At 39.0% G+C, this 230,686-nt stretch carries 163 protein-coding genes, 6 pseudogenes and 1 riboswitch (2 of these 170 cut by a window edge); of the genes and pseudogenes, 103 read left to right on the top strand and 66 right to left on the bottom strand.

All coding sequences use genetic code 11. The annotated features are described in order from the left end of the window. Positions 1-243, top strand: the end of a protein-coding gene (locus AC0L7T_RS18890) for a sulfatase family protein (protein ID WP_473337527.1). 1,347 nt of this gene lie to the left of the window's left edge; 243 of the gene's 1,590 nt are visible here — the last part of the coding sequence; its start codon lies off the left edge, out of view; the stop codon is at positions 241-243. A 161-nt stretch (positions 244-404) separates the two neighbouring features. Here AC0L7T_RS18890 and AC0L7T_RS18885 read toward each other — a convergent pair whose 3' ends face one another. The 6 genes from AC0L7T_RS18885 to AC0L7T_RS18860 all read right to left on the bottom strand — a co-directional run bounded on the left by AC0L7T_RS18885 (position 405) and on the right by AC0L7T_RS18860 (position 9,534). Next, complete coding sequence (locus AC0L7T_RS18885; protein ID WP_473337525.1) at positions 405-1,568, bottom strand: FG-GAP repeat domain-containing protein; 1,164 nt, start codon at positions 1,566-1,568, stop codon at positions 405-407. Position 1,569: 1 nt separating this feature from the next. Then, positions 1,570-4,659, bottom strand: a complete 3,090-nt coding sequence (locus AC0L7T_RS18880; RefSeq protein ID WP_473337524.1) for a PVC-type heme-binding CxxCH protein — start codon at positions 4,657-4,659, stop codon at positions 1,570-1,572. A 568-nt stretch (positions 4,660-5,227) separates the two neighbouring features. Beyond that, positions 5,228-5,419 carry a hypothetical protein gene (locus AC0L7T_RS18875; RefSeq protein WP_473337522.1) on the bottom strand — a complete coding sequence of 64 codons (192 nt, stop codon included), beginning with the start codon at positions 5,417-5,419 and terminating at the stop codon, positions 5,228-5,230. Between the two features lie 144 nt (positions 5,420-5,563). After that, on the bottom strand, positions 5,564-6,328 hold the full coding sequence (locus AC0L7T_RS18870) for a 3-keto-disaccharide hydrolase (protein WP_473337520.1): 765 nt from the start codon (positions 6,326-6,328) through the stop codon (positions 5,564-5,566). A 73-nt stretch (positions 6,329-6,401) separates the two neighbouring features. Then, positions 6,402-7,919 (bottom strand): DUF4301 family protein, encoded by a 1,518-nt coding sequence (locus tag AC0L7T_RS18865; RefSeq protein WP_473337519.1) that lies wholly within the window; start codon positions 7,917-7,919, stop codon positions 6,402-6,404. 280 nt (positions 7,920-8,199) lie between these two features. Beyond that, positions 8,200-9,534, bottom strand: coding sequence for a DUF5723 family protein (locus AC0L7T_RS18860; protein ID WP_473337517.1), 1,335 nt, complete (start codon positions 9,532-9,534; stop codon positions 8,200-8,202). A gap of 143 nt (positions 9,535-9,677) precedes the next feature. Between AC0L7T_RS18860 and AC0L7T_RS18855 the strand changes: the two genes are divergently transcribed. Both AC0L7T_RS18855 and AC0L7T_RS18850 read left to right on the top strand, forming a co-directional pair. Further along, positions 9,678-10,466, top strand: a complete 789-nt coding sequence (locus tag AC0L7T_RS18855; protein ID WP_473337515.1) for a hypothetical protein — start codon at positions 9,678-9,680, stop codon at positions 10,464-10,466. Beyond that, positions 10,460-11,467 carry a S41 family peptidase gene (locus AC0L7T_RS18850; protein WP_473337514.1) on the top strand — a complete coding sequence of 336 codons (1,008 nt, stop codon included), beginning with the start codon at positions 10,460-10,462 and terminating at the stop codon, positions 11,465-11,467. The genes AC0L7T_RS18855 and AC0L7T_RS18850 overlap by 7 nt, the downstream gene beginning before the upstream one ends. A gap of 12 nt (positions 11,468-11,479) precedes the next feature. On the opposite strand, the gene AC0L7T_RS18845 is transcribed toward AC0L7T_RS18850, so the two are convergent. Next, a complete protein-coding gene (locus tag AC0L7T_RS18845; protein ID WP_473337513.1) occupies positions 11,480-14,521 on the bottom strand; it encodes a PVC-type heme-binding CxxCH protein in 3,042 nt (1,013 codons plus the stop codon). Between the two features lie 10 nt (positions 14,522-14,531). Continuing rightward, positions 14,532-16,112 carry a hypothetical protein gene (locus AC0L7T_RS18840; protein ID WP_473337511.1) on the bottom strand — a complete coding sequence of 527 codons (1,581 nt, stop codon included), beginning with the start codon at positions 16,110-16,112 and terminating at the stop codon, positions 14,532-14,534. Positions 16,113-16,525: 413 nt separating this feature from the next. Here AC0L7T_RS18840 and AC0L7T_RS18835 point away from each other — a divergent pair, with 413 nt between their 5' ends. Further along, positions 16,526-17,404 (top strand): arylamine N-acetyltransferase family protein, encoded by an 879-nt coding sequence (locus tag AC0L7T_RS18835; protein WP_473337509.1) that lies wholly within the window; start codon positions 16,526-16,528, stop codon positions 17,402-17,404. Positions 17,405-17,516: 112 nt separating this feature from the next. On the opposite strand, the gene AC0L7T_RS18830 is transcribed toward AC0L7T_RS18835, so the two are convergent. Beyond that, positions 17,517-17,765: a hypothetical protein gene (locus tag AC0L7T_RS18830; RefSeq protein ID WP_473337507.1), complete on the bottom strand. Its 249-nt coding sequence runs from the start codon at positions 17,763-17,765 to the stop codon at positions 17,517-17,519. A gap of 789 nt (positions 17,766-18,554) precedes the next feature. Between AC0L7T_RS18830 and AC0L7T_RS18825 the strand changes: the two genes are divergently transcribed. Then, entirely contained in the window at positions 18,555-19,886 is a 1,332-nt protein-coding gene (locus AC0L7T_RS18825) for a Gfo/Idh/MocA family protein (protein ID WP_473337505.1), read from the top strand. 303 nt (positions 19,887-20,189) lie between these two features. Here AC0L7T_RS18825 and AC0L7T_RS18820 read toward each other — a convergent pair whose 3' ends face one another. Next, entirely contained in the window at positions 20,190-21,344 is a 1,155-nt protein-coding gene (locus AC0L7T_RS18820; RefSeq protein WP_473337502.1) for an SGNH/GDSL hydrolase family protein, read from the bottom strand. A gap of 169 nt (positions 21,345-21,513) precedes the next feature. After that, positions 21,514-22,950, bottom strand: coding sequence for a sulfatase-like hydrolase/transferase (locus AC0L7T_RS18815; RefSeq protein ID WP_473337500.1), 1,437 nt, complete (start codon positions 22,948-22,950; stop codon positions 21,514-21,516). 175 nt (positions 22,951-23,125) lie between these two features. Between AC0L7T_RS18815 and AC0L7T_RS18810 the strand changes: the two genes are divergently transcribed. The 7 genes from AC0L7T_RS18810 to AC0L7T_RS18780 all read left to right on the top strand — a co-directional run bounded on the left by AC0L7T_RS18810 (position 23,126) and on the right by AC0L7T_RS18780 (position 37,662). Beyond that, positions 23,126-24,682 carry a sulfatase family protein gene (locus AC0L7T_RS18810; protein ID WP_473337498.1) on the top strand — a complete coding sequence of 519 codons (1,557 nt, stop codon included), beginning with the start codon at positions 23,126-23,128 and terminating at the stop codon, positions 24,680-24,682. 52 nt (positions 24,683-24,734) lie between these two features. Further along, positions 24,735-26,087, top strand: coding sequence for a DUF1593 domain-containing protein (locus AC0L7T_RS18805; protein WP_473337496.1), 1,353 nt, complete (start codon positions 24,735-24,737; stop codon positions 26,085-26,087). Positions 26,088-26,228: 141 nt separating this feature from the next. Further along, positions 26,229-28,202 carry a heparinase II/III domain-containing protein gene (locus AC0L7T_RS18800; protein ID WP_473337494.1) on the top strand — a complete coding sequence of 658 codons (1,974 nt, stop codon included), beginning with the start codon at positions 26,229-26,231 and terminating at the stop codon, positions 28,200-28,202. A 207-nt stretch (positions 28,203-28,409) separates the two neighbouring features. Beyond that, entirely contained in the window at positions 28,410-30,290 is a 1,881-nt protein-coding gene (locus tag AC0L7T_RS18795) for a sulfatase-like hydrolase/transferase (protein WP_473337493.1), read from the top strand. 73 nt (positions 30,291-30,363) lie between these two features. Beyond that, complete coding sequence (locus AC0L7T_RS18790) at positions 30,364-32,139, top strand: sodium:solute symporter family protein (protein ID WP_473337491.1); 1,776 nt, start codon at positions 30,364-30,366, stop codon at positions 32,137-32,139. 2,238 nt (positions 32,140-34,377) lie between these two features. Then, positions 34,378-36,729, top strand: coding sequence for a TonB-dependent receptor (locus AC0L7T_RS18785; RefSeq protein ID WP_473337489.1), 2,352 nt, complete (start codon positions 34,378-34,380; stop codon positions 36,727-36,729). A gap of 6 nt (positions 36,730-36,735) precedes the next feature. Continuing rightward, positions 36,736-37,662 carry a DUF4249 domain-containing protein gene (locus AC0L7T_RS18780; RefSeq protein ID WP_473337488.1) on the top strand — a complete coding sequence of 309 codons (927 nt, stop codon included), beginning with the start codon at positions 36,736-36,738 and terminating at the stop codon, positions 37,660-37,662. Positions 37,663-37,837: 175 nt separating this feature from the next. Here the strand turns inward: AC0L7T_RS18780 and AC0L7T_RS18775 are convergent, their stop codons facing one another. Continuing rightward, positions 37,838-38,389 (bottom strand): DUF4230 domain-containing protein, encoded by a 552-nt coding sequence (locus AC0L7T_RS18775; RefSeq protein WP_473337487.1) that lies wholly within the window; start codon positions 38,387-38,389, stop codon positions 37,838-37,840. Between the two features lie 267 nt (positions 38,390-38,656). Here AC0L7T_RS18775 and AC0L7T_RS18770 point away from each other — a divergent pair, with 267 nt between their 5' ends. Next, positions 38,657-40,339 carry an AMP-binding protein gene (locus AC0L7T_RS18770; RefSeq protein ID WP_473337485.1) on the top strand — a complete coding sequence of 561 codons (1,683 nt, stop codon included), beginning with the start codon at positions 38,657-38,659 and terminating at the stop codon, positions 40,337-40,339. Here AC0L7T_RS18770 and AC0L7T_RS18765 read toward each other — a convergent pair. Further along, entirely contained in the window at positions 40,336-40,911 is a 576-nt protein-coding gene (locus tag AC0L7T_RS18765) for a sugar O-acetyltransferase (protein ID WP_473337483.1), read from the bottom strand. The genes AC0L7T_RS18770 and AC0L7T_RS18765 overlap by 4 nt on opposite strands. A 3-nt stretch (positions 40,912-40,914) precedes the next feature. Continuing rightward, complete coding sequence (locus AC0L7T_RS18760; RefSeq protein ID WP_473337481.1) at positions 40,915-41,454, bottom strand: DinB family protein; 540 nt, start codon at positions 41,452-41,454, stop codon at positions 40,915-40,917. 171 nt (positions 41,455-41,625) lie between these two features. On the opposite strand from AC0L7T_RS18760, the gene AC0L7T_RS18755 reads away from it, so the two are divergent. The 3 genes from AC0L7T_RS18755 to AC0L7T_RS18745 all read left to right on the top strand — a co-directional run bounded on the left by AC0L7T_RS18755 (position 41,626) and on the right by AC0L7T_RS18745 (position 45,023). Continuing rightward, complete coding sequence (locus tag AC0L7T_RS18755; protein ID WP_473337479.1) at positions 41,626-42,993, top strand: exonuclease domain-containing protein; 1,368 nt, start codon at positions 41,626-41,628, stop codon at positions 42,991-42,993. A gap of 40 nt (positions 42,994-43,033) precedes the next feature. Further along, the gene (mgrA, locus tag AC0L7T_RS18750) at positions 43,034-44,053 is read left to right on the top strand and encodes an L-glyceraldehyde 3-phosphate reductase (protein WP_473337477.1); all 1,020 of its coding nucleotides are present in this window, start codon (positions 43,034-43,036) and stop codon (positions 44,051-44,053) included. Positions 44,054-44,225: 172 nt separating this feature from the next. Then, positions 44,226-45,023: a hypothetical protein gene (locus AC0L7T_RS18745; RefSeq protein WP_473337476.1), complete on the top strand. Its 798-nt coding sequence runs from the start codon at positions 44,226-44,228 to the stop codon at positions 45,021-45,023. A 200-nt stretch (positions 45,024-45,223) separates the two neighbouring features. Here AC0L7T_RS18745 and AC0L7T_RS18740 read toward each other — a convergent pair whose 3' ends face one another. From AC0L7T_RS18740 to AC0L7T_RS18715, 6 genes are all read right to left on the bottom strand, one after another. After that, positions 45,224-45,847, bottom strand: coding sequence for a hypothetical protein (locus AC0L7T_RS18740; RefSeq protein ID WP_473337475.1), 624 nt, complete (start codon positions 45,845-45,847; stop codon positions 45,224-45,226). Between the two features lie 47 nt (positions 45,848-45,894). Further along, positions 45,895-46,593, bottom strand: a complete 699-nt coding sequence (locus tag AC0L7T_RS18735) for an SIR2 family NAD-dependent protein deacylase (protein WP_473337473.1) — start codon at positions 46,591-46,593, stop codon at positions 45,895-45,897. Between the two features lie 34 nt (positions 46,594-46,627). Further along, a complete protein-coding gene (locus tag AC0L7T_RS18730; protein ID WP_473337472.1) occupies positions 46,628-48,607 on the bottom strand; it encodes an OmpA family protein in 1,980 nt (659 codons plus the stop codon). A gap of 5 nt (positions 48,608-48,612) precedes the next feature. After that, the gene (locus AC0L7T_RS18725) at positions 48,613-49,773 is read right to left on the bottom strand and encodes a hypothetical protein (RefSeq protein WP_473337471.1); all 1,161 of its coding nucleotides are present in this window, start codon (positions 49,771-49,773) and stop codon (positions 48,613-48,615) included. 577 nt (positions 49,774-50,350) lie between these two features. After that, positions 50,351-53,758 (bottom strand): 3-keto-alpha-glucoside-1,2-lyase-like domain-containing protein, encoded by a 3,408-nt coding sequence (locus AC0L7T_RS18720; RefSeq protein WP_473337470.1) that lies wholly within the window; start codon positions 53,756-53,758, stop codon positions 50,351-50,353. Between the two features lie 28 nt (positions 53,759-53,786). After that, positions 53,787-55,052, bottom strand: a complete 1,266-nt coding sequence (locus tag AC0L7T_RS18715) for a Gfo/Idh/MocA family oxidoreductase (RefSeq protein WP_473337469.1) — start codon at positions 55,050-55,052, stop codon at positions 53,787-53,789. Between the two features lie 169 nt (positions 55,053-55,221). Between AC0L7T_RS18715 and AC0L7T_RS18710 the strand changes: the two genes are divergently transcribed. Both AC0L7T_RS18710 and AC0L7T_RS18705 read left to right on the top strand, forming a co-directional pair. Beyond that, a complete protein-coding gene (locus AC0L7T_RS18710) occupies positions 55,222-55,440 on the top strand; it encodes a hypothetical protein (RefSeq protein ID WP_473337468.1) in 219 nt (72 codons plus the stop codon). Between the two features lie 12 nt (positions 55,441-55,452). Then, positions 55,453-55,707 (top strand): DUF7218 family protein, encoded by a 255-nt coding sequence (locus AC0L7T_RS18705; protein ID WP_473337467.1) that lies wholly within the window; start codon positions 55,453-55,455, stop codon positions 55,705-55,707. 298 nt (positions 55,708-56,005) lie between these two features. On the opposite strand, the gene AC0L7T_RS18700 is transcribed toward AC0L7T_RS18705, so the two are convergent. Together AC0L7T_RS18700 and topA are read right to left on the bottom strand one after the other, a co-directional pair. Then, positions 56,006-56,269, bottom strand: a complete 264-nt coding sequence (locus AC0L7T_RS18700) for a hypothetical protein (RefSeq protein WP_473337466.1) — start codon at positions 56,267-56,269, stop codon at positions 56,006-56,008. Between the two features lie 422 nt (positions 56,270-56,691). Beyond that, positions 56,692-59,040: a type I DNA topoisomerase gene (topA, locus tag AC0L7T_RS18695; protein WP_473337465.1), complete on the bottom strand. Its 2,349-nt coding sequence runs from the start codon at positions 59,038-59,040 to the stop codon at positions 56,692-56,694. A gap of 169 nt (positions 59,041-59,209) precedes the next feature. Between topA and AC0L7T_RS18690 the strand changes: the two genes are divergently transcribed. From AC0L7T_RS18690 to AC0L7T_RS18665, 6 genes are all read left to right on the top strand, one after another. After that, the gene (locus tag AC0L7T_RS18690) at positions 59,210-59,686 is read left to right on the top strand and encodes a SixA phosphatase family protein (protein ID WP_473337464.1); all 477 of its coding nucleotides are present in this window, start codon (positions 59,210-59,212) and stop codon (positions 59,684-59,686) included. 45 nt (positions 59,687-59,731) lie between these two features. Next, positions 59,732-60,805 (top strand): agmatinase family protein, encoded by a 1,074-nt coding sequence (locus tag AC0L7T_RS18685; RefSeq protein WP_473337463.1) that lies wholly within the window; start codon positions 59,732-59,734, stop codon positions 60,803-60,805. A gap of 167 nt (positions 60,806-60,972) precedes the next feature. Continuing rightward, positions 60,973-62,367, top strand: a complete 1,395-nt coding sequence (locus tag AC0L7T_RS18680; protein WP_473337461.1) for an MATE family efflux transporter — start codon at positions 60,973-60,975, stop codon at positions 62,365-62,367. A 954-nt stretch (positions 62,368-63,321) separates the two neighbouring features. After that, a complete protein-coding gene (locus AC0L7T_RS18675; RefSeq protein ID WP_473337459.1) occupies positions 63,322-63,864 on the top strand; it encodes a phage tail protein in 543 nt (180 codons plus the stop codon). A 56-nt stretch (positions 63,865-63,920) separates the two neighbouring features. Further along, positions 63,921-70,364 carry an Ig-like domain-containing protein gene (locus AC0L7T_RS18670; RefSeq protein WP_473337458.1) on the top strand — a complete coding sequence of 2,148 codons (6,444 nt, stop codon included), beginning with the start codon at positions 63,921-63,923 and terminating at the stop codon, positions 70,362-70,364. A gap of 83 nt (positions 70,365-70,447) precedes the next feature. Next, positions 70,448-71,407: a PorP/SprF family type IX secretion system membrane protein gene (locus AC0L7T_RS18665; protein ID WP_473337457.1), complete on the top strand. Its 960-nt coding sequence runs from the start codon at positions 70,448-70,450 to the stop codon at positions 71,405-71,407. A 2,055-nt stretch (positions 71,408-73,462) separates the two neighbouring features. On the opposite strand, the gene AC0L7T_RS18660 is transcribed toward AC0L7T_RS18665, so the two are convergent. The 5 genes from AC0L7T_RS18660 to AC0L7T_RS18640 form a co-directional block, all read right to left on the bottom strand. Then, complete coding sequence (locus AC0L7T_RS18660) at positions 73,463-75,418, bottom strand: CASTOR/POLLUX-related putative ion channel (RefSeq protein WP_473337456.1); 1,956 nt, start codon at positions 75,416-75,418, stop codon at positions 73,463-73,465. A 278-nt stretch (positions 75,419-75,696) separates the two neighbouring features. Then, the gene (locus AC0L7T_RS18655; protein WP_473337454.1) at positions 75,697-75,987 is read right to left on the bottom strand and encodes a Trm112 family protein; all 291 of its coding nucleotides are present in this window, start codon (positions 75,985-75,987) and stop codon (positions 75,697-75,699) included. A gap of 2 nt (positions 75,988-75,989) precedes the next feature. Further along, entirely contained in the window at positions 75,990-76,631 is a 642-nt protein-coding gene (locus tag AC0L7T_RS18650; protein ID WP_473337453.1) for a thiamine phosphate synthase, read from the bottom strand. Next, entirely contained in the window at positions 76,628-77,680 is a 1,053-nt protein-coding gene (locus AC0L7T_RS18645) for an AIR synthase-related protein (protein ID WP_473337452.1), read from the bottom strand. Before AC0L7T_RS18645 ends, AC0L7T_RS18650 begins: the two co-directional genes overlap by 4 nt. Beyond that, a complete protein-coding gene (locus tag AC0L7T_RS18640; protein WP_473337449.1) occupies positions 77,681-78,403 on the bottom strand; it encodes a class I SAM-dependent methyltransferase in 723 nt (240 codons plus the stop codon). Positions 78,404-78,472: 69 nt separating this feature from the next. Beyond that, positions 78,473-78,568, bottom strand: a riboswitch (TPP riboswitch). Positions 78,569-78,736: 168 nt separating this feature from the next. On the opposite strand from AC0L7T_RS18640, the gene AC0L7T_RS18635 reads away from it, so the two are divergent. Then, positions 78,737-80,653, top strand: coding sequence for a D-arabinono-1,4-lactone oxidase (locus tag AC0L7T_RS18635; RefSeq protein ID WP_473337447.1), 1,917 nt, complete (start codon positions 78,737-78,739; stop codon positions 80,651-80,653). Positions 80,654-86,382: 5,729 nt separating this feature from the next. On the opposite strand, the gene AC0L7T_RS18630 is transcribed toward AC0L7T_RS18635, so the two are convergent. From AC0L7T_RS18630 to AC0L7T_RS18605, 6 genes are all read right to left on the bottom strand, one after another. Then, positions 86,383-87,738: a hypothetical protein gene (locus AC0L7T_RS18630; RefSeq protein ID WP_473337445.1), complete on the bottom strand. Its 1,356-nt coding sequence runs from the start codon at positions 87,736-87,738 to the stop codon at positions 86,383-86,385. A gap of 160 nt (positions 87,739-87,898) precedes the next feature. Continuing rightward, complete coding sequence (locus AC0L7T_RS18625; RefSeq protein WP_473337443.1) at positions 87,899-88,861, bottom strand: catalase family protein; 963 nt, start codon at positions 88,859-88,861, stop codon at positions 87,899-87,901. Beyond that, the gene (locus AC0L7T_RS18620; protein ID WP_473337441.1) at positions 88,854-90,263 is read right to left on the bottom strand and encodes a Dyp-type peroxidase; all 1,410 of its coding nucleotides are present in this window, start codon (positions 90,261-90,263) and stop codon (positions 88,854-88,856) included. The genes AC0L7T_RS18625 and AC0L7T_RS18620 overlap by 8 nt, the downstream gene beginning before the upstream one ends. Before the next feature lie 4 nt (positions 90,264-90,267). After that, positions 90,268-91,593 (bottom strand): peroxidase, encoded by a 1,326-nt coding sequence (locus AC0L7T_RS18615; protein WP_473337439.1) that lies wholly within the window; start codon positions 91,591-91,593, stop codon positions 90,268-90,270. A gap of 217 nt (positions 91,594-91,810) precedes the next feature. Then, the gene (locus tag AC0L7T_RS18610; RefSeq protein ID WP_473337437.1) at positions 91,811-93,022 is read right to left on the bottom strand and encodes a dioxygenase family protein; all 1,212 of its coding nucleotides are present in this window, start codon (positions 93,020-93,022) and stop codon (positions 91,811-91,813) included. An 89-nt stretch (positions 93,023-93,111) separates the two neighbouring features. After that, a complete protein-coding gene (locus tag AC0L7T_RS18605) occupies positions 93,112-93,933 on the bottom strand; it encodes a LytR/AlgR family response regulator transcription factor (protein ID WP_473337436.1) in 822 nt (273 codons plus the stop codon). A gap of 401 nt (positions 93,934-94,334) precedes the next feature. On the opposite strand from AC0L7T_RS18605, the gene AC0L7T_RS18600 reads away from it, so the two are divergent. From AC0L7T_RS18600 to AC0L7T_RS18545, 12 genes and pseudogenes are all read left to right on the top strand, one after another. Next, positions 94,335-96,209, top strand: a complete 1,875-nt coding sequence (locus AC0L7T_RS18600) for a sulfatase-like hydrolase/transferase (protein ID WP_473337435.1) — start codon at positions 94,335-94,337, stop codon at positions 96,207-96,209. 3 nt (positions 96,210-96,212) lie between these two features. Beyond that, positions 96,213-98,423 carry a metallophosphoesterase family protein gene (locus AC0L7T_RS18595; protein ID WP_473337433.1) on the top strand — a complete coding sequence of 737 codons (2,211 nt, stop codon included), beginning with the start codon at positions 96,213-96,215 and terminating at the stop codon, positions 98,421-98,423. Further along, the gene (locus tag AC0L7T_RS18590; RefSeq protein WP_473337432.1) at positions 98,420-101,140 is read left to right on the top strand and encodes a family 78 glycoside hydrolase catalytic domain; all 2,721 of its coding nucleotides are present in this window, start codon (positions 98,420-98,422) and stop codon (positions 101,138-101,140) included. Before AC0L7T_RS18595 ends, AC0L7T_RS18590 begins: the two co-directional genes overlap by 4 nt. A 453-nt stretch (positions 101,141-101,593) precedes the next feature. Continuing rightward, positions 101,594-102,223 carry a HEAT repeat domain-containing protein gene (locus tag AC0L7T_RS18585; RefSeq protein ID WP_473337429.1) on the top strand — a complete coding sequence of 210 codons (630 nt, stop codon included), beginning with the start codon at positions 101,594-101,596 and terminating at the stop codon, positions 102,221-102,223. A gap of 438 nt (positions 102,224-102,661) precedes the next feature. Next, positions 102,662-103,468 carry an IS110 family transposase gene (locus AC0L7T_RS18580; RefSeq protein ID WP_473337428.1) on the top strand — a complete coding sequence of 269 codons (807 nt, stop codon included), beginning with the start codon at positions 102,662-102,664 and terminating at the stop codon, positions 103,466-103,468. Positions 103,469-103,519: 51 nt separating this feature from the next. Further along, positions 103,520-104,026: a transposase gene (locus tag AC0L7T_RS18575; protein ID WP_473337426.1), complete on the top strand. Its 507-nt coding sequence runs from the start codon at positions 103,520-103,522 to the stop codon at positions 104,024-104,026. A 40-nt stretch (positions 104,027-104,066) separates the two neighbouring features. Then, positions 104,067-104,351: a DUF6966 domain-containing protein gene (locus tag AC0L7T_RS18570; RefSeq protein ID WP_473337424.1), complete on the top strand. Its 285-nt coding sequence runs from the start codon at positions 104,067-104,069 to the stop codon at positions 104,349-104,351. Between the two features lie 93 nt (positions 104,352-104,444). Then, on the top strand, positions 104,445-104,963 hold the full coding sequence (locus AC0L7T_RS18565; RefSeq protein WP_473337422.1) for a hypothetical protein: 519 nt from the start codon (positions 104,445-104,447) through the stop codon (positions 104,961-104,963). A gap of 392 nt (positions 104,964-105,355) precedes the next feature. After that, positions 105,356-105,679, top strand: a complete 324-nt coding sequence (locus AC0L7T_RS18560) for a nucleotidyltransferase family protein (RefSeq protein ID WP_473337420.1) — start codon at positions 105,356-105,358, stop codon at positions 105,677-105,679. After that, positions 105,648-105,959, top strand: a pseudogene (locus AC0L7T_RS18555) (HepT-like ribonuclease domain-containing protein). Before AC0L7T_RS18560 ends, AC0L7T_RS18555 begins: the two are co-directional and overlap by 32 nt. Positions 105,960-106,157: 198 nt before the next feature. After that, positions 106,158-107,198 (top strand): dioxygenase family protein, encoded by a 1,041-nt coding sequence (locus AC0L7T_RS18550; RefSeq protein WP_473337417.1) that lies wholly within the window; start codon positions 106,158-106,160, stop codon positions 107,196-107,198. Positions 107,199-107,992: 794 nt separating this feature from the next. After that, complete coding sequence (locus AC0L7T_RS18545) at positions 107,993-109,069, top strand: YARHG domain-containing protein (protein WP_473337415.1); 1,077 nt, start codon at positions 107,993-107,995, stop codon at positions 109,067-109,069. Between the two features lie 442 nt (positions 109,070-109,511). Here AC0L7T_RS18545 and AC0L7T_RS18540 read toward each other — a convergent pair whose 3' ends face one another. After that, entirely contained in the window at positions 109,512-110,291 is a 780-nt protein-coding gene (locus tag AC0L7T_RS18540) for a phytanoyl-CoA dioxygenase family protein (protein WP_473337413.1), read from the bottom strand. A 485-nt stretch (positions 110,292-110,776) separates the two neighbouring features. On the opposite strand from AC0L7T_RS18540, the gene AC0L7T_RS18535 reads away from it, so the two are divergent. From AC0L7T_RS18535 to AC0L7T_RS18440, 20 genes and pseudogenes are all read left to right on the top strand, one after another. After that, complete coding sequence (locus tag AC0L7T_RS18535) at positions 110,777-110,908, top strand: hypothetical protein (protein WP_473337412.1); 132 nt, start codon at positions 110,777-110,779, stop codon at positions 110,906-110,908. Positions 110,909-111,144: 236 nt separating this feature from the next. Continuing rightward, positions 111,145-111,720 (top strand): Crp/Fnr family transcriptional regulator, encoded by a 576-nt coding sequence (locus AC0L7T_RS18530; protein ID WP_473337411.1) that lies wholly within the window; start codon positions 111,145-111,147, stop codon positions 111,718-111,720. 73 nt (positions 111,721-111,793) lie between these two features. After that, positions 111,794-113,239, top strand: a complete 1,446-nt coding sequence (locus AC0L7T_RS18525) for an apolipoprotein N-acyltransferase (RefSeq protein ID WP_473337408.1) — start codon at positions 111,794-111,796, stop codon at positions 113,237-113,239. Between the two features lie 411 nt (positions 113,240-113,650). Next, complete coding sequence (locus tag AC0L7T_RS18520) at positions 113,651-114,607, top strand: Fic family protein (RefSeq protein ID WP_473343382.1); 957 nt, start codon at positions 113,651-113,653, stop codon at positions 114,605-114,607. A 126-nt stretch (positions 114,608-114,733) separates the two neighbouring features. After that, positions 114,734-114,859 (top strand): annotated as a pseudogene (locus AC0L7T_RS18515) (Fic family protein); the annotation flags it as partial. 91 nt (positions 114,860-114,950) lie between these two features. Then, on the top strand, positions 114,951-115,205 hold the full coding sequence (locus AC0L7T_RS18510; RefSeq protein ID WP_048643049.1) for a hypothetical protein: 255 nt from the start codon (positions 114,951-114,953) through the stop codon (positions 115,203-115,205). Positions 115,206-115,565: 360 nt separating this feature from the next. Beyond that, positions 115,566-115,898, top strand: coding sequence for a hypothetical protein (locus AC0L7T_RS18505; protein ID WP_473337404.1), 333 nt, complete (start codon positions 115,566-115,568; stop codon positions 115,896-115,898). A gap of 689 nt (positions 115,899-116,587) precedes the next feature. Beyond that, positions 116,588-117,454 carry a 6TM ABC transporter family protein gene (locus tag AC0L7T_RS18500; protein ID WP_473337403.1) on the top strand — a complete coding sequence of 289 codons (867 nt, stop codon included), beginning with the start codon at positions 116,588-116,590 and terminating at the stop codon, positions 117,452-117,454. 240 nt (positions 117,455-117,694) lie between these two features. Then, positions 117,695-118,063, top strand: coding sequence for a type II toxin-antitoxin system RelE/ParE family toxin (locus AC0L7T_RS18495; RefSeq protein WP_020891684.1), 369 nt, complete (start codon positions 117,695-117,697; stop codon positions 118,061-118,063). After that, positions 118,060-118,350, top strand: a complete 291-nt coding sequence (locus AC0L7T_RS18490) for a helix-turn-helix domain-containing protein (protein ID WP_473337401.1) — start codon at positions 118,060-118,062, stop codon at positions 118,348-118,350. The genes AC0L7T_RS18495 and AC0L7T_RS18490 overlap by 4 nt, the downstream gene beginning before the upstream one ends. Positions 118,351-118,511: 161 nt before the next feature. Then, positions 118,512-118,961, top strand: coding sequence for a hypothetical protein (locus AC0L7T_RS18485; protein ID WP_473337399.1), 450 nt, complete (start codon positions 118,512-118,514; stop codon positions 118,959-118,961). Between the two features lie 541 nt (positions 118,962-119,502). After that, positions 119,503-119,676, top strand: coding sequence for a hypothetical protein (locus AC0L7T_RS18480; protein WP_473337396.1), 174 nt, complete (start codon positions 119,503-119,505; stop codon positions 119,674-119,676). A gap of 163 nt (positions 119,677-119,839) precedes the next feature. Beyond that, a complete protein-coding gene (locus tag AC0L7T_RS18475) occupies positions 119,840-120,301 on the top strand; it encodes a hypothetical protein (RefSeq protein ID WP_473337394.1) in 462 nt (153 codons plus the stop codon). 876 nt (positions 120,302-121,177) lie between these two features. Beyond that, a complete protein-coding gene (locus AC0L7T_RS18470; RefSeq protein ID WP_473337392.1) occupies positions 121,178-121,411 on the top strand; it encodes a hypothetical protein in 234 nt (77 codons plus the stop codon). Continuing rightward, positions 121,396-121,632, top strand: coding sequence for a type II toxin-antitoxin system RelE/ParE family toxin (locus AC0L7T_RS18465; protein WP_473337389.1), 237 nt, complete (start codon positions 121,396-121,398; stop codon positions 121,630-121,632). The genes AC0L7T_RS18470 and AC0L7T_RS18465 overlap by 16 nt, the downstream gene beginning before the upstream one ends. Before the next feature lie 628 nt (positions 121,633-122,260). Further along, positions 122,261-123,400, top strand: a complete 1,140-nt coding sequence (locus AC0L7T_RS18460) for a PKD domain-containing protein (RefSeq protein WP_473337387.1) — start codon at positions 122,261-122,263, stop codon at positions 123,398-123,400. Positions 123,401-124,076: 676 nt separating this feature from the next. Continuing rightward, complete coding sequence (locus AC0L7T_RS18455) at positions 124,077-125,099, top strand: serine hydrolase domain-containing protein (protein ID WP_473337386.1); 1,023 nt, start codon at positions 124,077-124,079, stop codon at positions 125,097-125,099. 418 nt (positions 125,100-125,517) lie between these two features. Next, a complete protein-coding gene (locus AC0L7T_RS18450) occupies positions 125,518-126,069 on the top strand; it encodes a hypothetical protein (protein WP_473337384.1) in 552 nt (183 codons plus the stop codon). 760 nt (positions 126,070-126,829) lie between these two features. Continuing rightward, positions 126,830-127,300: a hypothetical protein gene (locus AC0L7T_RS18445; protein ID WP_473337382.1), complete on the top strand. Its 471-nt coding sequence runs from the start codon at positions 126,830-126,832 to the stop codon at positions 127,298-127,300. A gap of 142 nt (positions 127,301-127,442) precedes the next feature. Further along, positions 127,443-128,498: a ligand-binding sensor domain-containing protein gene (locus AC0L7T_RS18440; RefSeq protein ID WP_473337380.1), complete on the top strand. Its 1,056-nt coding sequence runs from the start codon at positions 127,443-127,445 to the stop codon at positions 128,496-128,498. A gap of 527 nt (positions 128,499-129,025) precedes the next feature. On the opposite strand, the gene AC0L7T_RS18435 is transcribed toward AC0L7T_RS18440, so the two are convergent. The 4 genes from AC0L7T_RS18435 to AC0L7T_RS18420 all read right to left on the bottom strand — a co-directional run bounded on the left by AC0L7T_RS18435 (position 129,026) and on the right by AC0L7T_RS18420 (position 135,512). Continuing rightward, entirely contained in the window at positions 129,026-129,469 is a 444-nt protein-coding gene (locus AC0L7T_RS18435) for a hypothetical protein (RefSeq protein WP_473337378.1), read from the bottom strand. Between the two features lie 37 nt (positions 129,470-129,506). Beyond that, positions 129,507-131,114, bottom strand: a complete 1,608-nt coding sequence (locus AC0L7T_RS18430) for a RagB/SusD family nutrient uptake outer membrane protein (RefSeq protein WP_473337376.1) — start codon at positions 131,112-131,114, stop codon at positions 129,507-129,509. A gap of 19 nt (positions 131,115-131,133) precedes the next feature. Continuing rightward, the gene (locus AC0L7T_RS18425) at positions 131,134-134,661 is read right to left on the bottom strand and encodes a SusC/RagA family TonB-linked outer membrane protein (protein WP_473337374.1); all 3,528 of its coding nucleotides are present in this window, start codon (positions 134,659-134,661) and stop codon (positions 131,134-131,136) included. Between the two features lie 194 nt (positions 134,662-134,855). Next, the gene (locus tag AC0L7T_RS18420; protein ID WP_473337372.1) at positions 134,856-135,512 is read right to left on the bottom strand and encodes a FecR domain-containing protein; all 657 of its coding nucleotides are present in this window, start codon (positions 135,510-135,512) and stop codon (positions 134,856-134,858) included. A gap of 561 nt (positions 135,513-136,073) precedes the next feature. On the opposite strand from AC0L7T_RS18420, the gene AC0L7T_RS18415 reads away from it, so the two are divergent. Beyond that, positions 136,074-136,853, top strand: a complete 780-nt coding sequence (locus tag AC0L7T_RS18415; protein ID WP_473337370.1) for a hypothetical protein — start codon at positions 136,074-136,076, stop codon at positions 136,851-136,853. A 33-nt stretch (positions 136,854-136,886) separates the two neighbouring features. Here the strand turns inward: AC0L7T_RS18415 and AC0L7T_RS18410 are convergent, their stop codons facing one another. The 5 genes from AC0L7T_RS18410 to AC0L7T_RS18390 form a co-directional block, all read right to left on the bottom strand. After that, positions 136,887-140,102, bottom strand: a complete 3,216-nt coding sequence (locus AC0L7T_RS18410; RefSeq protein ID WP_473337368.1) for a CHAT domain-containing protein — start codon at positions 140,100-140,102, stop codon at positions 136,887-136,889. Next, the gene (locus AC0L7T_RS18405; RefSeq protein WP_473337364.1) at positions 140,099-140,821 is read right to left on the bottom strand and encodes a tetratricopeptide repeat protein; all 723 of its coding nucleotides are present in this window, start codon (positions 140,819-140,821) and stop codon (positions 140,099-140,101) included. The genes AC0L7T_RS18410 and AC0L7T_RS18405 overlap by 4 nt, the downstream gene beginning before the upstream one ends. Beyond that, a complete protein-coding gene (locus tag AC0L7T_RS18400) occupies positions 140,814-141,383 on the bottom strand; it encodes an RNA polymerase sigma factor (protein ID WP_473337362.1) in 570 nt (189 codons plus the stop codon). Before AC0L7T_RS18400 ends, AC0L7T_RS18405 begins: the two co-directional genes overlap by 8 nt. Before the next feature lie 90 nt (positions 141,384-141,473). Continuing rightward, positions 141,474-143,666 (bottom strand): hypothetical protein, encoded by a 2,193-nt coding sequence (locus AC0L7T_RS18395; RefSeq protein WP_473337359.1) that lies wholly within the window; start codon positions 143,664-143,666, stop codon positions 141,474-141,476. Positions 143,667-143,886: 220 nt separating this feature from the next. After that, positions 143,887-145,098 carry a hypothetical protein gene (locus AC0L7T_RS18390; protein ID WP_473337356.1) on the bottom strand — a complete coding sequence of 404 codons (1,212 nt, stop codon included), beginning with the start codon at positions 145,096-145,098 and terminating at the stop codon, positions 143,887-143,889. Positions 145,099-145,904: 806 nt separating this feature from the next. On the opposite strand from AC0L7T_RS18390, the gene AC0L7T_RS18385 reads away from it, so the two are divergent. The 9 genes from AC0L7T_RS18385 (at position 145,905) to AC0L7T_RS18345 (ending at position 153,978) form a co-directional block, all read left to right on the top strand. Continuing rightward, positions 145,905-146,189 (top strand): hypothetical protein, encoded by a 285-nt coding sequence (locus AC0L7T_RS18385; protein WP_473337353.1) that lies wholly within the window; start codon positions 145,905-145,907, stop codon positions 146,187-146,189. Positions 146,190-146,788: 599 nt separating this feature from the next. Beyond that, a complete protein-coding gene (locus AC0L7T_RS18380; protein WP_473337351.1) occupies positions 146,789-147,247 on the top strand; it encodes a hypothetical protein in 459 nt (152 codons plus the stop codon). 333 nt (positions 147,248-147,580) lie between these two features. After that, positions 147,581-148,177, top strand: coding sequence for a hypothetical protein (locus AC0L7T_RS18375; protein WP_473337348.1), 597 nt, complete (start codon positions 147,581-147,583; stop codon positions 148,175-148,177). A gap of 324 nt (positions 148,178-148,501) precedes the next feature. Then, complete coding sequence (locus AC0L7T_RS18370; RefSeq protein WP_125223942.1) at positions 148,502-149,032, top strand: GNAT family N-acetyltransferase; 531 nt, start codon at positions 148,502-148,504, stop codon at positions 149,030-149,032. Positions 149,033-149,724: 692 nt separating this feature from the next. Beyond that, the gene (locus AC0L7T_RS18365; RefSeq protein WP_473337341.1) at positions 149,725-150,111 is read left to right on the top strand and encodes a hypothetical protein; all 387 of its coding nucleotides are present in this window, start codon (positions 149,725-149,727) and stop codon (positions 150,109-150,111) included. 1 nt (position 150,112) lies between these two features. Next, positions 150,113-150,493, top strand: a complete 381-nt coding sequence (locus AC0L7T_RS18360) for a hypothetical protein (RefSeq protein ID WP_473337338.1) — start codon at positions 150,113-150,115, stop codon at positions 150,491-150,493. 336 nt (positions 150,494-150,829) lie between these two features. Next, positions 150,830-151,570 (top strand): IS110 family transposase, encoded by a 741-nt coding sequence (locus tag AC0L7T_RS18355; protein ID WP_473337335.1) that lies wholly within the window; start codon positions 150,830-150,832, stop codon positions 151,568-151,570. After that, on the top strand, positions 151,549-152,193 hold the full coding sequence (locus tag AC0L7T_RS18350) for a transposase (RefSeq protein WP_473337333.1): 645 nt from the start codon (positions 151,549-151,551) through the stop codon (positions 152,191-152,193). Before AC0L7T_RS18355 ends, AC0L7T_RS18350 begins: the two co-directional genes overlap by 22 nt. Positions 152,194-152,307: 114 nt before the next feature. Further along, positions 152,308-153,978, top strand: coding sequence for a MutS-related protein (locus AC0L7T_RS18345; RefSeq protein WP_473337330.1), 1,671 nt, complete (start codon positions 152,308-152,310; stop codon positions 153,976-153,978). Positions 153,979-154,249: 271 nt separating this feature from the next. On the opposite strand, the pseudogene AC0L7T_RS18340 reads toward AC0L7T_RS18345, so the two are convergent. Continuing rightward, positions 154,250-154,839, bottom strand: a pseudogene (locus AC0L7T_RS18340) (IS91 family transposase); the annotation flags it as partial. A gap of 482 nt (positions 154,840-155,321) precedes the next feature. Between AC0L7T_RS18340 and tnpA the strand changes: the two are divergent. The 5 genes from tnpA to AC0L7T_RS18315 all read left to right on the top strand — a co-directional run bounded on the left by tnpA (position 155,322) and on the right by AC0L7T_RS18315 (position 159,493). Continuing rightward, a complete protein-coding gene (gene tnpA / locus AC0L7T_RS18335; RefSeq protein WP_473337328.1) occupies positions 155,322-155,618 on the top strand; it encodes an IS66 family insertion sequence element accessory protein TnpA in 297 nt (98 codons plus the stop codon). Between the two features lie 7 nt (positions 155,619-155,625). Next, a complete protein-coding gene (tnpB, locus tag AC0L7T_RS18330; RefSeq protein WP_473337326.1) occupies positions 155,626-155,973 on the top strand; it encodes an IS66 family insertion sequence element accessory protein TnpB in 348 nt (115 codons plus the stop codon). A 75-nt stretch (positions 155,974-156,048) separates the two neighbouring features. Beyond that, positions 156,049-157,620: an IS66 family transposase gene (gene tnpC, locus AC0L7T_RS18325; protein ID WP_473337324.1), complete on the top strand. Its 1,572-nt coding sequence runs from the start codon at positions 156,049-156,051 to the stop codon at positions 157,618-157,620. Between the two features lie 170 nt (positions 157,621-157,790). Further along, entirely contained in the window at positions 157,791-158,297 is a 507-nt protein-coding gene (locus AC0L7T_RS18320) for a hypothetical protein (protein WP_473337321.1), read from the top strand. 599 nt (positions 158,298-158,896) lie between these two features. Then, positions 158,897-159,493 carry a DUF6624 domain-containing protein gene (locus AC0L7T_RS18315; protein WP_473337318.1) on the top strand — a complete coding sequence of 199 codons (597 nt, stop codon included), beginning with the start codon at positions 158,897-158,899 and terminating at the stop codon, positions 159,491-159,493. Positions 159,494-159,814: 321 nt separating this feature from the next. Here AC0L7T_RS18315 and AC0L7T_RS18310 read toward each other — a convergent pair. Then, a pseudogene (locus AC0L7T_RS18310) lies at positions 159,815-159,970 on the bottom strand (IS91 family transposase); the annotation flags it as partial. A gap of 439 nt (positions 159,971-160,409) precedes the next feature. Between AC0L7T_RS18310 and AC0L7T_RS18305 the strand changes: the two are divergent. The 11 genes from AC0L7T_RS18305 (at position 160,410) to AC0L7T_RS18255 (ending at position 168,426) form a co-directional block, all read left to right on the top strand. Next, the gene (locus tag AC0L7T_RS18305) at positions 160,410-160,541 is read left to right on the top strand and encodes a hypothetical protein (RefSeq protein ID WP_473337316.1); all 132 of its coding nucleotides are present in this window, start codon (positions 160,410-160,412) and stop codon (positions 160,539-160,541) included. A gap of 590 nt (positions 160,542-161,131) precedes the next feature. Further along, a complete protein-coding gene (locus AC0L7T_RS18300; protein ID WP_473337313.1) occupies positions 161,132-162,232 on the top strand; it encodes a hypothetical protein in 1,101 nt (366 codons plus the stop codon). Positions 162,233-162,902: 670 nt separating this feature from the next. Then, positions 162,903-163,973 (top strand): group II intron reverse transcriptase/maturase, encoded by a 1,071-nt coding sequence (gene ltrA, locus AC0L7T_RS18295; protein WP_473337309.1) that lies wholly within the window; start codon positions 162,903-162,905, stop codon positions 163,971-163,973. Between the two features lie 141 nt (positions 163,974-164,114). Then, a complete protein-coding gene (locus AC0L7T_RS18290; protein ID WP_473337308.1) occupies positions 164,115-164,336 on the top strand; it encodes a group II intron maturase-specific domain-containing protein in 222 nt (73 codons plus the stop codon). 123 nt (positions 164,337-164,459) lie between these two features. Beyond that, complete coding sequence (locus AC0L7T_RS18285; protein ID WP_473337305.1) at positions 164,460-165,212, top strand: class I SAM-dependent methyltransferase; 753 nt, start codon at positions 164,460-164,462, stop codon at positions 165,210-165,212. Between the two features lie 95 nt (positions 165,213-165,307). Beyond that, positions 165,308-165,472: a glycine zipper domain-containing protein gene (locus AC0L7T_RS18280; protein ID WP_473337304.1), complete on the top strand. Its 165-nt coding sequence runs from the start codon at positions 165,308-165,310 to the stop codon at positions 165,470-165,472. Positions 165,473-165,491: 19 nt separating this feature from the next. Then, positions 165,492-165,641, top strand: coding sequence for a hypothetical protein (locus AC0L7T_RS18275; RefSeq protein ID WP_473337298.1), 150 nt, complete (start codon positions 165,492-165,494; stop codon positions 165,639-165,641). 403 nt (positions 165,642-166,044) lie between these two features. After that, complete coding sequence (locus AC0L7T_RS18270; RefSeq protein ID WP_473337296.1) at positions 166,045-166,887, top strand: helix-turn-helix domain-containing protein; 843 nt, start codon at positions 166,045-166,047, stop codon at positions 166,885-166,887. A 109-nt stretch (positions 166,888-166,996) separates the two neighbouring features. Beyond that, on the top strand, positions 166,997-167,395 hold the full coding sequence (locus tag AC0L7T_RS18265; RefSeq protein WP_473337295.1) for a DoxX family protein: 399 nt from the start codon (positions 166,997-166,999) through the stop codon (positions 167,393-167,395). A gap of 3 nt (positions 167,396-167,398) precedes the next feature. Beyond that, complete coding sequence (locus AC0L7T_RS18260) at positions 167,399-167,884, top strand: hypothetical protein (protein ID WP_473337292.1); 486 nt, start codon at positions 167,399-167,401, stop codon at positions 167,882-167,884. Beyond that, positions 167,881-168,426, top strand: coding sequence for a redoxin domain-containing protein (locus AC0L7T_RS18255; protein ID WP_473337290.1), 546 nt, complete (start codon positions 167,881-167,883; stop codon positions 168,424-168,426). Before AC0L7T_RS18260 ends, AC0L7T_RS18255 begins: the two co-directional genes overlap by 4 nt. Positions 168,427-169,054: 628 nt before the next feature. Here the strand turns inward: AC0L7T_RS18255 and AC0L7T_RS18250 are convergent. Next, positions 169,055-169,603, bottom strand: coding sequence for a transposase (locus AC0L7T_RS18250; protein WP_473337288.1), 549 nt, complete (start codon positions 169,601-169,603; stop codon positions 169,055-169,057). A gap of 201 nt (positions 169,604-169,804) precedes the next feature. Between AC0L7T_RS18250 and AC0L7T_RS18245 the strand changes: the two genes are divergently transcribed. Further along, positions 169,805-171,751, top strand: coding sequence for a pyrroloquinoline quinone-dependent dehydrogenase (locus AC0L7T_RS18245; protein ID WP_473337286.1), 1,947 nt, complete (start codon positions 169,805-169,807; stop codon positions 171,749-171,751). Between the two features lie 659 nt (positions 171,752-172,410). Then, positions 172,411-173,583: a hypothetical protein gene (locus AC0L7T_RS18240; RefSeq protein ID WP_473337283.1), complete on the top strand. Its 1,173-nt coding sequence runs from the start codon at positions 172,411-172,413 to the stop codon at positions 173,581-173,583. 348 nt (positions 173,584-173,931) lie between these two features. Here AC0L7T_RS18240 and AC0L7T_RS18235 read toward each other — a convergent pair. After that, a pseudogene (locus AC0L7T_RS18235) lies at positions 173,932-174,087 on the bottom strand (IS91 family transposase); the annotation flags it as partial. 366 nt (positions 174,088-174,453) lie between these two features. Here AC0L7T_RS18235 and AC0L7T_RS18230 point away from each other — a divergent pair. Together AC0L7T_RS18230 and AC0L7T_RS18225 are read left to right on the top strand one after the other, a co-directional pair. Then, complete coding sequence (locus tag AC0L7T_RS18230; RefSeq protein WP_473337281.1) at positions 174,454-174,585, top strand: hypothetical protein; 132 nt, start codon at positions 174,454-174,456, stop codon at positions 174,583-174,585. 801 nt (positions 174,586-175,386) lie between these two features. After that, the gene (locus AC0L7T_RS18225) at positions 175,387-176,691 is read left to right on the top strand and encodes a hypothetical protein (RefSeq protein WP_473337279.1); all 1,305 of its coding nucleotides are present in this window, start codon (positions 175,387-175,389) and stop codon (positions 176,689-176,691) included. Between the two features lie 374 nt (positions 176,692-177,065). Here AC0L7T_RS18225 and AC0L7T_RS18220 read toward each other — a convergent pair. Further along, positions 177,066-177,451, bottom strand: a pseudogene (locus AC0L7T_RS18220) (transposase); the annotation flags it as partial. A 265-nt stretch (positions 177,452-177,716) separates the two neighbouring features. Here AC0L7T_RS18220 and AC0L7T_RS18215 point away from each other — a divergent pair. From AC0L7T_RS18215 to AC0L7T_RS18160, 12 genes are all read left to right on the top strand, one after another. Next, positions 177,717-178,376, top strand: a complete 660-nt coding sequence (locus AC0L7T_RS18215) for a hypothetical protein (protein ID WP_473337278.1) — start codon at positions 177,717-177,719, stop codon at positions 178,374-178,376. Positions 178,377-178,720: 344 nt separating this feature from the next. Next, positions 178,721-179,263: a GNAT family N-acetyltransferase gene (locus AC0L7T_RS18210; RefSeq protein WP_473337276.1), complete on the top strand. Its 543-nt coding sequence runs from the start codon at positions 178,721-178,723 to the stop codon at positions 179,261-179,263. Positions 179,264-179,762: 499 nt separating this feature from the next. After that, entirely contained in the window at positions 179,763-180,371 is a 609-nt protein-coding gene (locus AC0L7T_RS18205; RefSeq protein WP_473337275.1) for an RNA polymerase sigma factor, read from the top strand. 125 nt (positions 180,372-180,496) lie between these two features. Next, on the top strand, positions 180,497-181,498 hold the full coding sequence (locus AC0L7T_RS18200) for a FecR family protein (protein ID WP_473337272.1): 1,002 nt from the start codon (positions 180,497-180,499) through the stop codon (positions 181,496-181,498). 146 nt (positions 181,499-181,644) lie between these two features. Next, positions 181,645-185,121 (top strand): SusC/RagA family TonB-linked outer membrane protein, encoded by a 3,477-nt coding sequence (locus tag AC0L7T_RS18195; protein ID WP_473337269.1) that lies wholly within the window; start codon positions 181,645-181,647, stop codon positions 185,119-185,121. Between the two features lie 14 nt (positions 185,122-185,135). Beyond that, positions 185,136-187,031 (top strand): RagB/SusD family nutrient uptake outer membrane protein, encoded by a 1,896-nt coding sequence (locus AC0L7T_RS18190; RefSeq protein WP_473337268.1) that lies wholly within the window; start codon positions 185,136-185,138, stop codon positions 187,029-187,031. A gap of 44 nt (positions 187,032-187,075) precedes the next feature. Next, complete coding sequence (locus AC0L7T_RS18185; protein ID WP_473337266.1) at positions 187,076-190,189, top strand: SusC/RagA family TonB-linked outer membrane protein; 3,114 nt, start codon at positions 187,076-187,078, stop codon at positions 190,187-190,189. Between the two features lie 11 nt (positions 190,190-190,200). After that, the gene (locus tag AC0L7T_RS18180) at positions 190,201-191,967 is read left to right on the top strand and encodes a RagB/SusD family nutrient uptake outer membrane protein (protein WP_339716817.1); all 1,767 of its coding nucleotides are present in this window, start codon (positions 190,201-190,203) and stop codon (positions 191,965-191,967) included. Further along, positions 191,967-193,709, top strand: coding sequence for a hypothetical protein (locus AC0L7T_RS18175; protein WP_473337263.1), 1,743 nt, complete (start codon positions 191,967-191,969; stop codon positions 193,707-193,709). Before AC0L7T_RS18180 ends, AC0L7T_RS18175 begins: the two co-directional genes overlap by 1 nt. 1 nt (position 193,710) lies before the next feature. Then, the gene (locus tag AC0L7T_RS18170; protein ID WP_473337259.1) at positions 193,711-195,813 is read left to right on the top strand and encodes a DUF5722 domain-containing protein; all 2,103 of its coding nucleotides are present in this window, start codon (positions 193,711-193,713) and stop codon (positions 195,811-195,813) included. Then, positions 195,810-197,627, top strand: a complete 1,818-nt coding sequence (locus AC0L7T_RS18165) for a hypothetical protein (RefSeq protein WP_473337257.1) — start codon at positions 195,810-195,812, stop codon at positions 197,625-197,627. The genes AC0L7T_RS18170 and AC0L7T_RS18165 overlap by 4 nt, the downstream gene beginning before the upstream one ends. A gap of 3,031 nt (positions 197,628-200,658) precedes the next feature. Continuing rightward, the gene (locus AC0L7T_RS18160) at positions 200,659-202,563 is read left to right on the top strand and encodes a DUF8034 domain-containing protein (protein ID WP_473337255.1); all 1,905 of its coding nucleotides are present in this window, start codon (positions 200,659-200,661) and stop codon (positions 202,561-202,563) included. Positions 202,564-204,853: 2,290 nt separating this feature from the next. Here AC0L7T_RS18160 and AC0L7T_RS18155 read toward each other — a convergent pair. The 18 genes from AC0L7T_RS18155 to AC0L7T_RS18070 all read right to left on the bottom strand — a co-directional run bounded on the left by AC0L7T_RS18155 (position 204,854) and on the right by AC0L7T_RS18070 (position 224,636). Then, positions 204,854-205,882, bottom strand: coding sequence for a hypothetical protein (locus AC0L7T_RS18155; RefSeq protein WP_473337254.1), 1,029 nt, complete (start codon positions 205,880-205,882; stop codon positions 204,854-204,856). A 131-nt stretch (positions 205,883-206,013) separates the two neighbouring features. Beyond that, a complete protein-coding gene (locus tag AC0L7T_RS18150; RefSeq protein ID WP_339712974.1) occupies positions 206,014-207,099 on the bottom strand; it encodes a DUF4221 family protein in 1,086 nt (361 codons plus the stop codon). 449 nt (positions 207,100-207,548) lie between these two features. Next, complete coding sequence (locus tag AC0L7T_RS18145; protein WP_048643099.1) at positions 207,549-208,637, bottom strand: BF3164 family lipoprotein; 1,089 nt, start codon at positions 208,635-208,637, stop codon at positions 207,549-207,551. Positions 208,638-208,700: 63 nt separating this feature from the next. Further along, on the bottom strand, positions 208,701-208,922 hold the full coding sequence (locus AC0L7T_RS18140) for a hypothetical protein (RefSeq protein ID WP_048643100.1): 222 nt from the start codon (positions 208,920-208,922) through the stop codon (positions 208,701-208,703). 199 nt (positions 208,923-209,121) lie between these two features. Then, positions 209,122-210,021, bottom strand: coding sequence for a sulfotransferase domain-containing protein (locus tag AC0L7T_RS18135; protein WP_048643101.1), 900 nt, complete (start codon positions 210,019-210,021; stop codon positions 209,122-209,124). A gap of 87 nt (positions 210,022-210,108) precedes the next feature. Beyond that, positions 210,109-210,357, bottom strand: a complete 249-nt coding sequence (locus AC0L7T_RS18130; RefSeq protein WP_473337251.1) for a LytTR family transcriptional regulator DNA-binding domain-containing protein — start codon at positions 210,355-210,357, stop codon at positions 210,109-210,111. A gap of 218 nt (positions 210,358-210,575) precedes the next feature. After that, the gene (locus tag AC0L7T_RS18125; RefSeq protein WP_473337250.1) at positions 210,576-211,817 is read right to left on the bottom strand and encodes a glycosyltransferase; all 1,242 of its coding nucleotides are present in this window, start codon (positions 211,815-211,817) and stop codon (positions 210,576-210,578) included. Positions 211,818-211,820: 3 nt separating this feature from the next. After that, the gene (locus AC0L7T_RS18120; RefSeq protein WP_157466791.1) at positions 211,821-212,546 is read right to left on the bottom strand and encodes an FkbM family methyltransferase; all 726 of its coding nucleotides are present in this window, start codon (positions 212,544-212,546) and stop codon (positions 211,821-211,823) included. 38 nt (positions 212,547-212,584) lie between these two features. Then, positions 212,585-213,367 carry a glycosyltransferase family protein gene (locus tag AC0L7T_RS18115; protein WP_014021630.1) on the bottom strand — a complete coding sequence of 261 codons (783 nt, stop codon included), beginning with the start codon at positions 213,365-213,367 and terminating at the stop codon, positions 212,585-212,587. Then, the gene (locus AC0L7T_RS18110) at positions 213,360-214,118 is read right to left on the bottom strand and encodes a hypothetical protein (RefSeq protein ID WP_473337249.1); all 759 of its coding nucleotides are present in this window, start codon (positions 214,116-214,118) and stop codon (positions 213,360-213,362) included. The genes AC0L7T_RS18115 and AC0L7T_RS18110 overlap by 8 nt, the downstream gene beginning before the upstream one ends. Beyond that, positions 214,118-214,423 (bottom strand): hypothetical protein, encoded by a 306-nt coding sequence (locus tag AC0L7T_RS18105; protein WP_473337246.1) that lies wholly within the window; start codon positions 214,421-214,423, stop codon positions 214,118-214,120. The genes AC0L7T_RS18110 and AC0L7T_RS18105 overlap by 1 nt, the downstream gene beginning before the upstream one ends. Further along, positions 214,416-215,213 (bottom strand): hypothetical protein, encoded by a 798-nt coding sequence (locus tag AC0L7T_RS18100; RefSeq protein ID WP_473337245.1) that lies wholly within the window; start codon positions 215,211-215,213, stop codon positions 214,416-214,418. Before AC0L7T_RS18100 ends, AC0L7T_RS18105 begins: the two co-directional genes overlap by 8 nt. A gap of 7 nt (positions 215,214-215,220) precedes the next feature. Beyond that, positions 215,221-216,333, bottom strand: coding sequence for a BF3164 family lipoprotein (locus AC0L7T_RS18095; protein WP_473337243.1), 1,113 nt, complete (start codon positions 216,331-216,333; stop codon positions 215,221-215,223). Positions 216,334-216,918: 585 nt separating this feature from the next. Beyond that, the gene (locus AC0L7T_RS18090; RefSeq protein ID WP_473337241.1) at positions 216,919-218,025 is read right to left on the bottom strand and encodes a DUF4221 family protein; all 1,107 of its coding nucleotides are present in this window, start codon (positions 218,023-218,025) and stop codon (positions 216,919-216,921) included. Positions 218,026-218,573: 548 nt separating this feature from the next. Next, positions 218,574-219,749 carry a hypothetical protein gene (locus AC0L7T_RS18085; RefSeq protein WP_473337240.1) on the bottom strand — a complete coding sequence of 392 codons (1,176 nt, stop codon included), beginning with the start codon at positions 219,747-219,749 and terminating at the stop codon, positions 218,574-218,576. A gap of 485 nt (positions 219,750-220,234) precedes the next feature. Beyond that, positions 220,235-221,239: a Kelch repeat-containing protein gene (locus tag AC0L7T_RS18080; protein WP_473337238.1), complete on the bottom strand. Its 1,005-nt coding sequence runs from the start codon at positions 221,237-221,239 to the stop codon at positions 220,235-220,237. 21 nt (positions 221,240-221,260) lie between these two features. Continuing rightward, the gene (locus AC0L7T_RS18075; RefSeq protein ID WP_473337237.1) at positions 221,261-222,070 is read right to left on the bottom strand and encodes a ThuA domain-containing protein; all 810 of its coding nucleotides are present in this window, start codon (positions 222,068-222,070) and stop codon (positions 221,261-221,263) included. Positions 222,071-223,223: 1,153 nt separating this feature from the next. Next, a complete protein-coding gene (locus AC0L7T_RS18070) occupies positions 223,224-224,636 on the bottom strand; it encodes a hypothetical protein (RefSeq protein WP_473337234.1) in 1,413 nt (470 codons plus the stop codon). A gap of 427 nt (positions 224,637-225,063) precedes the next feature. On the opposite strand from AC0L7T_RS18070, the gene AC0L7T_RS18065 reads away from it, so the two are divergent. The 4 genes from AC0L7T_RS18065 to AC0L7T_RS18050 all read left to right on the top strand — a co-directional run. After that, on the top strand, positions 225,064-225,654 hold the full coding sequence (locus AC0L7T_RS18065; RefSeq protein WP_473337232.1) for an RNA polymerase sigma-70 factor: 591 nt from the start codon (positions 225,064-225,066) through the stop codon (positions 225,652-225,654). Positions 225,655-225,871: 217 nt separating this feature from the next. Then, positions 225,872-226,861 (top strand): FecR family protein, encoded by a 990-nt coding sequence (locus AC0L7T_RS18060; protein WP_473337230.1) that lies wholly within the window; start codon positions 225,872-225,874, stop codon positions 226,859-226,861. Positions 226,862-226,967: 106 nt separating this feature from the next. Continuing rightward, positions 226,968-230,348, top strand: coding sequence for a TonB-dependent receptor (locus AC0L7T_RS18055; RefSeq protein ID WP_473337228.1), 3,381 nt, complete (start codon positions 226,968-226,970; stop codon positions 230,346-230,348). A 34-nt stretch (positions 230,349-230,382) separates the two neighbouring features. Then, a protein-coding gene (locus AC0L7T_RS18050; protein WP_473337226.1) for a RagB/SusD family nutrient uptake outer membrane protein crosses the window boundary here: on the top strand, positions 230,383-230,686 show its beginning. Its footprint extends 1,334 nt past the window's final position; only the first 304 of its 1,638 coding nucleotides appear in the window; its start codon is at positions 230,383-230,385; the stop codon falls past the right edge of the window.

The following is a 230,686-nucleotide window of genomic DNA, read 5'->3' as shown; positions in this document are numbered from 1 at the left end:
GTGCATCAGTCCTCAGGAGGAATGTATGCCATTACATCAGGTGCCTGGAAATACATTGATGGGTTGGGATCCGGAGGTTTTACCTTTCCTGCTATGTTGACTCCCGAAGACAATGGGCCAAAAGGTCAATTGTACCAGTTAAGTGAGGATCCGTTGGAAAGTGAAAACTTATTTGCTGGATTTCCTGATAAGATCGATTCCATGAAGCAACAACTGGAAAAAATAAAGAGTACTGAGAAGTAGGGACTTATAACAGTAGAAGTCCAAATTGTGAAATACCGATTTTTGCCCTTTTTCAGGAGCAGTATAACCCTGATTTACCAATTGGGTTTATAGTAGGCTAATCTGATGCTTTTCAGGAAGTGAATTAACAGCGAATAGAATTTACAATACCTGTTTCAGGTTTAATTGGCTTTTTGCTCAAATACAAAGACTCCCTTTTTATTGGCTACAATGATATCCATCAACCCATTTCCATAAAAGTCTTCGACAATTACCTGAACCCCTACCCCTGAATCGGTATCAATTATATGCTTGGTCCAACTTGGTGATTCCCCAGGTTCATATTCAAACCAGGCAAGTTGAGGAGGCTCTTTTCCCCCAAGATCTTTACCCATGTGGGCAAAATAACGTTTGCCTGTTACCAGGTCTTTATTTCCATCTCTATTGATGTCTACCAATTCCATGCCGTGGGTTTGGGAAAAACTAGTGTCAATAAGATGGGTTTCCCAAGCTCCAGTAGGCTGTTGCTCATGCCACCAAATACCCAGTTTGTGTGCAGATGAAGAAATCACTTCCGGTCTATCATCCCCATTCAATTCCTGAACATACATTTGGGCCGCTTCTTCACCTAAAGCAGCAGGATGAAATTTCCATGGACCTTCCATAGGGTTGGCCGGCGATTCCCACCAACCTTCTTTAATGATGAGATCTGCCTTTCCATCCCTATTGAGGTCACCCATACCTAAGCCATGAGAATAACGGGCAGTACCAGGACTTTCTTTTTCACTAATGGTAAATTTCTCCCAGGCTAAATTATTGGGGTTTGAAGGTGCCTTGTACCAGACCATTTCACCTGTTTCAGGGATGCTTCCTACCAAATCTATCCTGTCATCTTTGTCGATATCAAAAAAGCCAGCAGACTCATTCCCTAAGGCTGGACAAATGGTATGGACTTCCCAGAGACCAGATTCATTTTTTGGATTTTCAAACCACAGCACCGCTTCCCCCGGAAACCCGATCCTTACAAAATCTACCCAACCGTCCATGTTTACATCCATTCCGTGGCTTATAAATGCATTGCTGTAGCCTTTGTCGTATTCAAACATCTTTGGCTCCTCCAATTCGCGGGGTTTCCAAGCCGGTGCTTCAAACCAATAGGCCCCTGCCATTACATCCATTAAACCATCCTGATTTACATCTCCTATAGCCGCTCCTTCGGCAAGAAATTGAGTCGTGAGCACATGTTTTTTGAAGGTTATCTTAGAGGACTGTGCATAGCTAAAGGTGATACAAGTGCAAAAAACCATTAGCAAGAAGGGGCGAAGTAAATAGGTCGTTTTTGACATTTTAGCGAAGACTTAGTAAATAGGTCATTAAACCGTTGAACTGAGATTGATTGAGAACCCTGCCAAAATGGTCAGGCATTAAGGTCATATTTGAAGGAGTTTGCGCATCGATGTCTTTTTTAGCGATGGTGAATTCCTTACCTGATTGGTCTGCCATAACCAAAACCTGCCCATCTTCTCTTCTGAACAAACCAGATTTTGTTTGGCCATTGTTTAGTTTGATTGTGTAGGTTCGGAAGTTCTCTGAGATATTTCTATTGGGATCCAATACCTTTGTTGCAAGGGCATTGAGCCCCCAATTGCCAACGCCATCCAGTTGTGGCCCAATCATTCCTCCATCTTCTCCAATCCTGTGGCACATTCCGCAGTTTTGTTCAAATAGTGTTTTCCCAGCACCTAGTTGCGAAGAGTCGTTTTGATAACCTTCTGTTCTTTGCACAATCAGTGCTTGTTTTTCATCACTTATTGGCGGTAAATTTTCCGTTAGTTCGGTGAAAGTTGATCTTTGCTTTTCACTGGCTCCTGAAAGGAATCTTTCTTCCACTCTATTCGCTTTTAATATTCTGGCAGGCGCATGTCCATCCTTAATCAAGGTGATAAGCCTGTTTTTACCTTGGGTGCTGGTAGCCAGTTGGGCAGAAATGGTTTCCTGCAATTCCCTCGGAGTATCTTTTATGTTGTTTGCAAGGGTGTTCATGGATTGATCCGAGCCTGTTTTGGCCATGGCTTCCACTATTTTCTGTCGGAAAGTTATGGTACTCTCTGGATCTTTCAACCATTTCTCCAGATAACTAATTTCTGTTTTAGGAGCAATTTCAATCAAGGCATTGGCCGCATCTATTCTCAGTTCCTCTTGTTCCTGATTATCCTTTACCAATTCTCTTAGTTGAGGGATGTTTTTATTTATTTTCAACAAGCCCGAAAGCTGGATTGCATATTTAATTCCCTCTAAATGCTGATCCGTTTTGTCGGTGCCTTTATTAGGAAGGCCCTGTAGAATTTCACTACTTAAAGCCAGGTTCCAGGATTTAAGCGTAGGAGGTAAATCTACTCCTTGCTGTGTTACACCGCTATTCAAGGCCATGGCTTTTTTAAAATCAGGAATTTCTGGTTTAGTGTCCTTTGCAAGCGAAACTATTGCTGGCATTCTCGAAGCGGGAAGGTCTCGTGCAATTGAAGTTAAATAGGCCAGAAATTTCTCTTCCGGCACTTCGTTTTTTTGTAAGTATTGAACCAAAAATTCACCTGCTGTTAAAGACCGAGTGTCAGAAAACACCAAAGCTATTACTTCTTTGTCTCCTGCTGCCCAGTCCTTAGAGGCTATTTCTGTTGCTATTTCAGGATTTTGTGCATGTTGAAACAATGCGAATTTTAAAGCATACATTAAATGGCTGTCTTCTTCATCTGTTTCCTGTATTGCTTTCAAGATTGGGGAAACCATCGTTGGACTTTGATTTCTTATTAATGTTTCAGCGGCTACTCTCCTTACGTGGGCACGCTCATCCGTTAATCCATTTTTTACCCATTTCAGTTTTTGGATGTCAAAATTCCGGTATTCTCCCAGGATTCTCTGGGCGTGCACGCGCACAAGAACATCGGCATCTGAAAGTGCCTTTTCAAGGAAGTTGTCTTTCAATGCCTCAAGCCTAAACAAAGCCCATAGGGCCTGAATCTTCTGGATATTGGATGTTTTTTCATCTGCAGCTAGTTTTTCTAATGAAGAAATTGCTGAATCTTCAAAGCGATCCACCAATTCATCTGTTGCCATCAATCTGGTATGTAGAACTGGGTCGTTTAATTTTTCAATAAGGGCTTCAAGATTAACGGTTGACCAATTTGTTGGCGTTTTTTCTTGCCCCTTATAAGTGATTTTCCAAATTCTTCCACTGTTTCTGTCGCGCTCAGGATGATCAAGAGGAACTTCGTAATGGCCTATAATACTGTTGTAAAAATCCGCAATGTACATGGCACCATCAGGGCCTATCTTTATGTCTACAGGTCTGAACCAAGGGTCTTTGCTAACCAAAAAATCAGCTTTTCTGCTAGCTTTGGGCGTTGACCCATTGAATGAAATGGTACTTCTACTGATCCTACAAGTCACCACATCTCCAGAATAAAAGCTGTTTTGATATTCCTCAGGAAACTGATTGTCTGTATAGTAAACAAGTCCCGCCAAGGCGGTGGAATTCAGCCCATAGTCCATCATGGTAGGGGCGTGCCCCATGTTTGGCTCCATTTTTCCCCATTGGGTGTAATTGCCATTTCGTATGATTTGGTAAATAGGCAAAGTATGGCAATCTGCAGAATAGTGGTAGCCCCATTTGTCAAGATCCGATCCGAAGGGATTAATCCTTCCGTCACTTGTCTTCTCAGCATGTTGTCCATCTAAAGAAAAGCGGAAGGTATTACCTGAGGTCATTTTTATCGAATCGCCATCCGATCCGGCTACAGTGGAAACATTGCTAAACCCATGGGATGCATGTATCCAGCCATCCATTCCTCTGAAGAGGTTGTTGACCATGCCATGGGTGTCTTTGGTTTCAAAAGGTCCTAGTATCACCTCTCTTTTGTCTGCTATATCATCCCCATTGGTGTCATAAAACCGATAAAGATTGGGGATGCTGAAACCTATGGCGCCCCCTTTGACTGGTTGGATGCCAATGGGGATATTTAAATCGTTGGCAAAATCTATGATTTTATCTGCTTTTCCATCCTTGTTTGTGTCTTCCAAAATACTTATTCGATCGCTGCCATTACCCGGCCCGGCTTTTATAGGGTATTCAGAAGATTGCGTAACCCATAACCTACCTTTTTCATCAAAAGCAATATTGATTGGTTTGGTGATGTCGGGTTCCGAGGCAAAGAGCGTGATTTCAAAGCCAGGAGGAAGGACGAAATCATTTTTCTCTTCTTCAGGGCTTTGATAAGAAGTAGTTCTAACGTGTTCGGCGTAAATAGGATCTGGTTCCTCTTCTATATAGGCATCCCATGGGTCTTTTTGGGTATCAGTAAGGTCACTTTGTTGCTTTCCGCTTTCGCAAGCAAATACAAAAGGTACAATCAGGCCAATGATTAGTTGTCGGGTTTTCATTAATCGGTCGAAAATATTGAATAAACAATCTTGTTAACTTAAGATTTATTCCCTAAAAAATCAATGAAAAATTGCTTTCATTATATGAAAGGTAAAATTTTTATCTAAAATTTTACTGTATAGAAAAAATATAAGTTAGTATTGTGCCTTTTTACCGTAGAAAGAATTTTGTCTGCCCTTGGTATAAGTTTAACCCGAAATATGCAATAGATAATCCATTACCTACTGAAATCGCTTCAAGATCAGCCACTGTTGCTATTTTCAATTTTAACTGACGGTAGACAGGTTCACCATAGTGGTGCAATGCTTAAAATCTCCAAAAAACCTGATTTTCTTGCGATTTCAACACTTTCCTTAAACAGGGGAAATTCTATTTCATAATCAGGGTGAAAATCATTTGCGGAAAAATTCATGCCTAAGAGACAGGTGCAAATTTCACAATTCTTTCTGGTTGCTCAACGTTTTTTTGATTAATGCAATGAGCTTAAATTTTTATTCCAATCAGTAAACCACTCCTAGAGATAACAAGGGCTTGCTCCCAAAGCAAAGATGTACCAGTTATTGTTTACTATTCGTTTTTGTCTTTCATGGTTTTTAATAAACCTAAGCCAGAACTGAAAAAAATAAAACCTAAAACAAGGCATACAGCGGTGATTTTCCAGTCTCCATTTTCAGGCACTAAAAATAAATAAGCCCCATAAATAAGTCCTCCTAATCCTAAAATAGAAAGAAATGGTCCAAAAATCTTTTTAAAGTTCATAGCGGTTTTTATTTGGCTTCGACTCAAAAACATTGCCAAATTCAAATGCAGCTGTTAACTGAAGCATTTCAATAGATTGGATACTTTTATATACATCAAAAAAAAGCACCTTTCGTAAAGTCGAAAGATGCTTTTTTATTTTGATTAAAAATCTGTATCCGGTTTTTCCAGTTTTAACCTTTCTATCCAAATGTTGCGGAATAGTACTTCATGCCCTTCGGCTTGAAGCTTGATTCCTCCGGGGCGATTGGTAATGCCTTCACCACCTTCTCTTCCTCCATCGAGTCCGGAATTTGGTCCTCCCCAAACTTTTTGAATGGGTACATTTTCATGAATTTTTTCACCATTGAAATAAATGGTTGTCATTGCTTTTTCACTCAATTTACCATTTTCATCAAACCTTGCCGCCCTGAATTTAATGTCATAGGCATTCCATTTGCCTACACCATTGTATACTTCATAGGGAGCTGCTTTTTCATTGATGATAGCTGCCATTCCATGCGTGGTGCTGTCACCATCAAGGATTTGAATTTCGTATCGGTTTTGCAAGTATACCCCACTGTTACCTCCTTCATTTTTAATAAGGAATTCAACATGAAGTCTAAAATCTGTGTATTTTTTCTTCGTGACAATATCTGCAGCGCCATACTTACCACCTGCTCCTGCAGGATCGTTGGCACTGACAGCTTCTCCTTTGTCTACAGGATCAGGAACAATCTCCCATTTAATTGGAAGTTGCGCCGCTATTCTTGGCCCTTCCCAGTACGTCCAATTTTTATGTAGGGCACGTTTTTTACCATTAAACAATTGGTCCGCATCTTTGGGCGCTTCTGTTCCTACACCAACTTGCGCCAGTAATGGGAGCTGAAACAAAACGCTCAAAAGTAATGGGGCAAGAAATTTTTTCATACTGGCTAAGTTCATAATCTCATGTTGAAAATTTGGTGAGAAAAGGTAGATGAAAGAACAATTCCTTCAGTGATTATTGGTGGACGTCTCTCAACAAGTCATTGATGGTTTTGACAGGATTGAAAGTAATCAAAGGAACCACTACGAAGATTGAGTTCCAGTTGGCCATTGAACCGTTCCAAAGCCCTGGAAGTTCCTGCGCTTTTAAATCCCTGCCACTTTTCGATTTTTGTGTGATGAATCCAGTTTTAGGATCACGGTATTCCATAAGGTTAAAAGCCTTTCCTTTATAATCCCTTATACCACAAACCAAATCCGTAGGATTAAAATGTGTGGAGGATTTGAAATGTGCCTCTTGTGCTTTGTCTTCAAGGTTTAGTTGAGCAGTTTCTCCAATCTGAAGGGATAAACTTCCGTCCGAATCTTTAACCCAGAAAGGACCTCCTCCTGGCTCGCCAGTGTTTTCTACCATACCACAAACTCTAATGGGCCGGTTTAGCTTTTGTCTTAGCCAGGATGCCTTTTCATCAAGGCTTTTAGAAGCATAGGAGGGAGCTAATTTTCCTCCGATCACTTTAGTATATACTTCCTCTGCTTGACTAACTGAATCTTCTGTGATTTTATTGTCCAATTGTTTGAGTGCTGCAAAGGTTTTGTCTTGAGCATCTATAAGTAATCCTCCAATGGCCTGCTTATATGTAGTAGTTGTATCCTTTAAACGATCTGGAACCACATTGTCAATATTTTTGATAAATACCAGGTCAGCTTCGATCTCATTTAGGTTCTCCAGCAATGCTCCGTGTCCAGCAGGTCGAAACAAAAGTTCCCCGTTGTCTTCAACAAAAGGTTTGTTATCAAGATCTACAGCTATGGTGTCTGTAGATTTTTTTTGTTGTGAAAAGCTTATTTCGAATTTCACTCCAAACTCTTTCTCCATTTTGGGCTGAACTTCAGCCACCTTTTCTTCAAACTTTTTTTGGTGCTCAGGCGAAACTGTAAAATGAAGCCTTACTGTATTGTTTTTACCAAGGCCATATTGGGCCCCCTCTACAAAATGTTCTTCAACTGGAGTCCTGCTTTCTTTTGCATATTGATGGAACTTTAACAATCCCTTTGGGAGGCTTCCATAAGAAAGGTGCTCGTCTTCTAAAAGGTGTTGTACAATAAGGTCATATTTTTTGTCTTCTATGGCTTTTGAAATACTTGTACCAGCTTTTTTTAAGCTATTGTCCAGGTCCTCATAGAAGGCAAAAGATTTAATTTCAGAGATAAAAGTTTTGGCAAAATCATCGTTTTCTAAATCATTGTCTCCTTTTTCTAAAAAGCTAAAAAGGTTTTTAAACATTCTACTTGCAGCACCGCTTGCAGGTACAAACTTCACGATAATTTTATCTTTCGCCTTGGCAGTATAATCTTGTATTGCTTTTTGAAGTTCAGCATCATTTAATTCAAGGATACCATCTCCGATTTTGGCAGCATAATCGATAGCTAAAAAAGGAAAACCTTCCTCGAAGTTTTTAATTTGTTCTTCGACTACAGCCAATGGCATGCCTTGGGCTTCAATTTTATTTTTGAGTTCGTTAGATAACATGGTTTGTAAATGTGGTTACTGATCTTTTTAGATGCTCCAATATAATAATTCATTTTATGAAAGCACTATTTATCATCGGGAAAATCCCATGATATTCTGCAGGATGAAAATCAATTTGCCAACTGTAGTAGACCCTTCATAATGGCTTGTGTATTGCTTGGGTAATTAAAAAGACCATAGCAGAAAAGCGCCATGGCTTTTAACATTCAAATTTTACCTGTGTTGTTTTAGATCCTATATAAGAAAGCAGAAGATTTCACTGCTATTAACAAGGTGCTTTTTAAGAACCAAATCCCCAGGCCAGTCCCATATGAATGTCTCCACTTTTACTATTGCCCTCCATTAATCCGGTTATCACTGAATGGCTACCAATAAAAAAGCCTCCATATTGGATGCCCAATCCTCCTGTAAAGTTTGAAATTTGGTGTTGCATCCATGGAGAATACACTTCAAATTTGCCCAATACTAGTCTAGGAGTGATAACAATTAAATCGGGAGCACTTAGGTGGTTGTTATCACTTTCATTATGGATTCTCTTTTGGGCATACAAGGAAACTTGAAAAGTTTTAACTGGACTAAACTCCAAATAAGTAGCAATCGTTTTTGGCAAGCTAATGCGTAGATCTGAATTTGTATTATTGATTGTAAAATAGCCAGAATCTACAAGTTGCTGTTCTATTTCATTGACATCACCTTCTAAATTGTCCACTCTAAAGTACTCGTTTTCCGGTACATTGACAGTATAGTTTTTATAGACCTGGTGGGATCCCATGCCCATATTCCCCAGGTTTTTCACAGATAGGCCTGCATTTAAAAAGGGTTTATTGTCCCTTTTAATCATATAATTAACGCCTAGATCTACACCAAGCCCTCCAGGAATAAAATCTCTCCACAAATCATCAAAGTCATTATCATTGGCACTGTCCCAGCGTTCGTCGTAGGATAAGTTCAGGCTACCTTGAGCATTTGTAATAGAAGTTTCCTCCTGAGAAGTAATGATGGTTGCTTTGATCTGATCCATACCAAGATTTGCATAGGTTCCCGGAAAGAGCAATTTAATATTTGCACCTACAGATAAGGTATGGAAATCATTGTCTAATATTTTTGTTCCGGCCATGAACCCAAGTTCCATCCAACCAACAGCATTGACTCGCTGATTGTATGGGATATTTATTATCGATTGGTTGTCATCGGAAGAACTTTTTACAATTGAATTGCCTAGATCCGGATCAAAGTTTATAATGTCTACCTTTCCTTTAACCTGGGTAGTGAAACCAAATGACCAGTCTTTAAATCTTAGACCTACTGCAGGCCCCATTACAGATACATCTGTTCTAAGGTTTACCGGTTTGTCCACATCCTCAAAAATATTTTCCCAAAGGTCCGGGTCATCCAAAATATTCTGTACAGTGAGTGCATTATTGTCTACGGCAAGATTTAGTGAAAACAACGAAACTTCTACCTTTTTGGTTAGATTGTTGATTTCGGCAGGATTCATCATGGCATTGATCATGCCTTTCCTCTGGCTATTCTGAATGCCGTAAAAATTTTGTTGGGCGATAGATAACCCACTGCTAACTAGAATTAAAAATGAAATCAATAGTGCCTTTTTCATGATTTTTGGTTTAAAAGATTTATAAAAAAAAATACCCCTAAAAATAAATAAATTATATTTATTTCCCTCTTTTTGATTACAGACTGTCTCAGAAATTCAAATTTAATTGTAATTTGGGTTCATAAATTGTAAAAATAAAATTAATGCTAAAAACATACCATAGCTTTATCCTCTTTCTTTTCTGTTGGTTATTTTTAGCAAATAATAGTATTGCTCAGAGCTTTGGAGATGTATGGTTGTCAACAGGTATCCAGTCTATGGCCAGTAAAGATGAAGGTTTCTCTTCATTGAATTACAAAGGTAATAAATCTACAAGCTCAGTAGGTTTTGTTCTGAGTAAAAAACATAAAACACAATGGTTTCAGGGAGATTTTTCCTATGGTGTATTGGCCAATCAATCTGGTGGAACCATGAATGAAATGGGTGTGATTTTTACGAATTACACGTTTTACCATAAAGTAAAACCTGCTTCTCAAGGGTTTCAATGGGGTTGGTCCAACAAGAATACCATGCATATCCGAAGGCACAACCAATTTAGTAATTATAGTTTCCGCTATGATTATTTCAGCGCTATAGGGCCGGTGGCCAGGTACCTTTTGCCTTTCGAGTGGAAGAAAAAGTCTTTGCTTTGGCAGAATATGATAAATTGGCAGTTATTAGGGATTCAGGTCAAATCAGGCTATATAGGAGCTGAGCCAGAAAATTTCCAAGAAGATAATTCTTTGGTAAATAATTTTTTTAGTACTGTAAAACCATTCATTCCAATAAGTGATCTGGATTTTGGTTTTTCTTCTACCCTTTATTGGAAGCTACCAACAAACAACCGATTAGGGCTTAGGTATCAGGTTAATTACACCAAACTTTCAGGTATTAAGAAAGTTTATCGATTGGATCATTCTGTCGATCTGATATTAAATGTTAGGCTATGGTAAATAAAATTAATCTTTGCTTGATCGCATTGCTTGTTTTTACTTCTTGTGAAAATTGGGTAATCCCTGAGGATCCTGAATCAGAGTCGCTAGCTATATTTGATAGTCTGTGGGAGGATGTTAATGAACGCTATTCATTTTTTGAACACAAAGAAATTGACTGGGAGGAGATAAGGACCACCTATAGAGCAAAAGTAAACAAAAATATTAGCTCAGTAGGTTTATTTGATGTTTTAGCAAGCATGCTGTTTGAATTAAGAGATGGACATGTCAACCTTGCCACAGGTTTTGACAACAGTCGAAATTGGGAATGGTACCAAGACTATCCTGACAATTACGATCAAAACATTATCGATAAAAATTATCTCCAACGCGATTTCTGGATCAGTGGACCTTTGAAACATCAGTTTATCAACGATGTGCTTTATGTAAATTATAGGTCCTTTTCACAAGGTATCACGCAAGGAAACTTACAAGTGATTATAGAAAGGGCCAAACTAGGGCGTGGTATAATAATAGATGTTAGAAACAATGGTGGTGGCAGCCTTGGAAACGCTTATACCTTAGCTTCAGCATTTACCGATAGTGAGGTATTGATAGCCCGAAAGCGCATTAAAAACGGAATTGGAAAGGATGATTTCTCCTCTTGGGAGGATTTAAAGGTACCCGCTGGCGAAAATGTTTATAGCGGTCCAGTGGTTGTCCTCACCAATCGAAGAGCTTATAGTGCTACTACTTTTTTTGCCCAAATGATGAAAGAATTGCCACAAGTGACTTTAGTAGGTGATCAGACAGGTGGTGGCGGTGGCATACCTGTTTATGGTGAATTGGTAAATGGGTGGACCTATCGTTTTTCAGGTACCCAAACCATTGATTTGGAGGGGAGACAGATAGAGGATGGGGTACTTGTTGACGTGCGGGTAGATTTAAACCCCATAAGTATAGCAAAGGGAGAGGATAATATTATCACCACCGCATTGAGGATACTTATGGGGAACAATTAAATTAAACAATTTCTATTGGGAGCCTTTCAGGTAGGCCAATAAATCTGCCATTTCCTGGTCACTCATATTTTGTTCCAGACCATTTGGCATCAGTGATAGTCCAGGGTTTTCTATGTTTTTTATTTGGGTACGTAAGATGTTTTCCTCTGTACCATAAGCAGTCCTTAAACTTAACGAATTGGCAGATTCGGCAGCAATTCTACCCGTTACTTGTTTGCCTTCGTGCGTTGTGACAGTGATGGCTTGATAACCTGGGAAAACCTCATAATTAGGCACAATGGTATGTAGAAGCAAGGCCAATGCTGGCTGGTTACTTATACCTGATAAATCTGGGCCTACATCCCCACCTTCACCCGCATAAGTATGACAGGTGGCACAATTAGTTTTAAAAATACCTTCACCGTTTGTAGCGGTCCCTTTTAAATCCAAAATCCTCTTATGCTCCTCATAAACTTTCATTCTACCTCCTGATTCCAATTCCTTGAAAAGATTTTCTGCACGAGACCTCACTTTTGGGTCACTGGTTTTCATTAAAGATAGTCTCGTTGAAGAAGAAATCTCAGCAGGGTTGATTTTGCCTTCCTCAATGGCCATCAACAATTGGTTGCGAAGAATTGGCCTTGATACAAGGGTTGCAATTACAGCTCCTTTTGTTTTAGGCGTATAGGCTTTCCATGCGGAGGTTTCTATCAGAATTTCCCCTGCTTCAACACTGTTTAAATTGCCCAGGGATTGTATAGCGGCCAACTGAATTTCAGGAGGGTTACTGGGAGAAATCAATTCCTTTAAGGAGAGCTCTGTCTCACCCGGTGAAAAATAACTTAAAAGGGCTGTAGCCTGAATCCGAGAGGTCAAACTGTCTTCAGAGGCAGATGCTCTTTTGGAGGTCTCTTGAATCAATGCATTTAATTGTTCTTCGGATTTGGTGTAGGCATCAAGGTAAGTTTTTTCACAGCCTTTTGTATTTCCCCTTTCACTGCCTTTTAAAAGGCCAAGCAGCAAAGAGAAAGTAGGGTTGTCCCATTCATTATTTATAGAAGAATCTATAAGCCCCGTTAATTCTTTAGCAGATACTGAACTACCTATTAGTTCTCCTAGTTCAGACCACAAAGGTAATTGAGAGAAATTAACCTGTTCCTTCTCAGCTTCTAAAATTTTCAGAAAGGCGATTTCCTGACCATTTAGAGCCGTCATCACAGCAGCCCTTGTCCATGGGTCAGAAGCATCTTCTTGAGCAATTTTGGCCAAATAAGGCAACCATTCCTTCTTTTTATTGGCACCAAAGGTAAGCGCAGTCATATAACGTACCCTTGGGTCGGCATCTGTGGCGCCTTTTATTAAAGTACCTGCCAATTGATCGGTAACGCTCGGCTTTAAGCCGAACGTGGCAATGATCTGTTCTCTAATGAGTGGGCCATTGTCATCATAGATGGTGGTCATCAAATTTTCATCCAAGGCATCTAAATGGAACAATAACCAAAATGCCTTCACTTTACCTTCACTTAATGCATCAGATAAAACCAATTCTTTAAGTGATGAGATTGCTTCTTGCGGCATTTTTTCAATTATTAACCTAAATGCGGTATTTCGTTCCCACTCATCATCGGAAGAAAGTGCCCTGATAAGCATTTCCGTGTTGACCGAGGAGGAGGAAGGGAATACTGTTTCAACCTTATTGTATTCAAAGTTATCCCTTGTAATTCTATAGATCCTACCTTTACCTTTGCCGCTTTCAAAGTCCAGTGCTCCTCTTGCCTCTTCTGGTACGTACGAAGGGTGGTCAATGACTTTTCGGTACATGTCCGCCAAATACATGGCTCCTTTAGGGCCGTGCGATAAGAAAACAGGGTTGAACCAGGAATCTGATGAAGATAAAAATTCCCAATCTTCATGTACCCTTTCGGAAATGAAAGTGGCGCCATTGCTTTTAACCGATTGCCTTTGAACCAGGTTCTGGGCAGGCTCACAGATAAAAGCATTGCCTTTATGCGCTTCATGTAACCCTTTACTTTCAAAAATTAAAGTGCCGCAAGCAGAGGTAAAAGTACCTTGATGTGACAAGCCCATTAATTTAGGTATGTAATCTGCAGTAGTAACGCTTTTACTAATAGGATATACAAATCCCTCTGCTTCAGCTGGGGATACATCCTCTATAGTTTTATTGAATAGCAAGTTCGGGTTATTGCTTAATTGATCGGGTTCCATTACGATGTGTTGTAACGGATGTCTGTTACTTGAACCAAATCTTCTACCGTAAGCATCAAAAGCAAGTCCAAATTGACTTTTCCCGCCTCTCAACTGAAATTCTAATGTTTCAGGATTAAATCTTCCATCTGCGCCATTAAATGAGATAGGCTTCCTTTCCGGATGGGCTGGGGAATAGACCTCCCCGCCATTTAGACCACTGGTGACATATATCCAGCCATCTAGCCCTAGGGTAGGATGTGAGGTTCGGATTTGTGCAGTTCTGTTGGCATTAAAACCAGTTAATACGATTTCTTGAATGTCTGCTTTACCATCGCCAGTCGTGTCTTTGAAGTAATAAATATGTGGCGCACAAGTCACAAAAACCCCGCCTTTCCAAGCCATGATTCCATTGGGATAGGTCAAACCATCTACAAAGACACTTCGTTGGTCGTATTTTCCATCCCCATCACTGTCCACTAATCTGGAGATTTTCCCTAAAGTATCAGGTTTTTTTCCATCCATTGGATCAGGATAGCCTGTGTTTTCAGCCACATATAGTATTCCTTTTTCATCAAAAGCGAAAGCAGAGGGATCTGCTACCAAAGGATCTGCTGCTACTAAATCTATCTGTAGCCCAGGTTCTAGCTGAAAGGCTGCCATTGAAGTTTTTAAGGCTGAAGAATCCGCATAGGTATATTGAGGAGAATTGACAGGGTTCTCTTGAATTTTAAATTTTGGAGGAGTATCCACCGTTGCTTTTTCCTGTTGGCAGGCCACTAATAAAGCGAAACAAGTCACTATAGACCAATTTCTTGTGGATAAAAGGAAGTTTAACAAGTTTTTACGATTTTTTAATTTGCAATACATGAGTGTTGGTTTATCGAATTTCAGGTGGAACATTTCCGTAATTCCAAGGTTCCCCTGTAAAGGTGGGCGCTTTTTGGAATTCGGGTAAAGGGCCAGGTTTAAGGGGTTCAATGAGTTTTAAGCTTTGGTCAACAATTTGGTTGCCCGCTGTAATTTCTAAATTGCTATAAGAGGTAAGCCTGGTTTCATAGCCTCCGCCAGTTGAAGAGAAGGCCTCTAGTGTAGGGACATAACCTACACAGTCATTGGCCATGCTTACAGGAAAAGTGAGTGGAAATTGGCTTTCTGCTTTAATTTTAAGACCCAGCTCACAGAAGAATTCTGCGGGGTTACTTACTAGCACCACAGGACCGAGTTGAATGGCTTGAATTTCTACCTGATGTGTAGGGTGGCGTTTTGCATAGCTATCGAGCATAACCGTTTCCTTCGCAAATACCCAATTGGTTTTCCCGACTTCTTCAGGGCTTTTCTTAACCATTGCCAAACTTTCCCTGACTTTTTCCTCGGTAGGAATCCTTCTTTTTATATTGATAAATTCTCTTGAAGTGGAAATAGGGAAAGTGGTCCCTCGAGGAATTGATAACAGTGTTTTAACCGCCTCGGCCCCAACACTTGCACCAACATATCTGGCCCAGGCTTCACCTGATCTATTTTTATTGGGGTTTCGGTTGTTGACTTGAGTCACATCACCACTTGCTCCCTGGAGAAAAACCACTACACAGTCTTTACCTAAAGCACCTTTTATTGTTTGTTCCATATAATATACCCAATTGGCTGAAACACCTCCTGGGTTAGTAGTAGAGTGGCATGCGAAATTTACTACGCAGCCAATACAATTGCCTTCTGTATCCCATGCACCAATAACACCTACTTCAGGATCAATAGGTCCAGCTACTTTTGAGATTTCGGGATTTAACTGTCCGGGGTGCGTATAGGTTTTCCCATTTTTCATGAAAAATCGCCGGTTAAAAGATACCTTTTCCTCTTTGCCACTGCCTACACCAATTTCTACATCTTCCAAGCTTTCCAGTGCCTTTAAGGCCGTTTCTATTGTTGTTTTTTTAGTGGTAGCCAAATATTTTGGGTCGGCACAAGAGGATTGCTTGTAGGCAAGATCCTGAACAAAAGGGGATGCTTGGTCATATTGCCCTGGCATAACCATGGCAGTTGGGCCAGAAGAATGGGAATGCGATGCTGATATCATTATTTCTTCTTTTGAAATATCATGTTTAGCAGCAATACCCACTTTGATTTCGTCAACCCACGGTTGGTACACCGCCAATGCATCAAACCCGATGACCAGTGCTTTTTTTGTACCGCTTTGAAAGGCTGAAACCCTTACCTTACAAGGGTCATGAAAGGTTTTGTGGTAATTCTTGCCATAGTTCCCAGGGCTTTCCATACCTATTTCCGGAGAAATGTCCCCATCTGAAAAAGCTGCCTTTACAGGGGCTTCAAAGGGATTTGGGTTATTGATAGAGGTGCTGGCTTCTACTGTGCTTATAGAAAGGCCTAATCCTGCAGATAATATTGTGGTTTGTTTTAGAAATTTTCTTCGTGAGGATAAATCAACTCGTGTATTTTTTAACATATTAAATTAAATATGAGGTTGTATTGTGGATAAGTGTACGTTACCAAAGATAAAGTAAAAACACGGTTAATATACTGGAAATCATTGATAGTTCCATTGATTTCATATAAAATAGGTAAGGAAATCCTTATTAATAGTCTCTTTTGGAGAATTTATTATAATAAGTTTCTCTGGGTTTAATTACGGTGAAGATTGAATTTATAAGTGGCACTTATTAGCGATACCATTGATTTGCTTGAAATTACACCCTTTTTACGAATCCAATTGTATAATGGGGGTTGATTTAGTTTGGAAGAATGGGTTTTCTCTAGTTCTCCAAAATTATTGAATTGAGGTCTAGAGGATTATTTTCACCATCTTTAACCTCCTGTTTCCAAAAAATGGTAATTTTAACCGAATTATTTAAACCGATTATGATCACCAAACAAGAAAATATTTCACTTTTTAAGGGTTTGTCTTTGGATAATACTTCCTTAAAGGCGTATTTCAAACGAATAGGTTTTGAAGGTAAACCAGAAAAAAACCTTGAAACCATAAAGGAACTTCATTGCCTCCATCCACAAGCGATTCCTTTTGAAAATATAGACCCATTCTTAGAAGTGCCTGTGGAGCTTACTTTACCTGATATTTTCCAAAAAATGGTTAATTTGGAAAGGGGAGGGTTTTGTTTTGAGCAAAACTTACTTTTTGGAGCGGTTTTAAATACGCTCGGATTTGATGTGGTAGGGTTATCCGCCAGGGTGTTTTGGGAAATTGGTGAAGGAGAAATCAGGCCAAGGGACCATATGTTATTATTGTTGGACTTGGAAGGAATAAAATATCTTCTTGATGTTGGATTCGGCTCTGCTTCCTTTTCTTCTCCCTTGGTGTTGGATCAGGAAGGCATTCAGGATACTGGGGATTATCAATACCGAATTAGCTTGGTGTCGGGGTTTTATTATTTGGAAATTAAGATTAAAAGCTCGTGGCGATTAATGCATCGATTTGGTTTGGAGCATCAAATGCTACCTGATTATGAAGTGGTCAGCTGGTTCTTGTGTACTTTTCCTAAATCTGTTTTTATAAAGGATTTAATGGTGGCCAGGAGTTTTCTCGATGGTAGGTATGCCCTACATAATAATCAATTTACTGTTCACAAAAAAAATGAGGCAAGTGTCAAAAGGCTTCTTCACACTGTGGAAGAGCTAACGGATGTTTTGCAAGAAATATTTCTAATCAAGCTTCCTGAAAATGATAAATTAAAAGTGAAGTTGCAGGGTTTGATAAATGGGGACAGTTTTAGTGAAAAATAAAAAAGGCCACTTTTTACAGAGGCCTTTAAAAAATTAGCTGTTATTTTAATTCCACAGGATTAAAAAATTTACTGAATAGGAATTTTGCTGTCAAATGAAAAAAAATAATGGTTTAGTTTAAATAAATTTGATGGTATCCAATTTCAGGTTGTAATAGCTGATATTCAATAGTATTTTCTTGTTTTTTGAAATTGTTAGGCATCTTTCCTACTTTCCAGTTTGCAGGTTTGTGAAATCTACCTTCCTTTTTAAATTGATCAAAAGTTTCAGGATCATCTTCAGCATTTCTAATGGCTTTGATTGTAAATAAAAGTCCTAAAGCTGCTCCGAGTACTGCGTATATTAAAATGTAACTGTTCATGCGCTTGATTTTATTTTTTTACCTTTCAATTTGCTGAAGGATTACAGTACTTAATTCGGTGTTATCCTTATTCAGAATGATTAATTAATAATTCAAATTTAAGGAAATTTTATTATATAATTCAATTAAAAACCATTGTTTTTTTGGTTAAAATTTTGTAAATATAAAATAGTATTTTGTTACATTGTTTTTGTATTTCAAATTGATGTTTTGGAAGATTTGTACTAAAACTTTATTATTCAAAGTGTAGTTTTATCAATTCTCAGTTTTTTTATAGTCATTTGGCCTTGCCAATAGAGAGTCATATTGTATAAAAATACCAACTGTCAAGGGTATAATTCGAAATAAAATTTTGCATGAAGCAAGTCCTCTGAAAGGTTTTTAAATTTGCCTATGGATTGGCAAAGTCACTGGGGAAGAGATAGGTTTACATCCACCTCAACTTTTTAATATTGCTTGAATTTACCCAATCGCTCTAACTGTTGGTCCAAAACACCTTTGGATTAAATATGAAAATACTTTTGCTTTAGGTCCTTTTGTTAATATCTGCTTGCGAAGGTGAATTCAACATTATCCAAGTGGCTATTTTAGATTATTTTTTGTTAATTGAAATTGTATAATTTAATGGGTGGTTTTCTGGAATTTGAAACAATTGAATTTTAAGTCTTCCGAATTTGAAAACCTGATCAAAGCCGATAATAAAATTCTTGGACGGATTTGTGGTTTTAAACGGGTAAAGTATGCATTATCATTATTACGAATTCAAAACAATCAATTAACCAATATAACATGACTAAAAAGAAAAAATCCTCTTTGTCCAGGCGTAAGTTTATGGGCACAGGTTTGCTTAGCGCAGCAGGGATAGGGGTTTTGCCACAAATGAGTCTTGGCAAAGAAACTGATAATAAAAATGAGGCAAATGAAACTTTGCGTTTGGGTTTCATTGGAATGGGAAGGCAAAGCAATGGGCTACTTGGGAGCTTTATTACTTTACCCAACATAGAAGTGGTAGCAGGCTGTGATGTATATGAAGACAAGCGGCAAAGATTTCTAAATCGAACAAACGATTATTACAAAGGTAAAGGTAAAACAGTAGAAGTAGCTGTATATGAAAACTACCACGACCTTTTGGCTAGGAAAGATATAGATGCTGTAGTCATAGCCAGTCCGGACCACTGGCATGCGCTAATGGCCATTGATGCATGTAAAGCAGGTAAAGACATCTATTTGGAAAAACCCCTAACCTTTACCATCAAGGAAGGGCAGGAGTTGGTTAAAGCCGTACGTTCCAATAGTATCGTTTTGGCAACAGGAAGCATGCAAAGGTCCTATGATAACTTTCAGCATGCAGTAAAAATGGTGCAAAAAGGAAGAATAGGAGCGATTAAAAAAGTTTATGCTTGTGTTGGTGGACCTCCAAAGCCTTATGATTTACCGAAGGAGGATATACCTGCTGGTCTTAATTGGGACATGTGGTTAGGCCCTTTGGCTGCAGACATACATTTCAACAATGACCTTAATCCACCTATTTCTATCAACCCTCCTGAGAACGAAAAAGTGTGGGGTGCCTGGCGTTGGTATAAGGAGACTGGCGGTGGATTGACCACAGATTGGGGTGCACATATGTTTGATATCGCCCAGTGGGCAATAGGAATGGATCGCAGTGGACCTATAGAAATTATACCTGCTGGATATAAAAACACCAAACATTTGACATTTATCTATTCAAATGGTGTGACGGTTACCGAAGAACCTTTTGATAAGAAAGAAACTAGGGGGTGTAGATTCGTAGGCAAGGACGGATGGATAGAGGTTTCAAGATCACATTATGAAGCATCAGACGATACCTTGTACCCATTGATAGCAGAAGGTGAAAATTTGAGAGGCGGTGCTGGTACTGCCCATCATATAGACTTCATAGAATCTGTGCGAAGGAGAAAAGATCCAATAGCATCAGTAGAAATTGGGCATAGCACCTGTACTACTTGTAACCTTGGAAATATTGCATACGATCTGGGTAGACCATTGAAGTGGGATCCGGTGAATGAAAAATTCGCCAATTCAGACCCTGAAGCAGAGGAACAGCTTCATAGAACTTATAGGCCTGGTTACAGGTTGTAAAAAAGCAAAAAAAGCGAAACTTTTAAAGTTTCGCTTTTTTTATGCCCTAAGGTGTATTTACTTTATAAATCAACAAACGGGTTAAATAAGGATTGTTCTGTTAAAAAAGGTAAAGCATTAAAAGAACTAAAATACTGTAAAAATCAGGTTGTTATCCTTTAATAGGTGTGGTTTTTTTGTGCATTTAAATAAAAACAAAAAAATGCATGGTGAAACCTTTCGGAGGTCACAAAATGACTGATTTTTAATTGACCACATCAGGTTATAGCGGGCTTATAACCTGATGTGGAATTCTTAGGTATTCTAAGGTGCCAAAAGTTTTCTTATTTCTGGCAGAAGGAATTCATACATTCTGTAATTGCCCAAATCATTGAAATGTGTTCCATCGACAGTGGCTTCGTTGTCAAGTCCAATCAGGTCCTTGCTAAAGATGTAATGGAGGTTTTTGTTGTTCTTTTTTGCATCCAGGTATACTTTTCTCAGGGCATTGTTTTGATTCTGAATATAGGACAGTGTGCCAAATACGGAAGGATCATTTTCTTTAAAATAGGCATAATCTCTGATAATACTTTCCACCAATACAATAGGAACGGAATCATCAATGTTTCTGATAAAAGCGATGGTCTCTGGTAAATTTTTCAATATGGTATCAGGGGCTGAGTTAGGTGTGCAATCCAATACGATAACGGAAGGCTTGGAAGGCATGATAAATTGGACTACTTCTTTTTCAAATCGACCATTTCCGCTAAATCCAAGATTGATTACTTCTTTGTTGATTTCTCTTTCCAATAAGGCAGCATAAGTAAGTCCCGGTCTGGAAGCAGAGGCCCCCTGTGTGATACTCGTCCCGTAAAATATTATGGGATTTTCTCGGTCAATAATGGCATCCTCTGGCTTGGTGATCGTGGCTTCCTCATCTACGCCTATTTCAAGTTTTTCTACTCCTTCGTACAGTGGAAGATTTAGCAAGTATTCCCGGTTTCCTTTTGCCATACCTGTTATCACAGTGGCCTCATTCGTTAATTCCTTACCTGGAATGGCAACCCCTACAAATTGCCACCTGCCCTTAGTATAAGCATATAAATCCAAACCATTACTGGCAATTGGGGTCATATTGCCTTTGACCCTATTGTTCTTCAAGGTCCATCGGATTTTTATGGTAGATGAGTTGGAGGTAAATCGGATAGCTATTCCCGAACTGTGCTTTGACAAATTCCATACAGCCGGTCTTACTTCACTTTCCGCCTCAGAAGGCAACCTTGAATAAAGTGTATTGCCTGGAAGCAAGCCTAATATTTCAAAATTAGATGCTTCCTTATAGTAAAAGGTTGGGTTTACTTTTTCTTTTGAACTTACGGGAGTTTGGGCCAATGTCTTTTGGCTTAATGTATTTATAATCGTGCAAATAAGAATTGTTAAAAAAATGTTGCGAGGCACCTTGACTAAAGTGTTTATCATAAGACTATTAATTTTAGGATTATTTCTACCTGATGTGTTCAAGGGCTTCTAAAACGACTGCCATGATCTATATCGGTTACAATATAACAGAAAGACATGAGCTACAGAATGAAATTTATTCTAATGAGGGAAAACCTTAGAATTCGGGTTAAGGATTAGTATTCAATTATTATTGTACTGAAGAAGATGTCAGCTTACTCACAGCCACCTCTTTCTCCCACCTTCCCATGGCCTGCGAAAGGCTTTGGTAAACCTCAGAATTCTCTAATTTTAGGTTTTTGCTTTCCGACAAGTCTGACGTAAGATTATACAGCGCTCCCTCTGGGTTGATTTCATCCTGAATAAATTTCCAGTCACCCATTCTTGCCGCTTTGGCTTCAGGAGTCTTCCAGAATACAGTTCTTTCAGGCATTGCTTTTCTTTGTGTGATAACGTTTAGAAAGCTTGATCCATCCAAGGCATGGTTTCCATTTTGATTTGGCATTGGGCTGCCAATTATTTCTAGAAGAGTAGGCAAGATGTCCATACTCATCAGGGTTTCATCAGAAATTACGTTTTCTGGTATTTTTCCCGGCCAATAGGCAATCGCCGGAACCCTGTGTCCACCTTCATAGAGGTCTCCTTTTTCCCCTCTAAGTGCCCCATTTGACCCAACTTTCGGCCAGGTTTTACCATCATAATCAAGGTATTGCCCATTGTCTGAGGTGAAAAATATAAGCGTGTTCTTATCCAGGCCTTCTGCTTCTAAATAATCAACTAGCCTTCCTACATTTTTGTCTAAGGATTGAATCATTTCCTTTAAAATTTCAGGTACATCCTTGGGCTGGTGGGGACCTAATTTACTATGAGACCCCGGTTTATTTCTGGTAAAATCTTCTCCTTTTATCCGTGTTTGTAGGTTGCTGTCGGCAGGTGATTGCCAAGGGAAATGAACCCCTAGATGGGCGAGGTATAGAAAGAAAGGTTGCTCTTTATTTTTCTTGATAAAGTTTATTCCATTTGCGGTAATCACATCTGTGGTATACCCTTTCTGAAAAGTCAATTGGTTATTGTGCCACCAGTCCTGATACCCATGCCTGTCTATTTTACTGAAATAATCACCACAACCTGAGGTCAATCCTCTAAATTCATCGAAACCAAAGTTGGTAGGATTGGCATTTGGATGATTTCCCAGGTGCCATTTACCAAAAAATGCGGTTGCATAGCCAGCGCTTTTCAAATGGTCTGCGATGGTTTTTGGTTTAGCATGGCTATTACTGCTTATGCCAATTACACTACCAACTCCTGGTTCCTGCCAATGTCCGGGAAGTGGATCTTCTATACCTACCCTTTGCTGGTAGCGTCCTGTAAGCAAGGCAGCTCTTGTAGGGGAGCACATGGCGCCATTGCTGTGGAAATCCGTGAATAGCATGCCCTTTTTAGCTAGCCGATTAAGGTTTGGGGTGTCGGCCTCACCTCCGTAATAGCCTCCAAGATCTCCATAACCAATATCATCGGCAAGGATAATGATTATATTGGGTTTGGTACTGGTTTGGGCACTAACTGCTGTGGAGTATAATGGCTGAAATAAGCAAAAAGCCAAGATATGAAATCTTATGTGAATCATTTTTTTACTATGATTAATGCTGAAAATATTTGTCAGTAGTTAATATACTACAAATAGATCATTTGTTCAGGCCATTTTTCTTCGGTTCACTTAAAATTATTTAGGCCTATGGTTTCCTAATATTTTTCTATATTGTTCTTTCAAATTTCAAATTCAAAATATCATTTACTATTCTATGAGGCCAATTCTAACCTTCAATTCATTATGCTTTTTATGCATAAGTCTATTCTTTTTTGCTTGCAAACAAGAGGTTTCAACCACATCTGAAACACCTCAAAAGCCCAATATTGTCATTATCTATATGGATGATTTGGGGTATGGGGACATGAGTGCTTACGAAGCAGGTTTGCTTGAAACCCCAAACATGGACTTTCTTGCCAACGGTGGTGTGAAATTTACTGCTGGATATGCTTCTTCTGCTACCTGCTCACCAAGTAGGTACGCCTTGTTAACAGGTACTTATCCATGGAGAAATAAGGATGCGAAAATATTACCAGGAACGGCACCATTACTCATTGGAACATCAGAGATGACCATTCCTAAAATGCTGAAAAGTGAAGGCTATGCCACTGCTGTGGTCGGAAAATGGCACCTGGGATTGGGTGCAGGTTCAGTCAACTGGAATGAAAAAGTAAGCCCTGGGCCTAATGAGGTAGGTTTTGATTATTCTTATATAATGGCGGCTACTCAGGATAGGGTACCCACGGTATATTTGGAGAATGGGCTCGTAGAAGGGTTGGATCCCAATGACCCAATTGAAGTGAGCTATGAAAAAAACTTTGTAGGAGAACCAACAGGGAAAGAAAACCCTGAGATGTTGAAAATGAAATGGCACCATGGCCATAACAACAGTATTGTCAACGGAATTCCTCGCATAGGTTTTATGAAGGGGGGAGAAAAAGCAAAATGGGTGGATGAAGACATGGCTGATCATTTCCTTGAAAAAGCACAGGCCTATGTAAAAGAGAAAAAAGACCAACCTTTCTTCTTGTATTATGCCTTGCAACAACCACATGTGCCAAGAACTCCTCATCCAAGGTTTGAAGGAAAATCGGGAATGGGTCCGCGTGGCGATGTTATTTTGGAAGCAGATTGGTGTGTTGGTCAATTTATGGAGACTTTAGAGAAGGAAGGACTTCTTGAAAATACGCTAGTGATTTTTTCTAGTGACAATGGACCGGTATTGAATGATGGTTATTATGACGATGCAGAGGAAAAAGTTGGAGACCATACCCCTTCAGGACCACTGAGAGGTGGGAAATACAGTTTGTTCGAAGCGGGTACCAGGGTGCCTTTTGTAAGTTATTGGAAAGGAACTGTGCAATCCGGAACCACCGATGCCATGGTAAGTCAGATTGATATTTTTAACTCTTTGGCGGCGATTGTAGGTAGTGATGAAAGGACTGCTGATGGTGAAGATTTTTCCGATGTATTCTTGGGTAAAGTTGACAAAGGAAGAGAATCCCTTATTTTGGAAGCCACTTCTCGTACCGCTTATCGAAAAGGAAATTGGGTATTGATACCTCCTTATAAAGGTCCTGCAGCCAATAAAATGGTGAACATAGAGCTTGGAAATGATGCTGATTTTCAGTTGTACGACTTGAGTAATGACATAGGCCAACAAAATAACCTGGCAAAAGAAAATCCCGAAAAGCTTAAAGAATTGCTGGAAGAATTTATTGCAATCAGAGGAGAGGACTTTGTCAATACAGAGGCTTTAGAGTTGAAGTAAGTTCATAAGCTGATCGAATTATAAATCAATTTAATAACCCTACAATTCCCAAATGTTCAGCTCAAGTTTAAAGGCCATTGGTTTATTTTTGTTGACTTCGTTAATCTCAAGCATATCCTATGGGCAAGAAAAGCCTGAGGTCATTGTACTCACAGATATTGGTGGAGATACGGATGATGAACAAAGTTTGGTTAGGTTCCTTTATTATGCAGATCAATTCGATATCAAGGCCATTTGTGCTACCAGCAGACTTGGCCATGGGCAGGATACCAAGCCAGAGTTGATTAAAGGGCATTTAGAAGCTTATAAAACAATTTACCCAAACTTATTGCTTCATAGCAAAGAATATCCACAGCCTGATCATTTGATGGGCCTTGTGAAAAATGGTCAGGGGAACTCAAAGGCCATTGGTGAGGGCTTTGATTCGGAAGCTTCTGATGCCATTATCAGTATTGTAGATGCGAGCAAGAATACCACTCATATTCCGGTATGGGGTGGCCTTAGGGAGTTGGCGCAAGCACTTTGGAAAGTAAAAAACACCCGCAGTGAAGCCGAACTTGAGCAGTTTTGCAGCCAAATTCAGGTTCATGCCATAGGGGATCAAGATGGACACAGGGAATACATTCACAAGAATTTTAAATCCCTTAAATTTATTGCCAATGGCTATGCATGGTATGGGTTTACAGGTGTAGTACAACTTTCTTCCTTTAGAGGAATGTACATGACTGGAAACCAAGAAATGCAGGATGCGGACTGGGTGAAAACAAATATCCATGGAAATGGGCCATTAAGTGACAGGTATCAATTAAATGGTCATGGCACCAATGGGATGAAAGAAGGGGATTCACCTTCTTTTATGGGATTGATAGGGAATGGATTAAATGTACCAGCACACCCGGAATGGGGTGGCTGGGGAGGTAGATACCGACAGCTATCCAAAAAAACCTACATCGATGCCCCGGATTTTATGGAAGGAACCTTGAATGAAAGACATGGAATAGCCCGGTGGAGGACAGCTTTTCAATCTGATTTTATGGCAAGGGTTAAATGGGCAGTACTTCCTTTTGATCAAGCCAATCATAATCCAGAAGTGATGGTTAATAACCATAAGTCAAGCGAGCCTTTGTATATAAATGCTCAGCCTGGAAAAGAATTAGAGTTAGATGCGAGGGCAAGTACTGATCCGGATGGTGATTCAATCACCTTTCGTTGGTGGGTTTACAATGAGATTTTTCAGCCGCTTAGTCCAATAGACTTTAGAGGTTCCGAAACAAATTCAAAAGTGAAAATTAAGGTTCCACCAATGGCTCAAGGGAAGCAACTGCACCTTATTCTTGAAGTTACAGACGATGGCTTACCTGCCCTGACCAGCTACAAACGTGTCATAATTAAGGCAACAATATGATTTTATTCCATCAACCTTTATTGGCTATTGAGGGATAGTCGATACACCTGATTTTGTAAAAAGATACCAAGATTGCATGGTCATGGTATTATTTTCTATTGATATAAAATTTACAATAAACCCAAATCTATGCCCATTTCTATGCCATCAATAGCTCATAAAATTTCACTGCTATTTATTTGCTTCAGTATAGTTTTTTCCACCTATTCTCAGGAAAACCGAAACCTGTTGACCAATTCCCTAAGCAGAAAACAAATTGGGGACAATTTAAGCAGTGTAAAACAATGGGTCAATTATCCTGCCTATGAGGACAGAGATGCCTGGAATAACCTCCCTGCAGATGTAAGAAAAGCCATAATAAATGAAGGGGAGGCTTACTTAGATTACGATTGGCCAATTGTCAAGGCCAGCATGTACCTTGAGTTTACACGTACAGGAGATAGAACTAAAGATGCTGCCGTTAACAGTGCCAGGAAGAAGGCCCTTCAAGCGCTGATGATGGCCGAGCTGGTGGAGGGAAAAGGCAGGTTTTTGGATGACTTGGTCAATGGCGTTTTTGCTTTCTGCGAACAAACTTATTGGGGAGCCTCAGCACATTTTTACCTGTATGGATTTGAAGGAAGCATTGCCAATCCTACCACCGTTATGCCTGATATTGAATACCCAATTATAGATTTAATGGTTGGAGATATTGCAAGTGATTTGGCCTGGACCCTGTATTACTTCAAAGATGCTTTTGATGCCATCAGCCCTGTAATAAGTAAAAGGCTTTCCTCAGAATTAAAGAAGAAGGTGTTACAGCCTTTTTATGAGCGCAATGATTTTTGGTGGATTACAGGCTGGGGAGAAGGACGGGTAAATAACTGGACCCCATGGTGCAATTTCAATGTGCTTACCGTCTTGCTATTGGTAGAAGAGGACCCGATTAAAAAACAGGATGCGGTGTACAAGTCCATGCAATCGGTGGATTTATTTATTAATTCCTATCCAGATGATGGTAGTTGTAGTGAAGGGCCAGCTTATTGGGCACATGCAGGTGGTAAAATGTTTGACTACCTGGAACTATTGGACAAAGCTTTAGAAGGAGGAATAGCTCCTATTTTTGCGCATCCACTTATAGGGAATATGGGGAAATACATCTATCGATCTCATATTAACGATGGCAGTTATTATATCAATTTTGCTGATGCTCCTTTAAAAATCAAGCATGATCTGGGTAGAATATTCAGGTATGGAAAAAAAATAAATGACCCTATCATGGAGAAGTTTGCTGCTTATTTGGCAAACATTAGAAATGAAAGCGATCTGGCAACCTCAGGAACGATAGGGGATAGGTTAGGAAATGTATTTATGCTAGCCTCCTTGAAAGATTTGCCAGCAAAAGCTCCCCAGGTTAAAGATTTCTATTTTCCTGATTGGGATGTGGTGATAGCCAGAGAAGAAGCGAATGCCAAAGGCTTTTATTTTACAGCAAAAGGAGGTGATAATGACGAACACCATAATCACAATGATGTGGGTTCTTTTATGCTATATTATGATGGGAAACCTGTTTTTATTGATGTGGGAGTGGGTACTTATACCAGGCAAACCTTCAGTCCTGAGCGGTATTCTATTTGGACCATGCAATCCAATTACCACAACTTGCCCCTCATTAATGGAGTAGCACAAAAAGCAGGTGGGAATTTTAAAGCTACAGGATCCAAATATCGCTTGAAAAATGATCAGGTTTATTTTCAAACAGATATTGCAGCTGCTTATCCGAAAGAAGCAGCTGTAAAAACCTGGGAAAGGTCCTTTGAATTTAGGAGAGAAAATGGTTTGATTATTAAGGATCATTTTGAATTGGATAAAAATCAAAACGCAACAAGCTTCCATTTTATGAGTGCATTGCCTGTTGCGATAAAATCTCCCGGATTGTTAGAAATTAAAGGAGAAGGGATTGCGATTAATATGCGCTTTGACCACAGAAAACTTGATGCCACTATAGAGACAATTGCCATCGAAGACCCTAAGTTAATCTCCAATCATGGAGAGCAATTGTATAGAATTGTTTTTAAATGGATGGAAGACAAGCTAAAGGGAGACATTAAGTTTTCAATCAGCGCTAAAAAGTAAGTGGAAATTTGAATTGCTTAAAGTTTTGGTTTTATGATAAATCTTGCAAAGGTTTAGTTGATTCATCATATGATGCAATACCATCTTATTTAGGCTGTGCATTGTTTATCCGGTCATCCTCAAAATAAGTGCAATAACATAATTTTAGCCCCTATTTCATTAATTAAGTGATTTTTTCAATTAGATTGTATCTTTATAAATAGATCAATGAAAAATATCACCTATCTCTTCCTTCTTTTGAGTTGTATGGCTTGTAAGAATAGTCATAAAGAGGTTGGGAAACCAAATATTCTATGGATTTCCCATGAAGATTTGGGGCCTATATATGGGTGTTATGGTGACGAATACGCTACAACACCTACCATTGACGAGTTGGCAGCCAACAGTATTAAATTTACGCAGGTCTATTCAAATGCGCCAATATGCGCACCAGCTCGCTCTACTTTGATCACTGGTATGTATGCTGTTTCCCTAGGCACACAACACCTTAGGTCTGCAATCCCAGTTCCGGCGTCAATGAAAATATTGCCTGAAGTGATGCGGGAGGCAGGCTATTATACGAGTAACAATGTAAAGACAGATTATAACTTCAGCCATGAAGACAGGTGGGATGAAAGCAGTAAGGAGGCCCATTGGAGAAATCGGCCAGAGGGCAAGCCTTTTTTTAGTGTGTTTAACTTTATGATTACCCATGAAGGTCCTACCAATGCTTTGAGACCAGAGGATACATCCAGTCTACAAACCCATCATGATCCTGCAAAAGCAGTGCTTCCCCCTCACTTGCCAGACAGTCCCAAAATGCGCGAGATATGGGCCCATATGTACGATTTGCTGGAAGTATTTGATGGGCAAGTGAAAGATTTGTTAAGTCAGTTGGAAGCAGATGGGCTACTTGAAGAGACCATTGTCTTTGTCTTTGCAGACCATGGGCATGGTTTGCCCGGGCACAAGCGTTGGCTTGACAATGCTGGATTACAAGTCCCTTTTATTTTACATGTTCCGGATAAATACAAACATTTGGTCGCCAATATTTCCGGTCAGGAATCAGATAGGCTGGTCAGCTTTGTGGATTTTGCCCCGACTACACTTTCTTTGGCGGGAGCAAATATTCCTGAAATGATGGAGGGGATTGATTTCTTAGCCAAGGAAGAAAGTGACTATGTATTTGGCTATAGGGACAGAGCAGATGACTGCTATGAAGTAGCAAGGTCCGTTTATGATGGCCGGTATTTGTATATCCGTCATTTTATGCCCCAGCTTCCTTATTATCAAAATGCCCTTATTTTTAATAAAGGGGGGAGTTATACGGAAATGAACAGACTCAGAGATGCTGGTGAATTAACTGATGCAGCAGAAAAGATGTATGCTACCAAACCCGTGGAGATCTTATATGATCTACAGGAAGATCCCCTGGAACAGAATAACCTGGCTACCAGGCCAGAAATGAAAAAGAAGCTAGAGGAACTGGCTGGTGAACTGGATGAATGGATGATTCGACATAGGGACACAGGCTTGCTTACTGAGGGCATAATGATGGAGCAGGCAAGCCAATCTAAGGAAAGTGTGTACGCGATCAGTAGGGCTTATTCAGAGGAGTCTTTCAAGGAAGTATTAGAAGTAGCAAAAATGGTTGGAAAGATCACTGACCTTTCTGCTGTCATCCCTTCCTTGGAGAGTGATCTGGAATCAGCTAGGTTTTGGGGGCTTATCGGAATTGATGCCTATGAGGGAGAAATTGGGCAGGTGGTTCCGAATTTAATCACATTGTTGTCAGATGATGTTCCCGCCGTGGCCATCAAGGCTGCAGAAATTTTGATTAAAAGGGAGGACAATAATGCGGCCTATGAAGTTTTAAAAAACATGCTTTTGCTTGAAGACGAGGTTCAGGTTTTGCAGGCAGCAATTAGTGTTCGCCGATTAGGTGTTAAAGCCAAACCATTAATATCCATTATAACAGAAGAGATTTTCCCCAAATATTCAGGGGAAATTTGGGGGAGGTATAAAAACTGGAGTTATCCCATGTTTATTGGAATGGCCTTAGACCAGGCTCAGATTAATTGCGGAATTGATGTGCCCACAAGGAAATAGAGAAGATTTAAACCCAAAATCATACAAGAATTCACTTTATTGAAAAAATCATACCCACTTACAAATATACATTATGCTTTTACAAGGAATTGATTGGTTGATATTGGTCGCTTTTTTTGCTGTCTCGTTGGGGATAGGATTGTACAGTTCCCGACAATCATCTAAAAACATTAATGAATTCTTTAAAGCTGGAGGTAATCTGCCTTGGTGGATTTTAGGAACATCCATGGTGGCTACCACCTTTTCCACTGACACCCCAAATCTAATTACAGATATCGTCAGGAAAAACGGAATTTCAGGCAATTGGGTGTGGTGGAGTTTCCTGTTAACGGGAATGTTGACTGTATTTTTCTTTGCCAAACTTTGGAAAAGATCTGGGGTATTGACAGATATAGAATTTTATGAATTGCGCTATAGTGGCAAAGCGGCCTCTTTTTTAAGAGGGTTTAGGGCAATATTTCTAGGATTGTTTTTCAATGTTGTGATCATTTCTGGCGTGTCTCTGGCAGCAATTAAGATCGGAGGGGTTTTGCTTGGAATAAGCCCGGTAGCTACTTTGTTAATTTCTGGAATTGTTACCGTTATCTACAGTTCATTGGGAGGTTTGCGAGGGGTTGTATTCACAGATTTCATCCAATTTATCTTGTCTTTAGCAGGAGCAATCGCAGCTGCTTGGGTAGCCGTCAATCATCCCGCTATCGGTGGACTTGATAATCTTGTCACTCATGAATTAATTGTAGATAAGCTTAATTTTATTCCTGATATCGCCAATAAAGAAATTTTCCTTACCATATTCCTAATTCCATTGTTTATACAATGGTGGTCTGTATGGTATCCTGGTTCTGAGCCTGGTGGTGGAGGCTTTATTGTCCAAAGGATGCTCGCTGCCAAAGATGAAAAGAATGCCTTGTCAGCTGTTATGTTTTTCACCATTGTTCATTATGCCATCAGACCTTGGCCTTGGATATTGGTAGCCTTGTGTAGTATTATCGTTTTTCCTGACCTGGCATCACTTCAGGCTGCATTCCCTAATGCAGATGCATCGATTGTTCAGGACGATATGGCCTATCCTGCTATGCTCTCCTTTATGCCGGTTGGAATTATGGGATTAGTAGTAACTTCCTTGGTAGCTGCTTATATGTCCACACTTTCCACGATGCTTAATCTTGGTGCTTCGTACATGGTAAATGATTTTTACTTAAGGTTTATCAAGCCAGACAGTACACAGAAGCACCTTGTGGCAGTCGGTAGAATAGCGACCGTTACCATCATGGTTTTGGGTGGCTATGTGGCTTTACATTTAGAAAATGCATTGCAGACATTTAGTATACTTCTGCAAATTGGCGCAGGAACAGGTTTGATTTATATCTTACGCTGGTATTGGTGGAGGATCAATGCCATGAGTGAGATTGTAGCGATGGCAGCTTCGTTCCTTACAGCCTTGTATTTTGCCTTTATTCATCAAAATTATTTTGATGCCTTCGCGACCCATGAAGAGTTGATTGTTGGTATCATGGTGACATCAGTTTGTTGGGTTTCGACAGCTTATCTTTCCACACCTACAGAGAAATCCGTTCTTATTTCTTTCGTAAAAAAGACAAAAGCTCCAGGACCGGGTTGGAAGAGGATACACAATTTATTAGGAAGTACTGGAGAAAAAGTAGACACCACAGGTTACTTTGATTTTCAGGCAGCAATTCTGGCATTTGGCGCCGGAGTTATTGGAGTGTTTAGTTTTCTTTTCGGAACAGGAAATGTTTTATTAGGGGATATGGCCAATGGGATCTTATTAATAATTTTATCCACCATTTCTTTTTGGGCATTATATGCGTTGAGGAAGCGATTCTAGGGAGAAACCTACAGGGCTCGGATAACTAAAACCAGGGATGGTGCAACTCTTGGAGGGAAAAGCATTCGCCAAATCCCTAACCAATGAGTAGTTGAAGGTGAGTTTCAGTGCTGGCTGTTCAACACCTTCAGTGTTGAGGGTCGGCGTGTTTTCCTTTGCCGTGGGGTTGCCACCCACGGTTATTGTAGTTCAGACCCTTCAGGTCTGTATTTTTTAGAAAAGTGGCTAGTATTATTGCTATAGTCACTCCGATAGGTTCGTCATTGCGAACCCTTTTTGGGAGGGCTAAGGAGGGAAAGGGTGTGTCAATTTCGTCTGATTTTGACTGCTGGGCTTGTCAAAGGTGATTCAAAGTATTTTACAGGCCATGTATTAATATTAAACAATAGGGTAGAAGAACTAAATGGTTTGAGGAATTAATTATTCAAAATGATGTTTGGGACCTAAGGCAAAGTTGAAAAGTCCTTGCCTATCAGAACGAATCCAAAGAAGCCTACAGGGCTTCAACAACAATAACCACGGGTGAAAACCCGTGGACCGTAATCAGCCATCGAATCCCCAAGCCCGAACGGGGTTGAACAAGAGACTCCATATCGATAGGTTCAACGCCTTCAGTGTTGAGGGCAAATGTGTATTCCTTTGCCGTGGGTTGCCACGCACGGTTATTGTAGTTCAGACCCTTCAGGTCTGTATTTTTTAGAAAAGTGGCTAGTATTATTGCTATAGTCACTCCAATCGGTTCGTCATTGCGAACCCTTTTTGGGAGGGCTAAGGAGAGAAAGGGTGTGTCAATTTCGTCTGATTTTGACTGCTGGGCTTGTCAAAGGTGATTCAAAGTATTTTACAGGCCATGTATTAATATTAAACAATAGGGTAGAAGAACTAAATGGTTTGAGGAATTAATTATTCAAAATGATGTTTGGGACCTAAGGCAAAGTTGAAAAGTCCTTGCCTATCAGAACGAATCCAAAGAAGCCTACAGGGCTTCAACAACAATAACCACGGGTGAAAACCCGTGGACCGTAATCAGCCATCGAATCCCCAACCCCGAATGGGGTTGAACAAGAGACTCCATATCGATAGGTTCAACACCTTCAGTGTTGAGGGTAAATGAGTTTTCCTTGCCCGTGGGGTTGCCATGCACGGTTATTATAGTTCAGACCCTTCAGGTCTGTATTTTTTAGAAAAGTGGCTAGTATTATTGCTATAGTCACTCCGATAGGTTCGTCATTGCGAACCCTTTTTGGGAGGGCTAAGGAGGGAAAGGGTGTGTCAATTTCGTCTGATTTTGACTGCTGGGCTTGTCAAAGGTGATTCAAAGTATTTTACAGGCCATGTATTAATATTAAACAATAGGGTAGAAGAACTAAATGGTATGATGAATTAATTATTCAAAATGATGTTTGGGACCTAAGGCAAAGTTGAAAAGGCCTTGCTTATCAGAACGAATCCAAAGAAGCCTACAGGGCTTCAACAACAATAACCACGGGTGAAAACCCGTGGACCGTAATCAGCCATCGAATCCCCAAGCCCGAACGGGGTTGAACAAGAGACTCCATATCGATAGGTTCAACGCCTTCAGTGTTGAGGGCAAATGTGTTTTCCTTTGCCGTGGGTTGCCACGCACGGTTATTGTAGTTCAGACCCTTCAGGTCTGTATTTTTTAGAAAAGTGGCTAGTATTATTGCTATAGTCACTCCAATCGGTTCGTCATTGCGAACCCTTTTTGGGAGGGCTAAGGAGGGAGGCTGTGTCAATTTCGTTTCAAGTTAGGATTTTTGGTCTAGAGATTTGAGTTATTAATTATTTCATTCCATGCAACCTTATGCCCCAGAAGAACTTGTAAGATTTCAGCATGGATTAGTTGGTCTACCGGTGGCTGAGCGGAGTCGATGCCATAGGCTGAGGTATCCGGAATACCTACTCCTTCCGCTCAGGATCCGGTTATATGAATCTTAATCCAATAAATTTCTAAAATTAAAGAGTGTAGCGAAATGCATTTTTATTGCGTCTTGTGATTGGGCTGGTCATAATTATTGGAATTATCCCTGTTATTGAAATAACTCCATAAAATTTAATGTGGCAAATAATTGATAGCTCCCTTTGGGAGTATTGACTATTCTATTTGGACTGCTACAATTATGTTTGGTTTAAGGTTAAATAAATTAGTTGCCAAGTCAGTGCTTTAATTTATATTTGCCAAATAATTTTTGGTATTGTACTTATTTATATAAAAAAATGAGATTCCTTACATTTTGTGTATTATCGATACTTTTTGCTTTCCCAGGGTTTTCTCAGAAAATCACCATAAGTGGAACAGTAAAAGAAGAAGGCACAGGAGAAAACCTGATAGGTGCGAATATCTACGATAAAATTTCTCAAAAAGGGTCTGTTACCAATCAGTTTGGGTTTTATAGTTATACAACTTCTGGCGATAGTTTAGACCTATATTTTAGTTTTGTAGGATTTCAGGCCAAGCACATTCAATTCAAAGCAAATAAGGATACTGTAATTAATGTGACCTTAGTGCCTGACGGTAATCTTGAGGAGGTGGTAGTTTCTGCCTCTGATATGGACCAAATTCAGGAAGTTACGAGGATGAGCTCCATCAATGTCCCGATAGATCAAATCAAGGAATTGCCCGCATTAATGGGAGAAGTAGATGTTTTTAAAGTGCTACAACTTTTGCCCGGTGTGCAGTCTGGTACAGAAGGAGGGAGCGGCCTATACGTAAGGGGAGGAGGTCCTGATCAAAACCTGATTTTATTGGACGGGGTACCTGTATACAATGCATCACACCTATTTGGTTTCTTTTCTGTTTTCAATGCAGATGCCATCAATAATGTCGAGCTTATCAAAGGTGGCTTTCCTTCCAGGTATGGTGGTAGACTCTCTTCGGTGATTGATATAAGCATGAAGGAAGGCAATATGCAGGAATTTAAAGGAGAAGGTTCCATAGGATTAATTGCCTCTAAAGTGACTGTGGAGGGGCCTATAAAAAAGGATAAAACTTCATTTATTTTGTCCGCCAGACGAACTTACCTGGATATTTTGGCCCGGCCAATTATCAAAGCTGCTACTGAGGGAGAAGAAAATATAGGCTATTATTTTTATGACCTTAATGGCAAAGTCAATCATATAATTAATGACAAAAACAGGTTGTACCTGAGTGTTTATTCGGGAGATGATAAGGCCTATTCCAAGTTTAAAAACTTTTATGTCAATGACAATGAAAGGACAGATTATGATGAGGAATTTGGCTTGAAGTGGGGCAATTTTATCTCAGCCATTCGATGGAATAATGTTATAAATAGTCGCCTATTTAGCAATTATACTTTTACTTATAGTCGTTACAATTTTGACCTCTTTAGTAATTATGAAGAAAAAATCACTGGCAATGGTACTTCTGAGACCAATACTTATTCTGACAGGTATTTTTCTGGAATCAGAGATTGGGCAGGCAGGGCAGATTTTGAATTCATACCTAATCCAGATCATTATTTTCGATTTGGTACCAATGTTATTTTCCATAAGTTCTCCCCAGGAGTTTATGCCAGTAAGAGCAGTCAAGGGGACAATGATCTCCAATTGGGTGCAGACGAACTTAATTCAACGGAATATGCGGTGTATGCCGAGGATGATATCAATATAACCAGCCGACTGAAAGCGAATTTGGGTCTTCATTACTCAGGATTTAATACGGACAATCAGCATTACAATTCACTTCAACCCAGGATAGCGGCAAGATACCTGGTCAATTCCAGTACCTCAGTAAAAGCCTCCTATGTTACCATGGCACAATTCATTCATTTACTTACCAATGCAGGACTAGGTCTGCCTACTGATCTGTGGGTACCAGCGACTGCCAATATTGGACCTCAAAAAGCCATGCAGGTGGCTATTGGAGGGGTTAAAAACTTCAATAAATTTGAACTGAGTGCTGAGGCCTATTACAAGACCATGGATGGCTTAATCGAATACAAAGATGGGGCAACCTATCTCAATCTGGATGAAGATTGGCAAGAGAAAGTGGCTGTAGGTGAGGGACTGAGCTATGGACTCGAATTATTACTTCAAAAGAAGGTAGGCAAAATATCCGGATGGATAGGGTATACCCTGTCTAAAACTGAAAGGAGGTTTGATGAGATTAATTTTGGGGAATGGTTTCCCTATAAATACGACAGGAGACACGATGTGAGCATAGCCCTAACCCATGAATGGAAGGAAAATAAAGACTTTTCGGTAGTCTGGGTATATGGAACAGGAAATGCTGTTTCACTTCCGACACAACGTTACGAAGGAGCCGAAGTAAATAATTATGGTGGTAGCACATGGAGGTCTGAGGTAGAGTACTATGAAAGTAGGAATAATTTCAGGAATAGGGACTACCATAGACTGGACCTAAGTTTCAGTTGGTGGAAAACAAAAAAATGGGGAGAACGAAAATGGACCCTGGGCATCTACAATGTCTACAACCGGATGAATCCTTTTTTTATGGACATTGGTTATGACCAGCAGAGCAATAAAAAGTTGATTCAATACAGCCTTTTCCCCATTATTCCATCTTTTTCTTACGGGTTTAAATTTTAATAGCACATGGAAATATTAATTAGATCTCGAAAGTATAGTTTGTTGATTATTATCATTGGTGCCATTTTTATTAGCGCTTGCGAAACTTCAGTAGACATTGAAATTCCTTTTGAAAAGCCGCTAGTAACCCTAAATTCCACCTTTATTCACGATACCAATCCTAAAGTACGGCTAACTTTTACCAAGCATATTCTTGATAATAATTGGGAATTTGAACCTATTAGCGAGGCAGATGTGAAACTAATGCAAGGAAATGAAACCTGGTACCTTGATTATAATGAAGAAAGTGGTGACTACGCCAATTCTGAATACCTTATTGAAGAAGGCAAAGAATACACCCTAGAAGTACTGTTGGAAGGCTATGATAAGATCACAGCATCGGAGAAAGTTCCTATTAAAGTTCCTATTAAAGAATTCATTTACAACGGTCAGGTACAAAGAGATTCCTGGTCAACCAGCGATGATATTACCCTTATATTTGATGATCCTGTTGGGGAAAATTACTATGAAATTTCAGCCTATTATTATCGGTTAAATTCTTACACCGATCAATACGGAAATGAATTCTACTATGAGGATAATTATCCAATTTATTTGGAACCTAAAAATCCTACTTATGAAAACGACTATAACGTTAATGGAGAAATTCTCATAGATGACAATTTATTTGATGGTGCAGAAGCGAAAATAGACTTTTTTATCAATGGGAATAATTTTGAAGGGGACAACGGAGGGGATATTTATTTTGTGTTGAAAGCAATATCACCGAGTTATTATGATTACGGGTCTACCTTTGGTTTACAAGAATGGAATGATGGCGATCCTTTTGCGCAACCGGTACAGGTTTTTTCAAATATTGAGAATGGTATTGGGATTCTAATGGCGGGTAGTGTATTTACTAAAAGAATGGATGCTGATTTCGGTCAAAATTAAATCAGCAATAGAATTGCTATTGCCTATTACCAAAGAAAATCGCTTCGAAATCAGATAATTATTGCCGTCTTTGATTTTACCATTTCTATACCAGATTCAGGTATGGATTTATTGATTGTTCCGTGGCTACAAACGCTTAGGCAAAACTTTCCTTCAATTTCACAATTAGTTTCACCTAAAACTTTAAATTATCCAAATCAGATGGAGAAGCGATTGTAGTCTCTTGGTATTGCAAACTCCAGCCCAAAGAATTGGTTAGAATATAGATCTTGGAAAGCTCATTGATCAGCCTTTCTTTGGCATCTTCTTTAAGGTCAGACTGGTCGATTTTTTTCTGGATCATTTTATCTACACTGCCTTTGATTTTGTTATAATCAGCGGCATCAAACTTATTGAAATAATCCTGACTGACATCATAGTATTGAAGGTCAGGATAAATGCTGATTTCGGGTTCGGGAAGGAATAAAATGCGCACTTGTTTGGCTTCCTGGTCTACTTCCGTTTTGATTTGCCTAAGGTCATATGCGATCGTTACTTTCGCATTTACGATGACCAGTGCTTTTTTGTTGGCAGAAAAGATGTCGAAGTAATTTTTTTTGGTGTTTTTATAACTCAACACCTGAGAAAACTGTCCTTCAGTGACAATGAGCTTGCCTACCTGCTTGATTTGTTGTTCTAAAAGGGCCGAATTGAGTTGTATTTCTGCTTCCTGGTTATTTTTTCCCATGAAATATTGAAACGACCAAATTACAGCGATTGCTGTAATGATTCCTGCCAAAAACCTAAACATAAATTTGGATTATAACCTTGATGACCATAGTAATCTAACAAAAGAAAGGAGAAATAGATTGCCTTCCTATAAATTATTAATTGAAAGCAGAAGGGGCTTAGTTTATTTGAGAAAAAAATTTTAATGAGAAAAACCTTTTAATAAAAGAAATACATTGAATATATTAGTACAAAAGCCCAAAACAATACACTCAAATTAACAATTATGATGGATTTTCCATGGTTTCAATTTTATCCGGAAGCTGTTCCTAAGCAAATAGACCCGGATCAATACAGTAGTGCAGTAGATCTTTTTGAAGAAAGCATAGCAAAATTTGGAGATGCGATCGCCTATGAATGTATGGATAAAACCATCACCTTTAATGAATTAGACAAGTTAGCTGCTACCTTTGCCTCTTTTTTACAACACGAGCTTAATTTAAAAAAAGGGGATAGAATAGGCATACAAATGCCCAATTTACTACAATACCCTATTGTCATGTTTGGCGCACTAAGGGCAGGGTTGATAGTGGTAAATACAAATCCCTTGTATACCTCTTCGGAAATGGAGCATCAATTTTCAGACGCAGGTGTCAAAGCAGTGGTTATCGTTGCTAATTTTGCCCATAATCTTGAAAAAATTAAAAATAAAATTGGCCTTAAGCATATTGTGGTTACTCAAATTGGAGATTCACTGGGCGGATTAAAAGGAGGCATTGTCAATTTGGTAGTCAAATACATCAAAAAGATGGTTCCCGCTTACAATATTCCCGAGGCATGGAGCTTTAAAAAGGCAATGGCAGCCGGTGAGAATAAACCTTTTGAAAGACAGCATTTAACCCATGAGGACTTGGCTTTCCTACAATATACAGGAGGAACTACCGGTGTGTCCAAAGGTGCTATGCTAAGTCATGGGAATATAGTCGCCAATATGCAGCAGATTTCCGCTTGGATGAAGCCTAAGCTTATTGAGAAGGAGGAAACAGTCATTACTGCCCTTCCCCTGTATCATATTTTTGCTTTAACGGTCAATTGCCTGGCAATGATGAAAATTGGTGCACACAATGTATTGATAACCAACCCCCGGGATATGCCAACTTTCTGTAAAACGCTTAAAAAGCATCCTTTTAGTGTTTTCACAGGAGTCAACACGCTTTTTAATGGCTTATTGAATCAGGAAGCTTTTAGGGCGATTGACTTCAGCTCCCTGAAAATTGCAGTTGCTGGTGGAATGGCACTTCAATCTTTCGTCGCCAAACGATGGAAGGAAGTGACTGAAGTCCCTATTTCTGAAGGTTATGGACTTACGGAAACTTCTCCTGTGGTTACCTGTAACCCAATAGATGGTACTGAAAGGCTTGGTACGATTGGTATTCCCCTGCCAAATACCGATGTTAAAATAATTGATGATGAAGGGAATGATTTGCCCTTAGGTGAAAGAGGTGAGTTATGCGTTAAAGGGCCTCAGGTGATGCCAGGCTATTGGCAAAGACCAGAAGAAACCGCCGATAGTTTTATTGGTGAATGGTTTAAAACTGGAGACATTGCGGTTAGGGATGAAGATGGGTTCTTTAAAATTGTAGACCGGAAAAAAGAAATGATCCTGGTTTCGGGGTTTAATGTCTACCCAAATGAGGTAGAAGATGCATTGACAGCACATGATAAGGTTGATGAAGCAGGGGTAATTGGTATTCCAGACGAGAAGTCTACTGAAAGGGTAATTGCCTACGTAATTGCCACTGACAAGTCGCTCACAGCTGAAGAATTGATCGCCTTTTCCAGAGAAACCTTAACGAGTTATAAAGTGCCTAAAGAAATTTATTTTGTGGATGAACTTCCAAAATCTAACGTAGGAAAAATCCTCAGGAGAGTAATCAAAGAAAATCACTTAAAGAAGATGGCGAATTAAGCCATCTTCTTTCCCTGGTCTATGTTCTTTATGATTTTGGCAGGGTTTCCACCGACGATCACATCTGATGGTACATCACGAGTAACTACTGCGCCGGCAGCAATGATGCTCCTGTCTCCAATAGTGACTCCAGGGCATATAATCGCTCCTCCTCCCACCCATACATCATCACCTATAGTGACGGGCTTACCGAATTCAAGCAAGCTTCCTCTAGTCTTGGCGTCGATTGGATGGGTGGCTGCATAAATGTTTACCCCTGGCCCAAACATGCTTCGGTTACCTATTGTAATTGAATTTATGTCTAAGAGTACACAATTGAAATTAAAAAAAACCTGATCTCCCACACTGATATTGTAACCATAATCACAAAAAAATGGAGGCTCTAACCCAAAATCTTTGCCTACATGCTTAAAAAGCTTTTTAGCAATTTTAACCTTATGAGAGCTGTCACCAGGGAAGTTTTGGTTTAAGTCATTGAGTAATTGTCTGGTTTGAAACCTGTCCTTGCTTAGGGTTTCGTCTGATGCCAGGTACAATTCACCATCAAGCATTTTTTCTTTTTCAGATTTCATGGTTTAATCCAGGTTTAGTTGATTCTTGATTTGATTCAGATGCCTTTTTTCATGACTCAAAATGATTGCTATAGCTGTGTCCAATGGATATACAATCCATTTATTGGCTGGAGAATAAATCATAAGGTTTTGACCCAGATAAGACTCCAGCTTTAAAATATAATTTGACAATTGGTCTTGCTTATTGCGAAATTCAGACCTAAGGTCATTGTTATGGGTTTTTTCAAGTGGCTCCCAGGAACTAAAAGTTTTTATTTTTGTATCTTTATTCATGGCAGAGAGGATCTGTTCTCCCATCATTTTACCATAAAAAGGAAGTTTTCCTAAAATTGGAGACTTAAATTTTTGATCAATAATTTGGTCAAAAATGGGAAAATAGGATGCGTTTACTGTAATTATATGGTGAACAATTTCCATTGGACTCCATTTTCCTGGTCCTGGTTTTAGGTTCAAAGTGGTAAGGTCATATTCCTCCAAAAGCTTTTCAAATTCCCAGGTTATTTTGGTTAACTCCATTTGCCAGGCATCTGCTTTTTCTTTCATTATTGCGGTGTTTTAAGAAGTGGTTGAATTAAAAGATGACCTGAAGGAAATTGTTTGGTGGATTCTTCAGTTTAATATTTAATATTACACATTTGACAACTTTTATTCAAGCAGAAATTAAATGAATCAATTTTCTTTCTGCTTAGTATTGTTTTTATTTATGACCTATTTATGTATGCAATTGTAGATATTGAAACTACTGGAGGCTTTACTGCTAACAATAGCATTATAGAAATCGCAGTAGTTTTCCATGATGGAGAAAAAATTACTGGTCAATATGAAAAGCTATTGGATCCTGGAATTCCGGTTCCTGGTTTTATAACTGGCTTGACAGGAATAGATTCTCAGATGCTTGAGGGGGCACCTAGCTTTGGGCAAATATCGGAGGAGCTTTTTGGTTTATTGGAGGGAAAAATATTTGTTGCCCATAATGTAGGCTTTGATTATAGTTTTGTCAAACAGGCGTTTGAAAGGGTAGGGAAAGAATACAAGCCAAAACGGTTGTGTACCGTTAGGTTAAGTAGAAAGCTTTTCCCAGGACTTAGGAGTTATAGTTTAGGTAGGCTATGTGAATCCCGAGGAATTACCGTAAATGATCGTCACCGTGCCATGGGGGATGCCTGGGCCACCGCTATATTGTTTGGCCAACTTCTGGAGGCGGACCAGGAGGGGCATATTGAGCAAGCGATTAAAGGTAAGCACAAGGCATTGACGCTTCCTCCAAATATTAGCAAAGAACAGTTTAATGAAATCCCTCAATCTACAGGGGTGTATTATTTTCATGATTCAAATGGAAAGGTGATCTATGTGGGTAAGGCGCTCAATATTCAAAGCCGGTTCAATGGCCACTTTACTGGAAAAGCCAAAATGAACCTTAAAACAGAGATTTGTGATGTAAGTTATGAGGTAACAGGAAGCGAATTGTTGGCATTGTTATTAGAGGCTTTGGAGATCAAAAGGTTGTGGCCAAAATACAACCGTTCTCTTAAAGTGAAGGCGATGTCCTGGGGCATTTTTTCTTATTCAGATAGGGAGGACTATACCCGATTTCAAATCAACAAAATTGTTCCTGGAATCCAACCATTGGCGACTTTTACCAGCCATGCTACTGCCTGGAAGTTTCTTGTAGATAAGAACAAAGAATTTCACCTTTGTCCGAAACTTAATGGAATTCAAAAAAAGAATGGGGCCTGTTATGATTTTCAGTTAGGTGAGTGCAAAGGTGCCTGCTGTGGAAAGGAAACTTCCGAAGATTACAATGAAAGGGCGGGTGAAGTTTTTACTGCTGTAAAGATGGAAGGGGAAAGGTTCCTTGTGAAAGACAAGGGAAGAAACCCTGAAGAAGAAGTCGCCTTGTTCTTTGAAGACGGTTTTCTATCCGCCTATGGTTTTTTAGATTTGAGCAGTTCCTACCAATCATCCGAGGAAGTAATATCTGCGCTAAAGCCTGTCAAAAGAGTGGTAGAAACCCGTTACCTATTAAAAGCCTTTTGGGACAAAATACCAGAAAATAACATCATTTATTTAGCAAATAGTTGAAATTCTTAGACACTTTAAATTTCTATAAAACAAAAATAATATGACTATTAACGATAAAGAACCTTTACAGACCTATGTGCCGGATTCTTCAAGGTATGAAAACATGAAATACCGAAGGTGTGGCAAAAGCGGTCTGGATTTGCCTGCTATTTCTTTAGGCCTTTGGCACAATTTCGGTCATAGTGATGATTTTAAAATTGGTAGGGAAATATTAAGAACGGCCTTTGATTTAGGCATTACGCATTTCGATCTGGCAAATAACTATGGTCCTCCGTATGGAGCTGCGGAAGAGAATTTCGGCAGAATTCTTAAAAAAGACTTTTTAGCCTATAGGGACGAACTATTGATTTCCTCCAAAGCAGGATGGGACATGTGGCCAGGTCCTTATGGGAACTTTGGCTCTAAGAAATACCTGGTGGCAAGTCTGGATCAAAGTTTAAAAAAAATGGGGCTGGATTATGTAGATATTTTTTATCACCATCGACCTGATCCGGATACACCACTGGAGGAGACCATGGGAGCATTGGATCTGATCGTTCGCCAAGGTAAGGCCCTCTATGTAGGAATCTCTCAATACAGTGCTGAGGACGCTGCCAAAGCTTCTAAAATACTAAAAGAACTGGGTACTCCCTGTTTGATTCATCAGCCAAGGTATAATATGATGGATAGATGGGCGGAAAAAGATTTGCTGGATGAATTGGAAAAATCAGGTATAGGAGCAATTGCATTTTCTCCATTGGAGCAAGGTGTCTTAACCAATAAATACCTTAACGGATTCCCTGAAGATTCAAGGGCAGTAAAAGATGGCAGGTATCTGAAATCAAGTAATATAACCCCAGAGGTCTTGTCTAAGGTTAAAAAGTTAAATATGCTTGCAGAAGAGAGGGGACAAAGTCTTGCGCAAATGGCCATTGCCTGGCTATTAAAAAGTCCGGTAATCACTTCAGTTTTGGTTGGCGTTAGTAAAGCTTCTCAACTTCAGGACAATGTGAACAGTTTGAATCAATTAAGCTTTTCAAAGGAGGAATTATTGAAGATAGAAGCTATTTTAAACGACTAGAAAAGTTTTGCCGTACCGTAAATTGGTAAAATTTGCCCTAAGTGTTTGGTTTTGCACTTAGGGCTTTTTTGTTTTCCAATATTTATTTTTCTAAAGGTGAAAATTACTTATAATCGGTATTATTTTCATTTTAAAATTTGTATATTGGCTTAGAACCCAAAAACAAAAAGGTATGAAAAAGCAGCTAATTATTTGGTTACTATCCGTAATGGCAGTAGTCAATGTTTATGGACAGAGTGAACAATTTTTGGTCCTTGAATTTATTAAAGTAGAACCTAATAAAGTTTTGGATTATTTAGAATACAAAGAATTCTTAGCCAAGGTTTACCAGCAAGAGAAGGATGATGGACACATTAAAGGCTGGGATTTTTGGTCTCTTCAATCAGGTTCTGAATTGGAAGGGGAAAATTTCCAATATGTGACGGTCACCTACTATGATGATCCTATATCAATGATGGATGGGAACAACATGAATCATCTGATCAATAGCGCGGTGCAGGCTTTTCCAGAAATGAGTGCAGAAGAAGCAAAAAATAAAATTGCCTCCTCATTAGAAATGCGTGATTTAGCAGTTAGAAGTTATATGTTAGAAGTGGCAAAAACAGAGGATGATTTTGAATACAAGCCAGGGATATTGGCGACTTTTGACCTTATGAAAGCGGTAGAAGGTAAATTTCAAGAATATGAAAATGCAGAGGAGGAAATTTTCCTTCCCATCCATCAGAAGAAAATTAACAATGACTTAATGGAGGATTGGCGTTTTTTGAGAACTGCACTTCCTACAGGAAGTGAAGCAAAATCTACTCATTTAACCATGAATATATACAGGGATTACATACAATTTTTTAATTCTATGGAATATGAGGACATGGAAATGACCGATAAGGAGCAGGAAGCCATGGTTGAAGGTTTGAAATCCAGAGATCAAAAATGGGTCTATTTGGCTACCCTACAGTCAGTTGTTCGATAATTTTAAGACAGATTAGGGGTTTTAGTAACCATCTCACCAGCCTTAAAAGGGCGTAATAACTAAGCCACGGGTGATGCCCGTGGCTTAGTTATTACGCATTAGATTATTTCGCAGTATTGGTGCTTTTTTCTGCAATAATGAGACAAAATCTCTCAAGTTAGTCATTATGTTACCTATTATCCATGTCTTAGGATTCGGGATTAAGGGTTAAAAACGGCATTTTTCCAACCGAAATGTTTGCAAATCATTACCATCAAAAAATTAACACCGGTGTGAAACACCACAAGTAAAATAATGGCCAATAATGGCACACCAAAAAATTGTAAAGGCCAATGATAAGTCCAAACACCTAAATTAATGGTAATTATCTCTCCATAGGTAGGGAAAATCATTGCCACAACAATTGACAATAAAATTTTGGACGATGTTTTACTGATATTAAAGGAGGAAAACAAATCTTTTTCAAGCTGGTAGATATAAGTAAAAGCCAATGCCCAAGCAAATGGTAGCCAATATGGGAAAGACCTATCAAAGGACAGGTCATGGTATTCCCAATAGCCAAAATAGATTCCCCATAATTCACAACAGACTCCCAAAACACCACCCAATAGGGTGCCGGTAAGGAATACCATATTGTCCTCAGCTTTTAGCTTCCATCTTTTTACAAGTGAATAAATAAGGTAAATTGCAAGCAAAAGGCCTACCCAGAAATCATAGGAATGAAATAAGCCAATTAAGAAACCTGCTAAGGTTAATTTGACAATGCTTTTGACAATTAATCTGCTAGTTTCTACCCTTGTGGTACTACTGTATTCCGTGTCCAATTGATCGGTTTTAAAAGTGAAAGGCAAAACTATAAAATATATATTTATTAGTTCTCTAAATCCCAACTTTTCAAAAGTTTTTCCAACTTTTTCACTCCCGTACTGGCTTTTTCTTCAATAGTGAAAATAGATTCTTGATTGTTCAAAGACGGAATTTTTGGATCAATGATGATTTTCGGAATTTCCTTTGCTGCAAAGTCTATCAGCCCGGCAGCTGGATAGACAAGCATGGAAGTACCTATGATTATTAAAACATCTGCATTTTCCACTGTTGATATAGCCTGGACCATTTTTGGGACAGGTTCACCAAACCAAACAATATAAGGACGAAGTTGACTGCCTTTTTCACATTTGTCGCCTAGTTTTAATTCCCAACCATCCATTGGATAAATCAGGTTTTGATCAATAGTGCTTTGGGCTTTAAACAATTCTCCATGTAGGTGTAGCACTGAGGAAGAACCTGCCGCTTCATGCAAGTTATCGACGTTCTGCGTGATGATGGATACTTTGTAAGTATCTTCTAATCCTGCAAGTTTAAGGTGGGCCTCGTTAGGTTTGGCATTGAGGCAAGCTTTCCTTCGTAAATTGTAAAAATTTAGTACTTTCTCTCTGTCTTTTTCCCAGCCTTTTAGGGAAGCAACCTCCATCACATCATGCCCTTCCCAAAGTCCATTGTCATCTCGGAAGGTTTTTAAACCACTCTCTGCTGAAATACCAGCACCGGTTAGAATTACGAGATGCTTCATTTTAAATATTCTGTTGATTAAAATTAAATAATTTTCAATAAAATACCTGAACCTCCACCTTCCGGTCTTCAGGCCTTGAACCTTTTTTTATTCCTCGAATCAATAAGGCACCTGGTTGACGTTCTATCTTGTCCTTATCTACACCATACTGGTTCAATAAGCTATTCTCTACTACAGATGCTCGTTTTTCTATCAATGTTAAATTATAGGAGGTACTGCCAGTATTGTCAGCAAAACCTTTCACCAAAATTTTTGCTTTGGGGGTTTGGTTTATCATCTTAACCAAAGGAGCTAACTTTTTTGCTTCATTTTCTGACAAGGTACTCTGATTTGATTCAAAGTAAATTTCGGCATAAAGTCCATTTTCTATTAATGTAGCCTTGCTTTCAGTGGCATTTGACAATGGTGGAATTGCTATTCGAGTTGTATTTGCTGGTTGTTCAAACTTGTACTTTTGGCCGCCCACACCTTGTCCTGGAACCGCCTTAAAGCCGGCGTTAGCATTCATTTCTACACTGTCCAATGGCACCAATGCGGTAGTGTCAGCTATCATCATGGAGTCAATGCCAATTGGTACGATAGCATTAGTAGGGCGATTAACTGTAGAAGATTGGCTATAATAGGGTAGTGGATAAGGAATGTTAGAATTGGAACTTTGGCCTTCAGTTGAACCTACTACGTACTGGCCATTTATTTGAGGATCATTTTGTTCCCTCAGATTGCTTTCGTAGTACCGGCTGTAAACGGTCTCTTTTTCTTGAGGGTATATTATTTCCTGTTCAGTTCTTCTAAAAGGATATTGCCAAACCATCACAGAATCTTTCCCTACTTCCGTATCCTTATTTCGTAAATTAAGTGCCGAAAAAGTAAGCGTACTGTCAGAATTAGTTTTTGAATCTAATTGTGCGGGGATTTCCTGAGCATTGCTTTTAATAGGCATTGCCTCTCCCTCAGGTGTAAAGGCCTTTTCCTTATTGAAGCCATTGTTGTTTTTAATTACCGCTGATGTAGCTGTATTTTTTGAAGAATCCGTTTCTATATATTCAATCTTTATTTCATTGATTGTCCTTATAATTGCCGAAGACGGGCTTATTGTGTTGGCTCTGAAGGCAGTTTTTGAAGGGAGAAAACTTACTTTTAGCCCAAAATGATGATTGAAGAACCAATCCTTGTTGTTTTGCGCATCACCTCTGAACGTCCTCTCACCTGGGCTTAAGGAAACGCCTGGATAGGCAGCATATTCTTGAAATTCATTTATGTAGCTGGTTCTTGTAGATCCAGCTACATCATCAAGATAGTCTGTATTCGTTCTTTTTACATCAGATTGAAAATACAACTCAATTTGTTTTGATAGCCTCAGCCTCAGGCCAATACCTGCTGCCAAATAAAAAGCATTTTCATCATAGCCATTGTTACTGGAAGCTTGCAATTTACCCAGGTCAGTTTCAAATTTCCCATCGGTTACCAATTGACTTTGTGAATAATCATATTGGTTTCCCTCCATATCCAAAAGGTCTCCTTTCGGTTTGTATTGTAACCATCCACCATTTACAGTAAAGTAAGGAGCTAACAATGAATTTTCCAAGAGTATTTTCCCATTGTCGGTTCTGAAAACAAAACCTAAACCCAAATCCCTAACCTGGGTTTTGAAATTTAATGCTCTGTTAAAATTTGGTGCATCAATTTGTAAGACATCATCTTTGTCCAGAAACCTGTCACTCATCGATAAGGTGTATTGTCCACCGCTAAGAAGAAGCCCCCAACTGGCATTGATCCTCTGTTCGATAGATAAGGACAGAGAAGGATTCTGGTTATAATTGACATTATAGGAATAGGCTTTACTTAATGAATTCCAGTCCAGAAATTTTTCATGGCGGTAATTACTTAGGTCACCGTAATAATTAGAGAAACCTACCCCAGCTCCGATGCGGAGCTTATATGGGTTCAATTGCGCTGATAGGTCGCTTGTCTGACCTATCAATAACCCCAGGAGTAAAATGATGGTTCTAAACATAGCTTTTATGGTTTAAGACCCAACCAAATATTGAATTCAGCACTAAAGCCAACAAATGGATACAGGGTTACATCCTCAAAATTAGAATTGACAGTAGAAGAGGTTAATACCGCTCCGGCATTAAAACGTAATATTCTGAAAATACTGTAACCTAAGCCTATATAGGATGGTCTTCCGATAAGCGGACCACTAATCTCGGTTTGGTTTCCATCGGTCATGTTTGAGAAGAACACGCCAGTTGAAATTGAAGCATTCCCTAATATTTTCGTGAAATTTTTATTCCCTAATGGCAAAGAAATCCCTGCGAATACTGAGGATCCATAATCTAAATCATTGAATCCTCCTCCAAAGTACGTTCCGGCATAACCTATATTAATGGGTAAATAATGAGGCTTTTTCTCTGTAGGATAATTGTCAATCTCACGTATATCCACAAGCATTAGCAAATTTGAACGCAAGTATTGATTCGTCTCTGCTTTTGTAAGTGCCACAAGTTGATCGATCAATTGATTGGCATAGTAGGCATTGTCGGTACCTTCAGTGGTAGTGCTTTTCTTTAATAAATTAAATTTGGCATTTTTTAGTTTTACACCATGAATTTGTTCGATTTTTTGTTTTACTACATCACTAAAACCTATAAAATCTTGATCCAACTGGTGGGAGTAATTGCTAAGGCCTTGGTTTACAATTTCATTTAATTGCATGATCATGGCCTTTTGGGAGACCAAAGCTTTCACCTCTTTTTTGGTAACTTCAAAGTTTGAGTTGAGATAAGTTTCCAGGTTGGTGTGAATGGCATCCTTTACAGCAGCCATCTCCGAGGTGTCTGTAGTATTGTAATAGAAGAATTTTAATGTGTAGCTTTCACTACTCCTTAGTGGATAGGCAACATAGATCTCAAATTCGGAAGGATTTGTTAGGTAAGCGGCCTTCCATGTATACGTTTCAGCTCTATTTATTTTCTTATCGGTTTTAAAAATTTTCACCTCTACTCGTCTTATACCTGTAGGAAGAATGCCATCTATTAGGAACCTTTCTTCTGAAGGCAGGGGAAGGCCTGAATTGATCTGGTTTTTTTCAGGGGAGAAACTTACTGACTTTATTTGACCAATAACCTCCATGGGTAAAGTCAAAACTAAACATAGGAATATTAAATTTTTCATCATATTCTTAGATTGGAATGGATCAATGTAGATAAATATTTTAAAATTTTTATTTTAATACAATAATGTTTTTAAATTTTGGATATAATAAATTAATCTATAATCATGCCAGATTTTGACTTAGATTTTAATTGGTTGGTAATTGTGTAAAAGCATTGTTTAAATTAAGGATTACAATACACCATTATTTTTGCGTTTGCTCTTTTAAAGCATCTGCGCACCTTATTATTATCCCAATACTGGAATTCCTCACCTCACTGGAGATGGAAAAAATGGATAATTATTTTTATTAAAAGGGGAGAGAGGTAGGGAAATAGGCCATATGGAATGTCCCAAAGAAGAAGCTTCAAATCACTAGATAGAGTAGGAATAAGTAATGAAGTGGGTTATTTTGAAGCGGAATCAGCCTGTGTGAAATTGCTTGTTTCAGAGACGCAAAAAAAAGGGAGAGACAAATATATTGCCTCTCCCTATATTAATTGTATTGGTATTACTCAAAGGTGCTTTTGAAGGACATTTTAATAAAACCACTAATATTTAGTTGACTTTATTAGCCTAAATCCCCTTTACAAATGCAATTTTAGAGGGTTTTTACTCGTATGTTTTTGAAGAATAAAATGTCTCCATGACCAAGGAATCCTATATGACCTTTTTCATTGGAAAGTCCAGGATGCTCTCTTTTGTCTAAAGTGCCATTTTCACGGGCATCTGAAATATTCACATCAAGGGTTTTGGTACCGTTTAAAATAACCTGGATTCGATCACCTTTTACTATAACCTCTTCATAGTTCCACTCGCCTACAGGATTTAGGTGCCCCTTTTTGGCAGCACTTGTACCATACAAAGATCCATGATATTGATAAGGCGCTAGTTTGCTGTATATTTCGGCAGTATCATCCAATATTTGAAGCTCCATACCCGCGTAAGCAGCATCCCCTTCTAAAGGAGCTCTGATACCCAGGCCATTGTTGGCTCCAGGAGTTAATTTAAACTCAAACCTAAATATAAAATCTCCAAACTCTTCTTTTGTCATCAAGTTTCCACTACCCCCTTTTCCTGGATAAATGGCCAAAACACCATTCTCAACAACATAGTCTGTTTTATTTCCAGTCCATTCGTCAAGGTCTGTTCCATCAAATAAAACTTTAAAGCCATCTTTTTTCTCCTGATCGCTAAGCTCAAATTTAGGTGCTCCTACCAGCTCACGAATATAAATATCTCTATATGCAACATAGGTGCCATGTGCCTGAAGCTCGATTTGTCCAGTTGGGAATATGGGTAATTCTCTGTCCCAGTAATTTTCTAGCGCTACATCGTCTACTACCAATTCACCATTTAAATAAACAGTAACCTTCTCACCCTGCATAATAATATGAAAAGTATTCCATTCTCCTACTGGGTTATCTGCAACTTTTAAGGGCTTGCTAGGATTTTCTTTGTTATTGTACAATCCTCCTGATCCTACTTCTGCTCCTACATTAGTTCTTGCAATATCCCAGATTTGAACTTGTGGTGTTCCTCTCAAATAGATACCTGCATCTCCATCAGCAGTGATCTTCCAATCCACAAACATTTCAAAATCCCCGAAGTCTTTTTCTGCAGCAATGTTCTGACCTTTACCAGTGAAAACAAGTAAACCATCCTCTGCTATCCAGCCAGTCTTCATGGTTTCATTGGCTTTTTCTTGTTCACGTTTGAAAGTCCTTTCGGTCATTTCAGCTCTCTTTATTGGATTGCTGAATACACCTTTCCAACCTTCTAGATTTTCTTCGTTAAACAGGCTGTAAAAACCTGCAGTTTTAGGCATCTCATCAAGAAATTTCTCAAGGGATGTTTTGTAATACTGGCTGTCCTGCCCACTGATTACTTCAATTGTGCGTTCAACGATAGTCTTGACTTTATTACCAAAAAGGGCATCATTGTTTTGTACTATGTTCATCACTGCTCTTGCTGCAGCTTGCTGATAAGTTGGTATTTCCTGGTATTTTCCAGCAACAAGTAATGCCTGGAAGGTAGGGTAGTTTCCAAGCCCGTTCAGTATCGCCTGAATATTCTCCTGACTTTTGGCCAAATCCAACGCATCTCTCAGCATCAATACTTTCTGAGCGTTAGCTCCTTCGGTTGCAGGTACCAATCGAATATATCCAGCCAATGCTTCGTCCATCAACTTATCCGTACTTGCATTCCTGGCGATATGCAATAAAGGGCCAGTAGCTGCAGGATCTTCTGATTGGTTCAAAGCACTAACTACAGCTTGTTTTTGTTTTACATTTCCGGTTTCATAAATGTCCTGCAGCTTGTTCAAAGCTGATTCTCCACCAATTTTGGCCATCACTTTGTATAAGTACATTTGTTTGTCCAATGCTAGCTTAGGCAACAGGTCCATCGCCCATTTGGTTTCTGAAGCAATATTTCCCTTTTGGGCATTTGCAACAATAATGGCTTCCTGAATTTTACCCAGGTCATCAATATTGCTTTCGCTATTCAATAGGTTTACCAATTTCGACAAATCATTGGGCGTAGCCATTGACGAAAGAGAGGTTAGCGCTGCTGTTTTAACCTCAGGGCTATTGCTGGAAGCAGCAGAAAAAACCACATCAATTTGGTCCTCTGCAGCTCTTGAAGCCAATAGGCCTAACAATGCTATTTTGTTATCATCTGATGCATTTGCTATTCGTTTTGCTATTTCAGAAGTGACATTGTCTCCTTTCATGGTTTGCAAGGCAGTTACCAATTGTTTTTTATCTTCATCGTCTACTACTGCCAAAAGATCAAGGATTTGTGTCAAGGCTAAATTATCTCCTGATGTTACAATAGCAGAAACGGCTGTTTGACGAATTTTTTCATTGGTACTACCCAGGTAAGGCAAAATGGTTTGGGCTACCGCATCATTTTTTACTTTACCCATTCGTTGAAGAATGGCTACCACAGTTTCTTCAGAACCTTTGCTCAATGTTTTTTTCCAATCATCCAATCCTTGAATAAGTTGATCGTCTGTAAGGTCACTTAAAGCCGCACCTCTGTATCTGTATTCAGTAGATTGAGCAGCTTTATTTAATCGTTTATTGGCTTTTTCAGGATCGAATTTCACCAATAATTCCAATGCACCGGCTTTGGTGTGGTAATGTTGTGTTACATTGGTGCTTTTATCAAGTTTTTTCGCCAGTTTCAAGGCTAACTTATAATTTCCTCTGGCACCTGTATTGTCAATATATCTCAGGTACTGAGCAGAGGCATTGCTGGGTTCGAAAGTAAATGCAGCATTCTCAGCTGAGGCAAACAATATCCCCGCACTTGATGGATCAGCTATGCTTGCAAGCGCATAAATGGCTACCTTTTTCAGCGAAGGATTGCTTGAATTAACATAAGGCGCAATCATTTCGGAAGGTCCTGTTGAACCGATATCACCTAAAGCTTCAATAAAATTGGCCTTTTGCTCATCGTTATTAGCCGTCTCTAAAGCGGCCATCAATGCTGCTTGAGCGCTGGAAGAGCCAATATTTGCCATTACCCTGGAAGCTGTTCCAGAAAGTCTTTCGTTGGTCAAATAGGGTCTGAGACTTTCCACATTTGCGTCATTGGCAATCCATTTTATTTGTTTCAATAGAAAATTTTGTGCTTCTGGGTCACTTAATTTTCCTATGGCATCGCAGTAAGCTTCTACCGCCATATCGGCTAGTTCCTCTCTGCCATCCTTACTTGCATAAAATGCAAATCCGGCCAAAGCATACTCGATGTTCTCATTGTTGACACCCGGCTGCTGCATAAGGGCCATTTCTGTAATGCCATTTGCCCCAAGGTCTTCCATCTCCTTCATCGCAGTCTCTAACTTGCTTGCATTTTCGGCTGGAAACCGGTTGAGCAAATCAGCAATTTTAGTGGCAGTAGTTCTTCCCGCATCGAGTTGATTTTGTGCCTGGCTTAAAAACACCTGCCCCATAAAAAGGCAAAGTAGGATAGCCACTCTTTTTATAAAATATTTTTCCATAATACTGGTATTCCTTTTATGTTTTAGATCAAATGGTATAAGGTGCTCTCATGGGCTGATTTACGAGTCTGTTGGCTCCTTCATCATTTATGAATTCTAATTTTACAGGATCAAAATTTAAATCCCTATTAAGCCTCAAGGCAACCAATCCCATGTTTACCAAGGTGCATGAACGAAAACCATTTTGCTCATTAAGGGCAAATTTTTCTCTATTTTTGACAGCATCTACAAAGTCAGTGACTTGAGGTGCAGGATCCGGGAATTGTGCCAATTTCCTTTCCATATTAGGAATATCAGATTTAAAACCTCTGTAAAGTTTACCATTTGGCCCCTCTATATAAGGCGCTTCAGTCGTACCTTCACCATCCAGTACTATTTGACAGCCATCCTCATAGGTATAGGTGATCTTTCTCCAGGTACCTACAGCTTCAGGGTGTTGCTGTGGAGCATCTACTTCTACTTTGACTGGACTGGTATTGTCTTTTCCAAGGAAATATTGAACTGGATCCAGGTAGTGTTGTCCCATATCACCTAATCCCCCACCATCATAATCCCAATAACCTCTGAAGGTACCATGTGTTCTGTGTTCATTATAAGGTTTATAGGGTGCTGGACCCAACCAACGATCATAATCAAGTTCTTTAGGAATAGGCATTTCATCCAAACCAGTTTTCCCAACCCAGTAAAATTTCCAATTAAACCCAGTCAACTTACCTACCGTTACTTTGAGAGGCCAACCAAGCATACCAGAATCCACCAATTTTTTGATGTTTTTGACCTCGGTATTCATACCGTAAAAACTACTGTCAAAGCGGAACCAAGTATTTAATCTAAAAATATTGCCATGTTGCTTTACCGCTTCCATGACTTTTTTTCCTTCACCAATAGTTCTTGTCATTGGTTTCTCGCACCAAATGTCCTTGCCTTCTCTTGCAGCATCAGCAGCCATAATACCATGCCAGTGAGGGGGCGTAGCAATGTGCACAATGTCTACCTCAGGAAGCTGGATAAGATCTCTATAATCAGCAAAAGTTTTAACGTTTTTACCTAAAGTTTCTTGAGCGATACCAATATGACGGGTGTCTACATCACAAATGGCTACAGTTTTAGTGCCTGCATAATTGAAATGGCCTCTTCCCATACCACCTACGCCAATTATACCTTTTGTTAAGTGGTCGCTGGGTGCCAGATGTCCTTTACCCAAAACGTGTCGGGGTACAATGCTTATACCTCCTAGCGCCAAAAGACTACCTTTAAGGAAGGTTCTTCTGGAATTTTTTAAGTTACTGCTCATATTTAATTAAAATTTTTCTGAACTATTGATCCGTGAATATATTTCCTTGTGAAAGGATAAACAAATAAAAAGGGACTTAGGGTGATATTTTACTGTGAAAATTGGTATCAAAGTCAAATTGGAATGGTTTTGGTTATAATTAACCTATAATTAAACAAAATTAATTAACATGGAAAAGAATAATCAAAACAATAAACATGATAATTTCCAGAACAATAGCTTCAAAAAAGCTCAGAAAGAGGCTGAAGATGGAAAAGCTGGCAAAAGGATTTTAGAAAAAGGGCAAGAAAAAACTGAAGCAAAGGCCAAAGATGAATTAATGCGTGCGAAAAATGCTGATAAAGAAGTGACTATCGAAAGTGAAAAATACAGAAGGGATAACGCTTAAAACGATACAATCATGCCAAAAGGTAAACTCAAAAATATAAAAAATGAGGCCCAGTATGAGGCCCTTAGGGACAAAGGATACAGTAAAGAGAAATCTGCTAGAATCGCTAATGCCCCAGATAGAGAAACTGGTAAAAAGGGAGGAAAAGCTTCTCCTTATGAAGAATGGACTCGGGAAGAGCTGTACAATAAGGCTAAGGAAATCGGCTTAGAGGGGGTAAGTAAGCTGAAGAAAGAGGGGTTAATAGACAAGCTAAGAAACCATTAAAATGATTTCCTTATTTTTCTAAATACCCTAAGAAACCAAAGTAAATATTTTTGTATTGGTTTAGATTTAAAGTTGGGAGCTAGTTCCCCTTTTCAGATCGATAGACCCATATTTAGAGTTAACAAAAAAATGTGATAGCTATTCAGTGTCCTTATTATCAGAGATAACTGAATAACTATCACTTTTCTATTTTTAAGATAATCTCTAAGAATTATCTTTATGGATTGCAATTTTTTTCCTTGTGGAACAAATCTATTCTACCTCAAAAGATTATAAGCAGTTTTAAATTGCCCTGTTATTAATTCTCCTTATTTTTTCTTTTTTTCATTGATTTTCTCCAGAATAGGTATAGAATAAGTACCAAAATTGGTAGGATAATGAAAATCACCAAATCACTGGTGTCAGAGAGGTCTATCTGATCAGTAGGTTTGGGGAGACCTTCCTGAATTTGAGCCATTAGGCTATTTGGGAATATTAAAAATAAACCTAGCGTTAGCATGAGAGGAACCATCCTCATTTTTGAGCTACTGTACTTTTTAAATAATGAGATTTTATTTTCCATTGTACATTTTATTTTAAATTTTAACAAGCAACAGGCTTTCTGTTGCGGAGGGGAATTACTTTCAAAACAGTCAATTTGTTGCGGTTTGGAGACTTATCAATTGTGATAATTTACATTTGTCTCAAGAAAAACTTAATTCTATGATTATTCCACAAAAGGATAAAGTTGGATTCAACTACGCAGAAAATAATTTCGTATTTTGAGTTAATTTAGATAGCTATCTTTAAAGGAACATCAAACAAACCTAATACCGCATTTAGCAGGCTATGTTTTGTAATAAGCATCAAATAATAGGCCAATTGTAATTAATACCTGGATAGGGAAAAGGCGAAGAAAAATTAATAGAAAAAAATAAACTGGAGCAGTTCCAATACAACGGTAAAAAAAGGGAGACAGATCTAAATCTGTCTCCCTTAAGCTTATTATTTTGTTTTCTTTTTTGCTGGAGCTTTCTTTGCCGGAGCCTTTTTTGGTTTGGCTTTTTTAGTGTCTCCCTGGGTTTCAATGATCTTCATGACTTCTTCGTAAGTCAAGGATTCCGCTTCTTTTTCTTTAGGGATTTTAAAATTGCTTTTCCCCATCTTAATAAATGGACCCCATCTTCCATTAAGTACTTGAATTTCAGGGTTTTCATCAAATGATTTGATGTGCTTTTTGGCATCTGCTTCCCGCTTGTCCTTTATCAACTGTATGGCTACATCTTCAGTGACAGTCAAAGGGTCGTATTCTTTTCCTAAAGAAACAAACTTGCTATCGTGCCTGATATAAGGACCAAACCGACCTATAGCGGCAACTATTTTCTTGTCTTCAAACATGCCTACATCTCTTGGAAGCTTAAACAATTCCAGCGCATCCTCCAATGTAATACTCTCAATAAACTGCCCTTTAAGTAAGCTGGCAAATTGTTTTTCTTCATCTTCAGCATCTCCTATTTGGACCAGAGGTCCAAATTTACCCAGTCTGGCAATTATTACTTTGCCTGTTTTGGGATCCTTACCCAATTCCTTGCTGGTATTAACATCCGTTCTTTTGATGTTTTCGGTTAGTTCTACCTTAGTATGAAAATTGCCATAGAAATTCTGAATCATTTCTTCCCAAGGTTGTAAGCCTTGAGCGATTTGGTCAAATTCCTTTTCCACTTTGGCGGTAAAGGAAAAATCAATCACATTCGGGAAATGCTCAACAAGAAAATCATTCACCACCATTGCAATATTGGTTGGGAAGAGCTTGTTTTTTTCTGTCCCTGTGGTTTCCGTTTTTTCTGTTTCAGTAAAAACCCCATTTTGGATGATCATTTCAATGAATTTCCTTTGCGTCCCATCCCTGGACTCCTTAATTACATAGTTTCTTTTTTGTATCGTTGAAATAGTAGGAGCGTAAGTAGATGGTCTTCCTATACCCATCTCCTCAAGTTTTTTTACTAAGGATGCTTCGGTATATCTTGCAGATGGTCGGGTATAAGATTGGCGACCTTTCATCTCTATCAGCTGCAAAAGCTGCCCTACTGTCAATGGAGGCAATAGTCCTTTTGCTGTTGTCTCTTCTTCTTCGTCCTCATCTGTACTTTCGAGGTAAACTTTTAAGAATCCCTGAAATTTGATGACTTCACCACTTGCACTTAATGTTTGATCGGCATTTGAAATGGCAATGGAAACATTTGTTTTTTCCAATTGAGCATCTGCCATTTGGGAAGCAATTGCTCTTTTCCAAATCAATTCATATAAGCGTTGCTCATTTCTATCCTTTCCAGCACTTGACTCTGAAAAGGAGGTTGGTCTGATTGCTTCGTGAGCTTCTTGGGCACCTTCTGATTTAGATTTGAATTTTCTTTTATTATGATACTCATTCCCATAGGCTGATTTTATTTCATTTTCAGCATCCTTTAAAGCATCCTCAGACAAATTAAGACTGTCTGTCCTCATGTAGGTAATCTTACCCGATTCATATAGCTTCTGGGCAATATTCATTGTTTGTGCCACAGAGAAATACAGTTTCCTACTTGCTTCTTGTTGCAATGTGGAAGTAGTAAAAGGGGGGGCAGGACTTTTCTTTGCTGGTTTGGTTTCCAGGGATTTGATGGAAAATTCTGCCTCAAGACATTTCTTTAAAAATTCCTCTGCCTCCTCTTTGGTTTCAAACTTTTTAGGCAATTCAGCCTGAAGTGTTTTTCCTTCAACATCAAAAAGGGCCGTTATCTTAAAGGATACGGTAGGATTAAACTTATCAATCTCCCTTTCTCTATCCACAATAAAACGAACAGCTACTGACTGAACCCTTCCTGCGGAAAGACCCGCTTTTATTTTTTTCCATAAAACAGGAGAGAGCTCAAATCCTACCAACCTGTCCAGGATTCTTCTCGCTTGCTGTGCATTTACCAGATCATAATCTATAGTTCTGGGAGATTCTAATGCTCTCGTTATTGCAGATTTAGTAATTTCCCTAAAAACGATTCTTTTGGTATTTTCATCCTTTAAATTAAGAACCTCTTTTAAGTGCCATGAAATTGCCTCTCCTTCACGGTCATCATCACTCGCTAGGTATACAGTTTCTGCACCCTTTACCAATTTTTTTAATTCTTTGATTACTTCCTTTTTATCAGGAGTAACTTCATAAGTGGGTTTGAACTTATTCTTTACATCAATGGCATTTTCACCCTTGGGGAGATCTCGAACATGCCCGTAGCTGGAAGTGACCTTAAAGTCTTTCCCCAGGTATCCCTCTATTGTCTTGGCCTTTGCAGGAGACTCGACTATAACTAAATTCTTTGGCATGGTAGGTTTCTTTATAGATAAAAATAAATGGGATCTGGTAAAATTCCACAATTCAAGTCCTAAAAATAGATGTCATATTATTCTCTTCCAAATAATCATTCAAAGCAATTTTTATTGCCGATAAAAATTACACATATTTATTTTTCATTTTGAAGTTAAAAAGAAGCAAATGGCTAAGGAATTATTATTGGTTCGGCATGGCCTTACAGAGGCACCAAGTTTTGAGAAAAAAGATCTTGAGAGGAACCTTACAGCGCCCGGAATAGAGCAATTAAATAGATTGTCTAACTTGTTGAAAATCAATGGGCAGATTTGTAATCACCAAGTCTATAGTCCCGCCAATCGATGTAGGCAAACTGCCGATATTTTGGCTTCACAAATAGCTATAGAGAAATCCTCCCTAGTCAATGAGATCTATCAGGCTGACTGGGATGGATTATTCCATGTATTCAGTAGGTTTGCACAAAATGATAATCATGTAATGATGGTGGGACATAATCCTGGTGTGAGTCATTTAGCTGCTTATCTTACTGGCGAAAATCTTTTACTGTTTTCACCGGGAATGATGGTGAGAATTGTTTTTTATATAGAAGAATGGCAACATATTTCAAAAAACAGTGGGGTACTCAAAGAAATTCTTCAATAATATAATCCTTTATTTTTATTTTTGAATCCACAAATATAAAATGGCATGTCAAACCAAGATAAATCTACAGTTATTTTGAATTTTGACCCAAATGGGATAGGGGTAAAAGGTCAGCTTTTTGGCCTGCCATTTTCTGGTGAACAGGCAGAGATGGTAATTATACCGGTACCTTGGGAAGTAACGGTTTCCTATAGTGCCGGTACGTCAAATGGGCCAGATGCCATTCTTCAGGCATCTGTTCAGGTTGATCTTTTTCAGGAAGACATTCCAGACGCCTGGAAGATGGGGATAACCATGCTGGCTCAAGATGAAAAATTGAAATCAGAAAATGAGTACCAAAGAACGCTTGCAGCCTCCTATATAAAGTGGCTAGAGGCTGGTGAGCCTGAAGAAGAGAGAACGAAATATGAAAAATATCCAGCTGGCATCAATACTGCCTGTGAGGGAATGATAGACTGGGTTTATAAGCAGTCAAAAATACATTTGGAGAAAGGTAAAATTGTTGGCTTGCTTGGAGGAGACCACAGCACACCATTAGGATTGATCAGGGCAATGGCAGATCAGCACAGTGCTTTTGGTATCCTTCATATAGATGCGCATGCAGATTTGCGTTCCGCCTATGAGGGGTTTGAGTACTCCCATGCCTCAATTGCCTATAATTTCATGAAAATTCCACAGGTTAAAAAATTGGTTCAAGTGGGGATTAGAGATTTTTGTGAGCAGGAATGGGAGTACATTCAATCTGATAGCAGGGTTTCATTGTTTTCTGACAACCAGATCAAGAAAGAAATGTTTCAAGGGGTTAACTGGAGTGAACTGTGTAATAGAATTATCGCAGATCTGCCAGAAAAAGTATACCTCACCATAGATATTGATGGTTTGCTGCCGGAATTATGTCCTAATACTGGAACCCCAGTTCCAGGAGGACTGGAATACCAGCAATTAATGTATTTAATCAAAGCCTTGGTAATGTCAGGCAGACATATTATAGGTTTTGATTTGGTAGAAGTTGCGCCGGGAGAAGGGGCAGATGAATGGGATGCCAACGTTGGGGCCAGGATTTTATATAGGATTGCAAACCTTGTTGGGCTATCTCAAGGAAAACTTCAATGGGCTTAAATAGGTTTACAATATAGTATTTGCAGCTTATTCAGGAACGAACTGCCTTAATTTCAGGAGGATAGTTTTTTTATTGAGAAATCGAAATTGGGATCAATTGATTGGTTTTGCCAATTTGGAATACAATATTCGATAAAAATTCGGTTATTAGGCAATTGTTTTTCCTCATGAAAAAGCTGAATTCTATTTATCAATTGTTTTTACTTGCCATTCGTGGTAGTGAGCAGGACTTTACCAAAATCCCCATAAAGACAGGTATATTTCTTTTGGCGATTCCCATGATCCTGGAAATGATCATGGAGTCACTTTTTGCGGTAGTGGATATTTTTTTCGTGGGCAGGCTTGGTGAACATGCTGTGGCAACTGTAGGCCTTACAGAAGCAGTACTAACAATAATCTATTCCCTTGGAGTAGGCATTAGTATGGCTGGCACTGCTTTGGTGGCCAGAAGGTTTGGAGAGAAAAAATACAAACAAGCAGGCACCTTGGCTTTTCAATTGCTGTTGGTAGGCGTATTGGTGTCTGTGGCACTGGGTATTTCAGGGTTTATTTATGCAGAAGATATTCTGCGATTGATGGGGGCAGAATCAACTGTATTGGAAACAGGAACGGCTTACACCAGGATTATTTTTGCTGGAAATACCGCAGTGATGCTTTTGTTTTTGATCAATGGGATTTTTAGAGGTGCAGGATCCGCCCATTTGGCAATGCGGGCATTGTGGATTTCAAACGGCCTGAATATTATTCTGGATCCCTTGCTGATATTTGGACTTGGATCCATCGAAGGACTTGGCTTGGTTGGTGCTGCCTGGGCAACCACAATAGGTAGAAGTATAGGTGTTATGTATCAGATGTATCACCTGCTCAATGGAAAACATCGCTTGGTTATCAAATCCTACAATCTTCTGGTTCGCTGGGAAACGCTCAAGAAAATCATCAATATCTCAATAGGGGGAATGGGTCAGTTTTTAGTAGACTCTGCTGCCTGGATAGTGCTTACCCGAATCGCTTCTGAATTTGGAAGTGCAGCTGTAGCTGGATACACCATTGCTTTTAGAATCTTGCTTTTTAGTTTAATGCCAGCCTGGGGCTTATCGGCAGCTGCGGCGACACTTGTAGGACAAAATTTGGGTGCTGGAAAGGCATTCCGTGCCGAAATTGCTACCTACCTTACTGCCAGGTATAACTTTATATTTTTGGCAGGAGTAACGCTTATTTATTTGTTTTTCGCCGACTTCCTCGCAGGGGTTTTTTCTCAGGAAGAGGAAGTGAGGGCTATAGCTGCCACAGGGCTTAAGGTGACTGTTCTAGGCTATGTGTTTTATGCAGTAGGCATGGTGATGGTACAAGCCTTCAATGGTGCGGGTGACACCAAAACTCCTGCTTATATTAATATAAGTATTTTCTGGTTATTGGAAATTCCTTTGGCCTATTACCTGGCAATAGTTTACGGACTTGATACAACAGGCATTTTTATAACCATTGCCTTGTGTCATTCTCTTCATGCCCTTGTAGCCTTGTATTTTTTCAGGAAAGGGAAATGGAAATTTGTAAAGACCTGATGGCTTGGAGAAGACAACCCTTTTTGAAATTAAAAATCTACAGGCAGGTAGGTGAAATAGATTTTTATAAGAATAAATAGTATGCATAAATTTATTCAAAGCTATCCATTCAGGCATTGCAATAAGGTCTCCAAATGTATTTATTAAGTATAAAAAATGTTACCCAATAGGATATATTCTCCTGATCCGAATCCATGATAGGTAGCAAACGCCGAAAGCATACTTCCAATTTTCGACTATCGCCTTTCTATCTTTAAGCTTCTTCAATTATTTTTTTCAGTCCTTAAAACGTTTGATTATTGGCTAGATGATAGGCGAAAAAACTAAGTTACCTCCAAAAACCCAGGTTATACTTTCAGGTTTGTAATGAGAATCTCAGGTCCTAAATATATAAATTTATTATATAGATGTAGGGGTATTTTTTTGGTTAATCAAGATGTTAAAACGATCTATTTAAACGGGCACTATTTAAATTAGTAATTAAACATAAGAGTGCTATTTCAACTAATAGTAAAGGGTATTCTATTTTTAGGGGTATTCAATAAAAATTTTTATTTAAAGGTATTTATTGATTTTTTATTCAATTCAAAATAGTATGAATAGGTAATTTTTAAAGAGTCATTTTAAAAGAAAATGAATTTTAAACATGAAAAAACCTTTTCAGCCTAACATTTATTTTACCAAACGAAAGATTTTTTAATTTTTAATAGATAAATTGTATTAGATTGATGAGGATTAACTGAAAAATTTAATTAATTATAAACTTAGGTAATTTTTAAAAGGAAAAATCAATTTTATAATTTGATTTTTCACCTATAAGTCTGTTTTAGGTAGGACATCTTCAATAGTAGATCAAGTTATCTAAGGATGGTTGATTGGTTATCCGGGAAATTAAATAGATTCAATAAATAACCGAATAAATTTAATATAGTTTAAACTTAAATTATCAGTACAATGGAACCCTTTATAGGACAGATTATGATGGTGGGATTTAATTTTGCACCAAGAGGCTGGGCATTTTGCAATGGCCAATTATTATCTATTAATTCGAATCAAGCTTTATTCTCTTTATTAGGCGTTGAATACGGTGGAGATGGCAGAACTACTTTTGGTTTACCTGATTTGAGAGGTCGCTGTGCAGTGGGAATGGGGCGAGGAAACGGCCTATCAGATAGGAGAATTGGCACAATGTTAGGAACAGAAACAGTAACCTTAAATCAAAATGAAATACCATCCCACACACATCAACTGATGGGGAACAATGCAGACGGTAATACTAACGATCCAACGAATAGTACGCTTGCAAAAGACAATGTAATCATAGAAAGAGGTTCACCTGCTATTCCTGTCAATGGGTACAATACAGGAGCTGCCAATGTTTCTATGGGAACCAGTATTTCAAATACTGGAGGAAGTCAGGCGCATAACAATATGCAACCTTCTCTTGGGATGAATTATATTATAGCACTGCAGGGAATTTTTCCTTCCAGAAGCTAGAGTGTACTTAAAACCGACCCATCCTGGGTCGGTACTTTTATTTAAATTTTATCCAAATGACACGCCCATTTAACCAAATCATTTTTTTTCTACTGCTTTTTCTTAGCAACACCCTTTTCTCCTTCGCGCAAACAACAGTGGATTTCAATGAAATAACTACATCAACTGCGCTATCCTTGAATGGAACTCAGACCTATGAAAATTCAGGGGTAAGGTTTCAGATTTTTTCAGGTACCAATTCAGGTGCCAATGTAAGTTCTGCTACAGGAGGCTTTGCAGGGAGCAGAGCGTTGGACGATACCAATACAACTATTGGAGGGGTAACTGGATGGAAAATCACCAAAGTAGATGGGACTGCTTTTCAGCTTACGAGTATTTGGCTTCAAAATGGCTGTCCCGAATGTTCAGCAAGTGGAACAATTAAAGCTTTTAGTGGTGGTGTACAGGTTGGAACAACTGTAAATGTCAATTTTGATAGCCAAACAACAGGAGTAAAAAATTTCTCAGCAAACACTGATTTCTATACTATTGACGAGATTAGAATTGAAGGAGCTGACCTTTATGTCTATATAGATAATTTTTCATTTGGTGCCGCCATCAATCCGGTAGATGCTGATCCTCCGGTAGTGACCAGTATTTCACTTGTGGGTACCCCTTTGACAACTGCTACTTCTGTAAACTACGCGGTTACTTTTTCAAAAGAGGCAAAAAATGTTAGCTTGGATGATTTTCAGTTAACAACAGTTGGAACTACTGGTACTCTTGGTGCCGTCACTGGATCAGGATCTTCTTATACTGTCACCTTAAATGGCATTGACGGCGAGGGAACCATTCGCCTGGATTTAAAAGGAGGTTCAAACATCGCCAATGTGGATGATATTAGCGGAACACCTGCATTTACGGCTGGACAGCTCCATTATGTTGGCGCTTGTTTTGGAGAGACTTTTGAAACAGAAGCAGATGCAAGTACCACATTTAGCGGGAATGGGGTAAATTTTTCTCTTGGCACAGGTTTGGAAATTGAAAAGAAGACAGGATTTGGCGCAGGAGGTTCCAATGGCTATGTAATCAATAATAACACGGCCGGATCATTTTCCCTGAGCAGTGCTTCCGAATTTACCATGAGCACCATTGATCTGTACCTCTCCAATATCGCTAATAGCTCTGCGCCTACTGCAATTGGAACAGTCACCATTACAGGCAAGAATGCTGGTGTAGATCAATTTACTATCACTAAAAATTCAGGGTTTCCCACGACTACCGCTATTAATGGTGGTTTTTTAACGATTAATTTCTCATCAGATGGAACGGCAAATTATCGCAATACCAATGTGGATGAACTGGTCTTTACTATCAGTGGAGGATTTATAGAACTGGCCATTGACAATATGAATTTCTGTGAGGCCGCACTGGATGTAGATAATCAAGCTCCCGTAGTTCAAAATATTTCTAAAGTGGGCAATCCACTATCCACTTCTGGTACTGTAAACTATCAGGTTACCTTTGATGAGGTGGCCAGTAATGTAACCTTGGATGATTTCACCTTACTTATAACAGGGACGGCAACAGGTGACTTGACGAGTATCTCGGGTTCTGGCTCTATTTATACCTTAGGCGTTACCGGTATTTCCGGAGAAGGTTCCATTCAGATAAAATTGAATGCAGGGACTGACATTCAAGATGGTTTAACGAATACCCCACCATTCGAATATCTCAATGGAGAAATTCATCTTGTAGGTGCCTGTTTCATTGAAACATTTGAAACTTTTGCCAATGGGGCAACATCATTTTCTTCCAATGGAAAGGGGATCACCTTAGGAGGGAATTGGGCTGTAAAAGATAAAAGTGGGTTTGGAATTAATTCCTCAAGTGGTTACCTCGAAAATACAGGAACAGGACCTTACACTTTGTCTGCAGACATACCTGTTAAGTTCAGCAGATTGGGATTATTCCTAACTTCCAACGCAGGTACAAACCCTCCGCCAACAAATAATGGAACAGTAACTATTCGGGGTGTAAATGGCGCTAATACTGAATATACCATAACAAAATCAACAGGATTCCCAACTGACTTCAGCTCAAATAAAGGGTTTTTCTACATTGATTTTGCGTTAGAAGGTGGAATAGATAATTCCAACACCTTTGTGGATGGGTTGGAAATAGAAACAGGAGGCAGCTTTATTTATTTGGCCCTGGACAACCTCGAGTTTTGTGCTGATTTTGAAGCGCCTGCTGGATATTCTGTAAGTATCAATCAGGATCCGATTAATGTTTTAAATACTTCAAGCGTTGGTTTTACTTTTGCAGATGCCGAGATTGGCACTACCTACAATTTTACGATGTCTAGTGATGGGGGCGGAACGAATGTAACAGGAAGCGGTACAATAGCGACAGCAACTGATCAAATTACAGGGATTGACCTAAGTGGTTTGGGAGTAGGAACTGTGACTTTGTCAGCTACCTTAACTGATCTCTCAGGGAATATTGGATCTTCAGCTATTGATACCAGGCAAAAAACAGCTAATAATGCTCCGGTAGCTACTTCACCTACCGCACCTTTGGTAACAGAAGATGACACTGCCGTATCATTAGCGGATGATATTCAAATTACTGATGAGAATGGAGATGATCAGACGCTTACTTTTTCCATTACGGGAGGGACCATCGCTATAGGCACTACGGATATCACATTTGGTGGATCAGGAAATGGCGCTACCAGTTTCACAGCATCCGGTACCCTAGAGGCCATTAATAATGCGTTGGATGATGCCACCTTTACACCTGTACCGGATTTATATGGGGCAAATGTGGCAACTATAGCCTTTATTTCAAACGATGGTTTTGTCGATTCAAATAATGCTTCGGTCTCATTTGATATTGAAGCAGTAAATGATGACCCTAAAATAACTGGAATTCCATCTAGTATTGATGTAGTAGAGGATGAAGCAAGCCAATTGGACCTGGCAAGTGTTACTTTGGAAGACCCGGATTCCGAGGCAGGATTATTGGATTTAGTGCTTGCTTCCTCAAGCGGAACCATGACCATGGCTGTTGTCGCGGATCTTTCCTTTTCTGGAAATGCTACCAATAGAATTACAATTTCCGGAAGTTTGGCAAATTTGAATGCCTACCTGGATATTCCTTCAAATATTCTGTATTTAGGCCAGCAAAATTTGAATGGTTCTGATGCAGCAACGATTGCACTTTCTATCGATGATAATGGCAACACCGGAACGGGTGGAGGAGGAGAGGTATCACTTGGTTCTATTAATGTAAATATTTCTCCCATTAATGATGACCCAACCTTAACTGGTCAACCTACGGATGTCTCAGTATTAGAAAATACAGCAAGTGATGTGGATCTATCTGCAGCTTCTTTTGAAGATGTAGATGCAAGTGCAAATGATATTGTACTTGAATTAGGGGTTAATTTGGGGACTTTGTCAGCAACGGATGGAGGAGGAATATCAGTGGGACGATCAGGGACAGGGACTTTGACGCTCACTGGAACTTCTTCTGAAATAGATACTTATTTAAATGTTGCATCCAATATCCAATATATTGGTCCTGTAGCACTTTCTGGAGATGATGCCGCGGTATTAACACTTACCGCCAATGATGGTGGAAATACAGGTACAGGTGGCGGCACTGATGTTGTTTTGGGATCAGTTAATATTGATATTTCACCTATTCCTGCAGTTATTTCTGTTGATGTTCCAACAGCAGGGACCTATGGAAATAACAGTAGCTTGTTTTTTGATATTGTTTTCTCTGAAGAGGTTTTTATTGATGCAAGCGGTGGAACTCCTCAATTGTCACTGAGAATAGGAGGAGATGTAAAACAGACTTCATCAGAAATTTTAACAGGTACTTTACCTAATTCCTATAAATTCCAATATACAGTATTGACAGGCGATTTGGACCTTGATGGGATCGAAATCCTTTCTTTGTCTGCCAATGGAGGTACAATTAAGAATACTGATGGAACTGATGCTGATTTAACATTGAACAATGTTGGTGCTACCACAAACGTATTGGTGGATGCCGAAGCTCCAAATCCTCCTGGCAAACCAGACCTACTAGCAGTTAGTGATACTGGTGAGAGTGATGTAGATAACATAACTTCTGTAAATCAACCGATTTTTGAAGGTACAGCTGAACCAAATACTGAGATAAGGTTTACTATAAACCCTGCAATTCCTTTTGGTTCAACTTCCACTGATGGCACAGGAAAATGGACTTTTTCTTCTCCTACCTTATCGGACGGTGTTTACAGACTTTCAGCAATGGCATTAGACGCTTTAGGAAATGAAAGTTCAGCATCAGCTGTTTTGACTTTCACTATTGATAGTCAAGCTCCAGCCATGCCAGGTACTCCTGACTTGGCGGGTAGCAGTGATTCTGGTAAAAGTGATACAGATAATATCACCAATGAGGTTACTCCCATTATTGAAGGTACAGCTGAGGCGGGAATTGTAGTTACGATAAACAGTACTATTGATGGGGCCTTAGGCAATGCCACAGTAAATGGGAGTGGGCAATGGTCATTTACACCTGCTGCTGATTTGTCATCAGGGATACATTCCATCAAGGCAACTACTTCTGACATTGCAGGAAATACCAGTGAATCAGATCCATTGAATTTGACTATTGACACTAAGGCTCCAGTTCCGATTGTTTTTTCAAGCCTGAATATAGCTGTAGATGAAAATGGCAATTCAAGTGTATTAATTCCCTCCCAGTTATTGTCAACGCCAATTTCAGATGATTTCTCCGACGCAGCCAATATTCAATTGGAATTGAGTAAAGTTTCCTTTGACTGCTCAAATTTAGGGGCTAATCCTCTTAGGGTAACCGCAACAGATGAAGCTGGGAATGCAGGTTATGCAGAATCTATCGTAAAGATACAAGACAATATCGCCCCGGTAGCCAAAGTAAAAAATAGCCTACTGAATGTCGATGTATTTGGGACAGTGACCTTATTGCCAGAGATGATAGATGACGGTTCAAGTGATAACTGTAGTATAGAAAATAGGACTTTAAGTAAAACAGTTTTTGACAGTGAGGATGTAGGACCTAATAACGTGGAATTAACTGTTTTTGATGGTGCTGGGAATTTAGTAGGAGCGGTTGCTATAGTAACCGTTGTTATTGTGCCTAAAACACTTACCATAATAGCTGCCCCAGGTCAATCTAAACTATTTGGAGAAACGGATCCTATTTTGACCTATACAGCTTCCGGCTTTGGAACTGATGATGATGAAAGTGTGCTTAGTGGAGCATTGAGCAGAGTAGCAGGTGAGGCAGTTGGAACTTACTCCATTGGACTGGGAAGCCTGGATGCAGGGGATAATTATACGATAGCCTTTACGGGAGCAGACTTCGAGATCATTACCAATGATACTGACAATGATGGCGTTCCTGATGATGTGGAAAAATTTGATGGGACCGACCCTACAGATCTGATGGATTATAAGGATAGTGACTGGGACGAAGTTCCTGATTATATAGAAGAAGAGCAAGGTACCAATCCAACAGATCCTGCAGATTATTTGGATACGGACGGAGACGATGTACCGGACCATGTAGAAGAGCAACAGGGCACCAACCCTAACAATATATCAGAGGTGAAAGACAGCGATGATGATGGCGTTCCGGATTATATACAAGAGCGATCGCTTGTGGAATACCTTGCCCAATCTGTCTCAGTAACCTGGGGAACTTCTGAAACCGAACTTGATCTATCCACTGAAGTGGTGGGAGTGACCGGAAGGGGAGAATTTATCAACCTACCGGTGACCTGGAACCTAACAGGATATAACCCATTGATTCGAGGAACCACCAACTTCTTTGGTACAGCGGTTCTTTCAGCGGGTATTTTAAACACTTATACCATCGATCCAGTAGTGACCATCACCGTAGAAGCCAAGCCAGTTCCACAAGATGTTACCTTAAGTGTGAACAGTTTTATCGCTATTCCTGATCAGTTCTTCCAGGAAATAGGAAACTTCACGGTAGTAGATCCAAGTGATGATATCCATTCGCTGAGCCTAGCGGAAAGCGTGCAAGACAATGGCTTCTTCGAGGTGCTTGATGGTGTCCTTTTCTGGAGTAGTGCCGAGCAGCTACCTGGCAAAACGATGTTTACGATTTTGCTACGCGTAACAGATAGAGCAGGAAGTGTACTGGAGAAAAACTTCCAGATCACCAGAACCCGCATCCCGCTGGATCAGTTGGACGTTCCGAATACCTTTACACCAAACAATGATGGGGTAAATGATACCTGGGGGGTACCTGCCCTTCGCTATTATGAAGGTGTGAAAATCGAAGTTTACGAGATTGGTAGTGGTAAAAGAGTCTTCTACACCGAAAATCCGGATACCAGATGGGATGGAGGGATCAATGGAAAAGACCCTGTAGTAGCCGCCTATGTTTGGGTAATCAGCGTGGCGGAAACCGACGAGGTTCGCAGAGGTATGCTAAACCTGTTGAAGCAATAAAACAAAGGAATTGGAATCTGGTAAATTCCATTACCCGGTCCTGTTTTTTGAATGAATACCAGACCGGAAAAAATTTTCGACTTATGAAACGACTTAGTTACATTCTTACAGGGCTTATGATAATGGGATTAGCATTCCATTCTATGGCGCAATCCAGGAAATATATTTCCAACTTCAGCCACTTCCAGAGTTATTTCAATCCAGGCCTGACGGGCTATGAGGGGAGTGCGATTAGAGGCTTTGTACGAAATCAATGGTCAGGAATTGAGGGGGCACCAAGGACGAATTTTTTTAGTGCAGAGATTGATTTTGGAGAGATTGCAGGAGAGATAGACCCGGCACTAATGGGTAAGAATGCGGTATCGATTAACCTGCTTCAGGACAGCTATGGTGCTTTTCGTGAAACTGAGTTGATAGTGGCCTATGCCTCAAGAATCAGACTCACCGCAAAACATAACCTGAGATTAGGAGCTGGAGTGAGCTATCAGAATATTCGTTTGAATGGAGATGCGCTGACCGCTGAGGACCTCAGTGATCCCTTACTTGGTCAATATTTGGGAGGTTTTTCAAATATGCAGGTGGTGGACTTCAACATGGGTTTAGCCCTTACACATTCCAATTACTATTTCTCCTACGGAATGCATCGGGTGGCTGGTGGAGCGATAGTTTCCGGAGCTGAGTTTATGAACGGATATCCTTCCTCTAGCGTGGTCCAGGCTGGATACCGAGAAGCATTGAGTTCAAAACTGGCGCTGATTTTTAATACCTTTTACCGTACACAGAAGCACATCAATGACAATATTGAAATGAATATGAAAGCACTGCTGATGGACCGAATTTGGCTTGGTGTGGGCCATCGTGTCAACGCGGCAACTAATTTACAGGTTGGAATTTTAACCAAAAGGGTTCGTGTGGGTTACCTGTTTGAGTTCCCTATGGGGAGAGGCTACAATTTGCCTGGAAATACGCACGAGTTTTCAGCAGTATTCAACCTTTTCAGAGACAATACCAGACAATCAGATAATGAAGTGTTGATTTGGTAGTTTTAACCCGAAATATGCAATCTATTACGTGCTGAAATCGCTTCAAAACGGCCTGATTTTCTTGCGATTGCAACACTTCCCGTAAACACGGGGAATCCTATTACATAATCTGGGTTTAACGAGAATCCTTTTTCATTGGGAGATAGTAACGTTGCTTGCTAATACACGTGGACAATAGGACCACGACTTTTTTAGCGGCTTTAGAAAAATTAGTAAAATGGATCGCATAATTGTATTAAACCCGGATTCCAAGCCCTCTGCAAAAGTAATGTAGGGTAGCCAATTTGGGTCGAGATTTTGTCAGTATTGTTGCAAAAAAAGAGCAACAATACCGCCAAAATCGAGCTGTATATGTTATTTCTGCCAGGGGTTTGCACCCCTAGCTACAAAAATATCACTCCTCCGGAGTTTTAGGTAACGGTAAAATTGACATGCACGGAATGTAAATCAATGGAGAATTAGATGGAATTCGAAGACTTCAACAATAGTAACGTGGGGTAGCCAATTTGGGTCGAGATTTTGTCAGTATTGTTGCAAAAAAAGAGCAACAATACCGCCAAAATCGAGCTGTATATGTTATTTCTGCCAGGGGTTTGCACCCCTAGCTACAAAAATATCACTCCTCCGGAGTTTTAGGTAACGGTAAAATTGATATGCACGGAATGTAAATCAATGGAGAGTTAGATGGAATTCGAAGACTTCAACAATAGTAATGTAGGGTAGCCAATTTGGGTCGAGATTTTGTCAGTATTGTTGCAAAAAAAGAGCAACAATACCGCCAAAATCGAGCTGTATATGTTATTTCTGCCAAGGGTTTGCACCCCTAACTACAAAAATATCACTCCTCCGGAGTTTTAGGTAACGGTAAAATTGACATGCACGGAATGTAAATCAATGGAGAGTTAGATGGAATTCGAAGACTTCAACAATAGTAGTGTAGGGTAGCCAATTTGGGTCGAGATTTTGTCAGCATTGTTGCAGAAAAAAAAGCAACAATACCGCCAAAATCGAGCTGAATATGTTATTTCTGCCAGAGGTTTGCACCCCTAGCTACAAAAATATCACTCCTCCGGAGTTTTAGGTAACGGTAAAATTAACATGCACGGAATGTAAATCAATGGAGAGTTAGATGGAATTCGAAGACTTCAGCAATAGTAATGTAGGGTAGCCAATTTGGGTCGAGATTTTGTCAGTATTGTTGCAAAAAAAGAGCAACAATACCGCCAAAATCGAGCTGTATATGTTATTTCTGCCAGGGGTTTGCACCCCTAGCTACAAAAATATCACTCCTCCGGAGTTTTAGGTAACGGTAAAATTGACATGCACGGAATGTAAATCAATGGAGAGTTAGATGGAATTCGAAGACTTCAACAATAGTAGTGTAGGGTAGCCAATTTGGGTCGAGATTTTGTCAGTATTGTTGCAAAAAAAGAGCAACAATACCGCCAAAATCGAGCTGTATATGTTATTTCTGCCAGGGGTTTGCACCCCTAGCTACAAAAATATCACTCCTCCGGAGTTTTAGGTAACGGTAAAATTGACATGCACGGAATGTAAATCAATGGAGAGTTAGATGGAATTCGAAGACTTCAACAATAGTAGTGTAGGGTAGCCAATTTGGGTCGAGATTTTGTCAGCATTGTTGCAGAAAAAAAGAGCAACAATGCCGCCAAAATCGAGCTGTATATGTTATTTCTGCCAGGGGTTTGCACCCCTAGCTACAAAAATATCACTCCTCCGGAGTTTTAGGTAACGGTAAAATTGACATGCACGGAATGTAAATCAATGGAGAATTAGATGGGATTCGAAGACTTCAACAAAAGTAATGTAGGGTAGCCAATTTGGGTCGAGATTTTGTCAGTATTGTTGCAGAAAAAAAAGCAACAATACCGCCAAAATCATTTAATGTGCATTCACTGAACCACTGGCTACACCCGTGGCTGTTGTATTGCGCTCCTTCAGAGCTGATAAATTAGGACAATGTGACTCGTCCTCATTTTCTTTAGGAGATGTGAATCAATTACCCAATTGAAGACCTACTGCCTGCTTTTATGTTTAATAAACAGTCGTAAGGATTACAAGGCTATCAATAGTAGACAAGTTTATCATTTCATCTTTTGGAGGATTTAACACAAGACGTTTCCCTTTTTTGCCTTGGATAAATAGCCCGAGTGCAGTTTCACCATAGGACGAGGCCTGTTCTTCCAATTCTGAAAAGGAAGCCGTAGCAACATTTATTTCGTATTCTTCAATGCTTCTAAAGATTATTTCAGGACCTCCAACAGTAAAAAGCTCATTGTATATGCTATATAACTCCCGCTGCATGGCAATGCTTGCCAAAAGATGACTCAAAATCATTGGGCTGATGATTACTTCGCTTTGGAAAGGTTTTAACAAAGATTCGTTACTCGGATCCGCCAGTTCCAATAAAATGGATGGTTTTTTTACAGATTTCTCCAGTACCTCTTCGAGTAAAACAAACCCAACCATAGTCCTTGCATCTGCTTCCTCTTCTTCCTCCATCCTGTCACTGCTTACCATTAAAATATGATCAAAGGTCTCCGCTTCAATTCTCTTAATAACGGATTCTCTTAAATAATCCGCCACGACATGGTCGATATCTATCCTTTCGTGTCCTTCGTTTACCATGCCAAAATCCTTCTTCCTGTCTTGGAGGGCTTTTAAAGATACGATCCTAATGTAGTAGGATTCATCCTCATAAGTGGTCAATTCTTCAATTAAAGAGGGCACATGTTCATTCCATCCCAATACCAGAATTCTAATTATTCCCGTCTGTTCTTCTACAGTTAGAGCCTTTTTCTTAGGAAGGTGATTCCTGTCTTTTTCAATTAAGTCCTTTTCCAATTCCAGGTCTGAAAAATTTCTGGCTATCAGGATCAACTGATCTTTTTCTTTTATGATTTCATTTTCATCCGTATTTAGATAAGGAATATAATTGCCATTTTCTTCCCTAACTATTCCCAAAACAATGGCTTTGGTAAAGGCTTTTTTAACAGACCCTATTGGCTGATTAATGGTTTCTGGAAATTCCTGAGTAAAAATATTGTTCTTAGTCAATTGAGACAATAGCTCGTTATACACTTGTGAAAGTCCCGGGTGACGGATGTTTTGCGCCATCAGGCGACTAATTATTGCATTGCTACCAATGATCTCCAGAGGCCCACTATAAGACCTGATTGCAGCGTTTATTTTATGATCATCCTGGATTTCGGCAATTACATAGGGGAGGGTGGTGAAGTTAAACTGCCTGGCTTCAGCATTTAATGAAAGCAGGCATTTAATGGTTTCCACATCTGGATTAATCAGTTCTTTTCGGTCATAGGCCAAACTTGGAATAATAATGACGGCGGCATTTAGCGCATCCACCCTTCGTAAATGCTCCCTGTCTATAGCCACTCCTGTGCGCAAAATAATTTCGTGTGCACGGCGACCAATCATCGGGTTGTCCTTCAATTCCTGCATTTGAAAGGGACCTACCTCCTCGGAAAGGACAATCAGTTTTAGTTTTTTAATGTTGAATTTTTCAAACATTCTTTTCAATCTCCCAGAGGATTGAAAAATTTCCGCGGCAATATGAATCGTTCTATTGGACCAACCCAGAATGACGATATGGTTGTTGGCCGTTACAGGGGTAAGCCCTTGCTCCAAATGACGAATCTTCCTGTTCATCCAGGTAGTGATAATGGCTACCAAAGAACCCAAAAATATCACATATCCTGCTATTGTAAGTAGGGTAGAGATAAAACGGCGCCAATTGCCTTGATCATCTCCAAGGTAACCAGGGTCGGTAAGTCTGAGGAATGCCCACCAGACCGCCTCACCTAAGGATTGATTGGGTGTATCAGTGGGTATCACTAATAAGCCCCCAAAAATGGAAATCATGCCTATCAAAGCTGCAACTACCAAAAGCTGGTATTGAGCACCTTTTACCAACTGTCTTTCCAGTGTAAATAAAATCTTCCGCCGAATTCTAGGTCTTTTTAATCGCATATAATTTTTAAACAGGAGTTTTTCTGCCCTTCAATATAAAAATTAAGTTACAATATCCGCCCTTCTGCGACTTGCAAGGTTGTAAGCTTTCTTCTTTTTCGTGCGCGTTTTATGCTTTCTCCCATCTGTTCCAAAATTTTCAGGTGTTTGGGAAAAAGGGTTTGTTTTCTTTTGGTCATATCCAAAATGTTTGTTATTTCAATCAAACATGGTTTTTTGATTAAAATAACAAACAACAGATCATGCAATGCATTGGGCATTACACAATCTGGGTAAAATTATTTAGGGTTAATATCTTTTCCGGCTTCGATTAAACGAAAATTGCTGACCGTTTTCCCTTCAAGGTGTTTGCTCCATTTTTCAAGCAATGGTTTTTCTAAATCAACTTCTCTGTATTCATCCGGATTCATAATGGGTAAACCCTTTACTATCGGGTAGATTCTTTTGCATTCTTTGCAGTGTAGCCAGCCTTCCAGAATTCTTTTCTCTGTATCTTCTGTTATACTGGTCAACTCCAGATCGGCTTTATCAAATGGGCAACATAATTTATCAATTGTGGATAATCTCATCGTTATTTTGATTGTAATGAATTAAAATATTTTTGTAAGGCGCTGACGGGGTTCTGATTTTGCATCACTCCTGAAATTAAAGCTATCCCTGAGTGGGGCAGCGATTGAAGCTCAGGAAGGTTTTCCATCTTGATTCCTCCAGCCAAAAATAAGGGCATGTCCGTGATTTTTCCTGCTTCTCTGATTACATCGAAGCTTACCAAATCACAATGTTGTGTGGTCTTGGTAGGATAAACTGAGCAAAAGGATACATAATCCATCCCAAGTTTGTCTGCCTGTCGGATCAAGTCCAGGTCATTGTTTACAGTCAGTCCTACCAAGTGATTTTTTGCCGAAAATTCACTGATGGAAGATAAATCCGAAGGGATGCTGTCCAAATGGATGCCGTCTACATCTTTTACTTGAAGTAAATCCCATCTATTGTTTACCAAAATCGGGAAGTCATAAGCAGCTGCCAATTCCACGACTTTACTTGTAAATGCGACTGCATCCTGTCCTTCTCCAAAATGATCCCAAATTTGCACAGCAGCAAGAGGGAAAGTAAACAACTGTTCCAAAATAGGAAAAAGCACAGCCTCAGGCTTGTCAGAAGGATCAATGACCAGGTAAATACTTTTATCTGCTTGTAAGTTTAGTTTTTTCATTGCCATCCGTTTTTATATGCACTAAAAAAAGCCTCCCAGTAAGGGTCTACAGATTGATAAATCATTGGCGTTTTTTCTCCTTGTTTGAAGATTGAAATGCCTTCCTCGGCAGCAGTTAACTGGCCAACTTCAGTACAGGCAATATTTTCATTCGCCAAGCGACTTTTTATTTTCTCTACCTGGTCTTTTTTGCAAGTAATCAGCATGGAACCTGCTCCAATGCATTGCAAAGGATCCAGCGAGAAAAGGCGACAAACGGCTTCCTGTATTGCTCCAACGGGTATCAAGTCCTCTTCAATGACAGCCCCACAGTTGGCTGCACTAGCCAACTCATAGATTGCGCCCAATACGCCACCTTCGGTGACATCATGCATGGCAGTGACACTGTTTTCAGCTGCATTTCCTCTAGCTGTTATTGCATCTTTGATAGAACTTGTTTGGTAAAATGAATCCGAAGCTCCTTGATATACCTCTTTTCCGAGTTTGTTGCTTACTGTTTTCGGAAAACTCATGGCCAAAATAGCAGCAGACGAGATGGCTGCTCCTTTTGTTACCAAAATACAGTCACCAGCTTGGGCTTTGGGGGTGGCTAGCATTTGGTCTTTTGGGGCGATGCATATAAATGTGCCTCCTCCTGCGATAGTAGAATTTTGTCCTTCGACAAAACCGGTATGGCCTCCAGTGATGGCAACGCCCAAAGCAGCACAATACTCGTGCACATATTGCCAATAAATTTTGAAATCAGCCTGGCTTAAAGTAGCAGGAAGGTTCAGTACAAATTGGCCAAATTGGGGGGCAAAACCTGTGGTGGCCATGTCGTTGGCCATTAAATGAACGGATAACCACGCGGATTCCTGTAATCCAAGCGTTTGAATTAAGGAAAGCGGATCACTGGTGAGGGCCATGGCCTGTCCTCCTGCCAATTCTACAATGGATACGTCAATGCCGAATCCAGGCCCAACGAGTACCTTTTCATTGGGTGTCCCACAATTGGAGGTTATAAAATCACCCAATAATCTTTCATCAATCTTTCCGGCTTTTTCGCTCATTTATTGAACATCGTTAAATTGCACATAAAGGCCAAAGAAATCACCATAAGGCATGTTCCATTGCTGTACAGGAAACCATTTAGGTAAACCGGTACAAGACCAGGTAATGGTATAATCTCTTCCTTCCAAGGCCTCCTCTATAATCTTGATAAGGTGTTTGGGCGTGTAAAATGTTGCGGTGACATAAAAAGGGTTCTTTCCAAAAGCTTGTTGCACCCGACGACGAAGGACTTTGGGAGAGTTCTTGTTCATCATTCCCATCGCAATACCATATTTGCCAACCCTGGCCGCTTCACGGATCACCTTGACCGGGTCTTTGTAGTATTCAAAAGTGGTGATAAAGGCAAGGGAATCAAAAGTATTGTCTTTGAAGGGCATGTGGTGAGAATCGGCCATTACCAGATCCCCATCAAACAAATGGATGGCCTGAGATAGCATTAAAGGAGAGATGTCTCCTCCAGTAGATTCTATGCCTATTTCTTTCCACCACCTGGTAAACCTTGTCGTGCCACAGCCAAATTCCAATAGGGTTTTCACCCTTTTGTCCTTGGTTACCAACTGTTCCATTATTTTTTTCTGCCACACCTCAGCTCTTTTGTAGCGGCCTTCATACCAAAGTTCATAGGTATCTGTATGGTCTCTGTTGAAAAACCATTCAGGTCTGTTTTGCCAGTTTCGCTGTTGCTGAGGGATCAGCCCCATTTTTTGCTTTTCTATTTCCATTTTGTAATTCGTTTATAAAAAAAACATTCGACCGAACAAAACCAGTGGAATGTAGCTTCAAATTACAAAAGGAAATCTGGCTTGCATCCCTACGTTGGCATTATCCAAATCAGGTTCCGGGTATTTTCTCAGCCTGACTTTTGTCAAGCACCCCGTGCATATTTTACAGCCACAAAGATATCGAATAACCCATGTAAAGCAAGCAGTATTTCCAATGGCAATACTAAGACTGTTTTTAAATTGAAATTAATAAAGCATAAATCATGTGGGTTTTTAATATTTTCGATAAATTAGGTAGTTGTTTAATGGTTTTTAAAATAGAAGATTAGATACATGTCCGCATTAACGAAATTTATTACCTGGAAGAAAGGTAATACAGTAGTCTCTTGGGTGCTTTTTGGATTATTGGTTCAGGTAGTTTTTAATAGAAAGAATGTTCCGTCTCATATTGAAGTGTTGGACGATACCCTAACCCATCATTGTTCCAGAACGAAAAGAAATCGCTGGGTTAATGTTATCAATTTTGTGGTTACACCAAGGTTTATAAGAAGGTTAATTGAGGGCCAATTGAATAAAAAAATGGCAGAACATGAGCGTGTGATTTTATCTCTTGACAAGGAGCTGACCAAGGATGATTTTTTCGAGAAGGAGAAGCCACTCAGACGGAAGTGGAGCAATTGGTATGGCAATCATTTTTCTGAACCGCTAAAGTTTTTTGTGCCTGGAAATGGGGACTATGAGAATTTCACTTCCGATGATGAATCCTGCAAATGGTATGATTTTAAGGGCTTGTTGGATGTGAGTGAAATGGTGAAGAATGCTGAGAAAGAAAATAGAAAAGTGAGGGCAGTAGGTTCTGGACATGCGCTTACGGCAGTAGCCCAATGTGAAGATTTTTTGGTTTGCACCCAAAACATGAACATGACCCAGCGGCCTGCCAAGGAGTGGATAAAAAAGGAATACAAGGATGGTTTTGATGTAGAAGTGAATTTTTGCAATAAAAAATCTGTGGAAAAGCATTTCCTTTTTGAAACGGGGGGTGGAACAAAAATCAGGCATTTGATACAAGCTTTGACAAAGCATGGTTTGGCACTGATCAATCAGGGTGGCTCAAGTATTCAGTCTATAAGCGGAGCGATTGCCACCTCTACGCATGGGTCAGGAATTGGAATTGGTCCCGTATCTGTTTTTGCCAAATCAATGACCATTGTGGGCAAAGGGGGAATGATTTTTAGAGTAGAACCTAAGGATGGGATAACTGACCCTGTTGAATTTAATAAAGATGATCAAGTTAAAAAGTACGGAATTGAATTGATTCAGGACGATGAGAAATTCAATGCGGTAATGGTGGGTATTGGTTCCGTGGGGATTGTATTTTCTATGATCTTAGAAGCCCAACCCAATTACAGGCTTTTTGAAGAGCGGATTAGCTACAATTGGGAAGAGCTTAAAGCAGAGATGCAAAAAGAGGATGTGCATACATTCATCAATGCCCACCGTCATTTTGAAGTTTTGATCAATCCCTATCGGGACATGACTGCCGAAACAGAAGATGGGAAACAAAGAAAATGTTTGGTGACCACAAGGGATTACAGTGAAAAGTCAAATAGGGAACAAGCGGGAAGGGAAAGGAATTATATTTCCTCCTTTATCTCAGGAATAGCGATTTCTGGTAGACTCTCTCCTTGGGTGTTCAATAAAAACCATCAGGCCATTCCAGCAATGACCAACAATTCCATTCACAGACTCGTAGACCACCGTGGGGATGAAGGAGGAGGCTTTGAAGATGAGTCTCGTTTTGTGCTGGACCAGGGGTTGGGAGAACTGAAATTCTATGGCTATGCAGTAGAATTTGGATTTCCGTTGGAAAAGGTATTTGATGCAGTAGATCTAATTATTAAAGTCTGTGAAGAAGCCCAACCTTACCACCACCTTTTGGCAGCGCCTTTTTCTTTGCGGTTTGTCAAACAATGCGATGCCCATTTATCCATGATGAACCAGCACGATACCTGTATGATTGAACTGGTAAGTGTAAAAGGTGTGACCGGAAGCTTGCCTTTGTTCAGGCGTTTGGAGAGAGAATTGCTGGACTTTGGTGCCATTCCTCATTGGGGGCTTTCTGTGGAGCCCTGGTATAGGGAACGGGTGGAGAAAGCATTTCCACGCTTTAAGGATTGGGAAGTGCAGCAAGCCTTTTTTGGAGGAAAAACCTTTAAAAATGCCTTTTTAGAACGAATTCAAGATTCTTAATCCTTTGTTAAATTTCACTGTTTGTGAATTTGAAAGTAGCTTCAGGACCTAACAACCCAAATCTATAATTGGATAAGGCTTGTGATGTAGAGTCTTGTTCAACCCGCTATCGGGGTTGAGGAATAGATGTGGAATTGGCCGTCGACGGGTTTTCACCCGTGGCTATTATTGGTGAAGCCCTACAGGCTTCTTTCGATTAACATCAGTTCGATTTTAATACTTGCTGGTAAAATTAGGTTTATTTAGTGAAGCAGTTCCCTCCTTGAAATAGACACAGAAAAAGCAGATAAGGAGAGTCCCCCTTTCTTTTAAAGGGGGCAAGGGAGATTTTTTCGCAACCCTCACCAATATCAGACTTGTCTTGATGTGGATTTTCACAGCTTTCTTCACTTAAAGCCCTCTCTAAATCTCGGAATGACAGATTTTAAAATTCAGGGTTAAGGAGCCACTGGCATTAGCGAAAAGCCTGTTTCACTATTGAGCTTACAGGAGGCTAATGCCCAATAAATGCCAACTCATTTACACCCCGGGTCGCACCTCCTGCGTCGGCTAACCCAGGGCTACAAAGATTGCACTCCGCTGGAGTGCTGCATTGGATATTGTCATCTGGATTTCTGCGTTTTTAAAATGTTAATTCTCGGAATGAGGAATTGGCGGGTAATGAACCACCAGAACGTCATTGCGAACCCTTTTTTGGGGAGGGGTTGTATAGGAAAAGGGTGTGGCAATCTCATAACGTTGGAGATTCCTTCGACTTTCTCTACGCAAAGCCCCTGCAAAACCTACTGATAACAGATTTTAAAATTCAGGGTTAAAGGGCCACTGGCATTAGCGAAAAGCCTGTTTCACTATTGAGCTTACAGGAGGGTAATGCCCAATAAATGCCAACTCATTTACACCCCGGGTCGCACCTCCTGCGTCGGCTAACCCAGGGCTACAAAGATTGCACTCCTCTGGAGTGCTGCATTGGATATTTTCATCTGGATTTCTGCGTTTTTAAAATGTTAATTCTCGGAATGAGGAATTGGCGGGTAATGAACCACCAGAACGTCATTGCGAACCCTTTTTTGGGGAGGGGTTGTATAGGAAAAGGGTGTGGCAATCTCATAACGTTGGAGATTCCTTCGACTTTCTCTACGCAAAGCCCCTGCAAAACCTACCGATAACAGATTTTAAAATTCAGGGTTAAGGGGCCACTGGCATTAGCGAAAAGCCTGTTTCACTATTGAGCTTACAGGAGGCTAATGCCTTACAAATGCCAACTCATTTACACCCTGGGTTGCACCTCCTGCGTCGGCTAACCCAGGGCTACAAAGATTGCACTCCGCTGGAGTGCTGCATTGGATATTTTCATCTGGATTTCTGCGTTTTTAAAATGTTAATTCTCGGAATGAGGAATTGGCGGGTAATGAACCACCAGAACGTCATTGCGAACCCTTTTTTGGGGAGGGGTTGTGTAGGAAAAGGGTGTGGCAATCTCATAACGTTGGAGATTCCTTCGACCTTCTCTACGCAAAGCCCCTGCAAAACCTACCGATAACAGATTTTAAAATTCAGGGTTAAGGGGCCACTGGCATTAGCGAAAAGCCTGTTTCACTATTGAGCTTACTGGAGGCTTATGCCTTACAAATGCCAACTCATTTACACCCTGGGTCGCACCTCCTGCGTCGGCTAACCTAGGGCTACAAAGATTGCACTCCTCTGGAGTGCTGCATTGGATATTTTCATCTGGATTTCTGCGTTTCGAAAATGATAGGTCTCGGAATGAGGATTCTTTTATCATCCTGGCTTGAACTCAGATTATTACATTTTAAATAAAATTGTTCCTGGTATTTATTTGCAAATTTCGTGGCAACTTTAAAGTAGCTTCAGGACCTAACAGCCCAAATCTATGATTGGATAAGGCTTGTGATGTGAAGTCTTGTTCAACCCGCTATCGGGGTTGAGGAATAGATGTGGAATTGGCCGTCCACGGGTTTTCACCCGTGGCTATTATTGGTGAAGCCCTACAGGCTTCTTTCGATTAACATCAGTTCGATTTTAATACTTGCTGTTAAAATTAGGTTTATTTAGTGAAGCAGTTCCCTCCTTGAAATAGACACAGAAAAAGCAGATAAGGAGAGTCCCCCTTTCTTTTATAGGGGGCAAGGGAGATTTTTTCGCAACCCTCACCAATATCAGACTTGTCTTGATGTGGATTTTCACAACTTTCTTCACTCAAAGCCATCTCTAAATCTCAGAATGACAGATTTTAAAATTCTTGTTGAGGAGCCACTGGCATTAGCGAAAAGCCTGTTTCACTATTGAGCTTACAGGAGGCTAATGCCCAATAAATGCCAACTCATTTACACCCCGGGTCGCACCTCCTGCGTCGGCTAACCCAGGGCTACAAAGATCGCACTCCGCTGGAGTGCTGCATTGGATATTGTCATCTGGATTGCTTCATTTCGAAAATGATAGGTCTCGGAAGGACGGATTGGCTGATATAGACCTACCAGAACGTCATTGCGAACCCTTTTTTGGGGAGGGGTTGTGTAGGAAAAGGGTGTGGCAATCTCATAACGTTGGAGATTCCTTCGACTTTCTCTACGCAAAGCCCCTGCAAAACCTACTGATAACAGATTTTAAAATTCAGGTTTAAGGGGCCACTGGCATTAGCGAAAAGCCTGTTTCACTATTGAGCTTACAGGAGGCTAATGCCTTACAAATGCCAACTCATTTACACCCCGGGTCGCACCTCCTGCGTCGGCTAACCCAGGGCTACAAAGATTGCACTCCTCTGGAGTGCTGCATTGGATATTGTCATCTGGATTGCTTCATTTCGAAAATGTTAGGTTTCGGAAGGACGGATTGGCTGATATAGACCTACCAGAACGTCATTGCGAACCCTTTTTTGGGGAGGGGTTGCGTAGGAAAAGGGTGTGGCAATCTCTTTAAGTTAAAGATTCCATCGACTTTCTCTACGCAAAGCCCCTGCAAAACCTACCGATAACAGATTTTAAAATTCAGGGTTAAAGGGCCACTGGCATTAGCGAAAAGCCTGTTTCACTATTGAGCTTACAGGAGGCTAATGCCCAATAAATGCCAACTCATTTACACCCCAGGTCGCACCTCCTGCGTCGGCTAACCCAGGGCTACAAAGATTGCACTCCGCTGGAGTGCTGCATTGGATATTGTCATCTGGATTGCTTCATTTCGAAAATGTTAGGTTTCGGAAGGACGGATTGGCTGATATAGACCTACCAGAACGTCATTGCGAACCCTTTTTTGGGGAGGGGTTGTGTAGGAAAAGGGTGTGGCAATCTCATAACGTTGGAGATTCCTTCGACTTTCTCTACGCAAAGCCCCTGCAAAACCTACCGATAACAGATTTTAAAATTCAGGGTTAAGGGGCCACTGGCATTAGCGAAAAGCCTGTTTCACTATTGAGCTACTGGAGGCTTATGCCTTACAAATGCCAACTCATTTACACCCCAGGTCGCACCTCCTGCGTCGGCTAACCCAGGGCTACAAAGATTGCACTCCGCTGGAGTGCTGCATTGGATATTGTCATCTGGATTGCTTCATTTCGAAAATGTTAGGTTTCGGAAGGACGGATTGGCTGATATAGACCTACCAGAACGTCATTGCGAACCCTTTTTTGGGGAGGGGTTGTGTAGGAAAAGGGTGTGGCAATCTCATAACGTTGGAGATTCCTTCGACTTTCTCTACGCAAAGCCCCTGCAAAACCTACCGATAACAGATTTTAAAATTCAGGGTTAAGGGGCCACTGGCATTAGCGAAAAGCCTGTTTCACTATTGAGCTACTGGAGGCTTATGCCTTACAAATGCCAACTCATTTACACCCCGGGTCGCACCTCCTGCGTCGGCTAACCCAAGGCTACAAAGATTGCACTCCGCTGGAGTGCTGCATTGGATATTGTCATCTGGATTGCTTCATTTCGAAAATGTTAGGTTTCGGAAGGACGGATTGGCTGATATAAACCTACCAGAACGTCATTGCGAACCCTTTTTTGGGGAGCTGTTGCGTAGAGAATGGGTGTGGCAATCTCTTTAGGTTAAAGATTCCATCGACTTTCTCTACGCAAAGCCCCTGCAAAACCTACTGATAACAGATTTTAAAATTCAGGGTTAAAGGGCCACTGGCATTAGCGAAAAGCCTGTTTCACTATTGAGCTTACAGGAGGCTAATGCCTTACAAATGCCAACTCATTTACACCCCGGTTCGCACCTCCTGCGTCGGCTAACCTAGGGCACTACAAAGATTGCACTCCGCTGGAGTGCTGCATTGGATATTGTCATCTGGATTGCTTCATTTCGAAAATGTTAGGTTTCGGAAGGACGGATTGGCTGATATAAACCTACCAGAACGTCATTGCGAACCCTTTTTTGGGGAGCTGTTGCGTAGAGAATGGGTGTGGCAATCTCTTTAGGTTAAAGATTCCATCGACTTTCTCTACGCAAAGCCCCTGCAAAACCTACTGATAACAGATTTTAAAATTCAGGGTTAAAGGGCCACTGGCATTAGCGAAAAGCCTGTTTCACTATTGAGCTTACAGGAGGCTAATGCCTTACAAATGCCAACTCATTTACACCCCGGTTCGCACCTCCTGCGTCGGCTAACCTAGGGCACTACAAAGATTGCACTCCGCTGGAGTGCTGCATTGGATATTGTCATCTGGATTGCTTCATTTCGAAAATGTTAGGTTTCGGAAGGACGGATTGGCTGATATAGACCTACCAGAACGTCATTGCGAACCCTTTTTTGGGGAGGGGTTGTGTAGGAAAAGGGTGTGGCAATCTCATAACGTTGGAGATTCCTTCGACTTTCTCTACGCAAAGCCCCTGCAAAGCCTACTGATAACAGATTTTAAAATTCAGGGTTAAAGGGCCACTGGCATTAGCGAAAAGCCTGTTTCACTATTGAGCTTACAGGAGGCTAATGCCCAATAAATGCCAACTCATTTACACCCTGGGTTGCACCTCCTGCGTCGGCTAACCCAGGGCTACAAAGATTGCACTCCGCTGGAGTGCTGCATTGGATATTTTCATCTGGATTTCTGCGTTTTTAAAATGTTAATTCTCGGAATGAGGAATTGGCGGGTAATGAACCACCAGAACGTCATTGCGAACCCTTTTTTGGGGAGGGGTTGTGTAGGAAAAGGGTGTGGCAATCTCATAACGTTGGAGATTCCTTCGACTTTCTCTACGCAAAGCCCCTGCAAAACCTACCGATAACAGATTTAAAAAAATTAGGGTTAAGGGGCCACTGGCATTAGCGAAAAGCCTGTTTCACTATTGAGCTTACTGGAGGCTAATGCCCAATAAATGCCAACTCATTTACACCCCGGGTCGCACCTCCTGCGTCGGCTTACCCAGGGCTACAAAGATTGCACTCCGCTGGAGTGCTGCATTGGATATTTTCATCTTGAAGGTTGAGGAATAGATGGGGAATTGGCCGTCCACGGGTTTTCACCCGTGGCTATTATTGGTGAAGCCCTCTAGGCTTCTTTTGTGGTCAAAAATCACTTCTATTTCAATTAAGAACAGAGAAACGGGGTTTTCCAAATGGTTAAGCAGAATATCGCCATTCCACTTTCCAGCTTATAAACTGAATAGGCTTGACAAAGTGCTATTACTTCCCTTTCAACTTTTCAAGAACCGTTAATAAGTATTTAATCAAGTAGTTAAAATCAAGCGATACAAGTCTGAAGGACTTGAACTATTGGTCAATCCAATATTTTGGAAGTAGCGTCTGGGCGGGGAATTGAGGGAATCAGGTTTCTGGGAATTTCCTGCGTAATCTTTTTTAGTTGATTTAACTCAAAGCCAATTCTAAATTGAAACCTGGAAGTAGAAAGGCCGCGACTTTCTTTAAATAGGGGATCCCAGGTGAGCAAAACTACCGATTGAAGCTTTTTTCCCATTGGAATGGTTCTTCCAGCTCCTAAACCTGATAACCAGATGGCTCCATCAAAATTTCTGTGTTCATAACCCGGGGCATATGCCAAACTTATGCTACTTCTTGCCAACTCTCCCTGAAGCAACCAATTCCCTAGGGTAAAGCGCAATCCTCCTTTTATTCCTTCGCCTGTACTCGTTGGCCCCAGTTGATTTTTAAATTGGCGTTTGATTATTAATCCAGCAAAGGAATGCCACTGACTGCTCAAACTGTATTTTATGCCCAGGTCTATAAATATTCCCTCGCCAAATGAGGTCAATGGATCATACCAAAGGTATAAACCTGTCCTGTTTAAAAATGGCGCCTTTATTAAGCTGTTCGGTTCCTTAAGGTTAAATTTTTCAACGTTTTTCTTTGGAGCAACCACTTTAATGTTCCCGAGGGAATCCAGGTTTATTTTGCTGTAGTTATTGCCAATGTTTTGTAAGTATTCGTTGGAAATAGCTTTTGTTTTTTCTGTAGTCATTGACTTGGCTTTAGCCATGGATAGATAGCCTTCAACGTTCTCTCGGCTAAGTTCTTTCATTGCACCCTTACCATAATAATCCATCAGATTTGTACTTTGTGGATCAATTTTGCTGCCCAGGTTTCCGCTTAATTTTTGTTCAAGTTCAGGCATAAGCCGTTCATTACTGAATGCTTTAAGGTTTTCCTCGTTTTGCAGGATAATCTCTTCTACAGCAGATATGTCACTGGCTTGTTGCAATGTTTCTTTGGATATTTCCACCTGCTTTAAAAGGTAATTCGAAGAGTTTTTTAATTTTTCACTTGAAGGATTTGCGTCAGCCACCAAGTTTTGTAGCATCTCCTTTTCCTGGTCGAGTACTTTTTGCCCACGGATTTTGAGAGCATTAACCAGGCTGTCCTTTCTGGCGCTGTCTATTTTTGTGGTCTTTAATTCTTTGATCTCTTGATTTAAGGAATCATAAGCTTGTTTAAGCGAGTGGATTTGTTGTAGATTTTTTTTAAAGGGGATTTGATCCATTGTAGCTAAGGAGCCGGAAGAAGAACTTTTGAGCAGACTGGCAGGAGGACCTAAAGTTGGGGCCGTAATTGGCACTTGCGCCGCGGTGGAAAAAGCAAGCAGAAAAGCAAAAATCAAGGAAATGCAAGTCTCTTTCATAGCCAGGCTTTTTCTCAATAGGTTTCAATTCCCAAATTCAGGTTCACTGTTTTTAACTTGGAAGAATTCGAACAATAAATCCCCCGAATTAGGCCTATATACTAAAATACCGAAAGTAATTTGTAATTACAAGTGCTTGGAAATGAGAAAGATTGGGGTATTAATCAATTCCCTTATTTTTCCGGTAAGCTGCCAATTCTTTATACACCCTTCTTCTTGCCCTGTTGATTCCTCCAACTGGAGCATGTTCCTCCAAGCCCATCCATGGAGAAAATTCCAACTCTTCACCCATTTTTATTCGTTCAGGAATGTCAAAGGATTGTTGAGGTATGTTTAGCGTTGCTACAGGTATTAACGCTCCTTCCCATGCAATGGAAGTGTTTTCCAATGGTTGGAGCGCATCACTTTTATGAATTTGAACATTTAAGGTAAAGGCATGGTCTTTCGTTTCACAGTCTTTGATCAATTGTGATTTTAGAAAGTTGTCGTCTTTTGCTTGATCTAGTGTAAAGCCCAGGTTGGGATCATTTGGAGTCAGTACAAACTTCACAAATAACGATGGACCATACTTAAAGGCTCCTCCTGAGAAATAGGTTTGTGAAAGCAGGTTGTCATGTTTCTTGCTGTACTTAAATGTCAGGAAAATACTTCTCCAATGGGAAGGGTTTACCGCAAATTTGATTTGTTCCCAAAGCCCGAATAATACCGCTTTAATGGCTTTTGCGTACAGAGAAATATTCCAGGCGGACAGAATAGGGCTTGTGGTTAATAAAAAGTTTTGGGTAGGCACTCCTATCGGATCTGGCTCAATTACTTTCCCGGGTATATCCAGCACCTTGATGGCCAATCCTCTTCCGGAGGCAGGTTTGTCTGATTTTACTTTTGGAGGTGCATTGGAGAGCCTTATCCATGTTTGATAAACACCTGGGTTTTTAAAGAGCCCTTGCTTTAGTTCCTCTGGTAAACCAGGGAGTATGCTTAGACTACCTTTTAATAGGCCATGCATTTTGGGATGAAAATTCCTGAGTTTTTTACCAGCCAGGTATTCCTTGTCCAGGTAATCCTTCATGGTTTGGATCAAGTCCTGAATTTCCTTTTCCTCTGTGTTTTGTTCTTCAGTCATGGCTTGATATATATTGTAAAGCTTTTATACCGGGGAAAAAGAAATAGGCTCCTCCTTTAATCAAGGTGAAATTGGGTAGGTTTGTATATTTTTTTCTGATGGGGTAATTGGGCTCGCTAAACTCATTGGTGCGGTAATGTTCGGTCTGGTAATGGTTGCCGATGATTGGATCAGCATCATTTTCCAGGCCTCCAAATTTATGGAAGCTAACCCAGTTGTTTTGAACAAATTCAAACTGTCTTCTAATGTCCGTAACCATGCAAATAAAATGGAGCCCTCGTTCTTGTTCATCCTCAATTGAATCCATTATGTCATTCGGGTCAAGTTCTGGCGTCACGGGCGGACCATAAGGTCTGCCTTTTCTCAGCATTTGGTGCTTGGCGGCCATTTCTGAGGAGTCTATTTTGCTTTTTTCTGTGACCAGATGATCTCTGGGATTGGTTCTTCGGATATGGGCACCCATAGGGCATTTGAGTCCAGCCTGATCATCGTCCCAAAAACCAAAATTATTGGATTCGGAAAGGCTGGGATCGGGCTGCATGGGGCACAGGGCCAAAGGAGAACCATCCGGCCACCTTCCAACCATTTTGCTAGCCAGTTTGATGGCAGCGGCTTTTTCCTCCGTTTGTTCCTTCATGTACTTCCAAAATGCATGAACATTTTGGTGCATTTGCCTAAATATCAGATAAGTACCATTTTTACCTAAGTCCTTTCTTTCAGGATAATCAGGGTGAAAAGGTAATAATTCTTTTTTGTCCAATTCATGAGGTACATAGGGAGCAGGCGCATATTCATCGTAAAGGTTTTTATAGCCCATGATAAATTCTCCCGCAGGAAAAGTAGTAGCAGTTTCAGGGGGTTCTTCTTTTAATAGTTCCCGAATGACGGGTCTTGAAATATCATCTCTAAATCCAAAATGTTCCTTTTGATGCTGTAAAAGCCCCGTAGGAAGGGTGTGAATAAGTTGAATGCCACAACGGTCCGTTTGTTCTTTTATCCTCAGCATGGTTTTATCCAGTTGCGCCGAGTCCTTTGCATAAACCATCAATAAAAAATGGATGCTGTCATGGCCCCATATCCAGTTTTCAGGATCATTTTCGCCTATATCTCCCAAAACACTTCTCCTTTGTTTTGCAGACATTCCCTCTTTAAATTCCCTACAAAAACTGTTTAAAACAGGTTCTGGAAGGTTGAGAAAGGCAAGTCCATCATAGGTAAAGGCAATATGGATGGCTTCTTCCTCAGGTTTTTCTTCTGCATGTGTAATTAAAGGGGTGATTTCTTTCAAAAAATCGCAGGTGGATTCAGGTTTCGTACAATTGTACAATAAGAACCTGGCGCTTGTCAGGTTACCATGACCACGAACCATTAGCCCTTGAATGTCTTCTTTTTCCAATTCCATAGCTTCAAATCGTTAATAGCCATTTTTTTATTGCTTCATCGTCCATTTCTTTAAACAGACCCTCTCGGAAAGCCCTGTTCCTCTTTAGGTTTTCCACGCTTTCATATTGATTGTGGGAGTACCAGAATTGGGTGATTTTCTGGTGGGCCCTGACCCCCTTCATGTATTCGCTTCGGTGATTGTATTGCTTGTGGATCAACCAGCGAGTGGCAGGAAATCCAAAGGCATGGCTAAAGATTACAGCCATGTTTTTGGTCCTTTTCTCACTGTCTACAAAGTCATGTGCGTAGGCCTCAGATAAATTGTCAAAGTTGGCAATGAAAACCAGTCTTTTTCCCTTGTCCAACTGTAACCACCTTGCGGTATGAACGGTAGGTATATAGGTGAAATAAGTCAATAGGCCCACTAATTTTAAGCTGACGTATAGAAAAGCCCTTCTTACCCATCCTTTTTTTAAGGGGGCAATGACGGTCATTTCATTGAGTACAGGATGGGTTTCCAGGGCTACTATTTTCCTGATTTCATCATCAGACAATTCCTCATTGGGAATATGGGGATTTTTTTCATTTTGCCGAAGTAGCAATAATAAGCCTCCCATTATTAATACAAATAAGGGGAAAACCCAGGCCATAATTTTCACGAAAAGAGTGTCCATAAAAAAGCATAGGACAATACAGATTATGGAAGTTGCCATAATTAGCCCAAAAACCACCAGAGGTAGTAACATTTGAACCTTGTTTTTTCTGGCAAAAGGAATTTCTTCAACGGCCCAATGTAGGGCTGGGTTATTGGCTACAAAGTCTTCAATTTGCTGCTTTATATAAGAAGGGCTGAGCTGGGAAGCGTCCTTGCTCGCATTCAATTGCTGCGCATATTCCCATACCGCCGATTTGAGTGCTTTTTCCTTTGCCACATCAGAAGTGGTCAAGAACTTAAACCCACTGTAAAAAGTGTTGGCTACACTTTTACTACTTAGAAATTGAAGCATATCCGATTTTCCAGCATAATTTTCAGGGAATTCATGACTTTCTCCAAAAACCTGCTTGAGTTGGGGTGCTAGAAAATCCACCAATTCATTTAAATGCTCTTGCTTGTCCCCGACATAACTTGTCATTAAAATAATTCTTGCAGGGAGTTGCTCCGTCTCATTGTAGATTTGAGCAGGTAGGGTCAGCCAACTGATAAAGAAGGTGCTGGGCAATGATTTGTCGAATTGATCCCTGTTGGTTTTGAGATCGTTTCGGAATTGAAATAAAAGGGCATTGATATTACTCAGCTTGTCCTCATCTATAGTGACAGTAACAGTAAGGCCTCTATGTATTGTAGACATAAACTATAAAAATATTTGATACAATATAGAGAATTTTATTTCTTTTTAGTAAAGAAATGCCATAAAAAAACTAGGTTTTCTCCTGTTTGATAAGCTTGTTAGGAGATGGTAGGCTTAACCGATGGTAATATCCTGTGCTTAGCGCCTTTTCCTTGCCAAACCTGTTTGATAAGCACAATGCTTTAGCTATTCTCTTCCGCTAAAATAGCCTGCCGATTTATTCCATTTTGGGTCTGGATAATTTAAAATATTGATTTGCTGATTGATCCAGAGCACGTTTTATTTTATTGAAATTTTCTTCAGTAGGAGCAAAATTGATGTATTTGTCGATGATGCTGCTTCTTTTATAAATCAAAAAGGTATTGTCAACTTTTGGGTTGATGTTGTTTAAATGAATATTTGAAACAGTATCGGCAAAAGAAGGCAGGAAAGTCAGGGCTACGCTTTTCAACTGAAGTTGCGACCCTAATTTCTCCAACTGCGAATTTCTTTCCGAGGGTACATAATTGGATTGATTGCCATATACAAAATACACCTTTAGGTACTTTTGCCTTAGCAAGCTTTCATTGTCCAAAAAAAGTAACCATTTCTCTATTGTCTGCCAATCGGGCTTGTCCCCAACAAAATACAAAATGCCATGGTACAAGCCGTATTTGCAAACCGGACAGGTCTTTGTGCCCTTGTCCGGACCATAGGCATGGTAAGGGGTGAAAGAGAAAATAGGTTCTCCAATCTCATTGGCTGATGCATTGATGGCTTCTTTATCTTTAGGCAGATCTGAAATATTTAAGCCTAAAATAAGGTTGCGTTCTCCGATCCACAAGCCTTCCTTTTCTACAAAACGGATCACACCACTTCCAGCTCGATTTTCCATTTTTACCCGCTTGGCAGTTGTCAATCCTTTATCGGCATCGAAAACAAAATCATCTATATAATAGGGGGATTCCCTGTTTTCTTCTTTAACGTACATATGAATATGGGCTGGTTCGCTTCCGTTGGGATAGCTACCGGGCATCACGGTGTAGATGGTGTATTTACCATCCTTTCCAGTTTTTACCCATCCCCTGATGTAACCGTGGGTTTGTCCGAGTTGGTTTTTGGGCATGTTCAAAGGTTCCGATGCTTTGGTGGCATATTGGCCATTTACATCTGTGTGGTAATAATAAAGGAGGGTATTGGCAGCGGGTGTTTTGCCGTCGATTTCATAAACCGTTCCTGTCAATACTATCTTTTGCCCTTTCTGTGTCCATCCCGGGCTGGTGTCACTTGATGAAAGCCGTTCTGGGATTTTGTAAAATAGGGGAGGGGATTGATCAAAATCATTGCTTAATACTGCTTTGGGCTCTTTATTTCTTGGCTGCTGTCCGTTACAGCTTAAGGAAATAAAACAACAAGACAGTAAAATGAATACATTTGTTAATCGAGTCATGGGCCTGCTTTTCGTACAATATAATTGTACAGAAACATTCCATGTCAAAGGACATTGTTAAAACCTGCCCAACGGAGTAATGCTTAGGCTCAATGGAGGAGCTGCTGCCAGGTGCTTCGGAAATGCCTGCTCAATCGTACTGTTTTACCATTTTTTAATGCTGCATCATAATCTCCATTTTGCCTTGATTTTAAGGTTTTGACACAATCAGCGTTTACAATGCTTGAGCGGTGGACGCGCAGAAAAAGCTCAGGCTTGAGTAAGGCTTCAAACGCTTTAAGGCTGAGGTCAGACAGATACATTTGATCGGCAGTGTAAATGGCCAAGTAAGGTTTGTCGGTGGTGATAAATTGGATAGTGGCCGTTGGTACTGCTGTAATTTTTGTTCCAAGGCGAATATTTATTTTCTCAGGATAATAGGCAGCAATTGGCTTGAAAGATTGGGCTTTTGTCTTTAAAAATGCCCGGTAAATAAAGGGTATAGTGGCATAAATCAGGAATAGAAAGGCCAATTGATTGGAAATTGCTGTATAAAATATATGGGAAAAATGATGGGTAGGTGAGTATAGGAAATGGCTTATCGTTACAAAATAGCTGGCAAAAACCAAAAGGTGGGTCAGGCTAAATAGCGCTCCAAAACCTACAGCTATCAGGGAGAAGGTGCTTCTGTTTTTTGTATAAAGTTGTTTTAAGAAATGGCCTTCCACTAATGCAAAAGGCAGTATAAATGCCCATAAACTATTGTAGAGCAGGGACTCGCTAATGTAAAAACCCGTGTTGTTTAACCTACTGAATAAGTAATCCTGGAATATGGCCATTCCAATAAACAAAGACAAACAGCCGAGAAATATCGCTGAGTTTTTGCCTTTAAACAGGGATTGACTTGAGAAAGGAATTGTTGATCGTTCCATGGGCCATTGGATTCATTGTAAACTAAAAATAATGAATATCCCTCAAAGTTGCCCTAAGCCATTTGGTTTTTATTTTACTTTGGTAATGGCTTGATTTCGGGTTAAACCCGAAATATGCAATAGATAATCTATTACGTGCTGAAATCGCTTTAAAATCAGCCACTTCGTTGCTGTTTTCAATTTCACCATAGCGGTGCTATGCTAAAATCTCTAAACAGCCTGATTTTCTTGCGATTGCAACACTCATCACGAATCCTATTACATAATCCGGGTTAAATTGGACTTTGATTAATTCTTGTAAATCAAAAGCAATGAATCAAGTGTTTTTTTGCATTCCCTGCATAAAACCAAAAAAAATGTTTTTATTTATAGTTTCGCATCAATAATTATCAAAACCCAAAATGAAACCGACCTTATATTCCCTTTTACTTGTATTGTTTTTTGGATGTGCCAAGCCTGCAGAAGAATTACCTCTCCCCAATATTTTATGGATCACCAGTGAGGACAACAGTCCAATAGCTGGCTGTTATGGAGATGAATTCGCCACCACCCCAAATATGGATGCCTTGGCAGCAGAGGGCTTTCTTTATACCCATGCCTATGCAAACGTACCGGTCTGTGCCCCGGCCAGAAATACTATTTTGACAGGTATTTACGCGATCTCGGGTGGAAACCAGCACATGAGGAGTTATTATGACAAATCGGATGAAGTGAAGTTCTATCCACAAATATTACGAGAGGCCGGTTATTATGCCACTAATAATTCCAAGGAAGACTACAATATCAACCCAGCGCAAAATGTAAATATTTGGGACGATTCAAGTAAAGAAGCGCACTATAAAAACAGACCTGAAGGGAAGCCTTTTTTTGCTGTTTTTAATAGTACCATCTCTCATGAAAGTTCAATCCACAAATCCATTCCCAATGAGGACCTGAGGCACAGTCCTGAGGAGGTTACATTACCTCCTTATCATCCGGATACTCCGGAAATGCGCCATGATTGGGCCCAATATTATGACAAGGTGGAGGACATGGATCAAAAAATCGGGGAGATTTTACAAGAACTTGAAGATAGCGGAGAAGCGGAGAACACCATTGTTTTTTATTATGGCGATCATGGTGGGGTATTGGCCAGAAGCAAGCGCTATGTGTACGAAACAGGTACTAGAGTACCATTTATCGTAAGAATACCAGAAAAATACAAGCATTTGTTTCCAGCAGAAAAACCTGGAGATAAGGTAGATAGAATGATCAGTTTCGTGGATTTATTTCCTACACTGCTAAGCATTATCGGAACAGATATTCCTGACTACCTGCAGGGAAAAGCCTTTTTAGGAGAGAAAAAAACAGAAGATCCCGAGTATGTGTACATGTTTCGTGGGAGAATGGATGAGCGCTATGACATGAGTAGGGCAGTTCGAGACCAGAAATTCAGGTACATTCGGAATTACATCCCTTACAGGGTTTATGGTCAGTATTTAGAGTATTTATTTAGGGCACCTTCTATCAGGTCCTGGCAGGCTGCTTTTAAAGCCGGAGAGTTGAACCCCATCCAATCTGCCTTTTGGAATACCAAACCTGCCGAGGAGCTGTATGACACAGAAAATGATCCCTGGGAAGTAAATAACCTGGCCGACGACCCTAAATACAAGGATGACCTTATCCGAATGCGTGCAGCAGCAAAGGAATGGATGTTAAAAATTCATGATACTGGATTTATTCCTGAAGCGGAGTTGATTGACAGAACATCAGGGACCACTGCCTATGATTATATGCGCAACTCCGACATTGATTTGGAGCAATTGATAGAAGCAGCCAATTTGGCCTCAACTGCTAAAGAAGAAGACCTTTCCCAATTGATGGACTTACTAAACTCGGAGGAAGCCGCTAAACGGTACTGGGGAGCTACCGGATTATTGATTTTGGGTGAAAAGGCTAGGCCGGCTTTGGGTGCACTGGAGAAAGCCCTAAATGATTCCTCTCCAAATGTCAAGTCAGTTGCAGCTGAAGCATTGTATGGCTTGGGTGCCAAGGAAAAAGCATTGCAAGCGCTGGCCGAGGTATTGATGACGCCCAATTCTTTCGCCAGAACCCATGCGTTAAATGTAATTGACAGCATAGAAGATGAGTCAAAAACCAGCTTGGATGCGGTCATTGCCATGGTTGAAAATGCCGGAGAATTGGACCGAAGCCAATATGATTTAAGAGCCGCCAGAGGTTTGCTCGAAAAATGGGAAATTAACCCGGCAGATTATGGTTTTGATATGGATTGGTAAAAAGTGAAAAGAAGGGCTTTCATATCCAAACTTAGCACAAGTTCTTCCTTGGTTTTTATGGGGAAAGGCTTGTCTGGGGAACATATAAATCCTATTCCACCATTTGCTTATCCCGAAGCCAAACTATTTTCAGAAGTATTAAATAAGGCTGGTGAATTTATGCTTAGGCTTGAATTCCTGGCTTTTGGAACAAAGTTACCTCAAAAGGTAACATTAAATTTTTATAAAAATAAAGCCTTACTGTATAAAATAAAAGACTATCCCTTTGCCAACCATAGAGCGAAAGTAGGGGATGAGGGTAGACAGTTTCAATTTCAGGTAGGGGCTGCTTTTCCTTATATTTTTGCTATATGGATTAAAAACCCACAGCCCGACACAGTGATGAACTTCACCCTCAATGGGAAAGATTTTCATTTGAGCTTGGGTGAATTGGTTGACAAAAAGGAGCTTTCTTTTAAAGTTGGTAAGCTGCAGGTTTCAAGTAATTACTTACTTGACTTGGAAATGGGACAATTGGATCCAGCGATTTTGGGGATTTCCCCAGAGGGTAAAAACTTTGATATCGCCATCCTTGCAGATCCCCAGGGTGGAGATCCTAAAGTACCCAAAGCTCACCCCACCCGAGTAAAAATTCACAATGCTTTTGCCGAAGATACCATAAAGAGGGTAAATGAATTGCCCAATAAACCAGTGCTTACCTTGGTTTTAGGAGACTTGGTTGACAACCAGGGAGAAATGGCTCATTTTGCAGCAATGCGGGCATATTTGAAAGCATTAGAATCACCTATTTTGTTAGCCATAGGAAACCATGAAACCAGGTATCAATCAACATTTACTCCTGGATATAAAATGGATGAATTTAACCATTACTTTAGTGCCCAAAAAGCAATGAATGGAATGGAGTGGTTGCTTTATAGCTTTGACTTGGGCGACTGGCATTTTATAGTTTGGCCAGATCCTTTAAGGGAAAATTTTTTTGAGACCCATCCTCATTATTTCGAATGGTTGGCTACAGACCTTGAGAAAAATAAAGACAAACCAACAGTATTCTTCCAGCACGTTCCTTCGCATCCCATAGGTATTGATCCTTTGATTAATTATGCGGAATCCATTGCCGTTAAAAGGATGTTGCTAAACTTATTGACCAAACGTGGCAATGTTCGGTTTGTTTTTAGTGGGCATGTACATATACCTATCATAGCCTCCCAAAAAACAGCGGTAACCTATAAAGGAATTAAAATGATTAATATTCCTGCGGCAGGTTACCGACCAAGGGCCTTTGGGGAAGAAGAAATTCACGGTGGGCCTTCTCAGGGCCTTTTGGTTTTCAGCGCCAGAGGTAAAGTAGGTAAAGCTTTTTTTAAAACAGTTACGGAAGAAATTTATACTTATCCTGAAGAGATACCTGAATTTTCAAAAAGCAAATTTCCACTTTGGCTCAATTACAAGTGGGAATTGCCAAGCGAGAAAGATTTCCAAAATGGCGATTTTTCTGCAGGCTTGGATAAATGGCACCGACGCTATGTTTACAAAGAAAATCAGACTCCTTCTAACCTTATGGAAGTTAGGGAATTTGGTACCTACAAAGCCCTTTATTTGTTTTCCGCAAAAAGGGCGTACTCAGTTCCCGGCCAAGACCGGTTGCCACAAACCATAAACCATTTGTGTCAGGCGATTATTCTGGATAAGGAGCCAAAGGCGATTGGCTTGGAATATTGTTTGGATAAGGAATCTGTTAAACAAAATGAGGCTTGGGCAGGTGGCTATGTTTGGCTTGAGGGTTTTATAGGAAGCACAAAACTCTTAAACATGGCATACTGGCTGGGTAAAGGGACGCCTCTTTTAAAAGACCGCTTTTCAGATCACAAGGCTATTCCTTTTCTACATTTTGAATTGGATAGCAAAGAGGAGACCTGGAAAAAGGCCCAACTTAACTGGCAAAAAGATTATGAAAATCAAGGTGTTGATGTTTCCAAGCTGGACAGGCTGGTAATTAATTTAGGGACCTGGCATATCAATGATGGAAATAGTGCCGGTTTTGGCCTGTATTTCACCAATATTGGCTTGATGGATGCTTCTGGAGTTTCAAAAGTTGGAGAAAAACCGATTAAAGAAATGCCTATTGATAAACTGTGGTGGCTTAACAAGAACATGCCTTTCAGCCATATCGCAGGTGAACACAGGTACATCATGTCCACAAAAACTAAAATATGATACGATCTGTACATCCAATATGGATTTTTTTAATCGGGCTGACTTTTGCTTGTTCTGAGAAAATAGAATTTAAAGTCAATGCCCTAAAAGTCAACCACCTTACCACTCCCTTAGGCTTGGAGGACAAACCGGTTTTTAGTTGGCAGATGGAGGAGGGGTTGGCCGATTTCTTCCAACAAAATTACCGCATTTTGGTGGCAACCAAACCTGAGTTTTTGACAAAAGGAAAAGCAGACCTAAGGGATTCAGGAGAGGTTGGTTCTGATCATTCTTTGGGGATTTCCTATGAGGGTAAGACCTTGGAATCCGGAACTAAGGTTTACTGGAAGGTTTTGGTTCAGGATAAAAAGGGAGCGGTTTATGAAAGCCAAGCCACCTGGTTTGAGATGGGGCTTAAAGACCTTAATGACTGGAAAGGTTTATGGATAGCATCCACCAATGCTCAGGACAGCATTCCTGGATTAACGCCAGTCCCCTATTTCCGTAAGGAGTTTTCCATAGATAAGCCTATACAGTCAGCAAGGCTGTATATTGCCGGTTTGGGATACCATGAAGCCTATATTAATGGGGAGAAGGTGGGAGACCATGTCTTAGATCCTGCCATGACACGCTATGATAAAACGGTGAAATATGTGGTGCACGATGTGACCGCATTGCTCAATAATGGCGAAAATGCGATAGGCGTGGTTTTAGGAAACGGATGGTACAACCAGCATACCAGAGAAGCCTGGGATTTTGATCAGGCCCCCTGGCGTGGCGTACCTGTTTTGAGGGCGCAATTGAGAATTGTGGATGCGGAAGGCAAAGCCCTTTGGATCCATACAGATGAAAGTTGGAAGTATACTTTGAATGGGCCTATAATATTTGATAGTGTACACAATGGGGAAAGCTATGATGCCGGCAAGGAAATGGATTGGACTTCGTCGGATTTTGATGATTCAAATTGGGAAGCTGCACACCAGGTTAGTGGGCCGAAGGGGGAAATGGTTGCCCAGTTAATGCCTCCAATAAGGGTGATAGATACCCTTACACCAAAAAACCAATGGGAAATCAATGACAGTACTTTCATGTATGATTTAGGTCAAAACATTACCGGATGGGCCAATATAAAGGTTAAAGGACCTGCCAATGCGAGGGTGAAAATCCGGTATGGGGAAAGGATTTATCCTGACAGTACCCTGGATATTAAAGAGCTTAGTAGATTTATCTGGTCTGGAGATACCCAAACAGATCGGTATTACCTGAAAGGTGATGGGGCCGAATCTTGGCATCCGATTTTTACTTACCAGGGATTTCAATACATGGAGGTCACTTTAAGTGAACCGGAGATAGAACTTCTAGAAATCAATGCAGCTGTGCTGCACACCGATCTTCCTGAAAAAGGATATTTTAGAAGTTCAAATGCCATGTTCAATCGATTGCAGGAAAATATGCGCTGGTCATTTTTGGGCAATTACCATGGGTATCCCACAGACTGTCCACACCGCGAAAAAATGGGATGGACAGGTGATGCCCTTTTGGTGGCAGAAATGGGAAATTATAATTTTGATATGGTGCCTGCTTACAGGAAATGGTTGGACGATTTTGTAGATGAACAGCAAGACAGTGGCGACCTGCCGGGGATCATTCCTACCAGTGGATGGGGATACACTTTCAACCAAGGCCTGGATAAGGAAAGAGGTTATGGACCGCATTGGGAAGGGGCTTTTTTGGAAGTTGCATGGCAAATGTACCGGTTTTCAGGAGACAGCTTACTGCTGGCAAGGTATTATCCAAACATGAAAAAGTACGTGGATTACCTGGAAGCTAACGCTGAGGCTTACCTCTTAAAGTTTGGCATTGATGATCACAAACAACTGGAAAACCTCACCCAAGGACCATTTCTATCCACAGCCTTTTTCCACTACTTCAGTAATCTGCTAGCTAAAATGGCCGGTGTTCTTGGCGAATTAGAAGATCAGGAAGCTTACCTGAAACTTTCGAAAAATATAGCCAAGGCTTTTAACCAAGCCTATTTTAATCCTCAAACGGGGCGGTATGACCATGGGGGACAGGCTTCCCAGGCCGTTCCACTTTTTACTGGTTTGGTGCCTGAAGAGAAGGAGAACTTGGTTTTGGCCGGATTGCTAAATGCAATTGACACTAAAGAGGGGCATATCGATGCAGGGGTGGTCGGTACCAAGGCAATTATTCAGGTATTGATGGATTATCAGCAAGTGGATGTCTTGTTTGAAATGGCCAACAAGCGAACGTTCCCAAGCTGGGGTTATTGGGTAGATGAACTGAATGCCAATACCATGTTTCAGAATTGGGATGGGAGCCAATCTCGCAACCATATAATGTTTGGTACCATTGGAGATTACTTTTTCAAGGGACTAGCTGGCATCAGGCCCATTGATGAATCTCCAGGATTTAAACGTTTTATTATTGAGCCTTCACTTGCTTCTGAAATTGAATGGGTGGAGGCAGGTCATAACTCTCCCTATGGGATGATAAAAAGTCATTGGCGAAGGACTTCAGGGCAGGTTGAATTGAGCCTTACCGTTCCTTCCAATACAGTTGCTGAGTTAAGGTTACCGGCTAATAATAAATTATTACCTGTGGTGGAGCAGGGGGCTTCAGTTCTTTTTGAACGGGTATCCGATGAAAAAGGCGGAGAATGGTTTATGGCCGATTTGCCCGGTGGCAATTATCAAATCAAGCAAAAGGTGGAGTAAGGCCAAACCAGAATTAAGCAATAGGAGTTTCCTATTTTTTTTTAAGGGTTCCGGTCAATTGCCACGAAAATATTAGCGCATTGACTACTGGACTTCGTTAGGTTGACCGGAAACTGGCCGGGGGATAGGTTTTTAAAAATTTATTTTTTAACGATTTACAGAGGGGCAATACTCAAAATTTGTATCTTGTTACGACATTCTTAGGTCAATATTATATATAAATAAGGAACTGATATAAGCTGTCTTCAGGGGCTTCTTGAGTATTATAGCAATTGAGCCACAGCAATTTATATACAGGTAAGTGACCGGGAAATTAAAGCGGTTCGAAGTCCAATTGAGGACATGGATATAAAAATATAAAGTGAAACAAAACTACACCAAGTCAACCAAATAAGGATATATTGAGCAATAAAACTGCGCATATAACGAGTTGGCGGTAATGCAAAAATGACGATGGACAAGTACCAAATTGACCTAATCGAGAGAATGAATGACACAAGTGACCAGAAAATAGAATCTGGATATAAAAGTAGCGAGACAGTTTCTTGGAAAGCATTGCGAGAAGCTGAAAAACTCGAAAATAATGATTTCGTCCCTCAACTAATTGACTTTATCGATAAAGAAAAAAATAAGAAGAATCGCGACCGAGCGTATTTTATACTAGGACATCTTGCCAAGAACGCAATTGACGGTTCAGCAACTCAATATTTAATTCATAGAATTGAAAAGGAGACTGATAAATATATTATCGGTTCTTTACTTGACCGAATAGCTAATTTGGAAAAACCGAAAGGAACTGACTTGACACTAATCATCAAAGCAACGAAAAATAACAAGTGGCTGATAAGACATAGCGCCATTAAAGCATTGAAAAATTCTAATGACCAAGTTGCTGAAAAAACCTTAATCGACATTTTAGAACAATCGGAAGACCCAAGCGACTTGACCTACGCTAATTCGACATTGAATAGAATTGGAACTAATAAAGCGATTCCCCATATAGAGAAACATTTAAGTAGTCGAAAAAGAGATGTAAAGACATCAGCGAAATTGGCCATAGAAGAGATTAGGAAAAGAAATTAAAATAAATAAAAAAGCACATACCGCCAACATCAGCTATAGCAAATGCGGGTTTACTGGCTAAAAATGAAGATAATACAATTAATAAACTTTACGATAGGCAGACAATAAAGCGGCTTCAAAATCCCGCACTTGCAATAGCCAGGCCCGTTATCGGCAATCCTCCATATATGAAACACATTTACTTTCAGAGCTAACGGGTTGTTGCATCATCCCGACATTTTCTTAAATTAGTAAGGCTCTTTGTAAGGCCGATTTTTAAACTGTTGCTTCTGATTATTCGGAAAGCACGGGCGCAATCCTGGTTGGGATGCTTGCGATTACTTTAGTGGCGGTTCCGGTTTTTACCGGAAACCCTCCCGATTGGCTGCGCTCGGGACAGGCTGTTCAGAATATTTTCTTGCCAAAAGCACATCCCCTTAGAGCCTAAGTTGTCTCATTATGGAACAGGAATTTGTATCAATGCAAGTCGTTAATCCGCAGGCTGCGGGTATCGATGTAGGCAGTCGCTCCCATCGGGTGGCTGTGGGGCAATCCGAAAAGGATGTGCGTGAATATGGAGTCTTTAATCAGGATCTGTTCGCTTTGGCAGATTGGTTGAAAGAAAAAGATGTCAAAACAGTGGCCATGGAGAGTACCGGTACTTACTGGCAAAACTTGTATGCGGTTTTGATTTCCAAAGGGCTTCATGTGGTGTTTTGTAATGGAAAGTTTACCAAAAACATCAAAGGTAAGAAAACAGATATAAAGGACTGTCAGTGGATTCAGAAACTGCATACGCTAGGGCTTTTGACCAGTAGTTTTCTGCCTGATGGTAAGACAGAAGAACTCCGGACCTACTGCAGGCAAAGGGCTAATCTACTTCAATTAGCCGCCTCTACATCCAAGAAGATGCAAAAGAACCTTAGGTTGCTCAACCTGAGATTGGACGTAGTAGTCAAGGATATCTGTGGGCTGACCGGCCTGTTGATTATTAGGGCCATTTGCGATGGTGAAACCAATCCAGGAAAACTAGCCTCCCTCAGGCACGGAAACTGCCGGAAAAGTGAAGAAGAGATAGCCAAAGCCTTGCAGACCAATGGCAGGAAAGATTACCTTTTCGCACTCCAGCAGGAACTTGACACCTACGACCACCTCCAAAATAAAATCGATGAGTGCGATAAGGAAATTGATAAGATGCTAAATGAAATCATCAATTCCGATGACAATAAGCGGCAGCATTTTATTGATGCGAAGCCCCACAAATGAGTCAACAAAAATACCCCAAAGGACATTGATCTTAATTTGAAGTCCTATCAAATGTTTGAAGGTACTGACCTGCTTGCAATTGAAGGGATGAGTTATTCTACTGTTCTGGCACTAATGAGTGAGGTTGGCCTTGAAGGAATCAGGAAATTCAAAACAGCCAAGCATTTTACATCATGGCTGAGGCTTGCACCTAACAATAAAGTAAGTGGGGGAAAAGTACTTTCCAGTAAAGTTCCAAAAGGAAGCAACAGACTGAAAATCGCATTACGGAATGCTGCCAATGCCATTGGAAACCTGAAGGATTCTACACCACTACGAGACTTCTTCCATAGAATAAGCTTTAGAAAAGGAAGGGTTTCGGCTATCAGTGCCACCGCCCGTAAGCTGGCGGTTATCATCTGGAATATGGTGGTGAAGGGAGTTCCCTATATTAATCCGGAAGGCTATCTCTTCCTAGATCAGAAAAGAAAATTGGGTTTAGTTAAACGGATAAAGAAACAAATCGATAAATTCGGTCTGACTAATGAGGACCTTGGGCTCGAAATTGAGCCAATTTGAAAGTTTTTTTGTAACGTTAGTAAGAATTAACTTAGAGAAAGTGACTGAAATAAACAAGATAGAAAGAGTTTTAGATAAACTAATAACCTTGTTAAATGAAGACAATCAGAAAAACTGGGCAGAATGGTTTCTTAAAGCAAAAAATTTATTAAGGGTAGACATAGAAAGCTCCATTTCGAAAATTCTTGGAGCATATGGTAGTATGGGTTCATTTAATGATACATACTTAACGAAAATTACTCGCAAAAATGAAAATTTTTCCTCACTTAGAACTCAATTATGGGAATTGGCAATGGAAGTCAAAACAGAATTTAGAAAAAAATAAAAAAAGCATCTAATACTATGTGAAAATCCGTTTTACACTGACGTTGGTTCCAATGAAATGAAAGTCTTAATATCAAATATTCTTAACTTATTTATGTTAGCAATTGCAGGCTGTTCAACTGGCAATAATCCACATAATAAAGATTTTGTAGTAGTGAAAATTAACTTGGACTCACTCGAGCAAACAAGAAAAGATAATCCCCTTCCGCCTATTGCAATTTATTCAGAATATAATTTCCTGTTGTTAGACTCTTTAAAATATCCTTTATTTTTTAAAACTAATGGCTGGTTTGATGACCCGAATGCTATCATAATGGATAAAAACTATTTAAGTCAGCTTGATTTAGAAATTAGAACGATAAAGGATGTTAGGGACTGTATTGACTCTTTGATTAGTGTTCACAAAATTCATGAATCCAAGCCGCATTCTGAACTGCAGATTAGCATCATATCAGAATCAGATACTATAAAAAGGGAAGAATTCTTTGTAATATATGAGATCTTGAAATCAAATAATGTAAAAGTAATTGTAAGAGAACTACATGATTTTGAAAAACAAAATTTGGATCATAGAATAAAAAATAAAAAAAAATCACAAAATCAGAAAACTTAGGCTTTCGATTTGTCGAGTTGTAAAATCAGGTAATGAATCTATTTTTTGCAGGACAATAAGTAAAACTGGGAAATTATTAACGAATTTGACCTGATAAATAATTCGTCATACGATTTTAGAAAATCTAGATGGGATGATAACAAGTTGTTAATTTTCAATAAATTTGACGATGAAAAACACTCAATAGATGTATCAAATTATCAGAAATAAAGCACTTAACACGGGCTTGGTAAAAGTGGCGGTTCTGTGCTCCGCAGACACATTTGGGGTTAATCAAACATTAGTTCTCCGCATCAACATTTGTGGTGAAAATCGCCACCTTCGCCAAGCCCGAGAACCGTTATAGCCAATGCTGAAAATAGACTAATGGGAAAATTTGTATCTTTATAAAGATGGAAGAGCTGAAAAGACATATTGACCAGATAAAGGCACTCTGTGACACCAACAATGTGATAAGTCTTTTTGCTTTCGGTTCGGTAACAACTGATGGTTTCAGTCCTGAAAGTGATATTGATTTGATAGTCGATATTGAAGAAAATGATCCTTTAACCTATTCCGATAATTATTTTAATCTAAAGTTTGCGCTAGAGCAATTACTAAAAAGAGAGATTGACCTCTTGGAACAAAAAGCTATAAAAAACCCTTACCTAAAGCAGCAGATTGAAAAAACAAAAGTCCAAGTGTATGGAAAATCAAATCAGGACTTGGCTGTCTGATATAAAACAGGCAATTGATGAAATCAATCTTTTCATGCCTGAAAAAAGAGATTTTTTTGAATTCCGGAATGATTTAAAAACCAGAAGAGCCATTGAACGGAATGTGGAAATAATCGGAGAGGCCGTAAGCAGAATTCTGAAGGTGGATCCCAATATTCAGATCAAAAACTCTAGGTAGATTGTTGACACTAGGAGCAGGATTATTCACGGATACGACAGCGTATCCGAAGAAATTATCTGGTCAATAGTGATCCGTGACTTACCGAAACTGGAAATTTAAGTCAACGATTTACTTGAAGATACCGAATAGAAAGCACTGGCTATAACATCACCTTGGATACAGCGGGCGGTTTCGATTAAATATAAAAATCAGTATCTTTAAGAAGTTCGGAGTATTCTGGAAGAGTACGACTCCGGAAGCCCTCCGTCACCAAGCTGAATCACGTTGGTGGTCATTAAAAAAATAAAACACGAACAAATGAAAAACCAAAAGAAAATCAATCGTCGAAATTGGCTTCAGCTTGGGATTGGAGCTATAATCGGAACAATTTCATTGAAAATATTAGGCTGTAAAGAAAGTTCATCGAAGAAAGAAACAATCGTCGAGAATTGCGTTCCGACTCAATATGATACAATGGGACCATTTCACCCCAACAAAGACCAATCAGATAAGGACTTTGATTTGACAAGCTTCAATGGGGCAGCTGAAAAGCCGAAGGGCGAACTAATTTATGTAAGAGGAAAGGTTACAGACGTAAATTGTAATCCTATTTCAGGGGCATTAGTAATGATTTGGCATGCAAATACTCATGGAAAATATACCCACGAATATGATACAAATAAGGTAGAAGATGACCCAAATTTTCAAGGATGGGGTCAAATGAAGACAAATGAAGAAGGAGAATATGGATTTAAGACCATAAAACCAGGGAAATATGCTATTTCCGAAGGTGGTGATGACTGGAGGACTCCCCATATACATTGTAAAGTGGCAAAGCGTGGTTTTCACGAATTGATAACTCAGATGTACTTCGAGGAGGAGAAAGAATTAAATGAAAAGGATGCATTTGCCTCAGGCTTGTCTGATATTGAAAAGTCTCAAGTCGTAAGAAAAAGGCAAAAAGGCATTAACGGAATTGAAACTGAAGCAAGTTTAATCAATTTCGATATTACCCTAAAGAATGTGCTGAAAGAGGAAAAGGATAAAAAGATTTTTGCGGATTATATTGGGGATTACGAACTTAATTTAAGCCATTCTGAGTTAAAGGAGGAATTAAATATTTTTTATGGCGGAAAAAGAAACGAAATAACATTAACCATTTCACAAGAAAATGGAGTGCTGTATGCTGAAATGCCAATCCAACCAAAATGTGAAATATTCCCAAAATCTAAAGACAGATACATTTACAGAGCTTTCGAAGCAGATATTGAATTCAAGCGCAATGAAGAGAAACAAGTAACTGGATTAATTTTTCATAGACATTATGATTTCCCAGAAATAACGGCAAATAAAATCTAAAAAGAAGAAACCTGTTGCTAACCAGTCTTGAGCAATCGTAGTGCTCGATGGTGTTCATTAAATAATAAACTACATGGAAAAGTAATATAGAAATATTGGTTTTATCTTTTTGTTATTTATTCCTCTAACCTTCTTAGGATTTTACAAAACCTATTTTGTGTTATCTCCCGAATTTGTTGGGACAGTTGATGTTTACACACATATCCATGCATTTACAGCTTCCTTATGGATTACCCTTCTTATTGTTCAACCCGGATTATGTAATAGGATTTCCTGGCCCTGACGATAGTCAGGGGTGATGCCTGTCCCGTGTTTACGGGAAGTGTTGCAATCGCAAGAAAATCAGGCTGTTTGGAGATTTTAGCATAGCACCGCTATGGTGAACCTGTCTACCGTCAGTTAAAATTGAAAACAGCAACGATTGGGTATTTTAAAGCGATTTCAGCACGTAATAGAATGTCTATTGCATATTTAGGGTTCAACCTTTATTGATAAGGTCTAAGAACTTCAGTCTCCATCGAACATTTGGCAAAGTTTCATATTTAGTTTTCTTCGCTTTAATTCCTTCTTTTATACCCTGAAAGTAAGCCTGAAGAAAAAGAAATGATGATTAATGTGATCGTAAATCTTATTAACAGAACATAGAAAGAAAAACCCATAACATCACCTTGGATACAGCAGGCGTATTCGATTAAATTTGAAAATCAGTATCTTTAGGAAGTTAGGTGTAGGCTGGAAGTGAACAGATTGAAAGCCCACCGTCTCCAAGCATCGTTAACTTGCTACAAATTAAAATGAAAACGACACTATCGACAATATTGATTCTGTTTTTGACTTTTTCCGCCTTTGGAAACGATGGTGTTTATCTGACTCGTGGAAGTGTAATTTATCCGACTCAGGAGACAAGAATATCATTGGACAAAGAAATCCTGTCGTTCACAGTTCGAGACAGAGTAGGTTATGTTGACATTCAATTCCAATTCAACAATCCTGAAAGTACGGATAGAAAATTATTAATCGGATTTCAAGCTCCAACAGCAGCAGGGGACGTTTCGGACTCTCTGAGCAACTCAAATCAAATAAGCAATTTCACCATTATCCAAGACGGACAGATTCTTCCTTACAAATTAAAGGCTGCCGAATGTGAAGACTGTGAATTGAAAGACCCAAAAGACTTTCAATTCACACAATTTGACCCAGGAATTTTTGTCTTCCTCTTTGAAATCACATTTAAACCAGGGCTGAATCAAATAAACCATAGTTACAATTTCCCAGCAAGCGGAAATGTTTCAATGGACGAATTCTACAACTACATTTTGACTACAGGTTCAAAATGGGCAGACGGAAAAATTAAAGACTTGACGGTTAATATTGACATGGGACAAAATCAATATTTCTATGTAAACGACATTTTCGGTCAAACAGCAAATTGGTCGATTATCGGAACAGGAAAAGTAACCGATGAGAAGTTCGACTATATCGACAATGATTCATGTAGAATGGTAAGGACTCTAAGCGGCCAGGTTCAAATAAAGGTGACAGACTTCAAGCCAACTAAGAATATTGAATTTGGTGTGGTAAGTAGATACTCTTTTACTAGTTACCCAGTTGACTATGAAAAGATTAGAAAGGGTGAAATAGTATCAATTGGCAACTTGTTTTTAGAAGCTGACTACTCAAAAGAAGAACTCAGACTACTAAGAAATACTATTTACGCGCAATACGGCTACGACTTTAATAGTCCTGACCTTAAAGAATACTTTTCTCAATTCGCTTGGTACATGCCTAATCCGAACTTGACAATGGAAGACATTATACTGACTGAAAAAGAGAAAGAATTTGTTGATAAAATATTAATGAAAGAAAAATAAAAAACGTGTGGCAATAACTAAGCATTCTGACGACTGGAACAGCCTATTCTGAATGCAAGGTTGAACCCTGAGAAAGTTCAGGGTAAACTTCAATGACCCTTCGACCCCTTCGACAAGCTCAGGGGCCGTGCTCAGGGACCAGTACAGGGTGTTGGGAACATGGTTTACTATGGGGAATGGTTTTCCCTGTTTTATTTTTCAATGGTTGGAGGATGAGAAAGTTAATGTAATCGGTAATTAAAGGCCTTCCTTTACGTTATTTTGTTTTTTTTTGGAGGCTGAAGCCACTTTTATGATGTTTCAAGTGTGATTATTAGGTGGTTTTTCCCTTTTGGACATACCTGTCCCATTAAGCTAACTGGCGCTTTTTCTTTTGCTTTCTTATTTTATTAAACCAATTGGCTGGTGGCCCTGTTGGTCAAAATAGGCCAGTGTATGCTTTCTAATCTATTCCTAAGTGAATAGCCCTTTCAACGGGAGAATAGCCGATATCAGAATCTGAAATAGACAATTCGCCCTTTAACAACAAAGGTGGTTGTGCCATAAATTTAGGAGTACTTCCTCTATGTGGTTGAGCTGAATGGACTAAAAACGGATGACATAAGTAAACTGTACCTGCTTTACCAGTTGCATACACTTCTTTTCTTTTTGGCAACTCGTCCAACTTGTCTGCAAGTTCCATAAAAGAAAGACCTAAATCTCCTTCTTTAGACAGTACCTTTGCAACATCAATATGTGAACCTTCATAAATAACTGTTGGAGCATCATTTTCCCTGACATCAGAATAAAGAATCAACATCAATAACGCTCTTCCTTTCGATTTGACATTGACACGCCATTCAAGAAAATTATTTGGGTCATTTCCCGGAAAACTTGCATCTACGTGTTTTCCCGTATCGCTAGGTTGCTGATTAGATGGAAATCTGACAGGAAATGTTCCTACATTCCGACAAGGAATCCATTTGTCTTTACCAATTAACTGATTAAATGCATTATGCAACTTTGGAGTGTTTATGGAACTGACAAAAGGTTCATTTGTGTACATTCCCAAACGAATTACAGGCTCAACCCAGGTTGAAGGATTTGACCTGTCACAAGGAAGGTCCTTCCAAAGAATTTCTAAAGCAGCATCTGCTATTTCCTTGGAAAATGAATTATCAAGACGAACAAAACCGTTATAAATAAAATGCTCTATTTCGTTTTTACTCAGTATATCTGACATATATTTTTGTTTAAATAACCACCCACAAGCAACAATAAATACTGTCGTCAATAAACTTGGTTATAGGGTTATTAATAAAATGAGTGAATAATAAAAAAAGTACGCTTTGTATAAATAAAGCGCATTGCTTAAAGAACTAAGCTCGAAAGGAATATTATAGCATTACTGTCATTCTCATAGCGACAAAATTAAAAAAATATTTCTAAATCAACAAAACAAAAAAGGGTATCCACATAACATTGTATAAGCGTAATGCGGGCTGATTGGCTAAAATTGAGTATTTTGGTTTCCAGTAAAGTTTAGTACAAGCAGAAAGTGAATCGCTATTAAAACTGCATTACGCTTATACTAGACCGTTGGTGTGCCACGAAGCTGTGGTAATCCAGTAGGTGTAAATCCTACCTAAATAATTTGCTGTTCATTTAGAAGAGCTCCACCCGTTAGGGTTTCGCTGAAGCTCGGGATGCTCAAATGTGCAAGCCGTAATGCGTAAGCGTGAACCCATAGTAGCTTTGAGAAGTGTATCTGTAGATGGGGAGCGTTTTAACGGTTTCAAACCCTGGAAAGTTGCATGGATTAACAGCAATGTGAAGTGTAATGGTCTACCGGAGTCATAGGGATGGCGTGGTTATAGATGGATTATACCTATGCTTGGTAGATTCATTTTAAAAGCATATAAATAAGGCTATCAGTGAGCCGTATGAGGGGAAATCTCATAGTTTGCCTGCCTTTTACAGGATGCGTTTTGATGGAGGGGTGCTGATGGTCTGCTTCTTATTATTATCTTTATAAGAATAAATAAAGTAGGCTATCAGGCGCTACTCTACCCTGCAGGCACAACAAAATAAATATCGTGAATAAGAAAGTAAAAAATATTATAGATGGGATATTTCCAATATCTGAAAAATCATTTCAGGAAATAGAGAGTTTGCTGGAATATGAAACTTTCGAAAAAGGAGAAACATTTATACAAAGAAACAAACGAAATGAAAAGGAATATTTTATTCTAAGTGGGGTTTGTAAAAGCTATTTGGTAAATCCAGATGGAGATGAAATAACTATATCGTTATTCACGGAGAACAGCATCTTATCCCCTCATCAAACAAGAACCCCTAACAATATTTCAAATCTATATTTCAAGGCATTAACCAATTTAGAAATAGCTTCAATCAATGCCAAAGAATTTGAAAATTTAATGATTGAGATTATCGAAATAAGAAATTTTGCAAATACAGTGCTACAAAATGAACTTATGCAAAAAGTTGAAAAAGAAATAGGATTAGCATCTCTTACGGCAAAGGAAAGATTGATAGCGTTCCGAAAAAAACACCGACTTTTAGAAAATCTTATCCCTCACACAACTATTGCTTCATATTTAGGCATTACAAATATTTCATTAAGTAGATTACGAAAAGATTTGATGAGTTAATTGCTTTTTATCAAATGTTAATGGAGAACATTTTTAATCGCTCGAATTTTGTAAAGAATTTAAACGGTTAAAAATGAAAGAAATGAATCTATCTATTAAAAATTTGAAACCATTTTGGTTTTTACTGATTGGAATAGCAACTGTTTCAATGACACATATGTCATTCGGTGTTGACTTTTTTGCGTGGTTTTCTGTCGTTCCATTTTTGTTATATCTAAGTAATACAAAGGGGTGGAAATCAAGGTTGCTTTTTATTATTGCTTTAATTATTTCGTGGTCAATTGTCGTTCTGAAAATTATTACACCACCAATACCATTTTTAATGATTTTCCTTTTTTCTATTCCTATAAGTCTGTTCCATTTACCAGCTTATTTGATTTGGGATAAATTTAAAAATCATAAATGGTCAATACTGCTATTTCCGACAATCCTGATAATAATGGAATGGGTACAATATACCTTTACACCTTTTGCAAGTTGGGGAGTTATGGCCTATTCACAATCGAATAATATAAATATTATACAACTTGTTTCTGTATTTGGAATGGCAGGATTAAGTTTCCTAATTTATTGGGTAAATGTTTCAATTGCTCAATTAATGACAAGGAAAAAAGCAAATTTGTTATCCGTGTATGTACCTCTTTCAATTCTAGTTATTGTAATTATTTTTGGCTCACTTCGTATTGATAGGGAAAAATCAGAAGGAGTTAAAACAATACCTGTTGCAACAGTAGGAACAAATTCAACAGTTGGTGGTTTGCCTCTACCAACAAAAGAAAGCAACGATAAAGTAATATCTGATTTACTCATAAAAACGAAAAAAGCTGGTGATTTCGGAGCTAAAATAGTAGTTTGGAATGAGGCTTCATTTTTCACACTACCAAGTAATGAAAAAGATATCCAAAACTCAATAAAGGCAGTTGCAAAAGAGAAAAACATTTCAATTGTTGCATCTTATGTAGTACCTGTGTCTGAAAATCCTTTAAGATATGAGAACAAGTTTGTATTTATCAACGAAAAAGGAGAAATCGTATATTCGTATCTAAAACATCAACCTGTTCCTGGAGAACCTGCCATTCAAGGAACAAAACCTTTTCAGACAGTCCAGGTATCAGAAAGTAAAATTGGCGGAGCAATTTGCTACGATTATGATTTTCCATATATCGCACAAGAATTTGGAAAATTAAAAGCTGATATTGTTGCAGTTCCATCATCAGATTGGCGTGGAATAGACCCATTACATACAAGAATGTCAGCTTTTAGAGCAATAGAGCAAGGTCACTCAATAATTCGCTCAACCAGATTTGGACTTTCTGCAATCATTTCACCATATGGCGAAATGATAAGTCAATCGAGTAGTTTTGATGCCAATAATAAAGTAATGATAGCCAATATACAAGCAGAAGGAATTATCACAGTATATTCAATGGTTGGGGATTTATTTATTTATCTTTGTTTTGGTTTTTTGATAGCGTTTATAATAGTAATAATGATAAGAAAGTCAGCAGGTAACAATTAAGTTACAATGAACCGAAGCAAGGCTTCGGTTCATTGTAGTACCGGTCGACCGGGGTTGGACTCAAGCTCCGGTAGCTTTTTGCTATGGGGATTGGATTGGTTTTGTTGGGTAATTCAGGGAATTACGTAGCAGTAAAATTATTAAAAAGTAGACGAATTGATTGTCTAATAGTGCTTTTAAGTACTTGCCCATTGATTTTTGAGTTCCACCTGTGTTTAACAGAATACAATTTGATAAAGGGGGCGCTGAAGGTTTACTGCTTATTATTATTGGTACTAATAATTTAGGTTGTTAGGCTTTACTCAACGGCTTTTGTCTTTCACAAAACACCACAATTTGAAAATTGTAGAAATATTAAAGCCTATTGCCTATCTTTGATACTATCAAATGATACTATCATGATTGTATGGAATGAAACCACCTTATACTATAACAGGTAAAATTTTAAAGCTTGTTGCTTTAATTTCAGAGAAGATAGGTGAGGTAAACGCTGCTCATTTGAGTAAACCTCCAACCGAACTAAGGAAGAAAAACAGAATTAAAACAATTCACTCTTCTCTTGAAATAGAGGGAAACACGCTGACCATTGAACAAATTACTGCGATTGTTGAAAACAGAAGGGTGATTGGACCCAAGAAGGACATTCTGGAAGTAAAAAATGCCATAGTAGTATATGACTATTTGGACAACTTAAACCCCAATAGTTTCGCGTCTTTTTGTGAGGCCCATGGATTATTAATGAATGGCCTAATTGAATCTGCTGGACAACTCCGAAGTAAATCTGTTGGAATAATAAAGGGTTCAGAAATTGCACATATTGCTCCACAAAGTGGAATGCTTAAACCCTTAATGAATGATTTATTTGATTATCTTAAGAATGATGATGATTTAATTTTAATCAAAAGTTGTGTGTTTCATTATGAAATGGAATTTATACACCCCTTCATTGACGGTAATGGAAGGATGGGACGACTATGGCAAACCCTAATTTTAAAAAAATTCCACCCCGTTTTTGAGTTTTTGCCCATAGAAACCTTAATAATGGAACGTCAGGAAAATTATTATGAGGCTTTAAGGAAATCTGATAATTCTGGAAAATCAACCCTATTCATTGAATTTATGCTTGAAATTATACATGAATCATTTGAAGAATTACTAAATATACAGAATGTAAGCCTCAAAAATATTGACAGAGTCAACCTGTTCAAATCAATAATAAAGGAAGGTTACTTTTCCCGAAAGGATTACCTAAAGAATTTTAGAGAAATATCATCAGCAACTGCAAGTCGTGATTTAAAGTTTGCATTTGAAAATGGAATGGTTGAGAAAATCGGAGACAAAAACTCCACAAGATATAAATTCAAATAAAAAAAAGCCTAAGAACGTACAATAATTATAGACGAAACAGCAGTAAGTTCAAGGGTTGTAGTTTTATGGCTTGAAAAGTTTGTAGGTTAAATCCTTAACAGAAACAATTGGATTGAAAATGAAGTAGAAATTGACCCTGTTCTTAAAGCCGCAATAGCACATTTATGGTTTGTTACCATCCACCCATTTGAAGATGGAAATGGTAGAAAAACGAGAGCAATTACTGAAATGATATTGGCTCGCTCCGAAAGGCAATACGCTGCCAAAAAGTTTTAGAGAAACCTACTTATTATGAAAAATAAGTATAAAGAAGAAATTTCGTATATTTATTAAAAATCAGGCTATGACACACGCGGAACGCCATATTGTGGAAACCTATTCAGCGCTTTTTGAAAGTTTAAGTGCTGTAAGTAAATTAGAATTGCTCGAACGACTTACTAAATCTATTAAGAAAGGCAGAAGGCTTAATGAAAAGGATTTTTTCAGTTCTTTTGGGGGATTTGCATCAGATAGGCCGGCCGAAGAAATTAACAAGGATATCAGGGAAAGTAGAAAGTTCAGAACAAAGGACTTGAAAATTGTTTTATTTCCGAAATAACAGTTTTTGAACTCAAATACGGAGCGGAAAACAGCGATAATCCTAAAAGGTCACACAAAGCCGTTGACAAATTTGTAAGAGGACTGACAATAATTCCAATCTTTGGGATTGTAGATCAGTATGCACTTAACAAGGTCTATCTACGAAAAAAAGGAACACCTCTACACGATTTGATTTGATAATTGGGATAACTGAACTTGCAAATGATATGACTTTAGTAACCGACAACGTAAAAGATTTCCGGCATATTAAAAACTTAAAGTTAGAAAACTGGGTAGAAAGAAAATAACCTCCCTGTTCACAAAAAACACCTCCCAAAGAAATTGAAAAAGCGAGTAGGTTGATAGACTCAATTATAAAATGGCAAAGCAGAATCCTTGGATAATCGGAATATTAGGGCTTGGCGTTTTTCTATACCTGGCGTGGAATAATTTTGAAATACCCTTTGCTCCTTGGACAAAAACAGCAGAAATAAAAGCAATAATTACAAAAAATGCACTTGGGTATGGACCCAAAGGAATGGGATTTGTTCAAATTATCACAATAACCTATCAAGTTGGAGATTCAGTCTATGTCCAGAAGGAAAAACTTTATCAGAGAGTCAATAAAAAAGAAGTAGGATCGAAGGTTTTAATTGAATATGCTATAAATAATCCTGGTAATTTCGAAATCATAGGTTTTTTGAAGCATTGAATTAATATTTTCATCAAATAACATTATATATCTATATGGAAAAAGGTGGTTTCATTCCTGTTCGTATAGTTGTTTGAGTAGAAGGGTTATTATTTGGATGAAAGAGGAATTAGAAACAATAATGAAAGCACATTGGTAGCATTTTCAGTAGCGCAAAGTTTACCTGAGCAAAGGGATTTGATGATTAAACTGATAGTAAACCTGATAAAGAACTGAGTCTAACATCACCATGGATACAGCGGGCGGTTCCGATTAAATGGCAAAATCAATAGCTTTAGGAGGGTAGGGATCGTTTGGAAGGGAACGGTTCCAAATTCCCTCCGGCTCAAAGTTGAACCCCATTATGGCACATTATAGAAAGACCGAGCTAAATGACAAACATTCGATTTAGAAAGGGGAAAATATCCATTCGAAATATCGGTCCACAGAGATTTTGGATTGGAATAGTGGCAGGACTGATTTCAGCGATTTCAATTTCATTGTTTTTAAATCATGCAAGAGAAGTTCTTCGGCTATACACAAGTATGCAAGCGGACTTGCTGATTTTAGAAGAAAATGAACTTCTATTTTTCAATTATTTCTTCTCATTCCTTTCTTCTGTATTGGGACTTTCAATCACAATATGGATTTGGATGCTGAACAAAAAACAAAATCGAAGAAAGGACAGAATTTACAAACAGCTTTCCGGAATGAATGCTTTATTAATATTCTGGGTCATTCTGATGATAATATCTCGTTTTGGTTCAATCCTACCTATAGTTTTATTTGGAACCCCAGGTTACGACAACCATTTAAATCTTTATGAAGAATATTGGATACTTTTTGTTTTGATACCAATTGTCGTATTTATGCAAAGTTGGTTTACGGTTAGGCTTGTTTACCAAGCAGGAAGATGGATTTTTTCAACGTTCCTTCTCTGTATGCTGACTGCATTCGTACTACAATTAACGACTACAGTAAGTCAAGAAAAACTCAATCTAGCATACCATCAAAGGTTTGAAAGGGATTACAATTATATCGACCAAGAAATAAGGATTGCCAAGGAAAAATATGGAATTGACTATAGTGATCAGACTGTTGAAATTTTGAAAAAACAGGTTACAGAAAGTTCTGTCAAGCAGGTTGAAAGAGTTAAAAAGGCATTTTATGTCGACAACCCTGTTACATTGGACACGATAATTCTTCAAAAAATAATAATCAGAAACTACAAAGAAGGAGGTAGGTATTATTACAAAAGAAACGCAATTGAAAATTGGCGGTATGCATTACCTATTGACATTTTAAAACAACTAAGCTATTTTGACCAGAAGGCTAAGGAAACAAAGGAGCTTCTTGAAGTTCTAAAAGAAATGATTGATTTGGTGAATACACCAGAAATACATTGGCAAGAATACCAAAATTTCACTAAAACAGAAAGAAGTAGAAGTTTAGGAGCAAGATATAATATACCTGACCCATTAATAGAACAGTTAAAAAAAGTTCAGACCCGGCTTTTGGAAGACGACCGATATTCTGACTTTTTCAAAAATTTACAAGCAATAAAAGATAGAGAATGAAAGGAATAAGGTACCACAATAACCAAGCATTCTGACGGTTGGCCCTTCGACCCTTCGGCCCCTTCGACTCCGCTCAGGGGTCATGCTCAAGGACCACAGGCTCAGGGACCATGTTCAGGGTTAAGATTATTGTATCGAGACGAAACACTTTATTTAACAAATAATAATAGGCCGATAGGGGTTACTCCTCAACAAGTTTTAAATTTTGAAAATAGTAACTTTTAAGTTACATTTACGTCTATGGATAAAGTAAGGGAAGTCATAGCCTACCAAGACCATTTTGAGAAATTTCTGAGAAAACAGACGGAAAAAGTTCAAAATAAAATCTATAAGGTGATTGAGGCTATTGAAACCCTGGAAAGAGTACCTAAAACTTACTTAAAACCTATCAAGACCAAGAAAGGGTTATTTGAAGCCCGTATTCAGTTGGGTTCAAATATTTGGAGGGTGTTTTGTTTTTTTGACGAAGGAAAGCTTGTTGTTTTATTAAATGGCTTTCAAAAGAAATCACAAAAAACACCTCCCAAGGAAATTGAAAAAGCGAGTAGGTTGATGGACCAATACTTTTCCGAAAAAGAATCAGAAAATAAGAAAAGGACGAAACCATGAATACGAAAAGCTGGAAAGACATAAAAGAGGATGTGTATGGAATGAAAGGCACATCCAGAAGAGATGAACTTGATAGAGATTTTGAATCCTTTAAAATCGGTGTATTATTGAAGAAAGCCAGAGAGGACAAGAATTTGACCCAGGAACAACTGGCAGAATTAGTAGATAAAAAAAGAACCTATATTTCAAGAGTTGAAAATAACGGAAGCAACCTCACGCTAAAAACGCTCTTTGACATAGTAGAAAAAGGATTGGGAGGAAAAGTCAAAATTACTATTGAAGTTTGACAACAAAAAAATACGAGCTATAACATCACCACGGATACAGCGGGCGGTTCCGATTAAATAGCAAAATCAATAGCTTTAGGAGGGTAGGGATCGTTTGGAAGGGAACGCTTCCAAATGCCCATCGGCTTAAAGCTGGACCCCGTTGTGGTGCATTATCTGCAATGATGAATAAAATTACAATACTTGCTCTTGCCTTAACGCTACATTCCTGCGCAACTAGCACATCGGAACAAAAATCTAACGTCTTAGAACTTGAGATTGATGCGCCATTATTAATCGAATTCGAGACTCAAGAAACTGAGCTCAGTGATGCACTCGATTTAATTATTGGACATTTAAGGGCAAAGAATGCTCCTCTTGACAGCCTTTATCTAATGGGGTATCAAACTGACTCGATACCATGGAAATTTGATATAGGACACTATCAGAATTTTGTCTCAAGAGCCCTTGTTATGCAAGATAATGCTAGGGTTGATTCGATTCTGAAATACGATACAGTTGAATTTATGGAGCCGATCTATATCCCTCCAACAGGAAACTTAAGTGGTTATGAGAGATTCATTCTCTATAACCCTGAAACTGGTGAACTCAATGACTTCTTATATCAATGAAAAGTGGACGCATGTCAATTACTTAGCATTCTGACGGTTGGCCTTCGACCCTTCGACTCAGCTCAGGGGCCATACTCAAGGACCACAGGCTCAGGGGCCATGCTCAGGGACCAGTTCATCGTATCGAGAAATAGGTTTACTTTTGGGAATTGTTTTCCCTCTTTTGTTTTTTAGCGCTTGGAGAATAAAAAAAGTAGGTGGTTATAGGTTGTTCCTTTGCGTTGTTTTCAGGAGACTAAGACCACTTTTCTGATGGCTTAATTGCATGTTTTAGGCTGTTTTTATCATTTGGACCTACCTTTCCCAATAAGCTTTTTGATCCTTACTGTTTTGCTTCTAAACCTTTATACAAACCAAACAGAACTAACTGGGAGGTCGTATTTTTGCCATTACCAATAAAAAGGTGCTCTCTCCCTTAGATTCCTTGACCGAAACACTTAATTTGTTAAAAAATAATAAGGCGAAGGGGTTGGGTGCATGGTTGATTTATATGCAACTCCGAGGCAAAATAGGTATAGATTCAATTGTTGTGGCAATTAAAATGAGACTGATAATAAACATAAAACCACCAGACTCAGAAGTGAAAAGTTTAATGATTTACGACGCTGAAGTTGGAGTAAATCTGTTTGGATCCTATAAAGAAGCTGATTCACATGCAATTTGGAACAATTGGTTTGAGAAGGTTGAATATGCAATTGAAGCTTCACAAGAATAGGGTGTTAATCAAAATGATTGGCAAGAAATACCACACCTTTTAGAAAGTTGCCAACACGAATGGATAGCGCCAGTAAGAGTGATAGGGCGAGAAATTGGAAATCCTGAATCGGGCAAATTTGAAAGATTGGCAAACGGAGTATGGATAGAAATCAAAACTTGATATGAATAAGCTAAATTTTGAAATAAGAAAAGACGTGGTTAATGATAATTACACAATATTTTCTACACAAATAATTATTGACGGTAGAAACCTGATTGATTCATTAAAAGATTATGAACTGAGATTTGTGGAAAAAGGTAGTGAAAATATTGCAGGAGCTTATGACGGACTTGACCCAAAAGTTCTTTTTGCAAACTTGACAAATTCCGAGGGCGAAGAAAATTCAAAGGAAGATAAAAAAGATATACTTGATTGTGACTGTGGTTCACGAGGCTGTTGGACTTTTATGATTAAAGTAATTGAAAAACAAGATACCGTGATTTGGACAGGATTTGAACAAATTCATCTAGGCAAAAATTCGCAGAATTTTTGGGATTATTCTGATTTTAAGGATTTTGAATTCAATAAAAATGAATATTTTAAGAAACTAAATGAACTATTAACTACCCACAATAAAGTTTAAAAATAATAGCTGAGACAGTAGTAAATTCAGGGGGTGTAGCCGATTCAAATTTTCTATATTTTGACAGAAAAGTACTACGCAGTCGGCTATATTCTTATATGTGCCGATAGCCTTCCACGAAGCTGTGGTAATTCAGAAGGGGTAAATCCACCTAAATAATTTGCTGTTTATTTAGAAGCGCTCCACCCGTTAGGGTTTCGCTGAAGCTTGGTAGGCTTAAATGTGCAAGTTAAAATATATAATACTGGACCTATAGTAGCTTCGAGAAGTATATCAGTAGATAGGGAGCGTTTTGATCTCGGTTTTTGGGAAAACCATGGGACATTTAAAGGATTAACAGCAATGTGAAGAGCAATGGTCTACCGGAGGTATTGGGGTGGGGTGGTTATAGATGGATTATACCTATGCTTGGTAGATTCATGTGAAAAGCAAATAAAGAAGGCTATCGATAAGCCGTAGGAGGGAAAACTTGATAGCCTGTCCTTTGTTTAACAGGATACGGTTTGATGAAGGGGGCTGATCCATTACTTCTTATTATCTTTAAACCCGGATTATGTAATAGGATTTCCTGGCCCTGACGATAGTCAGGGGTGATGCCTGTCCCGTGTTTACGGGAAGTGTTGCAATCGCAAGAAAATCAGGCTGTTTGGAGAATTTAGCATAGCACCGCTATGGTGAACCTGTCTACCGTCAGGTAGAATTGAAAACAGCAACGATTGGGTATTTTGAAGCGATTTCAGCACGTAATAGACTGTCTATTGCATATTTCGGGTTAAAGGTAGTAATAATGTAGGCTATCAGGGGCTACTCTACTGAGCAAGCTCTACACTAGTGAATATTCTCCAACTTATTACAAAAAAACAAGTATCTTAGAATATGGTAACTGACGAACATAAAAATAGGCTTATCGAAAAAATTAAATCAATCCATGACAAGGATATCATTGATGAAATTTATAGGCTTCTTAAGGTTGACTTTGACGATCCGGTTTATATGACAAATGAAAAACAAAAAGCTGAAATAGCTGAAGCCAGAAAACAAATCGAAAAAGGAGAAGGAATTGATTCTGAAGAAGTTTTCAAAAATGTGCGTAAATGGCTAAAAAAATAAAATGGTCCCCTCTAGCCGAAAGGGAATTCAAAGAAATTATAGCGTATTGGACTAACCGAAACAAATCAGAATCTTTTAGTGAAAAATTAATTGATTTGTTTGAGGACGCCACAGAGCTGATTGCCACTTTTCCAGAAATGGGTCGGTCAACGGACATTGAAAATGTTCGTCAGAAATTAGTCCGAGATTATTTAATCTTCTACGAGGTAGACGGAGAATAATAAATATACTAACAGTTTGGGATCCAAGACAAAACCCTGACAAATTGGAGCTACGTTAAATTGTGTAGAGACAGCTCAAAACATCACCTTGGATAAACAAGAACTCATAGTAGCTTCGAGAAATGTTGCTGTAGAGCGTTTTGATATTGATTTACGGGAAAATCCTGGGACAACCTAGTCCCCTTCGGCCCTTCGTCACCCTTCGACCTTTCGACTCCGCTCAGGGACCGTGCTTAGGGGTCAGATCATCTTATCGGGAATTGTTTTCCCTCTTTTGTTTTATTCAGATGATTTAGGCCACTTTTCTGATGGCTTAATTGCGAGTTTTAGGCTGTTTTTACCATTTGCAAATACCTAACTCATTAAGCTGTTTGATTCTTACAGCTTGATTTCCATACCTTTATACAAGCCAATCAGATCTAACTGAAAAGTCCTATTATTGGCAATTCCAATAAAAAATTTGGTCTTTCCCTTAGAATTTTTGACCGAAACACTTAATTTGATAAATAATAGACCTAAGTGGTTGATAGCATAGGTCATGTATACGCAACTCATAAGCTAAGCATATAAATAATTGGCGAAAAAGATAAATAAATATTCTTATGCGTTATAAATGTTTCTTCGATAAATGAGCAAGCTGAAAATTTGTCTGTTTACTATATTGGCTGTTTTTTGTACTTCATCGGTGAAGTCGCAAAATGAATCCCCGAATGAGACCTCCGAAAATGAAATACTTTTCAAAATTTTTCAATTTCCTAAAGATCAAATGCCACGTATAGATGGGAAATCGGATGACTGGGAAATAGTACCAGGTTCATATGTATATGGCAATGAAATGTTGAAAGATACAGAGGATGGATTGGGATACGCTATTGATAATTCCAATGATTTGGAGGTAAGCGTAAAGGTAGGTTGGGTAGAGGGTTTGAACAGGCTATACTTTTTGTATGAAGCTACTGATGATTTTTGGGATTTTGGGAGGTTTAGCAACAAGGGCTACCTCAATGATATTTTCGAAATAGTGGTTGATGGCGACCTTTCTGGTGGTCCTTTTATTTATAACCCGGCTTATACTAAAGAAGACCTGAGGTGGGATAGCAATACGGAGGCCTATTTAGAAAATCATTTTACTTTCAGTGGTGTCCACGCTCAAAATTACCATATCTATACCCCGCCTGTTAATAACGCATGGGTTTTGATTTGGGGAAATCAACATTGGATAGGTGATTTTCCTCAATCCAATTATGCTTATGATTACAACTTTGAACCTGGGGAGGAAGGAAAGCTCGTTTTGGAGTTTTGGGTTACGCCTTATGATTATGCCCCTTTTGAAGGCCCTCAAAAGGCCATTGAATCGGAACTCATTCAGGGGGAAAGCATTGGGCTCTCCTGGTCCATTTTGGATTTTGACGGAGGGGAAAGAGAGGGGCATTTTAATTTATCCCATGATACGCGCATGGTAAAAGATGCAAGCTACCTGCGCAAGTTTAAATTGATGCCAATAGAAAGTGAATTAAAGGATTTGATCAAGGCAGAATGGTCCTTTGAAGTGATAGATATGGAAAACAAGCGTGTATCCTTCAGAGATGAATCACAAGGTGAGATTTTGAAATGGGAATGGGATTTTGGGGATGGAAATTACTCGAATCAACAAAATCCCATCCATCAATTCAAAGAAAAAGGAATTCACAAAGTGGTGACCTTAACGGTAGAAGGGCCTGCTGGTAAATCCAAGCACACCAAGTACTGGGAAGTAATGATTAGGTAAATACTATTTGCAGGAAGGATATGGCTCTTATAGCGCAGTCTATAGTGATTCAGAAAAGATATTGTCAACTTCCTGAAATGGTGAAAGGCAAGATGGATGAATTTTTTTTAGGATTATCCCGGATTATGTAATAGGATTTCCTGGCCCTGACGATAGTCAGGGGTGATGCCTGTCCCGTGTTTACGGGAAGTGTTGCAATCGCAAGAAAATCAGGCTGTTTGGAGATTTTAGCATAGCACCGCTATGGTGAACCTGTCTACCGTCAGGTAGAATTGAAAACAGCAACGATTGGGTATTTTGAAGCGATTTCAGCACGTAATAGATTGTCTATTGCATATTTCGGGATTATGGTTTTGGCCTCTCCTCTGATGGTTTTAGTGTAAGCTCTAGGCGGTTTTATTATTTTAACCTACTTTTTCCATTAAGCTATTTGATCCTTGCTGTTTTGCTTCAAAACCTTTCAACAAGTCAAGCAGATCTACCTGGAAAGTCGGATTATTGCCATTTTCAATAAAAATGTGGTCTATCCCTTAGATTTTTTTTCCGAAATACTTATTTTGATAAATTATTAGCCTAAGTGCTTGGTAGCATTGTCGATACATACGAAATTCCGAGGCTAAATATACCTATCTAGAATTGGTGTGATTTATTGGAAAAACTGTCGTTCATGTAATTTATGACTAAAAAGAAGACCTTAATAATCAGAATCATTTTGTTCGGGGGAACGGCAATTTCCATGTTTTTTGTGCCATGGATTTTAGTTAAAGGCTGGATTTTACCTCTTCCTGATACTATTCAAGAACAAGTTGATGAAGCAATTGGGCACGGTTTTGACGGCATGATTGTTTATGTGGACCAAGCAGGGAAATCACCGGAACATTATACAGGTGGTTGGAAAGATAGAGAAAATAAAATACCTGCTGACCCAAATTCATTGTTTAAAATTGCAAGTATTAGCAAGTTATATACTGCTGTAGCAGCTACTAAATTGGTCAAAGAAAAGCGTTTGTCTTTTGATAAAACACTCGCTGATTATCTTCCAGAACTTATTGATAGAATTGAAAATGCTGAAGAAATTACCTTGAGGATGATGATTCAACACCGTTCTGGTATTCCAAATTTCACCGATAATCCAGCGTATTGGGAAAACGAACAAGAAAATGGCAATAATGCTTTAGATTTTGCTCTAGACCTACCTGCTAGTTTTAAACCCAATGAAGGATATGAATATTCCAACACGAATTATTTATTGCTTCGTAGGATTATGGATGATGTTTTAGGGTACAGCCACAATCAGTATATCAAAGAGAAAATATTGATTCCACTTGAGCTGAAAAACACTTTTTTTTCGATTACTGAAGTCGATTTAGATGATGTAATGAGTGGATATTATGTTGGGTATGAGGAAGATTTTAAAGCCCGTGACTATGGGATGTTGGCTACAGCAAAAGATGTGGGTACATTTTTACGCGCCTTAAACGATGGTTCGGTATTTGACGAAGGAGAAAAGGAAATTTATCCTTATGAATACAATCATGGAGGTTTGGTAGTTGGCTATCAAAGCCTTGCAGAATACCACAAAGATATAGATGCGATAGTGGTTCAATTTATCAATACCACAGATTTTAATGGTTATGAATGGAACTTATCGGAAATTACAATTAACCGAATTGTAAAAATCATTAGAAAGAATAACTAGGTACAATAACCAAGCCTACTGACCCTTCGACCCTTCGACCCTTCGACAGGCTCAGGGACCCCAGGCTCAGGGACCCCAGGCTCAGGGGCCAGACCATCTTATTGGGAATTGTTTTTCCTTTCAGTGATTAAGGCCACTTTTATGATGGTTTAAGCGGGGTTTTTGGGCGGTCTTAACCATCTGTCCCATCAAGCCATTTTATCCATACATCCTGGTTTCTAATTCTTTATACAAACCAAACAGATCTAACTGGGAAGTTTTATTATTGCCATTCCCAATTAAAAGATGTTCTTTCCCTTAGATTCTTTGACCGAAATACTTAATTTGATAAATAATACGCCTAGTGGTTGGTAGCATAGTTCATTATTCAACTCCGAGGCCAAATAGGTATAGATGCAATTGTTGGCGATAATCAAAAATGACAATCAAGAGACAAATAACATTGACTGCATTTACGACTTTGTATTTACTGACAATTTTATCGACTGATATATCCTTGGTTGGATATTGGACAGACATAGTTTTCTCGATACTCATTGTCTCAATAACATTGAAAGTGGTATTTAAGAGGAAGACAGAAAAAACTTGGTTAACATGGTCGCTTAGGGCATTGGCAATTCTAACCTCAATAGTCGTTTATGGTTTGCTTGGCCTGAATTTGATAAATCCATTTGCTTGGAATACATTCAAAATGAGAAGTTTCTATTACCAAAGTGTGGGCGGCCGACTATTTAACGCTTATTTCAAACCAGTAGGTGCTTATGCGGGTGGAGAAGGAAGTTTTTGGATAACTGAGAGTCCGAGATTTTTACCATTCATTGAAATAGAAAAGTATTATGACGGCACTATACTATGGGACTTTAGAGATACAGAATGGGAAGGCGAACCAATTGAACAACATCAAGTCGTAAAGAATTATGTACAGGAAGAAGCGATTGAAAAAGAAAATATAGAAAATTACTCTCAATAACTAAGCATTCTGAAGGCTGGCCCTTCCATTCCGCACAGGGACCACAGGCTCAGGGGCCAGACCATCTTATCGGGAATTGTTTTTCCTTTCAGTGATTAAGGCCACTTTTCTGATGGTTTAAGCAGGGTTTTTGGGCGGTCTTAACCATCTGTCCCATCAAGCCATTTAATCCACACAACTTGGTTTCTAATTCTTTATACAAACCAAACAGATCTAACTGGAAAGTCTTATTATTGCCAATTCCAATAAAAATGTGGTCACTCCCTTAGATTCTTTGACCGAAATACTTAATTTGATAAATAATAAGCCTAGTGGTTGGTAGCATAGTGGATATATACGCAATTCCTTAGTTAATCATGTATGTGTATAATTGTTAGCTTACATTAATGAACATCACTGAAACATTGAAATTATATCGGACATAAATTTCCAGATTAATACAAGAGATTTCTTAAGTATAAACACTTCTATGAATTAATGATTTCAGAATGCGAATTTTGCATGCATTCTGTAAATACGTGGAGCGCATCTTTGAATAAAATAATATTTGAAGGTTATCCTAGAGAGTTTCTGATTGATAAAGGGAAATTACCATTCTCAAGTTGGAGTGATTGGGGTTTCTATGTTTTGATACTTCTGTATCAAAGCCAGACCAAGAATATACTATGGTTCTTTGGGATCACGAAAAATGTGAGGAGTTTGGGCCAAAGTATGAAAGCTTTGAACAAATGATTTATCAACTTAATAAAGATAATACTCAATGATTTTCAAAAAGAAACAATATGACAAGCAACTTGCCCCAGTTGTTAAGGAAATTAAGCTCAAAAAAGATTATAAGTTCATGTATGAGAACTTTGTTTTTTCAACTCAAAATGATTTATATCTACTACTTGAAGAAAAGGATGGGCAAATTGAAACTTTAAAGTTTCCATTTGCCATTTTTAAATATGGATATCCAAATGACGAAATTGGTCATCCCTTAATGAAATATGGGTTAGGTTTTTATGGATTGTTTGAAACTCAAAATTCACCATGGATTCAAGAAATCCTTGATTTAAAAAGGCAGCATCCAAGCCATAAAGATGAGTATTATACAAACCGCACGCACTTTATTGCCAGATTTAAGGATGTTACTCTTGAAGTGATTGCAACCAGTTTTGAAGAATGTATGTTTTCCAAGACTGATTTGATGGATTTATTTTCAAGCGAGATAGATAATTTGAAAGAATAACGCAAGTAAACAATGCATAAAAATAATAGCCGAAATAGCAGTAAATTAAATGGCTTTAGCTTTTGTAACTTGACAGGAATGAAGCCCCGAATCGGCTACATATTCTTATGCCAATTGAGGACTTCATAAACTAAAAACCTACATGAGTAAATTAATCTATTTAGTACTGATATTAACGCTAACCTTTTCCTGCGTAGAAAAGAAATCGTCTCAAAAAGGTATTAGCCAACCGAAATTTGTAAGCACTCCAAAATCCGATACACTAAAATTTAAATCCGGAATTCGGGCAATTTTTCAAGATAGCAAAGGAAATTATTGGATTGGTAGTCACAAGGAAGGAGTAGGGGTTTTTGATGGAAAATCATTTAAATACTTTACAACTAATGAAGGGTTACCTGACAATCAAGTCCGTTCAATACAAGAAGATAAAAATGGTATCATCTGGTTTGGCACAGCCAATGGAGTTAGTAGTTACGATGGTAACAAAATCACCAATCATACTCCAATAACAGGTGGTAACTTGCAAAAAGAAATAAAAAAAACTGACAATACCCTTTGGTTTAATGCTGGAAACAACCCTGGCATATATAGAACTGATGGTCAAATATTGAATTATCTGGCATTCCCTATACCAGAAAATGAAAACAATAATAATTCCTACGGCGTAACAGGTATTTCGAAAGGCCAAGAAGGACAACTATGGATAGCAACTTATGCAACATTATTCCATTTCGATGGCAAAGCAATAAACGTTTATGATAAAAGTAAATTGGCACTTAAAGAGGGGGAAGTTTTGCACATAAGAAGTGTATTCGAAGATTCACAAGGACGAATTTGGATAGGAAATAATGGAATTGGAGTGCTACTAGTTGAGGGGAATTCAGTTATTAATTTTTCTGATGCAAACGGCCTCATTCACCCCAATAGTAGTAAGGATGGAAATACTTCTCCAGCTGGAACATTAGAACACGTATTTGCCATTATTGAAGATTCAGAAGGAAACATTTGGTTTGGAGATAGAGATACTGGAGCTTGGAAATTTGACGGCAAGACAGTGACAAACTATATTATAGATCCCAAACTTTCGACCCAGATGATTTGGGAGATATTTGAAGACAATGATAAAAACTTGCTTTTTGCAATGGAAAATGGAGGCATTTACAAGTTTAATGGAGAATCATTTGATACAATGTTTTAAAAAGAAATACATAGGCGCATTAGGTGTATAAAGAATAGTCTTACCCTGAATTTATTGAGTGGGGTAGGGTCCGGCCTTCTTTTTATCAGGGAAAGGAAAGGAGCTTGCCTTTTCACAATGTGTTTCTATTGCTTACCAATTTTTTGAAAAAATCCCTTCAGGAAGAACTGAACAGGCTGTTCAGCGTTCTTTTAAATAGAGAAACTTCTGTAAATGTATGGTCTCTAAAACGGTATTTTGCCTTGCTCGAAAGAAGCTAGGTTGGGAGGGCTATGTTTAGCTTGAAAAAAAACCAGATTGGGTTTTATAACTGCTGAAATGGTTTTAGGCTAATGACCGCCACCAAGGTCTTAACTGAATGAACTAGAACCAACACGGAAAAAAAAGAGACCCTGCCATTTTTTGGCAGGATCTCATAGGTAAGTTAACTGGTAGGACCAGCTTCGCCATCAAAGTGGCTCTGACCATTGGCCCCGATTTTTCAAAGGGCGCACTCAATTCCTTAAAACATAAATCGTTTTATGGAACTATGGTTGAAGAGTGATCGAAATGATTCCTGAATCTGTAGCTCCTGAAAATACAATGGTTACTGCATCGCCTACATTATTCAATCCAGCTTCCGCCTTTGTGTAGGTTACGGTAGCAGTCAAATCGCCGCCAACCGTCACCTCTTTTAAAGACCCTTCTAGAGGCAATAACTGCAATGCTCCATCAGGATCCCATGAAGGCACCTGGTTTTTTAATACCTCTGCTTTCATCACATCACCTGATTTTGCATTTGGAAAATAGGCATTGATGGTGAAATCAGGATCTGCTGCTGTCACACCTGTTGAGGTGACTTCAGAAATACCAGTAAAGATCACGTTACCATTTGCATCAACAGGAATATCAAAATAGGGTTGCTCGGTACAACCCATCATTAATACAAACGACAATATGAATGATATCGATAATATATTTTTAGTTTTCATATTTATTCAACTTTTTGATTAAATGAATTCATCGAGACTAATTTGTTTGTGTTGGCAAATACCCAAAATTCTGCTGAATTTCCCCATTGTTGTTCATTTCATCTCCCGGTATTGGAGATAACAAATGCTGAGGAGTAAAAGCAAAGTTGAATATTTGAGGTTGGTGTCCAACGAAGTTTGCAATGCCTGAGATTTCTTCATTACCATAAACAATACATCGTCTTGTACGACGCTGATCCCAAAGCATTTTGTTTTCAAATACCAACTCCCAGGCACGTTCACTAAGTATATCTTTCAGTGTAATCGTTGCGCCATTTAAAGGAGCTAAACCGGCTCTTAGCCTTACTTCATTTATTCCTTTTTCTATTTCTGTGGGACTTGCACCCAATGCCCAATTTACTTCTGTGAGCATTAATAATATATCAGCATATCGGTAATGTGACCAATTCAGTCCAGATCCATTCACTGACTTTACTGCTGCTGCATCGTAGTATTTGAACAAGTGAGGCGGAAACCGAATTGTGTCGCTTTCATCATCAATGTTCGTGTCCCAAGTAAAAAACATCGCTCTTTCCATAGCACGTTTGTCATTGGTACCATAGGAATCATAATAATGCTGAGCTGGAACAAATGAACCGTTCTCATCAGATTTCGATATTTTAGTCAATAATGGTAAAGAAGGTTGCAATATGCCATTGTTATAACCTGGTTGGGTGGAATATTGTACTTGAAATATAGCCTCTCCATTATTATTCATAGTCGGGTCATGCAAATCATCATAAGTTCCCAGAACATAATTACCATAAAGTGCGTCAAGTTGGGTTTTCGCTTTTTGCAAAAATGCGTTAGCACTACCACCGCTCACAGGATACTCCTGCATAGACCAAGATCCCTCTCTACACCAATCTTTACCAGGATCAGTTTCTACTTCCTGGTATGGATATCCGGAAACGGTAAGGTATACATCAGCTAAAATAGCTCTGACAACATCCTGTGTTACACGTCCGTTGCTTGATTTACCAGCTGGGACCGCATTTAGTGCAAATTCAAGATCAGGGATAATTACGTCATCGTATATCTGCTTGAGACTGGTTCGAGGTAATGCTGCTTCATTTACATTGTCAAGGGGTGCGGTGATCATCACTGCATCGCCCCAGTAACGAACGATATTGAAATAATAGAATGCGCGTAAGGCACGAACTTCTCCCTGATATTGAGCCAATAGGGCTTGCGGTAGGTCTACAGAAGGAAGCAAATCCAACGCAAGGTTAGCATCCTGAACTCCAGCATACCAATTTGACCACTGATTATTGAAATTATCCAATAGGTTACCTGTAACCTGGTTTGTAGAATATTTATCGAACTGGGCATGTGGCTCGCTTGTAAATGCGCCACCTGTAGGGAATTCCAATGTGTTGGGCAAAATATTCCCCCAATCTCTGGCACCACCTGTCCAGGAAGATAGCATTCTGTATGCACCAATAGCCAAAGGTTCTCCGAATTCTCTAGCCGTCAGATCCCCCTGAGCGGTAAGCTGATTAGTTGGTACTTCCTCCAAAAACTCCTCGCAACTACTTAGGGTAAAAAAGCATACCAATAAGAAAATTACGGGTTTTATCACGATATAATTATTATTGTATTTCATGTTATTAGCTCTTTTTAGATCAGAAATTAACATTAACTCCTAAAATGAAATTTGTAGGATTAGGATATTGATATTTATCAATATTCTGAATATTAGATCGCCCTTTATCCAGCGAACTACCTTCAGGATCATAACCTTCCAACTCAATTGCAGTTAACAGGAAGAAGTTCTCCATTGAGTAATAAACCCTCAAATTATCAATACCTACCAATTTAGGAAATGTGTAGCCTATTGAAGCTGCTTGCCCTCTGATAAATGCTGCATTGTAAATTTCATGAGTATCAGTAAATGAATCGTAACGTGCACCGGCATTACCCGCTCTAACCTGAGCTACTATTGTTCCCTCCTGATGGTCCGGACGCCAGGCATCCAATACCCTATTTACCATACCTGACACAAATTGACGGTCTTCAGCAGACTCATGCACAATGGCTTTGTCCACCCCACCAACAAATTGTATGGTAATGTTTGCATCAAAATTCCCATAAGTTATTGAATTGATAAATCCCCCGTAAACTTTAGGATAAGAATTACCAATAATATTACCATCGGAAATTAACTCGATTTTTCCGTCCTGGTTAACATCTTCAAACTTCAAGTCACCAGGGACCCTACCATAGCGCGCAGCCAAAGCAGCTTCCTGTGTGCTATATACACCCATACGGTTTAGCCCGAAGAAAGAACCTATTGGTTCGCCAACTCTATATACTGAAGTAGCGTTACCTGCACCGGTATCAACGAAAACGTCGGCGTTTGTGGGACCAAGTTTCAAAATCTTATTTCGATTGGCAGACACTGTCAGACGCGAATCCCATGAGAAATTAGACCTTTGAATAATGGTGGTTGCCAATCCGATTTCTACTCCCTTGTTTTCAACTTCTCCTAAATTTACAAAAGCACTACCGGGTGCACTTGAATTTGGTAATGGAAGATTAAACAACATATCGCTCGTTGTTTTATGGTAATAATCAGCTACGATATTGAACCTGTCATTGAATAGGCTAAGGTCTATTCCTATGTCCCACTGAAAAGTTGTTTCCCATTTTAAGTCGGGATTACCTGTAGATCCCGGATAGAACCCGGATCTTAAGCCGTCACCAAACATCACATTCGTCGTGTTGATATACCTTTGGGTTACAAAACTTCCGATTTCCTGGTTACCTGTCTCACCGGCACTGGCACGAACTTTAAGGTTAGAAACTACCCTGTTATCTTTCATAAACTCTTCATTGGAAATTGTCCAACCTAATCCAATAGAGGGAAAGAATGTATATTTATTGTTGGGACCGAACTTTGAAGATCCATCCATACGTCCGGTTGCTGTCAACATGTATTTGCCATCATATGCATAATTGGCACGCGCAAAGTACGAATTGAGTGCACTTCTTTGATTTGAAGAATGGGCTGCCGGTGTATTGGCACCTGCATTTAAGTTATTATAACTATAAAAATTTGATGGGAAATTAGAGGCTTGCGCTTCTAACCAATCAATTTGAGTTTCCTGCCAGGAAAGCCCGAGTACACCAGAAATTGAATGCTTGTCAATTATTTTATCGTAATTAAAATAGTTTTCATTCTGCCAGTAAAACCATCTTTGATTACTTCCTCTGGCATCCGAACTCCTTGTTCCCTGGAAATCCCCGTTAAACCATCTACTGTCTTCACTTCTGTTGTCTATGGCGAAATTGGCCTTAAAACTTAAATTATCTGTTATTTGAGCATTAAGTACTACACCACCTGTCAACTGTTGGTTTAGATAGTATCCATCTCTCTGATCCATTGTATACACAATGTTTCTCCAATTTTCTCCAACAGGAAAATCTCTACCAGTACTCCAGGTACCTGCATATATACCAAATTCAGGATCATCTGGATACTTGGTAGGCAAAATTGGCCATGTCTCTGAAACAGTTCTTAGTTGATCATCACCTCTTGTATTTTTTGCCCTTGAATACAAAATATTTGTGCTTACACCCAACCATTTATTCAATTCGATATCAGTTGTAAATCGGGCATTTGTACGCTTGTAGTAAGATTGCATCAAAAGGCCATCCTGATCAGTATGACCTAGGGCAAAGGAGTATTTTGCATTTGCAGACCCACCACTCACATCAATATAATGGTCTTGTGAAAAGGAATTATCAAAAGCGATATCCTCCCAGTTTGAATAATATCTAGGTTTGTAATAATTGCCGTCATTCCCAACTAGATCCATAAAGTAACCTCCCTGGGGAACCTGTTCAAACAAATGAGGCATTTCAGACCATGAAGCGCCTGTACCTTTACCCCCTCTGAAATCCTTTGACTTATCCAGGGTGCCATACTTAGGCGTGTTGGTAAATGCCTGCTCATAGAGGTAGAAAAATTGGTCTGCAGTAACCGTATAATTATTTCTCTGCATGGTTCCCAAGGTTGCCGAACCATTATAATTAACTTTCACTTCACCAACCTCTCCTCGCTTGGTGGTGATGATGATCACGCCATTTGCTCCTCGGGTACCATAGATAGCGGTGGCTGAAGCATCTTTCAGAATATCCATGGATAAAATATCCTGTGGGTTAATGTTTCTCAAGGCATTACTAACCCCAATAATCCCATCGACTACAAAGAGTGGATCACTGTTCGAATTAATTGAGTTTGTACCTCTGATACGAATGATAGGATTGGAACCTGGATAGCCAGCCCCTTGCTTAACTACCTGAACACCTGAGACCTTGTTTTGCAAGGCTTGTCCAATATTAACAACTGGTCTATCTACGAGTTCCTTTGTTGATACACTGGAAACAGAGCCTGTGAGATCACTTCTCCTTTGCGTACCGTACCCTATCACTACCACTTCATCGAGGCCACTAATATCTTCAGTCAGGGTAATGTTGATTACTGTTCTAGTGCCTACTGTCTCACGTACGGATTCGAATCCTATAAATGAAAAGTCCAATATAGCATTCCCATCGGCTACATCTATCTCATATCGACCCTCTAAATCAGTGACAGTTCCGTTTTGAGTGCCGACAACGCGTACATTCACTCCGGGGATACCCTCAGGATCAGTTTCAGTAGTGACTTTTCCGCTAACTGTAATAAGCCTAAGAGCAGAAGCAGCGCTGGATTGCTGTACGTTTTGCGGTTGATTTTCCCTTGGGGTAATTACAATACTGTTTTCATTTCTTACATATTGTAATTCTGTATTTGCCAGAAGTAGATCTAGCGTAGTTTTGAGCGTTCTCTCTGACTTACTTAAAGTTAGATTTTGATGCGCTTTGATTTGATCCAACTCATAAGAGAACTTGTAGGGAGTGCTTTCCTTTATCTTATTGAGGGCACTCAACAACGACTCATCTTTTAGTTCTATACTGACAAAAACATCCTCAAGATCCGGTAATTGATTGTTGGCTTTAGTAGTAGCAGTAGTAGTAATCATAAAAAGAAATACTAAAAAGCCGACTCCAAGCGTTTTAAAAGGAATTGCCAATGCTTGACAATTCAATGGATGAAATCCATGATTTTCTAATAGGACACGAAACGTCCTAGATAAGTAAAATTTCATAGTTTTGAATTGGGTTAAGTTAATTGATATTGACTGAATCTATGCCTTTTATTAGGCAGTGCTGCTTCGGGTGCAACCGGAGCAGCTTTTTTTGTTTTCTGGATTTTACATAGGCTTTGGTTTTTTATTTCAGATATTTAGTTCAAATAAAATATGACATTGCTATTTTCCTCCCTTGAGGAAATAGCATTGAGTTATGTTGAAGCTTCAAGGACCTGATCTAAGTCTTCCCCCAAATCAAAATTTGCAGTAAACCTACACCTCTTATGGGTATCAATGTCGAAAAGGAACTCAACTCCAAAGGGCTTTTGAAGTGTAACAGCAGCCTCGCCAAATTGGATGTTTTCAAATTCTAAATTGCTTTCCTTCCAAGAAGTTAGTGACGCCGCCGCTACTTCATTAAAAAAAAAGTCCACAGGAAATCTTATCGTCGAACCGGAGTTCAACCAGATTTCATTGCTATCCGGAAGAACCATGTATTTTCTTTCACCAATACCAGCTGAAAAGGATGTAAAGTCTTTTTGGTTGATCGGTTCAGTTTCTTTTGAAAGAAAAAATAAGGATGTCAAGCAGGCAAAAAAAATAAAGGCTGCCACAGCACAGTACCACTTCGTAATTGTCTTAGTTGATTTTGAAACATTTAATTGGACAGACTTTCTTTCGTTGGTTTTTCGGTGTAAATCACTAATGGATAGTAATTTATAACCTAGCTCAGCACTAGGGAGCTTCCACGATTCTTGCATTTTTTGGTTCAAAGTATCCTTATAAAAAGGATGACTAAGCATTCCATATAGCGCATCTTTCTCTAATGGCAAACAGGTGTTGGCTAGATACTTATTGAATAGATGCATAAATTGGGCATTAGTATTCAATACCTTGATAGTTTATTTTAAAATGGTCATTAATTAACAAATTAAAAGTAATATAACCAAATTTAAACAAAACTGTGTCCTAATTAAAGGTCAGGTTAAACAGATCGGTTTTTGACTCGTTTAAGTTGAATTTGAAAAAAAATGCTTGTAATACATTTTTAGGAGGGTTTTAGTGGTCTTCAAAGGGTTTCTCGAGCCATTTTTTAATTCGATTTTAAAGCACCTATTTAGTCGATTAATACCATTAGACATGACTGAAGCACCCCAATTTTGTAGTCGCTATTTTCCAAATACTAACCGTTTGCCTATCTCGAAGGGCCGCTAATCCAGCAGTTGAAAATCCTGCCTAAATAAGCTGTTGTTCATTTAGAAGAGCTTTTGTCAGTTACACCCGAAAGGGTAGGTTTCTGCTGATGCTCCAAATGCTCAACATACATAAGCCTAAACCCTTAGGAAAAATTACATGACTATCTGTAAAACTTTGATAAAATATTTTGATGACATTTTCCTTTTATTCCGATAGAAGGGAAAATAACCAATATGAAAAAGATAAAACACCTCAGCATTATGCTGATTTTGACAGGAGTACTAAGTTGTATTAATGACGATAGTGAGATTGACAATTTACAAAATGTTCAAGCCCAGTTTTGTGATAATTATGCAGGAGCGGGTGCTGCCTATTGGAATATGTCTAATGGTATATTTGTACCATTAAATAAAGTCCCTATAATTGAAAATCCAGGTGGTCGTGTTTCATTTAATGAACAGCCTCTTCTTAGTCTTGAATATTCAGTAGGGTATACAGGAACGGGTATAAGAGATACGCAAAACTTTCCAATAGGGATTGACATAAAACGGCTTGACAAGAAGGTGTTTTATCGTTGGATTCCTAATGTAAGTTTTGTTGGAGTTTCAGATTTTAATCAAATTATCGCCCAGGAAATCAATACCATGTTTGCAGAGGTGGGGTATAACCCTAGCAATGGATTTGATCCGATTTGTTCTAGAAACGAGAGTCAAAATTTTGAAGGCATGTTGGTCAATTTTAATGGTAGAGTAATACAATTTGGAGAATTTACAGGGATTGTATGGGTGCGTTCTATGGTTGTCCCAGGCTTGGGAACAGTAAGTTCTGCCATTCAAATTTCTGCGGCCCCTTCGGTAGAGTTTGATGCGCGTACTTTAGACACTTTCTTACCATTTAACTTTCAACTTTACGTTCGGCCTGATGGTGAGGGATTTATTGATAATGACCGGGACGGTAGCCCTGCACATCTGGATCCGGATGATAATGATCCAAATGTAAGACATCAAAACTAATTTGAGTTGGTCAGTTTTAGCAGAGCCTTCGGTTTAGGATAAACCGGAGGTTTTTCTTTTCCTAATTATCAAGAAAACAGCCAACACTAATAATAAGCCTATACCTAAGTACCAGTAGTAATTGACAGAAGGGGATAGCTTTATAGGCAGGGTGTCTCCCATTAAAATTAAACCAGCCCAGTATTGCGGATGAATCGTCCTTCCCTCTGCTTGATTTAAATAATCCAATTTTGCATTTCTTAAAGCCTCATCCTTGGGAAGGCCATTTTCAAGGTATCCATAAAAGCTGTCTAGGATTTCAGCACTTGATTGCTCATCAATTTGCCAAAGACTGGTCAAGATACTTTTACTTCCTGCATAGTTAAAAGCATGTGCCAGTGAAATCATGCCCTCACCGGGCTGATAGCTCGGTAGACCCGTTTCACAAGCCGTTAAAATAGCCAAATTTGAATTTAGATTTTGGTTGTATATCTCATAGGTATACAGGTAATTATCATTGATTAGGGTTGAGTCGGAAATGTTCTTTGCAAAGACCAATCTCGACAGTTCGGGGTTTACATTGTTCGATTCCGCATGGGTGCTGATATGTATAATCTTGTGCTCATTCGCAGTTTTAGTAAAAATGCTTTTGGATGCTTGTTGATTTAAAAACGACCTGCCTCCAAATCGTTCAGAAAACCTTTTAGCAATAGCGGCACTGAACGGTTGGGGCAATAAAGTCAGGTAGCTTTTATCAATATCGATGGAATCGTTAATGGCCATTTCGTATGCTCTCTTCATACCTTCATCAAAGGTAGGGGCGTAGGCTACAAAGTCATCTTTGAAATCCAATGTCTTTCGATTATCATCCAATAGTAGCAGACTATAATTGTATGAGATATTATGTTTGCCCAAAAGGCTTTTGGTTGCAAGTTCTTTATAGGAATTGATTTTCTCCGAAGTAAGAAGTTCAAAATTTAAATTGAACAATTCTTGATCGGGAAATATGATAATATTTTCGGTTTCAATTTTATTTTGAATAGGTTCCCAAAGAGATTTATACAAAAGTGAGAAGCACTCAAAAGTTTCAGAACTGTTTATTCGGTAATCTGATAGGGTTGTAATACAATCCAAGCATAGATCGGATGGTAGTGGCACCATCTCCATACGGTCTTTGGTTAGGATGAAAGCAAGGAGCCTATTTTCGATGAACAGATACCGTACTGCAGTGGACGACTCATCAATATTTTGCTGTAGATCGCCCAAAGGGGTCAATACAGTGCTATATTTTAATTCATAATATTGTGGATATTCTGTTTTTATTTTAGCAAGGTAATCCTCCCACTCCAATAAGCTAGCCTTCCAATCTTCCACATCAAATTGAGTTTCTTCAGTAGAATCAAAAAAGGAATTGATTTTCTTGCGCAATAATTCCTCTTCCTCCCTGATACTTTCCGGAGTAAGTTTATTTTCTGTTAGATTGAGTCGTGTTCGGATTCGATGGTATATGGAAGATTCGTGAAGGTCAATGATTTTCTCCAAATACTTCTTATCACCTGTTATGTCAAACATTTTACGATAGACCTTTTTACCAAAATCGAATAACTCTCGACTGTTTTCTAATAGTACATTGATATCGGCTTCGTTGGTGATCAGCGATTTTTTTCTTTCAATTCTTTGAATGGCATTCTGTATAATGTCAGTAATTTCACCCAAACTTTCCACCGTTTTAACGGTGTCCATTTCATATTGGGCTTTGGTAAGGTAAAGCAATAGCCTTAGTTGGTTTGGGCTAAAAAATTCCTCAGAAATTATACTGTTAAACGACTGTTTCTTGTAGGAGTCCAAAATTTGATTGCTCAGCCCAATGGCACCTTCATAATCTTTTTGATCAAAAAATATCTTGACTTTGGCTATTTGTACCTCATTTGCCAAATAACTATCTTCACCATAGACCGAAATAACCTCAGCAAGGGTAGTATTGATAGTACGAATACCTTCTGAAAATTTATTGAGATTTGAATAGGATTTGGCCAGGTTGATATTGACATAAACCTCATTTTGTGAAAATCCTTGCCCATTACTGTTTCTATATGCCTGAAGGGTGCTAAGGTAGTAGTCCATCGCTTCTTGGTAATTACCTTTTTGAAAAGCTAAGTCACCCAATACTCCGTAAAGGTTGGCTTTATAAGAATAATTTTCCCCATTGATTGAGTTTAAAGAGATTTTTGCTTCTTCCAGATAAGTTTCTGCTTTATCTAAGTCATTGTTGTATAGTAACGATTCGCCTACCATCAGGGTGGCACCGAAATACTGTATGGTGTTTTTTAAGAAGTGTTTTTTTGCATGATTATACCCTAGCATGGCAATTCTTTTTGCCTTTTCCTTCTCACCCAAATCGGAATACAGGCTTCCTAAATTTCTATAGGAGATAATAAGGTTTCCATGCACTTTTTCCGTTAAGGGATGGTTATTGGTTTTGTTCAAAAAAGCATTGTAATGGTTTATTGATTTTAGTGTGAAACGCATGGCATCATCAAAATTGCCAGAGGATTGTTTAACCAAGAACCAATTGCCGTAGATGGTGCCCGGTAGATAATCGGTTTGTTCTGGGTCGTTAACGGTTTCGTCCAAAGCATTGATTGCCTTCGTAAAATAATAATTGGCACTGTCAGGTTTGGTATTAAAATGCATTAGCGCCCCCTTGTAATTGTATATTCGTGGTGCCAAAGGGAAATTTTCGGAATCATTTTTCTGTATTAAATCAAGAGCGTTGTCCGTGTGTACGATCAATAATCCAAAATCGCCCATTTTAAGACCTAACTCGCTCAAATGAAATTCAGATTCTACCATTCTATGGATATCGCCCAATTCTTTGGCTAAACTGTTTGCTTCTCTCAAATATTTTTGCGCTTTTGATGGAGTTCCTTGATCTATGTACAGAATTCCCATTCTTAAATTGGCCTCGTAAGCTATTGGGTCTTTTAATTTTCTGGAGGCTATCCGGGCATATAAGTCCAAGGCTTTTTCAAAATCAGTTTCCGGATTTTGTAAGAATTCTATCTTTCCCAAAGGATAGATCAGATGTCCCAACAATGAATTTTTGGGATTGTCCATTTCCGCTTTAAGGAGCTCTTGTGCATTTACGAACTCATTTACAGCGATAAGACTATCTATTTTTATTAAGACAGCCTCTTGTTGTGCGTTTGCATTCCAAAATAGGGCTACACAAAGTACGGCAAGCAATGCATGGAGCTTCATATGCTTCATTCTTGAATTTTTTTCAGAAGCTCAACACTCTTTTCGTCTTCAACCATTTTTAGGTGTTTAATGGCTTCTTCGGTATTGTTGTTCTTTAATAGCCCAAGAGCCAAATAATAATGAGCTTCTTTGCTAAAAACGGAAGCACTTGAGTTCAAGGTAGTCTTAAAAAAATCAATGGCCTTATCTGTATTCCCTTTGGCCAAGTAGGCACTTCCCAAGAAATAGTTCAATGTGTCACTATCTTGATTTGTAAGCAATTGCTTTTCCCATTTAGTGATGGCCATATTGTAATTACCTTGCTTATAATTAACCATTGCCTCATAAAAGGCATAATTGTCATTACTGCCCATAACAGTGGGAAGACCTGGATCAACTGTGAAATAACTTTGGAAAAGTTTCTCGTTAGGGCTTTGTTTGTTAAAGAACCAAATACCCAATGATAACAATAGGGCAATGCTGGCAGCTATTGGGTACCAATAAAATTTATGCTTTGCGCCGGATTTCTCTTTATGGCTATCATGGAATATGTCCATCAAATTTTTGAGACCTTCTTCCTCAATGGCAAGGAACAGTTCTTTAAACGAATCAAACTGTTCTTTCAGGACTGGATTACGGTTCAGTTTGTTATTGAATTCTTCTTTTTCTTTAGAATCCATTTGTTCTAAAAGTATTCTTTCGAATTCTTCTTGCTGTTCTTGAGATATGTAATTTGAGTACTTATCCATTGTTTTTGGTTTCCATGGCCAATGCCCTTAGTTTTTCCATACATCGGTATTTTTTGTTCCGAACCGAAGCCGATGTAAGTTGTAGGTCCTTTGCGATTTCCTCCATCGCCTTTCGCTCAAAATAAAACTGGGTCAAAAGCTTTTTGCAAGAGGCACCAATTTGTTTCAGGGCCTCATGCAGTGCATTCAATTTACTTTCCTCTTCTTTTTCATCCAACTGCTCTTCGTTGTTGGACCGCATGGCAATGAGCCCTTCATCAGAGACCGTTTTTTTAAAGTGGGCAGAACGTAAATAATCGGTCCATTTATTTTTGGCTATGGTAAAAAGATAGGCTTCTAGATCACTATTTTCTTTGAGTTTATCTTTTTTAACGTTCCGCCAGCAAGAAATAAAAGAGTCTTGAAATACATCCTTGGCTTGAGCTTCATTACCATGGTTTTTAAAAACATAGGTTCTGAATTTTGGAAACATATTTTGATAAACCTCCTGCATCACCTTCTGCTCATTATTTTTAAAAGCGGTAACTAGCTGATTGTTGTTCTGATGTAAAGTGTTCCCCATGCTTTTTTTGAAAGTATGGGGAATTTACAATATTTTTTTTTCTTTAAGAAATTATAGAAATAAAGCCTATTCTATGTCAAGGATGCTCACCTATTGATTAAATATTGGTGTAATTTCTATTTTTACAGGTTCTACCTTTATATTTTGAACCAGTTCCTTAGAACGAGCTTCAGCTGTAGCCTTATTGCAACTTTCAAAAATAATAATGCTTCCTACCCCTGAATTAAATCGCAACATTCCATCCCCTAAATCTTCCAATTGTCTTGCATCTAGCACCCTTTCTTGGTTCACCACGCCATTACTGGAGGTAATGATTCCTTTATATCCGGAAGCGCCTTCTACCGCAGCAAAATCAGCAGAATAAGGAATGGGACTAAAAGCCTGATAACTTATGTTATTGGGACAGCCTATATCTGAGATCTCCCTTAAGTTTGATTGCCTTGTGAATGACACAGTAAATGATTCACAATTTTTCCTGTTGATCATGGTCATGCTATCCCGTCCGGCTTCTGAAAGTTCACCTGTATTTTTATTGCGTATGTACAGGATAACCGTTATGGTTTCTTTATTTTCACCACTCTCTAATTCAGATTCCAGTGCAGTGCTGATGTACGACACATAATTCTTTTTTGTAATAATTGATTGGCCAAAATTGCTGGAATTATCACCAATATCCTGAACCCTTCCTCTGTACTCATTTGAAGTACTCCAATGAAATTCAAATTCTTCAACTTCGAGCTCAATGTCGGTAATTGCAGTTACTCGAAGCTCAGTGGATTGTCCTAAACAGAGTTCAACATTATCCTGCTGCAATTTAACTACCGCATCTATTGATTTAACGTTCCAGCTTTCAAAATTAAAGGCCTTAGTGCGTAGTCCCCCGAAATTGGAATAATAATTTGTTGCTTTTATATTCCTATTAACCACCTCAATTATTATTTTAGTTCGTTGATAACCAGTCTCAATTAACTCATGATCTTGAATAAAAGTATTGGGAAATGCACCGTTACCTGACACTATAGTGTAAACGTCTTTTAAAATGGTACGCAAATCATTGCTTAATCTTATATCTTCATACAATGCAGGAAGAAAAATGCTTGTTGCTTCCTTAAACCTATTGTCCACAACTTCTTTAATTACTTCAGGATATTGCTCTAGTACAGGGATAACAGCATTGTAGAGTTCATTTTCTTTATCACTGCCAAATGGTGGCAGTAATGCTTTATTACCACTAATGTCAAGCAGCGTAGGTAAAAAATAGTCGATAACGTAGGTTTTTTTATTGAGTTCGGCATACAGGTTACCTTCTTCCACGGTCATGTTTCTCTCATCAGCATTGGCCTGACCAGCACCAATAACAACCACTTCGTATTCAGCCACAAATTCGGAGGCAGGGTTTACTGGCAATAAAATCGGGTCCGTTTTTATTGTGTTTTCAATGGATGCTTGTTGTGCATTTATTTGCTGCACTGAATTGCCCAATTCTAACATTTCTATTTTGTTGGTCTTGCCAGCTTCCAATTTAAAATTCTCAAAAGCAGTGGAGGTATAATTTGGAATATCGATAAGGTTGCCGTTTCTATCCGTATAACTCTTTTTGTAAATAATAACATTAGACCTTCTGGGCAAAGAATTTTCTAACATAATACGAGTGGAATCAACACTGGACAGTGTGACACCACTTTTGGTGCTTTCATCGTTAAAAAAAATCCTTTTGTTTATTTGGGTTGAACTGTTTGGAAGTAATTGCGCTATAAAGGTTTGTAAAATTTGTTCATAACTGCCTTGACTATAGAAGAGTGGGTTACTCCTGAACAAGGTTTGCATTTCTTCTACAAAATTGGAAAAATCTGTACTTTGCCCAATACTATTTAAAAAGGCACTTTTTGCACTATCTGGCAATAAATAATAACCTAGGGCATAATAAAGTATGACTTCGGCGGTGGTTTCAATCGACAGTTCTTTTCTTTCGTCAGAAATGAACCCGGCGAGCAAAACATTATTGTCCGCATCCAGTAGGTACCCAATCTCTATAGTTTGGCTGTTAAAAGGTACTTTTCCAATTCCATTCGCGTTTATATCAGCATTAGCGCCTAGTGAAACCAAGGTGCTCTTTGATAGGTCCACATTAGATCCATCGGGAAACAATATTTGTACGTTTGTCCTGTTAAACGCTCCATTATCATCTTGCATAAATTCATCTGCATCATCCGTTGAAGTACAGGCTATCAGGGTGCCAAAAAAAATAAAAGCCAATAGGATGCTTTTGCTTAAAATTTTCATGTGTATTTAGGTCAAATGTGGTTACTATTTCTCAATTAAACTTTTGATTTTATGCCTTTACCCAAAACCTGATCTATGGAATCTTTTCAAATACCAGTCGCTGCTTCTTCCTAATGGCTCCTTCGAGTAGCCTGTCCTTTTGGATCAATTCAACGATATTCTAAGCATTTCTATTAATCTTAGATCTGTAATTAAAGGGAAAGCGTTCTAAAGCGTTTTGTTAAAAGGCCTTTTCAACTTTAACCCATTCCCTATTTCCAAGGTTAATGCCACCGTTGGGATTGTAGAATAGCTCATCGTTTTTAATGTAGTTGCCCTCACTATCCATCCAATATTGAGTTGAACCTGCATTTACCTGGTAATTTTTTCCATCAAGTGGATTGTATACAGTTTCTTCTTCATTTATCATATTGATAAAGTTTTGTTGAGATATATCACTGCCAGAACCAAATGTACGGTTCATGAACGATGCGTGGTTGGCATCCTGTGCCGCCCAAATCCCTCTCATTTTTTGTTGATGGGCATCAAATGCCGCTTGTCTGTTTTGCATATTTATCTGATGTTGTTGAGCGGCTTTTTGCGCGCGTACCTGATTTAACTGCGCAACATACTGTTTCCATTGCGGGTTTTCTTTAGCGTTGATTAACACATCCTCAAAAGCTGAAATGGTTTCCATGAAATGCTCCTCATCAACAAACACATAGTCGGTGGTATACATCCATAGGGTCATGTTATCTATAAAACTCAATGACTGCTGCATGTAAATTTTACCTACTGTGACCAAAGCTTTTTGGCCTTTATTATTTTCCCAAACTGTTGATAACATGTCCAATTGAACTTGCCCTCCACTTTCAGCTCGTATTTTTTCTTGAAGGTAGTTTTCTAGTTTTGGCAGTCTGGTATTTTCTATAAATTGAAATCCACTGTACTGCATTCGTGGTAATATTTCTTCATTAATAATATTGTGATTACTTATCATTGGCCGGTGCAAGTTTGCGGTACCAGAATTTTGCATGAATTGATACGTTTGCAGATTTTGATAGGAAATATGCACCTTTAGAGGCGTATTAAAGTATTTTAGATTATTGGGGCCTTGAATCTGAGTCAAAAAAACAGGGATTTTTTGATCTAAAGTGTAAGTAGGTTTAGATATTACCTCCCAATCGGATGGGTAGTTTGAGCTACTTACCACAATACCAGTTCGGGCATCCCGAAATTGATGGGTCTTTAGTTTATTATTTTTAAACTTTTGGGTATGTCCCAATTTTTCAGCTTCAGAAAGTTCATTTTTAAAACTGGATTCCGTAGCAAACCCTTCTTCATACTCATCATCATAGTAATCATCGTCTGAATTGGTTTGGGCTGAATTTTTACTCCAGCATGCAGTTAGCAATATTAAAATAGCAATAAGGTGGATGGCGTAGGCTTTCATTTGATAATTTTTTAAGGTTATTTTACCTGATATCGTTTTAAACCTAAAATGTCATCACTTTTGGTAATACTATTATGTAAATGATAGCGCAGGGATCAACTCATCGTATTGGGAATTCGGCTTGGTATGGGAATGGTTTTACCTCTTTTGTGTTTTAGTACTTGGGTATTTTGAAGTGAATTCAGCAGGTAATAGATTGTCTATTGCTAAAGAAAGTTGAAAACTTTCAGCATTGTAGGTCCAAGTTACGCTTCGCTAAACTTGGACCAGTGGTACCAGTCGTACCGGAGGCTGAGCCTGGCGAAGCTTTAGGAATCCCCTCCCGGAGGCTGAGCTTGTCGAAGCCGTAGGAATCGAAGAACATTAGAAACCACCCGACTATTTCTATCCGGATTGAATTCAGGATTTATTTAAGAAAGTTGAAAACTTTCAGCATTGTAGGTCCAAGTTACGCTTCGCTAAACTTGGAACAGTGGTACCAGTCGTACCGGAGGCTGAGCCTGTCGAAGCCGGAGGGATCGAAGAACGTTAGAAACCACCCGACTATTTCTATCCGGATTGAATTCAGGATTTATTTAAGAAAGTTGGAAACTTTCAGCATTGTGGGTCCAAGTTACGCTTCGCTAAACTTGGAACAGTGGTACCAGTGGTACCGGAGGCTGAGCCTGTCGAAGCCAGGGGGGATCGAAGAACGTCTGAAGCCTATTGACTATTTCTATCCGGATTGAATTCAGGATTTATTTAAGAACGTTGGAAACTTTCAGTATTATGGGTCCAAGTTACACTACGTTAAACTTGGACCAGTTATGCCGGAGGCTGAGCCTGTCGAAGCCGTAGGAATCGAAGAGGGGTACTTCGGAAGTGGGGTAGGGTACTTCAAAACCTACCCATTGGAGTTTAAAACCTCAATTACCCACCTTAAAACAGGGGTGGGGTACCTAAAACTGACAAGCTTGAATATTTTTTATGGAATTTTCCGGTTCAGAACTGATATTTTTCACCTCAAACCTGATAAATTCAACCAAAAACTGACAAGAAATAGGGTAAAAATCGGAAAATCGGACAAAATTTCAGGAAAAGTCTTTGGATAGGGTCAAATTTTCCAGGTTCAGAAGTGGGGAGGGGTACTTCGGAACCTACCCATTGCAGTTATTTACTTCAAAATTCCAGTTCAGAAGTGGGTAATTGAACCTTTTAACCAAAAATTTCCGCCTTTTTGGCAGTATTTTTTAAGTTTTAACCAAAGCATTTGCCCAAAAACTGACAAGAGAGAAGGTTAAGAGTAAAGCATTTTGGTAAAATGATGGGTTATATAGGGTTTTTGAATTATGCTCGGATCAAGAAAAAGGATTTCCTGTGCTCTCTTATGCAGGGTTGAAATCACTATAAAATCAGCAGATTGGAGATTACAAGAGGCAATTGACTATTTGGGGGTAAATCTTGGATATAGGAGAACATATAGGTTTCCGGCATTTTCCGTTTGTTAAATGTTTGTAAACGGTTACCAAACGGTTAGAGCAAAATGTATATTAAACCTATCATTTTTCTAAAAACCCCTATTTAAAGGCCATAAAGGGTTTTTTATTCAGAAGTATTTAGTTAGTTTAGGGGGTTATAATAGATATATACGCAACTCCCCAGCAAAACATAGCGTTATACAATTGTTGTAAGTAATTTAAAAACACACTAAATGAATAGAAAAATTAAACTTTTGACTTTTTTAATCGTGATTGTTTTGTCGATAAATGTCGTGAAAGCACAAGTAACGACTGAAGAAATAACAACTGAATTTTTTAAGACATATGAAAAGTCGCCTCAAAAAGCAGTTGATTATGTATTCGGAACAAACAAATGGGTGATAGACCGGAATAAAGACGGAATTGAAAATGTAAAATCACAATTGACTAATTTTCTTGGACTAGTTGGAGATTATTACGGATACGAAAAAATCACGGAAAAAAGTGTTGGAAAGAGTTTTAAACTTGTTAGTTATATGATAAAATATGACAGACAACCAATGCGCTTTACATTTGTTTTCTATAAACCAAAAGATAAATGGCAAGTTCAAAATTTTCAATTTGACGATAATTTAGATGATGAATTAGAGGAATCTGGAAAAGTGTATCGACTTAAAGAAAACTGGGAATAAAAACTACTTACAACAACGTATAACGATTATTGCTCTTGCGGGAATTATTTGATATTCTCTGCAAATATTTAACTATATTGGTTATTGAAAAATGACGTAATGCTTGCCCTTCTGAGTCACACACAGCTCTGATGAATTTGGACTAAGAAGATAAATTTGAACTTGTCGCTGCTGCCCTCAGCGCGCTGCGCCAAACGCAACAATCGTTATACTAACCCGTTATGCCCAATGTTGTAAAATGCAAGTAGTCTATATGATTTTAATTTCGTTCTTATGTTTGGCATGGTCATTGAAAATTCGGCAATAAGAATCAATTAACTTAAATCCATTATTATGAAAAAATATGAATTTTTAATTCTTAGTATTCTATTAGCTTTTTTTTCATGCAATGAAGATGACTTTACTCCTCTTGCTCCTTCCATTTCCTCCGAATATTATTTCTCCGGTACCGTAAATAATGACTTGGTAGTTATAAATGCTGATGAAGATAATTATCAAATTCATACAGGCAGCAGTTCCAATTCGGATGAACCTCCTATTGGAAAACATGACCTTGGATTCACTACATATCCATTTGAGATTGGAGATAAATATATTTTAATTATTACACCAGAAACAGAAGTAACTAATAAAGAAAAAGTTCTTAATTTATTCCCTATTGGTAAATTATCTGACACTGACAAAGAAGGGTTTAAGTTAGAGTATGGAAAAATTGTAGATAAGGAAGAAATAGAAACCGACATTTTTCATCCAATTCGAGAAAAACTGATTGGGGAATTTTCTGAACTCGAGGTTGTTTCAGTGGTTGAAAAATCTGAGGATACTTACAAGATTAAAATAAAATTTAGCTGTTATCTATACAATGACAAAGAAATTCTTCAAGGAGAAATTAATTCTGCGGAGATTATTTTGAGACTGGTAATTAATTAGTAAAGTTTATCTAGATGCCTTAAAATTTCGTAGTTCAACAAATTCAGAGATTCTAATAAATGAAAATATAAATATCAAAAATAAAACCCTGATAGATAACAGGTAAATAGGTAAAGTTTGTCCAACTCCGTTTTTCTTTAGATTGACCCGCAGGAGCGGGAGAAGAAGGGTTTGTTTTTACAAGGCAAAGAAAAAGGCATTACAACAGTAGGTATCTATCAATTTGAATAAGTGTAACTAGTCCTTATATTGTTTTCTTCAAACAGTAGATACCCTATTGTTGTGGTGCATATAACAGGAACGCATAAGAAACTGAAAAAGTAAATGAAATTAACGATAAGAAAAGAAAATACAGAAGACTTTAAAACAGTCTTTAACCTTATAGAAAAGGCATTTGAAAATGAACAAATGAGCGACCAAAAGGAACAGTTTTTAGTGGAACGATTGAGAAAGTCAAATGCTTTTGTTCCCGAACTTTCAATAGTAGCCGAAACCGAAAACAAAATTGTTGGACATATTCTGTTGACAAAACTTAAGATTAAAAACAAATCGAACGAATTTGACTCATTGGCTTTAGCACCTGTCTCTGTCTTACCTGAATTTCAAGGAAAAGGAATTGGCGGGAAATTGATAGTCGAAGCCCATAAAAAAGCTAAAGAATTAGGACATAAATCAATCGTTTTACTTGGACACGAAAATTACTATCCAAGATTCGGTTATGAACAAGCTGATAAGTATGGAATAGAATTGCCGTTTGAAGTTCCGAAAGAGAATTGTATGGTAATTGAGTTGGTTGAAGACGGACTAAAAGGAGTAAATGGAATGGTTGAATACCCTAAAGAGTTTAATGAATAAAAAAATACGACACCACAACAACAGCTATAAGCAATTGGGGTTTAAGTGCTTAGTCGAAAATCAAAACATTAAATAAAGGTCTGTGCTAAACTGAAAAGTAAGAGCGAAAAATCCCCAACTGCTCATAGCCAGACCGTTGTATTGAATTTGACAAACTTTTAGGTTAATCTACAGGGTTTTCAGCAAGGGAGGGATTGTAATTGTTTTGAAGGCGGTAAGCCGGCTTTCAAGTCTTTGCGGTGAGACCGTGCAAGTGGTGATCACTTGTAGACGTGTCGAGAACGTCTCAAAGACTTGATTGAAGTTAGTCCTTATCCTTCAGAAAGTCAAGGAATAAGGGGTAAAAATCAAAAACAATTACAATGGAGTAGTTGGCTTGTTTGCTAACTTTCCAGCAACGGTTCTTATCCAAGCATAAAAATCCATAACTGGAAATAAAACCCTGATAGATAACAGGTAAATAGGTAAAGTTTGTCCAACTCCGTTTTTCTTTAGAGATGCCCGCAGGAGCGGGAGGAGAAGGGTTTGTTTTACAAGGCAAAGAAAAACTCAACACAACAGTAGGTATCTATCAATTTGAATAAGCGTAACTAGTCCTTATATTGTCTTCTTCAAACATTAGATACCCTATTGTTGTGCCTCATGCAGAAAAACATGAAGAAGAAAAAAGGAATACACCAAAAAGAAAGACAATGAGTAGGCCGAGTAGACTGGCATCAGGGAAAAAATGGTTAGAAAGCTATACCGGAAAGTATGTCGTAAAAGCATATAGCAAAAGATATGCAGTTGACAAGCTTTGCGCTGTCAAAGAACTGCGAATGCTAGGAATCCCAATTACGGAGGAATATGAGAATCAGATAAAGAGATCGATGGAAAATCTGGCGAAAGCCCTGAAACGCAGAAAAGAACTGAAAGAAAAAGAATTATCTTCTGAAAAAGAACCTTCCATTGATGAGACATTTGCCTTTATTGCTGGCTATACTTCCTGTGGATTTCCATATGGAATAACGCATGAGGAAATGGAATCCTTGTACTCAGACTTTAAGGAGCTAGACCTTAACGAATCAGCAATGGAATGATATGCCAAGTGGACAATCACATACAACCTGGTTTCCAGAATTAATTACAAGGTTAAAACAGTCATGGAAGAATGACTTGAATATTCCCGAACAATTTGGACTGGTGAAAGACCTAAATGAAAAGCTGTCCCAAATAAGAATGGAACACAATGTCAAACCACCTATGATTTGGTGTCCGAATTGCGAGGCAAGGCATGAAGGAAGATTGACCGGGGTGACCATTACAGCAATGTACCATTCACTGAAAAGATTTGACATTTGCTCGGACCAGGAATTTAAGGACTTAATGAAAACATGGAAGGTGTATTCCCAGGAAAATGGCGTTGACATCAACGGCAATCAAAAAGAAAATAAAAGCACGAAAGCACAACACTGTATATGAAAACATTTTCGCCCTTCGGGACTCAAACGTTTCATATACTTAACGTTGCCAGTAATCCTCCATATATGAAACACATTTACTTTCAAAGCTAACGGGGTGTTGCATCATCCCGACATTTTCTTAAATTAGTAAGGCTCTTTGTAAGGCCGATTTTTAAACTGTTGCTTCTGATTATTCGGAAAGCACGGGCGCAATCCTGGTTGGGATGCTTGCGATTACTTTAGTGGCGGTTCCGGTTTTTACCGGAAACCCTCCCGATTGGCTGCGCTCGGGACAGGCTGTTCAGAATATTTTCTTGCCAAAAGCACATCCCCTTAGAGCCTAAGTTGTCTCATTATGGAACAGGAATTTGTATCAATGCAAGTCATTAATCCGCAGGCTGCGGGTATCGATGTAGGCAGTCGCTCCCATTGGGTGGCTGTGGGGCAATCCGAAAAGGATGTGCGTGAATATGGAGTCTTTAATCAGGATCTGTTCGCTTTGGCAGATTGGTTAAAAGAAAAAGATGTCAAAACAGTGGCCATGGAGAGTACCGGTACTTACTGGCAAAACTTGTATGCGGTTTTGATTTCCAAAGGGCTTCATGTGGTGCTTTGTAATGGAAAGTTTACCAAAAACATCAAAGGTAAGAAAACAGATATAAAGGACTGTCAGTGGATTCAGAAACTGCATACGCTAGGGCTTTTGACCAGTAGTTTTCTGCCTGATGGTAAGACAGAAGAACTCCGGACCTACTGCAGGCAAAGGGCTAATCTACTTCAATTAGCCGCCTCTACATCCAAGAAGATGCAAAAGAACCTTAGGTTGCTCAACCTGAGATTGGACGTAGTAGTCAAGGATATCTGTGGGCTGACCGGCCTGTTGATTATTAGGGCCATTTGCGATGGTGAAACCAATCCAGGAAAACTAGCCTCCCTCAGGCACGGAAACTGCCGGAAAAGTGAAGAAGAGATAGCCAAAGCCTTGCAGACCAATGGCAGGAAGATTACCTTTTCGCACTCCAGCAGGAACTGGATACCTACGACCACCTCCAAAATAAAATCAATGAGTGCGATATGGAAATTGATAAGATGCTAAATGAAATCATCAATTCCGATGACAATAAGCGACAGCATTTTATCGATGCGAAGCCCCACAAAAGAGTCAACAAAAATACCCCAAAGGACATTGATCTTAATTTGAAGTCCTATCAAATGTTTGAAGGTACTGACCTGCTTGCAATTGAAGGGATGAGTTATTCTACTGTTCTGGCACTAATGAGTGAGGTTGGCCTTGAAGGAATTAGGAAATTCAAAACAGCCAAGCATTTTACATCATGGCTGAGGCTTGCACCTAACAATAAAGTAAGTGGGGGAAAAGTACTTTCCAGTAAAGTTCCAAAAGGAAGCAACAGACTGAAAATCGCATTACGGAATGCTGCCAATGCCATTGGGAACCTGAAGGATTCTACACCACTACGAGACTTCTTCCATAGAATAAGCTTTAGAAAAGGAAGGGTTTCGGCTATAAGTGCCACTGCCCGTAAGCTGGCGGTTATCATCTGGAATATGGTGGTGAAGGGAGTTCCCTATATTAATCCGGAAGGCTATCTCTTCCTAGATCAGAAAAGAAAATTGGGTTTAGTTAAACGGATAAAGAAACAAATCGATAAATTCGGTCTGACTAATGAGGACCTTGGGCTCGAAATTGAGCCAATTTGAAGGTTTTTTTGTAACGTTAGTCAGAATGTAAAAACACCTCGTTAAAATTCACCAAATGATTAATAAACTGAATATTTTTGTAACATTAAATAGAAATCCTACACTAATTGTTTAATGATTAAAGACATAATATTTCAAATTAAATACACTTTTTCTCAAATAAAATTCAATAGAAAAAAAGAGTTAAATCAAAGGTTAAAAGAATCATTTGGAAAACTGAAAGATGATTCCTTTGACTTTGACAGTATTGAAAAATACTTTAGGAACAAAGATAATTCAAAAGCATACCAAGTATTATCAGACAAAACTTGTAACGACTTGGATTTTGATGACTTGTTTATGTTTCTTGACCGAACTAACTCAAAAGTTGGTCAACAATACTTTTATAATAATCTTCGGACAATAAAAGTAAATGAAAAGCAAACCAAGCTAAACGAAGAAATAATAACCGAGTTATCGGAAAATCCTGAATTAAGAATTTCGATTCAAAAAAAGATTGAAAAATTAAAACATAAAGATGCCTACTACATAAGTACGTTATTTCAAGAAGAGCATATAAAACCACCAAAATGGTTTTTTGTTATAAAATTATTATCGTTTACGAGTTTAATATTATTGATTTTAGGGTTTTTCAATCCTATATTTTTCATAGTTCTATTAGGGGTTTTCTGCGTGAATTTTGTGCTTCATTATTGGAACAAAAATAATTTAATTCAATATGTAAGTTCAATTCCGCAACTTTTAAGACTTAATAATGTCGCTTCTCATTTATTTACCAATCCATTATTTAAAAAAATAAATCCTGACTTGCCAAAGTCAATTAAATTAATAAATGAAGTTAAAAGTAGGATGTCATTTTTTCAACTCGAAGCCAAACTTCAAGGAGAATTTGAAATCATAGCTTGGCTTATATTTGAGATTTTTAAAACAATGTTTTTGCTTGAGCCTTTATTATTATTTGGAGTTTTAAGAAGGTTAAATGATAAAAGAGAAGAAATAGAAAATGTTTTTAAGTTTGTTGGACATATTGATATGTTAATTTCGATAGCGTCTTTAAGAAACGGTCTTGAAACATTCTGTTTGCCAATTATTAATGATGGAGATGAAATCATTGTTGAAGACATCAGTCATCCTTTAATTTTTAATTGTACAACTAACAGTATAAAAATTTCTGAAAAATCAATACTTCTTACAGGTTCAAATATGTCTGGAAAAACTTCTTTTATTCGTGCTATTGGACTGAATGTAATAACTGGATTAACAATTAATACTTGTTTTGCTAAATCAATGAATTTTCCTTTGTTAAAAGTGTTTTCGGCAATCCGAATTAGTGATGATTTAATGAACGATAAAAGTTATTATTTTGAAGAAGTATTAACCATTAAGGAAATGCTTAAAGAGAGCGCAAGTGAACATAAAAATCTGTTTCTTTTAGATGAAATGTTTAAAGGCACGAATACAGTAGAGCGTATTTCTGCTGGAAAATCTGTTTTATCTGCTTTAACAAAGAATATTAATAAAATATTGGTTTCAACTCATGACATAGAATTGACAGATATGCTTTCGGATGAATATGAACTGTATCATTTTAGTGAAACAGTAAATGACAAAAGTGTAGGATTTGATTACAAACTAAAGACAGGAAAATTAAAAAACAGAAACGCAATTAGAATACTTGAAATTAACGAATACCCAAAAGAGGTTGTGAAAGAAGCAATCGAAATAGCAAAAGAATTAGATAAAACACATTCTGCAAAAAACACTCCAACAATTAAGCTACAATGATGCGAAGTAAGGCTTCGGTTCATTGTAGTCCCGATCGATCGGGATTGGACTCAGCCTCCGGTAGCTTTCTTCTATGGGGATTGGATTGGTTTTGTTGGGTAATTCAGGGAATTACGTGGCAGTAAAATTATTAAAAAGTAGACGAATTGATTGCCTAGTAGCGTTTTTAAATCCTTGATTCATTGATTTTTGAGGTCTAAAAAAACCTAAGACATAGGTGTTCCAGGGCTTCCAGTAAAGCCTTTTTGATAGCGTGTGATTATTGGCAAGGTTATGCATTTTTAAGTTGGCGTAAGGGAGGTCCTCGCTCTGGGGCGATTAGCTTGGTTGTAATAAGCGTTTCATTTCCACAGCAGTGGCACCTTTCAGGATTGTAATTGAGTTTTTCCTTCGCAATCTGTACCCAAGAGTATTTAACTTTTTGCCATTTGGGTTGGTTGAGGTCTTTTTTTGCCAGATTTAGCTCTTTGTTCTTGTTTCTGGATGCCAAGAAACCATAATGGCGTATTCTAACAAAGCCAGAAGGAAGAATCCCGATTCTCGGGACAAGTTATGCGAAGAAAACCTTCTCAGGAATTCACTTCCCCCTAATTTAATCTGCTTGTTTTTCCCTTCTTGTCGGTAATCTTTATAAATGAATGTGACATTTTCCTGATCAACCTTTTTAAGTCTGTGATTAGATATGGCTATTTTGTGGGTATACCTTCCGAGATATTCCACCACTGTTTTTGGAGAAGCAAAAGGTCGCTTGGCGTATACTACCCATTTGGTTTGGAAAACTTTTTTAGCAATATGCTGTGCAACAGACATTTTCTTTCTGAGCTCCGCCATAAAAGTTGCCCGGAAAACAGTGTTTTCAGCATAAGCTTTGATGGTAATTTGCTCTTCACACTTTTGGATATGGAGGGCAAATCCAAGCACTTCACGTTTGGCCTTATCTATTAAACCCGGATTATGTAATAGGATTTCCTGGCCCTGACGATAGTCAGGGGTGATGCCTGTCCCGTGTTTACGGGAAGTGTTGCAATCGCAAGAAAATCAGGCTGTTTGGAGATTTTAGCATAGCACCGCTATGGTGAAATTGAAAACAGCAACGAAGTGGCTGATTTTGAAGCGATTTCAGCACGTAATAGATTGTCTATTGCATATTTCGGGTTAAAGTTTTAGCTGAGTTGGGCCGGCTATTGAGCCATCCGTAATTTTTATGTATTTTGCTCATCATTATAAGCGTTTGTTGATGAGCAATATACCAATGGTAAACCTTTAGCTACCGGAGGTTGAGTTGTAAGCGAACGCCCACCCCCATCTGTTTTTTTTGGTAGCAGTTCCAGACCTTTGCCCTCATGAAACAAGAAACAACTATTTCCCCCAGGGATTATTATCATTCCCTATATGAAGACTGGAAGGCCAGCGGTATATCCGTCGGTCTGTTCTGCAAGCAAGCCTCAGTCAAGTACGCCACGTTCCGATACTGGTCCAAAAAGTTTGGGCAGGAAGGAAATGCGGATACGGGTTTTACTGAGTTGCGCGTCAACGGCCCCGGACCGGATCCTGTTGTGGTCTTGAACTTCCCCAACGGTGCCAGCCTTTCCTTTCACCGCCTGCCGGACGCCGCATGGCTCAGGACACTGATGTCGTAAACAGGGTATGCTGTTCCTTTCCTCGTCGGCGCGCTATTTTCTATACCAGCAGCCCGTTGACATGCGCTGCGGAATTTACTCCCTTGCCGGCCTTGTACAAAACAACCTGGGCCTTGATCCCCTTTCGGGTGACGTGTTCATCTTCATCGGCAAGCGCGGCAACCAGCTGCGTCTGCTCCAGTGGGACAGGGACGGGTACGCCATGTTCATCAAGCGCCTGGAGGCGGGTACTTTCGAGCGTCCCAAAAACGGGAAACTGTTAATATCCTCCCGGGAGCTGAGCCTGGTTCTTCAGGGCGTGAAGCTGGCTTCCGTACAGCTCAGAAGACGGTATGAAAGGAGTGTTTCCGCTTGAAAAAAAAGCGAAAAAGATTGTAAAAAAATGCCCTTAATATGCCAAAAAGTCATTTTTTGTATTTATTTTTATACTATGAACACAGCCGTAACGGACTACAAAACGCTCTACCTTGAAAGCCAAAAACAGCTGGCCGAAAGCACGCGCATGCTCCTGGAAACGGAACTCAAACTCAAGCTCGCACTCATGGAAGCGGCCGAACTCCGGTACAGGAAGTTCGCCTCGGGTCAATCAGACAACCGGGTAACCGGGCAGCTGGGCATCTTCCCGCTGGGCGCCGGGGATGCCGACCTGCGGGCCTCCGAGGAGCTTACCGCCACCGAGGCAGAGCAGAACAACCGCGAGCAGGACATACAGGGCCGCAAGCGCGTGAAGGCAGCCGCACGCCGTCCCCGCATGGTGTTTCCCGAAAGTCTGGAGCGGGAGATCGAGATCATAGACCCCAACCAAGACCTTGAAGGCTACAAAGTTATCGGGGAGGAGACCAAGGAGGTGTTGGTGATGGTGCCCGCCAGTTTTAAGGTCCGCAGGATCATCCGCAGGAAATGGGCTCTCACCGACCCCTCCCAAACCGACAAAAAGGGCGTGCTGATCGCCCCCATCCCTTCCAGGACCGTCAACAGGGGACTCTTTGACGAATCCGTGCTGGCCCATCTGCTCACCTCCAAGTTCGTCGACCACCTTCCCCTCTACAGGCAGCGGCAGATGTTCCTGCGGATAGGGCTCGAAATCCCCGCCTCCACGCTCATCGACAACACCAACGCGGCCTGCAGGGCACTCACCCCCCTCTACAAGGCACTCAAACGGGAAACGCTCGCTAACCTTTACCTGCAGGCGGACGAAACCCGGATGCAGGTGCTTGAAAACGGATCGAAAAAGGGTTCCACCCACCGGGGGTACATCTGGGCATACCATGCACCCGCGGATGGGCTGGTAATCTTTGACTACCGGACCAGCAGGAACAAATCCGGCCCGGCGGAAATGCTGGCCAACTATACCGGAGTGGTCCAAACAGACGGCTATGAGGTGTACCAGAGCCTGTTTGGCAACAACAAGGCCATAAAACATTACTATTGTATGGCCCATATCCGCCGCAAATTCGACGAAGCCGCCGGTTACGACAGGGAAAGGGCCACCTGGGCGGTGACGCATATCGCCAAACTGTACGCGGTGGAAAAACAGATCAGGGAAGCCGAACCGCCCCTGTCAGAAAACCTCGTCGTCGAGAAGCGGGTGGCCGAATCCCAGCCCGTACTGCGGGAGCTCCACGACTGGATGCTCGCCGAGTACCCCAAGGTGCTCCCTTCCTCCCCAATAGGAAAGGCAATCGCATACGCACTCCCACTCATGGACAGCATGAAACTGTACACCGCCCACGGACAGCTGCAGATCGATAACAACCTGATAGAAAACGCCATCAGGCCGATCGCCCTGGGCCGGAAAAACTACCTGTTCGCTGGCACCCACGCCACCGCCCAGAACGCCGCCATGATCTACTCCCTGTTCGCCACCTGCAAAAAGCATGGAGTCAATCCACGTGACTGGCTGCTCGACGTGCTGAGGAAACTAAACGACATGAACTATGAAGGCAGATTCTCCGACCTGTTGCCCCACAGGTGGAAAATTAACCAAACGACCCCAACCTAACTATTGATAGGGGGATGGGCGTTTGCTTACGTTGAGTTCAACAATGGCTAAAAAATCATAGCTGCCCTGCGGGACAGCAATGCTTTTTAGCCGGAACGTTACCAACCATTATGATGACACGAACTGCTAAACATATACGATTTGGATAGCTGATAGCGATATTGAGTTTTATGATCGGTATGATTATGGTCATGACTTTCTATTTTACACTCTCGATTGAATTTGCTGTTGTTAGCTATTTCATAATTGTTGGTTTAGGAATTCTTAGTATAATTGGACTAATACTGATTTTATTCTTTTCTCCTGACAGAAATTTTGTGAAAGCGAAACGAATTTCGATTGCACTAATTTTGGCAAGTATTCCAATTGCGATTTTCTACTTTTTCATTATTGTGGTTCTTACAGATACACTAAGAATAACTTTTGTTAATGAAACTGGTCAGACAATTGAAAATATTGAAATAATTGAAGCTAAACCTAAAACAATTGACAAACTTGACCAACATGAAAAGAAAATTGTTTGGATTGGAATAAACGGAGATAGCACACTTGAAATAGAATATTATATTGGCAATACCAAAAAGAGAGAAGTTGTGTACGGATATATAACTTCATCTATGGGTCAGAAAGAGACTTATAAAATTGGTTCGAATAAACCTATTGATGAATCATTTTAAAATGAGAATGACTAATAGATATTGAAATGAAAACTATTCTGCTAATAATTGTTTTGATAGGAATTCCTGTTTTAATAATCATTGATTCTGTTTTAATCAAATGGATTAGAATAAAAGTCAATGGAGACCAGATTAGTGTGCACAGATTATTTCGATTTCGAAAATTTTATAGTTTATCCTCGGATTTGAATTCTTGGAAACGGATTCAAGGTTATTCAAGATTTGGAGGAAATGGATATGTCTTGATTTTAAGATTTAATAATCATGACACCTATCAAATTGATTCTTCGTACGGTATAAGACAATATGAAGAAATTTATAGAGAATTGAATTTAAGATATAAAGAACTGAATGACAATAAATAACGGTTGGTAACACGCGGTAAAAAACATTGCGCAGAAAGTGCTAAATTGCAACAACATATCATTTAACAAACGGCTTAGCGGCTTGATACTGAAACGCTTTTAAATGCGCAACGATTTCTTACCGCCAAACGGTATCTATCAATTTGAATAAGCGTAACTAGTCCTTATATTGTCTTCTTCAAACAGTAGATACCCTATTGTTATGGCCAAGTTGAACACAACACAATTAGCAGAATGAATTACAACGAAATTGCAGAAAAAATAATTGAACTGAAAAATGCTGATTTGGAATTTCGTGAAAAGCTAATTGAAAGTGGAAAACTTGGTGAAGGCTACAATAAAGAAATGGCTGAAATTCACAACAAAAATGCCAAAACTCTAAATGAAATAATAAACAAAATAGGTTATCCAACGCTTGACAAAGTTGGCAAAGAAGCAAATGAAGCAACTTGGTTAATAATACAACATTCTATCGGACAACCTAATTTTATGAAAAAATGTGTGAAATTATTAGAAATTGCTGTTCATCAAAATATAGCCAATTCAAAATATTTAGCGTACTTGACTGACCGAATAGCAGTTTTTGAGAATAAACCACAACTTTATGGAACTCAATTTGATTGGGATGAAAGCGGAGAATTGAGCCCTAATACTTTTGATGACTTGAAAAAAGTGAATCAAAGGAGAAAATCTATTGGACTTAATTCAATTGAAGAACAAACTAAAATTATAAGAAAACAAGCTAAAAATAATAAACAATCGCCACCGAAAGACTTTGAAAAAAGAAAACAGGAAATTGAGGAATGGAAAAAAACTGTTGGTTGGACATAATAAAACCAGCCCATAATAACTAAGCATTCTGATGGCTGGAACAGCCTAGTCTGAATGCAGTGTTGAACCCTTAGAAATCTTCAGGATCCCTTCGGCAGGCTCAGGGGCCGTGCTCAGGGACCAGTACAGGTTGTTGGGAATTAGGGTTACTATGGGGAATGGTTTTCTCCTTTTGTTTTTTTAGTATTGGGTGATTGAAAATTTACTGATTTTATTTGTTCTATGGCCTAGGGTTCTTTGGTTTAGTAGCTATTATTCATTAGGTAATGGGTTTTGGAGTGAATTTTAGGCAGTTTTCACGTTTCGGACATACCTGTCCCATTAAGCTAGCTGGGGCTCATTATTTTGCTTCCTGATTTTATTAAACCAGTTGGCTGGTGGCCCCCGTTGGTCAAAACATGCCACTGTATGCACTTCTTCGGTTTTGCAAGAAGGGCACCTTTTAAGTAGGGAAGCTGGTTTTCCCCCTACTTCTAATGGTTATCGATCTTCGGAGCCTTTTGAGTTGTAAATCAAATCCCGGAACATTTTCACAGGCTTTTTCAATGATAGATTGCTTTTTTTTTCATAGCTTAAAGTGTTGAATATTAACGATAAGTCTAATGTGGGAAGAAACGGCAATAAAGCCGGCTTCCTGCCTTAGCAGGATTCGTTCAACAACACACATATAGCTTATGGCGGGTGAACGGCTATCAGCAAGGTCTTCGCTCCGTAGCAAAGATCATCACGGGCGGACAGGAAAGCTCTTCGAAACCGCCACAAGCCATATGCAAACCGTTGGTGTGCCACGAAGCTGTGGTAATCCAGTAGGTGTAAATCCTACCTAAATAATTTGCTGTTCATTTAGAAGAGCTCCCGACAGTTAAATTCGTGAGGGTTTCGCTGAAGCTCGGTATGCTCAAATGTGCAAGCTAAAATGCGTAAGCGTGAACCCATAGTAGCTTCGATAAGTGTACTTGTAGATGGGGAGCGTTTTGACGGTCTCAAACCCTGGAACATTGCATGGATTAACAGTAATGTGAAGTGCAATGGTCTACCGGAGTCATAGGGGTGGCGTGGTTATAGATGGATTACTACGGAACCCCGATTGAAAAGTCGGGGCAGGCTGTGGGAGGCCTCTTGTTTCAAAGGTTGGCAACCTTAAACGGGCTGATATAAGCATAGCGAAGTTCAGCAAGGGTACAAGAGAAGTCGGAGAAGCCCATAGTACCTATGATTGTAGTGTGAACAAAAACCATAATAGGAAAGGGGCTCTACTTTAGAGAAGCGAATATAGAATCGATACTTTCAGTACTGGCTTAGTCCTATTCGGCTGAATTTATAGGTAGTTGATTCTAAATGTCGCTATTTGTTTGTTCAAATATGAAGAGAAAGCAGAGGTGATTCATTTAGCTCATGGATTATACATATGCTGGGTAGAATCCTGTGAAAAGCAAATAAAGAAGGCTATCGGTAAGCCGTATGAGGGAAAAGTTCACTGTTTACCCCGTTTTTATTCGGAGCCTGCCCCGTGTTTTCGGGGTACGGTTTGATGAAGGGTTCCTGATTCTTTACTGCTTATTATTATCTTTATAGGTAATTAAATAGGGTAGGCTATCAGGCTCTACTCTACTGTGGCATTAGAATGAATCAGAAAATATGAAGGCAATCTTTTTTTCTTTACTTGTAATACTCAGTCAAGACCTTCTTTCTCAAAATGCTAATGAAGGTAACGAGATAAGACCTCTGAATCAATTTGTTGGTTATTACAATGTAGGTGTCAAACCCAATAAACCATTTTTTAAGAGTAGATGGTATTTAAAGGAAGGTCAATTATACACCATCTATGATTCAGATATTGACAGGAAATTTGAACCCTATGCAGACGGAGAATTGAGCTACAATATTGTTTACAATGAAAGTGATCTTCCAAACATTAATGAAGACGATACGACCTATTATGTAGTACTGACATTTAAGAACAATCAATTAGACCAGTTCAAAGTTATACGCCCCAGAAAAGAATGGCCTACTGATTTGTACGGATATAGAATTCCGGAATTAGATGAATTGGCTGTTGACGCTGACGAGCAAATGACCCAAAAACTCCACACAGATAATTTCAGATTTGTTTACAGTAAACAAGATGAACTCTATGTCAAAAATTTCTCCTCAAAAATTGAATCTCTTCATCATAAATTATTAGAAGAATTTAATAGTGAATCCATACCAATCACAACGTACAAATTATACCCTGATCTTGCTTCGTACCATAACGGTGTGTTAACTCCTGGAGCACCCGAGTGGCAAAAAGGAAGAGTTTGGACAGAAAATGAGATAAAATTAGTATCACCAACTTATCTTGAAACTGAATTGGATGAACCAATTTCTGACGAATTGCTTATTCATGAGTATGTGCATATCATTCACTGGAACAAAGTAGGTGATCCCAATAAAATTCCAAAATGGCTCTGGGAAGGTGTGGCACTCTATAAGGGTTGTTGTGCATGGGAAGATATAGATCAACTCGATTACTTAAAAAAAGAAAAATTTCCATCTCTTAAAAAGATTAATTGGAATGGGGAATTTCAATATCAATTAGGTTACTACCTCATTGAATTTATAGATACAAAATGGGGATGGGTAAAGGTCGTTGAACTAATGGCCAATAATGGAAACATTCAAGAAAGCCTTGGACTATCAATAAAGACATTTGAAAAAGAGTTTTATGATTATCTAAAAAAAGAATATTTGGACTAATGAAAATGCCACACAACAGTATGTATGAAATCATAGCCGCCCAAATCTATCGCTCAATCCAAAGCTACGATTCATAGTGTGCCAAGAATCAACCACGGCAATAAAAGGTTGAATGCTTTAAATAAGATGATGGTAGGTCCATCAGGGTCGTTTTATAGGAGATGGCTCTAAACCACCTAAATGTGCTGCAATTAACAGTTGTGGTACTGAGCGTTTAGGAGAATCTAATCCTTGAGGTTAGCAGGTACGAATAAAGGAGTTGAACCCTGAGAAATTTTCAGGGTAAACTTAAGTAAACCATTGAAGAGGTGTCGAGAAGTAGGAACCTCCAGCCAAAAGCTACGAAGTATGATACGGAGTTAAAAGTGATGTTAGTGATAACATTAATTACAGAGTTAACCTATTTATCTTCTGTAAGGCTGGCGTCATTCAGATGGCAAAGCCTGCCCCGTATTTTCGGGGAACTTTATTCAGGCTTATTTAAGGAACTTGGGAAACTGCATACAAATGCCAAGGGAAATACACAATAAGATCAACCTAGAGGTAGAATACCGATAGTGTGTGCAGAGACAGATTAACCCGTAGTAGTGATGAGATTTCTGTAATAGAAATGGAGCAAAGGGGTTAAGTTGTACCGTTACATTTTATTAAACAACTTACAAAAGTGAGGATGAATTTATGGAATGAAACAAAATCAATACCGATAAGTCGCCAAATGGTTTGGGAGGCTTATCAAAAAGTGCGTTCCAATAGAGGGAGTGCGGGGGTTGATGCGATAAGTATTCAAGAATTTGATATTGACCGCAGAAAACATTTGTACAAACTTTGGAATCGAATGGCATCAGGGAGTTATTACCCGCCACCGGTCAAAGAAGTGGAAATACCAAAGAAAGACGGTTCAGTCCGAAAATTAGGTGTACCTACAATTAGCGACAGGGTTGGTCAAATGGTGGTCAAAATGTTCATTGAACCAAGATTAGAGGCAGTATTCAGTACGAACTCTTATGGATATCGGCCAAATAGAAATGCCCATCAGGCATTGACAGAAGTACGAAAGAACTGTTGGAAGAAAGACTGGGCAATTGACTTGGACATCAAAGGTTTCTTTGATAATATATGCCACAACAAACTGATGCTTGCCGTAGAGAAACACGTACCCGAAAAGTGGGTAAAATTCTACATTAAACGATGGTTGGAAGCACCCGTTGTTACAGTATCAGGAGAACTAATCCAAAAACAAGGAAAAGGACCACCACAAGGCGGAGTAATCAGTCCATTGTTGGCAAATCTCTTTCTACATTATGCTTTTGATAAATGGTTAGAACAGAAAGATAAAAGTGTAGCTTTTTCACGTTATGCCGATGATGTGATACTACACTGTAACACAAAATCCCATGCAGAACGAATACTACGATTGGTACATCAAAGAATGGAATCGGTAGGGTTGGAACTACACCCACAGAAGACAAAGATTGTCTATTGTCGAGATTTTAGAAGAAGAGAAAAATACCCAACTGTTAAGTTTGATTTCTTGGGATATTCTTTTCAGCCTAGAACCGCCTACTCTAAGAAAAAGAGGAAGCTGTTTATAGGATATGACTGTGCCATAAGTATAAGTTCAAGAAAACAAATTGCAGAAAAACTTGAAGAGTTAAACCCGAAATATGCAATAGAAAATCTATTACGTGCTGAAATCGCTTCAAAATCAGCCACTTCGTTGCTATTTTCGACTTCACCATAGCAATGCTATGACTCAGTCTCCAAATAGCCTGATTTTCTTGCGATTACAACACTCATTACGAATCCTATTACATAATCCGGGTTAAACGTAAATAAGCTTACGTTTAAAAGCATAGTTGGAGTAGCTCAATATCTAAATCCAATGATTAGAGGATGGGTTCATTACTATGGTAAATTTAAAATGTATGAACTTACGAAAGTCTTCAGATTGTTGAGTAAGCGATTGGTTTGGTGGGCAAGGAAAAGGTATAAGCGATATAAAACCAGTATTAAGAAAGGTTACAAATGGTTAGCAAGAGTACGGAGTCAATACCCCACCTTGTTTTACCATTGGAACTTCTCCCAAATAAACATTATAGCTTAGATTTGTACAACAAGAGCCGTGTGAAGGGAGACTTTCAAGCACGGTTCTGTGAGAGGCTTAGGGCTAAATTCCCTTTGCCTACTCGATTACTAAACGTTGTGTGCAACCTAAGACAATCACAATATGACAGAAATAGAATTAATAATAGACCTTCATAAGAATTCTGAAAGACAAGGGCCTGGAAGCGAAAAAGAAACGTTGAAGGCTCTTGAATTTATGAATTTTCCGAAACAGGAAAAATTAAAAATTGCTGATATTGGCTGCGGTTCAGGTGGTCAGACATTTACACTCGCAAAAAATATAAACGGGCAAATTACAGCAGTTGACTTATTCCCGGAATTTTTAGCTGAATTAAATGAAAAATCAGAAAAATTAGGCCTGAAAGAAAAAATCAGAACGCTTGAGAAATCAATGGACGACCTTCCATTTAGCAGAGAAGAATTCGATATTATTTGGTCAGAAGGTGCCATTTACAATATCGGATTTGAAAATGGATTGAAAAAATGGAAAGAATTTTTGAAAATAGGTGGCTATTTGGCCGTTAGTGAAATAACTTGGATAACCAATTCTCGACCAAATGAAATAGCAGACTTTTGGAAACAGGAATGTCCTGAAATTAATACAGCTTCAAATAAAATAAAAGTTTTAGAAGGTAATGGATATAGTCTTGTTGGTTACTTTTATTTGCATCAAGATAGTTGGACAGAAAAATATTACAAACCAATGGAAGAAAGGTTTGAACTTTTTCTTAAACGAAATAATAATTCTAAGCTAGCGAGAAAAGTCGTTGAAGAAAACAAAGCTGAAATAGAGATATATCAAAAATACAAGGATTATTACAGCTATGGATTCTATATAGCTAAGAAGAATGAATAGGAAGGCAGCACACAACAATGCATACCTGATGGGCCTCCCAAAAGGTCGGCACATCAGGTATGCTCACGTTGGCGGCAACTAAAAGATAAAACAATATGAAAGACAAAAACAATCTAGGTTTAGGAATGGCAATAGGGATTGGAATAGGTACTGCGATAGGAGTAGCATTGGACAATATAGCTATATGGGTTGCGATAGGAGTAGCATTGGGGGCGGGAATTGGAAGGATATTATCTCAAAAGAAGAGGAAAGAGGATTAGACTTAATTAAATTGTAAAGATGAAAATAAATCAAAATCCTCAAGTAAGGGTGAAGTTTAAAACTTATCCAAAAGAGATAGAAATCAAGTTGAATTATTTAAGAGAATTAATTCTTGAAACTGCATCTGAAATTGATTCAATATCAGAAATAGAAGAAACCTTAAAATGAGGAGAGCCAAGCTACTTGGTAAAAAATGGAAGCACGATTATAGATTGGAAACCAAAAAATCCAAGCCAATATGCTATTTATTTTAAATGTACGGGTAAATTAGTTCCAACAATTAAAAATATATTTGGAGATAAATTTAAATATGAAAATACCCGAGCAATAATATTTAAAATAGAAGAGGAAGTGCCTTAAAAGAATTGAAAGAATGTATTGAATTGGCATTAAAATATCACTTGGTCAAAAATGAACCATTCATGGGTAGGACGATATTATAAGAAATAAAAGAGCAGCCGCCAACAATGTGGATAATGTTCGGTGCCTCCACAAGGTCGGCACCGCCATATCCACCCACGTTGGAGCCAATTAAAAAGACCTTGAAAACATTATAATGAGCAGTAATTAAATGATAAAAAACAGGCAACATATTGACCTAAATGGCAAAACGCTTTTAGAAAAACTAACTGTTCTTCCTCCTCTACGACAAAACCCAGTTTTTCAAGATGAGGCTTGTTTTCTTTACTTTAATGAAGGAGGTTCTCATATTTCGGCTCCAACAGAAAAAATCACTATAAAAGAGCATGAAAGTGTTTTGTTGAAATGCGGCACCTATTTCGCTAATCTTTTTCAAAACAGAACTTCTGGTATTTGCGAAGTCTATGTGATTCATTTGTTCCCAGAGGTATTAGAAAAAATATTTAAAGAAGAAATTCCATTCTTTGTTAAAGAACAAAAAACTAGTAAATACACTTACAGCCTCTCACATAAAAATGTCATCGATCATTTTATTGCAAGTCTCAATTTTTATTTTGACAATCCTGAATTGGCAAAAGAAGAAATACTTTACCTTAAAATAAAAGAGTTGGTTTTGCTCTTGCTTCACACCGAAGCTGCCGAAACCATATTAGAGTTGTACAGCTATTTATTTACGCCTGAAAAAGCAAATATTGCAGAGGTCGTAGAATCACACCTTTACTCCAATCTAAGTTTGGAACAGATGGCGTTTCTTTCGGGTCAAAGCCTTTCTTCTTTTAAGAGAGCGTTTAAAAAGCATTTTGATGATACACCCGCCCATTATATTCGGAATAAACGCTTGAAAAAAGCTGCCGATTTATTACTTTATTCTGCTCTCACGATCAGCGAAATAAGTTTTCAAGTTGGCTATGAAGACTCCTCCTACTTCTCACGACTATTCTTACAAAAATTTAAGATTCTACCTTCTGATTATAGAAAAACAAATCAGAAATAAACGTTCAAATGCACTGAGCCATTAGTCCTGTTTTTTGAACCTTATACCAAGGCATCATCCTTTCTTTTTGTCATTCCTTTGCTTTAGTTAAAACTAAAATATTAGCAAAATGAATAATACAAGAAAAAAAATAATTTACTGGATTACTACAGTGCTTATTGCCATTGCTTTCCTGATCCCTGGATTTGGGAATCTATTAAATGTCGAACATTTTTCACAAGACATGTTACATTTAGGGTACCCAATCTATTTTCCAACAATTCTAGGTATCTGGAAAATTGCAGGTGCTATAACAATTCTTCTTCCAAAATTAAAAGTGCTGAAAGAATGGGCTTATGCTGGAATTGTATTTGACCTCACTGGAGCTTCCTTTTCTAGACTAAGCGTTCAGGATGACATTAACATGATTATAATCCCATTAATCATTGCCAGTGTGGCCATGATATCTTGGTATTTAAGACCTGACAATAGAAAGTTATCGCCTACATCCCAAAAATATAATCAATAGCGCATGGATTCTTTAGTAGTATTAGGCATGCAATCCACCTTCAGTATGGTGGTGTTTTTTCTGATTCTCAAGTGGTATGTAATTCCGAAAATCAACATAGATACAAAATTTGATGTTCTGGCAATTCTTCTGCTTGTCAATGTATTTCGCTACTTACCGCTCTCTTTATTTATGCCCGGACAGGTTGCAGCTGATTTTCCTCTTTATCTCAAAGAGATTATAGCACATGGCGATTTTCTCTCAGGAATATTGGCATTCATAGCATTGGTTTTATTGAAATCAAAGAAGAAGTTCGCCATCATCTTTGCGTGGTTCTTTTCTGTTGTAAGCATTATTGATATCGCAGTGGTAATGAGTTTGGCTATGTATGAAAAAGTATATGAGCTACCACTCGGTGCAAACTATTTCACAGTCTCTGTTTATGTGCCTATGCTTATCGTGATTCAGATGTTGATTTTGAAAATTCTAGCTCACAAGAAGTACAAATGAGAAAAGTAATCCAAGTTGGTGACTCAGCACCTATAATTCAGAGAATAGATGTTTGGGGCAATTCGATTAGCGTTCCTGCCATGAATAAATGGTTTTATTTATCCTTTCATCGTTTTGCAGCTTGCCCATTTTGCAATTTGAGAACAAATGAATTAATACGTAACTATGAACTCTTTCAAAAACACAAGGTGGAAATTGTTTCTATTTGGCCTTCGGATAAAGATCATTTACTGCGATTTGTAGGAAGTGAAAAAACTCCCTTCTTTATGATTTCAGATAAAAACAAACGTTTTTATGAAGCCTATGGTGTTACAGAGTCTTCATTTGCTGGCGCAATCAAGTTGTTTTCACATCCTAAATTGATGTTGAATGCCATACAAAATAAAAATGCCAATATTGAAATTGATGCTGATCCTAAACTGATGCCCGCTAGTTTTCTGGTTGATCCAAATGGTATTGTACAGATGGCATACTACGGAAAACATTTTGGTGACCATCCTAAAATTGATTTTATTCTAAACCATATAAAATCAAAAACATGAAATTGTTCTAGCATATTTATTAATACTCATATCCATTCAAATTTATGGTCAGAATAATGTAGTAACAGTGAATGTTACTGGACTGGTAAACAAAAAGGGACAATGAAAATGAATAAAAGCTGAAATCAATTAATTTGTTTGTTTTGTAAAGTTAAAACTGGCTACAACAATTCGATTAAGACTTCGGTTCATTGTAGTCCCAAGCAGTCAGGATTGGACTCAGCCTCCGGTAGCTTTCTTCTATGGGGATTGGATAGTTTTTTTTTGTTGGTTAAGGGAGTTAGGAGGCATTAAAATTGTTAAAAAGTTGACGAATTGATTGTTTAGTAGCATTTTTAAATCCTTGATTCATTGATTTTTGAGGTCTTAAAAAACCTAAGACATAGGTGTTCCAGGGCTTCCAGTAAAGCCTTTTTGATAGCGTGTGATTATTGGCGAGGTTATGCATTTTTATGTTGGCGTAAGGGAGGTCCTGGCTCTGGGGCGATTAGCTTGGTTGTAATAAGCGTTTCATTTCCACAGCAGTGGCACCTTTCAGGATTGTAATTGAGTTTTTCCTTCGCAATCTGTACCCAAGAGTATTTAACTTTTTGCCATTTGGGTTGGTTGAGGTCTTTTTTTGCCAGATTTAGCTCTTTGTTCTTGTTTCTGGATGCCAAGAAACCATAATGGCGTATTCTAACAAAGCCAGAAGGAAGTATCCCGATTCTCGGGACAAGTTATGCGAAGAAAACCTTCTCAGGAATTCACTTCCACCTAATTTAATCTGCTTGTTTTTCCCTTCTTGTCGGTAATCTTTATAAGTGAATGTGACATTTTCCTGATCAACCTTTTTAAGTCTGTGATTAGAGATGGCTATTTTGTGGGTATACCTTCCCAGATATTCCACCACTGTTTTTGGAGAAGCAAAATGTCGCTTGGCGTATACTACCCATTTGGTTTGGAAAACTTTTTTAGAAATATGCTGTGCAACAGATATTTTTTTTCTGAGCACCGCCATAAAAGTTGCTCGGAAGACAGTGTTTTCAGCATAAGCTTTGATGGTAATTTGGTCTTCAAACTTTCGGAAATGCAGGGCAAATCCAAGCACTTCACGTTTGGCCTTATCTATTAAAATTTTAGCTGAGTTGGGCCGGCTATTGAGCCATCCGTAATTTTTATGTATTTTGTTTATCATTATAAGCGTTTGTTGATGAGCAATATACCAATGGTAAACCTTTAGCTACCGGAGGTTGAGTTCAACAAAAACTATAAGTAAGCAGGGCGACAGTGAAAAACGAAACAATAAATCTAAGAACTAACTTTCTGCTCGGTAGACAGGAAAGTGCTTCTAAAGCCCGCCTGCGCATAGTCAAACCGTCAGCAATAACTACATATCATGAAAAAACTAAAACCGTTTTCAGTATTTTTACTTGTACTTCTTTTTTCCTCATGTCAGCAAGAAGAACGAATTCGTAATTCAGAATTTCCTTGGTATGGTGCAAGTCTCGCAAATGATAAGTTCGTAAGTCTTGACCAGATTAATGGAGAGAATTTTAATAAGTTAGAAGTTGCGTGGAGATGGACTTCTGTAGATGAATCCATTATTGAACAGGATAGCACACTCTGGACTTGGACAAATGAGTCTACACCTATAATGATTGATGGAATTCTTTATACGAGTACTTCATTAAGTCAGGTTGCTGCCATTGATGCCAAAACTGGTCAAACGATTTGGTCATATAACCCAGAATCATATGTGGAAGGCTCTCCACCAAATCATGGATTTGTTCACAGAGGTGTCGCATTTTATGAAGATGGAGCTAATAGCAAAGTATTTATTGGTACTGGAGATGCTTATCTCATTGCACTTAATGCCAAATCCGGCGAGCTTGTAAGCGAATTTGGAAATAATGGAAAAATTGATCTTACCAAGGGATTGAGAAGACCGATTGACAGACTAGCCTATGGTGTTTCGAGCCCTCCGATTATTTGTCGCAATACTTTAATTATAGGATCATCAATTGTTGATTATCCAATTCATGAATCGATGCCGCCAGGTGATATTCGGGGATTTGATATAAATACCGGTGAACAAAAGTGGATATTTGAGTCCATTCCACAAGGTAATGATCCGGGTGTTGAGACATGGGAAAATGAATCCTGGAAGAATATCGGCAATACAAATGTTTGGACAATAATGAGTGCTGACGAAGAATTAGGATATGTATTTTTGCCTTTTGGAACTCCGAGTAATGATTACTATGGAGGCAATAGACATGGAGATAATTTGTATGCCGAAAGTTTAGTTGCACTAGATGGGGCAACAGGAAAAAAGATTTGGCATTTTCAAACAATCCATCATGGCATATGGGATTATGACCTACCAGCGGCCCCTATTCTTATGGATTTGCTGATTGATGGTAAAAACACGAAGGCTGTGGCACAGCTTACAAAACAAGGATTTTGTTTTGTTTTTAATAGGGAGACAGGAGTCCCTATTTGGCCAATCGAAGAAAGAGCTGTCCCTGCCTCGACCGTGCCAGGTGAAAAAACATCACCAACTCAACCATTCCCAACAAAGCCCAAACCTTTTGATCAACAAGGACTCTCAGAAGAAGATTTGATTGATTTTACTCCAGAATTAAGAAAAGCTGCCCTTGACTACGTCAACCAATATGTCTACGGACCGTTATTTACTCCACCTTCACTTAAAGGCACTTTACTATTTCCTGGAGTTGCAGGCGGTGCAAACTGGGCTGGTGGTGTTTTCAACCCAAATAATAACCATTTATATGTTCCTTCAGTTACGCTGCCATTTTTAGTAAAGCTGCAGAAAGCGGAGGGTGCTATGGAATTTAACAAGTACTACAAGCTACCTCCAACGGTTCCCTCTCTTGACGGCCTGCCGCTGACAAAACCACCATACGGACGAATAACTGCCATCGATATGAATAGCGGAGAGCATTCTTGGATGTCCCCCGTAGGCTCAGGGCCGATTAATGATTATAGGCTAAAAGAATTAAACCTGCCTCAATTAGGTTGGCCATTCAGAATGCAGGTTCTTGGAACCCAAAATCTACTATTGATAGCCCAAGACGGTGGAGTGGCATCTCGGGCTTATGCATCGCGGGGCTATAACATCGCTATAAGTAGTACTGATATCGAACCATCACTTCGTGCTTTTAACTATGATAATGGCGAGCAAATAGCTGAAATTCCAATCCCCTCAAATGCAAGGGGGGCTATGATCTCATATTTGCTCGATGGAAAACAATACATTGTTATTCCGATTGGTGGGGCCTCAAAACCGGCAGAGTTAATTGCTTTAGCACTACCAGACTGAATATAAAAAAAAGCTGAGAATAACTAAGCATTCTGATGGCTGGAACAGCCTAGTCTGAATGAAGTGTGTGTGCCCAGCATGGGCATCTGGTATCGTAGATACCAAATTATTCCAGAGGGTGAAAACCTGTGCCGAATTTTATCGGTATCCCTTATGTGCGGGGATTAATGTCCCGAAGCATTAGCAAGTCGCAATGCCTGCCCTTTTTTTTACAGGGCTCGTTTGCTGTAAAGCATGGAGTAAAGCCCTGAAGTCTCAGGATATGCTAAAAGCGAGACTGAAAACCCTGGTTCCAACGAACAGAGCCTGTCCCGTCCAAACGGGAAATTGGATATGGAGGCCGGTAAGGTCGGATGAGAGGACTGAGTGTTAAGAAAATATCTGGGGGATATTTTTAGCGAAGGGCCAGCAGGAGGGGAGGCATCATACTGACGTCCAAAGGTTGGGAAACTAACAGGCATCTTGCCGGTAAATCCAGTGGGTATTGGTGTGAAAACTTCACTGTTTACCCCGTTTTTATTCGGAGCCTGCCCCGTATTTTCGGGGTACGGTTTGATGAAGGGTTGCTGATAGTTTACTGCTTATTATTATCTTTATAGGTAATTTTATAAAGTAGACTATCAGGCTCTACTCTACGCGGTCATTAAAATAAATTGACATTGAAGGAATATAAAATAGCGAAAGGATGGGCGATATTTATTTATCTGTTTGCCCCATTATTGGTTGGACTATTTGGGTGGGTTCTAATTCTTCCATTCCAAAATGGCGACTTCTCACCAAGTTTTACTTGGATTTTAGTTCCAATTTCTATTGCAATGATAGCCGTAATGGTTTTTGGCCTAATGGAAGCTTATAAAGGCAAATTCATAATAAATTCTGATTCCATTAAATCCATTAGTTCATTTTCAAATAGGGCTTTGAGATTTGATGAAATAAAGGGATTTACTGTCAACGAACAATATATTTTCATTGAACCGAAAAACAAACTCGAAAAAGGGATAAAAGTCAGCTCGTTTACAGGTGGATACAATGAAATATTAAAGTGGCTATATGAGAACTATCCAGATCTTGACCAACAAAATGCAATAAAAGAAGAACAAGAAATTTTGAGTGATGACTCCGTTGGTTGGACTAAGGAAATAAGGGGAGAAAAGCTTAACAAGGCAAGGATGAATGCCAAAATCATTAATTGGGCTGCAGGATTAGTAGCAGCTTGGACTTTTTTTTATCCTACCCCATATCAGTACTCGATTTTTATAGCAGCAGTAATTCCAATTATTGCATTAATAGTTACTAAGACCTCAAATGGTTTAATAAGAATAGATGAAAAGAAAGGAAGTGCTTATCCTTCCGTTATTTATGCTTTTATCTATCCTTCCCTTAGTATTATGCTACGAGCACTTTTAGACTATGAAATTTTCGATTACGGAAATCTATGGTTTACTGTAATAGCAATAACAATACTTTTCCTATTAACACTTATGATTAAGCAAAGAGAAATAACATTTAAAAAGAAGATGGACTTTTTTACTGTTGGTAGTTTGAGCTTATTTCTTTTTGCCTATAGTTATGGAATAGTCATTCATTACAACTGTTTTTATGATAATTCAGAGCCAACGTTTTATACGGCTAAAGTTTTGAATAAAAGAATTAGTTCAGGAAAGTCAACTACACGATATTTAGAACTTACTACTTGGGGACCACAGACCGAAATCGATGAAGTAAGTGTGGGAAAAGAATTTTATAATCGAACTGAAATTGGAAACCAAGTGAATATTTATTTCCGAAAAGGAAACTTAGAAATACCTTGGTTTATAGTGACAGATAATTGAATAAAAATAACGACCCGCTATAACTAAGCATTCTGACGACTGGAACCGCCTAGTCTGAAGACAGTGTGTGTGCCCTGAGAAAGTTTCAGGGTAAACTGCAATGTCCCTTCGGCACCCTTCGGCAGTCTCAGGGACCGTGCTCAGGGAACAGTTCAGGGTGTTGGGAACTTGGCTTACTATGGGGAATGATTTTCTCCTTTTGTTTTTTTAGCGTTGGGAGATTGAAAAATTACTGATTTTATTTGTTCTATGGCCTAGGGTTCTTTGTTTTAGTAGCTATTATTCAATTGGTAAAGGGTTTTGGAGCGAATTTGAGGCTGTTTTTGCCATTAGGACATACCTGTCCCATTAAGCTAACTGGCGCTTTTTCTTTTGCTTTCTGATTTTGTTAAACCAGTTGCCTGGAGGCCCTCTTTGGTCGAAGCATGCCACTGTATGCAGTTCTCCGGTTTTGCAAGAAGGGCACCTTTTAAGTAGGGAAGCTGGTTTTTCCCCTACTTCTAATGGTTATCGATCTTCGGAGTCTTTTGAGCTGTAAATCATAGCCTTGTATATTTTCACATGCCTTCTCAATGATAGATTGCTTTTTTTTTATAGCTTAAAGTGTTGAATATTAACGATAAGTCTAATGTAGGAAGAAGCGGCAAAAAAGCCGGCTTCCTGCCTTAGCAGGATTCGTTCAATAAAACCTATACGCAATACCCTTCGGGTTACTGCGCATAGCCAAACCGTTGGTGTGCCACGAAGCTGTGGTAATCCAGTAGGTGTAAATCCTACCTAAATAATTTGCTGTTCATTTAGAAGAGCTCCCGACAGTTAAATTCGTGAGGGTTTCGCTGAAGCTCGGTATGCTCAAATGTGCAAGCTAAAATGCGTAAGCGTGAACCCATAGTAGCTTCGATAAGTGTACTTGTAGATGGGGAGCGTTTTGACGGTCTCAAACCCTGGAACGTTGCATGGATTAACAGCAATGTGAAGTGTAATGGTCTACCGGAGTCATAGGGGTGGCGTGGTTATAGATGGATTACTACGGAACCCCGATTGAAAAGTCGGGGCAGGCTGTGGGAGGTCTCTTGTTTCAAAGGTTGGCAACCTTAAACGGGCTGATATAAGCATAGCGAAGTTCAGCAAGGGTACAAGAGAAGTCGGAGGAGCCCATAGTACCTATGATTGTAGTGTGAACAAAAACCATAATAGGAAAGGGGCTCTACTTTAGAGAAGCGAATATGGAATGGATACTTTTAGTACTGGCTTAGTCCTATTCGGCTGAATTTATAGGTAGTTGATTCTAAATGTCGCTATTTGTTTGTTCAAATATGATGAGAAAGCAGATGTGATTCATTTAGCTCATGGATTATACATATGCTGGGTAGATTCATGTGAAAAGCAAATAAAGAAGGCTATCGGTAAGCCGTATGAGGGAAAACTTCACTGTTTACCCCGTTTTTATTCGGAGCCGGCCCCGTATTTTCGGGGTACGGTTTGATGAAGGGTTGCTGATTCTCTGCTTCTTATTATTATCTTTATAGGTATTAATAAAGTAGCCTATCAGGCTCTACTCTACGCAACAATTGAAAAAATCTCTAGAGAGCAATATTGCTTGTAACAGCAGTTTCATCTTTAGCCTATAAAACTAGATTATAATAAATCGCTAAATCTGGTCGCAACATTCGTAAGCTCAGCCTTAGCTCATATTCTATTCATGGAAATCACTTAAAAATGTCATCACTGTCATTTTAATGATGACATTTTTTTATTAATCCGATATTTATATAATCAATAAAAATCAGATCAATGAAATTAATGAAAATACTATTTGCACTAGCCCTATTAACATCATTTTCCTGCGCACCAGATGATACTACCAATAACCTTTCGGTAACGATCGAAGCCTCTGGATTAAGTGATGACAAACTCGCACTTAACAATATGGCAAGATTCGTAGCCAACGTCTCAGGTTATGATGGTGATGCATCAGATCTAAACTACCAATGGACATTGTCTACTGAGCGAGGAGAACTTTCAGATGGATCAAATTCATTACCTAATGCTACAATTGCTGGCAGTGCTATAAATTGTGTTGGCAAGACGGCTGGTGAGGAGCAAATCTTTGTAGACGTATTAGATGCTTCAAATAAGACCATCGCTTCAAGCTCTTACAACTTCACCATTGTAGCACCAGATGATGGAGACATCACACGTGGATGCTATGACCAACCCAAGATTATCTATCTAAAAGGCCTATCGTTATACGTCTGTAACTTTGATGGATCTGATCAGCAGTATACTGGCATCGGTGCAGCCTACGGTGCAAATATCTCGCCTGATGGAGAATGGATTGGTGTACTTAAATATGAGGGTGATATTACATCAACTTACAATGGGTATTATATGCAGCTTAGAAGATGTGATAATTCAGAAGTAATTGAGATACCTTACCAACCTTTTAATAAGGCTCCATTTGTGTTTGAAGATGCATATCCGGAATTTTCACCAGATAGCAAGAAACTTTACTTTATGAGGCCAAATCCATCTTCAGACGCCGCCTCAAAAAATTTTGGTCGTCCCCTTGAACTTGTGGCTTATGACATCGAAACTGAGGAAGTGACATTTTTGACTTCCTTGTACCAACAGAATGGTAAAGTAGTTCAATTCACCGTATCACAGACAACAGGTGAAATTGGATTTATTCGCAAAACCTATAATACAAGTAATACTGAAGTTATTACTACACTTTCAATATTACAACCAGAAACTGGTTTTACGCAAGATTTGGCTATATTGCCTTCGGCTCAATTTCAAGGGATGGATTGGTCTAGCGATGGACAAGACATTATCTTTTCTACAAGCACAAGTGGTGAGAAGGGTATATTTCGTATTAACACTACAAGTGGTTCACAACCTATTCTATTATTTGCTGACCCATCAATAAATTCGTTACCACCAGGTTCTCCAAATTATTATGCAAACGATAGCAGAATTGTATGGAGCGGCCAGGAAAACGGCACAACCAGTATTAACCTTTGGACTATAGATGCCAATGGTGGCGATATGCAACAGCTTATAGATGTGCCTCAAACCATTTTTATGGAAGGTGTGTTACACTGATACTAATAGGTAATTAAATATAAAAACTGTTGCCAATAACTAAGTATTCTGACGGCTGGAACAGCCTAGTCTGAATGCAGTTTTGAACTCTGAGAAAGTTTCAGGGTAAACTTCAATGTCCCTTCGACACCCTTCGGCACCCTTCGACAGGCTCAGGGACCATGCTCAGGATCCACTTCAGTGCCTTGGGAATTAGGGCACTATGGGGAATGATTTTCTTCTTTTGCTTTTTTTGCGATGTGAGAATGAAAAAGTTTCTGATTTTAAATTGTTCTATGGCCTAGGGTTCCTTTTTTTAGTATTTATTATTGAATAGGTAAACGGTTTTAGAGTGAATTTTAGGCTGTTATTACCATTTGGACATACCTGTCCCGTTAAGCTAATTGATGCTCATTATTTTGTTTCTTGATTTTGTTAAACAAGTTGCCTGGAGGCCCTCTTTGGGCGAAGCATGCCACTGTATGCAATTCTCCGGTTTTGCAAGAAGGGCACTTTCTGAGCAGGGAGTCTGGTTTTTCTCCTACTTCTATTACGACCTGACCGATCTGCCTGTCGATATAGACTTTGTGTGTGGCCTTAAATGCACTGGCCAGGATGCCATAATGCCTGATCCGGGTAAACCCCTTAGGTAGGATCCCGATTTTCGGGACAAGTTATGTGGTGTGAAACTTCTTAGGAATTTGGAAGCCTTTAATGTGCAAATTTCTTTTTTGCCCTGGTTCCGGTAGTTCTTTACCGTAAATTGAACCTTACCGTTTTGAAGTGTACTGGAGGAGCCAAGAAGGGTAAAGTAAAAATGCGGCCGGTTCCGAGTAAATAGAAAAATCAGTATCTTTAAGAAGCTAGGAGTAGGATGGAAGAGTACGTTTCCAAATGCCCACCTTCCCTAAAATAAATCCCGTTGGGGGTAACTGTCGTACAGACCATAAAGAGAACGTTAAATTGAAAGGTTTGGATTTGTAAAAGCAAATAGAAAGACATGACAAGCACTTGACAGGAATAGGTGTCAAAAGACAAAAAGATCAATGAAAAGAGTATTTCAATTACTGTTATTCGTAACCATAGGGTTTATATTATTAGTCTCATGTGAAAAGGATGAACCTCTACCAAAAATGAGATTATGCGATGATAAAGAAAATTTCTATTACTCGGGAGAGGAGAAAATTTATCTTGGAAAACAATCATTGTCTGAAATTTATATTGTGTTTGAGCAAGAAAATGTATCAAAAGAGTTTGCAGAATCTATATTGAGTAAATATTCCTTCATGACTAATAGCGCTATAACAGGGTACATCAATTACGATCAAGTTTGGCTTAGAATCAATGAAACCTTGACCGACTGTACGCAAGTCAATAATTATTTGAAAGAATTAAATAAAGACGATGAAATTTATTCAGCTACACCTATATTTTATACCAATGAGAATGACCCAAATTCTTATGTTGTTTTATTAAGTGAAGTTCTAACAAAGATTGATGAGGATATTATTTCTGAATCTGACTTTATAGATTATGCAGAATCAAAGAATTTAGAATTAATTAGTTCGAGGTATTCTATTCAATATTTTAAAAATAAAAAAGTTGAAACAGGTTTTGAGTCTTTAGAAATCTCTCAACAGATTTATGAAAGTGGAAAAGCAGCGTATTCTCACCCGAATTTTATAGTAAAGATTGAACTGCATTAAGTGGCTTCGTTAACAAATCTCAACACGAGGGTAATTTCGTCTTCGCAGATAGAAAAGAAATATTTCGAGAAATATTTCGTAAAAAGTTTATTCACGGTGGACAATTTTTGGTTAGGTATCATTCAATGCGAGCAGCTACCAATATTGTGTTTATGCGATTTGCGGATGAGGCGTTAATTTGAAGGCTAGTTTCTATATTTCGTTTCGGCAGGTAGGACAAGTCGCAGCTTTGAAATCCGCAGCTATCTTAAACATGGCAGTTAGCGGTCATGTTAAGGATGACATTCGGGCCCAAAGTGATCGATAAAAGGGAAATAAAGATCAATAAGTGAATAAAAATAGATATGGAATTGGAATCAAAAAGATTAAAATTGATGGAGGTCGGTTGGAATGATTTAGAAGATGTCCATAAGCTCTATTCAATTCCTGAAGTTGACAAATATAATACTCTTGGAATTCCCATAAATATTGAAGAAACCAAAGAAAACATCCGTCCAATGATTGAGGTCCAAAATTCAGAAATCAGAAAGTCATATTTTTGGAAAATCGTAAAAAAAGATTCTGATGAATTCATTGGAGTTTCGGGCATGACTTTATCTGCAAATAAGTATAAACTTGGGGAAATCTATTATAAACTGCTTCCTTCCCAATGGGGAAAGGGGTTTGCTACAGAAGTATCTAAGACCTTGATAAAATCTGGGTTCGAAGATTTTCATTTGCATAAGGTAGAAGCTGGAGTAGCAACAGAAAACATTGGGTCAATTAGGGTTTTAGAGAAATCGGGCATGACAAGGGAAGGTTTGAGAAGAAAAATACTTCCGATTAGAGGGGAATGGAAAGATAATTTTCATTATGCTATTGTTGAAGATGACCCGCGAGATTATTAAGAAGAAAAGCACTAACAGCTAACAGCAAAATACTCCAAGTCGGGCAACTAACTTCGTTGTCAGGAAGTTAATAATTTTAAGTGCAAATCTAGGATATTCAGTGGTTAAAATCCCCTGCCTGTAAATAGCTGAGAACCGGGTGTGGAAATGTAAGACAACAATCACAGTTCTACCCAATACGATTGCTGAGTTTAGGTTATCGGGAGAGGGGGGTAAGCATCCTTATTTTTCAAAGTAAAGGAAAAGGCTTATGAAAAAATAGTTGACCAGAAAGGTACTTTTCTATATTTTTCAGATTTGTCTGATAAAGCTTTTAAAGCAATGATAGTGGATAACTAATTCCATTGCGCGGGGTTCCCAGATTCCCCATAACACTAAGATTTACGGTATAATACGCAAAAATGTAATTGTGCTATTTTTTAGGCATTAATTTTAATTTAAAATAGTGAGTGTTCAAAATATCCTTATATTTAGAAATTAAGCAACAATAAACCCAAAAATGCCTCAATATAAACTTGATCCTTTTTCAAGTGAAAAGCCCGATATTAGTAATTTGGAGTCCCCCAAGTTATTAAAGGATAGTGTATTATGGGATGATTTCAGGAATGGTGCTGACGCAGCATTTATTCAAATTTATGAGCAGTTTTTTGATAGCCTGTATGCTTTTGGCATGCGCTTATCCCAGGATGAATCTCAAACCAAGGATGGGATTCAAGAAGTGTTTTTTGACCTCAGGCGCCTTCGCCATAAAATAGGTCCTACTGATAACATTAAATTTTATTTACTCAAATGTCTTAAACGGAAACTCCAGCGACAGTTTTCGAAGTGGGATCAGAAAAGGGAAAGCCTGGACAATAGTAAGGATTTCGATTTCACTATATCCCATGAGCAACAATTGATTGACCAACAATTAAGCTTGGAGAGAATTGAAAAATTGAATAAGGCAATCAGTATGTTAAGCCCAAGAAAGAAAGAAATCATTTACTATTTTTTCTATGAAGGTTTCAGCTACTCCCAAATCCAGGAAATAATGGGATTGGACAATGTCAAAACCACTCGAAATTTAATGTACAAAGCATTGGGTTTTTTACGGCAGACCCTAAAATAGGAAATGTCAAACGCTAGGTTTGATAAATTCTTCCTTCGGGTTTAAAATATTTTGTAAAAAAATAATTTTTTTAGGTGTTCTTTTGGTGATGCTTTGTATTTACCTATAAAGCCAGTATAAAATTGATGAAGACCAAAGAGGATTTTTTAATCGACCCAGAGTTTATTGCCTGGGTAATGCATCCAAATGATCATTTGAATCATTATTGGTCTAAATGGTTGAAGGCCAATCCAAAATCTGTGAGCGAATTAAAGCTGGCGCGAGAGATTTTATTGCGCACCAATTACCAGGAATACAAGGCTCCAGAGGGGATGAAAGAGGAAATTAGACAAAAGCTCTTAACCATAAAACCTGCGGACCATCTAAGAGAAAAGAAAAACTACCGATGGATTTTAAATCTAGCAGCGGTATTCTTGGTAGGATTTGCCTTGGTTTGGATCTCTGGGGTTATTGGTGTCGACTTGCAAAATAGTCAGGTCGAAAATGTAGTGATGCATCATAAAAAGACAATTTCAGGAGAAAAATTACAGCTAACCCTTCCGGATGGTACCAGGGTTTGGATGAACAGCAATAGTGAATTTTCCTTTCCAGATAAATTTGGAGCTTCTGAGCGGAAAGTGTTTTTAAAAGGGGAGGCATTTATAGAAGTGGAGAAGGATAGCCTGAGACCTTTTAGGGTTGTAGCTCAGGGCATGGTGACCACCGCTTTGGGTACTTCCTTCAATATAAAGGAAAATGGTGAGGTAGGAATTAAAATATCATTGGTAACTGGTAAAGTTAAAATTGAGAATGTTACTACCAGTGAAGATTTTTTTCTAAGTCCTGGGGAGGAATTGTACAAAGATCCCCTTACAGGTGAAAAAAGCATACGCAAGTTTGATATTCATACCATTTCATCATGGAAAGAAGGGACCATTTTATTCGAAAAATCGAATCTTGTCGAGGCGGTTGCGCTTTTGGAAAATTGGTTTGGGGTAAAAATTGAAGTGAAAAATGCTAAAAATCCCTCTTGGGAATTCTCGGGTGAATACCATAATCAAAGTTTGGAGAATGTATTGAAAAGTATGGCCTATGTGCAGAATTTTGAATTTGAACTAAAAGGAAAAAATGTCACAATCAAATTTTAAGAATAGAATACACAAGATACCACCATAATAAAACCGGTTGGATAAATCCAACCGGCTGTGGGAGGTCTAAAGATGGAGAACATTGGGGAATGGATCCAACCATAGACCATGCATATTGAAATTAATTCCAATAAACCCTTAAAAATATGAAAAAAATATTACTTCAGACAATTATGATGTTGTCCAGAGGCTTCTTGTACGGTTTAATTTTTCAAATGCTGGTAGTAAATTTTACCAGTATCCTACAAGCAAAGGGCCAGTATAAAAGTATTGATGAGGTAGAGGTAAGCCTCTCCCGAAAAAAATTGGACCTTTACTCATTTTTTGATGAGGTAAAGCGACAAACTTCTTTCCGGTTTTCCTACGATAAAAAGATCCTCAAAAAGTCATCTGTTATGTCCTTTAACAAGCCGACAGGAACAGTTGAGGAATTCTTGATTGAAGTTAGCCTTCAATCTAACCTGCATTTCAGGCAATTCAACAATACGATTGATGTCAAAGTTGCAACCCTAAAGACAAAGACTGGAAAGCAATTAATGGATCCTGTGACCATTTCAGGAACTGTAAGGGATCAAGCAGGTGAACCGCTTCCAGGGGCTACTATTTCTGTCTTGGGTAGCAACAAAGGAACCGTGACAAGTATCGATGGAACGTATTCTATTCAAGTTGAAACCGGAGAAACCCTTGTTTTTTCCTATATAGGCTTTCAAAATCAATCTTTTGATATAGGCAATCAAACGACCTTAGACGTGATTCTATCCGAAGATGAATCGTCCTTAGAAGAGGTGGTTGTAGTGGGATATGCTGAACAAAGAAAGCTTTCAGTGACAGGGGCAGTAAGTTCTGTTTCTTCCGATGAGTTGGTGAAAAGTTCCTCCCCAAGCCTGGCCAATGCGCTGGCAGGAAGGCTTCCTGGCCTGACTTCTATTCAATCTGGCGGAGGCCAGCCAGGAAAGGATGATGCAACTTTATACCTCAGAGGCGCAGCCACCACCAACGGTAGAAGCCCATTGATATTAATAGATGGAGTGCCGAGGGACAATATCAGAACCTTGGATGCCAACGAAGTTGAATCCGTTACGGTACTAAAAGATGCTTCTGCTACGGCTGTGTTCGGTGTGAGGGGGGCCAATGGGGTTATATTAATTACCACCAAGCGAGGAAAACCTGGTGAAATGGAATTAAACATTAGCCTTGATCAAAGCTATAGTTCCTTTACCTATGAGCCGGAAAGATTGACATCTTTGGAGTACATGAACCTCAGAAATGAGGCAGGCCGGAATGATGGCATGACCACACCATTTTTTAGTGAGGATGTCATGGCAAAATATGCGAACCCCTTATTGGGTCTGGACCCCAATGATCCGGATTATGCGCAAAAAGCAATGGTTCGTCAATACATGTACCCTAACCATGATTATTACCGCGAATTTATTTCCAGGTATTCCCCGCAGACCAGAGTCAATGTGAGTGCAAGAGGCGGTACCGACAAAATCTCTTATTTTGTCAATGGTGCTTACCTAAATCAAGGTGGGAATTTAAATACTGAGCCTAAATCTCAATTGGGCTATGATCCTTCCTCATGGATGAAAAGGTATAATTTCAGGGCAAATATTGATTACAAAATTACTGAGTCGTTCAAGGCATTTTTGAACATCGGTAGCTATATCGAACAGGTCAATATGCCAGCAGCATGGCTATATGGAGGGGGTGATACCAACTGGATGATGAGAGATCTCTTTTATCAGGCGCAGACCATTTTACCCATCACACCCGGCCCAACCACCATTGACGGATTCGGAGTTGCCCCTGGGCAGATTGTTGATCCGGGATATATGGATCGCTCCGCATTTGAAGTAATGAATCGCTTTGGATACAGAAACGAGGTGAGATCAAACCTGAACTCATCTTTGGGTATGGAGCTGGATTTAAGCAATATGATTACTGAAGGCTTAAGTGTAAGGGGTATGGTTTCCTATGATGCCCGGGCAACCACTGCCATGCAGGGAAGTAAGTCAGAGAGGTTGTTTTTAGCTGAAGTCAACTCAAATACTGATGAATTGAGCTATGCAGTAAAAAGACCTGATGAATCCTTGCTCTCCTTATCCAAAGGAGCTGATTCCAGGTACAATATTAACATGCAGGCAGCCATACAGTATTCCAGAATTTTTAATGACAAACACAGAGTGAGTGGTCTGATTCTGGGCCAACGGGACAATTGGGAATCCACCTTAGGTGAAATTCCTTATAATGTTCTAGGCATCGCAGCTAGGGCTACTTACGAGTACGATTACAAATATTTGGCTGAAGTGAACATGGGCTATAATGGCTCTGAGCAATTTGCCCCTGGAAAACGCTTCGGTTTTTTTCCAGCGGTGTCCATAGGATGGATTTTAAGCAATGAAAATTTCCTTTTGGACAATCCGGTACTTACGAATGTAAAATTCAGGGTGTCAAATGGACGTGTAGGAAATGACCAAATGGGATCTTCCAGATTTTTGTACCAAAGTGACATTACCATGGGGGGTGGACCATTGTCTAGTTTGGGTAGGGGGCAGGGTGTTAACCAGGGTTTACTGGGAAATCCTAACATTACCTGGGAAATAGCGGACAAGCAAAACTATGGTATCGACCTGGGAATAATAAATCAATTGGACCTTTCATTTGATTACTTTATAGAAAACCGTACAAACATTCTTATCTCCAGAGGTACAGTGCCCTCATTTCAGGGCGTACCCCTAAACAATATTCCCAAGGTAAATATGGGTGAAGTTGATAACAGTGGTTTTGAGCTGGAATTGTCTTACAGAAAGCAGCTAGCTGATGATTTCAATATCAATATCCGAGGTAATTATGGCTATAATCACAATGTTGTCAAATTTATTGATGAACAAATTAGGGATGATTCCTACGTGCACAGATACCGTAGTACAGGCTACTCAATCGGTCAGACCTGGGGCTATCAAATAGATTATGACAATGGGAACGGCATATTTAACACACAGGAGGAATTGGATGCTTACAGGGAGAATACCCAATATGGATTTGGCGTGCCCAGAGTAGGTGATTTTAAATACAAAGACCTCAATGAAGATGGCACTGTTGATGATAAGGACCTGACTCCCATTGGATATTCTTCAATTCCAAGGGTAACCTATGGTGCAGGTGTTAACCTCCAGTATAAAGCATTTGATTTTTCAATTTTCTTCCAGGGAGTGGGAAAATATTCTCGCAATTATAGTGCTCAGGGAGTTTATGAAAACATAATCCAGGGAACTTATTTTGATTATCATAAGAATGCATGGACACCTGAAAGATATGCTGCAGGGGAAGAAATTACCTATCCTGCACTGAGTACCAGGAGTACGACCAACCACACGGCAAATAGCTTTTTTATTATGGACAGGTCATTTGTGAGGTTGAAAAATATTGACATTGGATATACCCTCCCAAACCATATGACGCAGGTAATTGGAATGAGCGCACTTAGGGTGTATTTAGGAGGTCAAAACCTCCTCACCTGGGATAATTTGAGAATGGGACACCTGGACCCTGAAAACAATGATTCCATAGGGTACCCGGTTACCCGGATGATGAACTTTGGTTTCAACGCCACCTTTTAAACCCAAAACTAACGATGAAATTAATAAAAATATACCTGGCAATAATGCTATCGGTCTTTTTGACATTTTCTTGTACGGACGTCCTGGACATGGCTCCTGATGGTAAAATTTCACTTGAGGAAGTGTTTTCGGACAATGACAAGGTTGGGGCCTTTCTGAATAGTTGTTACACTAATTTACCTGTAAAAGGTACCCGATATTTCTTTTGGAGTAGAGGACCTGTGAACTGGAGTGATGAATCCTGGGATACGGATGCTGAAGCAGAATCCTGGTTAACATCAGGAAGAATGTACAATGGTGATGCTTCTGCAGCCAATCATCCATCAGTACAATGGGCCAATGAAAATAATGGTGACTATTGGGACAAGTACTGGAGTGCTATCCGCAACCTGGCCATGTTTCTGGAAAAGATTGATGAAGCTACAGTAGACAATCCTGATGATCGGAAAAGGTGGAAAGCAGAAGCGCATGTGCTAAGGGCATACTATTACATGGAATTACTAAAATGGTATGGAACGGGTCTCCCTATTGTCAGAACACCTTATGACTTTTCGGATGATTTTTCGAAAGTTGAAAAGGCTTCTTATTTCGAGGTAGTACAGTTTATTCTGGAAGATTGCAATGCAGCCATAGCCATTGGTGAGCTTCCCTGGAGGATTACATCAGGTGGTGAGTCAGGGAGGGTAAACAAAGCTTTGGCCGAAGCCATCAGGTCCACAGCCATTTTATTTGCTGCAAGCCCACTCTACAACGATGGCCAAGACCATTGGGAAGAAGCTTATCAAATAAACCTTAAGGCAGTTCAAAACCTTAAAAGCAATGGGTATGAATTGTATAATCAGGTGAATCTACCCCAGACGTACCTCTCGGATGTGGCCCATATTGGAGAAGATAACAATCCATATGCAGCCTTGTACAATGAATATTTCACTCAAACCATGGCTTACGCTGCCAACCCTGTGGATAAGGAGACGATCTACCAAAGTCGGGCTGGGCAGGGAAATATTTGGAACATTGATGGGATAGGCGCTCAGGATGGGTACAAGTCAGGAACATGTCCTACTCAGGAGTTGGTCGATTCTTACGAAACCATTGACGGTGAACCCATTTTGAATTTACAAAATCCCTACCTGGACGAGCAACACCTGAACCCTAATTACAATTCAAACAATAGCTTGTACGATCCTCAAAACCCTTATGAAAACAGGGATCCAAGATTTTATGCTTCAATCTATTACAATGGTTCCAAAAGAAAAGCATTGTGGAATTTTGCTGAATCGCCTGAGTCTTTTGAGAATTATCCTGCAGGGATTGGAAACAGAACAAGGATCATTGCCACTTATGTAGGAGAGCCTCAAACAGGTATTCACCCTACGGTTAGAAGGGCTACCAGAACAGGCTATTTTCAGCGGAAATTTTTGCATCCAAATTCTGGGGGAGATAACCCTGTAGGAGGCGCCAATTGGAAATACTACAGGTTGGGGGAAATAATTCTTAATCTGGCTGAAGCTGCAGCCGAAGCAGGTCATTTAATGGAGGCAACTGCTGCAGTAAACGAAATAAGAACAAGAGTAAACATGCCGGAATTGCCACAATCTCTCACCCAGGAAGAATTGATCCTTAGAATAAGAAATGAAAGAAGGGTTGAATTGGCAATGGAAGAGAACAGGTATTTTGATGTTAGAAGGTGGACTTCTCCTGAAGGGGATCTTTCAGAAACGGATCGTTGGATCACAGGAGCGGAGATAATCAGAAATGAAGATGGAACTTATACCTATGGTAGAAGAAATGTTAGAGAAGTAGAACGTAAGAATTACACCAATAAATTTTTACATGTTCCCATTCCACTTAATGAGGCCAACCGACTTCAATCGATTACAGGAACTAATTGGCAAACGCCAGGTTGGTAAAATCATGCTTATAAGTTTTTCTGAAAGACTATAAAGAACTCAAAATGAAACGATATATAAAAAATATAAAACTTACTTTAAGTTTCCTGTGCCTGTTGTTTTACCTCCAAAGCAGTCATGTAATTGCTCAGGAAGCAATGACCACCATTAGTGGAAAAGTAATAAATGAATTGGGGCAACCCATCCAGGGCGTATTAATAAATTCGGTATCAGGGGACCAGGGAACTTACTCTGACGTTGAAGGTAATTATTCACTAAATCTGCCTACGGCTGAAGAATTTCTGCTTTTCGAAGCCAGTGGTTTTGCAACTAAGCGGGTACAAATTGAGAACAAGGATAACATTGATCTGGAACTGGCCTTTGACATGCATGGACAAGATGATCTTATTCCCTTGGGCTATGGGACTCAATCGAGAAGGGAGCTCACAGGTTCAGTATCCACTGTATCAGGGGAGGAACTGGAGCGATCTCCTGTAGCGAATCTTAGCCAAACATTCTCCGGAAGGTTTGCAGGATTAACCACTCAGGAAACATTCTCCGAATTGTCCAGAGCGAATACAGATTTGTTTGTACGAGGAATCTCTAGTGCAAGAAAAAATGGCCCTTTGGTAGTTATTGATGGGATCCCAGTTTCTTATAACAGCAATCAAATTTTGGAATACATTTCAGCAAATGAAATTGCCACCATTGCTGTATTAAAAGATGCATCCACACAAGCCATTTATGGCATCCAGGGAGCAAATGGCGTAATTGTAATAACCACCAGGAGAGGGAGAAAAGGTCCACTTCAGGTCAAAGCAAGGGTGGACCATTCTGTTCAGGAGGTAACTACACAGCCAATGTACTATCCTGCGGGTGAATATGCCCAGATGAGGAATCAAGCAGCTTTTAATGATGGATTTGGCGAAGAATACTTGTATTCCAATAGTGAAATTGATCAATTTCAGAATGGTAACAATCCCAATTTCCCCAGCAATGATTGGTATTCCAGATTTGTAAAGGATTTTTCTACCATGCAAAGAGTTGGAGTGAATGTAACTGGAGGCAATGAAAAGGTTCAATTTTTCTCCAATGTTAACTTTATGCATCAGGGTGGGCAATTCAAAACGGAACAAACTAAATACGATCCTAATCCCAAGAACATTTGGGTGAACTTCCGCTCAAATGTAGACATGAAGTTCAATGAGCTACTTTCTGGATTTGTAAGATTAAGTGGTAACATCAAGCGTGAGCATACTCCGGGAGTGAGTAATCAGCGCATTTATAGCAGCATATTTCAGATTCCGCCAACAATGTTTGGACCTGTTATTCCTGATTTGACGGCTGATGGGGAGCCATTCCCTGGAGCAGGTCAAGTTGTCACTACAGAGAGGGTTACAGACCCCACTTATGGCATGTTGAATCGCTCTGGGTATCATAACCATACTGTTACGAACATAGCTTCCCAGTTTGGCTTAGACCTGGACATGGATTTTCTTACCGATGGACTAAACCTTTCTGGTGTATTTGCCTACCAAACCAATTCAGTTGGTAGTTTGGGGACCACCCAGAATTTTGAACGTTGGCTGAGAACGGATGATTTTAATGAGTTGGAATTTGTCAAGAAAGGGTCAGAGCAAAATACTCCTTTGGCTTACGGTAAAGGACACCAGTATTATTACCACTTGTCCTATAACACTTCATTAAACTATCAACGGCAATTTGGACTTAGCAAGGTTTCAGGTATGGCCTATATGTTTTACCAGAACTTAACCAAAGCAGACAATTCTTCACCGGGCCTTTTGCCTTACAATCGGGTAAGCTCTGGAATTGAGGGAAATTACGCTTTTGACGACAGGTATTTATTAAAATTGGTGGTAGGCTATTCTGGATCTGAACAATATGCCAGAGCCGTTAGGTTTACTACCACACCTGCTGTAGCGGCAGCCTGGGTTGTTTCCAATGAAGCCTTTACCTCCTCTGCTACCTGGTTAAGTAATTTGAAGCTTCGCGCCTCCTATGGTAAAACAGCAAATGACCAAACCGGAATCGCAAGGTATGCCTACCTGGACAATGTAACGGCAAGTCAGGGGGGACTTATTCCTTACCTCCAATACATAGTCAATGAAAATCAGGTTGGAAACCCAAATATTGCTGCAGAAATCTCCACCAAAACCAATATTGGAATAGATCTGGGCTTATTTAATGCCCTTTCCCTGTCAGTGGATGTATTCGATGAGCGCATGGACAATATGATCGTGAGTGCTTTGGCTACTATTCCTGCTTATCAAGGTGTGCCATTGTCCAATTACCCTCAGATAAATGGCGGGCAATTTGAAAATAAAGGTTTTGAAATAGTGGCCAATTATAGGAAAGTATTTAACCAGGACTTTTCTGCTTATCTGGGAGGGATGGTTAGTTACACCAAAAACAAAATCATCAATTGGAATGAAGCGGAGCGAACGGAAGATTACGCCTTTAGGAAAAGAGAAGAAGGGTATTCATTCGGGCAGGAATTTGGTTATCTGGTAGATTACTCCAATGGGAATGGATTTTTTAATTCTGAGGCTGAATTGGTTGAAAGCAACCTGAGCTACGGATTTGGCATACCCAGGGTAGGAGATTTGATCTATAAGGATTTAAATAGTGATGGTAAAATTGATGAAAGGGATTATGCCCCGATTGGTAATGGCGTTATTCCTCGCACAACTTATGCCTTATCTGGTGGGATTACCTATAAAGCCTTCGACATTAATTTCCTTTTTCAAGGCGTAGGAGATTATGCTTCACTCATAGGGGGGACAGGAATATGGGAGACTGAATTTGACGGAATTTTTGGTAGCATGCATCAAAATGCCTGGACAGCAGAACGCTATGCAAATGACCAGCCCATTACTTGGCCGGCACTTTCTCTGGCCAAATCTGTCAATCATGAGCCAAGTGATTTCGTGAATTTTGACAGGTCTTATATCCGACTAAAGAACCTGGAAATTGGCTATACTTTACCTCTCGCCCTTTCTAAGGTTTTCAGATCAGATCATACTAAAGTGCTACTCAGCGGACAAAATTTATTGACCTGGGATAAGATGAAAACTTCAGACTTTGGTCCTGAAGGCGGTGGTTATTCAGGGTTTCCTGTCTATAGAGTTTACAACCTGGGATTAAGTGTAACATTTTGATAATTAGCGCTATGAATTGTATAAAATATATATTTATTTTCTTCATTTTCATTACTAGTTTTTCCTGTAATGAACAATTGGATTTGCCCAGCGATGGCAGGATAACAATGGATGAAGTTTTCAGTGATTATAACAGAACCAGAGGTTACCTCAACTCCTGTTATGGGTATGCCCCAAAACCTTATATGGACAGGTCATCTTATACTGACGAAGCCCAGGATGCAGATGACGTTACTCCGGGCTCAAATTATGTGGTTTGGTATGGTGGAAATGTCACCCCTACGTCCTATCCCAGCTATTCTGCAGATGGCAGTCCCTGGAGTAGCCTGTACGAAGGCATACGAAAATGCAATGTTTTTCTTACAAATATTGAAACGGCCACAGTTTATGCCACAGAGGATGAAAAAGCGTCCTGGAAAGCACAGGCCCACACCTTGAGGGCCTTGTACTATCTTCAGTTGATCAAAAGGTATGGAGGTGTTCCAATTTTCGATACGCCTTTGGAAATTGGTCATGATTTTTCTTCTGACCGAAAGGCATCCTTTGCTGAAGTGGTCAACTTCATATTGGAAGATTGTGATACAGCTTTGGCTTTTCCTTCTGGAAGGGATGGATTTTCTTGGGATATATATGACAATCAATATGGAATTATGACCAGGGCGGTGGCCTATGCGATCAAATCTCAGGCAGTAACTTATGCCGCCAGTGATTTATGGTCAGATGGCACTTATTCCTGGGAGGATGCGACAGCTATCAATGCAGAGGCGCTTGCCCAATGTTTAAACAATGGTTACGAATTGTTTGATATAGAAACTTCACCAGATATTGCTCAAAATGCCTATGCACTATATTTCATTACAAGTTCCAATGATCAGCGAGCAGTAGATAAGGAGACCATTTACCATTGGGGTGATCAGATGCAAATTTGGAAATTTGCAGGTTTACCTACCAATGATGGTATGGAAAGAACAGGGCCTTGCCCAACGCAGGATCTGGTAGACAGTTATGAAATGAGCAATGGACAAAGTCCAATATTGGGGTACTCAGATGCGGATAAGCTGAACCCTATTGTCAATCCAAATGCTGGCTATGACCCTGAGAATCCATATGCAAACCGGGATCCAAGATTCTATGCCTCTATATATTACAATGGAGCGGTAAGGTACCTGGATCAGCCAGATGGGGAAAAAGTAGAAACCTATGTGGGAGGAGCTGAAGAAATTTCCAGTACCAATAGACGGAATACCAGAACAGGTTATTATTTACGAAAATTCAATAATTACCAATCTGGATTAAACAACAATGCAGATGGGGCAATTCGCCTTTTTCGTCTGGCAGAGCTTTACCTCAATTTTGCAGAATCGGCCTATCAGTCAGGTGGACCTGATGTCGTCATTTCTTCCAATGGGATTTCCATGAGTGCAAGGGATGCCGTTAATGCAGTAAGAGAAAGAGCCGGAATGCCAGGTTTTCCTTCAGGAATGAGCACTGGTGAATTTGAAGAAAAATACAGAAACGAAAGAAAAATTGAGCTGGCTTTTGAAGAACACAGGTTCTTTGATGTAAGAAGGTGGAATATTCTTAATGAAACAGACAAATTTGTTACTGGCATGCGCATTACAAATGAGGATGATGGTACCAATTATCAGCGGTTTCGTTTTGAAAACAGAGGCTCAGCAGCTGATAAATATTTGAGATATCCCATTGATCAAGCTGAGGTCAATAAAATTGTAGGTTTAACAGGTGAAAATTGGCAAAATCCAGGATGGTTAGATTAATGGTTTCAAATATAATTATCAGGTTCAATAGGAAAGTACTGTTTTATTTCTGCCTTTGGTTAGGCATTGTAACCATTGCTAAGGCGCAAGAAACAGGAGGTACGGATGATTTGGGAAGAACATTGCCCAATTATGAAGAAATAGGAGATAAAAAGGACAGAACGGTTGCCATGTTCTATTTTCTATGGCATGGCGACAATACCTCGGCCATACATTATGACCTAAGTAAAATCATCCCACAGCACCCGGAGGTTTTGAATGACTTTGACAACCCACATTGGGGAGGTGGAGGAATGTATTATTGGGGAGAACCCCTTTATGGCTATTACAAGGCAGATGACTATTGGGTTCATTTAAGGAGCCTTCAACTGCTCACAGATGCTGGTGTGGATCTCTTGGTAATAGATGCCACCAACCGGTTGATTTATGCGGACAGAGCCAATGTCTTGATGAATGCGATGGATGCCATCAGAAAGCAGGGCAAAACTCCTCCTAAAATTGTCTTTTATACCAACACTTCCTCTGGGGAAACCATGGAGGATGTGTATGAGACTTTTTATAAGAAGGGAGCGAAATACTACCATCCCGAATCATGGTTTTACCTGGATGGAAAACCTATGATCTTGGGACATTCCAAAGAAGTAAATGGTAAAGAAGCTGGAGATTTCTTTACCATTAGGGAATCCCAATGGCCCAATGAACCTTATAAAGAGAATAGTTGGCCTTGGATAGAATTTCAGCGATCACAAATGGTACACAAAAACCATAAAGGGGAGGTTGAAATCATGAACGTTTCTGTTGCCCAACATCCAAATCCTACAGCAGGAATGGGAGGGTCTGCCTTTTATGGCAACCAAGACAACTGGGGAAGAAGTTTTCGCAATGGAAAAAAAGGTAACCCAGTAGCCGACATCATAATGGGATACAATTTTCAGGAACAATGGGACAATGTCCTTAAGGTAGATCCTCCGATTGTTTTTGTAACCGGATGGAATGAATGGATTGCTACGAAATTTGAAAGTCATGATGACAATCCTGAACACGCCTGGTTTTGTGATCAGGCCAGTCCAGAATACAGTAGAGACATAGAACCAACCAGGACTGGCGGTTTGAAAGACCATTACTACATGCAACTTGTTGGAAATGTTAGGAGATACAAAGGGGGAGTTAAAACGATGACTTTTGGGAATGATAAAACCATTAAAGGGCTAAAAGATTGGGAAGAAGTCGATGTGAAATTTAAAGATTATACCGGGGAAACTGACCCTAGAAACCACGTGGGAGCACAATCTGAACCAAAGGTAACTTACACCAATTTTACTGGGAGAAATGATTTTCAGACTTTAAAGGTGGCCAGGGACAATCAATCCATTTTCTTTTATGCTCAAACCACCAAGCCTATATCCGGGAATAATAGCGACAATTGGATGCGGCTTTACCTGGATATTGACAGGGATTTTGAAACAGGTTGGAAGGGGTATGATTTTAGAATTGTTCAAGGGAATCAGCTTCAAAAGTTTAGGGAAGGCAATTGGGTGACCATAAGTCAGGTAGTCCATGTGGTTTCAGGCAACGAAATGATCATTACCCTGCCAAGGTCGCTTGATAAAAGATTAATGGAAGCCTTAAATCTGGAGTTTAAGTGGTCTGACAACATGCAGGACGATACAGATCCCCTTGATTGGTATGTCAATGGAGATGTGGCACCGGGAGGCAGGTTAAACTACATAATAAGAGATTAAAATGAATACCTTAAAAACCATTTTATTCTTTTTTATAACGTTTTCTACTGCCTTTGGGCAGCAAGGCCCTGTCCGAATATCCGAGGAAAACCAGCACAATGTAGCGGTAAAAATAGATGAGCAGGGAAATTATGAAATAACAACAACAGGTCCTGACCCCTATCTCTTTACGTCTCCATTGACATCTGAAATCGACAAGGAAGAGACAATACTCACTTTTGAGTATTTTTCTACGGAGTACCTGGATTATTTTCAGGTTTTCTTTGGCCCTCCGATTGATGAAAACTTCAGTGTATTTTCATCCTTGGGCATTCGGGAAGGATGGAGCAGGTATTCCATTGATATAGCAGAAGCCTTACCGAAAGGTTGGGGGAAGAAAGGGGATGTTTTGAGAATGGATTTTGGTGGAGGTGCAGGATATGCTGGGCAGTTCCGAAACTTTAGTTTCAGAAGACCCAATGCAAGCGAAATTCAAAAAGTCCGGGACAAGGAGCTTTTGATGGAGGAAAAAGAGGCCTATAAAGCTGCGTTGATAAGCTATTTAGACACTGAATTCCCCAATTCCCTTTCAGAGATTACTGTTTTGGATTCTGCCATAATAATCAAAGGATTTTTATCAAAAAACAGCCCTGATTATTTTTTGGCAGAAGTTCCACTGCATGTAGAAGTAGCTATTGCCACTGCATTTGAAAATGTCTATCATTTACCTCAAACTCAAGGTGGTTTTGAACTTCGTGTACCGAGATTTTCGCTTCAGCAAGATTTTAAGAGAGATGGCCTGCTGTCAGGCTGGGTAATCGTAAAGGGGGAAGGTGATGGTTTTGATTTGCAGTCACATCTCCGTTATATGGATAAAATAGCGCCTGCTTTTGACCTAAGGGCTGGAGTATTGAAAAATAAAAAAGGCTTAGGGAATTTTCATAGCAACGATTTTGTGAGTGATTTGGACTCCCTGGGAATAGGAAGTATCACTACAAATATGTGGATTTCCAAAATGTTACGTTCTGCTCCCTCTGACAAAACCATCACCTTTAATTACGGTGGGAAGGATTATTACGCAGACAAGCAATGGGTAGAAAAACACGATAAAGCCTTAAAAGAGGCAAGTTTGAGAGAGGTTGTAACTTCAGCCATAATATTAATAGACAAGGCTGTTAGCACTCCTGATAAAGAGATAGGCGCAATTATGGAACATCCTGATTGTGACCCTTCAGGTATTTATAGCATGGCCAACCTTACCAATCCACAGGCAGTGCATATGTATGCAGCTGCTATGGATTTTTTGGCCAAAAGGTACAGTGATCCATCAGAGGATCATGGGAGGGTACATCACTGGATCGTTCACAATGAAGTAGATGCAGGCTGGGTCTGGACAAATATGGGAGAAACGGACAGTCTTACTTTTATGGACACCTACCACAAATCGCTTCGGTTGATTAATAATATTGCCAAGCAATACGATGCCCATTCCAAGGCTTTCATTACCCTTACCCATTACTGGAACTGGACGGTAGACAAGCATTTTTATCTGTCCAGGGATTTACTTGAAATTCTGATTAGGTACAGTGATATCGAAGGAGATTTTGATTGGGGGATTGCTCATCATCCCTATCCTGAATCTCTTTTTGAACCCAAAAGCTGGTTGGATGAAAAGGCCGTTTTTAGTTTTGACACACCCTTGATCACCTTCAAGAATATAGAGGTGCTGGATGCATGGGTGAAACAGCCCCATGTCAAATTTAAAGACAAAACCAAGCGCACTGTCTTCCTGTCAGAGCAGGGACCCAATTCCAGGGATTATTCGCCAATACACTTGAATGAACAAGCTGCCAGTATTGCTTATTTATGGAAGAAGATGGAAGTTTTGGATGGAATTGACGCTTTCCAGTTTCACAATTGGTTGGACCATAGGGGAGAGGGTGGTTTAAGAATTGGACTTCGGCGATTTCCTGATGATGAAGAAGATCCGGCAGGTAAAAAACCGGTTTGGTATGTATACAGAAACCTGGGTACAGACCGTGAACATACTTCAATAGATTTTGCTAAAAAAATAATTGGCATCTCATCTTGGGATGAGGTAAGACACTCAAAGGAAATAAAATGAAAGCATCTAAATTATTCACAAACATTCTTTTACTAGGGGCAATTATAGGGATTTATACCCAAGTAGACGCACAAAGCGAAATGTCCAATTATAGCTCTAATCTCCCGGCTAGGGATGCCTTGGGGCGTTCACTTCCTGGATATGAAGAAGTGGGGGAACTTAAAAAAGATAAATTCGTCGGTATATTTTATTGGACCTGGCATACCCAACAATCCAACAATAGTGTCAAAGCATTTAATGCTAGTGAGATTCTGGCAAAGAAGCCTGAAGCGATTAACGATTACAATGATCCTATTTGGCCTACTCGAAAAGAAGCAGGAGCATTCTTTTGGTCAGAACCACTTTATGGATATTATCTGGATACAGACCGTTGGGTATTGTACAAGCATGCCGAGATGTTGGCCGATGCAGGTGTGGACATGGTAATGTTTGATTGTACTAATGGCTCCTTTACCTGGAAGGAATCCTATATAGCCCTTGCTGAAGTTTTCACAGAGGCACGGAAAAACGGCATAAAAACCCCTCAGATTGCTTTCATGATGGCCTTTTGGCCAACAGATGGTAGCCTCGATGCGATCAAGGAATTGTACGAAGAGCTTTACGCACCGGGATTGTATCAGGACCTTTGGTTTTATTGGAAAGGAAAACCACTAATTATGGGTTATCCTGACCGTTTTACAGCTGTTGAAGGAGATCCTGAAACCAGTAAATTGCATCAGGAAATTAGGGAGTTTTTTACTTTTAGACCTGGCCAACCTGTTTACAATAAGGGCCCGATGAGAGAAGATCACTGGGGTTGGTTAGAAATAGCTCCTCAACACGGTTTTGTTAGCGATCAGAATGGTGGATTTGAGCAAGTGACTGTAGGTGTATCCCAGAATTGGTCAAAAGATAGGGGGCTTACAGCAATGAATGCCCCAGGATCTTTTGGCAGGAGTTATACGGATGCAAATGGTCATTCGGAGGATCCAGATGCTGTCAATTATGGTTTGAATTTTCAGGAGCAATGGGAAAGGGCCTTTGAGCTCGATCCGGAATTTGTATTCATCACGGGTTGGAATGAGTGGATTGCCGGAAGGTATGAAGAGTGGCAGCAACAGCACAATGCCTTCCCAGACCAATACAATCAGGAGCATAGTCGAGACATAGAGCCCATGAAGGACGGACATGGGGACAATTATTACTACCAGATGGTAGCCAATATTCGGAAATTTAAAGGAGTAGCCAAGCCTCCTATATTCACCCAAAACAAAAACATCAGCATCGATGGTGAATTTGTGGACTGGGAAACGGTGTTTCCGGAATTCAAGTCACATAAGGGGAATACCCTTGAAAGGAATAGTGCAGGTTGGGGAGATTTGGTATATAAAAATACAACAGGTAGAAATGATATAGTGGCTAGCAAGGTTAGCAGTGACAATGACAATCTCTATTTTTATGTGGAAACCGCAAATCCACTAAGCCCATCTGATGGTCCTGCCTGGATGAGGTTATTCATCGACACTGATCGAAATGGAGATACTGGTTGGGAAGGCTATGATTATGTAATTAACCGATCAAATCCAGGTGAGAAAGCCACTATTGAGAAGAATACTGGGGGATGGAATTGGGAAATAGTAGACCGTTTGGATTGGAAGATGTCTGCCAATAAAATGGAAATAGCCGTTCCCAAAGCAGTATTAAAATTAAATGAGGCTGTGAATATTGAGTTCAAATGGTCAGATAATATGCAAGCAGGTGGTGAAATCATGGACTTTCTGCTACATGGTGATGTTGCCCCACTTGGCCGATTCAATTATTATTATGCGCCTTGATTTGGTGATGGGGTGATGTAGTGATCTTGTGATCTTGTGATGTAGTGAACTGGAGATTTAGAGATGGGATGATTTTGATGATGTAGTGATCTGGTGATGTAGTGAAAAGTGTAGCTAAAACTAATCTTTCCCCACTAAGGCATAAGGCCCCCTCGGAGTATTGGTCAGTCATATTAACGAATCCGATATAAATTGCTGTGTCGTCATTGCGAACCCTTTTTTGGGGAGGTGTTGCGTAGGAAAAGGGTGTGGCAATCTCAACATGTTGGAGATTCCTTCGACTTTCTCTACACCAAGCACTAGCAATGTCTCGGAATGACGTCTTTCGGTCACTGAGCTTGTCGAAGTGTACCGAATTAACGATATACCATTTCGTCAATGCGTTCCCTTTTTTGGGGAGGTGAAGTGAAGGAAAGGGTTTGGCAATCTCAACATGTTGGAGATTCCTTCGACATTCTCTACGCAAAGCCCCTGCAAAGTCTCGGAATGACGAATTTATCAACTTCCGCCTTGTAGCTTTACGGCGTTAAGAAATTTAAGAAGTGATGGCAAGGACACAGGCATGGTTGGAATAGGATTTAGAGGATGAGCCTCTAGAAATAGCAATTGTTAAAAGCGAAACCATAGATACCGGAGTTTGCCTGTGTGCGGAAGGCCTTAAATTTTAGTCGAAAAGATACTCAGCGGCGGGGTTTTCTCCTGACTTGCTACGCATCAGGACAGGCCTGAGTTGCTTCGCTTCAGGACAGGTTGATTACTTTTTGGGCCACTGACTAGGGTCAGGACCGGCCCTGAGTTACTTTGTTTCAGGACAGGCCTGCAGCAAAAAAGTGACAATGGTTATTTTATATGACATGGTCTAGTAAAAAACTGGTTTGCAATAAAAAAAATAAACCCTGGCAAATTTCAAATCTTTACTAATAGGAAAGTAAAAGAATTAATAGAACCGTTACTGGTTAAACGCTACTTAGTAAGTTTGGCTTTCATAGTGATTTTATCCCTTAAAACACTGGATTGCCGTTCATTTCTTTTCCATTGATGAAAAGAAACGAACCAAAGAAAAATCTAGCCAAAACTAAACTTCCCCCCGCAAGGCCCTCGCCCCCTCGTAGTTTTGGCCCGGCCACCGCGCCCTAATATTTACGATTTTGTTAAAAATTCTCTAAATCGTCATTGCGAACCCTTTTTTGGGTAGGTGTTGCGTAGGGAAAGGGTGTGGCAATCTCATTACGTTTGATATTCCTTCGACTTTCTTTACGCAAGGCCTCGCAAAGTCTCGGAATGACGAAAATTTACTTCCGCCTTGTAGCTTTTCGGCGTTAAGAAATTCAAGATGCGATGGCAAAGGCACAGGCATGGTTGGAATAGGATTTAGAGGATGAGCCTCTAGAAATAGCAATTGTTATAAGCTAAACCATAAATACCGGAGTTTGCCTGTGTGCGGAAGGCCTTAAATTTTAGTCGAAAAGCTACTCAGCGGCGGGGTTTTCTCCTGACTTGCTACGCATCAGGACAGGCCTGAGTTGCTACGCTTCAGGGCAGGTTGGTTACTTTTTGGGCCACTGACTAGGGTCAGGACAGGCCCTGAGTTACTTTGTTTCAGGACAGGCCTGCAGCAAAAAAGTAACAATCGAAATGGTGAAAGACTCGGTATAAATATACTGTCCTTTATTTAAAACCTCAATTCGAGTTGTAATTATGCTAATAATATCGTTACATCGTCATTGCGAACCCTTTTTTAGGAAGGTGTAGTGGAGGGTAAGGTTGTGGTAATTTTTTCGCGTTGGAGATTCCTTCGATTTTTTCTATGCAAAGTCTACGGGTGAAAGTTTTTATTTTTCACGGGTAAGGGGTTACTGGCATTAGCGGAAAGCCGGTTTCACTGTTGGGCATACTTAAGGCTAATGCCCTAAAAAGCCAACTCATTTACACCCCGGGTGGCACCTCCTGCGTCGGCTTACCCGGGGCTACCAAGATTGCACTCCGCTGGAGTGCTGCATTGGAAACTGCCAACTCGATTTCTGAGCTTTTAAAATGTTAAGTCTCGGAATGACGTCTTTCGGTCACTGAGCTTGTCGAAGTGTACCGAATTAACGATATACCATTTCGTCATTGCGAACCCTTTTTTGGGGAGGTGTTGCGCAGGGAAAGGGTGTGGCAATCTCATTACGTTGGAGATTCCTTCGACTTTCTTTACGCAAGGCCTCGCAAAGTCTCGGAATGACGAAAATTTACTTCCGCCTTGTAGCTTTTCGGCGTTAAGAAATTTAAGATGCGATGGCAAGGGCACAGGCACTGTTTGACGAAGTTTTTGGTTAGGGGAATACCCAATAAATAACGAAAAATGTGAAAACCAAAAACTAAGGAGTTTGCCTGTGTGCGGGAAGCCTTAAATTTTAGCCGAAAAGATACTCAGCGGCGGGGTTTTCCCCGATGTCTCTGGACAGGTTGTTTACTTTTTTGACCACTGATTCACCTCAGGGCAGGCCTGTAGCAAAAAAGTAAAAATGGTCATCATCAATGACTTGGTATAGTAGAAACAGTAATGCTTTATTACATTGAGCTGCTTTTGAAAATTATACATTTAACTGATAGTAAAACGTTTATTTCTTTTCCCATGAGTAACTGCACTTCAGGGCAGGCCCTGAGTTACTACGATGCAGAGCAGGCCCTGAGTTACTGCGTTTCAGGGCAGGCCACTGAATTACTACGTTTCAGGGCAGGCCACTGAATTACTACGTTTCAGGGCAGGCCACTGAATTACTACGTTTCAGGGCAGGCCACTGAATTACTACGTTTCAGGGCAGGCCACTGAATTACTACGTTTCAGGGCAGGCCTGCTGTAAAAAAGTAACAATAAAGGATAAAATGACTCCTAAAACACTTCTAATCACCCTACAGCATTCAATTTCACTGTCAAATAAAACAAAAATCTATAAAAATGCGGTGAAGATTTATAACTTTATAAACCAAGTTGAAAACAAGCAATAATTAGGCATAAATTAAAATTTAATTCTGAAATAAAAACATTATGAAATACATTGTAGTAGTAATATTTTTTGTGACAGTAATTATTAACCCTGCTGTAAGTCAGGAATTGGATTCAATTCCTAAGCTCAAATCCGTACCCTACCACTCACCTTCTCCACCTCCGGAATGGGCTTTGCTACAAAGGCAAATGATGGAAGCACTCTATCCTGCCGCCATGGAATTTGTTGCAAAATACACCAATCCTGATGGTACTTTAATCTGGAGAGATGAATGGCCTGGGATGGATGGATCAGATGACGGATATGAGAGCTTTTATAATTTCCCCTTGTATTATGCGCTAGGGGGACCAAAAGAAATTGATCTGCTTTCCAGAAAATTATGGGAAGGGGTTACCAAGCAGTTTACTGATTATGGGCAGATAGTAGATGAATTCGATGCAGGGTATGATTGGATGCATCATGGGGAGTCCTATACCTATTTTTACTTTTTCGGCCTGGCAGATCCTACAGATAAAAAGATGCGGGACAGGGCCATTAAATTTGCAAAATTGTATTTTGATGATGGTACCGAAAATTCTAATTTTGATAGTAAACTGAAACTTATTCGTTCACCACTTACAGGTAGCCTTGGCCCTAGGTTTGAAAATACTGCTGAAGATTGGGTTACCCATAGACCCATTTTAAGCAATTACCCCCTTCCATATGACGACATTCCCAATGTCACTTCCGGAAAAGACTGGAACAACGACAGCAAATTCCACTTTATTTTGGAGGCTTTAAATAGCCGCATGATGAAAGGAGATGTGCCTTTAAACTTGGCTTCAACCAGTATGATGCTGAATGCCTATATGTACACTGGGGAAGATCAATACAAAAAATGGGTAACCTCATATGTCAATGCCTGGATGGAAAGGACAGAAAAAAACAATGGGATAATTCCAGATAATGTGGGCCTTACCGGGGAGATTGGAGAATATATGGATGGTAATTGGTGGGGAGGATATTATGGGTGGAAATGGCCCCATGGGGTCAAAAATAAGTTGGAAGCGACAACAATTGGAGCTTCCAATGCCTATTTGATTTCCGGAGATGATAAATACTTGGATTTACCCAATGCCGTTATCGCATCCGTTTCAAATGAGGCAAAGGAAGAAAATGGTAAAAAATTGGTGCCTCACCGATATGATGATAGGGGATGGTACGACTATCGTCCCATGCAACCCATGTATCCTACCCACTTATGGTACATGTCCCGAAAGAGTAATGACTGGGAAAGGGTAAAAGACTTGTTGGATCCTGAGGAAATGGAAAAATTGACTTATAGAAAGGGCAAAGGAGATGAAATTAATACGGCCACATGGTTAGGGTATTTAGAAGGGAAGGTTCCCACCTATCCAGTGGATATTTTAAAGGCCACGTACAATGAAATGCTTTCCAGACTGGACCGTATAAGAAAAGACACTACCACACCTGATTTCCAGGATGTTCATCATTGGCTGAACCTGAATCCGGTTGTTTTAGAAGGACTTGTTCAGACCATGCTTGGTGCTCCTAACCATATCTACCATGGAGGACTATTGCATACTTCAGTCCGCTATTTTGATCCTGAGAATAGGAGGACTGGAATTCCTTCGGATATGGCAGCATTGGTTGAACAAATCACAGATGCCGGTATTTCCCTTACTTTGGTTAACCTTCATCCTACCGAAACAAGAAAAGTAATTGTTCAAGGAGGAATGTTTGGAGAACACCAAATTAAACGGGTAAATATGATCGACAAATATCCTTACCAATTTGATACAATCGATCACAAATTTTTTCAAGCTGAGATAGCACCGGGATCGGTTGTGAAACTGGAAATTGAAATGACCCGGTTTCAAAATCCTCCGACATATGCCTTCCCATGGCATGGAGAAAACATACCGGAAAGAGAGATTAATTATTAGTTGGGATTTGGATATTGAAAAAAATGTAAGGAAATGACGCTTGCGTGAGAGATTTTGTCAGTATTGTTGCGGAAAAAAAGCAACAATACCGCCAAAATCAGTTTGTGCTTCTTGCCTTAACCAAGGCTTAATAGCCTTGGCTACAAAAATGCCACCCCCAATGGGGTTTTGGGCCATTTCTATTACAGCTGATTGGAGTTCCTGACTTGCTCCGCATCAGGACGGGTCACTACAAAGGTTGTACTCTGCTGGAGTGATTTATTGTTTATAGTCATCTTAACTCTGAGCTTTTAAAATGTAAAGTCTCGGAATGACGTTTTTCGGTCACTGAGCTTGTTGAAGTGTACAGAATAACCATATACCATTTCGTCATTGCGAACCCTTTTTTGGGGAGGAGAAGTGAGGGAAAAGGGTGTGGCAATCTCATAATGCTGGGGATTTCCAGAGCTTTTTTCAATCCAAGCCTTCCCTAAGCTTACCCATGACAGATTTAAAAATCCGAGTTAAGGAGCCGCTGGCATTAGCGGAAAGCCGGTTTCACTGTTGGGCATACTGAAGGCTAATGCCCTAAAAAGCCAACTCATTAACACCCCGGGTGGCACCTCCTGCGTCGGCTTACCCGGGGCTACAAAGATTGCACTCCCCTGGAGTGCGGCATTGGATATTGTCATCTTAATTCTGAGCTTTTAAAATGTTAAGTCTCGGAATGACGTTTTCCGGTCACTGAGCTTGTCGAAGTGTACCGAATTAGCAATATACCATTTGGTTATTGCGATCCCTTTTTTGGGGAGGTGTTGCGTAGGAAAAGGGTGTGGCAATCTCATTACGTTGGAGATTCCTTCGACTTCCTCTACGCGCAAGGCCTCGCAAGGCCTCGCAAAGTCTCGGAATGACGAAAATTTACTTCCGCCTTGTAGCTTTTCGGCGTTAAGAAATTTAAGATGAGAAGGCAAGGACACAGGCATGGTTAGCCTATTAATTATGGGATTGAATACCCGGAAGCCAATGGAAATAAATTAACCATAAATACCGGAGTTTGCCTGTGTGCGGGAGGCCTTAAATTTTAGCCGAAAAGATACTCAGCGGCGGGGTTTTCTCCTGACTTGCTACGCATCAGGACAGGCCTGAGTTGCTACGCTTCAGGGCAGGTTGGTTACTTTTTGGACCACTGAGATATTACGATTCAGGGCAGACCATGACTTGATCGCTATCAGGGCAGGCCTGTAGCAAAAAAGTAAAAATGGTTATTTTATATAACTTGGTTTAGTAAAAAACTGGTTTGTAATTTAAAAATAATCCCTGACAAATTTCAAATCTTTACTAATAGGAAAGTATAAGAATTAATAGAACTGTTACTAGTTCAACGTTGTCTGGTGAGTTTGGCTTACTAAAGTGATTTCATCCCTGAAAGCAGAGGTTTTCCGTTCGTTTCTTTTCCATTGATGAAAAGAAACGAACCAAAGAAAAATCTAGCCAAAACTAAACTTCCCCCCACAAGGCCCTCGCCCCCTCGTAGTTTTGGCCCGGCCAGCTCGCTAATATTTACGATTTTGTTAAAAATTCTCTATATCGTCATTGCGAACCCTTTTTTGGGGAGGAGAAGTGAGGGAAAAGGGTGTGGCAATCTCATTACGTTGGAGATTCCTTCGACTTTCTACGCGCAAGGCCTCGCAAAGTCTCGGAATGACGAAAATTTACTTCCGCCTTGAAGCTTTTCGGCGTTAAGAAATATAAGCGGGGATGGCAAAGGCACAGGCACTGTTTGACGAAGTTTTTGGTTAGGGAAATACCCAATAAATAACGAAATATGTGAAAACCAAAAACTAAGGAGTTTGCCTGTGTGCGGGAGGCCTTAAATTTTAGCCGAAAAGATACTCAGCGGCGGGGTTTTCCCTGAAGTCTCAGGACAGGTTCTTTACTTTTTTGATCCCGATTCGTTTCACTTCTCGGGACATGCACTGCAGCAAAAAAGTGACAATGGTTATGGAAAAAGAGTTGTTTTATTATAATCGAAACTGGAATTTACTAAATATCACCCTAAAATTTAGTTCTTATAGATAAGTGCAATCAATTACACTTTTTTATGTATCAAACAAATAATCAATGGTATGTGGTTTAATTAGCGATAAAACATTTATTACTTTTCTCCTGACTTGCTACGCATCAGGACAGGCCTTGACTTGCTACGCATCAGGACATGCCCTGAATAAGGCAGTGTTATCATGAAGAAAAAAAATGAACCAAAGAAAATGCTAGCTAAAACTAATCTACAAAAACACATCTAACCTTTTCAATACCTTACCCGATCCTTTTTGTTAAAAAGTAAACCTTCATCCTGTAGCAATTGATAAACAGTGATTTTTTCCTGAATATCATTATTGATAAAGGAGCTTATCAATTTACTGTGCAACATAGTAGCTCCTAATTTCCCAAAGGAATGCCCATCCCGAATAAGCAATAAGGTGGAATTTAAATAAAACTCTGCCAACACATCATAACAAAATCTGGAAAGCAATTTGTCATGTACTGCACCTACAATCAATACCTTACCACTAAAATCTAATCCCCGGTCATAATTTACCCCATATACAGAGAAAGGTATGCGTTCAAACTGCTTCCATATTTCATGACTTTCTAGCATCATCCACTTCGCTATTTTAGATTCTAGTAAATTGGAAGCTGCATTATAGGTCAATCCATAACTGTGCTCAAAAAGCCTAATCTTCTGAGCGATATCGGCTTTATCTGCTTCTACTAAAGATGGTAACAGAAACCGCCATTTTAAATAAAAATAAAAGGCCAGATCAATGTATTCAGTCCCCGTTTGTTCCTTACAAAGGTTCTCGGAATTGTTGTACCACAAAAAATCAAGGTAGGAAGCATTTTCAAGTGGTATTGCTTCCAGGCACTGTGAGGGGTTGATAAGATTCAGGTTTTTTTGAAGGTCAAAGAGTAGGGGGTTGAAGGAAATCAAGGATTTGACGTTTTCAGGGAAAAGGCCAAGGTAATAATGCAGGTAGGCAGCGGCACCTGAAAAGCCCAGTAAATGTACCCTGTGGTTTCCGGTCAAGGCATTACGGATCAACTCTATGTCCCTTGCTTGTTGGTCCATATTTAGCAATTGATAAGCTTTTGCCCAATCAATTTCCCCTGAAGAATTGATAATTTGCAAAATGGCATCAGCCTCATTCCGACCTTTGATATGAACGATATTAAATTCATCCAACAGCGGCTGCATGTCTATGCTTTCCTGAAAATACTTGTCCAAAGGATCCTCAATTAGCAGAATGGTTTCCTTTTGCTTATCGTAGGGATGCATTAGGGTATAGCTAATTTCTATTTTCCTAGCATTCTTTATATGATGATCCAGCGGTACCAGTAAAAAATGAGTTGTATCAGAGGGAGGAAAGTGAAAACCTGTGATTGCACTTAGAAACAGTAGAAAAGCTATCAAAATTTGTCATTCCTTAATTTTACAACATGGAACTCTAGGGTATTTTCCTTCAATGCAGGATTTGCAGGATGTGCTAGGTTTAAAAATAAACCCTTTTTAGTTGCAAACCAATTATTGATCTGGTAAGTATAATCAGGTAATGAATAGTGCTGAAGTTTTTTCAATTTGGAATCAAAAACGGTAAGTGAGGTTTTCTTTTTTAGAAATGAAATTTCTTTCCCTTTAATTGGCGCTTCCCAATTGAATCTATAAATAAGTTTCCGCCAAGGGTCAGGTATTGGGGAAAGATAATGCGTATTGTTTATGGCATGCGAATCAATATTATCTAAGTTGATTAAAGGCAATATATGCTTAACCTCTTTTCCTTCCTTCAATTTTCCTTTGGTATTTAAACTATAAATATTGGATTGGTACTGATAATTAAAAATCATATTTCCCTCGAAAAAATTATTGAATCCTAAATAGGTAACAAAACCAACATTTCCATAATTTTCCTTAAAAAAATCGGTATGATAAATTGGTAAATAGTTAGTTTCTAATGTTTCAAGATTAAGTAAGCCTATAAGAGGAAGATTTCCTTTTGATTTTTGATCTGTATTGTGGTAGACTATAAAGAAAGCTACACTTTTTGACACAGGGTTATACCGAAGCTTAAAATAGAAATTTATAGATGGTTCTCCTCCACCATCAAAATTAAACAACTCATAAAGTGAATGAACTTTACTAATTTTCCCCTCTATCGTAGAAATATATAGTTTACCTCTCGAGTACAAAAAAATTGAATCTTCATTATAGTAATCTAGCCCATCAACTTTATCTATACCATCAGGCCCTTCACGTTCAAGTGGTATTTGGCTTAAAGTAGATTGTTTATCTAAGCTAAACAAATCAAATGAATGCCTTGTTGCGTTATAGGCAAGGAGTTTGGATTCCTCATTTTCATAATAGGAATCCCAGATTTGATAAGTATTTAAGAATTTTTCATCAATTGGGATTTGAATTTTTTCTACAATGATTGATAGATTTCCATCATTCGTTGTGGAAGAACAAGAAAAAACGAGAGAAATTAAAACAAATAGCATAAAGTTATTCATATTAACTAAACTAAAAACAAATGTTGATTTTAACCAAAATATTTAGTTTTTTTAACAACTTATAGAATTGATAAACTGTTGACGCTCAATTTTTCCGAGTACATGGGTGTCATTTTTCGTGCATGGAAATTTTTTGCTAAGTGATGTGGTGATCTAGTGAGTTGGTGATGTGGTGATCTGGTAATTGTGTAAATGATTACTTCCAGGTGATCACTTCCAGGCACAAGGGTATAGCCAAGAGGGAAATAATTCAGGGAGCTTAAGATTAAAACCCATAGTTTTTGTAATTAATTTTTCAATCCGGTTTCTGAAGGGGTAAGCTTAATTCTGGGAGGTATATTAATAATTGCCTTCATTCAAAATCAGGTCATATGGCAAACTTAAGTAATTGCAATTTCCTAGGCCATAAACCTAGATTTTACCACAAATCTATAAAATCAAAAATTATCAGGTAGGCTAAACACAGCCAGTCCAGGATCCCGATCTGTGGTAATACCATAAAGCTTACCGGACTTTTCATCTACAGCAATGGATTGTAAAGACCTGTCTAATATCAACTCAAATTTCGAATTTCCTTCATAATCAAATACATAAACTGTTGTTGAGTTGATTTCACTATTTAGTAATTCTTCCCTATTCCTTCCGCAGAAAAGCCCATAAATGTATTTATTTCCCAAACAAGCGCTTGAATAGGCATAGGGTTCTCCCTCATTTATTACCAATCCAGCACCGCTCCCTTTTCCAACAATAGAAAATCCCGGGACATGGTTTAATGGTCCATTTATCGCTAAAATTTCTCCTGTTTTTCTGTTTAAAATCTCGATCCTGTCTCTTCTTATCCCCACATGAACAAATATATCACTATTGGGTTTCCTCAACAGTTTTCCTTGGTGTAAATCCCCAAGATTAAAATTGGAAATTCCCTTGAATTCCTTTTTGGGCTCTATCTCCTTCCACGTGCCAAATTCATTTATTCTATCTCCCTCCAATTTAAATTCAATGTATCGGGCAGGATCGTTTGCCATCCTGGTCATCACACTGGAATCAGTAGCCCAAACTAAATTAATAGCCGTAATAAAATTTTCTTTTTGTTTTATTTGTTGAGTTGGTTGATGCGAATCATCTCTTAGTTCAAATTCAGAATAAGTCTTTCCACCTAAGCTGTAAACCCAAAAAGTACCCTCATCATTGCCAAAATCAAACATAAAAGAATCCGTAATTTCTCCGGGGCCGAAACCAGATTCACCTTTCGAATTTAAGTATTGAAGTGTTTTTTTATCCAGTATGTGCATGGGGGGTTGATTGGTCAACTCCTGTATTACAATAAAATCATTTTTAACTAGAAGATTATTTGGTTTTAATAATTCAGGATAATAATATTTTTGGCTAACTAACTCAATGCTTTTTGGTATGGTCTCTTTTGTGAATACCTTGTTAGAAGGATCTGACTTCTTGCAGGCACAAAGTAATAGACCTGAAATTAAGATCAATAAATTATTTTTATTTAATAATAATAGTATTTTCATATATCAATTAGTCTGCGATTTAAGCTCTGAAGCCATTTGATTAAGGCTTCAGAGCTTTTTATTTTAAACTGTGCATGAATCTGTATTACATTTTTTTTCATCACCTATCCAGGGTCTTCCCTCTTCATCGTAACATATGGTATTAGGTAAACCAGCTTGACAACACACCCAACTTGTACAACAACCCCCTTCGGCCTCCACATTAAAGGAATTAAATAATCCCACACTCATGGCCACTACTCCCATGGCAACAGTAGCTTTCTGCAAAGTTATTTTCTTTTTCATGCTATTTTTTGGTTTATGGTTAAAAGATGTTTTAATTAAACCAATTAAATTTATTTTTCATAAAGAGATAATTATATTTATTGTGAACTGGCTGCTTTTTCCCGTGAACTAGCGGTTTTATCGGACGTGGTGAGTTGGAGAAGGTTTTATGTAGTGATGTGGTAATTGAAGATTAGTGAAAGAAACTGGGTTTTAGGTATTATTTGTAATTTAGCTTGATCCTCATTTCCTTTGTTAACGCCTTAAACATTTCTTTTTCCCTTATGGGCCACTGTTCAAAGGGTGGGAGGTACTCTACCTTGGTTGCATTCGACTTTTGATTCATGATATGGTTTATTTTGTTCCAATCTGCATCCCTTTTTTCGGTTAATTTCAAAAATTCTATAACTTGTAAAATTGTTTTTTCCCTGATAGACTGGTTTTTTGAAAAGAAATCTTCGTACTTAATTTGTAGGGAATTTTCACTGTTTTGCAAGGATTCCTGAATAATGCTATTGACTTTATTCCAGTACCAGGCTATTTTGTGAACCCGGTTGAAATCGGGCCATTCTTTTTCCCATCCATCGCCTGGAAAGTCCTTGGGGCAGATCCTTTTCCTGTGATCGTTTTCCCCATAAAACAACATTTCCCCACCACTATCTTTTGGAGATTTAGCATAAAATGACCTGACGGAGTCTATTGGATTTCTGACTACATACAAAAACTTGATAGATGAAAATGTAGCCATTAGTTCCGGAATAAGGTATGCAGCGTGCGGATTTGATTCTATATAGGTGGTCTCTGGAGTGGAAAGCACTTGCTTTAGTAATGGTTTTCTGAATTCACATATATTTTGGCAGCTGACGTCAAAAATCAAATCTGTCCTAATTTTTTGCATACCCATGTCAAAAAAATCAGGTTGGGGCTCATGAACTGCATATACCTGACTGAAACAGGTATTAAAAAAATCCTGGAAAAAACGGGTGCCTGTTCTACCTGCACTGAGGATAAAAATTGTTTCTACCTCAATGCTTTCTTTGGGTTTTGACTTCCTGCTATTATTTCCAGTTTTATCTTTAAATAAACAAGAGATAGGATTAATTTGTATTTTCCAAGCCATTATTTAGTTGGTTTAGTAGAATCATTTTCTTTTTTATTTCAGTCCATTTTGATTTGGCCACCTTAAGGCGAAAATCGTTTTGCATAATTATTTCCCTTTTTTTACTTGAAGAGAATAGATTAAATTTACATTTACTATGCAGTTTCGGTTTATTTTGAAAAAGTTTTCCGGCAACTTATCTTCCATACTTTTAAGAGAAGAACAGAAAGAATGGCTGTTTTTATTCAAACAAAAGACCGTGAGCAGGTAATCATTTACTAAAAAATGCGTTATTTTTTTCAACTCTAGTTTTAGTATGGTTTGGCTGCATTTGAGAATTAAATAGGAGGTTTCCATAAAAAATATTTAGTAGTATAACTATATTGTTAAAGTAAAAAAAAAAATAGAATTTAACAAAATAATAGGTGTTAATTTGACATTTGTATTGGAATTACATTTTTAATCTCAGAATTATGTAATAGACGATCTATTTTCTATTACCGATTAAAATTTATTTGTATATATTTTTTGTTTAATCAGTGCTTTTAAACAAAAATATTTGAGTCCTAAATGACTTATAGCAGATCAGTATATATTTTTTCCAGTTTTTTACCTAAATGGAAGTTGTCAAACTTGTGTTCTATAAATTTTCTACCACTATTTCCCATATCCTTTCTAACCCTTGGATGTTCAATAAGGTATTTCATTTTTATTTGAAGGGCATTGATATCTTTTTCGGGAACTAGGTATCCAGTGATGCCATCCATTACTCCTTCAGGTATCCCATTGTGTAAGGTAGCAATTACCGGTAATTGCATGGCTTGGGCTTCCTGAAGTACCAGACCCTGTCCTTCAGAATTGCCATCACTCGCCGTAATGCTAGGAAGTACAAAAATGTCGGAATTTCTGTAAAAATTGATAATGTCAGCCTTTTTTTTCTCTCCATGAAAGAAAACCTTTTCCTCCAATCCAAGAAAGGTTACCAGTTCCATTAAAGGTTTCATCAATTCACCATCGCCCACGATGTCATAAAAGGTATTTGGGTGAAGTTCTACAAGCTGGTGAAAAGCTGAGATGGAGTAGTACAATCCTTTTTTCTCTACTAATCGCGCAACGCTTAACAGTCGAATGCAATTTTTGTCTGTTTTCTGCTTATGAGGTATAAATTCTCCAGGATTCACACCAATGGGCAAAACCACAATTTTATTCTTGTCAAATCCAGCTGAAATTGCATTTTCCCTGATAAAATTAGAAATGACAATAAATATATCGCTATTGGAAAACAGGTTTTGATAATAGTTTTCACCCATTGCCCGATGAGTGATATCATAGCCATAAAAGGTGGTGAGCATTTTACCACCTAAAAGTCCTAGTGATCTCACAAAAACTGCTCTCAAGCCGGTAGGGCCAAAATGACAATGAATAATATCATATTTATTTTTTGATATAAATGGATAGAAGAGAGAAATCAAATATAACCGACGTATCATATCCTGATTGCGGTAAAAATCCTGAGAATCAAGTAACTTAACCAATTTTCGAACAGCCTGCTTAATATTTACCAACACAAAGAATTTTAGCCAAGCCCATATTTTGTTTTGGGGTACTTTAGGTGGATAAAAAGTATGCTGGAGTAATCCTAATCGGTGAATCTCATCATGTACTTTAGTTTCTTCAGACTTGCCTGCCGGAAAAATATCCACCTTATGGCCTGCCTCAATCAAATAACTAATTTGGTTGAGTATAAATGTTTCGGATAATTTGGGGAAACGCTCAACTAAGAACGCAATTTTTAATTTTTTTGAAGTTTCATTCATTTTCTAAAGCTTGTTTTTAAGTGACTCGATGGAATGAAAGTCAAGAAGGTATTTTATGTCTTTTTTAGATAATTCGTTATATCCGACTTTTGAAAAGCACAAAAAGTCCCCCTCAAACTGATAAACCTGATAGTCATTGTAAAGTAATAAAAGTGCTGCTTTTAATTCTTCCCGGTTCAAGTGTTTCATTTCAAATAATATAAGAGAGGGTTTAAATCTGGTCAAATCCAATTGTCTAAGTATTTTCCAGTCGTGGCCTTCACAATCTATCCGCAATAGATCGATTTGTTGAATTCCATGCTTTTGAAGCAAAGTTTTCAGGGTAATTCCCTTTATGCTTGTGGAAACAATAAAGGGGGTTAAAATACCGTTCAGATGTTTACTGATATGGTTTTTGTCAAAGGAGCCCAATTGGTCATACCAGTCCGGAAGATTGCCTAGGATGTATTTGGCCTTTTGGTCTACCCAATAAAATTCCTGCCTTGTGCCATTATTGATGGCGGTGTTTTCGAATAAAAACCTAGTTGAATCGGGGTAATGGGTCTTTAGTTTTTCAAATAGGTAGGGAACGGGCTCTACGAAAAGCATTTTCCATTTTTTATTTTTTAAAATAGACTTATGAAGTGGGTCTTTGGTTTTGCCGTCATTGGCTCCAATTTGTACTACCGTCCAGTTTTTCTTATTCCCAGTAATATGAATCCAGTACTCAACCTGGGATTTAATCTTCAATTTAGGATTCAATTTTTTAGTTAAATTTGTAAAATAATTTAAGATTGAGACCATTCTTGGATTTTGTTGTTTAACTCCTTTTTCCCCAGTGATTTAATATAAAGAATGTCGTTCCATTTTCCCTGGTCTTCACGATTACTATGGAAACTACTATTGATTCCACGAGGATGAGAAAGATGGAACAAGGGTCCGTCTATGCGGTTATGATTGTAACCTAGCCCTTTCCATCGGTGTATTCGCTCTCCATCTTCCCTTCCCCACCCGTAAAAGTTCGGGTTTTCAATCCCCGTTGCCTTGTAATCCTGAAGGTTTGCAAGAAAAGCACCACCTATGGGGTCAGGTCCATACATTGACATCATTTTAGCTTTGTGTGAAGTAAATACTGTAAGATCCCGATTTTTTATAAAAATTTCCCTAAGGATCATACCCGTATCTAAAAATTCTTTGGCATAGGGAAAAACGAAACTTGATTCGCCATCTTTCATGCATTTTAGGGCTGCTATGATTTGTTTTGGTGGAATGATAACATCACAGTCCCAAATTGCTACAAATGGTGTCTTAGAAAACCCTACCAATGTATTGATGTATTTTGTCCGGTGGAAGATATCGTCCCTATCTTCTTCAAACCAATAATTTATTTTATTCCCTGCTAAAGCAGAAATAATCCCGGTTTTATAAGCGGAAGCTTCAAGGACTAAAATAGGAGAGCGTAAGTGATGGTGTAGAAAGTCTATCACCACCATTAGGTTTTCCAACCGAATGACTGAATCCAACCGGACAGGAATAAGAAAGCTGATATCTTGCAGAGACGCTTTATTCATGTTGAGGATCTTTAATTTGTTTCAAAAAAAGGAGAGCGTAATGAATTCCTGTAATTCCGTAAATAAACCCCATTTCGTTTTCTGGATTTTTTTCGGTGGCTCTCCAATACTCGGATTTCTCCAGATGTTGCATCGCTAGTTGTACGTTTTTTTCATCATTAAACAAGCCCTTCCAATCATCTATTTCCAACCCTACTTGCTTGTCTAATAAAATCAAACCGGAAAGACCGTTTTCTACATACAGGCTTTTATTTGCAAGCCTAAAAGAAGTGATTGAAGCACTATTTAATTTTTCTTGCAGAAGTCGGGTGTGTGCTGACCAATCCTCATGTGCCACCTTGCTCATTCCGTAAAGCAAACTGAGACAGTTTCCTAAATTTTGGGGAATCAAGGAAAGCAGCAGAGGAGAAATGTTTCGAATCATTTGTCGGGTTTTGTTGGGCATTATGTTCAGGCGGTTGATTTCACCCAACACATACAGGTAATTGGGTAGGTCCCAGAATAGGTTAAATTCTTTTGGCTCAGTAAAATTGCCCCTGTTTTCTTCGGCCATTAGGTGGATGCGGTTGATCAGTAAAACTGCAAGAGAAGTGAATATTTCACTGTTTACCTTCTCTGGCGCATTTTTAGGCTGGACTGAAACACGGTCGAGGATATAGATCAGGTAGCCTAATATTCCACGCTTTAAGCCAAATTCAAGCTCGTACGTTTTTTCAGAAATAACCTTGAAAAGGATTGTGTCTATTTCCATTAGCAATTCATCGGCATTACCCTCCAATAACCTCTTTTGATTAATTGGTTAATTCCCCAGGCAATTCCGGCCAGTCCATTGTCAAATGAGGTCGGCATCGGGTTTTGGTGAATAAAATTGTACCCCTCTTGTAGTAAATGTTCCGCTGCATGCTGGTATTTTGGTTCTTCGCACTGTTGAAAGGCTTCAAAGAAGTAAAGGCAAAGGCCAAACTTGCCTTTAAAGAGTCCAGGATTTTCGAGGCTGGTGTAATGTCCCAACAATAGCTCATCTCGTGTATGGAAAAGTTGTGTAACCTTATTCATCTGTTAGTTTTACAGGGTGGTAAAGTTTATTTTTCAAATTCCCTGTTTTTTCGAAACCGGGTCTCCATCGCATGGTGCCGTCGGAAAGTATACCTCTTTTGTTAGGTGTATTTTCCGAATAAAATTTGTTTTCAAGGCCTTCGGGTACAAATTCCCCTTTCCCACCAAAGTCTTGGATGGAAAATCCACTTTCATAAAGCAGGGTAGGAATGAGTACTTCATGATGCCCACACCACTTGCTTAAGAGTGCTTTGTGAAGTAATTCTAAAGCTTGACGTGAAATTCGGTAGATGGGGTTAAAGGACCGGATCCGTTGCTCTTGTGGGATAACGGTGTAGGGATGGGCCAGGGTAGGCCACCAAGGCCATTCCGGTTCTTCTTTATAGCGGCGGATATGACTACTGATAAAATCAGTGTCAATAGAGGAAAAATCTTCAAAAAAGGATTTCCAATCCCCCGAGAATTCCACGTCGTCTTCAATGCACCAATAGTAATCGTAATGTGGATGAGAAAGGTAGAATTTTAGCAAGGGGAAATGATTGCTACCCGGTACCAGGGTAAAGCCAAGTGGGAAATAATTCAAGGAGCTTAAGACTTCATCGTCAAAGATGTGCGTATTCACGTCTTCTAAGTTTGGATTAGAATTATCCCCTAGCAAATGGTACAACACCACTGTATCTCCCATATTTTGGGTAGCTGTAAACAGCTTATGGTATTTTTGAATTAAAGGGAGTGAGGTTTTATTGGTGAGGATTAAAAAAGATTGTTTTAGCGAAGTATTTTTGCCCATTGAGGTATTATTTTAGGTCAGGTAAGTCAAAAACAGCAATTCCTGGATCTTCATCTGTGGTGATGCCATATAATTTTTGGGATTCCTCGTCTACCGCCAATCCTCTGATAGAAATATCCAATATAAAATTACATTTAATTTTACCTTCCAGGTCAAATGCATAGATATCATTGGCGATTTCATTACTTTCCCTCAATTGTTTTTCGGTTTTATCAGAATATAAACCAAAAATATAGTTTTTGGATATAGCAATGTCCAAATAGGCCAAGGGTTCGGCTATACCCACGATTAATTTATTAGATGAGCCACTGGAATTAGCAATTGTAAATTTGGGAATGTAATTGAAGGGGCCATCTGTAATGAAAATTTTTCCTTTCTCTTTGTTTAAAATTTCAATTCTATCTCTATAAACACCAGCAGATGCATAAACATTATTTATCTGGTTTCCTTTAAACCATCCCATATGTAAATCCGACATCATATAATTGGTTAGGTCTTCTCTGACTAAATGATCTTCCCATTTCCCATAATTCGCTAAGCGCCTTCCATCAATCGAAAATTCTACAAATTGATGGGGATCATTTACCATGCGGCACATAACTGTACTATCGGAGGACCAAGCCATGGCCATGGCCATATAGAAGTCTCCTTCTTGTTTGATTTGATTTTTTGACAATGATGTGGTATCATCAAGGTCGAATTCTGAAAAATGCTTTGACATTGCGCTATAAACCCAGAAAGTATTATCATTGGCACCTAAATCAATTCCTGAGACGTCAGAAACTTCACCGGGTCCAAACCCTATTTTACCGAATGGCCGCAAATATTTCATTTTTTTTGCATCGAGGACATGAATTGGAGGAAAATCTTCAAGTACCCTTCTGCTTTCGCCAATGATCAACTTATTGTTTTTAATGAAAATTTTAAGCGGCACTTTTATTTCCTCAAAAAAGTATTTTTTGCCAGCCAGGTTTACTGTTCTAGGGATCGTTTTATCCGTAAAGCTTTTTAAATTATCGGATTTCAATTTGTCTTCTGAACAATTTATAAAGCATAATAGTACAATGATTAATATTGCCACATTTATTAAAACCTGATTTGTGTTTTGAGTTAAATTCACAACAGTATTAATTTTACAATTCCATAAAATTCTTCACGATAAACCGTATTATTTTAACCAACCCAATTTAATCTTAGTATAAAATATTTCTTACTTTGAAGCCTTTTAACTACTATTTACCATAGATTATTAATGATTCGAACAGGTATCACTTGGAAAATCTCTTTGAACTTTTCTGTCCTTTGACCAAATGATTCCAGATTCATCCGTACAATACATAGTGCCTGGGCAACACATATAGCCACAACCTCCATCCGCGGTTGTATTAAATGAATTAAACTATACCAGTCTACTACCAGGGTTGCTTCTGTATTGTCTTTTTCTTTTTTGTTGTAAAAATATTACGTTTAATATGGAAGGAAATTGCAAAAATTTTATGAAGGAAAAAATATTTGAAATTAATTATCTTGCGAATAGGCCGATTTTTCTCGTGATCTGGCATATTTATCAGATATGGGATGAGGTGATCTTGTGATCGTGGGATGAGGGGATATTTGGCAATGATGCACAGGCAGGTAGGGCCATAGTCTCTAGCATCGGGTTCTAGAAGGGAAATGCTGATTTCAAGTACAGGAGTATTTAAATCTAATCAATTATTTTCATCTTCAAACGGACAAATCCCATCTCATCATTTATATTTTCATAAATCCAAATTTGACCGTCCTTGGCGAAATGTTTAGCAGGTTTCTTGATCAATTGCGGAACAAGGGATTCTCCAATCTGATTTAATTCTCCGTCGTAGGCTGTTAAATACACCTTGGTTTTCTTTTCATTCTCCTCCAATGAAAACCGATAAAAGACTTTGTTTTTCTCATCCCAAAAAGGGGGCAAAAAATTAATTTCCTCCTTATATCTTCTATATTCTATCTGAAACGATTCTGAGGTTTCATGTTTCTTTATATATTCTTTCTCTTTTTGATTCGCAGTAAGTTGACTATTATATGTTTTCATAAATAGAGAGTCGACCTCAGTATCATACCACATTAAGGTGCTTATGATTTCGTTGGATAAAATAACTTTGTTACCGAATCTTTCTATGCCTACTTTTGGCCCCTGAGTCATATGAGCAGTGGCTTTACCTGTATAAGTATATTTAAAACTATAATCAGGAATTTTCTCAAAACTCTTCAGCTCAATTTTAGAAATCTCATAGTCCTTCAGATACAGGATCCCCAACACATAATTATTGTCCTTGTACCGATAACTTAATCCATATAGCCTCTCAGCGTTTGTATCAAGTATAACTCTTGGCCCAAATTGTTCACCACCTTCCATGGGATGCCCACCTAAGGAAAAGTTTTCAAAATAAACGGTATTTAGCTTTTCCCCGTCCAAGGAAAACAAGGAGGTTTGATTCATGCCAGTTAGTGTAATTTGGTCTTCGTTATATGTTTTTATCACTGCCACATTACTCCCTATACCATTCGGGCCCTCTCTCTCAAAAGGACACTTCTCTTCCAGACGCAACTCATCCAGGTTTATTTTCTCAATGGCAACATCGTTCTCATTAAAATTAAAAAGGTGCTTACCATCTTTGCTTAAATCAGAACTGAACAGCTGATATTGTAAAAATATAATTTCGTCACCAGAATCAATAAGAACCGTATCTAAGGAAAATTGCAGATTGGAAAAATAATCGGAGCGATTTTCAACAATATTTTCTTTACAGGAAATTAAGATTACAAGAATCAATACCGCATATATTTTTTTCTTTACATTTTCTAATCATTGGACAGAGGTAGCATTTGAGATAATTAAACACATTCCCTCTCAGGTAAAAGTTTATAGTCCATCATTCATTTCCTAGTAATAGAACTCTAAATAGGCCATACTTTTTTAGTATAGGGCCCATTCACACTAATTGAAGCAAATCACGGGATTTATGGACTATATTCTCCTAATTGGCTTGTGCAATTTCTGACAATTGCGTCATTCATCTCTGATTCAGAACAATACGATCTATCCAATGGCAAGAACGATAATTGCACCCATCGGCGGAGTCCCCGTAAATCGTTGTCAGTGGTTTTTGCTGCGACCCATTTTCTGCCGCCAGCTTCAATTGGGTTAAATATAATGATTTATTTTAAAATTTTAGTTGAAAGTGTTTTGAGAGGGAAATTTGGTGATGTGGTGATTGAGTGAGTTGGTGATGTAGTGATCTTGTGATGGGGGTGGTTTGTTTTGGGATTGGGTTTTAGGTTTGGGACCGTAATATTAAAAGGTTATTGGCTATTTAAGGATTAATTTTCATGTTCAACCTTCAAGCCTATTCGAAAAAGCCGAAAATAATCCTGCTCTATTTCTTCGTTCGGTTTTTCCATCATCCAAAGTTCGCCGCTTCGAAGAACCATGGAACTGGCTATTAATCCCTTTGGTTCAAAATCATTTAGCCTATCTCCATTAGTATCAAAAATAGCAATTCTATGTGGGTATTTTTCTCGCATTCTATCCCAAAACAACCTTGCTTCCTCTGGTGACTTGCTTATAAAAGCCTCTTCTATGTCCAGTCTTTCATAACCAGGAAAATAGGCGATAATAAAGTATTTATCTAATTTATTTATATTCCGTATTTTTCCAGAAGTTTTTGAGTGTCCAAAAAATCTTACATCGTCAGAATAAGTGTCTGAGCCCTTATAATAACGGTAATCAGGCAGCTCTAGCGGAATCTTGGATACCAAGGAATGGGGTTTAGTATTCTGAAAGATGTAAATGGCTGGTTCCACTCCAAACACTACATAAATCAAGTTACCAGATACGGTATAGGAAGGTTCCCAGGCACTGCTGAAAAAGTATTTACCATTGCGAAAGATACTGGTTTCAGGAAATGAAACAATTGGTTCATTATCTCCTGTTTTCGGATTTAACAAAATTAAAGGAAAATGTTTTTCGTAAAAGCGATTCTCGCTATTAGAAATAGTTTGAGATGATGGATTAAAATATAAATACTGGTCTTCTGATTCTTCCAATCCTTGACCCAATCCAATTCGGGAAAAACCTTGATTTGGGCTTTCACTATGTTTGACCAAATTTTGCAGCTTTCCCTCAAAATTGTAAGTCAAAAAACCTTTTGACCCATAAGCAAGAAATGAATTACTTCCATGGAATTTAAGTGGAGCGATAAGATTTCCATAACTATCAGGAACATCTCCCCATTTGGAAAAAGAAGTTAGAATGGAACCATCAAAATCAGCAATTGAGATTATTTGGGAGGTTTCTTTGTGCTCCATAAAGAGGATTCTTTTTGATATAGGATCTATATCATGTACGGTTGGGTTACCTAAATAGTCAATCTTTACACTGTCTAGCTTAACGAAGGTGATCTTTTCATTGGACTGATGGAAAGCTGTTAAATCCGTATTTCTTTTCCTTAAATCACAGGAAATCAAAATAAAGCTTAAAAATATTAAGTACTTCATCAGGTCAATTGAGTTTGGATGTTGAAAACTAGCTTCCCAAGAATGGCAATTAAATTTTATCCACCAATGCAATAAAAAGTAATGCTATAACTTTCAAAGTAGCAATATGCTTTACAATTGAAGTAACCTAGCCTTTGAAATTGGCTTCACTTTATGAAACATTGTATTCGAAATGCTATCCAGGTCCATGATTAAATAATAGGTATAACCAAAAATTCGGCTGTTTCCCAGATCTTCCATAACTTCTAGACAATAGGCATTAATCGAGCACTTCCTCTGCTACCAGCTTTAATTGGTTTAAATATAATAATTTATTTTTAATTCTTTAGTTGGAAGGGCTTTAAGGGGGGATTTTGTGATGTGATGATAGAGTGATCTTGTGATCTTGTGAGTTTGCGATGGGGTAATGTGGTATTAGGTTTAGGAGACTTTAATATTTGGATTTATGCTTAACTAGGTTTTATCTACCAAAGTTAAATTGAACCTTACCAGTCCTCAGGCAAGTCTAGTGACCAAACGTCATTGACTAGGGGAGGGAGCATGCCTCCGGCAACAAATATTTTATCCTGGAAAACAAAAGCCGAATGTTCATGTCGGCCGGGCCAGGATATTTTCGGCTTGTATTCGATCCAGTTTATGCCATCCTTGCTGTACCAAACATCTCCCCAGTTTTTGTAAGGGTTGTTGGACCAACCGCCCATTACCCAGATGCAGTCCCTGTACACGACAGATGAAAACCATATGCGCTCATGCCAGGGGGCAGCTTCGGTTACCTGTTCCCAATTGGCACCGTCCTCCGTGACCCAAACATCGTTTTTTGCATGGTATTCAGGGGTGTAATTGCCTCCGCCGAAAACATACATCTTGCCATTGAGCACAGCTGACTGATGGTAAGCTCTCGGAGACCAGCCAGCATCGGCAGTGGCCAATTCCCAATCCTTCCCATTTTCGGAAACCCAAACATCGTTTTTAAGGCTTTTTTCATCCCCAAAATAATAATTCTCTATACCGCCCATTAACCAAAGCTTGCCTTTGAATTCCACTACAGTTGCGGCAATTCTTGGTGTCCAGGAAGCTGCCTTCTTTTCCAATTTCCAGTCTGCTCCATTTGTGGAGGACCAGACACTGTTGCTGGCAGAATGTCCTTCCAGCCGACCATTGTACCAGCCTCCCATGATCCACATTTTGTCCTTAAAACCAAAGGTCATGGGCAGGTCACTGTGGATCCATGGCGCATTGGATGCTACTTTGTTCCAGTCCTTTCCATTGGCGGATGACCATACATCTCTTGGTGGTGCATGGTGGGAATCAAACCAGCCACCTAGAATCCAGAGTTTGTCGTTATAAACCAGTTCTCCTTGGGAATCCCTGGCCTGCCAATCAGCTTGCTCGCTCACCTTTTCCCAATTGGGCAAAGGGTTTTGGGCCTTCAGGTCATTTACCAATAGGCCAAGAAAAAGTAAAGGGAGGAGGTAATTTCTCTTGTTCATTTTAGGCATTATTTTACTAATTTACTCTTTTTCCAAAGCCCAATGAATACTATTGATCAGCAATTGAATAAAGGGTGCTTGTTTGAAATCCGTAGGATAGCCCAATGAGGTGTAAAAAACCTTTCCACCATAAGCTGTATTTCTTGTCCATGCAATGGGTTCGATGTCGGATTTTCCTCTTGGCTTTCCATTGAGTAAAATTACTGCATTTGGGTCAATGATGGGCTTTACTTTGTACACTTGCCCCTTGCTCTTCCAATTTTTCAAATCTATGTCAGCTAAAATTGGATGGCCTTCCGCATTGGGGAAAGCAGTCACAATTGTCCCTAATTTCTCAGGGAAATAACCATTGTTTTCACAACCCAAGATGTCCGGTACAAAACTCCACCAACCCTCGAAACCGGGCTCCACTTCATCTCTCACCGAAAACCCGTGATTGGCTGTTCGCAAACCCACCAATGGTTTGCCTGACCTGAGGTAATTTTTGATGCTTGTCATTTGGTCAAAAGGCAGGGCCAATCTTCTACAAAAGACAACCAATAGGTCCGCCTCTTCTAGTATCTCAAGATTAGGAAAGCGGTAGGCACCGTGTGTGCCCTCTCCCTTAAGTACTGTAATTTTTAAGTCTTCATATTTTTCATCAAGCATCTCCGCAAAAGGAGGGACGGTAAGGTGTGCTTCATAATTTAAAGGATCTTCACTGATCAAAAACACCACATGCTTTGGTTCCTTAGGTTCATTGGCGCCTAAGGTTGTTGCAAAGATAGTTACAGGTAAGCCTACAATACAACAAATCAAAAGCGTGACCAAGATGGATTTAGGGTTTTTCATTATATGGTAAAATGGTTGATGTAAAGTCTATTTGAATCAATTAATATAATTGGCAAATTTTAATTTTGGCGGTTACGTTACCTAAATATGGTTTAAATTTTTTAAGTATTGAAATATTATCCTATAAAATATGGGGTAAGTAATGGATTTAACCGGACCCGGAGCGGAGTCGAAGAGGTAGGTGAAACGGTCACGTCTCCCTAAGGCTTCGGCTCCGCTCAGCCACTGGGGAAGGGGGATTTTGATCCGTTATGATTATCGGATACGGTATAACACACTAGCCTACTCAGCCCGATGAATAAATACAAAATCAACATTAAATCCCCATTTCCGCAAATCCCCCTTACCCAAGGGGGCAAGGGGGATTTCTACGAGAATGGACAATAAAATACAAATGATTTTTTAGAATGTGAATCGTCTAAAAAAGATTACAGAAATTGATTTAAATACTGCTATAGGTTTACAGTTTACGTAAGAAATCCCCCTCTGTCCCCCTTTTTAAGGGGGATTTGGAAGCGATTGGGTTAACGGATACGACATTCCCATTGGCTTTCTCAGCCCGATGAAATAATACCCTATCAGCACAAAAACCCCATTTCCGCAAATCCCCCTTATCCAAGGGGGCAAGGGGGATTTTTACGAGAATGGACAATAAAATACAAATGATTTTTTAGAATGTGACTCGTCTAAAAAAGATTACAGAAATTGATTTAAATACTGCTATAGGTTTACACTTTACGTAAAAAATCCCCCTCTGTCCCCCTTTTTTAAGGGGGATTTGGAAGCGATTGGGTTAACGGATACGACATTCCCATTGGCTTTCTCAGCCCGATGAAATAACACTCTATCAGCACAAAATCCCCATTTCAGCTAATCCCCCTTATCCAAGGGGGCAAGGGGGATTTTTACGAGAATGGACAATAAAATACAAATGATTTTTTAGAATGTGACTCGTCCTAAAAAAAGTTTACAGAAATTGATTTAAATACTGCTATAGGTTTACACTTTACGTAAAAAATCCCCCTGCGCCCCCTTTGAAAAAAAGGGGGATTTTAAGTTTTCAGGATTGCCAATTGCGTACATAGCTTTACATTGAGTCAATCCGATATGCGAATCAGAAGGGGTAGGTATAATATACACACAGCCCTATTTCCTATTTATAATCCAAACTCATGTTCTTCAGATCATAGCCAATATAAAGTGGCCCATAGCCAAAATCATAAGACATGATGCCACCCAGGTTGGGCTCAAATTGGTTTTGCATAAACAGGCTGTAAATGCCTTGATTAAAAGCCTTCATGTCAAAGGAGAAAACCACATATAGCGTCTTGGACTGCTTGGCGGGTATCTCTGCCTGGTTGGAAGGTACTTCTCCCAAATTAATCTCTCCCATATCTTTTGGCTTAACATACATGGAAAAGGGTTGGCCTCCAGGTAAGATGACACTGGAGCGAAAAATGGGGATACTTATCGGAAATTCATTTTGATTCCTGAAAGTAAAAGGGATAAGAATTTCAAAACCCCTGGTCTGTGGTCCAGGCAATTGATCAGGAAATTCAGTAAATTTTAATTGATCGTAGGTGTCCTGAAAATCATCCCATTTTTGAGAAGCTCCAAGGTTTCCCGTAGGGTCAAGAATATTGTCTACAAAATAATCAGTAAGCTTAAAACTACTGCTTCGGTACAATAGTGCTTTTGTGTTGTTCCATTTGTTATTGATTTGACTGTCAAAAGGCCTAATCAAGTCAAGCATGTATTTCTCAATTTTCACATCCTTGGTCCTAAATATATTTTCAATTACTGGGTCGGGAACAGGAACTGTCATTTTCACTACTGCATCAATAAAAGGGTCCTTTAAGCCATCCATTTCTCCATTAATTAATAAATCCCCAAAAGGAATTAAAGCATTTTTGATGGCATTGGGATTGAGAAGGTTGCTTCCTGTACCCAAGAGTTTGATTTCTATAGGTTCGTTGGATTTAGTGATGGAGGGAGGAGCAGGGATTTTTACTCGGGCGCTGTGTTCATAGGAAAAATTGAATTTTCCGATCTTTTTCTGGAGTAGTTTGTTGAGATAAGGTTTTAATTCGGAAGACTCAAGATCAAAATCCTCACTTACGGCCAACTGGAAGTTAGGCAACATATTGGTGTAATCCGTAAGGTCCAGTTCTATAGCCGTTTTAAAGGTGATATTGTTGTTTTTGCCCAACAATTGCCTCAACTGGTTAGAATTTAAAGTAAAGGAATAATTTAGCAAAGTGGTGGATTTGGCGGGTACCATTACCTCTTGATGTGTTTTGGCCAATCCTATGTCTTTTCCATCGACGAATATCCCCATGACATGATCAGGAATGGGCAGTTCTTTTTTGTAGGGATTGCTGATTTCATAAACCAGGTCAAAATTGACGGAAAAATCTACAAGGGATGTTTGGTTAAACTTAACATCAAAAGACTGCTGTTTGGCCCTTGGCAACATGTCTTCGAGCACCATCAGGTTGGTACTGCAACTAAGTAAAAAGCAAAATCCTATAAATAGTAAGAACTGAATTATTCTAGGTGTTTTCATGAGAGGTTGTGTATTGAGTGGTTATCTTATCTTCAATCTATTGATAAATAGTTGAATGAAGCTTACTAAAGGTAGCTCAAAATACCGAATTTTTTCTGTGTCATGGGAGAAGGGTGATGGTTATATCACTTAAAACCATATTTTACAATTTGATTCTTCCCATTTTCGTGGGCATGTGCTTTGATTCCTTTTGCGCTGGAGCCCCCTTAAGTACTAGATGCCTTTTCAATTTTGGCGGAAGAACACGAGGAACGAAAAAATCAACACATGATGACCATTGATTTAAATCGGGTAGATAATTTCATTTATTTTCGTAAATTGAAATATTATAATAAAATCCTATTATAAGTTATTTTAGTTTTTTACCTATTATTGTAAATAACCATTTTCTAGAAGTGATTGTGAGCAATTAACTTAAACCCAGATCTTGCGACCCCTAATTCACCATACTGATAAGGATTTGGTATGTTCCCTAAGGCAAGGGGATATAAAAGCTTTTGATGAATTGTATTTCCGCTACCTTCCAAAATTACTTGGTTTTGCTTATAGGTACCTTAGCGACGAAATTGAGGCAGAAGAGGCGGTACAGGTGATATTCATCAAAATATGGGAAAGGAGAAAAACACTTGATGAAAACCGAAACTTCAAATCCTATTTGTTTCAATCTGTAAAAAATCAATTGCTCAATAAGCTTAGGGACCAAAAGAAAAACTGCACCATCGAAGAAATACCTGAGAAATATTGTGTCAGCACAGATAATGTATTCGAAAAATTATCTTATAAAGAACTGCAGCATACTACCACAGCCCTGATTAAATCCCTTCCCAAAACACGACAAAAGGTGTTTCTTTTAAGTAAATTTGAGGGGTTGAGCAATGAGGATATAGCTTCCCAATTAAGTCTTTCCAAAAGGACCGTCGAGCATCATATTTATTTGGCTACCAAGTTTCTTAAGGGGGAGTTAATCCATAAAGTGTCTATATATGGACCATTAATCTTGGTTTTTTTTAATAGTTAATTTTTAAAAAGGTATACCATCCTACCTGTACCTATCTGTCACATAATTTTCTATACTATCATTTAAAATTGTTTCGAATTTTTAAAAGGTAGCCCCTCATTTAGAAAAGAAATTTTCTGCTGTTATTCTACTGGGAAAAGTAGTTTCTCAAAATATTTTTCGATTTTTTTAAGTAATAAGTCGGTGCCAGGTGTAATGCTTAAAATGAAATAATATTTTGGAGGAGGAAAAGTTAATAAGATTTTTAAATAACCATACTACGCCCAAGGAAAACAGGGAGGTAATGGATTGGTTGAGTAAAGCTGACTCGGAAGACAAGTTCCTCAGGATGCTTCACGAAAACTGGAATTCAGAGGAGACGGATAAGGTAAGTAAATTAAAACAGGAGCAAATATTGGGTAATATTCATCGTGCAACCATAAAAAGCGCAAAGGCCCCCAAAAGAAAGCAGTTTTTTCATCAATTTTTTAAATTTAGTAAGGTTGCCGCTACTTTCCTTTTGTTTATCTTTTCTGTTTACTTTCTATATGAGAGCATTGTTTTAAAGGAAGATCAAGTAGAAATGGCGGGTATTCCAGTTGTTGAAATCCGAAAGCAAACTACCGCCGGTGAAAAGCTAAGGTTAACACTCCCTGACGGCTCAGAGGTAATTGTAAATTCCCTATCCACGATCACCTTCTCTTCTGATTTTGGGAGTAGCAATAGAGAAATAGCACTTGATGGTGAAGCTTTCTTTTCGGTAGCTCCAAATAAAAACCTGCCTTTCAAAGTGAAAACCGGCCCTGTGGTTACCACTGCATTAGGCACTGCCTTTAATGCCTATGCCAGAGATGAGGGGGTTAAAATTTCGCTCACTGAGGGCAAAGTCAATGTAAGCAAAGAAGAACAAGTGCTTACCCTTATGCCGGGAGAAATGGCTTCATTACAGCAAAATGATTTTCCAGATTTATCCAAAGGAAAATTTGATCCGGCCCAAACCATCCTTTGGAAGGAAGGTAAGATTCGATTCAAAAGTAAACCTTTCTTGGAGATTCTTCAGTCCCTTGAAACATGGTATGGGGTCCGTTTCGAAATGAAATGGGATGACAATAGAAAAGTCTCGGGCCTGTTCAATAATGAAAGCCTTGAAGACATACTTACTGGTTTGAGTTTTTCCCTTGATTTTGACTTCCAGATCAATCAAAAAAATGTAGTTATAAAATTTTAATTGCCTATGAAATAAAAACAAAAAGCAGGATAAAATTCCCATCGCCAAATGAAACATTTTACCCTGCCCGCTTTAAAGAAATCAATTCAATAAAACACCCAAAATTATGAAAAGAAAAATACTATACCTAATTAAGATGGTATCCAAAAACCTGCTATACGGCTGTTTACTGCAATGTTTGTTTCTGACTACCTTGCTGGCCAATGATTCCAAAGCCCAGATCAAACCGATCGATGAAACATTTATCCGAATGGCCAACAAGGACTGGAGTATACAAGAAGTATTCCAAAATCTTGAATCCAAAACAGACTATGTTTTCATTTTTCCGGATGACCTGCTTACCGAGAGGGGGCAGGTGACATTAAAGCCCGGAAAACAATCTGTCAATGATATTCTGGTACAGGTAGCCCAATCTTCCAGATTGAAGTTCAGGCAGGTCAATAACTCCATTTATGTAGGAGGATCCAGTCATTCAAATCAAGTTGAAAAAGTTACCATCAGTTTTGATTTTATAGAAATCAACGGAAAAGTCGTAGACGAGAATGGGCAACCCATCCCGGGGGCGACGGTTCTGGTAGAAGGTACAAACACTGGAACTGCTACGGACCTTGACGGCAATTTTTTAATCGAAGTGGCAGAAGGATCTGTATTGCAGTTTTCCTTTATAGGCTACCAATCCCAACGAATCACGGTTGGTAACCAAACAAGTCTGACCATTACCTTAACCGAAGACCAATCATCATTGGACGAAGTGGTTGTAGTAGGTTATGGCACGCAAAAGAAGGTCAATGTAATAGGCTCCGTAAGCCAGATTTCTTCTGAGGCCATAGAAAATCGTCCGGTACAGCAACTGTCTCAGGCGATTACAGGCCAAATGCCCGGTGTTACGGTGATTCAGAGGTCAGGAAGACCTGGTGAAAGTGGTGGAGATATTCGGGTGAGGGGAGTAGGGTCCTTTGGAGCTACCCCAAACGCTTTGATTTTGATAGATGGTATACCGGGGAATATGAATGATATCAACCCTGATGACGTACAGTCAATATCCGTATTAAAAGATGCCTCATCAGCTGCTATTTACGGAGCGAGGGCTGCAAATGGGGTTATTTTGGTGACCACTAAATCCGGTAAAAAAAGCCAGTTATCCGTAAGTTATAATGGTTACGTTGGGTTCAATCAACCTACTCAATTGCCACAATTTGTAAATTCCTGGGAGTATGCAGAGATGTATAATATTGCCTCTGGAAGCAACAGCTATACCGCTGAGGATATTCAGAAATACAGGGAACAAAATGATCTGGATAATTATCCAAACACCAAATTTTTAGACTATTTGTTCTCGGAGCAGGGAATTCAAACTGGCCATACCCTTACGCTGAACGGTGGAGATGAAAAAAACAAGTATTTTTTGTCTGGGGGCTTTTTAAATCAAGATGGAATAATTGAAAAGAATAAATATTCAAGGTATAATCTTCGCTTGAATCTAGAAAACCAATTGGGTGAAAAATTAAAATTGACCACCCGCTTATTCGGGTCGATAGAGGAGAGAAATGAACCTCAGGCTACTGCCAATAAAGGAGGAGAATTGGAAAATCAGTTGATTCAAAATGCCATTAGATATCCTGCAATTTTTCTGGGCCAGGCCTCCAATGGGGATTTTGGTATTGGTCCTGAAAGTGGGGGGACACCGGTTTCTTGGCTACAGTCTGCTTCTTACTTAGAAAACCCAAGAACCAGGACGGGACTCAATATGAAACTCGATTGGACACCATTAGAAGGGATGGTCTTTTCTGCTATCGGTGGTTACAATTCATTCTTATTTGAACAGCGTTCTTACCTGGCTTCTCAACGGTTAAACGACGATGTAATCCACGATCAATCTTACCTGAATCAATTTAGCAATAAAGAGATTTTTAAAACGGCGCAATTTCTAGGAGAATATTCCAAGAGTTTTTCTAAAAACTCCATCGACTTTCTTGTTGGATATACTTTTGAAAACCAAATCAATACCTATTTCAGTGGCTATAGACAAGACTTCCCGAGTAATGACTATACTGTCATAGGAATGGGTGGTGCTGATAACCAAAGAGTAGATGGTTTTGATGCTGAATGGGCCATTCAATCTCTTTTTACAAGACTGAAGTTTAACCATGATGAAAAATATTTATTCGAAACCACCTTCAGGTACGATGGATCTTCCAGGTTTCCACAAGAAAATAAATATGCCCTCTTTCCATCTATGGCTGTAGGTTGGCGGGTATCAAACGAGGATTTCCTGAAAAATTCCTCTTGGCTTTCTGATTTAAAACTGAAAGCTTCCTGGGGAGTATTAGGCAACCAGAATATAGGAAACTATCCCTATCAGACGGTGCTCGAGTCAGGCAGAAATTACCCTATTGGAGGAGGTATTTCTACAGGCGCAGCCTATTCGGTATTTAGAGATCCAAATATTAAGTGGGAATCCACGGAAACAACTGACCTAGGAGTTGAAAGTAGTTTTTTGCAGGGAAAATTAAATTTTAATGTAACCTATTTTAATCGCAATACTACAGATATACTCTACCAGCCTACCGCTAGCGTTTCTTCAGTATTAGGCGTTGGCATTGGAGAAGTGAATACGGGAGCTGCTAAAAATACCGGCTGGGAGTTTGATTTTGGTTTTAGGGAAAATGTAAACGATTTTCAATATTCTGTTTCAGGGAATTTTTCAATTATTAACAATGAGATTGTTACTCTGGGACTTGGAAATGTTGAGCAGCCAAACGGTTTTGTGGGTAACGGCTCTAGTTTATTTGTAGGTTTTCCCATGGAAATGTACTACGGATATAAATCAGATGGTGTATTTTTAAACCAGGAAGACATCAATTCCTGGCCCAGTCAATCCTCCATTACACCCAATCCTGTTCCTGGAGACATTAGGTATCTTGACATTAGTGGCCCGGACGGTGTGCCTGACGGAAAAGTTGACCCTACTTATGACAGAACATACCTTGGTAGTAGAATTCCGAAATATACTTATGGATTGAATTTAGGGGCGAAGTACAAGAATTTTGATATTTCCTTATTTATTCAAGGAGTTTCGGGGGTAAGTGGATTGCTTAATGGATATGCCGGCTTGGCATTTTTCAATTTAGGAAATATTCAGCAGTGGCAAATGGACGGCAGATTTAATCCTGACAATCCTGAACGATACCCTGCCTATCCGAGGCTTGAGGTGATCACAAATAGTGGTACCCCAAATACTGTTTCCTCTGATTTCTGGGTGACTAACGCTTCTTACCTTAGGATTAAAAATATGCAGGTTGGGTATTCCCTGCCTAAAGTAATCCTGGACAATATTGGCTTACAAAACCTCAGGATTTATCTCAGTGGAGAAAATATCCTTTCCTTGACTTCTTATTTTGAAGGTTGGGATCCTGAAATTAATACAGGGGGAGCTTATTATCCTATTTTAGCTACCTATACACTGGGTGTAAATGCCAGGTTTTAATCTGATATAATATAAAGTTAAAATGACTTCAGTTATGAAAAATATTAAATTATATATTCTCTCTTTATTTATACTCGTTTCATTTTCGGCCTGCGATGAAAAGCTTGATCAGTATCCTACAGACGCTTTTGCAAGTGGTACCTTTTGGACCTCCGAATCGAATGCCCTTATTGCATTGACAGGCATGTATCGTGGCAATATTGAGTTTGGAACGCAGGTAGTGCCATCAGACTGGTGGACCTATTGTGGCATTGTTTTTTTGGAATTTGCAACCGACAACGCTTACGATAGAAGAGGAGATAATTCTACGTATAACCGACTTACAGATGGTACATTGC

It is taken from the genome of Cyclobacterium sp. 10D3-21, from assembly GCF_055809755.1.
The sequence above is the reverse complement of the archived record's forward strand: the minus strand, read 5'-3'. Positions and strand labels throughout refer to the sequence as shown.

What these genes read in the sequence shown, in the direction of transcription:
- AC0L7T_RS18885 (WP_473337525.1), bottom strand. Translation starts at nt 1,568, where the DNA reads ATGTCAAAAACGACCTATTTACTTCGCCCCTTCTTGCTAATGGTTTTT.
- AC0L7T_RS18880 (WP_473337524.1), bottom strand. Translation starts at nt 4,659, where the DNA reads ATGAAAACCCGACAACTAATCATTGGCCTGATTGTACCTTTTGTATTT.
- AC0L7T_RS18875 (WP_473337522.1), bottom strand. Translation starts at nt 5,419, where the DNA reads ATGAACTTTAAAAAGATTTTTGGACCATTTCTTTCTATTTTAGGATTA.
- AC0L7T_RS18870 (WP_473337520.1), bottom strand. Translation starts at nt 6,328, where the DNA reads ATGAAAAAATTTCTTGCCCCATTACTTTTGAGCGTTTTGTTTCAGCTC.
- AC0L7T_RS18865 (WP_473337519.1), bottom strand. Translation starts at nt 7,919, where the DNA reads ATGTTATCTAACGAACTCAAAAATAAAATTGAAGCCCAAGGCATGCCA.
- AC0L7T_RS18860 (WP_473337517.1), bottom strand. Translation starts at nt 9,534, where the DNA reads ATGAAAAAGGCACTATTGATTTCATTTTTAATTCTAGTTAGCAGTGGG.
- AC0L7T_RS18855 (WP_473337515.1), top strand. Translation starts at nt 9,678, where the DNA reads ATGCTAAAAACATACCATAGCTTTATCCTCTTTCTTTTCTGTTGGTTA.
- AC0L7T_RS18850 (WP_473337514.1), top strand. Translation starts at nt 10,460, where the DNA reads ATGGTAAATAAAATTAATCTTTGCTTGATCGCATTGCTTGTTTTTACT.
- AC0L7T_RS18845 (WP_473337513.1), bottom strand. Translation starts at nt 14,521, where the DNA reads ATGTATTGCAAATTAAAAAATCGTAAAAACTTGTTAAACTTCCTTTTA.
- AC0L7T_RS18840 (WP_473337511.1), bottom strand. Translation starts at nt 16,112, where the DNA reads ATGTTAAAAAATACACGAGTTGATTTATCCTCACGAAGAAAATTTCTA.
- AC0L7T_RS18835 (WP_473337509.1), top strand. Translation starts at nt 16,526, where the DNA reads ATGATCACCAAACAAGAAAATATTTCACTTTTTAAGGGTTTGTCTTTG.
- AC0L7T_RS18830 (WP_473337507.1), bottom strand. Translation starts at nt 17,765, where the DNA reads ATGAACAGTTACATTTTAATATACGCAGTACTCGGAGCAGCTTTAGGA.
- AC0L7T_RS18825 (WP_473337505.1), top strand. Translation starts at nt 18,555, where the DNA reads ATGACTAAAAAGAAAAAATCCTCTTTGTCCAGGCGTAAGTTTATGGGC.
- AC0L7T_RS18820 (WP_473337502.1), bottom strand. Translation starts at nt 21,344, where the DNA reads ATGATAAACACTTTAGTCAAGGTGCCTCGCAACATTTTTTTAACAATT.
- AC0L7T_RS18815 (WP_473337500.1), bottom strand. Translation starts at nt 22,950, where the DNA reads ATGATTCACATAAGATTTCATATCTTGGCTTTTTGCTTATTTCAGCCA.
- AC0L7T_RS18810 (WP_473337498.1), top strand. Translation starts at nt 23,126, where the DNA reads ATGAGGCCAATTCTAACCTTCAATTCATTATGCTTTTTATGCATAAGT.
- AC0L7T_RS18805 (WP_473337496.1), top strand. Translation starts at nt 24,735, where the DNA reads ATGTTCAGCTCAAGTTTAAAGGCCATTGGTTTATTTTTGTTGACTTCG.
- AC0L7T_RS18800 (WP_473337494.1), top strand. Translation starts at nt 26,229, where the DNA reads ATGCCATCAATAGCTCATAAAATTTCACTGCTATTTATTTGCTTCAGT.
- AC0L7T_RS18795 (WP_473337493.1), top strand. Translation starts at nt 28,410, where the DNA reads ATGAAAAATATCACCTATCTCTTCCTTCTTTTGAGTTGTATGGCTTGT.
- AC0L7T_RS18790 (WP_473337491.1), top strand. Translation starts at nt 30,364, where the DNA reads ATGCTTTTACAAGGAATTGATTGGTTGATATTGGTCGCTTTTTTTGCT.
- AC0L7T_RS18785 (WP_473337489.1), top strand. Translation starts at nt 34,378, where the DNA reads ATGAGATTCCTTACATTTTGTGTATTATCGATACTTTTTGCTTTCCCA.
- AC0L7T_RS18780 (WP_473337488.1), top strand. Translation starts at nt 36,736, where the DNA reads ATGGAAATATTAATTAGATCTCGAAAGTATAGTTTGTTGATTATTATC.
- AC0L7T_RS18775 (WP_473337487.1), bottom strand. Translation starts at nt 38,389, where the DNA reads ATGGGAAAAAATAACCAGGAAGCAGAAATACAACTCAATTCGGCCCTT.
- AC0L7T_RS18770 (WP_473337485.1), top strand. Translation starts at nt 38,657, where the DNA reads ATGATGGATTTTCCATGGTTTCAATTTTATCCGGAAGCTGTTCCTAAG.
- AC0L7T_RS18765 (WP_473337483.1), bottom strand. Translation starts at nt 40,911, where the DNA reads ATGAAATCTGAAAAAGAAAAAATGCTTGATGGTGAATTGTACCTGGCA.
- AC0L7T_RS18760 (WP_473337481.1), bottom strand. Translation starts at nt 41,454, where the DNA reads ATGAAAGAAAAAGCAGATGCCTGGCAAATGGAGTTAACCAAAATAACC.
- AC0L7T_RS18755 (WP_473337479.1), top strand. Translation starts at nt 41,626, where the DNA reads ATGTATGCAATTGTAGATATTGAAACTACTGGAGGCTTTACTGCTAAC.
- mgrA (WP_473337477.1), top strand. Translation starts at nt 43,034, where the DNA reads ATGACTATTAACGATAAAGAACCTTTACAGACCTATGTGCCGGATTCT.
- AC0L7T_RS18745 (WP_473337476.1), top strand. Translation starts at nt 44,226, where the DNA reads ATGAAAAAGCAGCTAATTATTTGGTTACTATCCGTAATGGCAGTAGTC.
- AC0L7T_RS18735 (WP_473337473.1), bottom strand. Translation starts at nt 46,593, where the DNA reads ATGAAGCATCTCGTAATTCTAACCGGTGCTGGTATTTCAGCAGAGAGT.
- AC0L7T_RS18730 (WP_473337472.1), bottom strand. Translation starts at nt 48,607, where the DNA reads ATGTTTAGAACCATCATTTTACTCCTGGGGTTATTGATAGGTCAGACA.
- AC0L7T_RS18725 (WP_473337471.1), bottom strand. Translation starts at nt 49,773, where the DNA reads ATGATGAAAAATTTAATATTCCTATGTTTAGTTTTGACTTTACCCATG.
- AC0L7T_RS18720 (WP_473337470.1), bottom strand. Translation starts at nt 53,758, where the DNA reads ATGGAAAAATATTTTATAAAAAGAGTGGCTATCCTACTTTGCCTTTTT.
- AC0L7T_RS18715 (WP_473337469.1), bottom strand. Translation starts at nt 55,052, where the DNA reads ATGAGCAGTAACTTAAAAAATTCCAGAAGAACCTTCCTTAAAGGTAGT.
- AC0L7T_RS18710 (WP_473337468.1), top strand. Translation starts at nt 55,222, where the DNA reads ATGGAAAAGAATAATCAAAACAATAAACATGATAATTTCCAGAACAAT.
- AC0L7T_RS18705 (WP_473337467.1), top strand. Translation starts at nt 55,453, where the DNA reads ATGCCAAAAGGTAAACTCAAAAATATAAAAAATGAGGCCCAGTATGAG.
- AC0L7T_RS18700 (WP_473337466.1), bottom strand. Translation starts at nt 56,269, where the DNA reads ATGGAAAATAAAATCTCATTATTTAAAAAGTACAGTAGCTCAAAAATG.
- topA (WP_473337465.1), bottom strand. Translation starts at nt 59,040, where the DNA reads ATGCCAAAGAATTTAGTTATAGTCGAGTCTCCTGCAAAGGCCAAGACA.
- AC0L7T_RS18690 (WP_473337464.1), top strand. Translation starts at nt 59,210, where the DNA reads ATGGCTAAGGAATTATTATTGGTTCGGCATGGCCTTACAGAGGCACCA.
- AC0L7T_RS18685 (WP_473337463.1), top strand. Translation starts at nt 59,732, where the DNA reads ATGTCAAACCAAGATAAATCTACAGTTATTTTGAATTTTGACCCAAAT.
- AC0L7T_RS18680 (WP_473337461.1), top strand. Translation starts at nt 60,973, where the DNA reads ATGAAAAAGCTGAATTCTATTTATCAATTGTTTTTACTTGCCATTCGT.
- AC0L7T_RS18675 (WP_473337459.1), top strand. Translation starts at nt 63,322, where the DNA reads ATGGAACCCTTTATAGGACAGATTATGATGGTGGGATTTAATTTTGCA.
- AC0L7T_RS18670 (WP_473337458.1), top strand. Translation starts at nt 63,921, where the DNA reads ATGACACGCCCATTTAACCAAATCATTTTTTTTCTACTGCTTTTTCTT.
- AC0L7T_RS18665 (WP_473337457.1), top strand. Translation starts at nt 70,448, where the DNA reads ATGAAACGACTTAGTTACATTCTTACAGGGCTTATGATAATGGGATTA.
- AC0L7T_RS18660 (WP_473337456.1), bottom strand. Translation starts at nt 75,418, where the DNA reads ATGCGATTAAAAAGACCTAGAATTCGGCGGAAGATTTTATTTACACTG.
- AC0L7T_RS18655 (WP_473337454.1), bottom strand. Translation starts at nt 75,987, where the DNA reads ATGAGATTATCCACAATTGATAAATTATGTTGCCCATTTGATAAAGCC.
- AC0L7T_RS18650 (WP_473337453.1), bottom strand. Translation starts at nt 76,631, where the DNA reads ATGAAAAAACTAAACTTACAAGCAGATAAAAGTATTTACCTGGTCATT.
- AC0L7T_RS18645 (WP_473337452.1), bottom strand. Translation starts at nt 77,680, where the DNA reads ATGAGCGAAAAAGCCGGAAAGATTGATGAAAGATTATTGGGTGATTTT.
- AC0L7T_RS18640 (WP_473337449.1), bottom strand. Translation starts at nt 78,403, where the DNA reads ATGGAAATAGAAAAGCAAAAAATGGGGCTGATCCCTCAGCAACAGCGA.
- AC0L7T_RS18635 (WP_473337447.1), top strand. Translation starts at nt 78,737, where the DNA reads ATGTCCGCATTAACGAAATTTATTACCTGGAAGAAAGGTAATACAGTA.
- AC0L7T_RS18630 (WP_473337445.1), bottom strand. Translation starts at nt 87,738, where the DNA reads ATGAAAGAGACTTGCATTTCCTTGATTTTTGCTTTTCTGCTTGCTTTT.
- AC0L7T_RS18625 (WP_473337443.1), bottom strand. Translation starts at nt 88,861, where the DNA reads ATGACTGAAGAACAAAACACAGAGGAAAAGGAAATTCAGGACTTGATC.
- AC0L7T_RS18620 (WP_473337441.1), bottom strand. Translation starts at nt 90,263, where the DNA reads ATGGAATTGGAAAAAGAAGACATTCAAGGGCTAATGGTTCGTGGTCAT.
- AC0L7T_RS18615 (WP_473337439.1), bottom strand. Translation starts at nt 91,593, where the DNA reads ATGTCTACAATACATAGAGGCCTTACTGTTACTGTCACTATAGATGAG.
- AC0L7T_RS18610 (WP_473337437.1), bottom strand. Translation starts at nt 93,022, where the DNA reads ATGACTCGATTAACAAATGTATTCATTTTACTGTCTTGTTGTTTTATT.
- AC0L7T_RS18605 (WP_473337436.1), bottom strand. Translation starts at nt 93,933, where the DNA reads ATGGAACGATCAACAATTCCTTTCTCAAGTCAATCCCTGTTTAAAGGC.
- AC0L7T_RS18600 (WP_473337435.1), top strand. Translation starts at nt 94,335, where the DNA reads ATGAAACCGACCTTATATTCCCTTTTACTTGTATTGTTTTTTGGATGT.
- AC0L7T_RS18590 (WP_473337432.1), top strand. Translation starts at nt 98,420, where the DNA reads ATGATACGATCTGTACATCCAATATGGATTTTTTTAATCGGGCTGACT.
- AC0L7T_RS18585 (WP_473337429.1), top strand. Translation starts at nt 101,594, where the DNA reads ATGGACAAGTACCAAATTGACCTAATCGAGAGAATGAATGACACAAGT.
- AC0L7T_RS18580 (WP_473337428.1), top strand. Translation starts at nt 102,662, where the DNA reads ATGGAACAGGAATTTGTATCAATGCAAGTCGTTAATCCGCAGGCTGCG.
- AC0L7T_RS18575 (WP_473337426.1), top strand. Translation starts at nt 103,520, where the DNA reads ATGTTTGAAGGTACTGACCTGCTTGCAATTGAAGGGATGAGTTATTCT.
- AC0L7T_RS18565 (WP_473337422.1), top strand. Translation starts at nt 104,445, where the DNA reads ATGTTAGCAATTGCAGGCTGTTCAACTGGCAATAATCCACATAATAAA.
- AC0L7T_RS18560 (WP_473337420.1), top strand. Translation starts at nt 105,356, where the DNA reads ATGGAAGAGCTGAAAAGACATATTGACCAGATAAAGGCACTCTGTGAC.
- AC0L7T_RS18550 (WP_473337417.1), top strand. Translation starts at nt 106,158, where the DNA reads ATGAAAAACCAAAAGAAAATCAATCGTCGAAATTGGCTTCAGCTTGGG.
- AC0L7T_RS18545 (WP_473337415.1), top strand. Translation starts at nt 107,993, where the DNA reads ATGAAAACGACACTATCGACAATATTGATTCTGTTTTTGACTTTTTCC.
- AC0L7T_RS18540 (WP_473337413.1), bottom strand. Translation starts at nt 110,291, where the DNA reads ATGTCAGATATACTGAGTAAAAACGAAATAGAGCATTTTATTTATAAC.
- AC0L7T_RS18535 (WP_473337412.1), top strand. Translation starts at nt 110,777, where the DNA reads ATGCGTAAGCGTGAACCCATAGTAGCTTTGAGAAGTGTATCTGTAGAT.
- AC0L7T_RS18525 (WP_473337408.1), top strand. Translation starts at nt 111,794, where the DNA reads ATGAAAGAAATGAATCTATCTATTAAAAATTTGAAACCATTTTGGTTT.
- AC0L7T_RS18520 (WP_473343382.1), top strand. Translation starts at nt 113,651, where the DNA reads ATGAAACCACCTTATACTATAACAGGTAAAATTTTAAAGCTTGTTGCT.
- AC0L7T_RS18510 (WP_048643049.1), top strand. Translation starts at nt 114,951, where the DNA reads ATGACACACGCGGAACGCCATATTGTGGAAACCTATTCAGCGCTTTTT.
- AC0L7T_RS18505 (WP_473337404.1), top strand. Translation starts at nt 115,566, where the DNA reads ATGGCAAAGCAGAATCCTTGGATAATCGGAATATTAGGGCTTGGCGTT.
- AC0L7T_RS18500 (WP_473337403.1), top strand. Translation starts at nt 116,588, where the DNA reads ATGAATGCTTTATTAATATTCTGGGTCATTCTGATGATAATATCTCGT.
- AC0L7T_RS18495 (WP_020891684.1), top strand. Translation starts at nt 117,695, where the DNA reads ATGGATAAAGTAAGGGAAGTCATAGCCTACCAAGACCATTTTGAGAAA.
- AC0L7T_RS18490 (WP_473337401.1), top strand. Translation starts at nt 118,060, where the DNA reads ATGAATACGAAAAGCTGGAAAGACATAAAAGAGGATGTGTATGGAATG.
- AC0L7T_RS18485 (WP_473337399.1), top strand. Translation starts at nt 118,512, where the DNA reads ATGATGAATAAAATTACAATACTTGCTCTTGCCTTAACGCTACATTCC.
- AC0L7T_RS18480 (WP_473337396.1), top strand. Translation starts at nt 119,503, where the DNA reads ATGAGACTGATAATAAACATAAAACCACCAGACTCAGAAGTGAAAAGT.
- AC0L7T_RS18475 (WP_473337394.1), top strand. Translation starts at nt 119,840, where the DNA reads ATGAATAAGCTAAATTTTGAAATAAGAAAAGACGTGGTTAATGATAAT.
- AC0L7T_RS18470 (WP_473337392.1), top strand. Translation starts at nt 121,178, where the DNA reads ATGGTAACTGACGAACATAAAAATAGGCTTATCGAAAAAATTAAATCA.
- AC0L7T_RS18465 (WP_473337389.1), top strand. Translation starts at nt 121,396, where the DNA reads ATGGCTAAAAAAATAAAATGGTCCCCTCTAGCCGAAAGGGAATTCAAA.
- AC0L7T_RS18460 (WP_473337387.1), top strand. Translation starts at nt 122,261, where the DNA reads ATGAGCAAGCTGAAAATTTGTCTGTTTACTATATTGGCTGTTTTTTGT.
- AC0L7T_RS18455 (WP_473337386.1), top strand. Translation starts at nt 124,077, where the DNA reads ATGACTAAAAAGAAGACCTTAATAATCAGAATCATTTTGTTCGGGGGA.
- AC0L7T_RS18450 (WP_473337384.1), top strand. Translation starts at nt 125,518, where the DNA reads ATGACAATCAAGAGACAAATAACATTGACTGCATTTACGACTTTGTAT.
- AC0L7T_RS18445 (WP_473337382.1), top strand. Translation starts at nt 126,830, where the DNA reads ATGATTTTCAAAAAGAAACAATATGACAAGCAACTTGCCCCAGTTGTT.
- AC0L7T_RS18440 (WP_473337380.1), top strand. Translation starts at nt 127,443, where the DNA reads ATGAGTAAATTAATCTATTTAGTACTGATATTAACGCTAACCTTTTCC.
- AC0L7T_RS18435 (WP_473337378.1), bottom strand. Translation starts at nt 129,469, where the DNA reads ATGAAAACTAAAAATATATTATCGATATCATTCATATTGTCGTTTGTA.
- AC0L7T_RS18430 (WP_473337376.1), bottom strand. Translation starts at nt 131,114, where the DNA reads ATGAAATACAATAATAATTATATCGTGATAAAACCCGTAATTTTCTTA.
- AC0L7T_RS18425 (WP_473337374.1), bottom strand. Translation starts at nt 134,661, where the DNA reads ATGAAATTTTACTTATCTAGGACGTTTCGTGTCCTATTAGAAAATCAT.
- AC0L7T_RS18420 (WP_473337372.1), bottom strand. Translation starts at nt 135,512, where the DNA reads ATGCATCTATTCAATAAGTATCTAGCCAACACCTGTTTGCCATTAGAG.
- AC0L7T_RS18415 (WP_473337370.1), top strand. Translation starts at nt 136,074, where the DNA reads ATGAAAAAGATAAAACACCTCAGCATTATGCTGATTTTGACAGGAGTA.
- AC0L7T_RS18410 (WP_473337368.1), bottom strand. Translation starts at nt 140,102, where the DNA reads ATGAAGCATATGAAGCTCCATGCATTGCTTGCCGTACTTTGTGTAGCC.
- AC0L7T_RS18405 (WP_473337364.1), bottom strand. Translation starts at nt 140,821, where the DNA reads ATGGATAAGTACTCAAATTACATATCTCAAGAACAGCAAGAAGAATTC.
- AC0L7T_RS18400 (WP_473337362.1), bottom strand. Translation starts at nt 141,383, where the DNA reads ATGGGGAACACTTTACATCAGAACAACAATCAGCTAGTTACCGCTTTT.
- AC0L7T_RS18395 (WP_473337359.1), bottom strand. Translation starts at nt 143,666, where the DNA reads ATGAAAATTTTAAGCAAAAGCATCCTATTGGCTTTTATTTTTTTTGGC.
- AC0L7T_RS18390 (WP_473337356.1), bottom strand. Translation starts at nt 145,098, where the DNA reads ATGAAAGCCTACGCCATCCACCTTATTGCTATTTTAATATTGCTAACT.
- AC0L7T_RS18385 (WP_473337353.1), top strand. Translation starts at nt 145,905, where the DNA reads ATGCCGGAGGCTGAGCCTGTCGAAGCCGTAGGAATCGAAGAGGGGTAC.
- AC0L7T_RS18380 (WP_473337351.1), top strand. Translation starts at nt 146,789, where the DNA reads ATGAATAGAAAAATTAAACTTTTGACTTTTTTAATCGTGATTGTTTTG.
- AC0L7T_RS18375 (WP_473337348.1), top strand. Translation starts at nt 147,581, where the DNA reads ATGAAAAAATATGAATTTTTAATTCTTAGTATTCTATTAGCTTTTTTT.
- AC0L7T_RS18370 (WP_125223942.1), top strand. Translation starts at nt 148,502, where the DNA reads ATGAAATTAACGATAAGAAAAGAAAATACAGAAGACTTTAAAACAGTC.
- AC0L7T_RS18365 (WP_473337341.1), top strand. Translation starts at nt 149,725, where the DNA reads ATGAGTAGGCCGAGTAGACTGGCATCAGGGAAAAAATGGTTAGAAAGC.
- AC0L7T_RS18360 (WP_473337338.1), top strand. Translation starts at nt 150,113, where the DNA reads ATGCCAAGTGGACAATCACATACAACCTGGTTTCCAGAATTAATTACA.
- AC0L7T_RS18355 (WP_473337335.1), top strand. Translation starts at nt 150,830, where the DNA reads ATGGAACAGGAATTTGTATCAATGCAAGTCATTAATCCGCAGGCTGCG.
- AC0L7T_RS18350 (WP_473337333.1), top strand. Translation starts at nt 151,549, where the DNA reads ATGGAAATTGATAAGATGCTAAATGAAATCATCAATTCCGATGACAAT.
- AC0L7T_RS18345 (WP_473337330.1), top strand. Translation starts at nt 152,308, where the DNA reads ATGATTAAAGACATAATATTTCAAATTAAATACACTTTTTCTCAAATA.
- tnpA (WP_473337328.1), top strand. Translation starts at nt 155,322, where the DNA reads ATGAAACAAGAAACAACTATTTCCCCCAGGGATTATTATCATTCCCTA.
- tnpB (WP_473337326.1), top strand. Translation starts at nt 155,626, where the DNA reads ATGCTGTTCCTTTCCTCGTCGGCGCGCTATTTTCTATACCAGCAGCCC.
- tnpC (WP_473337324.1), top strand. Translation starts at nt 156,049, where the DNA reads ATGAACACAGCCGTAACGGACTACAAAACGCTCTACCTTGAAAGCCAA.
- AC0L7T_RS18320 (WP_473337321.1), top strand. Translation starts at nt 157,791, where the DNA reads ATGATCGGTATGATTATGGTCATGACTTTCTATTTTACACTCTCGATT.
- AC0L7T_RS18315 (WP_473337318.1), top strand. Translation starts at nt 158,897, where the DNA reads ATGAATTACAACGAAATTGCAGAAAAAATAATTGAACTGAAAAATGCT.
- AC0L7T_RS18305 (WP_473337316.1), top strand. Translation starts at nt 160,410, where the DNA reads ATGCGTAAGCGTGAACCCATAGTAGCTTCGATAAGTGTACTTGTAGAT.
- AC0L7T_RS18300 (WP_473337313.1), top strand. Translation starts at nt 161,132, where the DNA reads ATGAAGGCAATCTTTTTTTCTTTACTTGTAATACTCAGTCAAGACCTT.
- ltrA (WP_473337309.1), top strand. Translation starts at nt 162,903, where the DNA reads ATGAATTTATGGAATGAAACAAAATCAATACCGATAAGTCGCCAAATG.
- AC0L7T_RS18290 (WP_473337308.1), top strand. Translation starts at nt 164,115, where the DNA reads ATGATTAGAGGATGGGTTCATTACTATGGTAAATTTAAAATGTATGAA.
- AC0L7T_RS18285 (WP_473337305.1), top strand. Translation starts at nt 164,460, where the DNA reads ATGACAGAAATAGAATTAATAATAGACCTTCATAAGAATTCTGAAAGA.
- AC0L7T_RS18280 (WP_473337304.1), top strand. Translation starts at nt 165,308, where the DNA reads ATGAAAGACAAAAACAATCTAGGTTTAGGAATGGCAATAGGGATTGGA.
- AC0L7T_RS18275 (WP_473337298.1), top strand. Translation starts at nt 165,492, where the DNA reads ATGAAAATAAATCAAAATCCTCAAGTAAGGGTGAAGTTTAAAACTTAT.
- AC0L7T_RS18270 (WP_473337296.1), top strand. Translation starts at nt 166,045, where the DNA reads ATGATAAAAAACAGGCAACATATTGACCTAAATGGCAAAACGCTTTTA.
- AC0L7T_RS18265 (WP_473337295.1), top strand. Translation starts at nt 166,997, where the DNA reads ATGAATAATACAAGAAAAAAAATAATTTACTGGATTACTACAGTGCTT.
- AC0L7T_RS18260 (WP_473337292.1), top strand. Translation starts at nt 167,399, where the DNA reads ATGGATTCTTTAGTAGTATTAGGCATGCAATCCACCTTCAGTATGGTG.
- AC0L7T_RS18255 (WP_473337290.1), top strand. Translation starts at nt 167,881, where the DNA reads ATGAGAAAAGTAATCCAAGTTGGTGACTCAGCACCTATAATTCAGAGA.
- AC0L7T_RS18250 (WP_473337288.1), bottom strand. Translation starts at nt 169,603, where the DNA reads ATGATAAACAAAATACATAAAAATTACGGATGGCTCAATAGCCGGCCC.
- AC0L7T_RS18245 (WP_473337286.1), top strand. Translation starts at nt 169,805, where the DNA reads ATGAAAAAACTAAAACCGTTTTCAGTATTTTTACTTGTACTTCTTTTT.
- AC0L7T_RS18230 (WP_473337281.1), top strand. Translation starts at nt 174,454, where the DNA reads ATGCGTAAGCGTGAACCCATAGTAGCTTCGATAAGTGTACTTGTAGAT.
- AC0L7T_RS18225 (WP_473337279.1), top strand. Translation starts at nt 175,387, where the DNA reads ATGAAAATACTATTTGCACTAGCCCTATTAACATCATTTTCCTGCGCA.
- AC0L7T_RS18215 (WP_473337278.1), top strand. Translation starts at nt 177,717, where the DNA reads ATGAAAAGAGTATTTCAATTACTGTTATTCGTAACCATAGGGTTTATA.
- AC0L7T_RS18210 (WP_473337276.1), top strand. Translation starts at nt 178,721, where the DNA reads ATGGAATTGGAATCAAAAAGATTAAAATTGATGGAGGTCGGTTGGAAT.
- AC0L7T_RS18205 (WP_473337275.1), top strand. Translation starts at nt 179,763, where the DNA reads ATGCCTCAATATAAACTTGATCCTTTTTCAAGTGAAAAGCCCGATATT.
- AC0L7T_RS18200 (WP_473337272.1), top strand. Translation starts at nt 180,497, where the DNA reads ATGAAGACCAAAGAGGATTTTTTAATCGACCCAGAGTTTATTGCCTGG.
- AC0L7T_RS18195 (WP_473337269.1), top strand. Translation starts at nt 181,645, where the DNA reads ATGAAAAAAATATTACTTCAGACAATTATGATGTTGTCCAGAGGCTTC.
- AC0L7T_RS18190 (WP_473337268.1), top strand. Translation starts at nt 185,136, where the DNA reads ATGAAATTAATAAAAATATACCTGGCAATAATGCTATCGGTCTTTTTG.
- AC0L7T_RS18185 (WP_473337266.1), top strand. Translation starts at nt 187,076, where the DNA reads ATGAAACGATATATAAAAAATATAAAACTTACTTTAAGTTTCCTGTGC.
- AC0L7T_RS18180 (WP_339716817.1), top strand. Translation starts at nt 190,201, where the DNA reads ATGAATTGTATAAAATATATATTTATTTTCTTCATTTTCATTACTAGT.
- AC0L7T_RS18175 (WP_473337263.1), top strand. Translation starts at nt 191,967, where the DNA reads ATGGTTTCAAATATAATTATCAGGTTCAATAGGAAAGTACTGTTTTAT.
- AC0L7T_RS18170 (WP_473337259.1), top strand. Translation starts at nt 193,711, where the DNA reads ATGAATACCTTAAAAACCATTTTATTCTTTTTTATAACGTTTTCTACT.
- AC0L7T_RS18165 (WP_473337257.1), top strand. Translation starts at nt 195,810, where the DNA reads ATGAAAGCATCTAAATTATTCACAAACATTCTTTTACTAGGGGCAATT.
- AC0L7T_RS18160 (WP_473337255.1), top strand. Translation starts at nt 200,659, where the DNA reads ATGAAATACATTGTAGTAGTAATATTTTTTGTGACAGTAATTATTAAC.
- AC0L7T_RS18155 (WP_473337254.1), bottom strand. Translation starts at nt 205,882, where the DNA reads ATGCATCCCTACGATAAGCAAAAGGAAACCATTCTGCTAATTGAGGAT.
- AC0L7T_RS18150 (WP_339712974.1), bottom strand. Translation starts at nt 207,099, where the DNA reads ATGCTATTTGTTTTAATTTCTCTCGTTTTTTCTTGTTCTTCCACAACG.
- AC0L7T_RS18145 (WP_048643099.1), bottom strand. Translation starts at nt 208,637, where the DNA reads ATGAAAATACTATTATTATTAAATAAAAATAATTTATTGATCTTAATT.
- AC0L7T_RS18140 (WP_048643100.1), bottom strand. Translation starts at nt 208,922, where the DNA reads ATGAAAAAGAAAATAACTTTGCAGAAAGCTACTGTTGCCATGGGAGTA.
- AC0L7T_RS18135 (WP_048643101.1), bottom strand. Translation starts at nt 210,021, where the DNA reads ATGGCTTGGAAAATACAAATTAATCCTATCTCTTGTTTATTTAAAGAT.
- AC0L7T_RS18130 (WP_473337251.1), bottom strand. Translation starts at nt 210,357, where the DNA reads ATGGAAACCTCCTATTTAATTCTCAAATGCAGCCAAACCATACTAAAA.
- AC0L7T_RS18125 (WP_473337250.1), bottom strand. Translation starts at nt 211,817, where the DNA reads ATGAATGAAACTTCAAAAAAATTAAAAATTGCGTTCTTAGTTGAGCGT.
- AC0L7T_RS18115 (WP_014021630.1), bottom strand. Translation starts at nt 213,367, where the DNA reads ATGAATAAAGCGTCTCTGCAAGATATCAGCTTTCTTATTCCTGTCCGG.
- AC0L7T_RS18110 (WP_473337249.1), bottom strand. Translation starts at nt 214,118, where the DNA reads ATGGAAATAGACACAATCCTTTTCAAGGTTATTTCTGAAAAAACGTAC.
- AC0L7T_RS18105 (WP_473337246.1), bottom strand. Translation starts at nt 214,423, where the DNA reads ATGAATAAGGTTACACAACTTTTCCATACACGAGATGAGCTATTGTTG.
- AC0L7T_RS18100 (WP_473337245.1), bottom strand. Translation starts at nt 215,213, where the DNA reads ATGGGCAAAAATACTTCGCTAAAACAATCTTTTTTAATCCTCACCAAT.
- AC0L7T_RS18085 (WP_473337240.1), bottom strand. Translation starts at nt 219,749, where the DNA reads ATGAAGTACTTAATATTTTTAAGCTTTATTTTGATTTCCTGTGATTTA.
- AC0L7T_RS18080 (WP_473337238.1), bottom strand. Translation starts at nt 221,239, where the DNA reads ATGAACAAGAGAAATTACCTCCTCCCTTTACTTTTTCTTGGCCTATTG.
- AC0L7T_RS18075 (WP_473337237.1), bottom strand. Translation starts at nt 222,070, where the DNA reads ATGAAAAACCCTAAATCCATCTTGGTCACGCTTTTGATTTGTTGTATT.
- AC0L7T_RS18070 (WP_473337234.1), bottom strand. Translation starts at nt 224,636, where the DNA reads ATGAAAACACCTAGAATAATTCAGTTCTTACTATTTATAGGATTTTGC.
- AC0L7T_RS18055 (WP_473337228.1), top strand. Translation starts at nt 226,968, where the DNA reads ATGAAAAGAAAAATACTATACCTAATTAAGATGGTATCCAAAAACCTG.